The 222,190-nt window shown below is 69.8% G+C and carries 207 protein-coding genes, 1 tRNA gene and 32 pseudogenes (1 of these 240 cut by a window edge); 116 read left to right on the plus strand and 124 right to left on the minus strand.

Features of this window, described 5'->3' with window-relative positions; all coding sequences use genetic code 11:
* Positions 1–398 precede the first annotated feature (398 nt).
* Positions 399–1,469 (plus strand): PP2C family protein-serine/threonine phosphatase, encoded by a 1,071-nt coding sequence (locus ACFYOH_RS28275; RefSeq protein WP_388631020.1) that lies wholly within the window; start codon positions 399–401, stop codon positions 1,467–1,469.
* 147 nt (positions 1,470–1,616) lie between these two features.
* Here ACFYOH_RS28275 and ACFYOH_RS28280 read toward each other — a convergent pair whose 3' ends face one another.
* The 7 genes from ACFYOH_RS28280 to ACFYOH_RS28310 all read right to left on the minus strand — a co-directional run bounded on the left by ACFYOH_RS28280 (position 1,617) and on the right by ACFYOH_RS28310 (position 9,316).
* The gene (locus ACFYOH_RS28280) at positions 1,617–1,886 is read right to left on the minus strand and encodes an integrase core domain-containing protein (protein WP_388631023.1); all 270 of its coding nucleotides are present in this window, start codon (positions 1,884–1,886) and stop codon (positions 1,617–1,619) included.
* 96 nt (positions 1,887–1,982) lie between these two features.
* Positions 1,983–2,573, minus strand: a complete 591-nt coding sequence (locus ACFYOH_RS28285) for a helix-turn-helix domain-containing protein (RefSeq protein WP_388631026.1) — start codon at positions 2,571–2,573, stop codon at positions 1,983–1,985.
* Complete coding sequence (locus tag ACFYOH_RS28290; protein ID WP_388631029.1) at positions 2,570–2,719, minus strand: hypothetical protein; 150 nt, start codon at positions 2,717–2,719, stop codon at positions 2,570–2,572. The genes ACFYOH_RS28285 and ACFYOH_RS28290 overlap by 4 nt, the downstream gene beginning before the upstream one ends.
* 399 nt (positions 2,720–3,118) lie before the next feature.
* Positions 3,119–3,403 (minus strand): hypothetical protein, encoded by a 285-nt coding sequence (locus ACFYOH_RS28295; protein ID WP_388631032.1) that lies wholly within the window; start codon positions 3,401–3,403, stop codon positions 3,119–3,121.
* On the minus strand, positions 3,403–8,118 hold the full coding sequence (locus ACFYOH_RS28300; protein ID WP_388631035.1) for a putative T7SS-secreted protein: 4,716 nt from the start codon (positions 8,116–8,118) through the stop codon (positions 3,403–3,405). The genes ACFYOH_RS28295 and ACFYOH_RS28300 overlap by 1 nt, the downstream gene beginning before the upstream one ends.
* On the minus strand, positions 8,118–8,768 hold the full coding sequence (locus tag ACFYOH_RS28305; RefSeq protein WP_388631037.1) for a hypothetical protein: 651 nt from the start codon (positions 8,766–8,768) through the stop codon (positions 8,118–8,120). Before ACFYOH_RS28305 ends, ACFYOH_RS28300 begins: the two co-directional genes overlap by 1 nt.
* Positions 8,768–9,316 carry a hypothetical protein gene (locus tag ACFYOH_RS28310; RefSeq protein WP_388631040.1) on the minus strand — a complete coding sequence of 183 codons (549 nt, stop codon included), beginning with the start codon at positions 9,314–9,316 and terminating at the stop codon, positions 8,768–8,770. Before ACFYOH_RS28310 ends, ACFYOH_RS28305 begins: the two co-directional genes overlap by 1 nt.
* Positions 9,317–9,678: 362 nt before the next feature.
* Here ACFYOH_RS28310 and ACFYOH_RS28315 point away from each other — a divergent pair, with 362 nt between their 5' ends.
* The gene (locus tag ACFYOH_RS28315; protein WP_388631043.1) at positions 9,679–10,062 is read left to right on the plus strand and encodes a TIGR04141 family sporadically distributed protein; all 384 of its coding nucleotides are present in this window, start codon (positions 9,679–9,681) and stop codon (positions 10,060–10,062) included.
* A gap of 93 nt (positions 10,063–10,155) precedes the next feature.
* Here the strand turns inward: ACFYOH_RS28315 and ACFYOH_RS28320 are convergent, their stop codons facing one another.
* A complete protein-coding gene (locus tag ACFYOH_RS28320) occupies positions 10,156–11,223 on the minus strand; it encodes a transposase family protein (protein WP_388631693.1) in 1,068 nt (355 codons plus the stop codon).
* On the opposite strand from ACFYOH_RS28320, the gene ACFYOH_RS28325 reads away from it, so the two are divergent.
* Positions 11,222–11,920, plus strand: a complete 699-nt coding sequence (locus ACFYOH_RS28325) for an SDR family oxidoreductase (RefSeq protein WP_388631046.1) — start codon at positions 11,222–11,224, stop codon at positions 11,918–11,920. The genes ACFYOH_RS28320 and ACFYOH_RS28325 overlap by 2 nt on opposite strands.
* Here the strand turns inward: ACFYOH_RS28325 and ACFYOH_RS28330 are convergent.
* The 3 genes and pseudogenes from ACFYOH_RS28330 to ACFYOH_RS28340 form a co-directional block, all read right to left on the minus strand.
* Entirely contained in the window at positions 11,860–12,351 is a 492-nt protein-coding gene (locus ACFYOH_RS28330; RefSeq protein WP_388631049.1) for an alpha-hydroxy-acid oxidizing protein, read from the minus strand. The two genes, ACFYOH_RS28325 and ACFYOH_RS28330, sit on opposite strands and share 61 nt — an antisense overlap.
* 160 nt (positions 12,352–12,511) lie before the next feature.
* Entirely contained in the window at positions 12,512–12,910 is a 399-nt protein-coding gene (locus ACFYOH_RS28335) for a hypothetical protein (protein ID WP_388631052.1), read from the minus strand.
* Positions 12,907–13,719 (minus strand): annotated as a pseudogene (locus ACFYOH_RS28340) (IS5 family transposase). The gene ACFYOH_RS28335 and the pseudogene ACFYOH_RS28340 overlap by 4 nt, the downstream one beginning before the upstream one ends.
* Between ACFYOH_RS28340 and ACFYOH_RS28345 the strand changes: the two are divergent.
* Both ACFYOH_RS28345 and ACFYOH_RS28350 read left to right on the plus strand, forming a co-directional pair.
* Positions 13,700–14,272, plus strand: a complete 573-nt coding sequence (locus ACFYOH_RS28345; protein ID WP_388631055.1) for a transposase — start codon at positions 13,700–13,702, stop codon at positions 14,270–14,272. The pseudogene ACFYOH_RS28340 and the gene ACFYOH_RS28345 sit on opposite strands and share 20 nt — an antisense overlap.
* Positions 14,158–14,754, plus strand: a complete 597-nt coding sequence (locus ACFYOH_RS28350; RefSeq protein ID WP_388631058.1) for an RNA-guided endonuclease TnpB family protein — start codon at positions 14,158–14,160, stop codon at positions 14,752–14,754. The genes ACFYOH_RS28345 and ACFYOH_RS28350 overlap by 115 nt, the downstream gene beginning before the upstream one ends.
* An 859-nt stretch (positions 14,755–15,613) precedes the next feature.
* On the opposite strand, the gene ACFYOH_RS28355 is transcribed toward ACFYOH_RS28350, so the two are convergent.
* The gene (locus ACFYOH_RS28355) at positions 15,614–16,516 is read right to left on the minus strand and encodes a LysR family transcriptional regulator (protein WP_388631061.1); all 903 of its coding nucleotides are present in this window, start codon (positions 16,514–16,516) and stop codon (positions 15,614–15,616) included.
* Between the two features lie 188 nt (positions 16,517–16,704).
* On the opposite strand from ACFYOH_RS28355, the gene ACFYOH_RS28360 reads away from it, so the two are divergent.
* A complete protein-coding gene (locus ACFYOH_RS28360; protein ID WP_388631064.1) occupies positions 16,705–16,998 on the plus strand; it encodes a DUF1330 domain-containing protein in 294 nt (97 codons plus the stop codon).
* On the opposite strand, the gene ACFYOH_RS28365 is transcribed toward ACFYOH_RS28360, so the two are convergent.
* Both ACFYOH_RS28365 and ACFYOH_RS28370 read right to left on the minus strand, forming a co-directional pair.
* Positions 16,979–17,380, minus strand: coding sequence for a hypothetical protein (locus ACFYOH_RS28365; protein WP_388631066.1), 402 nt, complete (start codon positions 17,378–17,380; stop codon positions 16,979–16,981). The genes ACFYOH_RS28360 and ACFYOH_RS28365 overlap by 20 nt on opposite strands.
* A gap of 120 nt (positions 17,381–17,500) precedes the next feature.
* Positions 17,501–18,031, minus strand: coding sequence for a contractile injection system tape measure protein (locus ACFYOH_RS28370; RefSeq protein ID WP_388631069.1), 531 nt, complete (start codon positions 18,029–18,031; stop codon positions 17,501–17,503).
* 159 nt (positions 18,032–18,190) lie between these two features.
* On the opposite strand from ACFYOH_RS28370, the gene ACFYOH_RS28375 reads away from it, so the two are divergent.
* On the plus strand, positions 18,191–19,945 hold the full coding sequence (locus ACFYOH_RS28375; RefSeq protein WP_388631072.1) for a hypothetical protein: 1,755 nt from the start codon (positions 18,191–18,193) through the stop codon (positions 19,943–19,945).
* 116 nt (positions 19,946–20,061) lie between these two features.
* A complete protein-coding gene (locus tag ACFYOH_RS28380; protein ID WP_388631075.1) occupies positions 20,062–20,493 on the plus strand; it encodes a hypothetical protein in 432 nt (143 codons plus the stop codon).
* An 88-nt stretch (positions 20,494–20,581) separates the two neighbouring features.
* Here the strand turns inward: ACFYOH_RS28380 and ACFYOH_RS28385 are convergent.
* Both ACFYOH_RS28385 and ACFYOH_RS28390 read right to left on the minus strand, forming a co-directional pair.
* Positions 20,582–20,658 (minus strand) — tRNA-Met (locus tag ACFYOH_RS28385).
* Between the two features lie 48 nt (positions 20,659–20,706).
* A pseudogene (locus ACFYOH_RS28390) lies at positions 20,707–20,795 on the minus strand (cold-shock protein); the annotation flags it as partial.
* 5 nt (positions 20,796–20,800) lie between these two features.
* Here ACFYOH_RS28390 and ACFYOH_RS28395 point away from each other — a divergent pair.
* Positions 20,801–21,211 (plus strand): annotated as a pseudogene (locus tag ACFYOH_RS28395) (transposase); the annotation flags it as partial.
* A gap of 21 nt (positions 21,212–21,232) precedes the next feature.
* Here the strand turns inward: ACFYOH_RS28395 and ACFYOH_RS28400 are convergent.
* The 4 genes from ACFYOH_RS28400 to ACFYOH_RS28415 form a co-directional block, all read right to left on the minus strand.
* Positions 21,233–21,661 (minus strand): VOC family protein, encoded by a 429-nt coding sequence (locus ACFYOH_RS28400; protein WP_388631078.1) that lies wholly within the window; start codon positions 21,659–21,661, stop codon positions 21,233–21,235.
* A 423-nt stretch (positions 21,662–22,084) separates the two neighbouring features.
* A complete protein-coding gene (locus ACFYOH_RS28405) occupies positions 22,085–22,516 on the minus strand; it encodes a hypothetical protein (protein WP_388631081.1) in 432 nt (143 codons plus the stop codon).
* Between the two features lie 166 nt (positions 22,517–22,682).
* Complete coding sequence (locus tag ACFYOH_RS28410; protein ID WP_388631084.1) at positions 22,683–23,405, minus strand: LmeA family phospholipid-binding protein; 723 nt, start codon at positions 23,403–23,405, stop codon at positions 22,683–22,685.
* Positions 23,406–23,437: 32 nt separating this feature from the next.
* Positions 23,438–25,642, minus strand: coding sequence for an MMPL family transporter (locus ACFYOH_RS28415; protein WP_388631087.1), 2,205 nt, complete (start codon positions 25,640–25,642; stop codon positions 23,438–23,440).
* A gap of 234 nt (positions 25,643–25,876) precedes the next feature.
* On the opposite strand from ACFYOH_RS28415, the gene ACFYOH_RS28420 reads away from it, so the two are divergent.
* Positions 25,877–26,500 carry a TetR/AcrR family transcriptional regulator gene (locus tag ACFYOH_RS28420; RefSeq protein WP_388631090.1) on the plus strand — a complete coding sequence of 208 codons (624 nt, stop codon included), beginning with the start codon at positions 25,877–25,879 and terminating at the stop codon, positions 26,498–26,500.
* A 200-nt stretch (positions 26,501–26,700) separates the two neighbouring features.
* On the opposite strand, the gene ACFYOH_RS28425 is transcribed toward ACFYOH_RS28420, so the two are convergent.
* Positions 26,701–27,606 (minus strand): DUF4231 domain-containing protein, encoded by a 906-nt coding sequence (locus ACFYOH_RS28425; protein ID WP_388631093.1) that lies wholly within the window; start codon positions 27,604–27,606, stop codon positions 26,701–26,703.
* Between the two features lie 79 nt (positions 27,607–27,685).
* On the opposite strand from ACFYOH_RS28425, the gene ACFYOH_RS28430 reads away from it, so the two are divergent.
* Positions 27,686–29,062 carry a hypothetical protein gene (locus ACFYOH_RS28430; protein WP_388631096.1) on the plus strand — a complete coding sequence of 459 codons (1,377 nt, stop codon included), beginning with the start codon at positions 27,686–27,688 and terminating at the stop codon, positions 29,060–29,062.
* A gap of 95 nt (positions 29,063–29,157) precedes the next feature.
* On the opposite strand, the pseudogene ACFYOH_RS28435 reads toward ACFYOH_RS28430, so the two are convergent.
* Positions 29,158–29,598, minus strand: a pseudogene (locus tag ACFYOH_RS28435) (transposase); the annotation flags it as partial.
* Here ACFYOH_RS28435 and ACFYOH_RS28440 point away from each other — a divergent pair.
* A complete protein-coding gene (locus tag ACFYOH_RS28440) occupies positions 29,554–29,685 on the plus strand; it encodes a hypothetical protein (protein ID WP_388631733.1) in 132 nt (43 codons plus the stop codon). The pseudogene ACFYOH_RS28435 and the gene ACFYOH_RS28440 overlap by 45 nt on opposite strands.
* Before the next feature lie 151 nt (positions 29,686–29,836).
* Here ACFYOH_RS28440 and ACFYOH_RS28445 read toward each other — a convergent pair whose 3' ends face one another.
* Together ACFYOH_RS28445 and ACFYOH_RS28450 are read right to left on the minus strand one after the other, a co-directional pair.
* Positions 29,837–30,559, minus strand: a complete 723-nt coding sequence (locus ACFYOH_RS28445) for an ABC transporter permease subunit (protein WP_388631099.1) — start codon at positions 30,557–30,559, stop codon at positions 29,837–29,839.
* 2 nt (positions 30,560–30,561) lie between these two features.
* Entirely contained in the window at positions 30,562–31,482 is a 921-nt protein-coding gene (locus ACFYOH_RS28450; protein ID WP_388631102.1) for an ABC transporter ATP-binding protein, read from the minus strand.
* A gap of 122 nt (positions 31,483–31,604) precedes the next feature.
* Here ACFYOH_RS28450 and ACFYOH_RS28455 point away from each other — a divergent pair, with 122 nt between their 5' ends.
* From ACFYOH_RS28455 to ACFYOH_RS28470, 4 genes are all read left to right on the plus strand, one after another.
* Entirely contained in the window at positions 31,605–32,759 is a 1,155-nt protein-coding gene (locus tag ACFYOH_RS28455; protein ID WP_388631695.1) for a sensor histidine kinase, read from the plus strand.
* 14 nt (positions 32,760–32,773) lie between these two features.
* Positions 32,774–33,436, plus strand: coding sequence for a response regulator (locus ACFYOH_RS28460; protein WP_388631105.1), 663 nt, complete (start codon positions 32,774–32,776; stop codon positions 33,434–33,436).
* 268 nt (positions 33,437–33,704) lie between these two features.
* A complete protein-coding gene (locus ACFYOH_RS28465; RefSeq protein ID WP_388631108.1) occupies positions 33,705–33,908 on the plus strand; it encodes a hypothetical protein in 204 nt (67 codons plus the stop codon).
* Between the two features lie 30 nt (positions 33,909–33,938).
* The gene (locus tag ACFYOH_RS28470; RefSeq protein WP_388631110.1) at positions 33,939–34,097 is read left to right on the plus strand and encodes a hypothetical protein; all 159 of its coding nucleotides are present in this window, start codon (positions 33,939–33,941) and stop codon (positions 34,095–34,097) included.
* Between the two features lie 110 nt (positions 34,098–34,207).
* On the opposite strand, the gene ACFYOH_RS28475 is transcribed toward ACFYOH_RS28470, so the two are convergent.
* Positions 34,208–35,068 (minus strand): amidohydrolase family protein, encoded by an 861-nt coding sequence (locus ACFYOH_RS28475; RefSeq protein ID WP_388631113.1) that lies wholly within the window; start codon positions 35,066–35,068, stop codon positions 34,208–34,210.
* On the opposite strand from ACFYOH_RS28475, the gene ACFYOH_RS28480 reads away from it, so the two are divergent.
* The gene (locus tag ACFYOH_RS28480; RefSeq protein WP_388631116.1) at positions 35,016–35,804 is read left to right on the plus strand and encodes a TetR/AcrR family transcriptional regulator; all 789 of its coding nucleotides are present in this window, start codon (positions 35,016–35,018) and stop codon (positions 35,802–35,804) included. The genes ACFYOH_RS28475 and ACFYOH_RS28480 overlap by 53 nt on opposite strands.
* 491 nt (positions 35,805–36,295) lie before the next feature.
* On the opposite strand, the gene ACFYOH_RS28485 is transcribed toward ACFYOH_RS28480, so the two are convergent.
* Together ACFYOH_RS28485 and ACFYOH_RS28490 are read right to left on the minus strand one after the other, a co-directional pair.
* A complete protein-coding gene (locus ACFYOH_RS28485) occupies positions 36,296–36,613 on the minus strand; it encodes a hypothetical protein (RefSeq protein ID WP_388631119.1) in 318 nt (105 codons plus the stop codon).
* Complete coding sequence (locus ACFYOH_RS28490) at positions 36,507–37,379, minus strand: helix-turn-helix transcriptional regulator (protein ID WP_388631122.1); 873 nt, start codon at positions 37,377–37,379, stop codon at positions 36,507–36,509. Before ACFYOH_RS28490 ends, ACFYOH_RS28485 begins: the two co-directional genes overlap by 107 nt.
* Before the next feature lie 205 nt (positions 37,380–37,584).
* Here ACFYOH_RS28490 and ACFYOH_RS28495 point away from each other — a divergent pair, with 205 nt between their 5' ends.
* Positions 37,585–38,436 carry an oxidoreductase gene (locus tag ACFYOH_RS28495; RefSeq protein ID WP_388631125.1) on the plus strand — a complete coding sequence of 284 codons (852 nt, stop codon included), beginning with the start codon at positions 37,585–37,587 and terminating at the stop codon, positions 38,434–38,436.
* A 578-nt stretch (positions 38,437–39,014) separates the two neighbouring features.
* Here the strand turns inward: ACFYOH_RS28495 and tnpB are convergent.
* From tnpB to ACFYOH_RS28515, 4 genes and pseudogenes are all read right to left on the minus strand, one after another.
* Positions 39,015–40,466 carry an IS607 family element RNA-guided endonuclease TnpB gene (tnpB, locus tag ACFYOH_RS28500; protein WP_388631128.1) on the minus strand — a complete coding sequence of 484 codons (1,452 nt, stop codon included), beginning with the start codon at positions 40,464–40,466 and terminating at the stop codon, positions 39,015–39,017.
* Positions 40,463–41,038 (minus strand): annotated as a pseudogene (locus tag ACFYOH_RS28505) (IS607 family transposase). Before ACFYOH_RS28505 ends, tnpB begins: the two are co-directional and overlap by 4 nt.
* Positions 41,039–41,373: 335 nt before the next feature.
* Positions 41,374–41,535, minus strand: a pseudogene (locus ACFYOH_RS28510) (IS5/IS1182 family transposase); the annotation flags it as partial.
* Between the two features lie 149 nt (positions 41,536–41,684).
* Entirely contained in the window at positions 41,685–42,869 is a 1,185-nt protein-coding gene (locus ACFYOH_RS28515) for an SMI1/KNR4 family protein (RefSeq protein WP_388631131.1), read from the minus strand.
* A 109-nt stretch (positions 42,870–42,978) separates the two neighbouring features.
* Between ACFYOH_RS28515 and ACFYOH_RS28520 the strand changes: the two are divergent.
* A pseudogene (locus tag ACFYOH_RS28520) lies at positions 42,979–43,744 on the plus strand (transposase family protein).
* A 155-nt stretch (positions 43,745–43,899) separates the two neighbouring features.
* Here the strand turns inward: ACFYOH_RS28520 and ACFYOH_RS28525 are convergent.
* The gene (locus tag ACFYOH_RS28525) at positions 43,900–44,250 is read right to left on the minus strand and encodes an antibiotic biosynthesis monooxygenase family protein (protein ID WP_388631134.1); all 351 of its coding nucleotides are present in this window, start codon (positions 44,248–44,250) and stop codon (positions 43,900–43,902) included.
* A 413-nt stretch (positions 44,251–44,663) separates the two neighbouring features.
* Between ACFYOH_RS28525 and ACFYOH_RS28530 the strand changes: the two genes are divergently transcribed.
* Positions 44,664–45,317: a hypothetical protein gene (locus tag ACFYOH_RS28530; protein WP_388631137.1), complete on the plus strand. Its 654-nt coding sequence runs from the start codon at positions 44,664–44,666 to the stop codon at positions 45,315–45,317.
* 24 nt (positions 45,318–45,341) lie between these two features.
* The gene (locus tag ACFYOH_RS28535; RefSeq protein WP_388631140.1) at positions 45,342–45,812 is read left to right on the plus strand and encodes a DUF4259 domain-containing protein; all 471 of its coding nucleotides are present in this window, start codon (positions 45,342–45,344) and stop codon (positions 45,810–45,812) included.
* A gap of 89 nt (positions 45,813–45,901) precedes the next feature.
* Here the strand turns inward: ACFYOH_RS28535 and ACFYOH_RS28540 are convergent.
* The 4 genes and pseudogenes from ACFYOH_RS28540 to ACFYOH_RS28555 all read right to left on the minus strand — a co-directional run.
* Positions 45,902–46,100, minus strand: a pseudogene (locus tag ACFYOH_RS28540) (response regulator transcription factor); the annotation flags it as partial.
* An 84-nt stretch (positions 46,101–46,184) separates the two neighbouring features.
* Complete coding sequence (locus tag ACFYOH_RS28545) at positions 46,185–47,102, minus strand: DUF6891 domain-containing protein (RefSeq protein WP_388631143.1); 918 nt, start codon at positions 47,100–47,102, stop codon at positions 46,185–46,187.
* Positions 47,103–48,176: 1,074 nt separating this feature from the next.
* Positions 48,177–48,992 carry a class I SAM-dependent methyltransferase gene (locus ACFYOH_RS28550; protein ID WP_388631698.1) on the minus strand — a complete coding sequence of 272 codons (816 nt, stop codon included), beginning with the start codon at positions 48,990–48,992 and terminating at the stop codon, positions 48,177–48,179.
* 275 nt (positions 48,993–49,267) lie between these two features.
* Positions 49,268–50,548, minus strand: a complete 1,281-nt coding sequence (locus ACFYOH_RS28555; RefSeq protein ID WP_388631145.1) for an ATP-binding cassette domain-containing protein — start codon at positions 50,546–50,548, stop codon at positions 49,268–49,270.
* 504 nt (positions 50,549–51,052) lie between these two features.
* Here ACFYOH_RS28555 and ACFYOH_RS28560 point away from each other — a divergent pair.
* Positions 51,053–52,279, plus strand: a complete 1,227-nt coding sequence (locus ACFYOH_RS28560; protein WP_388631148.1) for an RNA-guided endonuclease InsQ/TnpB family protein — start codon at positions 51,053–51,055, stop codon at positions 52,277–52,279.
* Here the strand turns inward: ACFYOH_RS28560 and ACFYOH_RS28565 are convergent.
* On the minus strand, positions 52,276–52,986 hold the full coding sequence (locus ACFYOH_RS28565; protein WP_388631701.1) for a carbonic anhydrase: 711 nt from the start codon (positions 52,984–52,986) through the stop codon (positions 52,276–52,278). The genes ACFYOH_RS28560 and ACFYOH_RS28565 overlap by 4 nt on opposite strands.
* 113 nt (positions 52,987–53,099) lie before the next feature.
* On the opposite strand from ACFYOH_RS28565, the gene ACFYOH_RS28570 reads away from it, so the two are divergent.
* The 3 genes from ACFYOH_RS28570 to ACFYOH_RS28580 all read left to right on the plus strand — a co-directional run bounded on the left by ACFYOH_RS28570 (position 53,100) and on the right by ACFYOH_RS28580 (position 56,866).
* Positions 53,100–53,270, plus strand: a complete 171-nt coding sequence (locus ACFYOH_RS28570; protein WP_388631704.1) for a hypothetical protein — start codon at positions 53,100–53,102, stop codon at positions 53,268–53,270.
* A 146-nt stretch (positions 53,271–53,416) separates the two neighbouring features.
* Positions 53,417–54,676: a SpoIIE family protein phosphatase gene (locus ACFYOH_RS28575; RefSeq protein WP_388631151.1), complete on the plus strand. Its 1,260-nt coding sequence runs from the start codon at positions 53,417–53,419 to the stop codon at positions 54,674–54,676.
* Between the two features lie 1,449 nt (positions 54,677–56,125).
* Positions 56,126–56,866: a polysaccharide deacetylase family protein gene (locus ACFYOH_RS28580; RefSeq protein ID WP_388631154.1), complete on the plus strand. Its 741-nt coding sequence runs from the start codon at positions 56,126–56,128 to the stop codon at positions 56,864–56,866.
* 87 nt (positions 56,867–56,953) lie between these two features.
* On the opposite strand, the gene ACFYOH_RS28585 is transcribed toward ACFYOH_RS28580, so the two are convergent.
* Positions 56,954–58,768 carry an ABC transporter ATP-binding protein gene (locus ACFYOH_RS28585; protein WP_388631157.1) on the minus strand — a complete coding sequence of 605 codons (1,815 nt, stop codon included), beginning with the start codon at positions 58,766–58,768 and terminating at the stop codon, positions 56,954–56,956.
* A 119-nt stretch (positions 58,769–58,887) separates the two neighbouring features.
* Positions 58,888–59,013, minus strand: a complete 126-nt coding sequence (locus ACFYOH_RS28590; RefSeq protein WP_351620475.1) for a hypothetical protein — start codon at positions 59,011–59,013, stop codon at positions 58,888–58,890.
* Positions 59,014–59,697: 684 nt separating this feature from the next.
* Here ACFYOH_RS28590 and ACFYOH_RS28595 point away from each other — a divergent pair.
* A complete protein-coding gene (locus ACFYOH_RS28595) occupies positions 59,698–61,038 on the plus strand; it encodes a jacalin-like lectin (protein ID WP_388631162.1) in 1,341 nt (446 codons plus the stop codon).
* A 124-nt stretch (positions 61,039–61,162) separates the two neighbouring features.
* On the opposite strand, the gene ACFYOH_RS28600 is transcribed toward ACFYOH_RS28595, so the two are convergent.
* Positions 61,163–62,566: an alpha/beta hydrolase family protein gene (locus ACFYOH_RS28600; RefSeq protein WP_388631165.1), complete on the minus strand. Its 1,404-nt coding sequence runs from the start codon at positions 62,564–62,566 to the stop codon at positions 61,163–61,165.
* Positions 62,567–63,105: 539 nt separating this feature from the next.
* Between ACFYOH_RS28600 and ACFYOH_RS28605 the strand changes: the two are divergent.
* Positions 63,106–63,243 (plus strand): annotated as a pseudogene (locus ACFYOH_RS28605) (transposase); the annotation flags it as partial.
* A gap of 43 nt (positions 63,244–63,286) precedes the next feature.
* Here ACFYOH_RS28605 and ACFYOH_RS28610 read toward each other — a convergent pair.
* From ACFYOH_RS28610 to ACFYOH_RS28625, 4 genes are all read right to left on the minus strand, one after another.
* A complete protein-coding gene (locus ACFYOH_RS28610) occupies positions 63,287–64,189 on the minus strand; it encodes an NADP-dependent oxidoreductase (protein ID WP_388631168.1) in 903 nt (300 codons plus the stop codon).
* 381 nt (positions 64,190–64,570) lie between these two features.
* On the minus strand, positions 64,571–65,266 hold the full coding sequence (locus ACFYOH_RS28615; RefSeq protein ID WP_388631170.1) for a glycerophosphodiester phosphodiesterase: 696 nt from the start codon (positions 65,264–65,266) through the stop codon (positions 64,571–64,573).
* Positions 65,267–65,394: 128 nt separating this feature from the next.
* The gene (locus ACFYOH_RS28620; RefSeq protein ID WP_388631172.1) at positions 65,395–66,117 is read right to left on the minus strand and encodes an SMI1/KNR4 family protein; all 723 of its coding nucleotides are present in this window, start codon (positions 66,115–66,117) and stop codon (positions 65,395–65,397) included.
* Positions 66,118–66,446: 329 nt separating this feature from the next.
* The gene (locus ACFYOH_RS28625) at positions 66,447–67,025 is read right to left on the minus strand and encodes a TetR/AcrR family transcriptional regulator (RefSeq protein WP_388631174.1); all 579 of its coding nucleotides are present in this window, start codon (positions 67,023–67,025) and stop codon (positions 66,447–66,449) included.
* Between the two features lie 91 nt (positions 67,026–67,116).
* Between ACFYOH_RS28625 and ACFYOH_RS28630 the strand changes: the two genes are divergently transcribed.
* A complete protein-coding gene (locus ACFYOH_RS28630; RefSeq protein ID WP_388631176.1) occupies positions 67,117–67,563 on the plus strand; it encodes an anthrone oxygenase family protein in 447 nt (148 codons plus the stop codon).
* 327 nt (positions 67,564–67,890) lie between these two features.
* Positions 67,891–68,316, plus strand: coding sequence for a DUF4267 domain-containing protein (locus ACFYOH_RS28635; protein WP_388631178.1), 426 nt, complete (start codon positions 67,891–67,893; stop codon positions 68,314–68,316).
* A 298-nt stretch (positions 68,317–68,614) separates the two neighbouring features.
* On the opposite strand, the gene ACFYOH_RS28640 is transcribed toward ACFYOH_RS28635, so the two are convergent.
* From ACFYOH_RS28640 to ACFYOH_RS28665, 6 genes are all read right to left on the minus strand, one after another.
* Entirely contained in the window at positions 68,615–70,201 is a 1,587-nt protein-coding gene (locus tag ACFYOH_RS28640; RefSeq protein ID WP_388631181.1) for a hypothetical protein, read from the minus strand.
* A 76-nt stretch (positions 70,202–70,277) separates the two neighbouring features.
* A complete protein-coding gene (locus ACFYOH_RS28645; protein ID WP_388631184.1) occupies positions 70,278–70,646 on the minus strand; it encodes a transposase in 369 nt (122 codons plus the stop codon).
* Between the two features lie 22 nt (positions 70,647–70,668).
* Positions 70,669–70,992, minus strand: coding sequence for a Tn3 family transposase (locus tag ACFYOH_RS28650; protein ID WP_388631707.1), 324 nt, complete (start codon positions 70,990–70,992; stop codon positions 70,669–70,671).
* Positions 70,993–71,107: 115 nt separating this feature from the next.
* Complete coding sequence (locus ACFYOH_RS28655; protein ID WP_388631186.1) at positions 71,108–71,479, minus strand: VOC family protein; 372 nt, start codon at positions 71,477–71,479, stop codon at positions 71,108–71,110.
* 93 nt (positions 71,480–71,572) lie between these two features.
* Complete coding sequence (locus ACFYOH_RS28660) at positions 71,573–72,241, minus strand: Type 1 glutamine amidotransferase-like domain-containing protein (protein WP_388631189.1); 669 nt, start codon at positions 72,239–72,241, stop codon at positions 71,573–71,575.
* A gap of 166 nt (positions 72,242–72,407) precedes the next feature.
* A complete protein-coding gene (locus tag ACFYOH_RS28665) occupies positions 72,408–72,845 on the minus strand; it encodes a glutaredoxin domain-containing protein (RefSeq protein WP_388631191.1) in 438 nt (145 codons plus the stop codon).
* A 107-nt stretch (positions 72,846–72,952) separates the two neighbouring features.
* Between ACFYOH_RS28665 and ACFYOH_RS28670 the strand changes: the two are divergent.
* From ACFYOH_RS28670 to ACFYOH_RS28700, 7 genes and pseudogenes are all read left to right on the plus strand, one after another.
* Positions 72,953–73,405 (plus strand): annotated as a pseudogene (locus tag ACFYOH_RS28670) (transposase); the annotation flags it as partial.
* A gap of 32 nt (positions 73,406–73,437) precedes the next feature.
* Positions 73,438–73,806: an ABC transporter permease gene (locus ACFYOH_RS28675; RefSeq protein ID WP_388631194.1), complete on the plus strand. Its 369-nt coding sequence runs from the start codon at positions 73,438–73,440 to the stop codon at positions 73,804–73,806.
* Positions 73,803–74,648, plus strand: coding sequence for an ABC transporter permease (locus ACFYOH_RS28680; RefSeq protein ID WP_388631197.1), 846 nt, complete (start codon positions 73,803–73,805; stop codon positions 74,646–74,648). The genes ACFYOH_RS28675 and ACFYOH_RS28680 overlap by 4 nt, the downstream gene beginning before the upstream one ends.
* Before the next feature lie 79 nt (positions 74,649–74,727).
* Complete coding sequence (locus ACFYOH_RS28685) at positions 74,728–75,729, plus strand: SIS domain-containing protein (protein WP_388631199.1); 1,002 nt, start codon at positions 74,728–74,730, stop codon at positions 75,727–75,729.
* A 112-nt stretch (positions 75,730–75,841) separates the two neighbouring features.
* Positions 75,842–76,480 carry a PfkB family carbohydrate kinase gene (locus ACFYOH_RS28690; RefSeq protein ID WP_388631201.1) on the plus strand — a complete coding sequence of 213 codons (639 nt, stop codon included), beginning with the start codon at positions 75,842–75,844 and terminating at the stop codon, positions 76,478–76,480.
* Complete coding sequence (locus ACFYOH_RS28695; RefSeq protein WP_388631204.1) at positions 76,420–76,773, plus strand: PfkB family carbohydrate kinase; 354 nt, start codon at positions 76,420–76,422, stop codon at positions 76,771–76,773. Before ACFYOH_RS28690 ends, ACFYOH_RS28695 begins: the two co-directional genes overlap by 61 nt.
* An 85-nt stretch (positions 76,774–76,858) precedes the next feature.
* Positions 76,859–77,044 (plus strand): annotated as a pseudogene (locus ACFYOH_RS28700) (hypothetical protein); the annotation flags it as partial.
* Between the two features lie 70 nt (positions 77,045–77,114).
* On the opposite strand, the gene ACFYOH_RS28705 reads toward ACFYOH_RS28700, so the two are convergent.
* Positions 77,115–78,032 (minus strand): class I SAM-dependent methyltransferase, encoded by a 918-nt coding sequence (locus ACFYOH_RS28705; RefSeq protein ID WP_388631207.1) that lies wholly within the window; start codon positions 78,030–78,032, stop codon positions 77,115–77,117.
* Between the two features lie 520 nt (positions 78,033–78,552).
* On the opposite strand from ACFYOH_RS28705, the gene ACFYOH_RS28710 reads away from it, so the two are divergent.
* The 7 genes and pseudogenes from ACFYOH_RS28710 to ACFYOH_RS28740 all read left to right on the plus strand — a co-directional run bounded on the left by ACFYOH_RS28710 (position 78,553) and on the right by ACFYOH_RS28740 (position 82,408).
* A complete protein-coding gene (locus ACFYOH_RS28710) occupies positions 78,553–78,708 on the plus strand; it encodes a hypothetical protein (protein WP_388631209.1) in 156 nt (51 codons plus the stop codon).
* A gap of 285 nt (positions 78,709–78,993) precedes the next feature.
* On the plus strand, positions 78,994–79,971 hold the full coding sequence (locus tag ACFYOH_RS28715; RefSeq protein WP_388631212.1) for a hypothetical protein: 978 nt from the start codon (positions 78,994–78,996) through the stop codon (positions 79,969–79,971).
* Positions 79,940–80,188, plus strand: a pseudogene (locus ACFYOH_RS28720) (SMI1/KNR4 family protein); the annotation flags it as partial. The gene ACFYOH_RS28715 and the pseudogene ACFYOH_RS28720, both read left to right, overlap by 32 nt.
* Positions 80,189–80,241: 53 nt before the next feature.
* On the plus strand, positions 80,242–80,496 hold the full coding sequence (locus ACFYOH_RS28725) for a hypothetical protein (RefSeq protein ID WP_388631736.1): 255 nt from the start codon (positions 80,242–80,244) through the stop codon (positions 80,494–80,496).
* Positions 80,493–80,660: a hypothetical protein gene (locus ACFYOH_RS28730; RefSeq protein WP_388631738.1), complete on the plus strand. Its 168-nt coding sequence runs from the start codon at positions 80,493–80,495 to the stop codon at positions 80,658–80,660. Before ACFYOH_RS28725 ends, ACFYOH_RS28730 begins: the two co-directional genes overlap by 4 nt.
* A gap of 413 nt (positions 80,661–81,073) precedes the next feature.
* Positions 81,074–81,961, plus strand: coding sequence for a PhzF family phenazine biosynthesis protein (locus ACFYOH_RS28735; RefSeq protein ID WP_388631214.1), 888 nt, complete (start codon positions 81,074–81,076; stop codon positions 81,959–81,961).
* 108 nt (positions 81,962–82,069) lie between these two features.
* Positions 82,070–82,408 carry a hypothetical protein gene (locus tag ACFYOH_RS28740; protein ID WP_388631216.1) on the plus strand — a complete coding sequence of 113 codons (339 nt, stop codon included), beginning with the start codon at positions 82,070–82,072 and terminating at the stop codon, positions 82,406–82,408.
* Between the two features lie 219 nt (positions 82,409–82,627).
* Here ACFYOH_RS28740 and ACFYOH_RS28745 read toward each other — a convergent pair whose 3' ends face one another.
* Positions 82,628–83,134: a DUF1772 domain-containing protein gene (locus tag ACFYOH_RS28745; RefSeq protein ID WP_388631218.1), complete on the minus strand. Its 507-nt coding sequence runs from the start codon at positions 83,132–83,134 to the stop codon at positions 82,628–82,630.
* Between the two features lie 315 nt (positions 83,135–83,449).
* Here ACFYOH_RS28745 and ACFYOH_RS28750 point away from each other — a divergent pair, with 315 nt between their 5' ends.
* Complete coding sequence (locus ACFYOH_RS28750) at positions 83,450–84,412, plus strand: AraC family transcriptional regulator (RefSeq protein WP_388631221.1); 963 nt, start codon at positions 83,450–83,452, stop codon at positions 84,410–84,412.
* 826 nt (positions 84,413–85,238) lie between these two features.
* Positions 85,239–85,538: a hypothetical protein gene (locus ACFYOH_RS28755; protein WP_388631224.1), complete on the plus strand. Its 300-nt coding sequence runs from the start codon at positions 85,239–85,241 to the stop codon at positions 85,536–85,538.
* A 466-nt stretch (positions 85,539–86,004) separates the two neighbouring features.
* On the opposite strand, the gene ACFYOH_RS28760 is transcribed toward ACFYOH_RS28755, so the two are convergent.
* Together ACFYOH_RS28760 and ACFYOH_RS28765 are read right to left on the minus strand one after the other, a co-directional pair.
* Positions 86,005–86,472, minus strand: coding sequence for a helix-turn-helix transcriptional regulator (locus ACFYOH_RS28760; RefSeq protein WP_388631227.1), 468 nt, complete (start codon positions 86,470–86,472; stop codon positions 86,005–86,007).
* Positions 86,473–86,859: 387 nt separating this feature from the next.
* A complete protein-coding gene (locus ACFYOH_RS28765) occupies positions 86,860–87,861 on the minus strand; it encodes an acyl-CoA desaturase (RefSeq protein WP_388631230.1) in 1,002 nt (333 codons plus the stop codon).
* 919 nt (positions 87,862–88,780) lie between these two features.
* On the opposite strand from ACFYOH_RS28765, the gene ACFYOH_RS28770 reads away from it, so the two are divergent.
* From ACFYOH_RS28770 to ACFYOH_RS28780, 3 genes are all read left to right on the plus strand, one after another.
* Positions 88,781–89,140 carry a hypothetical protein gene (locus ACFYOH_RS28770; protein WP_388631233.1) on the plus strand — a complete coding sequence of 120 codons (360 nt, stop codon included), beginning with the start codon at positions 88,781–88,783 and terminating at the stop codon, positions 89,138–89,140.
* 733 nt (positions 89,141–89,873) lie between these two features.
* Positions 89,874–90,512: an ATP-dependent Clp protease proteolytic subunit gene (locus tag ACFYOH_RS28775; protein ID WP_388631235.1), complete on the plus strand. Its 639-nt coding sequence runs from the start codon at positions 89,874–89,876 to the stop codon at positions 90,510–90,512.
* Position 90,513: 1 nt separating this feature from the next.
* Complete coding sequence (locus ACFYOH_RS28780; protein WP_351614920.1) at positions 90,514–91,116, plus strand: ATP-dependent Clp protease proteolytic subunit; 603 nt, start codon at positions 90,514–90,516, stop codon at positions 91,114–91,116.
* Between the two features lie 79 nt (positions 91,117–91,195).
* Here the strand turns inward: ACFYOH_RS28780 and ACFYOH_RS28785 are convergent, their stop codons facing one another.
* Positions 91,196–91,627, minus strand: a complete 432-nt coding sequence (locus tag ACFYOH_RS28785; RefSeq protein WP_388631238.1) for a helix-turn-helix domain-containing protein — start codon at positions 91,625–91,627, stop codon at positions 91,196–91,198.
* A 548-nt stretch (positions 91,628–92,175) separates the two neighbouring features.
* On the opposite strand from ACFYOH_RS28785, the gene ACFYOH_RS28790 reads away from it, so the two are divergent.
* Positions 92,176–94,005 (plus strand): FAD-dependent oxidoreductase, encoded by a 1,830-nt coding sequence (locus ACFYOH_RS28790; protein ID WP_388631241.1) that lies wholly within the window; start codon positions 92,176–92,178, stop codon positions 94,003–94,005.
* Positions 94,006–94,475: 470 nt separating this feature from the next.
* Entirely contained in the window at positions 94,476–94,673 is a 198-nt protein-coding gene (locus ACFYOH_RS28795) for a hypothetical protein (RefSeq protein WP_388631244.1), read from the plus strand.
* 81 nt (positions 94,674–94,754) lie between these two features.
* Here ACFYOH_RS28795 and ACFYOH_RS28800 read toward each other — a convergent pair whose 3' ends face one another.
* A complete protein-coding gene (locus ACFYOH_RS28800; protein ID WP_388631246.1) occupies positions 94,755–95,636 on the minus strand; it encodes an NAD(P)-dependent oxidoreductase in 882 nt (293 codons plus the stop codon).
* Between the two features lie 96 nt (positions 95,637–95,732).
* On the opposite strand from ACFYOH_RS28800, the gene ACFYOH_RS28805 reads away from it, so the two are divergent.
* From ACFYOH_RS28805 to ACFYOH_RS28815, 3 genes and pseudogenes are all read left to right on the plus strand, one after another.
* Positions 95,733–96,071 (plus strand): winged helix-turn-helix transcriptional regulator, encoded by a 339-nt coding sequence (locus ACFYOH_RS28805; protein ID WP_388631249.1) that lies wholly within the window; start codon positions 95,733–95,735, stop codon positions 96,069–96,071.
* Positions 96,072–96,731: 660 nt separating this feature from the next.
* The gene (locus ACFYOH_RS28810; protein ID WP_388631252.1) at positions 96,732–97,193 is read left to right on the plus strand and encodes an SRPBCC family protein; all 462 of its coding nucleotides are present in this window, start codon (positions 96,732–96,734) and stop codon (positions 97,191–97,193) included.
* A 296-nt stretch (positions 97,194–97,489) separates the two neighbouring features.
* Positions 97,490–98,003: pseudogene (locus ACFYOH_RS28815) on the plus strand (helix-turn-helix domain-containing protein); the annotation flags it as partial.
* A 63-nt stretch (positions 98,004–98,066) separates the two neighbouring features.
* On the opposite strand, the gene ACFYOH_RS28820 reads toward ACFYOH_RS28815, so the two are convergent.
* Entirely contained in the window at positions 98,067–98,837 is a 771-nt protein-coding gene (locus tag ACFYOH_RS28820) for a transposase (protein ID WP_388631255.1), read from the minus strand.
* Between the two features lie 99 nt (positions 98,838–98,936).
* On the opposite strand from ACFYOH_RS28820, the gene ACFYOH_RS28825 reads away from it, so the two are divergent.
* Both ACFYOH_RS28825 and ACFYOH_RS28830 read left to right on the plus strand, forming a co-directional pair.
* On the plus strand, positions 98,937–99,350 hold the full coding sequence (locus tag ACFYOH_RS28825) for a hypothetical protein (protein ID WP_388631258.1): 414 nt from the start codon (positions 98,937–98,939) through the stop codon (positions 99,348–99,350).
* Between the two features lie 29 nt (positions 99,351–99,379).
* A pseudogene (locus ACFYOH_RS28830) lies at positions 99,380–99,706 on the plus strand (transcriptional regulator); the annotation flags it as partial.
* Positions 99,707–99,708: 2 nt separating this feature from the next.
* Here the strand turns inward: ACFYOH_RS28830 and ACFYOH_RS28835 are convergent.
* Positions 99,709–100,992, minus strand: coding sequence for a phosphatase PAP2 family protein (locus tag ACFYOH_RS28835; protein ID WP_388631709.1), 1,284 nt, complete (start codon positions 100,990–100,992; stop codon positions 99,709–99,711).
* A gap of 565 nt (positions 100,993–101,557) precedes the next feature.
* Between ACFYOH_RS28835 and ACFYOH_RS28840 the strand changes: the two genes are divergently transcribed.
* The gene (locus tag ACFYOH_RS28840; protein WP_388631261.1) at positions 101,558–101,713 is read left to right on the plus strand and encodes a DUF6131 family protein; all 156 of its coding nucleotides are present in this window, start codon (positions 101,558–101,560) and stop codon (positions 101,711–101,713) included.
* 330 nt (positions 101,714–102,043) lie between these two features.
* Positions 102,044–102,509: pseudogene (locus ACFYOH_RS28845) on the plus strand (helix-turn-helix domain-containing protein); the annotation flags it as partial.
* Positions 102,510–102,525: 16 nt separating this feature from the next.
* Here the strand turns inward: ACFYOH_RS28845 and ACFYOH_RS28850 are convergent.
* Positions 102,526–103,836, minus strand: coding sequence for an MFS transporter (locus tag ACFYOH_RS28850; protein WP_388631264.1), 1,311 nt, complete (start codon positions 103,834–103,836; stop codon positions 102,526–102,528).
* A gap of 446 nt (positions 103,837–104,282) precedes the next feature.
* Between ACFYOH_RS28850 and ACFYOH_RS28855 the strand changes: the two genes are divergently transcribed.
* A complete protein-coding gene (locus tag ACFYOH_RS28855; protein WP_388631267.1) occupies positions 104,283–105,200 on the plus strand; it encodes an aminoglycoside phosphotransferase family protein in 918 nt (305 codons plus the stop codon).
* A gap of 183 nt (positions 105,201–105,383) precedes the next feature.
* On the opposite strand, the gene ACFYOH_RS28860 is transcribed toward ACFYOH_RS28855, so the two are convergent.
* The 3 genes from ACFYOH_RS28860 to ACFYOH_RS28870 form a co-directional block, all read right to left on the minus strand.
* Positions 105,384–105,527: a hypothetical protein gene (locus tag ACFYOH_RS28860; RefSeq protein ID WP_388631269.1), complete on the minus strand. Its 144-nt coding sequence runs from the start codon at positions 105,525–105,527 to the stop codon at positions 105,384–105,386.
* A gap of 562 nt (positions 105,528–106,089) precedes the next feature.
* On the minus strand, positions 106,090–106,923 hold the full coding sequence (locus ACFYOH_RS28865; RefSeq protein WP_388631271.1) for a cytochrome c oxidase assembly protein: 834 nt from the start codon (positions 106,921–106,923) through the stop codon (positions 106,090–106,092).
* Positions 106,923–107,489, minus strand: a complete 567-nt coding sequence (locus ACFYOH_RS28870) for a DUF2243 domain-containing protein (RefSeq protein ID WP_388631274.1) — start codon at positions 107,487–107,489, stop codon at positions 106,923–106,925. Before ACFYOH_RS28870 ends, ACFYOH_RS28865 begins: the two co-directional genes overlap by 1 nt.
* 395 nt (positions 107,490–107,884) lie before the next feature.
* On the opposite strand from ACFYOH_RS28870, the gene ACFYOH_RS28875 reads away from it, so the two are divergent.
* The 6 genes from ACFYOH_RS28875 to ACFYOH_RS28900 all read left to right on the plus strand — a co-directional run bounded on the left by ACFYOH_RS28875 (position 107,885) and on the right by ACFYOH_RS28900 (position 112,790).
* Positions 107,885–108,814: a GNAT family N-acetyltransferase gene (locus ACFYOH_RS28875; protein WP_388631277.1), complete on the plus strand. Its 930-nt coding sequence runs from the start codon at positions 107,885–107,887 to the stop codon at positions 108,812–108,814.
* Positions 108,815–108,998: 184 nt separating this feature from the next.
* Positions 108,999–109,727, plus strand: a complete 729-nt coding sequence (locus ACFYOH_RS28880; RefSeq protein WP_388631280.1) for an RNA-guided endonuclease InsQ/TnpB family protein — start codon at positions 108,999–109,001, stop codon at positions 109,725–109,727.
* Between the two features lie 114 nt (positions 109,728–109,841).
* Positions 109,842–110,483 (plus strand): hypothetical protein, encoded by a 642-nt coding sequence (locus ACFYOH_RS28885; protein ID WP_388631283.1) that lies wholly within the window; start codon positions 109,842–109,844, stop codon positions 110,481–110,483.
* A gap of 11 nt (positions 110,484–110,494) precedes the next feature.
* Complete coding sequence (locus ACFYOH_RS28890; protein ID WP_388631286.1) at positions 110,495–110,830, plus strand: hypothetical protein; 336 nt, start codon at positions 110,495–110,497, stop codon at positions 110,828–110,830.
* Between the two features lie 207 nt (positions 110,831–111,037).
* The gene (locus ACFYOH_RS28895; protein ID WP_388631289.1) at positions 111,038–111,460 is read left to right on the plus strand and encodes a hypothetical protein; all 423 of its coding nucleotides are present in this window, start codon (positions 111,038–111,040) and stop codon (positions 111,458–111,460) included.
* Between the two features lie 142 nt (positions 111,461–111,602).
* Positions 111,603–112,790, plus strand: coding sequence for a permease (locus ACFYOH_RS28900; protein ID WP_388631291.1), 1,188 nt, complete (start codon positions 111,603–111,605; stop codon positions 112,788–112,790).
* Positions 112,791–112,892: 102 nt separating this feature from the next.
* Here ACFYOH_RS28900 and ACFYOH_RS28905 read toward each other — a convergent pair whose 3' ends face one another.
* From ACFYOH_RS28905 to ACFYOH_RS28915, 3 genes are all read right to left on the minus strand, one after another.
* Positions 112,893–113,093 carry a hypothetical protein gene (locus tag ACFYOH_RS28905; protein WP_388631293.1) on the minus strand — a complete coding sequence of 67 codons (201 nt, stop codon included), beginning with the start codon at positions 113,091–113,093 and terminating at the stop codon, positions 112,893–112,895.
* A gap of 271 nt (positions 113,094–113,364) precedes the next feature.
* A complete protein-coding gene (locus ACFYOH_RS28910) occupies positions 113,365–114,513 on the minus strand; it encodes a glutamate--cysteine ligase (RefSeq protein WP_388631296.1) in 1,149 nt (382 codons plus the stop codon).
* A gap of 629 nt (positions 114,514–115,142) precedes the next feature.
* Positions 115,143–115,352, minus strand: coding sequence for a hypothetical protein (locus tag ACFYOH_RS28915; protein ID WP_388631299.1), 210 nt, complete (start codon positions 115,350–115,352; stop codon positions 115,143–115,145).
* A gap of 104 nt (positions 115,353–115,456) precedes the next feature.
* On the opposite strand from ACFYOH_RS28915, the gene ACFYOH_RS28920 reads away from it, so the two are divergent.
* The 7 genes and pseudogenes from ACFYOH_RS28920 to ACFYOH_RS28950 all read left to right on the plus strand — a co-directional run bounded on the left by ACFYOH_RS28920 (position 115,457) and on the right by ACFYOH_RS28950 (position 122,525).
* The gene (locus ACFYOH_RS28920) at positions 115,457–116,269 is read left to right on the plus strand and encodes an amidohydrolase family protein (RefSeq protein WP_388631302.1); all 813 of its coding nucleotides are present in this window, start codon (positions 115,457–115,459) and stop codon (positions 116,267–116,269) included.
* Positions 116,270–116,346: 77 nt separating this feature from the next.
* Positions 116,347–117,092 (plus strand): annotated as a pseudogene (locus ACFYOH_RS28925) (gluconate permease); the annotation flags it as partial.
* Positions 117,093–117,237: 145 nt separating this feature from the next.
* Positions 117,238–118,080 (plus strand): hypothetical protein, encoded by an 843-nt coding sequence (locus ACFYOH_RS28930; protein ID WP_388631304.1) that lies wholly within the window; start codon positions 117,238–117,240, stop codon positions 118,078–118,080.
* Positions 118,081–118,158: 78 nt separating this feature from the next.
* A complete protein-coding gene (dnaK, locus tag ACFYOH_RS28935) occupies positions 118,159–120,015 on the plus strand; it encodes a molecular chaperone DnaK (protein WP_388631307.1) in 1,857 nt (618 codons plus the stop codon).
* A gap of 2 nt (positions 120,016–120,017) precedes the next feature.
* Positions 120,018–120,563, plus strand: coding sequence for a nucleotide exchange factor GrpE (grpE, locus tag ACFYOH_RS28940; protein WP_388631310.1), 546 nt, complete (start codon positions 120,018–120,020; stop codon positions 120,561–120,563).
* Between the two features lie 234 nt (positions 120,564–120,797).
* Positions 120,798–121,292, plus strand: a complete 495-nt coding sequence (locus ACFYOH_RS28945) for a hypothetical protein (protein WP_388631312.1) — start codon at positions 120,798–120,800, stop codon at positions 121,290–121,292.
* A gap of 301 nt (positions 121,293–121,593) precedes the next feature.
* Positions 121,594–122,525: pseudogene (locus tag ACFYOH_RS28950) on the plus strand (GNAT family N-acetyltransferase).
* Between the two features lie 53 nt (positions 122,526–122,578).
* Here ACFYOH_RS28950 and ACFYOH_RS28955 read toward each other — a convergent pair.
* Positions 122,579–123,802 carry a saccharopine dehydrogenase family protein gene (locus ACFYOH_RS28955; protein ID WP_388631315.1) on the minus strand — a complete coding sequence of 408 codons (1,224 nt, stop codon included), beginning with the start codon at positions 123,800–123,802 and terminating at the stop codon, positions 122,579–122,581.
* A 151-nt stretch (positions 123,803–123,953) separates the two neighbouring features.
* On the opposite strand from ACFYOH_RS28955, the gene ACFYOH_RS28960 reads away from it, so the two are divergent.
* Complete coding sequence (locus ACFYOH_RS28960; RefSeq protein ID WP_388631318.1) at positions 123,954–124,661, plus strand: TetR/AcrR family transcriptional regulator; 708 nt, start codon at positions 123,954–123,956, stop codon at positions 124,659–124,661.
* 242 nt (positions 124,662–124,903) lie between these two features.
* Here the strand turns inward: ACFYOH_RS28960 and ACFYOH_RS28965 are convergent, their stop codons facing one another.
* A complete protein-coding gene (locus ACFYOH_RS28965; protein WP_388631320.1) occupies positions 124,904–126,073 on the minus strand; it encodes an RNA-guided endonuclease InsQ/TnpB family protein in 1,170 nt (389 codons plus the stop codon).
* A gap of 22 nt (positions 126,074–126,095) precedes the next feature.
* On the opposite strand from ACFYOH_RS28965, the gene tnpA reads away from it, so the two are divergent.
* Together tnpA and ACFYOH_RS28975 are read left to right on the plus strand one after the other, a co-directional pair.
* Positions 126,096–126,512: an IS200/IS605 family transposase gene (gene tnpA / locus ACFYOH_RS28970; RefSeq protein ID WP_388631323.1), complete on the plus strand. Its 417-nt coding sequence runs from the start codon at positions 126,096–126,098 to the stop codon at positions 126,510–126,512.
* A gap of 171 nt (positions 126,513–126,683) precedes the next feature.
* Positions 126,684–126,779 (plus strand): annotated as a pseudogene (locus tag ACFYOH_RS28975) (GNAT family N-acetyltransferase); the annotation flags it as partial.
* A 253-nt stretch (positions 126,780–127,032) separates the two neighbouring features.
* On the opposite strand, the pseudogene ACFYOH_RS28980 reads toward ACFYOH_RS28975, so the two are convergent.
* A pseudogene (locus tag ACFYOH_RS28980) lies at positions 127,033–127,128 on the minus strand.
* A gap of 203 nt (positions 127,129–127,331) precedes the next feature.
* Here ACFYOH_RS28980 and ACFYOH_RS28985 point away from each other — a divergent pair.
* Positions 127,332–127,679 (plus strand): antibiotic biosynthesis monooxygenase family protein, encoded by a 348-nt coding sequence (locus ACFYOH_RS28985; protein ID WP_388631325.1) that lies wholly within the window; start codon positions 127,332–127,334, stop codon positions 127,677–127,679.
* 449 nt (positions 127,680–128,128) lie between these two features.
* A pseudogene (locus ACFYOH_RS28990) lies at positions 128,129–128,257 on the plus strand (aldehyde dehydrogenase family protein); the annotation flags it as partial.
* 70 nt (positions 128,258–128,327) lie between these two features.
* On the opposite strand, the pseudogene ACFYOH_RS28995 reads toward ACFYOH_RS28990, so the two are convergent.
* From ACFYOH_RS28995 to ACFYOH_RS29015, 5 genes and pseudogenes are all read right to left on the minus strand, one after another.
* Positions 128,328–128,453 (minus strand): annotated as a pseudogene (locus tag ACFYOH_RS28995) (hypothetical protein); the annotation flags it as partial.
* A 112-nt stretch (positions 128,454–128,565) separates the two neighbouring features.
* Complete coding sequence (locus tag ACFYOH_RS29000) at positions 128,566–130,635, minus strand: SpoIIE family protein phosphatase (protein ID WP_388631328.1); 2,070 nt, start codon at positions 130,633–130,635, stop codon at positions 128,566–128,568.
* A 168-nt stretch (positions 130,636–130,803) separates the two neighbouring features.
* On the minus strand, positions 130,804–133,101 hold the full coding sequence (locus ACFYOH_RS29005; protein WP_388631331.1) for an FUSC family protein: 2,298 nt from the start codon (positions 133,099–133,101) through the stop codon (positions 130,804–130,806).
* A 176-nt stretch (positions 133,102–133,277) separates the two neighbouring features.
* Positions 133,278–134,432 carry a hypothetical protein gene (locus ACFYOH_RS29010; RefSeq protein ID WP_388631334.1) on the minus strand — a complete coding sequence of 385 codons (1,155 nt, stop codon included), beginning with the start codon at positions 134,430–134,432 and terminating at the stop codon, positions 133,278–133,280.
* A 77-nt stretch (positions 134,433–134,509) separates the two neighbouring features.
* Positions 134,510–134,618, minus strand: a pseudogene (locus ACFYOH_RS29015) (DNA-binding response regulator); the annotation flags it as partial.
* A 119-nt stretch (positions 134,619–134,737) separates the two neighbouring features.
* Here ACFYOH_RS29015 and ACFYOH_RS29020 point away from each other — a divergent pair.
* Genes ACFYOH_RS29020 through ACFYOH_RS29040 form a run of 5 tightly spaced genes read left to right on the plus strand, consistent with a single transcriptional unit; the run spans position 134,738 to position 141,055 of the window.
* The gene (locus ACFYOH_RS29020; RefSeq protein WP_388631336.1) at positions 134,738–136,666 is read left to right on the plus strand and encodes a maleylacetate reductase and hydroxyquinol 1,2-dioxygenase domain-containing protein; all 1,929 of its coding nucleotides are present in this window, start codon (positions 134,738–134,740) and stop codon (positions 136,664–136,666) included.
* Positions 136,667–136,683: 17 nt separating this feature from the next.
* Entirely contained in the window at positions 136,684–138,456 is a 1,773-nt protein-coding gene (locus tag ACFYOH_RS29025; protein ID WP_388631339.1) for an FAD-dependent oxidoreductase, read from the plus strand.
* Between the two features lie 12 nt (positions 138,457–138,468).
* Entirely contained in the window at positions 138,469–139,227 is a 759-nt protein-coding gene (locus ACFYOH_RS29030; protein ID WP_388631341.1) for a CoA transferase subunit A, read from the plus strand.
* Complete coding sequence (locus ACFYOH_RS29035; RefSeq protein ID WP_388631344.1) at positions 139,224–139,868, plus strand: CoA transferase subunit B; 645 nt, start codon at positions 139,224–139,226, stop codon at positions 139,866–139,868. Before ACFYOH_RS29030 ends, ACFYOH_RS29035 begins: the two co-directional genes overlap by 4 nt.
* Complete coding sequence (locus ACFYOH_RS29040) at positions 139,865–141,055, plus strand: thiolase family protein (protein ID WP_388631347.1); 1,191 nt, start codon at positions 139,865–139,867, stop codon at positions 141,053–141,055. Before ACFYOH_RS29035 ends, ACFYOH_RS29040 begins: the two co-directional genes overlap by 4 nt.
* 22 nt (positions 141,056–141,077) lie before the next feature.
* On the opposite strand, the gene ACFYOH_RS29045 is transcribed toward ACFYOH_RS29040, so the two are convergent.
* Positions 141,078–141,947 (minus strand): helix-turn-helix domain-containing protein, encoded by an 870-nt coding sequence (locus ACFYOH_RS29045; protein ID WP_388631349.1) that lies wholly within the window; start codon positions 141,945–141,947, stop codon positions 141,078–141,080.
* 182 nt (positions 141,948–142,129) lie between these two features.
* Here ACFYOH_RS29045 and lpdA point away from each other — a divergent pair, with 182 nt between their 5' ends.
* A complete protein-coding gene (gene lpdA, locus ACFYOH_RS29050) occupies positions 142,130–143,542 on the plus strand; it encodes a dihydrolipoyl dehydrogenase (RefSeq protein ID WP_388631712.1) in 1,413 nt (470 codons plus the stop codon).
* Between the two features lie 36 nt (positions 143,543–143,578).
* On the opposite strand, the gene ACFYOH_RS29055 is transcribed toward lpdA, so the two are convergent.
* Genes ACFYOH_RS29055 through ACFYOH_RS29065 form a run of 3 tightly spaced genes read right to left on the minus strand, consistent with a single transcriptional unit; the run spans position 143,579 to position 145,836 of the window.
* On the minus strand, positions 143,579–144,286 hold the full coding sequence (locus tag ACFYOH_RS29055) for a B3/4 domain-containing protein (RefSeq protein WP_388631352.1): 708 nt from the start codon (positions 144,284–144,286) through the stop codon (positions 143,579–143,581).
* A gap of 37 nt (positions 144,287–144,323) precedes the next feature.
* Positions 144,324–144,971 carry an FMN-binding negative transcriptional regulator gene (locus ACFYOH_RS29060; RefSeq protein WP_388631354.1) on the minus strand — a complete coding sequence of 216 codons (648 nt, stop codon included), beginning with the start codon at positions 144,969–144,971 and terminating at the stop codon, positions 144,324–144,326.
* A 28-nt stretch (positions 144,972–144,999) separates the two neighbouring features.
* Positions 145,000–145,836, minus strand: a complete 837-nt coding sequence (locus ACFYOH_RS29065) for an EamA family transporter (protein ID WP_388631357.1) — start codon at positions 145,834–145,836, stop codon at positions 145,000–145,002.
* Positions 145,837–145,955: 119 nt separating this feature from the next.
* On the opposite strand from ACFYOH_RS29065, the gene ACFYOH_RS29070 reads away from it, so the two are divergent.
* Positions 145,956–146,537, plus strand: a complete 582-nt coding sequence (locus ACFYOH_RS29070) for a helix-turn-helix domain-containing protein (protein ID WP_388631360.1) — start codon at positions 145,956–145,958, stop codon at positions 146,535–146,537.
* Between the two features lie 68 nt (positions 146,538–146,605).
* Here ACFYOH_RS29070 and ACFYOH_RS29075 read toward each other — a convergent pair.
* Positions 146,606–146,982, minus strand: a pseudogene (locus ACFYOH_RS29075) (carbohydrate ABC transporter permease); the annotation flags it as partial.
* Between the two features lie 244 nt (positions 146,983–147,226).
* Here ACFYOH_RS29075 and ACFYOH_RS29080 point away from each other — a divergent pair.
* A pseudogene (locus ACFYOH_RS29080) lies at positions 147,227–147,644 on the plus strand (LLM class flavin-dependent oxidoreductase); the annotation flags it as partial.
* Between the two features lie 8 nt (positions 147,645–147,652).
* Here ACFYOH_RS29080 and ACFYOH_RS29085 read toward each other — a convergent pair.
* From ACFYOH_RS29085 to ACFYOH_RS29130, 10 genes and pseudogenes are all read right to left on the minus strand, one after another.
* Positions 147,653–148,903: an RNA polymerase sigma factor gene (locus tag ACFYOH_RS29085; protein ID WP_388631363.1), complete on the minus strand. Its 1,251-nt coding sequence runs from the start codon at positions 148,901–148,903 to the stop codon at positions 147,653–147,655.
* On the minus strand, positions 148,890–149,231 hold the full coding sequence (locus ACFYOH_RS29090; RefSeq protein WP_388631366.1) for a YciI family protein: 342 nt from the start codon (positions 149,229–149,231) through the stop codon (positions 148,890–148,892). Before ACFYOH_RS29090 ends, ACFYOH_RS29085 begins: the two co-directional genes overlap by 14 nt.
* A 96-nt stretch (positions 149,232–149,327) precedes the next feature.
* Positions 149,328–150,623 carry an FAD-dependent oxidoreductase gene (locus ACFYOH_RS29095; RefSeq protein WP_388631369.1) on the minus strand — a complete coding sequence of 432 codons (1,296 nt, stop codon included), beginning with the start codon at positions 150,621–150,623 and terminating at the stop codon, positions 149,328–149,330.
* Between the two features lie 118 nt (positions 150,624–150,741).
* Complete coding sequence (locus ACFYOH_RS29100; protein WP_388631372.1) at positions 150,742–151,398, minus strand: flavin reductase family protein; 657 nt, start codon at positions 151,396–151,398, stop codon at positions 150,742–150,744.
* A gap of 66 nt (positions 151,399–151,464) precedes the next feature.
* On the minus strand, positions 151,465–152,481 hold the full coding sequence (locus ACFYOH_RS29105) for a cytochrome c oxidase assembly protein (RefSeq protein WP_388631375.1): 1,017 nt from the start codon (positions 152,479–152,481) through the stop codon (positions 151,465–151,467).
* A 154-nt stretch (positions 152,482–152,635) separates the two neighbouring features.
* Complete coding sequence (locus tag ACFYOH_RS29110; protein ID WP_388631714.1) at positions 152,636–156,712, minus strand: molybdopterin-dependent oxidoreductase; 4,077 nt, start codon at positions 156,710–156,712, stop codon at positions 152,636–152,638.
* 418 nt (positions 156,713–157,130) lie between these two features.
* Positions 157,131–157,655 (minus strand): lamin tail domain-containing protein, encoded by a 525-nt coding sequence (locus ACFYOH_RS29115; RefSeq protein WP_388631377.1) that lies wholly within the window; start codon positions 157,653–157,655, stop codon positions 157,131–157,133.
* A 360-nt stretch (positions 157,656–158,015) separates the two neighbouring features.
* The gene (locus tag ACFYOH_RS29120; protein WP_388631380.1) at positions 158,016–159,686 is read right to left on the minus strand and encodes an alkaline phosphatase family protein; all 1,671 of its coding nucleotides are present in this window, start codon (positions 159,684–159,686) and stop codon (positions 158,016–158,018) included.
* Between the two features lie 278 nt (positions 159,687–159,964).
* A pseudogene (locus ACFYOH_RS29125) lies at positions 159,965–160,504 on the minus strand (YciI family protein); the annotation flags it as partial.
* A 36-nt stretch (positions 160,505–160,540) separates the two neighbouring features.
* Positions 160,541–161,731 (minus strand): annotated as a pseudogene (locus ACFYOH_RS29130) (RNA-guided endonuclease InsQ/TnpB family protein).
* 579 nt (positions 161,732–162,310) lie between these two features.
* Between ACFYOH_RS29130 and ACFYOH_RS29135 the strand changes: the two are divergent.
* The 3 genes from ACFYOH_RS29135 (at position 162,311) to ACFYOH_RS29145 (ending at position 163,693) form a co-directional block, all read left to right on the plus strand.
* Entirely contained in the window at positions 162,311–162,430 is a 120-nt protein-coding gene (locus tag ACFYOH_RS29135; RefSeq protein WP_388631383.1) for a hypothetical protein, read from the plus strand.
* A gap of 66 nt (positions 162,431–162,496) precedes the next feature.
* The gene (locus tag ACFYOH_RS29140; RefSeq protein WP_388631387.1) at positions 162,497–162,829 is read left to right on the plus strand and encodes a hypothetical protein; all 333 of its coding nucleotides are present in this window, start codon (positions 162,497–162,499) and stop codon (positions 162,827–162,829) included.
* Positions 162,830–162,895: 66 nt separating this feature from the next.
* Positions 162,896–163,693, plus strand: coding sequence for a PIG-L deacetylase family protein (locus ACFYOH_RS29145; protein ID WP_388631390.1), 798 nt, complete (start codon positions 162,896–162,898; stop codon positions 163,691–163,693).
* 38 nt (positions 163,694–163,731) lie between these two features.
* On the opposite strand, the gene argS is transcribed toward ACFYOH_RS29145, so the two are convergent.
* From argS to ACFYOH_RS29160, 3 genes are all read right to left on the minus strand, one after another.
* A complete protein-coding gene (gene argS, locus ACFYOH_RS29150; RefSeq protein ID WP_388631393.1) occupies positions 163,732–165,393 on the minus strand; it encodes an arginine--tRNA ligase in 1,662 nt (553 codons plus the stop codon).
* Positions 165,394–165,474: 81 nt separating this feature from the next.
* Positions 165,475–166,128, minus strand: coding sequence for a transcriptional regulator (locus tag ACFYOH_RS29155; protein WP_388631395.1), 654 nt, complete (start codon positions 166,126–166,128; stop codon positions 165,475–165,477).
* 31 nt (positions 166,129–166,159) lie between these two features.
* Complete coding sequence (locus tag ACFYOH_RS29160; RefSeq protein WP_388631397.1) at positions 166,160–167,161, minus strand: helix-turn-helix transcriptional regulator; 1,002 nt, start codon at positions 167,159–167,161, stop codon at positions 166,160–166,162.
* 111 nt (positions 167,162–167,272) lie between these two features.
* Between ACFYOH_RS29160 and ACFYOH_RS29165 the strand changes: the two genes are divergently transcribed.
* On the plus strand, positions 167,273–167,773 hold the full coding sequence (locus ACFYOH_RS29165) for a hypothetical protein (protein WP_388631399.1): 501 nt from the start codon (positions 167,273–167,275) through the stop codon (positions 167,771–167,773).
* A complete protein-coding gene (locus ACFYOH_RS29170; protein WP_388631402.1) occupies positions 167,770–169,083 on the plus strand; it encodes an APC family permease in 1,314 nt (437 codons plus the stop codon). Before ACFYOH_RS29165 ends, ACFYOH_RS29170 begins: the two co-directional genes overlap by 4 nt.
* Before the next feature lie 103 nt (positions 169,084–169,186).
* Here the strand turns inward: ACFYOH_RS29170 and htpG are convergent, their stop codons facing one another.
* Complete coding sequence (gene htpG, locus ACFYOH_RS29175) at positions 169,187–171,088, minus strand: molecular chaperone HtpG (RefSeq protein ID WP_388631405.1); 1,902 nt, start codon at positions 171,086–171,088, stop codon at positions 169,187–169,189.
* 222 nt (positions 171,089–171,310) lie between these two features.
* Between htpG and ACFYOH_RS29180 the strand changes: the two genes are divergently transcribed.
* The 4 genes and pseudogenes from ACFYOH_RS29180 (at position 171,311) to ACFYOH_RS29195 (ending at position 172,984) form a co-directional block, all read left to right on the plus strand.
* Positions 171,311–171,661, plus strand: coding sequence for a DUF1330 domain-containing protein (locus tag ACFYOH_RS29180; RefSeq protein ID WP_388631408.1), 351 nt, complete (start codon positions 171,311–171,313; stop codon positions 171,659–171,661).
* Positions 171,662–171,772: 111 nt separating this feature from the next.
* A complete protein-coding gene (locus ACFYOH_RS29185; protein WP_388631410.1) occupies positions 171,773–172,390 on the plus strand; it encodes a TOPRIM nucleotidyl transferase/hydrolase domain-containing protein in 618 nt (205 codons plus the stop codon).
* Between the two features lie 190 nt (positions 172,391–172,580).
* A pseudogene (locus ACFYOH_RS29190) lies at positions 172,581–172,778 on the plus strand (RidA family protein); the annotation flags it as partial.
* A gap of 38 nt (positions 172,779–172,816) precedes the next feature.
* Positions 172,817–172,984: a RidA family protein gene (locus ACFYOH_RS29195; protein ID WP_388631740.1), complete on the plus strand. Its 168-nt coding sequence runs from the start codon at positions 172,817–172,819 to the stop codon at positions 172,982–172,984.
* Between the two features lie 8 nt (positions 172,985–172,992).
* Here ACFYOH_RS29195 and ACFYOH_RS29200 read toward each other — a convergent pair whose 3' ends face one another.
* Positions 172,993–173,424, minus strand: a complete 432-nt coding sequence (locus tag ACFYOH_RS29200) for an ester cyclase (RefSeq protein ID WP_388631413.1) — start codon at positions 173,422–173,424, stop codon at positions 172,993–172,995.
* Between the two features lie 286 nt (positions 173,425–173,710).
* Between ACFYOH_RS29200 and ACFYOH_RS29205 the strand changes: the two are divergent.
* Positions 173,711–174,017 (plus strand): annotated as a pseudogene (locus tag ACFYOH_RS29205) (NPP1 family protein); the annotation flags it as partial.
* 103 nt (positions 174,018–174,120) lie between these two features.
* Positions 174,121–174,426, plus strand: coding sequence for a hypothetical protein (locus ACFYOH_RS29210; protein ID WP_388631716.1), 306 nt, complete (start codon positions 174,121–174,123; stop codon positions 174,424–174,426).
* 6 nt (positions 174,427–174,432) lie between these two features.
* Here the strand turns inward: ACFYOH_RS29210 and ACFYOH_RS29215 are convergent, their stop codons facing one another.
* The 5 genes from ACFYOH_RS29215 to ACFYOH_RS29235 form a co-directional block, all read right to left on the minus strand.
* A complete protein-coding gene (locus ACFYOH_RS29215) occupies positions 174,433–175,014 on the minus strand; it encodes an NADPH-dependent FMN reductase (RefSeq protein WP_388631415.1) in 582 nt (193 codons plus the stop codon).
* Entirely contained in the window at positions 175,011–176,009 is a 999-nt protein-coding gene (locus tag ACFYOH_RS29220) for an RNA polymerase sigma-70 factor (RefSeq protein ID WP_388631417.1), read from the minus strand. The genes ACFYOH_RS29215 and ACFYOH_RS29220 overlap by 4 nt, the downstream gene beginning before the upstream one ends.
* Positions 176,006–176,944: an NAD-dependent epimerase/dehydratase family protein gene (locus tag ACFYOH_RS29225; protein WP_388631419.1), complete on the minus strand. Its 939-nt coding sequence runs from the start codon at positions 176,942–176,944 to the stop codon at positions 176,006–176,008. Before ACFYOH_RS29225 ends, ACFYOH_RS29220 begins: the two co-directional genes overlap by 4 nt.
* 132 nt (positions 176,945–177,076) lie before the next feature.
* The gene (locus ACFYOH_RS29230; RefSeq protein WP_388631422.1) at positions 177,077–177,814 is read right to left on the minus strand and encodes a hypothetical protein; all 738 of its coding nucleotides are present in this window, start codon (positions 177,812–177,814) and stop codon (positions 177,077–177,079) included.
* Between the two features lie 123 nt (positions 177,815–177,937).
* Positions 177,938–178,072 (minus strand): hypothetical protein, encoded by a 135-nt coding sequence (locus ACFYOH_RS29235; RefSeq protein ID WP_388631425.1) that lies wholly within the window; start codon positions 178,070–178,072, stop codon positions 177,938–177,940.
* Here ACFYOH_RS29235 and ACFYOH_RS29240 point away from each other — a divergent pair.
* Positions 178,056–178,376, plus strand: coding sequence for a LysR substrate-binding domain-containing protein (locus ACFYOH_RS29240; protein ID WP_388631428.1), 321 nt, complete (start codon positions 178,056–178,058; stop codon positions 178,374–178,376). The genes ACFYOH_RS29235 and ACFYOH_RS29240 overlap by 17 nt on opposite strands.
* Positions 178,377–178,388: 12 nt before the next feature.
* On the opposite strand, the gene ACFYOH_RS29245 is transcribed toward ACFYOH_RS29240, so the two are convergent.
* From ACFYOH_RS29245 to ACFYOH_RS29280, 8 genes are all read right to left on the minus strand, one after another.
* Complete coding sequence (locus ACFYOH_RS29245) at positions 178,389–179,840, minus strand: purine-cytosine permease family protein (protein WP_388631431.1); 1,452 nt, start codon at positions 179,838–179,840, stop codon at positions 178,389–178,391.
* A gap of 204 nt (positions 179,841–180,044) precedes the next feature.
* Entirely contained in the window at positions 180,045–180,947 is a 903-nt protein-coding gene (locus ACFYOH_RS29250) for a polysaccharide deacetylase family protein (protein ID WP_388631434.1), read from the minus strand.
* Positions 180,948–181,090: 143 nt separating this feature from the next.
* Positions 181,091–181,495 (minus strand): hypothetical protein, encoded by a 405-nt coding sequence (locus tag ACFYOH_RS29255; protein WP_388631437.1) that lies wholly within the window; start codon positions 181,493–181,495, stop codon positions 181,091–181,093.
* 443 nt (positions 181,496–181,938) lie between these two features.
* Entirely contained in the window at positions 181,939–182,061 is a 123-nt protein-coding gene (gene ykgO / locus ACFYOH_RS29260; RefSeq protein WP_388631440.1) for a type B 50S ribosomal protein L36, read from the minus strand.
* A gap of 36 nt (positions 182,062–182,097) precedes the next feature.
* Entirely contained in the window at positions 182,098–182,358 is a 261-nt protein-coding gene (locus ACFYOH_RS29265; RefSeq protein WP_388631442.1) for a type B 50S ribosomal protein L31, read from the minus strand.
* A gap of 47 nt (positions 182,359–182,405) precedes the next feature.
* Positions 182,406–182,570 (minus strand): 50S ribosomal protein L33, encoded by a 165-nt coding sequence (gene rpmG, locus ACFYOH_RS29270; protein ID WP_153537563.1) that lies wholly within the window; start codon positions 182,568–182,570, stop codon positions 182,406–182,408.
* Positions 182,571–182,795: 225 nt separating this feature from the next.
* A complete protein-coding gene (locus tag ACFYOH_RS29275) occupies positions 182,796–183,617 on the minus strand; it encodes an ABC transporter permease (protein WP_388631445.1) in 822 nt (273 codons plus the stop codon).
* Positions 183,614–184,543, minus strand: a complete 930-nt coding sequence (locus ACFYOH_RS29280) for an ABC transporter ATP-binding protein (protein WP_388631448.1) — start codon at positions 184,541–184,543, stop codon at positions 183,614–183,616. The genes ACFYOH_RS29275 and ACFYOH_RS29280 overlap by 4 nt, the downstream gene beginning before the upstream one ends.
* A 133-nt stretch (positions 184,544–184,676) precedes the next feature.
* Here ACFYOH_RS29280 and ACFYOH_RS29285 point away from each other — a divergent pair, with 133 nt between their 5' ends.
* Positions 184,677–185,927, plus strand: coding sequence for a sensor histidine kinase (locus ACFYOH_RS29285; protein ID WP_388631451.1), 1,251 nt, complete (start codon positions 184,677–184,679; stop codon positions 185,925–185,927).
* On the plus strand, positions 185,924–186,586 hold the full coding sequence (locus ACFYOH_RS29290) for a response regulator (RefSeq protein WP_388631453.1): 663 nt from the start codon (positions 185,924–185,926) through the stop codon (positions 186,584–186,586). Before ACFYOH_RS29285 ends, ACFYOH_RS29290 begins: the two co-directional genes overlap by 4 nt.
* Positions 186,587–186,625: 39 nt before the next feature.
* Here ACFYOH_RS29290 and ACFYOH_RS29295 read toward each other — a convergent pair whose 3' ends face one another.
* The 4 genes from ACFYOH_RS29295 to argG all read right to left on the minus strand — a co-directional run bounded on the left by ACFYOH_RS29295 (position 186,626) and on the right by argG (position 191,581).
* Positions 186,626–187,702 (minus strand): fatty acid desaturase family protein, encoded by a 1,077-nt coding sequence (locus ACFYOH_RS29295; RefSeq protein WP_388631456.1) that lies wholly within the window; start codon positions 187,700–187,702, stop codon positions 186,626–186,628.
* Between the two features lie 177 nt (positions 187,703–187,879).
* Positions 187,880–188,878 carry a type I glyceraldehyde-3-phosphate dehydrogenase gene (gene gap, locus ACFYOH_RS29300; protein WP_388631459.1) on the minus strand — a complete coding sequence of 333 codons (999 nt, stop codon included), beginning with the start codon at positions 188,876–188,878 and terminating at the stop codon, positions 187,880–187,882.
* 106 nt (positions 188,879–188,984) lie between these two features.
* The gene (locus ACFYOH_RS29305) at positions 188,985–189,941 is read right to left on the minus strand and encodes a GlxA family transcriptional regulator (RefSeq protein WP_388631462.1); all 957 of its coding nucleotides are present in this window, start codon (positions 189,939–189,941) and stop codon (positions 188,985–188,987) included.
* A 191-nt stretch (positions 189,942–190,132) separates the two neighbouring features.
* Positions 190,133–191,581, minus strand: coding sequence for an argininosuccinate synthase (gene argG, locus ACFYOH_RS29310; RefSeq protein ID WP_388631465.1), 1,449 nt, complete (start codon positions 191,579–191,581; stop codon positions 190,133–190,135).
* A 143-nt stretch (positions 191,582–191,724) separates the two neighbouring features.
* Here argG and ACFYOH_RS29315 point away from each other — a divergent pair, with 143 nt between their 5' ends.
* Positions 191,725–192,534: a DUF427 domain-containing protein gene (locus ACFYOH_RS29315; RefSeq protein ID WP_388631468.1), complete on the plus strand. Its 810-nt coding sequence runs from the start codon at positions 191,725–191,727 to the stop codon at positions 192,532–192,534.
* Positions 192,535–192,545: 11 nt separating this feature from the next.
* On the opposite strand, the pseudogene ACFYOH_RS29320 reads toward ACFYOH_RS29315, so the two are convergent.
* Positions 192,546–192,860 (minus strand): annotated as a pseudogene (locus ACFYOH_RS29320) (LLM class F420-dependent oxidoreductase); the annotation flags it as partial.
* A 249-nt stretch (positions 192,861–193,109) separates the two neighbouring features.
* Entirely contained in the window at positions 193,110–194,768 is a 1,659-nt protein-coding gene (locus tag ACFYOH_RS29325; RefSeq protein ID WP_388631471.1) for a penicillin-binding transpeptidase domain-containing protein, read from the minus strand.
* A 268-nt stretch (positions 194,769–195,036) separates the two neighbouring features.
* On the opposite strand from ACFYOH_RS29325, the gene ACFYOH_RS29330 reads away from it, so the two are divergent.
* Entirely contained in the window at positions 195,037–197,373 is a 2,337-nt protein-coding gene (locus ACFYOH_RS29330) for a Tat pathway signal sequence domain protein (RefSeq protein WP_388631475.1), read from the plus strand.
* A 241-nt stretch (positions 197,374–197,614) separates the two neighbouring features.
* Positions 197,615–197,872: pseudogene (locus ACFYOH_RS29335) on the plus strand (glycoside hydrolase family 97 C-terminal domain-containing protein); the annotation flags it as partial.
* A gap of 97 nt (positions 197,873–197,969) precedes the next feature.
* Here ACFYOH_RS29335 and ACFYOH_RS29340 read toward each other — a convergent pair.
* A complete protein-coding gene (locus ACFYOH_RS29340) occupies positions 197,970–198,536 on the minus strand; it encodes a TetR/AcrR family transcriptional regulator (RefSeq protein WP_388631478.1) in 567 nt (188 codons plus the stop codon).
* An 85-nt stretch (positions 198,537–198,621) separates the two neighbouring features.
* On the opposite strand from ACFYOH_RS29340, the gene ACFYOH_RS29345 reads away from it, so the two are divergent.
* Positions 198,622–199,545, plus strand: coding sequence for an SDR family oxidoreductase (locus ACFYOH_RS29345; RefSeq protein WP_388631481.1), 924 nt, complete (start codon positions 198,622–198,624; stop codon positions 199,543–199,545).
* Between the two features lie 211 nt (positions 199,546–199,756).
* Here the strand turns inward: ACFYOH_RS29345 and ACFYOH_RS29350 are convergent, their stop codons facing one another.
* Positions 199,757–200,293 carry an AAA family ATPase gene (locus ACFYOH_RS29350; protein ID WP_388631484.1) on the minus strand — a complete coding sequence of 179 codons (537 nt, stop codon included), beginning with the start codon at positions 200,291–200,293 and terminating at the stop codon, positions 199,757–199,759.
* A 124-nt stretch (positions 200,294–200,417) separates the two neighbouring features.
* Positions 200,418–201,149, minus strand: a complete 732-nt coding sequence (locus tag ACFYOH_RS29355) for a TioE family transcriptional regulator (protein WP_388631487.1) — start codon at positions 201,147–201,149, stop codon at positions 200,418–200,420.
* A gap of 103 nt (positions 201,150–201,252) precedes the next feature.
* Between ACFYOH_RS29355 and ACFYOH_RS29360 the strand changes: the two genes are divergently transcribed.
* From ACFYOH_RS29360 to ACFYOH_RS29375, 4 genes are all read left to right on the plus strand, one after another.
* A complete protein-coding gene (locus ACFYOH_RS29360) occupies positions 201,253–202,410 on the plus strand; it encodes an erythromycin esterase family protein (protein WP_388631490.1) in 1,158 nt (385 codons plus the stop codon).
* A gap of 84 nt (positions 202,411–202,494) precedes the next feature.
* On the plus strand, positions 202,495–202,893 hold the full coding sequence (locus ACFYOH_RS29365; protein WP_388631493.1) for an ACT domain-containing protein: 399 nt from the start codon (positions 202,495–202,497) through the stop codon (positions 202,891–202,893).
* Between the two features lie 243 nt (positions 202,894–203,136).
* Positions 203,137–204,093 (plus strand): MerR family transcriptional regulator, encoded by a 957-nt coding sequence (locus ACFYOH_RS29370; protein WP_388631496.1) that lies wholly within the window; start codon positions 203,137–203,139, stop codon positions 204,091–204,093.
* 189 nt (positions 204,094–204,282) lie between these two features.
* Complete coding sequence (locus ACFYOH_RS29375) at positions 204,283–204,768, plus strand: hypothetical protein (RefSeq protein ID WP_388631499.1); 486 nt, start codon at positions 204,283–204,285, stop codon at positions 204,766–204,768.
* Between the two features lie 114 nt (positions 204,769–204,882).
* Here the strand turns inward: ACFYOH_RS29375 and ACFYOH_RS29380 are convergent, their stop codons facing one another.
* Positions 204,883–205,371 (minus strand): GNAT family N-acetyltransferase, encoded by a 489-nt coding sequence (locus ACFYOH_RS29380; protein WP_388631501.1) that lies wholly within the window; start codon positions 205,369–205,371, stop codon positions 204,883–204,885.
* A 306-nt stretch (positions 205,372–205,677) separates the two neighbouring features.
* Here ACFYOH_RS29380 and ACFYOH_RS29385 point away from each other — a divergent pair, with 306 nt between their 5' ends.
* Positions 205,678–206,328 carry a hypothetical protein gene (locus ACFYOH_RS29385; protein WP_388631504.1) on the plus strand — a complete coding sequence of 217 codons (651 nt, stop codon included), beginning with the start codon at positions 205,678–205,680 and terminating at the stop codon, positions 206,326–206,328.
* Between the two features lie 143 nt (positions 206,329–206,471).
* Here the strand turns inward: ACFYOH_RS29385 and ACFYOH_RS29390 are convergent, their stop codons facing one another.
* Entirely contained in the window at positions 206,472–207,428 is a 957-nt protein-coding gene (locus ACFYOH_RS29390; protein ID WP_388631506.1) for a hypothetical protein, read from the minus strand.
* Positions 207,429–207,518: 90 nt separating this feature from the next.
* Here ACFYOH_RS29390 and ACFYOH_RS29395 point away from each other — a divergent pair.
* Both ACFYOH_RS29395 and ACFYOH_RS29400 read left to right on the plus strand, forming a co-directional pair.
* Positions 207,519–208,033: pseudogene (locus tag ACFYOH_RS29395) on the plus strand (GNAT family N-acetyltransferase).
* A gap of 99 nt (positions 208,034–208,132) precedes the next feature.
* The gene (locus tag ACFYOH_RS29400; RefSeq protein WP_388631509.1) at positions 208,133–208,684 is read left to right on the plus strand and encodes a DUF664 domain-containing protein; all 552 of its coding nucleotides are present in this window, start codon (positions 208,133–208,135) and stop codon (positions 208,682–208,684) included.
* 36 nt (positions 208,685–208,720) lie between these two features.
* On the opposite strand, the gene ACFYOH_RS29405 is transcribed toward ACFYOH_RS29400, so the two are convergent.
* Entirely contained in the window at positions 208,721–209,923 is a 1,203-nt protein-coding gene (locus ACFYOH_RS29405; RefSeq protein ID WP_388631511.1) for an MFS transporter, read from the minus strand.
* Positions 209,924–210,036: 113 nt separating this feature from the next.
* On the opposite strand from ACFYOH_RS29405, the gene ACFYOH_RS29410 reads away from it, so the two are divergent.
* Positions 210,037–210,576: a CGNR zinc finger domain-containing protein gene (locus ACFYOH_RS29410; RefSeq protein WP_388631719.1), complete on the plus strand. Its 540-nt coding sequence runs from the start codon at positions 210,037–210,039 to the stop codon at positions 210,574–210,576.
* A 24-nt stretch (positions 210,577–210,600) separates the two neighbouring features.
* Here the strand turns inward: ACFYOH_RS29410 and ACFYOH_RS29415 are convergent, their stop codons facing one another.
* Positions 210,601–211,911, minus strand: a complete 1,311-nt coding sequence (locus tag ACFYOH_RS29415) for a hypothetical protein (RefSeq protein WP_388631514.1) — start codon at positions 211,909–211,911, stop codon at positions 210,601–210,603.
* A gap of 120 nt (positions 211,912–212,031) precedes the next feature.
* Here ACFYOH_RS29415 and ACFYOH_RS29420 point away from each other — a divergent pair, with 120 nt between their 5' ends.
* Positions 212,032–212,781, plus strand: a complete 750-nt coding sequence (locus ACFYOH_RS29420; protein ID WP_388631517.1) for an SDR family oxidoreductase — start codon at positions 212,032–212,034, stop codon at positions 212,779–212,781.
* Positions 212,782–212,842: 61 nt separating this feature from the next.
* Here ACFYOH_RS29420 and ACFYOH_RS29425 read toward each other — a convergent pair whose 3' ends face one another.
* Entirely contained in the window at positions 212,843–213,904 is a 1,062-nt protein-coding gene (locus tag ACFYOH_RS29425) for a YihY/virulence factor BrkB family protein (protein WP_388631520.1), read from the minus strand.
* Positions 213,905–214,089: 185 nt separating this feature from the next.
* Here ACFYOH_RS29425 and ACFYOH_RS29430 point away from each other — a divergent pair, with 185 nt between their 5' ends.
* From ACFYOH_RS29430 to ACFYOH_RS29440, 3 genes and pseudogenes are all read left to right on the plus strand, one after another.
* Positions 214,090–214,482, plus strand: a complete 393-nt coding sequence (locus tag ACFYOH_RS29430; protein WP_388631722.1) for a DUF2267 domain-containing protein — start codon at positions 214,090–214,092, stop codon at positions 214,480–214,482.
* A gap of 75 nt (positions 214,483–214,557) precedes the next feature.
* Entirely contained in the window at positions 214,558–215,163 is a 606-nt protein-coding gene (locus ACFYOH_RS29435; protein ID WP_388631523.1) for a YdeI family protein, read from the plus strand.
* Positions 215,164–215,318: 155 nt separating this feature from the next.
* Positions 215,319–215,413 (plus strand): annotated as a pseudogene (locus tag ACFYOH_RS29440).
* Positions 215,414–215,506: 93 nt separating this feature from the next.
* On the opposite strand, the gene ACFYOH_RS29445 reads toward ACFYOH_RS29440, so the two are convergent.
* Positions 215,507–215,965: a TetR/AcrR family transcriptional regulator gene (locus ACFYOH_RS29445; protein ID WP_388631526.1), complete on the minus strand. Its 459-nt coding sequence runs from the start codon at positions 215,963–215,965 to the stop codon at positions 215,507–215,509.
* A 44-nt stretch (positions 215,966–216,009) separates the two neighbouring features.
* On the opposite strand from ACFYOH_RS29445, the gene ACFYOH_RS29450 reads away from it, so the two are divergent.
* Entirely contained in the window at positions 216,010–216,423 is a 414-nt protein-coding gene (locus ACFYOH_RS29450; protein WP_388631529.1) for a hypothetical protein, read from the plus strand.
* A 93-nt stretch (positions 216,424–216,516) separates the two neighbouring features.
* On the opposite strand, the gene ACFYOH_RS29455 is transcribed toward ACFYOH_RS29450, so the two are convergent.
* A complete protein-coding gene (locus ACFYOH_RS29455) occupies positions 216,517–217,944 on the minus strand; it encodes a phytoene desaturase family protein (RefSeq protein ID WP_388631532.1) in 1,428 nt (475 codons plus the stop codon).
* Between the two features lie 370 nt (positions 217,945–218,314).
* On the opposite strand from ACFYOH_RS29455, the gene ACFYOH_RS29460 reads away from it, so the two are divergent.
* Positions 218,315–218,791: a GreA/GreB family elongation factor gene (locus ACFYOH_RS29460; protein WP_388631535.1), complete on the plus strand. Its 477-nt coding sequence runs from the start codon at positions 218,315–218,317 to the stop codon at positions 218,789–218,791.
* A gap of 18 nt (positions 218,792–218,809) precedes the next feature.
* Here the strand turns inward: ACFYOH_RS29460 and ACFYOH_RS29465 are convergent, their stop codons facing one another.
* Both ACFYOH_RS29465 and ACFYOH_RS29470 read right to left on the minus strand, forming a co-directional pair.
* The gene (locus ACFYOH_RS29465) at positions 218,810–221,296 is read right to left on the minus strand and encodes an ATP-dependent Clp protease ATP-binding subunit (RefSeq protein WP_388631538.1); all 2,487 of its coding nucleotides are present in this window, start codon (positions 221,294–221,296) and stop codon (positions 218,810–218,812) included.
* A 129-nt stretch (positions 221,297–221,425) separates the two neighbouring features.
* A protein-coding gene (locus ACFYOH_RS29470) for a Dyp-type peroxidase (RefSeq protein ID WP_388631541.1) crosses the window boundary here: on the minus strand, positions 221,426–222,190 show its 3' portion. The gene runs 174 nt beyond the window's last position; the window shows 765 of its 939 coding nt (coding positions 175–939); its start codon lies off the right edge, out of view; the stop codon is at positions 221,426–221,428.

The raw sequence follows: 222,190 nt of genomic DNA on the forward strand, positions 1-222,190 counted from the left end.
CCATCCCCGCAACTACCTCGCCTTTCTTGGCCTCGCTGCAGCACTGTGCTGTTACAAGCGACTGCTCCGCCTCACCACATAGGACACCGTCTTAGAGAGCGATCGCGGCCGTTCGAGCGACATACAACTGGAGATCGCCGAAGATGAGCCCCGGTGAGCTTCCGCTCATCTCCTGTATCGACCTTGCCGCCAAGCGGCACGATGACCTTATGACGCGTTCACGTCATTTCGGAATGGTTCATAGGCTAAGGTCGAAAAGCGATAAAATTTCGCGAATCGGCGGTCTGGTTTTCCGGGCCTGGGCTGCCGCTCGACCGGTGCGATTTTTGGGGAGCGGCACAGTGGCGAGGTCACGTGAGGAGCGCGGAGTCCCGCGCAGCGCTGGCGCACGGGGCAGGTTGCTGCCTGTCCTGCCTGCTCTGCTGCTGTTCATCGGTCTGGTCGTCGGCCTCTTCACACCTCGCGATGTCAGGCCGGATGCCTTCCTCGCCACCGCCATGGTTTCTGCAGCCGCGCTCCTGCCCCTGTGGGGGACCGTGCTCATCGGAGTGGGCGCGTGCGCCGTCTTTGTGAGCCTGACAGTGGACTTCGATGCGCTGCGGGACGCAACCGCCTACTCCGAGCTGGCCACCCTCGCGGCGATTGCAGCATTCTCCATCTTCTTCAACCGCCTGCTGGGCCGACGCGCCCATCAGCTGGTTCAGGTCCGGTCAGTGGCCGAGACCGCCCAGCTGGCCGTGCTGCAGCCGGTACCGCAGCACCTTGGGCACGTCACGCTCGAGACCCTCTACCTGGCCGCCGCGGCGGAAGCCCGGATCGGCGGCGACCTGTACGAGGCGATACGCACCCACCACGGCGTACGACTGCTCATCGGCGACGTACGCGGCAAGGGCCTGCTCGCGATCCAGGCGGCCGCGACGCTGCTCAGCGCCTTCCGCGAGGCCGCCCACGACGCGCCCGACCTGCCCCACCTCGCGCGCCGCCTGGAGACGAGCATGAGCCGTCGCGCCTCCCAGTACCCGGAGGTCCCGGGCTCGGAGATCGCTGAACGTTTCATCACCGCTCTCCTCGCCGAGATCCCGGACGATGAACCGATCGTTCGGACCGTCACCTGCGGCCACCCGCCACCGCTGCTGCTGCACCACGGCGAGGTCCGGGAACTGCAGCCCGCTGCCCCCTCGCCGCCGCTCAACCTCGGCATGCTGGTGAGCAACGGGTACCACGTCGATGTCGCCCCCTTCCATCCCGGGGACCAGCTCCTGCTGTATACCGACGGAGTCACTGAGACCCGCGACCGCTCCGGCGCCTTCTACCCCCTCCCCGAACGCATCCGCCCATGGAGCGGCGAGACACCCCACCAGCTCCTCGCCCATCTCCACCGCGACCTGATCGCTTACAGCGACGGCCGGCTCGACGACGACATCGCTGCCCTCATCGCTCAGCGGCGCCCGAGCCGGCACTGCACCTGAACTCGTGTCGTCGGCCCGGCCGCATGATCAGCGCATCCGGCAGCGGATGGCGTGGCGGGACAAGCTGCGGGAGCTGCTGCACGCCAACGACCTTCTGTCTCATGTCACGGACAACGCTGCGGCTGCCGAATATTTCGTCCGACCGGGTCAGGCGGCGTGCCGGTACTCGTGGATCACTCCGGCGAGCCGGTCTCGGCGGCGTATGTCCAGACAGGAGATGCGCCCCGGATCGATGATCGGTCCGGGGACCGCGCGCAGTGGTGCTGCCTCGTTCACCGCTTGATGGGGTCGGTGGGCGTCGTGGTGCACCTCGAACTGGCGGATGACGTGGCGCAGGTGGCGCTCGTTCCAGATGAGGGTGCGGTCCAGGAGTTCGTGGCGGCAGGTCTGAACCCAGCGCTCCATGATTGAGTTCATGCGCGGCATCCGCACTGCCGGTGAGCACAGTCTGGACGCCGGCGGCTGCCAGGATCTGGTCGAAGAACGCAGGGAACTTCAAGTCCCGGTCCCGGATCAGGTAAGTGACGGTGGCTGAGGCGTCTTCGAGGTCCATGACGAGGTTTCGTGCGGCCTGGCCTGGCTCACCCATTGCGCCATGGGGTGCGCCGTGGCGCCGAGGATCCGGATGCGGCGGGTGACGTGCTCGATGACCGCGAGGATGTACTGACTTCGGCCGGTCAGGGCGACGGTCTCGATGAAGTCGCAGGCCAGGACTGCGTCGACCTGGGAGTGCAGGAGGTCGGACCAGGTCGTGGCGGCCCGATTCGGCGCGGGGTCGATCCCCTCGGTCTTGAGGATCTCCCAGACGGTGGAGGCGGCGACCCTGATGCCGGGGGCGGCGAGTTCGCCGTGCACCCTGCGGTAGCCCAACGACGGGTTCTCCCGGACCAGGCGCAGGATCAGGATGCGGATCGAGCGAACGGTGGGCGGGCGGCCCGGCCTCTTCGGTCGGCAGGTGCGGGCGAGGCGCTGCTTGATCAGGTCACGGTGCCCTCGCAGCACGGTGTCGGGCTGGACCAGCAACCGGAGCCGAGGCAGAACCCGGCGCGGCAGCGGCACCAGCAGAGCGGCGAGGAAGGCTCGGTCTTCCGAGGCGAACTTCACCCGGTCCTCCCCGAACTGCCGCTCAAGAGCCATGATCTGGTGGCGCAGGCGAGAATCTCCGCGTCCTTGTCGCGGTCGCTCATCGGTAGCAGCCACAGCGCGCCGAACACGTTGGTGATGGTCAAGTAGGCGAGACGAAGCAACACGAGTGCTCATCCTGCCTCAGCACCGAACAAGCCTCTGAGCTGCATGGATGACATTCTCGGCAGACGCAACCCCACGCCGCCACCGGCCCGCACCGCGCCTGCCGACCTCGCCGAGATCGTCCGCCTCTACGGCCTGCGGCCCTGGACCGAGCAAAGCTACAAGCAGGTCGAGGACGAACTCGTCCGGGCCGATTTCCAGGTCCGCTCCGAGCGCGCCGTCCGCCATCACCAGACCCTGGTCAACTGTGCCTTCTCCTTCTGTCGGGACCAGTGGTTCTCTCCACCCGGCCCCTGGACACCACCGCGCCGGACCCGTGCCCCGACGAGGAGCCATGGTGCCGAAACTAACGAACTACCGATACCAAGCGGCCTCGGCTCCAAGCAATGTAGTGAGGGGGACTACCACATATTGAAGGGGTCCCCGGCTGCCTGCAGGTCCTGATAGCTGACGAAGCGGCATTCTCCCGTCACGCCGTGCACCGAGATGGCGGGAGCGCCGTACAGAAGGTACTTCTTATCCCCGGTCGTCAGGAATTTGACCGACTGATAACTGAAGAAGAAGAACTCTCCCTTCTGCGCCTTGTACCTGTCCTCCTGGAAAAGGGATGCCGGGTGATCCCAGCCCGCGCTCGCTTCCCGAAGGAAGTCCACCGCCAGCTGCTCCGCCTGCTCCATCGTGTACATCAGTTGGTCCTCATCAGCTTGAATGCCTTGAATGCCATGGGGTCGACGAGTCCGGTCTGTACGTCAAGGAAAAGAACCCGACCCTGCTGGTTCACGACATTGAACACGTGCCCGGGAAGATTCGGGATGCGAGACTCTCCAGCGACGATACCCCGCGCCCCATCTCCCGCGTTTCTTATGTGGTCGACCATGTCCCAGAACTTGGTGTCCCTGAAGCTTCGACCGTACACGCCCTCCAGACGATCGAGAGATTGCGCTCCTCCCATGTCCCCCGGGACGGCCTTTATTCCCTCACCTCCCAGATATCGGTCAAATGCTTCGCCCACGAAGGTGCAGTTTTGGAGCCCGCCTTCCGGGTTGAAGTACTTCGCCAGGTGAGCGAGGTTGGACGTCTCGTACGGCTTGGGCGGCAGCAGGGTCTTCTGCGGTGCGAGGCCGAGGGGGTCGCAGGTCACCGACGGCCGGTCTACGTAGGTGGCGGGGTTGGCCGCCGGGGCCAGGCCGAGCGGGTCCAGGCTGAGGTATCGGCCGACCTCGGGGTCGTAATACCGCAGATAATTGTAGTTCAGGCCCGTCTCGGGATCGAAATACTGCCCGGGAAAACGCAGCGGTGTGTAGGCATTGCTCTGCACCGACCACGACTGTTTTCCCCAGTTCGTGGCCTGGGACCGCCAGGCGATCTCTCCGGATTCGTCGATCAGTTCACAGGGAGATCCCGAGAGATCGGCCACGATGGCGAAGAACCGGGCGTCGATCTCTTCCTGCGGCGCCCCGGCCATGGTTCTGCGTTCGCTCTGCGCGACCGCTTCGGCACCGTCGAGATGCCAGGTCAGGGTCACCGAGTCAGCCAAGGAACCCCAGCTCGTCGTCTGTTCGCACAGCGAGACGCCGTCCCAGCTGAAGTCGACCTGCTCCAGGACGTCCGCACGGTTGTCGGCGACGCGCTGTTTGCTCACGCGCCGCCCGAGCGGGTCGTATTGGTAGCGCCACACCGTACCGTCCGGGGTGACGACCTGGGTGAGCCGGTCCTCGGCGTCCCAGCTGTAGCGCCAGGTGTCCGGTTTGCGGGAGAGTCGGGCCTTCTGGCGGAGTACCACACGTCCGGCGGCGTCGTGTTCGTAGCGGATCCGACCGGCGCGCACGATGTCGCCGCCCTGGTAGGCGCGATCGCCGCACCCCTCGTCGCCGAACTGCCGCGCGGGCCAGGCTGCCGACACCTGGTTGCCGAGCGCGTCGTAGGAGTAGGCCTCCCTCCATCCGTCGCCGTTGACCCGGGTAGTCCTGCCCGCGAGGTCCAGTTCGAACTGCCGAAGACCGTTCAGCTGGTCCTGGATCTTCGTCAGGCTGCCGTCGGCACGGTATTCGTAGGCGCGCGCCTGGACACGTCCGAGGGGGCCGTCCACCGCCTGGGATGCCAGCCGGCCCATGGTGTCGAAGGAGCGAGAGACGGTCAGGAACTCGGCGAACCGGCGGCTGACCTCGCGTCCGACCTGGTCGTACTCCAGCGTGATGCCACGGCCGTCAGCGAGAAGCCGGCGGGGGCGGCCCGTGGTGTCGAACTGCCAGACGGTCTCGGCTCCCGAGGGCGTCGTACGCCTGTCCAGTCTGCCGAACTCATCGTACCGGTAGGCCACTTCGCGGCCGTTCACGCGCTCGGAGACCAGGCGTCCGTGCCGGTCGCGCAGGAGGGTCAGGTGCGTGTGGGCGTTGTCCGCCTGGGCGATGGCGCCGGTGAAGTCGTAGGCGTACGTCGTCACCTCGCCGTCGGCGGTCTTGCGGACGATCTGTCCGAGTTCGTTATGCTCGAAGGTGACGACCTGCCCGAGTGCGTTCGTGCGGGAGATGAGCTCACCGGCCGCATTGTAGGAGTAGCGGGTGACCCGGCCGCCGAAGTCGGTTTCGCGGGCGGGCCGCCCGACCAGGTCGTACTCGTAGGTCCAGGTCTGCCCCTGGGGGTTGGTGACCGCGATCAGGCGGAGTTCGTTGTCGTACTGGAACTCGTACCGTGAGCCGTCGGGCTCGACACGCGCCGTCAGCAGGTCGAACTGGCCGTATTCGAAGCGGGTGACGCCGCCAATGGTGTTCGTGTGCGTGAGGCAGTTCCCCTCACCGTCGTAACTCCACGTCTCCTCGGTGCCGTCCGGGTTCAGCCGGCGCTTGAGCTGGCCTTCGACGGTCCATTCCATCCGACCCGTCGCCCCCAGCGGGTCGGTTATGGAAATGACCCGTCCGAGCGGGTCCCGCGCGTAGCGCATGACGCCGCCCTGGTGGTCACGCACCTCCACGGGCAGACCGGCGGCGTCGCAGCGTATGCGGGTCACCCGGCCGAGATGATCGCGGACTTCGGACAAGTGCCCGGACGCGTCGTAGGAGAAGAAGGTCGTGCCGACCGCCGAATCGGTCACCGAGGTCCGGTTCCCGCAGTCGTCGAACTCCTGGCGGACCGTGCTCCCGTCGGGACGCACCACCCGGGTGAGCAGGCCACGGTCGTCGTAGGAAAACGTGGTGGACCGGCCGTCCGGGCGGATGATCTGCGTCGGGTTGCCCAGGTCGTCGTACCGGTAGGACGTCGTACGGCCGACGGCGTCGGTCTCGGACAGCAGGCGGTTGAACCGGTCGCGGGTGAAGCGCCTGGTGTGCCCTGCCGGATCCACGATGGCGACGATCTGGTGCAGGTCGTTGACGAAATAGCGGCGTACGGCGCCTGCTCCGTTGACTGCTGTGGTGATGTGCAGGCCGGATTCCGGGTCCTTCTCGCTGTAGGACAGCCGCAGGCTCATGTGGCCATGTGTGCCGCCCTGTGCGATGCACCGGTTTCTGTCGTCGTAGGCGTACTCGTACGCATGCCCGTTGGTGTCCGTCCACGACGTGATGCGCAGCGCCACATCGTAGGTGAACCTGAGTGGCTTCCCGGACGAGTTGCGGACTTCGGCCAGGTTTCCGCTGGTATAGCCGTAACGGATCAGCGTGAGGTCGGATCCGTCATCGGCCCCGCCGACAAGGTGCAGGCCGGTGACCAGGCCCTCGGCGCTGTCGATGCGCAGGCGGTATCCGGCGCTGTGGGCAATGCCCGAGGGAACTCCCGCCTCGTCGTAGGCGAAGGTGATCCAGTTGCCGTTGCTGTCGTCGATCTGTACCAACTCGGCGAGTTCGTCGTTCCGGTCGGCGAAGTGCCACACCTGCCGGGTCTGCGGGTCGGTGACGGTGTAGCCGTCCGCCTCCCGGCTCAGCGGCCAGCGGGGGCCGTGGTGCGGCAGGACGGGAAGGCCGGGCGCCGGGTGCGGGTAGAACAGCCGCATCCCGTCCTCGTGGACGAAGACGACGCCGGCGGAGGTGATGTCCAGTCGTTGGTCTATGGTGCTCGTCCACGCGGGGCCGAACCAGCGCCCGTACGTGTGGCCCGACTCCACCCGGCGCTTGAACGCGAAGGGCAGCGCACCGGGAAGCGTCACGTCCGTTTGGGACAGGTACATCGTGCCCGTGGCGAGGTTGATCGGGTCCGTGCCAGCGGACTCCACATCACCCGGAGCGTGGCTCTCGGCCGCACCCGGGATCTCGGCGGCACCGTCCGCCGCAGCAGCCTCCGCGCCGTCGGCGCCGAGCATGCCGCCCTCGGCCACGTCCGCTGCGGCCCCGGCCCCGCCCGTCCCCGCGGCCAGCGCGGCCTGGGGAACCAGTTCGCCGAAGAAGTTGGCCGGGTCCGACGAGAACGACTTCCAGCCCGACTTCAGGGCACGGTCGGGATGCGTCGCCATGGAGACGACGCCGCCGAGCAGTTGCACCTTGTTCTGCAGGAAGGCGGCCGGATGCGTCAGGTTGTAGGGGTCCAGGGGGTCGAGGCTGCGGGTGAAGTTCACGATGCCCGCCGTGCCCTTGACGACGCCACCGAGGAAATGCGCCGCGTCGATGGAGTCGGATGCCAGGACGTCCATGCCGTCCAGCTTCAGCTGCTGGACGGCCGACGGCTCCTGCGGCGCATGCTGCAGCGCAGCCCTCAGCTTGGTCTCCGTCTCGCCGGCGATCTTGTTCCGCTGCCGCCGGGCGGCGTCGAGGATGCCCTGCGCCTCCTGCATCGCATGCTCGCCGGGGTCCTGCTCGGAAGGGCGTGGCCCGGGGTCGTCGCTGCCCTGTTCCACCTTGTGGTTGTACGAGTCGACCTGCTTGCGGTGCGCGTCGGAGGCGGACTTCCCCTGCTTGTAGAGGCGGATCGCTTCCCGCGCCTGCCCCTGGGCCCATTCGACGGTGTCGGCCAGGCCGTTCAGTGCCGCGGCCGCCTCCTGGCAGGCTGTTGCGGCCTGCAGCCACTTGGTGGGGTGCAGGGCGAACTTCTCGCGGAAGGTGTCCGCGGCCTTGCCCTGCCAGCCGTCCGAGTCGACAGCCTTCATGCCCACGCCGACCTCTTCGAAGGCCATGGCGAACACCAGCAGGTGCTTGGCCTTCTCACGGATCGTCGAGGGCTTGCCGTGGATCAGATCGGCCGGTTCGACATCGGGCCCCAACTGCCGTTCGGCGACGTGCGCACCGAGATAGGAGGCGACCCGATCTCCGCCGTGCCGCACCTCCTGGGCCACGCCGTGCGCGCCGACCTTGTCGAGCGCGTCGCCGGTGAGGTCGGCTCCCTCGTCAACCACCTCTCCCGTCACCCGCTTGGCGTGGTCGTAGAGGCTCTTGCCCCCGCTCAGGAGCTCGCCGCCCAACTTACCCAAGCCCGACATCAGTCCTGCCCCTCCTGCTTCAGGCCGAACTCCTCGTTCACCGCGGCGTTGTACTGGTCCTGGTCCATCCCGGTGAGACTCGGCGCCAGCTCCACGCCGGGAAGCTGCTCGGCGGTCGCCAGGTCACGTCCCATTCCCTTGAGCGTCTGTTCCGAGACGGCGAGACCGTCTCGGAAGGACTTCTCGCTGTAGTCCGGATGCAGCCAGCCGGGCTTGGCCAGTTGGCCCCAGCTCTCCTGGTCGATCTGCTGCTCGGAGGCGTAGGGGTTACCCGTCAGGGAGTTCAGACCGACCTTGAACGAATTCTTCACGGTCTGGTCCGTCTGGTACATCGTCCCCGCCGCGAGGCCGACCGCTGCCGCGAACGCGTTCCCCTCGTCGATCAGGGCTCTCACGCCCCATTCCCAGCGCTCGCAGAACGAGTGGAAGACGGCGCCGACAGTCTCGTCACCGATGGTCATACCGTCCATCTCCAGGTCGGTGAAACCGCGCCCCGTGCCCGACCGGCCCGCGTCGTTCACGAGCCCCAGCTTCCCCAACTCGCTGAGAGCCCTGTCGATCCCGTCGGCGATCAGGTCCAGTGCGATGACCCGCAGATCGGGAGTCCCACCCGCACTCGCCCCGCCGTCGAAACTGACCATCCTCTCCATTACCGCCCTGCCTCCCCGTCCGCACGATGGTCCGGCCCGCTCACCGCGACCGCCTCCGGCACCACTTGGGCCACCGGCGGCAGCACCAGTGCGTGTTCACCGTCGGCCGCGTTCACCAGCACGCCGCACGGCACACCCGACTCGGCCACCGCCGGTACGGCCGCATCGAGCAGAGCGGCGCCCCACACACCCCGGTACCGCCAGGCCACTCCGTCAGCTCCTCGGGCCACCGCGTACCGTGCCAACGCCCTCTCACCGGTGAACGCCAGGATCCAGCGCACTCCGCCCATGTCCACCGTCAAGGGGACTTCCTCGGCATCCGGGCCGGGCAACGTGCCGACCGGCACCAGCACCCGTGACCGCCGGAACTCGCCCAAGTCGGCAAGAAACCGGCGCCGGCGCGTCTGCGCGGCCTGCTCCTCAGGGACCGCCTCGACGCGAGGCGGGAGGGTCCCCCGGTCGGCAGGGGCGTCTACGTCCGTCGATGCGGTGGCAACCGAGGCCGCGGCGACACCGCCCTTCGGCTCCTCGGCACCGCTACGAATCACCGTTTGATCGGCGATGTCCGTCAAGCGCGATCGTGGCGGCGTCGGCACAACGCCCCTTGCGGCCACCTCGCCTGGATCGTCATGCCGCTCGGCCCGCCTCACGGCCTCAGTGTCGCGGCGAGCCCCCGACATCTCTCCTGGCTCGTCCACGATCAAGTCCCCGTCGCGGGCCACCTGTCAACCCCGTTCCATGATCAAACTCCAGCATGGTCGCAAGATGTGATCACCCGTTGCAACTATCTGCCCGCCAAGGACGGTCAAAGGAATACCCAAGCCCCAAGAGCGGATTCTCCAGGCGGGTGCTGCACACGGCCCCCGCTTGGCAATGCGGCACAGGAGCAGTCCCGGGCGACGATCCCGTCGTGACGCACCTGGAGCACGCACTTGATGAGGCACTCGATGAGCCCGCCGACGGCCGGATCGCCAGCACCGTCCCCATGGACCACGGGGAGGACTACTCCGCCGCACACGCCTTCCACGTGAAGATCAACAGTCACGAGGCTGGGCGTTCCGACCAGTTCAATCTGGAGTATGTGCTGCGCCGGGCCCGTGTCCAGCGGGCAGGCCGGCGCCTCGAGGCCCTGCGGCAGGGCACGGTCACCCTCTACCGTCACCGCCGGGCCGCGGCGCAGGACCTGCTCGCCTCCACCACCGTCTTGCGCTGGATCGAGGCGAATCTCTCCCTTGGCTCCCGCCGGTTCTGCCTGCTGGAGGGCGAGTGGTATGAAATGGGTGCGGCCAGGTGATCATGAACGGCCCCAGCTACCGGCCGAACAAGCGGCCCAAGAACCCCACCGACACCAGCCGCAAGCCTTCAACGACCAGTTAAAGCCCGTGCCTCAGTCCCTTGGCAGATAGGCATCCTGAGACCGCGGATCCCATATGACCAGGCGGTATTCCGCAGCGAGCTCCTCGACCGCCTTGAGTGCGGCGTCGCTCCTGGAGGAGAAGCTCAGGTTCATGATCACATGGTCGATACCGACCGCCAGCGGCGTCGACATCCACGGCGAGTCCTCGGGAAAGGGCCGGTGGTCCGGAAAGCGCGAGCGCAACCGTTCATAGAACGCGACCACCCGCTCGTCCAGCTCCCCCTCGGCGTGACTGCCGGAGGTGCACCGCTCGAACATCGCACGCGCCGCCGCGGCATCAGCCGACGCGTCCATCGCGAGAACCGCAAGATCGAAGCTCACCAGCGTGTCCTTGGCGACGCGCAGGCCCAACACCCCGGCCAGACGGGCACCCGAACGGCCGGCCAGCGCGAGAGCGATCGGGGTCAACTGCTCACGCACTAGCGGTGTGTAGCGGGCATGCCGACTCGTCGGCCCCGCGATCTGCTCGGCGAACGGCACGGCCCGGCACGCCGCGTTCTGGCACTTGAACCGCCGCACCAGCAGCGCGATCACCACATTGACGCCACCGGCCGCGGTATCCGCAAGCCGTTGCATGTACCGGCCATGCACCCGCAGCGACGCACTACCGCAATGTGGACAGTCCGCACCCGCCGAGCGGGCCCGCGCATGCATCGTGACCATCCCAGCCGCAGTCCACTCGACTAACCACCACGACACCAGCCAGATGAGGGAACAACGTCTCCAAACTCCGCGAAGAACACGCGAGCCATGATCACAGCCGTCACTGACACCGGCAGCGTGAGCGCAGCCTTGGACCTGCGCGCCGCGCAGGTCCCAACAGGGCGGCCAGCACTGCGGGTTCGGCCCCATTCGTGCGGCATCATGGCCAGCCAGCGATGGCGTACCGGCTTGGCGGGAAGATCGCTGGGTATAGTGCAGGCGTTTCGGGGAACCGGCGACCCGGAGTCGGTCGACCTCACGCGCCACCTCGTGTTCATCGACATCGGGGGCCCTGGCGGAGCCCCGATGACCACATCGCTGAGGAGGCCGTCCCATGGAACCCGCCACGCTGATCACCGGTGGCTCGACCGGAATCGGCGCCGCCACCGCCCGCGCCCTGCTCAAGCAGGGCCACCGCGTGGCCGTCACCGGACGTGACGCGGACAAGCTGGCCGCCTTCGCCTCTTCGGCCGGAGCGGCCGAGCGGCTGCTGACGATCACCGGCGACACCAGCGACGCGCACGACGTCGCCTCCGCCGTGCGCCGCGTGGTGGAGGCGTGGGGCCGACTGGACAACGTCATCGCCAACGCCGGTTTCTCACTGCCCGGCAACCTGGAGAGCCACGCCCCCGAGGACATGCGCGCCATGGTCCTCACCAACGTCCTGGGCCCGGCGCTGCTGGTGCGGGAGACCCTGCCACACCTGCGGGAGTCCAAGGGCCGGATCGTGATCATCGGTTCGGTCGCCGGGGTGCGCAACACGCCTGGCAACCTGTACGCGGTCACCAAGTGGGCCGCCCACGCACTGGCCGAAAACACCCGGCTGCTGGTCGGCAAGGACGGGGTCGGCGTGACGGTCGTCGCCCCCGGGGTGGTGGACACCCCGTTCTGGGACGAGCGCGGCGGCACCCCCGAGGCGGCGCCGGTGATGACCGCCGAGCAGGTCGCGGACACGATCGTCTTCGCCGTCAATCAGCCCGCGGGTGTGGACATCAACCACATCACCATGCGGCCGACCGGACAGGCCGGCTGACGCCGCGCTCCCAACGACCGTACGACAAGGCGCCTTCGGCCCCGCCGGGTACCACGCGGTGCAGGCCGAAGGCGGGTGATCACGCCCTTCAGCACCAGGGGCAGGGAGGTCACTACGCACAGCCGGGCGAGGTCCTCCCGGGTGATCGAGGCGTCGAACTGCTCCCTGGATTGCCGGGCGATGGCCGGCTCCCCGTCCCGGCTGCCTTGCGAGGCGGCCATCATGCCGTGCGTCACGTTGACCGCCCGGATGCCCGGGGCACCGCGAATCCGTTGTTGGCCTCCCGCCGGACAGAACGCCATCCTGGGCGCGTCGACGGTGAGGACCAGCGCTCGGAAACCGGCGGCCTCGGCCCGGCGGATCAGGTCACGGCGCTTGAGCCAATACAACTGCATCCACAGCGGGCCGGCGGCCGCGGCGGCGATGTCCACTGACACCTACCGCGTCACAAGATCAGCGCCAGAGCCCGTAATTCCCCAGGTCGTCGGTCGTTGCGTTGCATGATGTGGAGCAAGTCCGCTGGCTCGTGGCTGGGCCATCGTGCCGCTGCTGCCGCCGGCTCTTCGACGAGGGACGGGACATTAGTGGACGTTAAGTCGGTTTCTGGTAGCGGCCTCGTCCGGGTTGGGTGAGGAAGCCTTGTCGGACGAGGCGTCCCAGGCGGCTGCGCGTGACGTTGACGGTTGCCTCGTCGGTGGGCATGCCGAGGAGTTCGTGCAGCTCGCAGGCTCGGAATGCCCGGCCGGGGTGCTGCTTGAAGGCGTTCACGATGGCCTGGTAGGCGGTGTTCGTCTCGGGCGGATCGGGCTCGGTCCCGGGCGGGATGCGTTCGGCGATGATCTTCCGGGTGGTGGCCAGGTCTGCGAGTCGTGCTTCGGTCTCGGCCAGAGCGGCGGTCAAGTGGTCGATCTGGTTGCGTAGTTCGTCGGCCCTCGCCGTGGGTTTGTCGTGCTGGTCCTGGAGGTCTGCCAGGAGCTCGCTGATGTTCACGCGGCCAGCCCGAGGGTCTCGCGCCAGGTGGGGGCGGGTGTGGTGAAACGGCGGGCCATGTTGGCGATGGAAGCCCGGTAGACGCGCGAGGCGGAGGTGTCGGGGCGGTGGTCGTACTCGCGGGCCAGGCGGCGGTGCAGCATCAACGTGCCGTTGACCTGCTCCACGATCCACCTCTTCGGTTGCGCAACGAAGCCTTTGCCCTGGTCTGCGGGGTTGCGGCGGACGACCTCGACGTCGATGTCCAGCAGGGCGCCGTGGATGAGAACCTCGTCCTTGAAGCCCTGGTCCACCAGGGCCTTCTCCAGACGCATCCCGCACCGCTCGGCCGCCTGATCGAGCAGGGCAGTGCCGGCTGCGTTGTCATGGGCGGAGGCGGCCGGCACCACGACACCGATGATCAGCCCCAGAACATCGACGGCCAGTCCCCGCTTGCGCCCCGACACCTTCTTGTTGGCGTCCAGTCCCGTCGTGGTCTTCGGGACACCCGCGGCCGCGCGGACGGACTGGGTGTCGATGATCACCAGGGACGGGTCCTCTCATCGCCGGGCTCTCTCCCGCACCTGGCAGCGCAGGAGTTCGGAGATCCGCTGGTCGAGCCCGTCCTGACGCCACAGGCCGAAGTAGTAGAACACCGCCGACCAGGACGGCAGATCATGCGGGAGGTAGCGCCACTGGCAGCCCGTCCGGTTCTGGTAGAAGATCGCGTTCACGACCTCCCGCAGATCGCAGGACCCGGGATCTCCGGTCGCTGACCGCGCCACCCTCTCAAAGCGGCACGGCAAGCGGATGGGCACGCCCCGTTTCAAGTCGAAGCGGAAGGCGCGTCTGGCCTGCCGGTTCACGACCGGCACGATCCGCGTGGACGCCGACGGCCGGCACGTGACACTGCCGAGGCTGGCCACCATCCGCACCCACGAGCCCACGATGAAGCTCCTCACACGCGTGAAGGCCGGGACGGCCCGGATCCTGTCCGCGACCGTGCGGCACGAGCGCGGACGCTGGTTCGTCGCCTTCCAGACCGAGGTCAAGCGCGACCTCCAACCTGTGGCGCGGCCGGACGTGGCGGTCGGCATCGACCTCGGCGTGAAGGCCCTGGCGGTCATGGCCGACTCCGCGGGTGAGATCCGCACCGTCACCAACCCCCGACACTACGACCGGGCACGCAAGCAGCTGTGCCGCGCCTCCCGCATCGTCTCCCGCCGCCAGGGCCCCGACCTACGGACCGGGCAGAAGCCGTCGAAGCGGTGGGAGAAGGCCAACGCCGCCCGCAACCGCGTGCGAACCTCCGTGCCGACGGCCTGCACAAGCTCACCACGAGCGTTGCAGCCCAGTACGCCACGGTCGTGGTCGAGGACCTGAACATCGCCGGGATGCTCCGCAACCGGCGCCTCGCCCGCCAGATCGCCGATGCCGGATTCGGAGAGATCCGACGCCAACTCACCTACAAGACCCGCCAGCGCCACGCCACCCGCCTCGTGGCCGCGGACCGCTGGTACCCCTCCTCGAAGACCTGTTCCGGCTGCGGCGCGGTGAAAGCCAAGCTGCCGCTGCACGTCCGGACCTACGAATGCGATACATGCGGCCTGGTCATCGACCGGGACGACAACGCCGCACTCAACCTCGCCGCTCTCGCGGCAGCATGCATCACTGGTACCGGAGTGGCCGGAGACCAGGACACCACCCAGGTGGTCTCGAAGCCTCGTGGAGCCGACCAGAAGACCCGCGCCACCCGCACCCGCCGCAAGGCGGACGCGGGGCGGGCAGGTGGCGCAACACTGCCGCACCCGCGGCAGGAAGAAGCGAGAGACCGTACTCACGCCGAAGCCCTCACCCTTTGGTGACGAGACGGAACTTCCAGGCAGAAAAGCCTGGAATGCTGAGGGTCGCTGAGGCTCTGAGCAACGGCTTTCCCCTCGAACCCACCGCGGGAGAGACGACGGATCCGGGAGCGTGGGTACTGTTCGCGGCGGGTCCCGCCCGGCCGCCACACCATGCCGTGCCGTGCCAGGGGCGGGATGTCGACCGAGCTCCCGCATCCGACGCCCCGCCGGGAGATGTACGAAGCGTCGCCCGGGACGGGCGGGCGCTGCTGTCGGGGAACCGGGCGGCCACACCGGCTACCCTGCCGCTGGGCGTAACACGCCACCTCGCCCGTAGTTGACCTGGTAGGTCGGCGAAGTGCACCGCGAGACCCCGGGACGTTTTGACCCTCGGGGCCTTCGCCTTACCTTCCAGGATCGGACGGCGTCCGTGTCCTCGGCGTCTCAGAAGAGCTGGGAGCATCCCGAAGAGTGGGTGCGGTGAAGGGTTCCGCCCATGGCTCCACTACGACCCGTGCACCCTCCACAGCGCGGCCCGCGGCTGGCACCCTTATGGCCGCCGCCGATTGCAGCGCAGCCGTTCCAACTCGACTGTCATGGACGCCGTTGACGGCGGGCATTCCCGCCGGTTACCCGTGCTTGTCCGGTTCGGCGTCGGCGAAGGCGCGGTATCCGCCGAGATCTCGGGCTGGGCGAGGACGTCGCCGCGGTGTACGACTCGGACCGGACCCGGGGCCATCATCGGATGCTGATCCGCCGGCGTAGCGAGGTCGTGTCGGCCATTCAGCAAGACCGCCGTGGTCATCACCGCGAAGTCCGCCGGGCGCAAGGTCTTCGGCTTCGCCACCGCAGGCGTCCGTCTCGCTTGACCTCTTGCGCGTCAGTCCGGCAGCCAGTGCAGCTCGTGCGCCAGGGTTGTGGCGACGGTACGGATGCGGCGGTGTAGCGGCGACTGCTCGCGTGGGAGGACCAGGTGGATCGTCAGGCTGGGGGCGCCCCGCAGCGGTCGCCAGGTGAGACCGGCCGGTTGTGCCGTGACCGCAGCTTCTCCGGCCGGGGCGAGGGTGAGCCCGTCGCGCAGGTCGCGCTGAGACATGTCGAAAGAGACTGCGGGCGTGTGGAATCGGGGGTGTGGTCGGGTGTCTCGGAACAGTGCGGACAGCTGATCGTGGATCACGGGGTTGGCCGCACGGTCCGGGAGTCGCAGCGGATACGCGGCCGCGTCGGCGATCTCGATCTCCGGGTGTTCGGCCAGCGGATGGTGCTGCGCCAACTGGACCCCGACGCGCTCATGCCGCAGCAGGAACCGGCGCACGCCACGGCCCGGCTGTTCACCGCGGGTGATCCCGGCATCGATGCGGCCGTCGGCGACCGCGGGGGAGATCTCCGGTGTCGCCATCGGGACCGCGCCGACCTCGAGTCCGCTGTTGCCGCGAATCAGCTTGTCCACCAGGGCCGGTGCCGTCTCGGCCCCGGCGCTGAGGCTGTATCCGATGCGCAGCGTGCCCAGTTCACCGGCCGCCGCGCTCCGGGCGGTGTCCCATGCCCGGTCCAGCGCCGCCAGCGCGGGCGGCGCGGATTCCGCCAAAGCCGCACCGGCCGTGGTCAATACGACGCTACGCGTGTTGCGGACCAGCAGGCTCGTACCGAGTTCCGCCTCCAATCGGCGCATCCGGGCGCTGAGTGCGGGCTGTGCGATACCGATCCGTGCGGCTGCGCGGGTGAAGTTCAACTCCTGCGCCAGCACCAGAAAGTACCGCAGGCTCACCGTATCCGGCGCCACGTGCCCTCCTTGCCTATTGATAACGATCCGTTCTGAGTCTATCCCGTACCGGTCTTTCCCTCGACCGCACGTCAAGCCCTAGCCTGCGCATATGGCGATTCAACTGACCGCAGTACCCGTCGCCGGGATCGATCGATCTGAGTGTCAATTCGAAGTCGGACGTGTCCGGCCGAACACAGGAGGTTTCCATGGCTAAGGGCTACTGGGTGAGTGTCTACCCCGCCATTTCCGACCCTGAGAGGCTGACTGCCTACGAGAAGCTGGCCGGTCCGGCTGTCCGGGCTGAGGGCGGGCGCCTCCTGTCCCGTGGCGGTCGAGTCGTCGCCCACGAGGCCGGAATCACGCAACGCGTCGTTCTGATCGATTTCGACAGCTTTGAACAGGCCGTCGCGGCATACGAGAGCGAGGCATACCAGAAGGCGCTGGTGGCCCTCCCCGACGGCTTTGAGCGCGACTTCCGCATCATCGAAGGCATCGACTGACCGGCGGGCCCAGCCATCGCTGAGCATCCGTCACCTGATACGCACACGGTGCTGAACGACGACTCACGAGACGAGTTCGAAGCCGTGCCCCGCGTCCCAGTTCGTCGTCGACGTCCTCGACGGCTTGATCCCTGTCGGGCGGATCGAAGAAGCGACGCGACGTCCGGGCCAGCTGGACTGTCTCGCTGACCTCGTCGACGAAACAGTCCTGGCCGCCGCGGCGTCGCTTCAGCCGTCCAACCGTGATCACCACAGTCGCGGCGGCTCCGCGCAGCATGCGGGCACCGCCGACGCGGTACTCGCCGGCACCATCTCCTGCCAATGCGAGCACAGGCGCTTCTGGTTCCAGCACGGTCAAGGGAACCAACGAGTCAGCAGTCACCCGAACATCCTCCCGGACCGCTGCTGCCGCGCAGACTCGGGCTCGCTCTCGAACAAACGTCCCAGCCCCGCCCATCGGCGACGGGCGGGCTGGGCTTGGGGCAGGCCGGAGACTCGCGTCTCAGCTCGGGCGGGGCCGGTTGATCGCGATCGGCACCTTGAGCCAGGGGTACTGGATCTGCTCCAGGGGCCACGGCAGGTCGCGAAGGAACACGCCGTCGCCCGGATGAGTAGCGACGCTGACACGGGCGGGCCCGTCGGCGTCGGTGACGAGTTCGCCCTGCCGCTGGAGGAACAGCGCCTGGAAGTCCTCCCTGCTCCCCCGGTGGCCCAGCTGGCTGATGATCGGATCGAGCCAGGCGTTGACCTTCGCCTTCTGCTCATCGGTCGGCTGGTCGATCACCACCTCTTCGTCCTCCGAGAGCCCGCACAGCACCTTGAGGAAGCCGAGACGCCAGTTGCCCACCTCGTCGTTGCCCCAGACCGCGTAATCGAGCAGCACCACCAGCTGAGCCTTCTCCTTGCTCTCCAGGCTGGTGGCGCCCTGCTCCCGGAACTTGTCGGGCCAGAACTGCGCGGCCGGACGGGGGACCATTGGCCAGAGCACAACGAATCCAGCAGCTGATGCAGGCACGGGGCTCACGCCCCGCACGGAACTCCATGCCCGGTGGTCGGTCTTCTTCGATCACCTGCAGATTCCCTGGGCGTATGAACCGGTCACCCTCTGCGACGCTGAGGGCGCACCCCGGACGCCGGCGTTCTGGCTGCCCCAGCAGCGGATCTGGTTCGACGCCGAGCCGGAGTCTCCCGCATGGTGGGGCGGTTCGCGATGGCGGCCGTGAGGAGCGACCACCGGGCCGTCGGCAACTGGGGGGACAAAGCCGAGCGCTGTCTGCCCGTGGACGTGCCGGAGGAGTGGCAGGGGCTGCCTCTGCTGGCCGAAGGGTTGCTCTTCCCGGACGATGAGTACGGGCCCTGGCAGTTGTTCGAAGCCGGCGGCATGCGTACCTACGACGACGAGCCCTACCAGTGGACCATGTGCCCCCAGTGCGGATCCGTCGGCGCCACGTTCTTCGGCTATGCCGCGCGCCTGTCGTGCGGCTGCCTGGATGACCGGGAGCACCACGAGGTCGACGGCAGCAGCGACAAGCGCCTGTTGGCCGCCTACCGGGCCGCGCTCGCCGAACAGTGGCACCCCGACCGCGCCGTCGAAGCGACGCTGCTGCTGCCCACCGTGCGCGAGGCCCTCGTCAGCCAGACCGGTGCCGCCGCAGCCCAGGAATCCTGCACCGGCGACTGCCAGTCATTCTGGGACCAGCGCTGCCAGGAACTCCCCCCGACCGCCTTCAAAGGGGCCCCAGATTCCGACACCGACACCGATCGCCTGTGCGCGCAGTGCCCGGGCTTCGTGTGCGGACGATGCGGCGAGCAGCCGGCGAGCGCACTGGACGTCCCATGCCGGCTCGGCGAGCCGGTGACGCTCCTGTCCGAGAACCAGGCCCGACAGCGCCTCAACCGGCGGGTCGACCAAGTCGCCGCCGGCACAGGCCAGCACAGGCGCACGGTCAACACCCTCATCAACGAGGTGATCGGCGTAAAGACGAGAACGGGCATCCCCGTCCCCCAGATCGGGGCCGCCCTCACCTACGTCGAGCAGTGGCTTGAAGACACCTCATCGATGCCCACGGGCCGATCTGCCCTCTCCAGCGCCGACCTCAACAAGCTGCACGGCGCCGAGCTGCGCAGCCTCCTCACCACCTACGTGGGCCCGCTCGCGAACGCGCTGCGCGCGGACATCCCGCTGGTACAGCAACGCCTCAACGACTGGATGGACGCACCCAGCCGCGCCGAGGCCACCGACGAGCAACTACGCGACGCCATCCTCCAGGCAGCCGCCTGGCTCGAGGACCCCACCTCCTACCACGCCTACATGACTCCACAGGCCGTCCAGTCCGGCGGTCTCCCCGCGCCGATCCACACCAAGCCGGCCCCAGCGGATACGTCCTGCAGGCTGTGCGCTGCTCCCGTGGCGGCCGGGGAGATCATCGGCCGGATGCCCCGTCCACGCCAGCCGTTCGTCGCCATGTCCTGGCTGTGCGCCCACTGCCTCTGCGACCGGCGCGTCAAACCACGACTCACGGACGTGCTCCTGCGCGTCTTCCACCACGTGTTCAGCGGCAGCACCATCATTCCGCTCAACACCGCCGAGGCCCGGGTTCTCAGCGACGCGCTGTCGCGAGTACCAGCCGAAACGGAGGACGACGATCGCCGTGAGGCGATCGACGCGCTGCAGACGGGCATCGACGCCAACGACCCCGTGATGTTGCTGAGCGACCACTTGGCCCTCGCCGCAGTCGCCGCCCTCCACGCCGCAAAGCCGGTCATGGAAGTAAGCGACGCCGCCATCCTCGCGGCGGTCGCTGAGCACCTGTCCCAGTGGCAGCACAATCCGCAAGGCCTCGACCAGGAACAGTTCGCCAGCCGCGTCCAGTGGCGGCAGGCCGTCCTGAAGAACACGCCTACGCCCACCGCCCTGTCTGAACGGGGCGGCCCCTTCTGGGTCTGAACGCCTCGCCTCCGTCCTGCCAACCAGCCCTACCCCATCTCCCCGGACCGGCCATGATCGACCACGTTGGGCACTTCACCGCCCGGCTCCCCCACCGGGGAGAGCCATACAAGCCTTTGCCCGCCCCGGCTTGCACTGTCACGGAGCACGACTGCACCGAGGAAGGCTGCCTTCTGTGCGCGGCGAAGGAGGCAATCACCAAGGGACGCGACGTCTACGCCGACCTTGAGAAGACGCTGATGGACGTGCGTGAACTGCTGGAGATCGCCGCCCTCATCGGACCCGCTGCACACGACGTCCTCGTGCCCTACCTCGACTCCCCCATGACCAAGCAGGAGGCCGAACCCGCCTCCGGGGCGCTCGTCGACGCCGCGTACCGGGCTGTCGAAGCAGCCCAGATGCTCCTGTGGGCAGCCCGTGGCCGTGACATCCGCTACCTCGTACGAGCCAGCAGCTACCTCAACGCCTCCGCCTACGGCACCGCCCGAGTAATCGACCCCCGCGTCGTCCTCGCAGGCATCGACGATCACCAAGGCCAGGAACCTTGAGAGCCTGTCTTTGCTGAACTCATAGACCGCAGCGCTTCCCAGCCTGGGGGCGACGCAGAAGGGGCCCGCGCTTGCGGGCCCCTTCTTCTGGTAGCGGGGACAGGATTTGAACCTGCGACCTCTGGGTTATGAGCCCAGCGAGCTACCGAGCTGCTCCACCCCGCGTCGGTGATGCCACTCTACACGGTGGATCATGCGGGACTCGCTCGGACGTCAGACTCGGACGATGTTCTCTGCCTGGGGCCCTTCTGGCCCTGGGTGACGTCGAAGGTGACGGTCTCTCCCTCCACCAGTTCTCCGAACCAGCCTGGTAATTCCGCTGCGTACTGACCAAGCGGGCCGGCAAACTGCGCCCACCCGGGTCCGCTGCCCCGTCGGCCGCCCCCGCACCCGGCCGGACGCGGTTGCCGGGGACAAGGCTTACTCGTCCCGCGGCAACCGGATCCGCCTGCGCAAACGCCACCTCTGGGCAGTCATCCCCGAGAAGGAGGACCAGACCGTCAACCGGAAGAGGAAAGGCTCCAGGGGCGGCCGACCCGTCAGTCATGACGCGGACCTCTACAAAGAGAGGAACACCGTCGAGCGCCTGATCAACAAGCTCAAGGCCTGGCGAGGCATCGCCACCCGCTACGACAAGCCCCCAGACAGCTACCTCGCCGGCCTCCATCTACGCGCCTCGATGATCTGGATCAAAGGCCTCAACCAGGCTGTTTCTTGATCACAGCCGATACGGGCCGCTCTAGGGGCGGACGTAAGGCCGAGTCATGATCTCCATGTTGTGGCCGTCCGGATCGTCGAAGTAGGCGCCACGACCACCGAATAGACGGTTGATCTGGCCGGCTTCGGTATGGCTGGGGTCGGCGTAGTAGGTAATCCCGACCACCTCCAGGCGGGCGATCATGGCGTCGAACTGCTCGTCGGGCACGAGGAAGGCGTAGTGCTGTGACTGGATCGGCTCGTCCCTCTTCTCGTAGTAGTCGAGCGTCACGCCGTTGCCGAGGTCGACAGGCAGGAACGGCCCAAACGGGGCGCCGACCTTCAAGCCCAGGATCGCGGCGATGAACTCGGCAGATAGGTGCCGGTCGCTTGCGTAGATGGCGGTGTGGTTCAACTGGACACCGGCCGTCGGCAGCTCGGATACATGCGGGTATGGCTGGTCAGAGGACATCAGTGGTGTGTCTCCGGTCTTGGGATCCGCTGTGGTGAAGCGCCGCATACGGGCGCCGGGAGCAAAGACGCGGAGAAGGGGGCGGGCCTCTTGCCCGCCTCGCGCTCACGCCGAGGCCGGGAACCTCACTCGTGCATGGCCCAAGGCCGACCCGGCAGTCACCCGACCGACCTTAGTGACCATCACAGGCCGGGGCAACGCCGTTCCTCGGCTGTGCTCCGGCCGCAGGTCGAGCGGCCGTTGGAAAAATCCGCTGTTTCGGTCACAGAGGGGGTGACGGTGCCGAGGTAGACGTATCTGCGCTTGTCGTAGCGGGTTGTCACGGTTCTGGTGATCACGACTCAATACGCGCCCTAGCGGTCCGCTACGAGGCGACCGTCCTCATCGCGGCCATCAACGAGTGGCTGTGATCGGCACCCGTCGCTAGAGCTCGTAGTCCTGGGCCAGCTCCTCCCACCGAATGCTGCGAAGCGCAAGGTTGGCGTCCTCGCCCGACGGGACATCCAAGCCGGCCTGGAACCAGACCACGGTGAGCGCGGAACGGTGCAGCACCGGGTCGAGCTCAGGCGCGATCGCTGTCGAGCGGAAGGCACCGAGGCAGGCCACAGTTGGCAGCACCTCGACGGGGCCGAAGGCGCCGGCGGTCCGGTCCGGGTACTCGCGGGAGGGCGGAATCAGATAGACCGGCGTGGAGGGAAACGCACGTTCAGCCTGCCGCTGGAGGCCGCTGACCTTCATGTCGTTGATGGGCTTGCACGGGTAGCCCTCCAACATCCCTCCGTAGGTCGAAGACATTCGCAGCTCGGTGAGCTCGATCGAACGGCCGGACATGAGGGCTACGCGGCTCAGCGACATGACGACACCCTATGCGCACGAATCACTTCCGATACACGGCCTAGAGCAAGGCGCTGCCACTGCCCACCAGACAGATCGCTTTCCCGTCCCAGGCCGGTGTGAGTTGCCGTTGACCGTCAGCGGCGGCGCCCGGAGGTCGTCTCCCGGGCGGCCGCCGCTCGGACGGTCAGGCGGCTTTCCGACCCGTGCTCGGTGTCGGTCCGGCGGCGATGGAGAAGCCGAGGACGAGGCCGTCGTCGGCGGCGTGCGCCGAGGTGAGCGCGATGCCGTGGGGCAAGCCGGTGACGGCCACGGTCCTGGGCCGCAGTTCATCGCGGAGTCCGGAGGTGGCCGGCAGGTCGGCGAGGTCGTCGACGGCCACGCTCCGGTCGAGGACGCTCACCGTGGTGGGTGTGATGGTGAAGGCGTGCGCGGTCGTGCCCAGGGTCGCCCGCACGGTGAGGGGCAGGCCCAGGCGGCCGACGCTCCCTGTGAGGATCAGGTGGCCGTCCCGGCCGCCGGCGGTCAGGCCGTTGCCCAGCGCGCCCAGGCGGCGGGTCACCTGGTCGTATCCCACGGTGGCGGTCGCGGTGCCGCCGGCGCTGTCGCCGTTCGTCGTGACGTCTTTCAGGCGGATGCTGACATCCAGCACGGCGTGCTGAGCGTGTACGCCTTTCGCGCGCACCTCGACGTCGCCGACCTCCCCGCCCAAAGTACGCAGGCCCGCGAGGGGGGTGGTGAGGTCGGCGTGCACCGGGCCGTCCGGCTTCAGCCGGCGCTCCGCCTGGGCGACGACCCGCTTCTCGGTGCGGTGCTCGACCCAGAGGTCGGTCGCGCAGGTGAGCAGGGCCAGGGTCGCGGCGGTGGCGGCCGAGATGAGGCGGGTCTTTTGGCGGGGGTTCGGTCTCACGTGGTCACTGCTCCCGATCGGTCGGCGGGCGGTCAGGCGTGCAGGCGCGGGAGGACCCGGTCGAGCCGGCGGGGTATCCACCAGTTCGCCCGGCCGATGAGGAACATGGCGGACGGCACCAGGATCAGGCGGACCACGGTGGCGTCGACGATCACGCTGATCGCCAGCCCCAGGGCGAGCATCTTCACGACCACGGTCGGCGAGGTGGTGAAGGACAGGAACACCGCGGTCATGATGAAGGCGGCAGCGGAGATCACGCGCGCCGTCGCGGACAGCCCCTCCCCCACGGCGAGCCGGTTGTCTCCGGTGCGGTGCCAGGCCTCGGCGATCCGGGACAGCAGGAAGATCTCGTAGTCCATGGACAGTCCGAAGACGATCGCGAACATCATCATCGGCACGTACGACTCGATGGGCACCGGCTCCGACAGCCCCAGCAGCCAGTCGCCCCAGCCCCACTGGAAGACCGCGACGAGCACGCCGTAGGACGCGGCCGTGGTGCACAGGTTGAGCACGACGGCCTTGAGCGGGATCACCAGGCTGCGGAAGACCGTCATGAGCAGCAGGAAGGCGAGGATCAGGACGATGCCGATGACGATGGGCAGCCGTTCGCCGACCGTGTCCCGGAAGTCGGCCTGGCCGGCCACGGTGCCGGTGAGGTAGGCCTTGGCGCCCGTGCTGTGCAGGGCCTTCGGCAGTGTCCGCCCGGAGAGGGCATCGAGCAGGTCGCCGGTGGCGGCGTCCTGCGGGCCGGTGGTCGGGGTGAGCGTGGTGACGAGGATCCTGCCGTCGGCGCTCGCCTTGAGGGGGGTGAAGGCGGCCACGCCGTGGGTGGTTCTCAAGGCCGTGGTCACGTCGCCCGTGATCCGGTCGACTGGCGACTTCGCGCCGCTCACGTCGACGACGGTGACGATCGGGCCGTTCGCTCCTGCACCGAAGCCCTGCCCGTCGGCGTGGGCGATCCAGTCGTAGGCGGTGCGGGTGCTGCTGCCGGGTCGGTCGGCACCGGCGTCGACGTGGCCCAGGCGCATCGACAGCAGCGGCAGGGAGCACACGCCGAGGACGGCGACGCCGACGACGAGGAATGTCCAGGGGCGCCGGGCGACGAGGTCCGCGTAGCGGTTGCGGCCGTCGCCGGCCGCCGTGCCCTCAGCGACCGGGCGGCGCAGCCGGAACTGGTCGATGCGCCTGCCGACCAGTCCCAGGCCTGCCGGTACGAGGGTGAGGGCGGCAGCGGCGGTGACGATGACGGCGAGGGTGGCCGCGAGGCCGATCTTGCCGATGAAGGTCAGCCCGCAGGCATAGAGGCTGAGCATGGCGACGGCCACGGTCACAGCGGCGACGAGGACGGCGCGTCCGCTGGTGTGGGCGGTGCGGGCCGCGGCGTCGGCCGGATCGCGCCCCTCGATGAGGTCCTGGCGGAAACGCGTCGTCAGGAACAGGGCGTAGTCGATGCCGACGCCGAGGCCGATCATGCCGGCCAGGGTGGTGGCCGAGGTCGCGAAGGAGAGCGTGGCGGCGACGATGCCCAAAATGCCGAGGCCGACCCCGACGCCGATCAGCGCGGTGATCAGCGGCAGCAGCGCGGCGAGGACACTGCCGAAGGCCAGCAGCAGGACGAGGAGGGCGGTGACGACGCCTACGCTCTCGCTCAGCTTGTCGTCGGCCGGTGCACGGACCACCTGATCCAGATCCCCGCCGTAGGCGACGCCGAGCCCCGCCGCCCGGGCGGGGCCGGTCGCCTTGTCCAGTCGCCCGGTGTAGTCGTGGCCGAGGTTCTTCAGCTGCTCGTCGAAGGAGACGGCGGTGTATGCGGTGCGTCCGTCGGCGCTGGTGACGGGCGCGGAGACAGCAGTGACGTGCGGCAGACCCCGGAGGTCGGCCAGGGTCCGCTCGAGCGCGGAGTGCTGGTCGGCGATGGCGCCGGAGCTGGTGTGGAACACGACCTTGCCGCCCGGCCTGCCCGCCTCCGGCATCGAGGTGGCGAGGAGATCGGCGCCGGTGTGTGAGGCGGTGCCGGGCAGGCCGACCTGGTCGCTGAAGGTGGGCGCGGCGAGGTGCCGTCCGGCCAGGGCAGCGACGAGGACCAGCAGCCAGGCGGCGATCACCGCTGCCGGGTGCCGGGCGCAGAAGCCGCCGAGGCGGCCGAGTCCGCGGCGGGCCGCGGCGAAGTCGGTCGCCGGCCGGGCGGCGGTGTGCGCCCCGCTCGGCGCGGGCGGATGCTGCAGAGATCGGGCCACCGTGACCTCCAGAAGAAAGTGTCCTGAGTGACACGAACTCTAGAGAAGAAGTGTCATGAATGACAATTGTCAGTGGTGTCATTTGCTGGTGCCGGCACTCTGACGGCGCCCAGGGAGTGCGTGCGCACCAGGGGCCGCGCCGCGGGTGCGGAATGCGTCAACCGCGACGCGCCGGCCGTGGGTGGCATGTGTGTCAATTGACAGTCGCGACACCTTGGCGGGAGGCTTCGGACCATGCCCAGTGAGCCCACCCCCGCCGGACTGCGCGAACGCAAGAAGGAAGAGACGCGGCGCCGCCTGCTGGAGGGGGCGGCGCACCTGTTCAAAGAACGCGGCTTCGAGGCCACCACGGTCGCGGACATCGCCGCATACGCGAACGTCTCCGCGCGCACCTTCTTCCGCTACTTCGAGAGCAAGGAGGCGCTGCTGCTCCCCGACGGCGTCGAAATCTTCGCCTACGTCGAGAACGCCCTGGCCCGGCGTCCCGCGGACGAGGACCCCCTGGACGCGGTCTGCAACGCCCTGCTGGAGGCGGCCGAGCCGTTCGCCGCCTCCACCCTGACCGCCCTCAGCCACCCGGTCCAAGACATCGAGAACGTCGTCACGGCCCGACTCGTCCAGGCCTTCTCCGACTTCGAGGAACGGCTCACCGCCCTGGTCCAGCGCAGACTGCCACCCAACACACCGGACGCCGACCTCACAGCCGCAGTGATCGCCTGCGCCGCCCTTTCCGCAGTGCGCGCAGTACTGCGTACCCGCAGGGCACGCCGGGCCTCCGGCCTCACGGACACCAGCCCAGCACCCCTGCTGCGAGCCTTCGGGATACTGCGCAAGATCGGCTCTCCCGAAAAGCCCTGACAGCGGGACCCTCTCCCCACTACGGGGCGAAGCGGACGGCTTCATGCGTCGGAGCGGTCAGCCGAGCGAGGGCCTCGAAAAGCCGTCGGTGCAGGCTGGCGGAGCACATGTTCAGACGAAGGCCGCTTTGGCGTACGGCGGTTACCGAACCGAGTGATCAAGTTCGAGGCACCATTCGACGCCGGCCGTCAAAGATCAAGCTAGTCGGTGGCCCACTTGGCCATCCATGCCTCGTTCTGCGCCGATATGGTCAGTTCGCACCGCTCAACAAAGGCGTCGTCGCTGTCTGGTGCGGCGTGGCATGCCGCGGTGCGCCGGACCAGCAGGCTCTCCAGTTCCGCTGCAGTGCGGGAGAACTCCAGTTCCTGGTAGGCGTAGCGGGCCGCCGCCGCATGGGCGGTGACAGCTGCGGCCACGGTGGTGACCGTCGCGACCCACGCGGCAGCCTGGTCGGTGCCGAAGGCCCCTGCCGCAGCACTCAGTAATGCCGCGGTGGCAGCGAGGAGCAGTTCGACCCGTTGTACGACCGTGCTGCGACGGCCCATCTGCGTCGCACGCGGCCGGTAGTAGTCGCGGATCTGGGCCGCCACTCTGATCGTGACGTAGGAGTCCACGTCGAAGACCGGCGGCAGGGCGCGCGATCGGGGCGTGTGGGCTGTCGTCAGCCACGCCAGGTCGGCCGCGTCCGTGATCACGTCCTCGGTTCGACTGAGCAGGGTCCGCTCCACGCCTGCCGGGTCCTCTCCCGCTTCGGACGCGCGATAGACACTGGCGCCGGCAAGGAAGGTGTACAGCTCGCTCTTCAGCGCCTCACTGACGGAGCGCAGGCGGGTCCAGTCGCGCAGCGCCGCCGGCCCCGACCTGAGGGCGACCAGCGGCGCAAGCCCGGCCAGGGCGGCCGCCAGGAACGCCAGCACCTTGCCCACTTCGGCGTGCCACGCCATGGTCTGGGCTGCGGCTGTCGAGAGCACGGCCGCAGCAACAGCCAGCACCAGGCCGACTGCCCGTGTCCTTTCGATGGTTCGTTTCGCTGCGTCGGCCGCCTGCGACCACACACTCTGCTGGTCCCAAACGCGTCGCGGCGCCGCGTGTCCTGATTCCGCCATGCGGGTGATTCTTCCGCAGTTAAGATGGTGACGGTGCGTCACTGCGCGATCTCGCCAGGTGTGAATACAGGGGGACATCATGCCAAAAGGGCAGGACGGTCAACCCGGCCGGGGTCGTCAGCCCCGGCCGTCCGCCCGTATTCAGCAGTCGCCGGCCAAGGCCGGGCTACTGGCCGTTCTCGGTTGGGCGCTCGTGGGAATGGGATCCCTCGCGGGTGGAGCCGCGTACTCCTCTTTACGCAACGGTGAGGCCCAGCACGGCTGGCTTGTAGTCGGCGTCGAACTGTTCATCATGGCCGTTGGTCTGGGAGCCGGGCGGCGGGCAATCCGCAGGGGAAACCGGCACCGGGCGCCAGTGCTGGCCAGCCTCAACACTCTGCCCGATGGCGAGCACATCGTGCTGTTCCTGCGTTCGTTCGCCGACGACGACGGCTTCGCGCACATCCCCACGGGCCACCACCGTGGGCCGTGGGCGGCCACGGTCGACACCGAGGAGCAGCAACTGGCACGCGCGACTGCCCCGTTCGGCCGTATGGTCGCCCTGGGCCGTCCCGACGACCGTCTTCCGCAGGCCGGCGCGACCCGGCGTTACGCCTCGGACCACGACTGGCAGGCACAAGTGCTCGCCGCCCTGGACCGGGCATCGCTCGTCCTCTTGGCGTGCGGCCCCGGGCGCAGCCTGCGCTGGGAAGTCCAGCAGGTCGTCGCCCGCGACCGCCCGGAACGGCTGGTACTGATCATTTCCCGCAGCCTCGAACAGTACGCATCCTTCCGGGCCGCCACCCAGGACCTGTTTCCCAAGCCCCTGCCCGACTCGGCCGACCAAACCTCCAGAGTGGCCCACCGCATGCAGGGCCCGGACGCTTATACCCGCGAGGCCATCTGGTTCGACAGCGACTGGACCCCCCATCGCGCCCCCCTCGGCAGCATGGACGACCCAGAGGTCAAGGTCCACCAGCTGATCAGGTACCACCGCTGGGTGGAAACGGCCTTCCCGCTCGCCATCCGCCCGGTCTTCCGCCGAGCCGGCGTACCCATACCCGGACTTCCTGACGCACAACTCGCTCGCCCCTGGGCCGCTAAGACCGGCGTGGCGTTGCTGGCACTGGCCGCGACAGCGGCGGTCGTGGGGTTTGCCATGAGCGGCAATGTGGAGGCGCTGACCACCGGGATGATTTTCCTCTTCCTGCCGGTCGCGCTGCTGCTGTACGGGACGTGGCGAGGCGTATATGTCGCCCTCCAGTTCCTGACCATCATCACCGGGATCCTGGCCACAGTCATCCTTCTCCTCATCGTCCTGCTGGGCCAGCTGTTCCACGGGCTCCCGTCCGGGCGCCTCGCCGTCGCCCTGCTCCTAGCGGCGGACCTGATCGCCGCTCTCCTGCTCCTGCATCGCCGTGATGTCCGGGACTGGGTCGCCTCCCGCGCTCTCAAGACGCCAGAAGGGTCGGCCTGACCCAGACGTCACCCGACGCGGCGACTGGGACGTCGGCCCCCCAGCGAGCTCCAGTGGACAGATCACCGCACCGCACTGAAGTACTAGCTTGATCTTCAACCTGTGCGGCGGGGCATCGGGGTGGTTGTCTTCTTCTTTCGTCGGTTCGCTGGCTGTGTCTTCTTAGGTGTGTGCACGTCGTGGCGGGGTGCGGGACGGGTATTTTTCCGACCCGGTGGCCGGCCGGGACCGGGGAGGGTGGGTTTCGGTGCTCTGGCCGGGCAGGCGGCCTGTGGGCGGATGTGCCGGAAGTCGCGGCGGACGCGGGTGGCAGTGAGCCTGTCCGGAGGGCTGGGTCTCTCCCAGGGACGGCGCCGGTCGGCTGCCAGTGGGCGGGCCAGACGCAGTTGGGTGTAGGCGGCGAGGATCACCCAGGTCCAGCGGTCGGCGGCCTCGGGTGTGCGGATCTTCGGGGTGGTCCAGCCGAGGGTCTGCTTGAAAAGGCGGAAGGTGTGCTCGATGTCGAAGCGTCGCAGGTAGGCCTGCCAGAGACGGTCGTTCCCGAACACCGAGCCGAGATGACCATCCGCTTCGCCATCGGGTACCAGATCACCGGCACCGGCGGCTGGCCCACCACGGCCTGAACACAGGCCCGGACCGCGGGCCCACCATGCCCCCACGCACCGTCAGACACTCACACACCCAACAACGTGACAGCGCCCGTCGATGACGACGATGGGCTGCGCGATGCTCAAAGTCAAGTAAACCCGTTCGCCACTGACAGTTGGCGCACCGTCATGCGTCCCGGCGCCGGACGCTCCACGCTCCCGCGCCCAGCGCCGCCGCCGTCCAGAGCGCAGTCACGGCGAGCCCGCTCCAGGGCCCCAACGCCCCGTCCCGGGTCCCGTGGAGCACCACCTGGCCCGCGCGGTCGGGCAGGAAGTCGGCGACGCCGCCCGACATGTCGCCGATCACGAAGGACACGATCAGGAGGAACGGTACGAGGATGCTCAGGGTGGCGACTCCGCTGCGCAGCACGGCACTCAGCCCGGCGGCGAACAGCGCCATCATGGTCAGGTAGATCCCACAGCCCACGATGCCCCGCACACCCTGGGCCCAGGTGATCCCGTCACCGGCGGACCCGAGCACCGCCTCCCCCACCGCCAGGCTTACGAACCCGGTGAGCAGTCCGACCGCCAGGACCGGTGCCGCGATCGCCGTCGCCTTGGCCGCGAACCACCGCCCGCGCCGCGGCACCGCCGCCAGCGAGACCCGCAGCGCCCCGCCACGGAACTCCGACGAGACGGCCGTCGCACCGAACGCAATCGCCGCGACCTGTCCGAAGCTGATGCCGAAGAATGCCGCGAAGAGGGGGTCGCCGGTGCTGCTGCCGGGGTCCGTCGAGGCGAGGGCGGAGAAGACGGCGGTGGCGAGCAGGACGGCGCCCAGGCTGCCGGTCAGCGACCGCAGCGTACGGATCTTGATCCACTCGGAGTTGAGCACGGGCGTGAAGGACATCGTCAGGCCTCCTGGGGCTGTGCGGCGAACTCGGCTTCGGTCGCGGTCAGATCGAGGTAGGCCTCCTCCAAGGTGCCCTCCTGCGCCGCCAGTTCGAGGATCGGCACGCCCGCTGCCGACGCGAGGCGGCCGATGTCGTCCACGCGCGCGTGGGACACGGTCCAGTGCCCGTCCTCGTGTTGCTCGGCTTCATGGCCGTGTCGGGCGAGTGCGCTGCGGAGGGCGTCGGTGTCGGTCGTGCGGATCCGTACGCGGGGCTGCACGCGCGCGTGGATGAAGTCCCGCATCGGGGTGTCGGCCAGCAGGCGGCCACGGCCGAGGACGACGAGATGGTCGGCGAAGGACGCGGTCTCGTTCATCAGATGGCTGGAGACCAGGACCGTGCGGCCCTCCTCGGCCAGTCGGCGCAGCAACGCGCGGATCCAGACGATGCCTTCGGGGTCGAGGCCGTTGGAGGGCTCGTCGAGCAGGACCACCTCGGGATCGCCGAGGAGCGCGGCGGCGATGCCGAGCCGTTGCCGCATGCCCAGGGAGTACGTCTTTACCCGGCGCCGCGCCGCCGGCGCGAGGCCCGCCTCCTCCAGTACCTCGTCGACGCGGCGGAGCGGGATGCGGTTGCTCGTCGCCAGGGCCCGCAGATGGTCGCGGCCGGTGCGGGAACCATGCGCGGCCTGCGCGTCGAGCAGGGCGCCCACGTGGCGCAGGGGTTCGGTGAGCGTGGCGTAGGGGCGGCCGCCGACCGTGGCGGTCCCGAAGGTGGGCCGATCCAGGCCGAGGACAAGCCGCATGGTGGTGGATTTTCCGGCGCCGTTGGGGCCGAGGAAGCCGGTGACGCGGCCGGGGCGGACGCTGAAGGTGAGGTGGTCCACGGCCCGTCGTGTGCCGTACTCCTTGGTGAGGTCTCGTACGTCGATGCTGGTCATGGCAACAGCCTGGCCGTTCACGGTCGTCGGCTCCTCCCCCACCGGTGGAGATCGTCTCCCCCGCGCGGGGGAGGTCCGTTGTCAGTGGCGCCTGTCACGATGACGGAATGGACGACGTCGGAATGGCCCGCTTCCTCCGTCCGCTGCTCCGGGGGACGACGTACACGCGCTTGCTGCACCTGTGGGTGCCGATGCTGATCGTCAGCGTGTGGCTGTTCATCGACATGTCGAGGCCGTGGGTGCCCGCGCTCCTCCTGCTTCCCGTGGGTCTGATCCCGGCGGTGCGGATGGGCGAGGGCGTGCAGGCGCGGCTGCTGCTCACGCCGGGCGAACCGGAGTCGGGGATCTCCGTGGCTCCCTCGGCGACCTGGCGGGACCGGGGGCGCACCATGCTGTGGCTAGAAGTGCGCATGGCCCTCGCAGTGCCGGCCACGTTCGCCTGCGTGTGGCTGCCGCTGATCGCCTTTGAGCTGGGCCGGATCGCCTTCGGACACGTGCCCGCCGGGATCCCGGTCCTGGAGGAGGCGCAGCCCCACTGGGTGTACGCCCTCCTGATCCCGCTCCCCCTGGTCGCGCTCTACGCCGTCGTCGTCGGCCTGGGCGAGTTGGTCACCGCCGTCGCCAGGCAGCTGCTCGGCCCCTCGGCCGCGGAGCGGCTGGCGGCCATGGAAGAGCGCACGGAGCAGCTCCTGGAGCGCAACCGCATCGCGCGCGAGCTGCACGACTCGATCGGGCACGCCCTGACGGTCGCGGTGGTCCAGGCCGGCGCGGCGCGCGCGGCCGGCGATCCGGAGTTCACCGACCGGGCCCTGGACGCCATCGAGGAGACCGGCCGCGCGGCCCTGGAGGACCTGGAGCGGGTGCTCGGCATCCTGCGCGAGTCGGAGCGGCCGGTGAGCAGCAGGCCGACGCTGGCCGAGGCCGATCGGCTGCTGGAGTCCGCGCGCGCGTCCGGCGCGAAGGTCGACGCCGAGGTGACCGGAGCGTTGGAGACGGTGCCGGGTCCGGTGTCCCGCGAGGGGTACCGCATCCTCCAGGAGGCGCTGACGAACGTGTTGCGGCACGCGGGCGCGGTGCCCGTCCGGGTCCGCGTCACGGTCGGCGGTGGCAGCCTCGACCTGGAGGTGCGCAATCCGCTGAACGCGGCCACACCCGGCCCGGGCCGGGGCAGCGGCCTGCGCGGCATACGCGAGCGGGCGGCCCTGCTCGGCGGGCGGGCGCAGACCGGTCCGCACGAGGGCGACTGGCAGGTGCACGCCGAGCTGCCGCTGCGCTGATCTAGGCTGACCGGATGCCGGTCACCGTTCTCCTTGTCGACGACGAACCTCTCGTACGCGCCGGTCTGCGGGCCGTCCTGGAAGCGCAGCCCGACATCGAGGTGGTCGGGGAGGCGGCCGACGGAGCCGCGGTGATCCCGCTGGTGCGGCAGCTGCGGCCGGACGTCGTCGCCATGGACGTCCGCATGCCGCTCCTGGACGGGATCGAGGCGACGCGCGCGGTGCTGAAGACCGTCGACGAGCCGCCGAAGATCCTCGTGGTGACGACGTTCGAGAACGACGAGTACGTGTACGAGGCACTGCGCGCGGGCGCCGACGGGTTCCTGCTCAAGCGGGCCCGGCCCGCCGAGATCGTGCACGCGGTGCGGCTGGTCGCCGAGGGCGAGTCGCTTCTTTTCCCGGCCTCCGTGCGGCAACTGGCCGCGCAGTACGCCGGCGGGGGCGGTAACCGGGCGGCGCGCGCGGTGCTGGAGCGGGCCCGGCTGACCGAGCGGGAGGCCGAGGTGCTGCGGCTGATGGCGCGCGGGATGTCCAACGCGGAGATCGCCGCCCGCCTCGTCGTCGGCACCGAGACCGTGAAGTCGCATGTGAGCGCCGTCCTGGCGAAGCTGGGCGCACGGGACCGGACGCAGGCGGTGATCGCGGCGTACGAGTCGGGATTCGTGGCGCCGGGCTGATCCGACAGGGGCACAGGGCCGGGGCGCCCGGGGCGTTGGCAAGTTGCTCGAGCGACGGCCGCCTGAGGGTGCGTCGGGTTGTGGGGGCGGTTGCTGCCCTTGGGCTAAGCCGTGGTGGGCTGTGCGACACCTCCCATCCCGACCTCGCGCGGCTGGTCGGCAACGGATCGATGCTGGCGAAGGTCGCCTACAGGTCCTTGGTCGCCAGCGCAACAGCAACGGCCACATCCGCGCCTACATCGCGCTCCGCGCGCCACAGGACTGGCACGTGGCCGCCGGTATCGACCTCGGCGACCAGCGGGCCGTGCGGACGTACCTGCTGAGCATGTTCGACGGCTGGGACGAAAGCCTGCGCTACATCCTGCGCAACAGCGACAACGGGTTCATCAACCGGCCCCTGTCCGTCCTACCCGCCCCGCACACCTGGGAGCACGTTCGCGGCGTCACGCTGTCGGCGATGCCGCGCACTTGATGCCCGGTCGGGCTGGGCGCCAATCTCGCCATGCTCGACGGCTCCGACCTCGCCCACACCCTCGTTACCGAATCCAGCGTCGGCGACGCGGTCCGCGCCTACGAGAGCATCATGCTTCCGCGCTCGATCGAGGCCGCGACGGGCAGTGCGCAGGGACTCGACCACCTCGTTCCCGCGACGGCCTCCTGAACCGACTCCGCCGCTCCCGGCCCCGCGGCCGAGCCCGCGCTGACGACCACGACTGGAGCGCCCGCACTACTTGTGGCTTCGACCTGGCCACGCCTACGGCAGTGCTCACATCACACCGCTTGCCGGCCGCCCCGGCCGGCGGTCACGTGACCGGTCAGCCGTTCCCAGTTGCCGGAGCCGATGGCGGCCTTCTCGGCCTCGGTGAACGGCGCACTTTCGAGGAACGACCGCGCGACCCCACCACTGGTGTCGAGGAACGGGAAGCCGCCGGGCCGGGTCCCGAAGGTGTACGGGTAGTCGGTCGAGTACACCATACGGTCGGTGCCGACCACCTCGGCCGTCCACCGCAGGTAGCGCTCGCTGACCGTGCCGCTGCCCGCCACCCAGAAGTTCTGCCGGAAGTAGTCGGCCAGAGGTCGCTCCAGCTTCGCCATGTCCTGCAGGACGCCGATGTGGTCGAGGTAGAAGAGAACGACCTCGCCCCAGTGGCCGGCGATGACCTGAAGTCCTGGGTGACGGTCGAAGACGCCGGAGAAGATCATTCGCAGATACTGCACGCCGAGGTCGTAGTACCAGCCCAGGCCGGCGGTCGCGAGCGCACGCCCGACTCCGCCTGGCAGACCTGAGTAGTACGCCTCCTGGACCGACTGGACTGGGGTCTGCGGGTGGAAGTGCAGCGGCACCCGCAGGCGCTCGGCGGTGGCGTAGAGGTCGTCGAACTCCGGTGCGTCGGCCAGCTTGTCGCCTGTGCGCCCGTAGAGCATCGCGCCGCGGATTCCGAGTTGTGTGACGGCGCGCTCCAGTTCCGCTGCTGCGGCTTGCGGTGAGGGCGTCGGGATGGCCGCGAGCGCCTGGAACCGCTGCGGGTGGGCATCGACGATCTCAGCGAGCGCGTTGTTGGCCTCACCCGCGACGTGCATGGCGTCCTTTGCCGCGAGGTTCTGCACGCCCGGTGAGGCCAGGGACAGCACCGCGACGTCCAGGCCCGACGGACCGGCCGCCTCGGAGGTCGGTGCGGCCGCTCGCGAGCCGGTCCGGCAGCGGGTGGTCGACGCCGCGGCGGACTTGCTCGCTCGCGAAGGGCGCGACGCGGTCACCACCCGCGCGGTGGCGGCGGCGGCCGGGGTGCAGGCGCCGGTGATCTACCGCCTGTTCGGCGACAAGGACGGCCTGCTCGAGGCGGTGGCGGAACACGGCTACGCCACCTTCCTCGCGGCCAAGCAACTGGTACGCGAGGAACTGGACCCGGTAGGGGACCTGCGCGCGAGCTGGGACCTCAGCGTCGAGTTCGGACTAGCCAACCCCGCGCTCTACGTGCTCATGTACGGCGAACCCAAACGCGGGACCACATCGGCCGCCTTCCAAGCAGGCATGCAGATCCTGATGGGGCGCATCCGCCGCCTGGCCGCCGGCGGCTGGCTACGCGTCGACGAGAAACTCGCGGCCGCCCTCATCCACGCCACCGCACGCGGCGCCGTGCTGACCTGGCTCTCCCTGCCCGAGGACGAGCGCGACCCCGCTCTGCTCACCGCCATGCGCGAATCGATGGTCACCGCCGTCACCCACCAGCAGCCTGCCGTGCAAGGCGCAGGCCCCGCCGATGCCGCCCGGACCCTGCGCGCTCTGCTGCCCGAGCAGACGGCGCTGAGTGGCGCGGAACAACACCTCCTGGGCGAGTGGCTCGACCGCCTGTCATCGGATGGTTAGACGTCAACTGCTCCGCCGGCCAGGATGCTTGCGGTCGGTGCACAGCCTGGGCCGGGTCGCGCGTCCAGCTGCGCATGACCTTCTCCCGAGTCGGCACCAAGGCACCGAGGACGATACTCGTGTCCCGCAGGTCTTCGGGGAGATGAGCCGCCGGCCCTACACCGTCGACCACGCCCCGGCTTTCGTAGCCGGCTCCAGCTGAGGCCGAACTCCCCGCTCAGCCGGGCTCCCTTCAGGGCGAGCAGGAACAGCATGTGCGCATTCAGCGGACTCTCGCCGTGGCAGACGGCCTGCATGTGGCAGATCAGCGCATCGCGGACGGGCGAGTTCGGGTGGTAGCGCGGCCTCCTGAGAATCGTGCTGTGTCCCGGGCTCAGCAGCCGTGCTCGACAGGATATGCCGATTCAACCTCGGCTCCGACGTGCGGCCTGGACGGCCGGCTCCTGGAATCGTGGCGGTCATCCGCTGTCTGGGCCGGTCTGCTGCCGATTTCACCGTTGCATCGTCTGCCGCAGCGCGGCCTCCAGCGCCGCGCACGGCGCGTCGGCGTAGTGGACGGAGCGCCAGCTCACGACGCCGTCGGGCCGGACGAGCACGGCTCCGTCCTCGCCGATGCCGCAGCGGTCCGCGAAGCTCGAACCGGGTACCAGGGTCTGCGGGGTGAGGACGACGGTGTCCAGTAGGGCGCGGACCGGCGGGCGTCTAATGATCTGCGTGCTGCCCGTGCGAGGTCTTGGGCTGCCGTATCCACGCGGCCAGTAGCCGAAGCGCCTCTTCGGAGCTGGAGCCTGCCTCGGCGGTGTAGACACTCAACCGCTGGTCCGGGTCGGCGGGCAGGGTGAGTGACTCGAAATTGAGGGTGAGCGGGCCGACGATCGGGTGGTGGAAGTGTTTGCTGCCATGCGTGTGCCGAAACACGTTCTGGTCGGCCCACCAGCGGCGGAAGTCCTCATCCGTGATCGAGAGTTCGCCGACGAGTTCGGCCAGCAGTGGATCGTGGGGATGGCGTCCGGCGTCGAGCCGGAGCGAGGCGACAATGTCCTGGGCATGGGTGTCCCAGTGCGTATACAGCGAGCGGGCGGTCTCGTCGCAGAACATGAACCGCACCAGGTTCCGCTCGCGGGGCGGCAGCGCGTCGAAGTCGGTGAGCAGCGCATGTGCCATCTGGTTGGACGCAAGTACGTCCAGTCGCCGCCCCAGCACAAGGGCGGGGGTGTGCTCGAGGATCCGGAGCAGGTCGCGCAGCCCCGGGCGGACCGGCTGCGGACGCGTCGCCGTGCGGCGGGGCCTGCCTGCGGCGGCCTTGGCGAGCTGGAACAGATGGGTGCGTTCCACGGGATCGAGGCGTAGCGCGCGGGAGATGGCATCCAGCACCGTCTCGGAGACGTTCAGTCGGCGTCCGCGTTCCAGGCGTACGTAGTAGTCGACGCTCACGCCCGCCAGTTGCGCGATCTCTTCGCGGCGCAGTCCTGGCACTCGCCGAGGGCCGCCGTCGTCGGACAGGCCCGCCTGGCGCGGGGTGATCCGTGCCCGCCGAGAGCGCAGGAACTCACCGAGAGCTGTATTGCGGTCCATGCCGTTCACGATAGGGCCCAAGAGCGCCCCGACGGCCCGCGAAAGGGGGACTGGCAGTCCCCCGGTCCGGCTGTCCCCGGGGCGACGCGGACCCCCCGGAAGTCGATCAGCAGCCGATTCCGGTGCTGAAGTGGAACGTGTCGAGACCGACCGGGGCCCAACCGCCCCGGTCGGTCCCTGTTCGCATCGCACGAAGGGAACTCCTGTGTCGGACACCAAGACATTCCTGATCACCGGCGTCAGCACCGGCCTGGGCCGCGCGCTCGCACGCGCGGCGTTGGCCGCGGGCCACCGGGTGGTGGGCACGGTGCGCACGCCCGCCGACGCACGGGCCTTTGAGGCGCTCGCCGGGGACGCGCACGCCCGCATCCTGGACGTGACCGACCATGACACGGTGGACACGGTCGTGGATGAGACCGAGCGCGAACTGGGCCCGGTCGACGTACTCGTCGCCAACGCCGGGTACGGCCATGATGGCCTCTTCGAGGAGTCGTCGATGGATGACCTTCGCCGTCAGTTCGAGGTGAACGTCTACGGAACCGTGGCGGTGATCAAGGCCGTGCTGCCGCACATGCGAAAGCGCCGTTCGGGCCACATCATCGCCGTCACCTCGATGGGCGGGCTGATCACCATGCCAGGCCTCAGCTTCTACCACGGCAGCAAGTTCGCGGTGGAGGGCATCCTCGAAACACTCGGCAAGGAGGTCGCGGGTTTCGGCATCCATGTCACCGCCGTCGAGCCGGGCAGTTTCCGGACCGACTGGGCCGGCCGCTCGATGATCCGCGCACCCCGTGTGATCGCCGACTACGACGAGCTGTTCGAGCCGCTGCGCGCCCGGCGCATCCACGGCAGCGGGCACCAGCCGGGCGACCCGGACAAGGCCGCGGCCGCGGTGCTGCGCATCGTGGCGGCCGACCAGCCGCCGACGCGCCTGCTGCTCGGCACCGACGCGCTTCGGCTCGTCCAGGCCGGACGCGACGCCTTCGAGCGCGAGATGCTGGCATGGGCCGAGCTGTCGGCCTCCACCGACTTCGACGACGTCAGCCGGTCCGCCTAACGTCACTCGCTGTCGGGCCCCCGGCGCGGGGCCTCGACGGCGGCCGTCATCAACCTTAAAGCCTGCTTGAGAACGGTCTTGTTGCCGGTATTCAAGGGAGCGTGGGCCTCAGCGGACGGTAGATCGCCTACGGCCCGGCAGGGCGCCGGGATCGCCCTACTCGGGACGTCTCTGATCGCGCCGGCCCGCCAATTCGTCTTCGCCGATGCCGATGCCGATGCCGATTTTGCCGGACGTCTGGTTGACTGGGCCGGGCCGCTCAGACCCTGGGTACGACCGTCAGCATCGTCCGTAAACCCGCAGACCAGAAGTGCTTCGCAGTTCTGCCCTGCAGACGGATCGTGGAACGGACGGCTGACGCGGCTGACCGCGCATCGCCGCCTCGCCGCGACTACGAACGCGATCCCGCCACCGGCGAAGACATGATCCGCTGGGCCGCCATCGGCCTCACGACCCGGCGCCGCCCGGGGTGAGGATTTCCGTGAGATGTCCGTCGGGGTCGTGGAAGTAGGTGCCGTTGCCGAGACCGTAGTCAGGTCTCGGCATTCCGGGCATTTCGGCCTGGAAGGTCCGTCTGGTCACCAAAGCGTGAGGGCTTCGGCTTGAGTACGGTCTCTCGTTTCTGTCTGCCGCTGGTGCCGCAGGGTTGCGCCACCTGCCCACCCAGCCCTGGCCTTGCGGCTGGGGCCGGTGGTGCGGGTCTTCTGGTCGGCTCCACGAGGCTTCGACACCTTGGCGGTGTCCTGGTCTCCGGCCACTCCGGTACCAGTTGCTGCTGCCGCGAGGGCGGCGAGGTTGCGGGCTGCGTTGTCGTCCCGGTCGATGACGAGGCCGCAGGCGTCGCAGTGGTAAGTCCGGATGTGCAGCGGCAGCTTGGCTTTCACCGCGCCGCACCCGGAGCAGGTTTTCGAGGACGGGTACCAGCGGTCCGCGATAATCACGCGGGTCGCGTGCCGCTGCTGGGTTTTGCAGGCGAGCTGGCGTCGGATCTCGCCGAATCCTGCGTCGGCGATCCGGCGGGCGAGGCGCCGGTTGCGGAGCATCCCGGCGACGTTGAGGTCTTCGATCACGACGGTGCCGTACTCGCCGGTCACGGCGGTGGTGAGTTTGTGCAGGGCGTCGGCGCGGGGGTTCGCGACCCGGTGGTGCACCCTGTTGCGGGCGGCGTTGGCTTTCTCCCACCGCCTGGACGGCTTGCGTCCGGGGCGGTGGTCGGGGCCCTGACGGCGGGATGCGGTGCGCGAGGCCCGGCGCAGACGGCTGAGTGCCGCATCGAGGTGCCTCGGGTTGGGCACGGTGCGGGTCTCGCCGGTGGTGTCGGCCATAACGGCGAGCGTGTGCACACCGAGGTCGATCCCGACCGCGCTGTCGGGGCGGTTCACGCGTGTGATGTCGTGCTTGACCTCGGTCTGGAACGCGACGAACCAGCGTCCGCGTTCGTGTCGGACTGTGACGGACAGGATTCGCGCGGTCCCGGCCTGCACGCGCTCCAGGAGTTTGGCGGTGGGCTCGTGGACGCGGACCGCCCCCAGCCGTGGCAGTGTGACGTGCCGGCCGTCCGCGTCGACGCGGATCGTGCCGGTGGTGAACCGGCAGGACAGACAGGCCTTCCGTTTCGACTTGAAGCGGGGCATCCCGACCTTCTTGCCCCGTCGTTTGCCCTGCTTCGACTTGGAGTAGCTGTCGAATGCGGCGGCGGCGTTGGCGAGGCCGGTGGAGTACGCCTCCTTGGAGTTTTCCTCCCACCACCCAGCGAACCTGGGATCGTTCTGCTTGGTGGCGTTGAACGCCTTCCTGAGCAAGGGCAGCGACCACGGCCGCCACTCGGTGAGCTGGTCCTCGGGGATCTGGTAGGTCTCCTCGGCGCGGCGCTGCCACCACGAGGCGGTCACCCAGCCCACCGCCCAGTTGTATGCCGCCCTCGCCGCACCGCAGTGCGAACGCAACGCGGCCTCCTGGGAGGCATTCGGGTCCAGCGCGAACCGGAACGCCTGCACCACAAAGCCGGGCTGCCGCTGGAACTTCTTCACTCGACGGCCTCGCCGGTCACAACGGCCACAGCGCGTTCGGCCCGGTTCCTTGCCGCCCGACGCACATACAAGCCGACGCACATCGAGGTCAGCACCTCGGTGACGTCCCGTACCAGGTCGTCGGTGGTCTCGGAAGGATCGACGACAACCAGGCGCCGGCCACACGCCGACAGGGCGGCTTCGAGGTGCTCGACACCGAACCGAGCCAGCCGGTCACGGTGCTCGACCACAATCACGGCCGCGCCGGCATCCGCCAGAAGCCGGTGCAGCTTGCGGCGCCGCCCGTTCAGCCCGGGCCCCACCTCCGTCACGATTTCGGCGACGGCCAGACCCTGCCGGTTCGCACCAGCCACGACGCGAGCCACCTGCCGGTCCAGGTCGGCCCTTTGACCGGCGGACGACACACGGCAGTACGCCACCACGCGCCCGGACGGCTGGACAGCAGGCACGTCGACCAGTCAAGTCCCGGACGGCGCTTGGCGGACCGGGACAGGCATCTTCCCGTCCTTCACCCACCGCCAAGCAGGCTGATAGCTCACGCCCTGCTGACGCGCCCATTCCGAAAGCCTCACGCCTTCAAAGTTTACGATCTTCCCAATTTCTTGGCATGCGGGATCGCCGTAGTGGGTGATTCCGCCGTGCTGGATACGGGCGAGAGCGGCGTCGAACTCCTGCTCGCTGACCGTGAACGCGTAGTGGTGTGGCTCGCAGTCGTCCAACTGGTCGTAGTCCAGGCTGACCTGATTGGCCAGCGTGACCGGCGTGAAGTGCGCCACCGGCGGATCGACTCTCAGGCCGAGGATTTCGGCCAGAAACTGCGTAGAGGCTTGCGGGTCACGGGCGGGGACGATGGTGTGATTCAGTTCCACGGTCATAGTGAGCGTTTTTCACCCTCGGTCTGACCTGGTCAGATGCAAGTAGGGACGGCCTGAACCAGGGTGGTGATGCGGATGATGGAACACCTCAGCTTCCGCAGCAGCCGCCAGTCCTTCAGACCTGTGGATCGGTTCTCCCACTGGCCGCGCTGGGGTACCAGGACCGCGAGGCCGGTACCTCGGTACCCCTTGTCCCCCTTGTCCGCGAAGCCGATCGCCTCCGCTTCCACGAATGAGCCGCCCGCCGACATCGCAGGAGCCTGCCGTGGAGCGGCAGCGACAGGGTGGGGTTGGGCTGATGGAGTCGGCTACCTACCTCGAACTCGACCGATGCGACGCTGAATCATTGATCATCAGCCGCTGGTTCTGCGTCGTAGGGCTCGAATTCGATGTAGTCGAGGGGGTCCTCGTCGCGGCGTCCGAGCGGGGGCAGGCCCTCGGTCGCGAACCGGCCGCGCAGCCACTCCAGCAGCGTGTCGGTGAGGCCGGTGCTGAGCGGTGGGCCTTGGTCGGCATGGCGCGGTACAACGATCAATGGCCAGTCGTCCGGCGTGGCACCTTCGGTCAGCCAGCACAGTTGGTCGCCGTCGATGGAGTCGGCGAAGGGCAGGAATCCCCCGGGCTCGGGATAGACAGCCAGGGGGTGGTATTCCGGGAAGTTGGCTCTCTGCCCCTGGTAGGTGTCCGCGTACCACTCGGCCCAGGGTGCGAGCGCGTATTGGTCCTCGTCGAGTGGGGTACTGAAGCGCAGCCAGCCGACCCAGGAGCCGGCCCCATACCGCTCCATCAGTCGGACGTACTCACCCGGCAGCCGTGTATGCAGCCGTTCGTACAGCCAGTCCCAGTTGTGCTTACCGAGCGTGGGTGTTTCCGGCGGTGGGACGAGGGCGATCAAAGTCTCCAGCCCGCTGCCTGTGGTGAGCGCCGCACGCTGCTGAGCGGTTGGCACGGGTCGCCGAGGCGGCGGTGTCCACGGGGTGCACTCCAGGTCGGTTTGCATGCCACTTCGGGCGGCCACCGGGCGCATGCCGTCGGCCACGAGCCGGGCCATCGTCGACACGAGCGGGGTCGCGAAGCGCCGCCAGGGGTCGCGGCCCGCGTTCTCGTCGTCCTGACAGTGCATGACGACCGGCCACTGGTCGGGATCGTCGGATGCTGTGGTGTCCCAGTAGAAGGTATCGGCGGTACGGGTGGCGCCGAAGGGAAGGACACCGGGGGCATCACGCCGAGTCCGGTGGACCCAGGCCCCATAGTCGAACCAACCGCGGTTGACGCATGGCATGTGCAGCCAGAGCCAGGAGCCAATGTCGAGTGGGCCGTACGCGGCGGCGATGGCCTTGTAGTCGGCGGGCAAACTCGTCCCCAACCAGGACTCGACTGCCGCCCAGTCGACAGGTACTGCGAAGTCGGCCGGCGGATCGCCGAAGATCTCGGCGAAGGCGTTGACGTGCGGGTCTGGAGCACCCACGAGCCTATAGACCTTTACCGGGAGCGAACGGGTGTTGACCGGAAGTGCGGGGAAGCACATGAGCTCCTTCCAACCTGCCGCAAGAACAGGGTGGTTGGGCTGACAATGCAGTGAAGCCCCTGGTAGATGGGTTTTCGACCAAGAGAACCGTCTCCACCAGCGGCTTCGCATGCTTGTTTACCCGTCGGGCGTCGACGTGTCCAGTTCTGCCCTACGCTTCCTGTCCACCCGTCTGCGGCAGCACCGTCGCGCGATCGGCTCCCACTGGCGGCGTCTGAGCGCCGGCAGGCAGGCCCTGCTCACGCTCGCCCACCTGAGGGTGGGACACACGTATGCCCAGCTCGCGGCCGGGTTCGGCGTCGGGCTCACGACCGCCTACCGGTATGTCACCGAGGCTGTCGAACTCCTGGCCGACCTCGCGCCCACCCTGACCGACGCGATACGGGCCGCGTCGACGAAGGCGTTCGTGATCCTCGACGGCACGCTCCTGCCGATCGACCGCATTGCCGCGGACCGGCCTTTCTACTCTGGGAAACACAAGAAGCACGGCATGAACATGCAGGTCCTCACGGATCCCTTCGGCCGACTGCTATGGGCCTCACCGGCCCTGCCCGGCGCCGTCCACGATGTCCGCGCAGCTCGCGAACACGGCATCGTCGACGCCCTCGCCGAGACCGGCGTCCAGTGCTGGGCGGACAAGGCGTATCGGGGCGCGGGCGGCACGGTTCGTACCCCCCTGCTGGCATCGCTGGGAAATCCACTCCGCCGGTCAGAAGGCCGGAAACCGATCCCACGCGAAAATCCGCGCACTCGTCGAGCAGGCCAAGGCCACCCTCAAAGCCTGGAGACTTCTCCGCAAGCTCCGGTGCTCGACCACCGGCATCACCGCTCTCGTCCAAGCCGTTCTCGCCCTGCATCTGGCCAGTTCAGAGTGAGGATGGAAAGAGCTCAGTGACTCCTCGTCGGGGACGGGACTACGCGTGGTGGGGTGCTCGGCGGCCTTGGCGCCCCGGCGTGGTGCATGGATGGGTGACTGCCCGGGTGAGGGCAGGGCTTCATCGGCTGCCCTCCCCCGGCTACAGTTGGCGTGTCATACGTCGATCTGCTCGAAGATGTGCGGGTACGACACGATGTCGTCAGGGAACTCGGCCGCCATGCGCTGGAACTCCGGGCTACCGAACGCCGTGGCGAGCGCCTCGGTCGACTCCCAGACCGCGATGTTCATCAGAAGCTGACTGTCCGCCGTTCCCTTGTGCATCTGCAGGGAGACGAATCCCGGCTGAGCCTTCATGAACTCGGCCTGCCTCCGAAAGAGGGCCAGGAACGCTTCAGTCCTCTCCTTCGGGACGACGAAGGTGTTGGCCAGGACGATGGGCCCGGCCTTGTCCTTGAACTGCGCGAACATCGGCGTCATCGGGTCCAGGCTCTGCAGTTCGGCCATTTTCGGTACTTCCTCTCGCTATCGGTTGTCCCACGGCACCGAGGCCGGCCACCGCCGTACTGGATCCGGCGACGCTCAGACGCTCGCTTGTCCGTGCGGGTACTGCTTGCTGGGGGGTCCGTTCCATCGTCCCGGCGCAGGCAGGCCCTGAAGTCAGCCGCAGTTCTCGTTCAGATGGGCGACTTCGGTCGGACCGCGCGAAGCCGTGCCATACCTGGGGATGACACCGGCCCCTGAGGGGCGCGCCGAGGGCCGAGCGACTACCGAACTGGTGCAGAAGCGCTGTCGTTTGAAGGGTTCTGGCTTAACTTCGTGCATCGGCCACTCTGTGTGACGGCTGGGCGTCTCGGGGCGGCGTGCGAAGGCGCCCGAAATAGGCCGTGGTCACGGCGGTTGGGCTGACAGTGCGGGCCGTGGAGGATGTTGTGCTTCGGCTGCAGGAGCTGTTGATCCCGTCGATCGCGAACGTCGCGGTGCTGTCGGTGGGCGTAGGCATCGAGCTGGTGCGCGTTGACGCGCAATGCGCCGCGGGCGGCGCTGCCTGCCCGGGATGCGGGACCTGGTCGCCCCGGGTTCACAGTTCCTGCCTGCGGTTTCCCGCCGACGCTAGCGAGCGCCGGACGAAGCGTCGTACACGACAAGCGCACGTCACCCCAGCCGGTGACCGCTGGGCCGCCCTCGCCCCGGGCCGTCGCCGGATGGATCCTCCGGCACCCGGAAACCGTCACCTCGGCCGAGCCGCTTCAGCTCAAGGCATCCGGACGCGCTACCCCCAACTCGACGTTCTGACCCGGCACGTCCGGTCCTTCGCGACCATGCTTACCGGTCGGCAGGGCCAGCGCCTGCCGGACCGGCTCGACGCTGTGCAACAGGACGACTTACCCAGCCTCCACAGCCTCGCCACCGGCATCGACCGAGACCGTGACGCCGTCATCGCCGGCCTCACCCTGCCTTGGAACTCGGACGTCGTGGAAGGTCATGTCATCCGGATCAAGGTGATCCAGCGCCAGATGTTCGGCCGCGCTGGCTTTGCCCTCATACGGAAGCGCGTCCTGCTTTCCTCATGACAACCGCTGTCGGTGGCTGCTGCGATGATCATTGCACGTCAACGCGAGGAGATCACCTTGGGAACTTGGGATGTCGGCCCTTTCGAGAACGACATGGCCGCGGACTTCGCCCACACCCTGGACGAGACGGCCCCGGACAAGCGCGAGGACGTTGTGCGGACGACGCTCAGCCGCACCATCCAGGCCCCGGACTACCTCGAAAGCCCAGAGGGCGCAGAGGCTGTCGCAGCTGCCGCTCTCATCGCGGCACAGTGCCCAGGCGGTGAACCGATCAGTACAAGCTACGGACCCGAGGAAGCCCTTCCGACTTTCGCCGACGATCTTCGGCCGCTTGCTGTCGAGGCACTCGACCGAGTGGTAGCCGAGAAGTCCGAGCTCGCCGAGCTCTGGGACGAGACACCCAGTGGCCCGAAGTGGCGGCAGAGCATCAGCCGCCTTGGCACCGTCCTCGCACCCGAATACGGTGCCCAGAAAGACGCACTGTTCGATATGTGACCGGACAACCCGCTGCCGGCTGTGAGCCAGGGTCGGCCTGGGGGCTTCTCCGATACGTGTGGCTCGGACACAGGGTTGAGCGAACCAGGCTATGGCCGGGCCAGTCCGGTCTGGTAGGCGATGCCGACGAGTTGGGCGCGGTCGCGGGCGTGGAGTTTCACCATCGCGCGTTGGATGTGGGTGCCGCACGGTGTGCGTGCTGAGCACGAGCTTGGCGGCGATCTCATCGTCGCTCAGGCCCTGGGCGGCCAGTGCCGTCATCTCGCGTTCGCAGCTGGTCAGTTCACTCGCTATGACAAGACAGCCGAGTTCTCCCAGGCAGCCGTCACCCTCGCCTCACTTCTCATCTGGGTGTGATCTTTCGCGTCGGTCCTAGCCAATGAGGCGGCGGCGCCAGTCCAGTGGGGTGATGGTGATGGCCTGGCCGGGGTCACGGTCCCACTCGGCGTGAAGACCAGCTGCTTCGAGGGCAGCCACGACCTCCTGGCCGATGGCTGCGGTGGTCTCGGACGAGCCGTCGAAGCCGCCATAGAGCAGCATCAGTCCGTGGCCGGCTGCGGCGGAATCCGTGCACTGGGTGTGGAAGTAGACGTAACCGCGGTCGTCGGGCTCGCCTTCACCGCCGATCTCGGACTGGCCGCAGCTACGGCAACAGGTGAAGTTCTCGCGGGCCGTGATACCGGCCTCCCGCAGGGCGGTGAACGCGCGGGTGAGCCGCTCAGGGTCGGTCTCGCCTTGCCATTTTGCTTGCTCCACGACGCGCTCCAGCCACAACTGGTCGGCCAGCGCCTGTGCCTGCTCCCGGGAAACGGGTCGGCGGTCCCTGGTGACCAAGTACTCCTCCGCAAGCTCGGCCAGTTCGGCACGGGAGGCGTAACCGCCGATCAGCACCTCGCGGACACGCTTTTCCAACTCCTCGCGCTCGTCTTCGTCGAGGTCGAGCGGCGACACCTCCTGGGTGGGGCCCATGTCCAGCAGCGACCAAGCCAGACCACCGTCCCATCCGGCCTCCCGGCGTGCCCAGCCGGTAATCGCCGCAATCACGAACTCGGGCCTGTCGGCCGTAGCCTGGAAGTGCCGGTCAGCGGCACCGTCACGGTGCTCCAACGTGTAGTCGCGACCGGCCTGGTGCCAGACCTGGGCGAAGACGTCAGGCAGGTCAGGTATCCGCTGGATCACCAGGAAACGGTCACCTTCACCGCCGATGCGCCGAACCAGCCCGGCCAGCTCCTCGGCGGACACACGGACGTGCCGCTCCCAGTTATCCGTCTTCACCACGATTTCGAGCATGCAAAGACTCTGACACACCCCTCTGACAGCGGACCTCCCCCCATGGCCCTTTACGCCGCGGCTACCAGTTCGAGGTAACCGCCGAAGAGAATCTCCCGGACCTGATGCCGGCTGCACTCCTCCGCCGTCTACGGCTGGCTGAGGTGGTGGCCCGCCTTCTTGACAGGGCGCGCACACCCTTAACGCACTGAATGGGACACGATCAGGCGCCGAGGGAAAGACCGCGGACGGTGCGGGGCCAGGCGGCCACAACGCGGGTTCCGTAGTCCTTGGCTTTCCCCGATCGGTCAGGAGCAGTGGGAAGCAGTCGGATCATCACAGGCCCGGCCCAGGTTCGGGATGGTGTCCCGCCCAGTGGTGTCGGAATCCGGACCACCTCGCTCCGGCTACCGCCTCCATGGTGATCACCGCCGAGGTTCCTCGGTCGGTGTCGATGCTGTTCCAGGCCATCGGAGCGGCCTCTGCCCGGGCGTCGGCCCTGTCGACGTGCGTGACGTGCGGAGTCGTGGACTCCACATCGCTACACCACTTCGCGGGACGCGATCAGGTTCGGGGTGGGTTCGTCCATCGGTGGGCGTCGCATGACGCTGCCCAAGGCCTAAGTTTGTGCTCCATTTGGGGGTATTGCGGTTACGGACCGCGCGGTGGGGCGTTGAACGTGTATGAGCGGAAGTCATAAGCGGAAGCGGTCAAGGTCGCGAGCGTTCGAGCAGGTGCAAGCGCAGCTGGCTCGTGCGGCTGCTGCGATGGCTGTGGGGAAGAAGTCGCCGCGGCGGGGAGTGGAAGAAACGGTTCGCCCGGCCGGTGCAGAGCCGGACAGCGGCCGTGGCAAGGCGGCGCCGCCCGGCTTGAGCTGAGATCATCCGCGTGCCCTCTCTTAGCCCAAGACAAGGCGTTCACTCAACTGTGGAGCCGTTTGAACCGGCGACTCGTCGTCAGCCTCTGGATGATCGATTCCAAGGGGTTTGGTGGTCGTAGGCGTTCAGTGCGCGCATGCCCGGCTGGCCGCGCATGAACCCGGCCTCACTCATCAGGCCCCCTTGGAATCGATCATCTGGGGAACCGGGAGGCGCTCTACCGGCGGACCGCCGAGATCAGTCCGCCGGGCCGCTCCTCGCGCTGCGGCGGGGTGCTGATCGGGCGGCCGTAGGCGGCAGCGCACTCGCGCAGGGTGTGACACTCGGCCTCCCAGCCGTGCCCGGCCAGCCAGCCCACCGGGTCGTCGGGCATCTCCGAGACCCACATGGACGCCGCCGATCCCGGCACGGCGTCTACGCCGAAGCGCTCGATCACGCCGCGCGAGCCCAACGTCAGCCCCATCCGACTGCCTGCCGCCGACTGCGCGCTGATCCGGGCCAGCAGCAGCTCCACCGCGTCCTCGGGCAGATAGATCAGCAGTCCTTCGGCGATCCACACGGTCGGCACCGCCGGGTCGTGTCCTGCGGCGGCCAGCGCGGCTGGCCAGTCCTCACGCAGATCCACCGCGACGGTGATCCGTTCGCAGCGTGCGACGGCCCGCTCCTGGCGCAGCACCGAAGCCTTGAAGTCCAGTGGCGCGGCGGTGTCGACCTCGAACAGCCAGGTGCCCTCGGGCCAGTCCATCCGGAAGGCCCGGCTGTCCATGCCGGCGCCGAGCAGCACGACCTGCCGAACCCCGGTCGCGGAGGCCTGCTGCAACAGGTCGTCGAGGAACTTCGTCCTGATGACGATGGAGAACGCCACGCCCAGCCGGCGGCGTCGCGCGGCCTCGTCACCGGGCAGCGGCGGCGAGGAGGGCCCCAGGCCGCCGGCGGTGGCGAAGGCCTGTGCCAGTGGGTCGCGGAACAGCGCGTCCTCCCGCTCGGTCTCCAGCGCCCGCACCCTGGCCACCCCCACCGCCGTGGCCCACACTCCCGACGGCTGCACCCGCTCCTGCTCATCAGTCACCGCGCCAGCCTAGATGATCGATTCCCAGGGGCCTGATGAGTGGAGCCAGGTTCGTGCGCGGCCAGCCGGTCATGCGCGCACTGACCGCCTGCGACCACTAAACCCCCTGGAATCGATCACCTAGTACTCCAGTGTGACTTCGCGATCATGTCAGTACTGCGGTCTACCCTCGTTGGCCATGGACTACGACGTGCACGTCACGCGGCGTGAGAACTGGTGGGATGAAGAAGGCCAAGACATCAGCACGTGGTCTTGCCGGATCCGTTCTCGCCGACCAGGGCGAGGACCTCGCCCCGGCGAACCTCCAGGGTGACGCCGTCAAGGGCGGGCTTCTCGGCGCCTGGATAAATGTAGGTGAGGTTCTCCGTCTTGACGGTGTTCGGGGAGGCGGGAGAGCGGGTTCCGCGGTTCATGCGGTGGCCGCCGGCTTCCTCGATGAAGTCGACCCAGTCGTCGAAGTACGGGCCGGTGCGGAAGAGTTGGGTGCCGTAGCCGACGAGGCCTCGCAGGGATGAGCCGAAGGTGCGCAGGGCGAACACTGCGGTTCCGGCGGAGGCTACGGACATGTGGCCGGTCGCCAGGAGTGCCGCGAGCGCGCTCCAGACGATGAGGGATCCGATGCCTCCCGCGAGGGCGCCGAGGAGTTGGTAGCGGCCTCCTCGGTTGATGGCGCGGTCGGTGATGGTGTCCACGCGGGCGCCGATCTTCCGGTACAGGCCGAGGAGGAACGGGGCCATGGTGCCGGCGCGGACCTGGTCGGCGGTTTCCTTGTCCACGATGTACCAACGCAGCAGGGCGAGGATGCGCCGTTCGGACGACATGGCACGGCTGGCTTCGTAGGTGACCTGGGCGCTTTTCATGCTGGCGAGGCCCTGCGGGAGGACGGCCAGGAGGAGCAGCGGGAGGAGGACGGGGTGGAGGGCGGTCAGGACTCCGGCTGCGGCAATGATGGACGCGGCGCAGGCCATGAGCTGCTGGGACTGGGTGATCAAGTCCTGGGCGAGTTCGGCGCCCCGGTCGGCGTTGTCCCACCGGTCGTTGAAGCCCGGTTGGTCGTAGGCGGTCAGCTCGGCCGCGACGGCGGCGTTCAGCATCTCCAGCTCGGCTTCGCGGGAGATCCGCGGGGACAGCCGCCAGGACAGGTTCGTGATGGCGATGGCGAGGAGGGCTCGGGCCCCGGCCGCGATGGCGAGGGCGGCGATGGCCGGGGCGGCGCTGGTGAGCCGGTGCTGAATGTGTCCGGAGGCAACCAGGGCCGTGATGGTGCTGGTGGTGGCGACCAGGCCGAACGCTTCCAGGCCGGCGGAGAGTCCCTGGCAGGTCAGCAGGGAGACGACGGCGCGCCGGTCGATCTTCCAGGCGAGAGCGAGAGCGCAGCGCATGAGGTACGGAAGGCGCCGGGCCATCCCAAAGGTGGTGGCGGGCTGGCGGCGCAGGACGGTGAGGCGAGGGGACTCGAACCGGAGTTCCTCGGCCGGTTTGTCGGAGGCGGGTTCGTCAGAAGCACTTCCTGTACTCAAGCCGGTCCTTCCGTAAGGGAGTTAGGCATGCCAGGGTGCGCCATCCCGGATCGTCCCGGATCGTCCCGGGACGGCACGAGCGCAAGATCCACTCGAACTCGTGAACCGTGCGGTGTGGCGACTTGCGCAGTACCGAGGAGGAGCCAGTGACGCCACCCACACCCGAGCGCCCCTCGCCGCGCCGCCGGCGTTCGATCCGGCTGACCACCTGGCGCAACGAGGTCCGGTTCCTCTTTGATCTTGGCCAGTGCTCCGGCGTTTACGCCGGGGGTGAAGGCCATCTCAGAACTGCTCTGACCGCACCAGGGGCACGGGTCCGCACTGTTCACCTCAGCCCGCGGGGCGCTTCTGATTCTTGATGTACAGCTTCACGACGGTCAGGGGCGCCCCTGCGTAGATGCCGGCGAAGTAGGAGCCGGAACAGAAGTGTCCGCCCCACGATGACGTGACGCCCGTGCGCACATCGGGATTTGGAGTCCAGCGTGGGTATGTATGGTGATCGCCATGCAGCTTCTGTATTCGTTCCGCGTGTACCCGAGCGCTGGTCAGCGTCAGTCGCTGGCCAGGGCGTTCGGGTGCGCACGGGTGGTCTTCAACGACGCGTTGCGCGTCCGCGAGGACGCCCGCGCCGCCGGGCTGCCGTTCGTCACTTCCGGTGAGCTTTCCAAGCGGCTCACGGTCGCGAAGAAGACGCCCGAGCGGGCGTGGCTGACCCAAGTGTCGTCGGTGATCCTCCAGCAGTCCCTTCGGGACCTGGACACCGCCTACCGGAACTTCTTCGGCTCCCTCAAGGGCAAGCGCCCCAAGATGGGGCCGCCCCGTTTCAAGTCGAAGCGGGATACCCGGCAGGCGATCCGATTCACCGCGAATGCCGGGTGGAAGATCACACCCGGTAAAAAGCTGCGCCTGCCCAAGATCGGCGACCTGACGGTGACGTGGTCACGCACCCTGCCGTCCACCCCCACCACCGTGACCGTCATCAAGGACAGCGCGGGTAGGTACTTCGCCTCGTTCGTCATCGAGACCGGCCCCGAAGAAGTCCTGATGCCGGCAATACCCGAGGTCGGCATCGACCTCGGGCTGGGGCACTTCGCCGTCCTCTCGGACGGCCGGAAGATCGACAGCCCCCGCTTCCTGCGCCGGGCTGAGAAACAGCTCAAGAAGGCACAGCGCTCCCTGTCCCGCAAGGAGAAGGGCAGCGCCAACCGGAACAAGGCCAGGGTGCGCGTCGCACGGGCGCATGCCCGCGTCGCGGACGCACGGCGGGAGTTCCACCACCAGCTCTCCACCACGCTGATCCGCGAAGACCAAGCCATCGCGGTGGAAGACCTGGCGGTCAAGGGACTCGCCCGCACACGCCTGGCCAAGTCCGTGCACGATGCCGGATGGTCGCAGTTCGTGACCATGCTCGCATACAAAGCCAGCCGGTACGGGCGCACCTTCGTGCGCATCGGACGCTTCGAGCCCACCTCTCAAGTCTGCTCGGCCTGCGGCGTCAAGGACGGCCCCAAACCCCTCCACGTCCGAGAGTGGACCTGCGGGACCTGTGGGACCGTCCTGGACCGGGACATCAACGCGGCGGTCAACGTCGCGAACGCAGCCGGACTGGCCGTGTCAGCCCGTGGAGCGCAGGTAAGACCGGTATCCCTACCGGCACAGCGCGATGAAGCAGGAACCCACCCGGAGCCGCACCCGACAACGGCGCGGCAGACGGGAATCGCCCTCCTTTAGGTGGGCGAGGATGTCAATGGCCCCCACCACATCCGACCGGCTACCGCACCCTGCGGATATTCGACCGGGACGGATACGACGTCGGCCGGCTCGTATGGGTCGTGTGCGACGAGTGTCACGTCGGCAGCATCCACAAGATCTCGAACGACCCTACGCCGCGACGCCGTTCGGTGGGCCTGCGTGGGCGCCCACCGGATGCCCCCGGTGGGTCCAGGCCACGGGCGGTGACGAGGCGTGCGGTTCCGTCGGCCAGGCTGTAGCACAGGCCCACCACAGCGGCCTGTCCGGCGGCGACCCCGTTCGGCCAGGACGCGGGAGCGGTCCAGCAGCAGGTCGATGGTGTGCCTTATGCGCTCCGCGAGGATCTCTCCGGCACTCAGGCGTCCGGCGGCCCTCGCCGCCAGCACGCTGGGAGTGACTCGCTCGACGACGTCCCGGACGTAGCCGGCTGGCGCAATGCCGTCCTCCAGCGGGGCGCAGGCCGCGCCGACCGCCCCGCACGAGTCGTGGCCGAGGACCGCTACCAGGGGGCAGTCCAGCACGTCGACGCCGTACTCGATGCTGCCGATCACTTCCGGTCCCATGACGTGGTCGGCGGTGCGCACCACGAAGAGATGGCCCAGACCGCGATCGAAGACGATCTCGGCGGCCAGGCGGAAGTCGGAGCACCCACTGCGCTGGGACGGAGCGACCTCGGTGCGGCGTATGGCGTCTGGTTCGGGGGCGCCAGGGCACCCGCGACGAACCGCTGGTTACCGGCCAGCAGCAGCTCGAAGGCTTCACGGGGGGGATGCGGCCTTGATCTCTGTCATGGCCGCAGATTGCGGCCGGCCCAGCAGACACGCGCGGCCGGGTCCACGGTCGACGGCCTCCGTGCCTCCGTGGTCGGCACGCCCAGACGCCGGGCGATCGCCCTCGATCCGCCTCCTCAGTGCGCTGCGCAAGCTGTCCGGCCCTCAACGGACCGCCCGCACCGCCTCGCCATGCGTAAGCCTCACCACACAACCATGCGGGCCCCGATCACGGCGTACGCCCGATGAGCGGCGCCGCTGCCACCAGCCGCCCACGAGCGACTCGACGAGCGCGGGAGCTGGACTTTTCGTAGATTGAACAGCGAGCGACTGGCAGGGAATGCGTGTGACACCAAAGATCGACTACACAGGGGTGTTCGCCGCCCTTCCGAGCCCGTGCGTGGTGCTCGGCACGGACCTGGTGATCGCCGATGCCAACTCGGCCTTCTGTGTGGTGACGGGACGAAGCCGGGTCGAGCTGGTCGGGCAGTACCTCTTCGACGTCTTCCCGGACAACCCAGCCGACTCGGAGGCCGACGGGGTGGCGACGCTGAAAGCCTCTCTGCACAGGGTGCTGTCCTCGGGCCAGACGGATCACATGGCGCTGCAGAAGTACGACATCCCGGTCGCCGGCAACCTCGAGGTGTTCAAGGAGCGGTGGTGGACCGCGATCAACGTGCCCGTCCTCGGCCCCGACGGCAGGGTCGCCTGGATCCTCCACCGGTCCGAGGACATGACCGACGTCGTCCGCGCCCGCCGCACGGCACACCTGCCGTCGGTCCGCCCTGGCCGGGAAGCGGCCATGGAAGCCGAGCTGTACGCCCGGGCGCGGCAGCTGCAACAGCTGAACGAGGAACTGCGGCAGGCCCATGCCCGTGAGCGGCGCATCGCCGTCGCCCTCCAAGAAGCCATGCTCCACTCCCCCGACCTGGCCCGACACCCGAACATCGCCGTCCGCTACCTGCCCGCGACCGGATCACTGAACGTGTGCGGCGACTGGTACGACGCGGTCGACCTGCCCGCGGACCGCTTCACCGTCACGGTCGGCGACGTGGTCGGCCACGGGCTGATGGCCGCCACCGTCATGGGCCGACTGCGCAGCGCGCTGAGCGCCGCCACCCGCGCCGTCCACGGCCCCGCCCAAGCACTGGAGGTCCTCGGCCTGTACGCCCGCTCGGTCGAGGGAGCACTGGCCGCCACCGCCGTCCAGGTCCTCGTCGACTGCCACAGCCACCTGCTCATCTACAGCAGCGCCGGCCACCCCCCGCCCGTCCTGCTGCACCCTGACGGCACCTGCGAACTCCTCGACCAGGCCACCGACCCCCCGCTGGGCGCCCGCCCCGAACACGTCCCCCGCCCCCAGGCCAACAAGACCTACACGCCCGGAGACACCCTCATCCTCTACACCGACGGCCTGATCGAACGCCGCGGTGAGGACATCGACGCCGGCCTGACCCGCCTGACCGACATGCTCGCCACCTGCACCGAGTTCGGCGCGGAACACCTCGCCGACGCCCTCCTCGCCGGCCTGGACCTCGCCAGCGGCGCCGACGACGACATCGCCATGGTCGTCGCCCGCCTGGACCGAACGACCCGACCGTACTGATCGGGCCGGCTTCGGGCCTCGGCCCGGACGGATGAGACGGCCGGCCGGTGCGACCGGGCCGCGATCGAGAAGGCCGCCGAGGAGCAGGGAATCCGGCCTGGCCTCTGGTGCCGGGACCTGGACCACCGCATCGAGGCTGGATGGCTGGCACCGGTCAGCCACGTACGCCGCCTCGTGTGGTCAGGTGACCGCGGGCACCGGAAGGGGCTGCGATCCACGGCACCTGAGCAGTCGCGGCTCGCCGGGGGTGCATCGGGCGTTGTCTCCGCGGCCTCCGGCGGCTCCGCGGAGCCGGCATCATCCGAGGGACACCTGGCCTGGCTGCACTGCGGCGGCGAGCGGCACGTCGACGCACGGTGGTGATCCGATTCCGCCGTCCCCCCGCCGCCCTCTGCCACCGTGGGACCCCTGCCTGTCGCCGGGCATTGGCCCAGGCGGCGGGAGTGGCTCAAACGGGGAGCTCAGACGGCGGTACGGGTACCTGCCCACCGAGCGGACCCACGGGAGCGTCGCAGCCGGCAGGCGGAAGGCCATCCGGGGCAACGAACTCGGCCAGTAGCGCGCCCGCCACCACAGGCCCGACGACGAAGCCTCGCCGTCGAAGTCCGGCCCGCCATGCCCGACGGCCGACCCACCCATGTCCGATGACCTACGCCGACCCGCCCAGCCTCCACTGCCCGCGCCGCGTCCCAGCCCACGATGCTCAGCACCACCGTGGCGCAGGCGTCCCTCATCACAAGACGCGCCGTACACTCGCCACCGTCAGCGGTGAGGCAGGTCCGACAGGGAAAGAAGCGAGGCAACGTGCCCGCCGGCGTCCGCTGGAACCGGGCACGTTCGCCCCCCTGCCGATCACGTGTGAGCCCCAGCAGGGTCAAAGCCGACGACCGCGCACGAAAGCCGATCCGTGGTGCGGCGACCGTAAGCGGTGTCATCGCGGCGCACTACGGCGTCCCGTCCGGCTCCATGCTCGCTGACAACGAGCCCCACCGCAGCACGGTGCGCGCGGCGTAAAGGCGAGCAGCGGGCCCGGTGGAAGATCGAACGTGTCCGCAAGTGACCTCGCGCGAGTGCCCACCCTGGCGTCAGCAGTGGCACCCGCACCCGTCGGGGTGTCTCCTGCGGACCACAGGCCAGCTCGCGCGCCGTGGAGAATCGCAGCTCGCCGTTGGCGCCGGTGACCACGGAACTTCGGCCGGTGGGCCGGGAAGGTCGTTCATGGTCCATCGCATGGCGGCTCCTCCCCGGCGCCAAAGCTAGGAACCGGTATGAGGCGGAACCCTGTGCCCGGCTCTCCTACCAGGCAATTTACATAGAACTTAGCTGTTTCTGGAGCTTCTCACATCCATCGTGCGATGCCGAATCCGGTCGGACCGGCGACCCTGAAGACACGATCGTCGTGCTGTCATCGAGGTGGCTGCCATGCCTGCAAGAACAGGGTGGCGGTGCATGGTGACGGCTGCAGCCGCATGCGCGGCCGCGACCGTACTCGCCTCGCCGCCCACCGCCGCCGCGCTGTCCCGCGCGCCCGCCGGACCCTCCGGATCCACCAGCGGAACATCGGCCCCCGCCGTCGACTGCCAGGTCACCAAGTGTGTCGCCCTGACCTTCGACGACGGGCCGACCCGATACACGGCGCCCATCCTCGGGACACTGGAGCGCCGGCATGCCGTCGCCACGTTCTTCCTCATCGGACCACGGGCTCTGCGGTACCGGAACGTCGTCCTCAGGGAGCAGCGCGACGGTGATGCGATCGGCGATCACACGGTCACCCACTCACGCCTCACCCGCCTCCCGCTCGCCCGGATCGAGTATGAGCTGAACACTGCGGCAGCGCAGATCGCCTCTGTCACCGGGCATCGCCCGACCCTCTTCAGGCCCCCCTTCGGAGCCTTGAACGACAAGGTGCGGTCGGCGGCCGGTGCGGCGCGGCTGTCGGTGGTGATGTGGAACGTCAGCGCCAAGGACTGGAAGAACCACAACCCCCACCTGATCGAGCACCGGGTGCTGACCCTCGTACGACGGGGCGCGATCGTCGTCCTGCACGACCGGTACGCGACCACCCCGCCGGCGGTCCCCACCATCGTCCGCACCCTCCAGTCCCGTGGCTATGCCCTGGTCACGGTGCCCCAACTGTTCGCCACGTCCGGAGCCCTGCGCCCCGGGCTGGTGTACGACCACCGTCCATAGCGGAGGGTGCGAGCAGCCCTCACGGGGGCCGGAGACCGTCACGGTACGGGCGGGACGGGTGGGCATGAACCGGGTTCATGTCGAGTCTCAAGCAGCCTCGTGCTCAGGCTGCACGCCTGTTGTCGACAACTGGGCCGGGGTCGTGATGACCGCGGTGCCGTCGGTGAGACGGACGAGGAGGTCGGCCTGAGCCGTCAGGCGGAGGTCGTGGGTGATGAGAAAGGTCGTGCGCCCGGCGATGAGGCGGCGAAGCGGTGCCATGATGCGGGCGGTGGAGGCATCGTCGAGTCCGGCGGTGGGTTCGTCGAGGATCAGCACGGGGGCGGTGCGGAGCATGGCGCGGGCGAGTGCGATCCTGCGGCGTTGGCCGCCGGAAAGACTGTTGCCCCGTTTGCCGACCGGGGTGTCGTAGCCCTGGGGCAGCGCAGTGACGAAGTCATGGGCGTCCGCCGCGTCGGCGGCGGCGAGTACGTCGGCTTCGGTGGCGTCGGGGCGGCCGTAGGCGATGTTGTCGCGGACCGTGCCGTCGAAGAGCATGCTGTCCTGCGGAAGTAGGGTGATGTGGCGGCGCACCTCGTCGAGCGGGAGTTCGGCGATGTCCCGGCCGTCGAGGAGGATGCGGCCTCGAAACGGCTCGTGGAAACGCAGCAGCAACTTGGCGAGAGTGGACTTGCCGGTGCCGCTGGGTCCGGTGACCGCGACGAGCAGGCCGGGTGCGATGTCCAGGTGCACCCGTTCCAGCACGGGGTGCCCGCTGCCGGCATACGAGAAGCCGACGTTCTGGAAGGTGACAGCCCCGCGGACCGGTTCGGCGAGCGGCGGGACGTCCTCGCGGGGCGCGGCGTCGGGGAGGGGTCCGGTACGCAGCACCTCGATGAGGCGTTCGCAGGCGGCGGTGGCGGAGGAGGCGCTGACGACGAGCTCGCCAAGTTCCTGGAGTTTGGGGTGGAGATAGCCGAGGAAGGCGGCGAAGGAGAGCAGGCCACCGACGCTGAGGTGGTGTTCGGAGATCTGCCAGGCGCCGGCGCCGATCACGGCCAGCACGCTGAGCGTCTCGACCAGTTCACCCATCGGTCCGTACACCGACGACAACCGGATCTGCCGCAGGCCGGCGCGCATCCAGTTGCGCCCCTCGCGGTGCACCTTGCTGCGCTCGGCCTGCTGCCGACCGTAGGCCTGCACCAAGGGCATGTTGGCCAGGCTCTCCTCCAGTAGGGAGGCCAGCCGGCCGTTGCTGTCACGTTCAGCGCGGGTCGCGGAGCGCATCAGAGTGCCGAACACCCGGGCGCCGAACCAGATCAACGGGGCAGCGGCCAGCGTGATCAGGGCCAGCTGCCAGCTGGTCCAGAAGGCCGCCGCAGCGAACACCGCCGCGCCGACGGCGGAGGTGATCAGTTCGACGGGCGCGGAGGCGACCAGTGACTCGACGGACTCGATGTCTCCGGTCAGCCGGGAGACCAGGTCGCCGGTGCCGAAGCGGTCCAGGGCGTCCGGCGGGACCCGCTGGAGGTGCTGGAAGACGCGGTCGCGCAGGCCGAGCAGAAAGTGCTCGCTGGTCCATCCGGCGAGATAACCGCCCGCCGCGGAGGCGACCGCACCGGCCACTGCGAGCCCCAGCCAGAAGGCGGCAGGCTCCCAGAAGGCAGTGAGGTCGCCGGGAGTGAGGGCGTCATCGGTGACGACACCGACGATCCCGATCGCGCCCGCGTCGCACCCGGCGGACACCAGCAGCAGCACGGCGGACGCCAGGATGGCCGCGCGGTTGACGCTGACCAGCGGCCAGAACGTCCGGAACGCAGCCAAAGGGGAGATACGGGCGTGCCGGATCCGGGACGAGGCGCTGGCCGCGGGGCCCGCCCCGGATTCGGCCACGGGCACGGTGGCGGGTGCTGCTGTGTGCATGGCCGGCGCTTCCTGGGCACTGCCCGATCCGACGGCGTGCCGGGATCAGTCGCGCACCTGTGCTGCACGAACAGACCCCGGCACCGCCTGCCTGTGTGATTCTGTTCCGCGGCGCCGTGCTACTTGGCAGCGGCCTTCTTGTGCTTGCGGTGATGGTGCTTCTTCTTGTGGTGCTTGGCCTCGCCGGCAGCGCCGCACTCCTTCTTCTTGGCCTTCTTGGCCAGCATGATCTTGGCGAAGGACATGTCGACATCCCTTCCTGACAGATCGTCAAACAGCTATGGTCGCCGCTGACTTCGTTTGTGCGTTGCATCCGTGAGTACGGAGGCGGCTGACGCCTCGCTCAAGAAGAAAAGTGAGCGTTGGGCTATGTTCCCTTACCAGTTCCACGCCCGGGAATGCGACGAAATACTTGTGAAGAAGTGCTCGCCCTGATACCACACCCGGCACGCTCTCCTGTGGCCCGAGGGACGACGAGGGGCACGTACACCCCACCGGGCTCGGCATGTGGAGGGCGTGAGCCAAGCGGGACTCGACGGTGAACTGAGGCAAACTCTCGGCGTCGTGGAAGCTGAGCTCGTGGAACACTCGATGCCGCGACCGGCCGAGCACGCATCCCCAAGATGTGTCACGGGGAACCCTGCGCCGGCCGGGGCCGTTCGCTCGTCACACCGCAACGCTGCTCCCGCTCCGCCCGGCCTGTCGCTCCGTCGGCGCCCCTCTGACTTGCCGCCACTCCGCATCCACACACCCCTTCGCGGACGCGATCAGCGCTCCACGGCTCCTCCACGGCCAGGACCCGAACCATCCATGCGCGGTCGGCGACTGCTCCGGAAAGAAGAGCCAAACCGCCGACAGCTCGGCGTAACCGGCGGTAACTTCTTTGGCGTTCCCGACCGAAACCGCTTTCCCCCAGGAGACACACCCACATGCGCAGACTCCTCGCCTGCCTGGCGGCGGCAGCCGCCGTCCTAGGCGGGCTCACTGCGGCTGCCCCCTCCGCCGTGGCCGCCGATTCGGGCACCTTCAGCGTTCTCACCTACAACGTCGCCGGACTGCCCGAGGGCCTGTCCAGCGCGCCGACGCCTCGCGAGTCCAGCACCACGGCGATCGGTCAGCGGATCGCGCCTTACGACATCGTCCACGTCGAGGAGGACTTCAACTACCACTCCTATCTGTACGCCGGCGACACCGCGCACACCTACCGCACCCCCACCAGCGGCGGCGCGGGCATCGGCAGCGGGCTCAACACACTGTCGAAGATCCCCTACGACGTGGACGACTTCGAGCGGGTGCACTGGCGCTCCTGCCAGTACGACTCGGGCGACTGCCTGACCCCCAAGGGTTTCACGTTCATGCGCGTACGCCTCACCGAGGGCGTCTACGTCGACTTCTACAACCTGCACACCAACGCCGGTACCAACGACGGTGACCTCGCCTCCCGTGCGGACAACCTCAGCCAGCTCACCGACTTCATCAAGACCCACTCCGCGGGCAACGCGGTCGTGGTCATGGGCGACACCAACACCCGCTACACCCGCACCGGTGACACCATCGCCGAGTTCGCCTCCGCCAACGGCCTGACGGACGCCTGGGTCCAGCTGATACGGGGCGGGACTCCGCCCGCCAAGGGCAGCGATGCCCTCGTGTGCGACCAGTCCGGGACGACCGTGCCCAACACCTGCGAGGTCGTCGACAAAATCCTCTACCGCGGCAGCAAGCTCGTCTCGCTGAACGCGACGGCCTACAACAACGAACACACCAAGTTCCTCACCGACAACGGGCTCATGCTCTCCGACCACGACCCGGTCACCGTCGGCTTCTCCTGGTCGCGCAGCGCCGCCTTCCAGCTCAGTGACCAGTTCGGCGGCCCGCACGGCGACTACTTCGACGACATCGACGCCGTACCGGCCGGCGGTCACGCCACTACCGTCGCCCTGCGCAGCGGTGCCCGCGTCGACCAGATGAGCCTGACCCTGGCCGGCGGCACCACCCTGACCCACGGCGGCACCGGGGGCACCGCCTCCTCCCTCACGTTGGGCAGCGACGAGTACGTCACCTCCGCCTACCTGTGCCAGGGGCAGACGGACGGCCACAGCCGCATCTTCTACGCCAGGTTCACCACCAACCTGGGACGCGCCCTGGCCGGCGGCACCACGACCTCCGACTGCGTCACCCGCACAGCTCCCTCCGGCTGGCAGATCGCCGGCTTCCACGGCCGCTCTGGTGACGAGGTCGACAAGATCGGCTTCATCTACACCCAGCGCTGATCCGGGCCACGGGCGTGGCCGGAGTGCACAGACTTCGCCAATGATGTGCGAGGTGATTGACGCGCGCATGGCCACGCCTACGGTCTGAAGTCAGATACAGAGGTCAGGCTGGAGTACCGGTGGGTCAGCCGCCCTGAAGTGTCTGCTGCAGCCAGTCGAAGACCACCTCGCAGTGCTGCCTGGGCGCCATCGGCGAGCAGTGCAGCTGCGCGCCGGTCGCTGCGGTGAGCTTCACGTATTCCTTCGGGGCCGTCAGCTTGTCGAACATCTCGTGCGCCTGGCCGGGGTAGAACTGTTCGAAGTCGTAGTCGAGGACCAGCGTGGGTGCCTTGATGCGGCCCACGACGTCTGTGATGTCCAGCGACTTGATGAGCTTGGCGGGGGTGTAGAAGTCGGTGAACAGTCTGCCTTGGCGAGCGGCGAGTATCGCCGGCGCGGAGAAGGGTTCGAAGCGTTTCTTCACGGTCGCCGCCTCAGCGGGCGACAGATGTGGGGCAACGTCCTTGTTCCAGACGTTGTTGGTCTCTTGTCTGTCCGGAGTGAGAATCTTCCGTAGCTCCCCGAAGCCCAGCCAGGGATCCAGGCAGCCGGGCATCGCGACCACTGCTGCGATCCGCTGTTCGAAGGCCGCGGCCCGGGGAGCCAAGTCGCCCCCCATGCTCAGCCCGGTGAGAGCGATTTTGTCCGCGTCCACGTCAGTACGGGCGGTCAGCCAGTCGACGAGCGGCGTCACAACCGTCTCCCAGCGAGCGCTGAACACCACTTGGTCCAGGAAGATCATCTGTCCCTGGCCAGGACCCTCGTAGACGAGTGCATTCCAGTCCCGGGCCAGCGCGGCGGAGACACCGTACGTCCACATGTCGACGTTCTGTCCATCGCTGCCGTTGGTGAGGATGACGGTGGGGCGCCGGTGTCCTGATGCGTCGGGGCGGAACAGCCACACGGGCAGCGGAGTCCTCCCATACGGAACACTTGCTGTCACCGGTGCCGGGTCGCACAGCTTGCAGAAGCTGTCCCAGGCGGCACGGCAGGCCTTGTACAGCTGCTCCTCGCTGCCCGGGTCCTTGGAGCCGAGGACGAAGAAGAGCGCCTGGGAGTAGTACTGCGAAGCTCTCAGCGCCCGGAAGCGCGCGGTCTCCCGGTCGGGTTTCCCGCCCTCGGGCGCTTTCATCAGACGGTCGCCGAGCTTCCTGAAGGTCTCGACGTACACCTGTGCGGACGGACCGGCCTTGTTGATCGCGTTCACAGCCGTGAGCACCTCGCCCACGTCGCCGCTGCCCTGGTCGGACCCGCCGAGCGCCAAGAGGCCGTTGAAGTTGAGCTCCGGGTTGCTGAACAGGGTCATCGCTCCCGGCGTGGGCCCGCCTGCCGAGGGGGAGGCCGTCCCCGAGGCGGGAACCTGCTCGGAGGAGGCCTCCGTGCTGGTGCAGCCCGCGGCCAGCAGCGCGGCCCCCGCCACGCCGACGAGCCCGGATAGGGCGCCGCGCCGTCCTGGGCGGAGGACCTGATCTGGCGGAACGTGGCTCATGCCTGCCCAATGTATGCCCGAGCTCCGCTCGGCCCGCCGCACGACGCCCGCAGTTGCCCCTAAAAGCCGATGCCCCCAGCTGTCGCCCCGCAACAGCAGGTAGGTGCGGCCAGGCGCTTCAACTGCCCCACCGGTGGGCAAGGCGGTCCGCTGCAACGGACAGCGGCACAGCAGCGGCCCGGAGTACATGGCGGCAGTCGGTGAGGGTTGGGCAAAGCCCACGGAGGCGAGAAACACGAACGCCTGGGAGGACAACGGAACGGTGTCCATCCGCTCACCCGCCTGACGGCGCCGCCCGCACAGCCGCCAAAGACGTCACCGGAGCAGTACGCGGAAGGTGGGTCTCCGGTGTGGTCCAAGACGAGTATCAGGACTACGTGATGGCCGGACGGCCAACGAGCAGCTCACCAGATAGGCATCCCTGGACGGTACTGCCCTTCCGGGCTTGACGAGCAAGCCGGATCACGGAACTGCGGCCAGAGCCGTTTTCAAGAATCGCCATCAAGGCCACCCTCATCGCGTCTATCGGCCGCGGCGTTCGCGCCCTGGCCGAGGTCGTTACGCTCGGCCGGACTCTGAAGAAACGAGCCGCCGATGTGCTGGCCTACTTCGACCGTCCCGGTACGTCCAACGGTCCCACGGAGGCGATCAACGGCCGCCTCGGACACCTCCGCGGGCGCAACTGCCCCTTCAACCGTGAAGAGTCCCTTTGAACACCGGTCAGTCCATGAGGAGCACGAGTTTGCCGCGCACAATCCCGGCTTCGCCGACGCGGTGCGCGTGAGCCACCTCGATCAAGGGGAAGGTCTGGCCGACCTGCACGGCGAATCGTCCAGTTGCGGCCATTTGAGCGACCTGGGCCAGCGCGTAGGTGGCGCGGCCGGTGTCGCCGCTACTGAAGCGGATGCCCGTCTGCTGCGCGCCACGGAAGTCGGCGACCGCGATCACGTGCTCGGGCGCGCCCACGAGTTCCACGAGTTCGGGAAGAACGCCGCTGCCGGCGACGTCCAGTGCGAAATCGACACCCGCCGGCATGATGGCCCGGACTCGTTCCGGCATCCCGTCGCCGTATGCCACCGGCTCGGCCCCGAGCGAGCGGAGGGCATCGTGCGTGGCTGGACTACCCGTACCGATGACCCGCGCGCCGCGCTCCACGGCGAGTTGGACAGCGGCGCTCCCAACGCTGCCGGATGCCCCGTTGATGAGCACGGTGCTGCCCGCTGTGACGCCAAGCTGGTCGAGCGAGCGCGCCGCGGTCTCGGCTGCCGCGGGGATCGCCGCAGACCTCGCATAATCGAGCGAGCTGGAGATCGGGGCCCAGTAGGACAAGACGGCCAACTCCGCTTGGGCGGCTCCGTATGGTGAGGCTCCGAAGACCCGGTCACCAACCGCGACATCCGAGACATCCTCGCCGACCTCGTCAACGATACCCGCGGCCTCGTAGCCCAGGGTCTGTGGCAGTTCCTGGTCCATCAGGCCCTGACGCTTCTTCCAGTCGCTGGCGTTGATCCCCGCGGCACGGACCTTGATCCGTACCTCTCCGGCACCGGGATGGGGATCGGGGAGGTCAACGATCTCAAGAACCTCCGGGCCGCCGAACCGGCTGAACTGTGCCGCCCTCATGACGCACTCCTTCCGCGGAAGGAGTGGCGGATCGTCCGATACCGCGTGTGCGCGTACTCTCTGTCCGGCTATCTGCTCGGCCCCAGAGCACGTTTCTACTCCGATACATCGACCCTACGTCATGACCGCCCATGCATGGCGAGCGGCCTCCGGGGCCACCTCGCCCCGCACAGCCCGCCGGCTCCCATGCCTGCGGACAGGAGAAGGCGCGGCTGTAGAGAACGCGAGATCCCTACTCGAGACCGGCGGCTTCAGACCCCGGCTACCCGCCAGTTGTGATGAGCCCCTTATTGAAGGATCAGAACTCGCCGTGGGCCATAAGGAGTTGCAAGAGCGCTTCGGCATCACACGGGCGGCGGGTTCGGGTCTGGACCCCTGAGGTCAGGCGGTGGCCTCGACCAGCCGCTTCATGCCGGGCTGGTCGGTCACGCAGCCCACCAGGCCGAGCGTCCGGGCCAACGCCAGGTCGCGTTCGTCGTTGACGGTCCAGGCCATCACATCGATGCCGGCGGCCTCGCACTTGTCCACGATGGCCCGGTTCAGCTGGCGCAGCTCCACGCTGACCAGGGTGGAACCGACCTTCTGGGCGCGGCCGACGAACGTGTCGCGGTGCGCGCTGGGGCCTGCCACCAGCACGGTGCGGGCCTGTGGCAGCAGGTTGTGGATCTCGATCAGCGCCGCGTCGTGGAACGACAGCACCGAGACCCGGTCCAGCAGGCCGCGGTCGGTGAGCACCTTGGCCAGCGACCGGGCGGCGCCCACATCCTTGATCTCCGCCTGGATCGGCAGCGTCGGCCCGACGGCGTCCAACACCTCCCCGAACGTGGGGATGCGCTCACCGAGGCCGGCGTCGAGCTTCTTGAGCTCCCCCAGCTGCTGGTCGGCGATCGGACCGGAGCCGTCCGTCGTGCGGTCGAGGGTCTCGTCGTGCATGACGACCAGCTCGCCGTCCCGGCTCAGGTGCAGGTCCAGTTCGATGCCGTCCAGCCCCTCGCGTTCGGCCCGCAGGAAGGAGCGCAGGGTGTTCTCCGGCTCGGCGGCCATGACACCGCGGTGGCCGATGGTGAAGAAAGACACTCGGTTGCCGTCCTTGGGTGTGGTGGTCCGGGGCAGGCACACGGGCGGCGGGCGACCGTCCGTCGGAGTGCCCAAGCCTACGGGGGCCCGTCGGGCCAGGTGCAACGCTCAGCAGCGCAAGGGGGACCCTACGGTGTCGCCAGGGCTGTGCGCTCGGCTTTCTCCAGCCAGTCGGTGTACCAGCGGGCGAACCTCACCGGCGAACCCTGGTCGTCGAGGAGCGGGGTGAGGTCGACGTCGTCCACCCGGCAGTCGGACCAGATGGTGTCTCGGTGGCTGCCGCTGATGATCAGCCACTCTCTTTGGGCGCAGCCCAGGTGGGAGATCACGATCGCGCCAGCGGTGCGCTCCGGGGCGAACATGACGGCTTCCCACCGCTCGTCCCACGCCTCGATGGCGTCGTCGAAGTCCTCGATGTCGTCGAAGTCCTCGATGTCGTCGAAGTCCTCGATGTCGTCGAAGTCCTCGATGTCGTCGAAGTCCTCTTCCTCGGGACGTTGGGCAAGAGCATCGTTGACCAGCCCCGGGTCCGGACCCTGGTCAGGAAACGGCTCGGCAAGCCTCGACAGGTCAGCAAGGTCCGCGCCGTCGCCCTCCCAACGCCAACGGCCCTGCACGCGCCGAACCGGGAACAGGCCGTACGCGGGGCCGGCACCGCCCGAGCCGACGTGGAGCAGGAAGTCCCGGTACTCCTCCGGCAGCCTGACGCCTATCTGAGACTCGAGTTCGGCAAGCTCGCCCTGGGTGAGTGGGTCCTCCAGGACCCACTTGTGTCCCCCAGTGCCCCGAAAACCTTGCTGCTCGTCGGCCCTGCACCAGCCGCCTCCACCCGCTGACGTACGTCCACCCACCACTGATCAGTCATGCGCAGACCGTACGCGCCGCCACCGACACCCACGGCGCGAGGCCCCCCTGCTACCTCCAGCGCCTGCGCGACGGCCCTCCTAGCTAGGTGCCGACGCGCCCGCCCTGCCGCCCGGGCACCGAGCTGGGCTGCCTCGACTAGGCGCGTATCGGGTCGTGATCAATGAGCATCGCAGCTTCCGGGACGGGTGCCCGTCTGGGGTACGGGGCGCGGCGGTCTGCGGCTCCGCCATGTGGGCGCGAGTGACCGGAAGCGTTGCCGCAGGCAGGCAACGGGGCCCGAGGGCTCCGGCCGCGTGCCCGCCGGGATGGTGTGTCAGAGCTTGGCGAGCCGGTCCACCAGCAGCTCCAGCCTCGGCTCGGCGTCCTTGGGCAGCAGGCGGCCGGCTCGGGTCAGGGTGGCCAGCCCGTGCAGGGCCGCCCAGAACACCTCGGTGAACAGCCCCGGGTGGACGCCGTCCCCGGCGACCTCGGCGAGGCACTCGAGCAGGGCGGCGAAGGCGTCCTTCAGTGGCTCCGGGGTGTCCTCCTGCGCGTACGCCAGGCCACCGTCGAGCTGGAACAAGGCGTCGTAGACCGCCGGATTGCGCTCGGCGAAGTCGAGGTAGGCGCGGGCGAGGGCGGTGACCCGGGTGCGAGTTCCGTCCGCGGCGGAGGTCGCGGCCCGCAGCGCAGCGGCCATCTCCGTGGCGCCCTGAAGGGCGACGGCGCCGATGATCTCGCGCTTGCCGCGGAAGTGGCTGTAGAGGACGGGCTGGCTGTATTCGATGCGCTCGGCGAGCCGGCGGGTGGTGACCGCGTCCCAGCCCTGCTGCTCGGCGAGTTCGCGGGCCGTCGCCACGATGAGGCGCTCGCGCTCCGCCCGTTCGCGCTGCTTGCGTTCCTGTACCGACATAAATCGATCCTAGCATCACTAGACAATCGAGCGGCAGCAGCACTAGCGTTGCCTCATCAGCTAGCGACGCTAGTTCAACGGAGGGATCGTCATGCTCAACGCACTCGAGGTCGTCACCACCGTGATCGTCGGTCTGATGGTGGGGGTGGAGTTCTCCGTGGCCTTCATCATGAACCGGATCCTGGACGCGCTTCCCGAGGAAAGCGGCCAGCTCGGCCACGCCCACGGCGGCCGGATGCTCGGCGCCCTGATGCCGTTCTGGTACATAGGCTCGCTCGTCCTCAGCGCGATCTGGGCCGTCGCCGGATGGCACCACCACGGCGCCGGACTCGTCGTCACCGCCGCCGGCCTGCTGATCCTCAGCGTGGTCATGTCGATGCTGCTGCTCGTCCCGATCAACAACCGAAACAAGACCTGGACCCCCGACAACCGGCCCGCCGACTGGAAGCAACAGCTGCACCGCTGGAACCGCTACCACTACGTCCGCGTCGCCGTCATCATCGCCGCCTTCACCCTGCTGGTCGCCGCCCTCGCCTGATACCACCGCTGCCCCGACACGCACTGGTTCGCCCCTGTATATCGACGGCTTTCGCCCCGTCGGGGTGAGCCCCGAGAGGGCTTCGGATTTCTGACCCCGCGGGCCGACGCCGCGCCGGAGGCGCGCAATCCCCACTCCCCCGGGGGGCGGCTGACCACCGAAATCCCGACATCCGGGGGTGCAGCTGCCGCTCAAATCCCACAACGGCGATCCCCGCAAGCTACGCCCCTCGATCAGCCGCGTCCATGCGGCCTGATCAGGCCCCACACGACTCACCGGGCCCCACGAAGCTCACCAAGCTGACGAAGACGCGCAAGGAGAAGAACCATGTCGCTGAAGAAGATCAACACCGTCCTGGTCGCCGCCTTCATCCTCTTCATCCTCTGGTTCGGGATGGAGTTCATCCTGAGCCCGGAGACGACGGCGCCGGGCTTCGGCCTGCCGAGCTGGCCGTCCGGCGATGGCGACGGCTTCCTGATCATCAAGGGAATCCGCGACGTCGTCTTGGCCCTGGTCCTGGGCATTCTGCTGGTGACGGGCCACCGCCGGGCGCTGGGCTGGGTACTGCTGGTCGAGGCCCTCGCCGCGTACGGCGACATGGCCACCGTGCTGGCCCACCACGGCTCCGTGGCCACCGCGCTCGGCGTCCACTGCCTGACCGCGACACTGATGGTGGTCAACGGCCTGCTGATAATGCGCGAGACCCGCAAGGTCGCAGCCGCTCCGGCAACACCCGCCCCGCAGCCCGCCTAACGCCACCTTGGCGCGTGTCGGTGTTCACCTGTCAGCGCCTGCCGGGAAAGGCGAGGCGCACGATCTTCTTCCCAGTGGGCGGCGGGCTGGTCCCGTTTCTCCGGGATGGCGCAGCGCGGCCCCCCTGCCCCGATTCCCATAAACGGTCGTTTGCCGACGCCTACGGAACGCCGCCCCGGCCGAGTAGCTCAGCGGGTAGAGCGCCCCTACCTGCGCGGCGGAGGTCGCGGGTTCGAATCCCGCCTCACGATCGCCGCACCGATCTTGATTTCGGGCATATCTTCTTCTCGGCGAATCGTCAGGTCTTGCGCACGGCGCCGGTGAAGCCGGCGATGAACAGGGTGGCCGACGCCCACGCGGCCAGCTGCAGCAGCCAGCCCGCGACGGTGAGGGTCTGCCCTGCGCGGGTGCCGGTGGGGGCGCACAGGTCCTGCGCCCCCGTCTTGACCACCGGCAGACCCAGATCCAAGCCCACGCCGACCCGCTCCACGACGCTGCAGGGCGTCGTGCGTGTGCTCGCGCGGGCGGTGTGCTCCAGGCCGCCGCCCGGCCCGCCGAGGATGACCGCCAGCGCGACCGAGCTGGCGAGGACGGCGAACAACAGCAGCAGCGCTCGCCAGGGTTGATAACCGAAGCCGAGGGCCAGCCCGGTGAATCGGGCCCAGGCCCGGTCACGCCGCCGAAGCCCGCCGCGGTCGATCTGGTCCCGCCGCTGTGCCATGAGAATGTCCCGCACCTCGCTGTCGTGACCGGCCGCCCGGTGGACGGCGGCCAACTGCTGGTACGGCTGAGCGGAGTAGCCGGGCGTGTGGTCACGCAACAGCTCCAGCCACCGGGACAACCCGACCGGCGCCGGCAGGTCCGCGTAGGTCAGCCCGTCGATGCCGACCAGGGCCCCTGTGGCCTGACCCGACCGCGTCACCCCGCTGGTGTCCAACCACAGCGAACCTTCGACCGACACGCCGTTCAAGGCGAGCACGGAGTGTCCGGCGCCGGTTGCCCGGAACCCGGCGCGGAGGAACACGGCTCGGTCGACCCGCAGACCGTCGGCGTACAGGGCCGGTCCGGACATGTTCTCCAACCGCGCCTCGTCGCACTCCAGCAGACCGAGGTGGGCATCGACCAGCTGGACCACGCCGGTTGCCCGGAACCCGGCCCGGAGGAACACGGCTCGGTCGACCCGCAGACCGTCGGCGTGCAGGGCGGGACCGGAGGTGTTCTCCAGCCGCGCCCCGTCGCATGCCAGCCGACCGAGATGGGCGTAGGCGAACCGGACCGTGCCCTGTTCGCCGACGCCGGTGGCCCGGAACCCGTCGCGCAGGAACACGCTGTGATCGACCCGCAGAAACTCGGCGTGCAGGGCGGGACCGGACGTGTTCGCCAGCCGCGCACCGTCGCAATCCAGCAGACCGAGGTGGGCGCCGAGTAACCGGACCGCGCCGGAAGATGTGTCGGCGTTGGCAACCGCTCCGCGCATCGTCATCGCCGGCGCGGTGAAGCGTGCGGCGTCAACCGGTGGGTCGTGCGAACCCGCGGGGTGCCCGAAACAGGAACCGTCCAGCACGAGGCCGGGCAGCTGGCTGTCGCACAGGTTCAGACCGTCGGGGACGAAGCAGTCGACCAGCTCGACCCGCAGATCGCTGGTGATGTTCGCCAGGTCGACGCGGCCGGTGATGCGCGCCCCGCGCAGCCGCAGCCCGTGCGGGTCCGCCTCGATGTCCCGGCGGCCGCGGACCAGGTCACGGATCAGCGCCGCCGGGACGGTATGAGTGCTGTCCCAGGACCGCATCGCGGCCACGTCGACCGGCCCGTCACCGGCCAGGTCCAGCATCTCGCCGTCGCGGACCGCGTCGAGCAGGCTCTGCTCCAACCAATCGGCTGCCACCCGAGCATGCTGGCCTGCCCCACCGCACGACGGCAAGCACGCCGACGCGAGGCACCGTTGAGCCCGCTGGTCGTCTTCAGGCGGCTTCTGCCATCACGTAGCCGTGGGCGACGTCGCGGCATTCGGCGGGACGGTTCTTGCGGTGGGTGAGCCGTCGTGTCATCAATGTGCTGGCGGGCCAGGTGATCCGCGACTCGCTCATCTCGGGCAACCGTTTGTAGTCGCGACAGTGCCGTCGAGCCCGCATGATCCACGACCAGGACCGTTCCACTGCCCACCTGCGCGGGAGCACGACGAAGCCCTTGGCCTCCGGTGGGCGCCGCACCGTCTTGACGGTGATGTCAACGCACGTCTTCGCCCAGGGCACCAGACCGTTCTTGGCGTAGGCGGTGTCGGCCCGGACGATGGTGATCTCCGGGTGCAGCAGGGCCAGACGGAACAGCAACTGCCCCGCTACCGCTTTGCCGTCATGGGCTGCCCAACGTCGTCGGCCGCGCGGCGCGGGCGGGGCAGGGTGGCGAGCAGCGGGAGTTCGAGCCGGAGTCCATGTCGAGGCGGAAGGTGCCGTACGGGTTGATGTTCGACCAGAACAAGGCGGTCAGCCCGCGCCGGTCCTCGTCGGTGAGCTTCTTCGCCCGGGCCGGTTCGGCGAGGACCCGCTGAAGCAGCAAGGTGTTGACGTGCACGGGCGCGGACTGGAGCAGGTGCAGCGCGAGCATCGACGTCTCGGCGTGCTCCTTGTCCGGCCCGGTCAGGGCGTCGCCTCGCCCCAGCCCAGCCCGAATTCCCAGCCGATGCCAACCCTTCCATTTACCCGCCCGCTACACGGGCGGTTGGCTGAAGGCCCTGGATGACAGTGGATTCGTCAGCGCTACATCGGGGCGTCATCCGCGCCTCTTCAGACAATCAGCGTGTGCTGATGCAGAAGGGGTGCCCAGCCGAATCAGTGAGGACCCGCGCCTTGTCCCCGTGAGGTTGGTGATCCGGCTTGCCCGCACCCATCTCCAGCAGCCGGGCCTCGGCTTCATGCAGAGCCCCCTCGATCTTGAAGCAGATGTGAAGCTGCTGGGGAACGATCTGATCAGGCCAGCTCGGAGCCCGGTAATCGTCGACCCGTTGGAAACCGATGAACAGTCCGTACTCACCGTTGAGACCCGCGAAGTCTGCGTCCGACTTCGGATGCAGCTCAAGGCCGGTGGCCTGCTGATAGAACGCCGCCAAAGCCAGGGGATCGGGGCAATCGAGCGTCACAGCAACCAACTTCATCTGCAGGGGCATGGCACCTCCGGGCCGGTCGATCCGCGATCAACACCCTAAAGGCGGCTGAGCGACGGATGGCGAAGCCAGGCCATGTCATGGTCCGGATCAGGATCAGCCACCAAACAGCTTCCAATGGCCCTCGGACACTACTTCGACGGCGCCGTCGGCCACCTTGATGGCAGTCTGCTCGTCAATCGCATACGCCGGACCCGCGATCCCGGCCGCCCATCGTTCTGCCGCGGCCAAGGTGTTCTCCGGACAAGCCGGATGATCCAGGTGCGGGAAGATCGAAAAATCAACCAGGCCCAGCGTGCTGTCGCCGCCGGTGGGCGGCTTCCCGCCCATGAATTCTTGCCCGATGCGGGGGGTCATCACCGTGCTCCCGGCGCTGAGTCCCACATACACGGTGTCGGGCAGCGACGGCAGGAGGTCAGCCAGCCCGGATTCCCGCATCCAGTGGCACAGGTACAGCGCGTCACCGCCATTGACCAGCAAGACGTCGGCCTCCCTGACCCAGGAGACCCAGCGCGCTTCGTCGATGCTGGGCAGCGCGGTGAGCTCCAGCACGCCCACTGACTCCCACCCCAGCTCGGGCATGGGGCTGGGAGATCGTCCGCTGATGAATCGCCATGGCCCAGCCGGATCGGCGTACGGGCCCCCATACCCCGCGGTGGGAATGCACAGGGCGCTGGACTCGGCAATCGGCTTACCCAGCAGGCCGACCAGCGCATCCTGGATGCTCGCGTTCTTGATACCGGAGTCGGTGAGGAGAAGCTTCATATGTCCTTCCCGAGGTACTGGCCGCACGCGTCAACAGCCAGCCGTTCGCCAACACATCACGGCCGCCACCATGTCATGGCTACATCAGGAACAGGTACTCAACTTGTCTTCTAACCTCCCTGCGCTTGGGTCTGCGGGCGCCTCTCCGGTGGGTCGTGGTTTCTGATCACGCTGAAGGGGAGAGCTGTTCGCGCACCCATTCGGGATCGGGGTTGGTGTGTGGCTGGCCCGCCACGACGACGGTCGGCACGGTCTCGTTGCCGTCGTTGGCTGCTCTCACCGCTGCGGCAGCTGCCGGGTCGCGCCAGATGTTGACCCAGTGCAGCTGGCGGGCGCTGCGGCCCAGCCGGATGCGCAGTCGTATGCAGTACTTGCAGCCCGGCCGCCAGAAGACGACGGGTCGGCCGTCGACCGCGCTGCGGCGTTGTGCCTCCTGCGCACCGATCGACCTGGGGAAGATCAGGGGTGAGTTCACGCCGGCGAGCGCCAGGAACGCCAGCAGGAGTGCTGCGGCTGTGCCGGGGCTCCCTTTGAAGATCTGCCCAGTCGCGACGGCTGCGCCGCTGAGCACAAGCAGCATCGGCAGGATCCAAGCACGCATCATGGATGCAGGCTATCGATGAGTCGAATTGCTCCTCGAACTAGGTCGTTCACCTGGGTGTTCGCCGGACGCTGAGGTGGCCTTCGTCTGATCATGTGCTCCGACCAAGGATGCACGTGACCACGACGAAGGCCGTGAAGGTGAGTCTGCTGCCTGATCATGTCCCGGGGGAAGCGTTCGCGAAAGCGTCACGCTTCCGGGAGGACCTATTCGGCTGTCTGACCGCTCGCGGGGACGAACTGTTCGACCTCACGGATGCGTTGCTGTGTGCGGACGGACCGGTGACCTCGCCGGTGGACCTGACGCTGGTGACCGAGCGCCGACGCGGGCACGGCGCCATGTACGACGCACTGAACAGCGGAAACGTGGACGTGCCCCGGCTGCGGCAGGTGCTGGCCGGCCTGACCATGCCGCAGGCCGCCGACGGCCGCCCGGTCCTCGCCGTCGACATCCGCAACTGGCTCCGCCCCGACGCCCCGACCAGCGCGGACCGTCTGTTCTGCCACGTCTACGGCCGCAGCGGACGGTCCTCGGATCAGTTCGTGCCCGGCTGGCCGTACTCATCGGCGGACTGACCTACAACTTCCTGCCGTTCATGGTGCTGCCCGTGTCCGTGGCCCTGGAGCGGGTGGACGCCAAGGTGATCGAGGCCTCCACCGACCTGTACGCCTCCCGGGCGCAGACCTTCTGGCGCGTGGTGCTGCCGCTGTCCCTGCCCGGGGTCTTCGCGGGCGTGCTGCTGACCTTCGTGCCCGCCTCCGCCGACTACGTCAACGCCGGCATCCTCGGCGGCCCCTCGACCACCATGATCGGGAACATCATCCAGACCGAGTACTTCACCAACCTCGACTACCCGGCCGCCGCCGCCCTGTCTTTCGTGCTCATGGGCGCCCTGCTGCTGGCCGTGTTCGCCTACGCCCGCGCCCTGGGCACCGAGGACGTGCTGGAGGTGGCCGCGCGATGACCACGCAGACCGTCGCCCCCGCCCAGGACACGGCCGCGGCCCGCTGGCCGCGCACCGGCCGCCGCCCGCGCCGCCGTCCCACGCTCACCGTGTACACCTGGCTGGTGCTGGCCTGGCTACTGCTGCCGATCGCCGTCATGGTCCTGTTCGGCTTCAATGACACCCACAGCAAGGTGAACTTCACCTGGCAGGGCTTCACCCTCACCTGGTACCGCCACCTGTTCGCCATCCCCAACCTGACCTCCGCGTTGGTCAACAGCCTCACCATCGCGCTGGTCGTCACGGTGGTCGCGACCCTGCTGGGCACCCCGATCGGCCTGGCCCTGGGCCGCCACCGCTTCCGCGGCCGCGGCTCCGTGGACCTGCTGTTGTTGGCCGCCATCGCCGCCCCCGAAATCGCCCTGGGCGCCGCCCTTTTGTCACTGTTCATCGTCCTCGGCGTGCCCCGCGGCTACTGGACCATCGTCCTCGCCCACGTGGCGTTCTGCATCCCGTGCGTGGCCATCACCGTACGGGCCCGCATGGCGGGTGACGACCCGACGCTGGAGGAGGCCGCCCGGGACCTGGGAGCCGGGCCCTGGACGGCGTTCCGGCTGGTCACCCTGCCGATGCTGCTGCCCGGCGTGGTTTCCGGCGCCCTGCTGTGCTTCGCCCTGTCCATCGACGACTACGTCATCACCAGCTTCAACGCCGGCCGGACGGTCACCTTCCCGCTGTGGGTGTACAGCGCCAGCCGTACCGGTGTGCCCCCGCAGGTCAACGTCAGGGGAACGCTGATCTTCGTCGGCGGCCTGATCATCGCCGGCGCGAACGTCCTGTTCTCCCGGCGCCGCGCGGCCTGACCCCCGGTCCCCCCCGCCCCCAGGACACCGGCCCGGCCACGGCCGGTGCGCAACCAACGCCTCGAAGGAAACCATCACCGTGCTCTCTTTCAACGAAGCCGAGTTCGTCGCCCAGACCGAAAGCATCGTGGCGCTGCGCCCCCGGATCGAGGAAGTCGTCGACCGTCTCGTGGACGAGGGGTACGACAACGTCCTCCTCGTGGGCGCGGGCGGCACCTACGCCCAGATGTGGCCCTACGAGCACCTGGCCCGGCGCACCTCGGTGCTGCCGGTGCGGGCGGCCATCGCGGCGGAGCTGGTCGTCTCCGGCGACGCCCGCCTGGGCAAGCGCACAGCCGCCGTCTTCACCTCCGTCTCCGGCACCACCGAGGACAGCATCAAGGCCATCGACTACTGCAAGGAGCGCGGAGCGTACACGATCGGCTTCACCGGCCACCCCGACTCCCCCATCGCCCGGCGGGTCGACACCGCGTTGGTCTCCGCACCCAAGGCCTGGCCGTTCGACGTCCAGATGCTGCTGTTCATGGGCCGACTGCTGTCCCGGCGAGGCGAGTTCGAGGGCTACGACCGCCTCGCCGACGAACTCACCGGCCTGCCACGCATCCTGGTGGAGGTCGCCCGCCGGGCCGAGCCCGCGGCGTCCGACTTCGCCGAGGCCCACAAGGACACCGACTACCACTTCCTCATCGGCGGCGGGAACCTGTGGGGATTCACCTACCTGTACTCCATGTGCATCCTCGAGGAGATGCAGTGGCTGCGCACCACCCGGGTGCACAGCGCCGAGTTCTTCCACGGTTCGCTGGAGTTGCTGGAGGAGGACACCAGCGTGATCGTCTTCCAGGGCGAGGACGAGACCCGCGCGCTCACCGACCGGGCCGAGGCGTTCGCCCGCCGGGTCTCCAAGGACGTCACCGTCTTCGACACCCGCGACCACCCCCTGGAGGGCATCAGCCCCGAGTTCCGCGGTCTGCTGGCGCCGCTGGTCATGGACACCGTGATGGACCGGGTCAGCAAGCACCTGGAGCGGGTGCGCGACCACTCCCTGGACCTGCGCCGCTACTACCGCGTCATGGACTACTGACCGCCCACCGTCCCACCCACGTCCATCCGCCCCGGCGTGCCGGTGCCGGGGCACCGGCACACCCCGAGCGGGCGCCGCGCATCCGCGCGGCGCCCGCGCTCCTGGAGACTTGATGAACATCCTCGGTTTCGGCGACAACGTCGTCGACCGTTTCGTGGACCGCGGCATCGACTACCCGGGCGGCAACTGCGTCAACGTCGCCGTCTACGCCCACCGCCTCGGTCTCGACACCGCCTATCTGGGGGTGTTCGGCGACGACGACCTCGGCGCCTTCCTCCGTGCGGCGATCGCGGCCCAGGGTGTCGCGGTGGAGCGCAGCGTGGTGCGCCACGGCGAGTCCGGCGTCTCCACTCTCCATGTCCAGGGCGGCGACCGGGTCTTCCTCAGCTACAACGGCGGCGGCGTCACCGTACGCGAGCCGCTCGTCCTGGACGACGCCCTGCTGGCGTACGCGGCGTCCTTCTCGCTGGTGCACTCCAGCGTCTACTCGCACACCGAGAACGAACTGCCCAAGCTCGCCGCAGCCGGAACACTGGTCAGCTTCGACCTCTCCGACGACGACGAGTTCCGCACCCCCGCCTACCTCGCCCGTGTCTGCCCCCACCTCGACCTGGCCCTGCTGTCCTGTTCGGACCTGGACGAGGCCGCCACCCAGCAGTTGGCGCAGGCCGTGCTGGCACGGGGGCGCGCATGGTCCTGGCCACCCGCGGCCTGGCAGGGGCCACCGTGTACGACGGCCGGATGCCGGTGACAGCACCGGCCCATGCGGCGGACGCGCGGTCCATGGCCGACACCGTGGGCTGCGGCGACGCCTTCCTCGCCGGTTTCACGGTGTCCCTGCTCCGGGACGGCTGGTCCCGAAGCAGCCCGCCCTCCCGCCTCTCGCTGGAGCGCGCCCTGCGCCAGGGCGCGCAGTCGGCCCACGACCAGTGCTTCGTCGAGGCCGCGTTCGGCCACGGCCGGCCCACCGCGACACCCGGGCCCGCCGCCTTGCGCCGGCCCATGCGGCGGACAATGCCGTTGCATCACGGGCCCGCGAGTTGAGGTCTGGTGACGAGGAAGGCTTGTGCACCGGTGCGGGTCGGTTGTGGTCAGACATGGGTGTTCAACTCCGGCAGTGCGCGACGGCCTTTGGGCGTGGAGCGAGCGCTGGCGGGCCACCGCACTGTCGACGCCACCGACCCCGCAGTCGGCCGACCCGAAGCTGCACAGCGATCTGACCGCGTTCCGGGAAATCGCGGCGCGTGCTGAGGCCGCTCGATTGCACGCCCGTCCCGTTCCGGCGTTGGAGCGCGAACAGCGGCGCCAGGAACGAGCTTCGCTAGGAAACCGTAGCCAGCGCCGTGACCAGCACCCCTGCACCCAGTCTGATGTGCATCCTCATGTCAGTGGCTTTCTGCGACAGCCACGCGACCCGATTGCAGGGAGCTCCGCCCCCTTGCCGGGCTGCCAATGGCGTGCGCGAGGGCGAGGAGTGTGTCGTCCGACACCACCCGCATGCCGTACTCCCCAAGTAGTGCTGCCATCTGCTGCGGCCTCCACAGAGAGCGCCACGGCTCGCCCGACGTGACCGAACTCCCGAGCACGCGTGTCAGCAGCCGCCCGGCGGCCGCCTTCACCGACGGCGTCTGATAGTTGACGATGAGCGCACTGCCTGGGACCGTCCGGGCGGCGACCATGGCCACCGTGGCGCGCACCTCGTCGCGGGTGAGGTACGGAACGACGCCCTCCCACAGCCAGGTCGTGGGCGCAGATGGGTCGTGCCCGGCGATATCCAACGCCGCGCCGAGATCGTCGACGGCGAAATCCACCGGTGTGAACCGTACAGAACGGGCCATGGCCGGCAGTCCAACAGCCGCGCGATCGGCCTCGTCCGGCCCTTGGGCCGCTTGCGCGGCATCGGCGAGGCGAGTGCGCTTGTCACGCTGGGAGGCCGGATGGTCGACCTCCCAGACATCCGTCTGCGCGAGCTCGTGCAGACGCCACGCGCGCGTATCCAGACCAGCGCCGAGGATCACCAGCTGGCCGGTCACGCGGGCGCGCAGGGCCTCATCGATCGCGGCCGTCCGCGGCACGACCACGTCGGCGCACGCCCGCACACTCTCGTAGGTGGTGCGCGCCCGCCACCCTTGCGGTGGAGTGCCTGCGCGCACCTCGTCCACAGGCGTACGCTCGGCGGCACGCAGCACCTGTACCGCCACCGGATCAGCGAACCGGGCTGGAGCGGCCCTGCCATCCGCGGCTGCCCGCCCCTGACAGACCAGCACCGCCGTCTGGCTCGCCGCGCGCCCACTCTGGTTCATGAGACCGCATTCAACACCAGCCTGTCCCGCCCTCGCCGAGAAACGGGCATGAGCCCACGAACTGCCCTTCAATACGGCCATGCCGACGGTTGAGGCTCGGGATCGGCTCGATGGGTCCTGATGACGAGGGCCGGCTTCACGACATGGCCTGCTCATCGTCGAGACTGGCGTGGATCTGCCCAGCTCCACGCCTGGGCACTGCTGCCCGCCCTCGCCGGCAAGGCCCCGACCGCGAGGCGGCCGCCGCCCTGGACGTGGCACTGACCGAACTCGAAGCCGGCCCAGCCGGCCAGGCCCCGGGGCGCTTCGGCTTCGACGTACCCGAACTCGCCCTGCACCAGGCCGAGGCACACCTCACGCTGGGCCGCACCGACCAGGCCCTCGCCCGCGCCGAGGCCTGTGCGGCCGCCTGCACCACCGGCACCCCCGGATGGGCCGCCGCCACCCTCGCCCTCGCCCAGGCCGAAGCCTCCGACCAACCCTTCGACTCCGCTCAGCGCGCCTGGACGTTCTCGACAGGGTGCCGCCGAGCCGTCTGCGCGCCACCGCCCGCACCCGGCTGCAGCGGCTGGAGGGCCTGCTCGCCGCCCGCCCCGCCGAGTACGTGGCCGATCCCCGCAAACGTCTGCGCACGCTGCCGCCTCCCGGGGACGCGTCCGGCGCCGCGTCGGCGTGACGCCGTTGCTGGGTGGGGCCTGACTACGGCGCTGGGGGCCGAGGGCGATCCGGGGTCATTCGTCTTCCTCTCGCCGTGCAGCCGTCCACGACGGCACAAACCCAGGCTGGTCAGCACGAAGCCCGCCCGTGCGCCTTCAGCACACACGCCTACCTGCAGAGTAGGAGGGCCGGCCGGCCAGGAGGCCCCCAGCAAGGCGCTCACCGAGTGGCAGGTGACCAGCCGGAGTTGGTCTTCTGAAAAGCGTTCGTCGCCCGTCGTCCAGCGGCGCTAGGCTCGCTGATCATGGGAGCACGAGCGCAGTACGTGGTAGTCGAGAGCGGCGCCTGGCAGCGTTACTACTCGCACTGGGCCGCCAACCGGGTGGTCGACGATCTGCTGCCCGGTCCGGTCGCGGCGACGCGCTGCTTCCGCGCCAACCGGGAGATCGACGAATGGCTCGACGACGTGTGGTGCGAGGGCGCTGCACTCGTCGACCACGACCGCCGGATCCTGCTCTGGTTCGCCTTCCAGGACAGCTGGGCGGACCACCTCGCCGCCCGCGCCGTACTGACCCGGACATGGCCCGGCTGGGACGTCCGCTTCGCGCACGACGGCATGGGTGATCTGACCCACCACCTGGGCCTGGGCAGGGACGTGACCCGTGCGCCGGGCTGGTTCGAGACCTTCGAGCCTTCCGGGTTCGCGGCCACCGAGTACACCGAGCCCTGCTCCGTCGCCTCCCTGCGCCTGCCCGACGGACGCGTTCGCGCGTGGGGCAGCGACTGGGAGCCCATCGAGCACCTCGCCGCCGGCCCCCGCCTGATCGACCTGCTCGTTGCGTCGCCGGCCACCCCTGCGCTCGCCGACATGCCGCACGGTGGCGTCCATTTCGACCTGCAGGGCCGCACCATTTCGCTCTGGGCGGTGCAGACCGTGGCCGGCATCCACAACTGGCCGTTGCCGGGCTGGGAGAACTGGACCCTGGACTTCCGCGGCGATGACCACACCCAGCAGGCCGGGCTGCTCCCTGCGGACTTCCCCTTCCCTCAGCCCCCGCTCGCAGCCGCACTGCGGAGGCTCGGCGACGGCCTCAGCACCCCGCCGCCCGACAACGGCGCGCTCCTTGCCAACGCCATAGCTGCACCTGGTCCGCAGGGCACCGCCCCCGTGGTGAACCCTGCTGCGCTGGTGCCTCACGAACCGGCCGATCCCACCCCGGCCGAACTGGCCGCACTGCGTACGGCGATCGATGCGCTGGTCGCAGGGGCAAAGGTCGACTGATCGTTGGAGAGCCGTGAACACGCGCGCGCAATGGTTGGGAGTTCGGGAACGCGTCATCGCTGTGGAGCAGGCCGAGCGTCGAGCCCGTGGCCGTGGACCGTCTCGACACCCGACGTTCGAACCCGTCCTGACTCCCGCCGCCATCGCCGAGGTCGAAGCGCAGTTCGGTGTCGCGCTCCCCGACGAGTACCGTACGTTTCTGTCGGAGGTTGGAGCCGATGGCCCCGGACCGGCACTCCAGCTCACGTCGCTGCGCCGAATCGACGGCACGTGGGGATGGATCTGGGAGAACGACGAGGACCATCCCTGGCTGCTGACCCCAGTGGGCCGTTCGTCGAGACGGAAGACTGGGCCGACCAGCAGATTGCGACCCTTCGCGCCGCCGGGTACGAACCCACCACATGTGACGAAGACGAGGACTATCTGGACGACTACCGCAAGGTCTTCGGCGACGCTGGCGACGATGTCTGGTTCCTGGAACGCGGGCGGGTGCGATCCCCATCAGCGACGACGGTTGCGGGATGACCGGCTGGCTCATCGTCGTCGGCCCGCGCCGCGGGGAACTCCGCGACCGGGACTGCGCGGTCAACCCGCCCTTCGAGCCGTACGTCGATGCACACGGAAACCGTCACACCTTCCGCAGCTGGTACGTCGAGTGGCTTGAGCAACGCGAGAGGGCAGCTCGGTGATCAAGCGCTGGGTGCCCCTGGCCTGCCGAGCGCAGCAGCGGCTCCTCGGAGGGGCGTGCCGAGACGTCAGGGTGTGGGCGCCTGCAGTAGGGCGGCGAACCGCTTCAGGGCAAGATCGGTGCGCTCACGTTCGCCGGTGGTAGTGAGGTCGAACAGCAGGCCTCGCATGACGGCCATGACGCCGCCGCCATGGCTGCGGCGCGGGCGTCGCCGCAAGGCCGGCGGGTGGCCGCCGATGTCGCCAACTACGCCACCGGCGGTGCGGTCATCATCCACTATCCGGTGCAGGACGGCACCGGCTGAGGCAAAACGGTACGCTCCGGGACGCGTTCGGTCGGCCGTTGCGGCCAGGTTAGGCTATCGGCGGAACGCCGTTCGCGGTTGCCGGTTCGTTGAGCGTCAAAGGTGGGCCGATGTCCTGGCCGGATGTCACGGTGGTTGATGCGTGCGTGCGGCGCGACGGCCGGGGCGGCAGCCCCACGGCCGTCACCGACGACGACCCGGCGGCGACGGACGCGGACCGGCGTGCGGTCGCTGCTGCGGCCGGCACCTCGCACGCGGCGTTCCTCGGCCCGGGGCGGACGCCGGACGGTGGCTGTCCGGTCCGGTTCTTCACCGCCACCGCCGAACTGTCCGGCTGCGGCCATGGCACCGTTGCCGCGCAGGCCGTCCGGTTGACCCGCACCGCGCTGGGCGAGCTGAACGACCGCCAACACACCGGCGGGCGCACGTTCGACACCGTTGCGATCCGCCGCCCCGCCGGCATCGAGGTGTGGTTCGACCAGGGCCTCGTCGCGCTGCGTCACCCGGCACCGGACGAGCGCGCCGCGATCGTCGCCGCGCTCGGGCTCACCCCGGACGACCCGCATCCGACCGACGCGCCACGGATCGCCGCGCCCGGCGCACCACGCATGCTGGTACCGGTCCACGATCGGTCGGCGCTGCTCCGAGTCCACCCACACTTCGGCAGGCTGACAGCGGCGTGCCGGCGGTACGGGCTCCTCGGCTGTTTCGTGTACGCACCGCCGGTGGGCGAGCGACCGGGTGCGGCGCGGATGTTCGCGCCGACGATCGGTGTCGACGAGGACGTCGCCAACGCCAACAGCACCGGCTGCCTGGCCGCCCACCTGCTCGACACGACGGGGGCACAGACGGTCGCGATCGAGGTCGAGCAGGGTGACACCCTCGGTCGACCGGCCAGCGTGCTCGCTTCGGCCCGACGCGGGCCGGCGGGCATCACGACCCGGGTCGGCGGGTTAGCGGTGGTCCGCGTCCGCGACGGACACCGAGGCGACAACTAGACCGTCCTCTTCTGCGATCCGCGCATGGGGCTGGGGCTGTCCGCTGCGGTCAAGCGTTGGCACCCGATGGCGGCCGTCCGCGGGACGCGATGTCAAGGGCGCGGCTGAGTGTCCATCGGGAGACGCGCAGCCTGGCTGCGACGGCGGTTCGGGTTTGTCCGGCGCGCCGAGCAGGATGCGGGCCTCGGCGATCCGTTCGGAGGTCAGGGCGAGAGGACGGCCGCCGACGCGGCCTCGGGCGCGGCCGGCGTCGAGGCCTTCGCGGGTGCCTTTGACGATCTGCTGACGTTGGAACTTGGCGATGGCGGGCCGCCGCGAACGACCGGCGTGACGCTACGACCCAAGCCCGCCCCGATCCGGCAGCGCAGCGAGCCGGAAACACCCGAGGAAGCCGAGCTCCACGACCGCCTCCAGGCTCAGGTACTCCAACGCCGCGCGGGCCAGTAGCCCAAACCCGCACCCACTACTGGCCCCGCTATCCGCCTGTTGCCGGTTTCCGCCGTACCTTGGCTGCACCCCGAACCCATGCATAGGGTAATGCGGTCGCCGCCGATCACTCAGGGTGACGCACACACTGTGTACCTGAGGAAATACAAGGCGCCTGAACATGCGGCCATGCCAGTCCGAGGCCGGGGTAGGCCTCCGTAGCTCCCGGTCCCGTGGCACTCACGCCCGGCCCGCACCGCGGGCGACACGTATCGCCCGGGCGAGGCAGACCAGCGATGCGGTGGTCACCAGGGTGCGAGCAACGTTCCAGTGCACCCACGTCGCCTCGAACCGCGCGCGAACGGCGGCGAGATCGTGGATCTCGCCCGGGGAGCCGGCCGCCGCCAACTGATTGTTGAGCGGCACGCTGACGCCCATCGTGATCAGCATCGAGATCACGTAGAACATGACTCCGGCGACGATCCACGGAAGGGCGGGGCGGCCCTCACCGTGCCGATGCTGGAACGCGGCGACCAGGCCGAGCACCAGCGCACCGCCGAAGGCCAGGCCGAACCAGCCGTTCTGGATCGCCACGTTGATGCGCTGCATCGCCTCGACGAACGTGCGGTCGTCCGACCGTCCCAGCCCTGGCATCACCGCGACGGAGAACGCGAAGTAGATCCCGGCCATCAAACCGGAGAGGACCGTTGCGGCGAGCAGGACGACGCTGCGGACGTCACCGTTCACGGATACTCCCCAGGCGTTTCGCGGTTGAGCTGTCGGATTCCGGGCGGCGGGAGTGCCCCACTGCGGTGGACGCCCCTGCGGCCCCTGGGACAGGAGTCCAGGCACCCGGTGGAACGGGTGGTCCTCTGTGCGCACCGTGGCAATCGTGTCCGTGTTCCTCATGTGTGGGCCTTCCTGATGGCGCGTGTGCGGGTAAAGGGAGCGGTGGCTCTCGGATCCGGTGTCATGCCTGTCAGTACAGCCGCACGGCCCGGTGCCGGACCATTGGCGAAAAGCTCATCGCCATACGCGATCGTCCAGTCCTAGGCTGAGCGCATGGATCCACTGGCGACCCTGCTGGACGGCCCTCGTGCCCGCGGCGCCTTCCTGCTGCGCTCGATCCTCAGCCCGCCCTGGTCGCTGCGGATCGCCGACCGCGCGCCGTTGACCCTGATGTACCTGGACAGCGGCGAGGCATGGGTGGTGCCCGACGCCGAACCGGCCGTGCGCTTGCGGCCCGGCGACATCGCGGTGGTGCGTGGCCCGGAGCCGTACACCGTCGCCGACGGCCCCGCCACCGCGCCCAGCATCATCATCCAGCCCAGACAGGTCTCCACCGGCCCCGACGGTGAAGAACTGTGCGACGAGATGGACCTCGGCGTCCGCACCTGGGGCCACGACCCCCAAGGCTCCGCCGTACTCATCAGCGGCACCTATCAGATGGGCGGCGAGGTCAGCCGCCGCCTGCTGACCGCCCTGCCGCACGTCCTGCACCTGCCGAGGGACGCCTGGCACAGCTCGCTGCCCGCGCTGCTGTCCGAGGAGGTCGTCCGCGACCAGCCCGGCCAGGAGATCGTTCTCGACCGCCTCCTGGACCTGCTGCTCATCGCGGTACTGCGCGCCTGGCTCTCCCGGCCGGAGGTCGGCGCGCCCGGCTGGTACGCCGCCCAGAGCGACCCGGTCGTCGGGCCGGCCCTGAACCTCCTGCACGACGACCCGGCCCACCCCTGGACGGTAGCGTCGCTCGCCGCGCAGACCGGGGTCTCCCGCGCGGCGCTCGCCCGCCGCTTCACCGAACTCGTCGGCGAACCGCCCATGTCCTACCTGACCAGCTGGCGGCTGGCCCTCGCGGCCGACCTTCTGCGCGAACCGGACGCCACCGTCGCGGCGGTGGCCCGCAAGGTCGGGTACAGCACCCCCTTCGCTTTCAGTACGGCCTTCAAGCGCGTCCGGGGCGTCAGCCCGCAGCAGCACCGCGAGGGTGCGGTGGCGGCGGCCGGCGGAGCGGTCGCGAGCTGAACCACTCGAACCGTAGCTCGGCCGGAACGGCTGGTGCGGCAGATGTCCGGCCTGCCTGTGGAAAACTCCCGGGCCGGTGTGCCGGACCGTCGGTCCACCACGGAGACCCGTGGAAAAGTCGGCGGGCTGTCCCGCCTGGCGTGGGTGTGCCAAACACGAGGGGTCCGCCTCGCGCAGTTGCTTGGCCGCGCCTTTGCGTGCGGCGGCGCTGCGAGGCCGCCGACCGGTCGTCTTCTTCGCGGCCGCCTTCTGGCCAGCTGCTTCTTCGTCGTCTTCTTTGCCGCGGCCTTCTTCGTCGGCAGCTCATGGACGCCGGCGTCCACAAAAGCCTTGCCGCACGGGTCCAGCAGTTGGAGAAGCGCCTCTCCCAGCGCCTCGGCCAGCTCGATGAACGTGCCGATGTACTGGAGGCAGCCCGCGCGGACAACCGAGAGCTGACCCGGGCCATGAACCAGCGCGAGTGCCCGACACGTCAGTCGCGTGCTTGGGAGCGAGTCCCCCTCCGGGCCGAAGCCTCGCTCGCCCCCCTCCGCGCCACAGGCTGCTCGGCGGAATCGGAAAACGTCGCTTCGTGAGTTCGATGGCGGAGCAATCCCGACGAACGTCATTTCCGTACGAATTCACAGGAAGCAAAACCTCCTCCACAACAGCATCAACGAGAAGATTCACAAGCGTTTATCTCGATATCGGAGGTGATGGTCCGCCGCCTGAACGCACTGCGCGCGGGCGGCGAGCGACGCACAGGGCTACGCGCAGGCTCTGAAGCGCAGGGACGGCCCGTCGAGGCCGCCAGAAGATCAAGCACACCCTCAGAGAGGGGCTCACCATGCGCGCGCGCACACGTATCAAGAGATTGGCTGTCGCGGTTGCGTCGGCACCGATCCTGGCCATCGCCGCCGGGGCTGGAGCCGCCCATGCAGCCGCCACCACCGCGCCCGAGCACGTCGTCGCGTTCCACCAAGACAACGGCTGGGGCTGGGGCGGAGGACACCACCACGGCGGCGGCTGGGGCTGGGGCCACCACAACGGCTGGGGCTGGGGTGGAGGACACCACCACGGTGGTGGCTGGGGCTGGGGCCACCACAACGGCTGGGGCTGGGGTGACCATGGTTGGGGCTGGGGCTGAGGCGACCGAGTGTCAGCAAAACTGATCGCAACCCCTGACAACAAGGAACGGATCCGGGTGCTCGATCCCGTCGGGCACCCGGATCCACGTGACGAAGCCCCTGATGTACGTGATGTGCCGGTGTCCGCGACGACGGAGGGACCGGATAGGGAGGGCGCAACAGCGAGCCCAGGTTGCGGCCCGCCTCCATCGGCGCCCTTCCTCTGTCCGGGCGAGGCCTAGACCGAAGCGAAGGACAACGCCGCAGTGATCGCGGACGCCGACCGGACAGACCAGGAGGTTTTCCTCGCGTTCGAGGCGCTCGGCATCGGCGTAGACCTCCGCGGTTGTGGCTCCGCTTGAAGCGGTGGCCGATTCGAAGCGGTGGCCGATTCGAAGCGGTGGCCGATCTCCCCTTCCAGGTCGCGGCGCGGGCGGACAGCGGAAGACCGAGAGGCCAGGACAGACGAGCTACGCGCACGGATCTCTACTGCGGTAGTTGCTCCGGCCCTCGCTCGGCGGCTGCGGTGAGCTGGTCGGCGAGGTTCTTGAGGGCCTGCCTTGGTTCGTCGGGGTGGTGGACGGCGAAGGGCCATTCCAGGGAGGCGAGCAGGTGTGCCATGCCGTCCAGCCGTTCTGCCCGGGCGTGCATGAGGACTCCGCTGGGCCGGGCGGTGAGGGTGAAGGCTGAGCGGGGCAGCCGGCGGGCGATCTCATCGAGGGGGCCATGGATCGTCACCTCGACCTGCCAGCGGTAGGACCCCCGGGCCAGGGTCGAGGTCAGGTGGGCTACGGGGTCGAAGCCGTCAGGGGCCGTGAAGTGGCGGGAGCGGGCGGTGACGGAAGCGATGCGGCCGATGCGGAAGGTCCGCAGACCATCGCGCAGGTGGTCGTGGCCGACGACGTACCAGCGGCCGGTGTGGAAGACCACGCCGGGGGACTTCCACCGGGGCACTCGTGCATCTATACCTGGAATGACCTGGGCCCGGGCTTCGCCGGCGCTGAAAATCCCGGCAACGCGTCCGCGTCAGCGTCCGGTGGGTCGCATTTTCCTGTCCTGCGAGCACCCACTCGCCTCGGTAGATCCTGCCCGCCGCCAATCCTGTCGGCGCCTCTCGGAGGCGGATCGTGTGTGCCCCTCGCACGCACGATATGCGATGAAGATCCGGCGGATTGGATGCCGCTCGGGCCACTCACGCGGTCGACTCGTCGCGGGATTCGCCCTATGACACATGACCTGGGTGGCGGGGTTGGTAGTTGCTCGCCCACTATTCGGCGATTCCCGCGCCTTCGGTGTCTCCCTTCGGCACGGTAACCGCGGCGACGCGTAGTCCGCGCGTCGTCAGCCCGTGGCCCCGTGCGGGGCACCCGGGTTGGGCAGCAGCCGAGCGCTGAGACGATCCGAGCTCGGCCAGCGCACGTCGTGAACCCAGCGAAGCTTCTCGAAAATCCAGATAAGGCGCGCCGACGGGTCGAGCTGACCCGGCAGCACGCCGTGGCGCGCGCCCGTGGGATCCGCGTGATGTGAGTTGTGCCAGCTCTCGCCGAAGGACAGCAGTGCGAGCGGCCAGAAGTTGGTGGCCCTGTCCCGGCTGACGAAGGGGCGCCTGCCCGCGACGTGACAGATCGAGTTCACCGACCAGGTGACATGGTGCAGCAACGCCATCCGGATCACGCCGGCCCAGAAGGACCCGGTCAGCGCGCCGGTCCAGGTTCCGGTGACGAACCCGCCGACCAGTGCCGGGGCCAGGAGCGAGACGGCAGCCAGTGGCCCGAAGAGTTGACCGATGAGCCGCAGATCGGGATCGGCGGCAATGTCGGGAGCGAACCTGGCGCGGTTACTCAGTTCGCGCTTCAGCATCCAACCGATGTGTGCGTGCAGAAGTCCCTTGAGCAGCGCGCGGGTGTCGGTCCCGTAGCGCCAGGGCGAGTGCGGGTCACCCTCGCGGTCGGCGAAGGCGTGGTGGCGCCGGTGGTTCGCCACCCACTGGACCGGCGAGCCCTCGATCCCCAGCGAACCCGCGACGGCCAGGGCGATCCGCAGGCCCCGCCGTGCCTTGAACGAGCGGTGCGTGAAGAGGCGGTGATAACCCACCGTCAGGCCGAAGCCGGACACAAGGTAGGCGACCGCCGCCATGCCGACGTCCAGCGCGGACAGGCCCCATCCCCACACGAACGGCACTACGGCGATCAGGGAGATCGGCGGGCCGACGACGAAGATCCACATTGCCACCCCTGCCGCGGCCGTCTGGGGTGTGTCGAGCAGCGGCTTGACCCCGGCCTCGGCATCGACGTCATGTTCGACAGCGGTCTGTTCGGTACGGTCGACGTCGCTCTGGTTCATCGTTTCCTCGCCATCGCTCAATCCCGTTCGGAGCCGGCGCCGGGCCGACCTGGATCACGCGCCCGTGTGCTTTCGAACGCGCTCGGCGGTCCTGGTCCCAGGATCGCACTGGGCGGCATCCGCGCAGGTCGTCAGGGATGTCCAGGGCATGAACGTCGCGGGACTGAATCTCCTTCGGCTCGGCATGGGTTCTGGGCTTCTTAGGGTGTGGGACGGTGGGGCGAGCGGCGGCGGTGCGCCCTTCCGTGCAATTCTCGACGCCCCTGCGGCCGGTCACTGGGTTCACCAGCGGCGGGCCATCAGGCGGTGCGGGCATGCACGCGCACCGCTCGCCTGGATCGGCACTCGCCGGTCGAAACGCCGGCGAGGACCGGGCACAGAGGAGGGAATGCCTCGGTGCGGATGCGACCGCGGTGGCTGGTCGGCTGATGGCGGTCGCCGATGCGCAGTCAGTCCGGGCGCCTGAGGAGCTGAATGGAAAGTCCGGGGGTGAGGTGACTTCGTGGCCTCGGCACACAAACCGGCCGCTGACCAGCGTGCGGGCGGCTTCCGCGTCGCCGTCATCGACGCGCCCGGTCACGGCGACCGGCCGCACACCGCGCACGACGAGCAGCAGATCGCCTTGCTGCGCAGGGCGCAGGCGGCGGGCGAGCCGGCAGACCCGATCGTCGTACGCCACAACACCCACCTGGCGGAGCCCACCGTGCCCGAGTGGCAGGCGATCCTGGACGCCCTTCAGAAACTTCCGGAGATCGGCGAGGACCGTCGTGCCCGGCTTCGTCCTCGCCCGCGACTACGTCCGCACCTCCACCAGCGACCACGACACGGACTCGGACGCGGAAGTGAAACCAGTGTGCATGGAGGGAGTCCTGGGTACTCTGCGAAGTGCCCGGGGCTCCCCCCGTAAGGAGGGCACGCGATGCATTCGAGCAGTAAGGGAACGGTCGCCGTACTGCTGGCGGCCGCCGCGTTGTGTCTCTCAGTACCCGCCCAGGCCTTCGCCGGCTCTGGAACGAACGATCACAAAGCCAGCGCATACTGCGGAACCGACAAGGCTTCCGGGCTCGGGGTGTCCGCCTCCGAGAATGTGCCCTGTGCCGCCGCTCTGCAGGTGGCAGCCGCCTACACCAAGACCAGGCACAACGTAGCGAGCACCACCGTCGTGCTGCGCGCCGCAGGAAGCACCTGGAAATGCCAGGAACGCCAAGGCCACCCCAACCCCTACCGGGTATGCGTCGACACCCGCGACAGCACCCGGCTGATCATGCTGTCGTCCTGACGCCGCTCCCCCGCACCCGTGGGGCCTCACATGGCGCCCATACGTCGCCCGGCGATCGCGGTCGGCGCTGGGCGGCACAGCTGCCGCCCGGCACCACGTAGTACCGCGGCGCTCGGGCCGGGGTCGCCCGAGCCTCCAGATCGGACTCGCTCACCAGGCCGTGCGATCGGTTCATCGCCGCGCACAACTCGGCGTTGTTCTGGGCAGCCGCCCTGACCATGAACTGCTTCGGCGTTCCCACGAGCGGATCATGTCCCGTTCCGGGCCGGGTGGCGAACGCTCGTCCGGTGCCGGCAGGAGGGCCGTCGCGCTCGGAGGCCCGTCCGCCCGTTCCGGATGACGGAACCGTTCAGCGCTGTCGACGTTGCTGTAGTGGCTGACCGGTACCGCCAGTTCATCGGCGCGGATCTGCCACGAGCCGGCGCGCGACTCCGCACCGACCGCGCTCGCCGTGTTCCCGGCCGAACTGCGGGTGCCACTGCGGCACACGACGGAGCGGACGGAAATCATCGTGCGCTGGACGGAGTTCGAGCGCGTCGGCCACTTCCCGGCCACGGAGGAGCCGGACCTGCTGACGGAGGACGTACGGGCGTTCTTCCGGCGGCTGCGCGGGGAGGGCGGAGCGGTCCGCTCTGCCCGTGGCGAATCTGCGGCGGGCAGAGAAATCGCATCCGGGGACCTCCCGAGGTCAAGAGTGGAGTCGACGGCATCCCCGCTTCGACAAGGAGACCAGATGACTCCACTGACCACGCTCCCGCCCCGCGCGGAGGACGGTGACACACCGCCCAGCCGCTTCGACGACCATCTCGCGACACAGCTGCTCGCCCAGCGGATCGTCCTCCTCGGCACACAGGTCGACGACGTTTCGGCCAACCGGGTGTGCGCGCAGTTGCTGCTGCTGTCGGCGGAGGACCCACGCACCGACATAAGCCTGTACGTCAACAGTCCCGGCGGGTCGGTCACCGCGGGTCTCGCCATCTACGACACCATGCGGCTCATTCCGAACGACGTCTCGACGCTGGCGATGGGGTTCGCCGCCAGTATGGGCCAGTTCCTGCTCACCGTGGGGGCGCCCGGCAAGCGGTTCGCGCTGCCGAACGCGCGGATCATGATGCACCAGCCCTCAGCGGGCATCGGTGGCACCACCGCGGACATCGAGATCCAGGCGGAGAACCTGCAGTTCACCAAGAAGGCCATCGAGCGGATCACCGCCGAGCACACCGGGCAGAGCGAGGAGACAATCGCGCGGGACGGCGACCGGGACCGCTGGTTCACGGCCGAGCAGGCCAGGGAGTACGGGATCGTGGACCGGGTGGTGGAGTCGCTCACCGACATCCGCCCGGCCGCGTCGCGCCGACGGATGGGGTTGTGACATGGGGTCGTACACGGTTCCCTACGTCATCGAGCGGACCGCGCAGGGTGAGCGGTCCTACGACGTCTTCAGCCGGCTGCTGAACGAGCGGATCATCTTCCTCGGCACCGAGATCGACGACGGAGTCGCCAATGTGGTCATCGCGCAACTCCTGCATCTGGAGTCGGCGAACCCGGAGCACGAGATCTCGATCTATCTCAACTCGCCCGGCGGATCGTTCACTTCGCTGATGGCGATCTACGACACGATGACGTTCGTGCAGGCGCCGATCTCCACGTTCTGCGTCGGTCAGGCGGCGTCGACGGCGGCGGTGCTGCTGGCCGGCGGAGATCCGGGGCGGCGGTTCGTGCTCCAGCACGCGCGGGTGCTGCTCGGCCAGCCGGCCAGCGGCGGCCGACAGGGGACGGTCTCCGACCTCAGCCTCGCGGCCAAGGAGATGGTCCGCATCCGCTCGCAGGTGGAGGAGGTCCTGTCCCGGCACACGCATCACGACGTGGCGACCCTGCGCGCGGACATGGACCGGGACAAGGTGCTCACCGCGGAGGAGGCCGTCGCCTACGGGCTCGCCGACGAGGTGCTGAGCCGGCGGCTCGCGTTCGTCTGACCCGCGCGGCCGCGGCCGAGGGCCGACGAGCCGGCCGGTACGGCGGTGGCGTTCCCCGCCTTACCGGCCGACGGTTCGGTCAGGCCGCGAGGCAGAGGCCGTCGTACTGCGCCGTGGGCGACGTGCGGCCCCGGCTCACCCGGCTCCGGGCGTACCGGGCCAACTCGTCCTGGGCGAGCGAGAGCAGGTCGGCGAGGCCGAGCCCGAGCGCCTGGGCGGCGGCCGCCAGCACCTCGGAGGAGGCCTCCTTGCGTCCGCGCTCCAGCTCCGACAGGTACGGCATCGAGATGCGGGCCGCCTCGGCGACGTCCTTCAGCGTGCGCTCCTGGGCGAGCCGCTCGCGCCGCAGCACATCGCCGACGAGATCGCGCAACAACGGTTCCTTCGGGGCGGGTGTCTGCGGGGCTCCCGCCGGTCGCTGCGGGGCGCGGGTCGCCCCACCGGAACCCGGCGGCGAGGTCTGCGGGCGCAGGGGGATGACGCGGGCTTCGTTCGGCGCATGAGTGCTCACCCCTTCAGCCTAGGGATCCGGGGCGCGGGGGGAAGGGAGCGGCGTTCTGCCCTGGGTGAAGCCGTGCGGGCGGACTGAGGTGTCGCGCGCCGGTGAACCTTCCCGGTCACAGCACTGAAACACCGCTTCCTGCGGTCCGGTTGAGCGGTTGGTGCCGGATGAGTTGTGGGTGCTGTTCCGGCGGGTGGTGCCGCAGACGGAGGTGAAGAGGCCGCAGGCGGGGCCGACAGCGGGCAGGTGAGGACCAGAGAACTGCTGTGCTCCCTGCGTGCGGCACAGGAACACCTGCCGCCGGCCGAGGCCCTCAAAGTGGACGCCGTAGACGGTGGGCCAGGCCGTCGCCAGGAGACCGCAGCGCTGGTCAGCCGTAGCCAGGTGGTCGCCGCTGCAGGAGCGGCAGTCGAACGTCAAGGCCCCGGCCACCACCGGCCCGGGCCGTCACTCGCTGGATCCTCACCCGTCCTCTCTCCTTGGGATTGTGAGGATGCTGTGGGTGGCGGAGGAACAGGCTTCCGGCTTCCGGTGCCTCTCCCTACGCTCCGGTTCACATGACAGCAGAACGCTCGCAGCAGTCCGAGGAGAACGCCGGACACTCCCGCAGACGCTTCCTGGCCGCCGCCGGGGCGACGGTCGCCGGAGGAGCGGTCGCGGCGACCGCCTTATGGCCCGCCGGCAGCGCCGCGGCCGCGCCGTCCGAGAAGCGCGTCGCCGTCCTGGGCGGGGGCGTCTCAGGCCTCAGCGCCGCCCATGAACTCGCCGAACGCGGCTACGCCGTCACCGTCTACGAGTACTACGACACACTCGGCGGCAAGGCCCGCTCCATGGACGTCCCCGGCACTGCCGCCGGCGGTCGCGCACCGCTTCCCGCGGAGCACGGCTTCCGCTTCTTCCCCGGCTTCTACCGGAACCTGCCGGACACCATGCGCCGTATCCCCTTCCCCGGCAATGCCGCCGGCGTCCACGACAACCTCCGCAGCGGTACCGAGGCGCTGTTCGCACGTGGCTCCGGCCGCCCGGACCTGCACTTCCCCCTGCGCCGGGTCACCACCCCGCCCGCACCCGGTGACATCACCGCGGCCTGGCTGCGCGACCAGATCCTGTCCGTCCTCGACCTCGGCACCCGGCTGCCCGCCCATGAGGCCGCCTACTTCGCCGACCGTCTGCTCGTCCACCTCACCAGCTGCGACGCCCGCCGTGAGGACGAGTGGGAGAAGACGGCGTGGTGGGACTTCATCCGGGCCGGCGAGATGAGCGCCGAGTACCAGGTGCTCCTCGGCATCGGCCAGACCCGCAATCTGGTCGCCACCCGCGCCGAGATCGCCTCCACGCGAACGGTCGGCCGCGTCATCATCGAGGCCCTGCTTCTGTGGGGCCTGCTCGGCCGGGGCATGGACGGCGACGCCGACATCGACCGGGTCCTCAACGCCCCGACGAGCGAGGCTTGGATCTCTCCCTGGGAACGGTATCTGCGCTCGCTCGGCGTCGAGTTCGTGCTCGGCACGGAGGTTCGGGAGGTGCTGTACGAGGGCGGCCGTGTAACTGGCGTCCATGTCGCGCCCCGCGACGGCGGCCCGGAGCGCACAGTCACCGCCGACTACTACGTCTCGGCGATGCCCGTCGAACACGCCCGCGCCACCTGGGGCCAAGCCCTGCGCGCGGCCGACCGGCAGCTCGGCCGGTGCGACGCGCTGAAGACGGACTGGATGACCGGGGTGATGTTCTATCTGCGCACGCCCGCTCCCGTCGTGCACGGGCACATCAACTGCCTGGACTCACCCTGGGCGGTGACCGGCATCGGACAGTCCCAGTTCTGGGATGTGCGGGACTTTTCGCGCGACTACGGGGACGGACGGGCCCATGAGTGCCTGTCCACGATCATCTCTGAGTGGGACAAACCCGGTATCCTGTACGGCAAGACCGCCCGTGAGTGCACCAAAGACGAGATCGTCGCCGAACTCTGGGCCCAGCTCAAGGACGGGCTGAACGACTCGGGCAAGACGACCCTCACCGACGAGGACCGACTCGGCTGGTTCATGGATCCGGCCGTGACGGGTCTCGGCGGCCCCGACCCGCGCAACCGTGAGCAGCTCCTCATCCACCCCACGGGCACCCTCTATAATCGCCCCTCGGCCCGCACCAGGGTGCCGAACTTCTTCCTCTCCGGCGACTACGTCCGTACCGACGTGGACCTGGCGACGATGGAGGGCGCCAACGAGTCCGCGCGGCGAGCGGTCAACGCGCTGCTCGACGCGGACAATTCGGGTGCCGAGCGGTGTCGCGTCTGGGAACTGTTCCGCCCGCCGGAACTGGAGCCCCTGAAACGGGTGGACGAGGCGCGCTATCGGCTGGGACTGCCCAACACCTTCGACCTGGGCTGAGCCCGTACGGCTGCCTGGGATGAGCCGGAAGGGCCGCTGCTCCCGAACGGCTGGGGGCCTCCGGATCAAAATGCTCAAGCGCCAGATGCTCAGTCGTGCGGCGATTCGAACTCCTCCGCAAGCGCCTACATCGTGCCGATCCTCCCACGTGGACTGGTTCATGAACTGCTGAAGGTTCTGTTCTTTGCCGCAGCATCAGGTGTCCCCACACCTCTGCCGTTCTCACGGCGCCGAGCCCGCTCCTGGCGAGGGCCGGACGCGCCTCGGCGACGACATCATCAGCGACCTCACCAGGCGGCCGCAAAGCGGTGGGCGTGCAGCCACCGCACGCCCCGTCGGAGATACGTGAAGCGGTGACGTGGGGCGGACCCTGCCTGGAGCGCCGACGGTCGGACCGTGCCGGAAGGCGGTAGCGAGTGGCGGCCGAAGCGGGTCAGCAGGCGAGGACTTCGTGCCCGAGCCGGCCGAGCGTGGATCAGTATCTGGCGCGCGTTCCGGACAACCTGTACAAGGAAGGGCGGGCCCACGACGGCCCGTTGGCGGACCGCCTGCTACGGCTGCGCAACATGACTCCCGAGGCCACTCAATTGATCTCCGTGCTGATCCGCGTCCAGCGCGCCGGCTCGGTGCTGGAGATCGGAACCTCCAACGGCTACTCGGCGATCTAGGGGTGTTGTGAAAGTGCTGGTCCCAGCGTCTTGTTGAGGACTGTGACCAGCACGGTCGCTTGTGTGGCGGCAAGTGGCCGGTCAGTGCACCAGCAGATCGATCACGCCCGTCAGGCCCTCCTCGCCGCTGCCCTCAGCCAGGCGGCGGCGCATCAGCTCGAAGTAGGGGCTGAGCAGTGCCGGGCTGACACCCTGCTGCTCGGCGGTGCTCAGGAAGGTCGGCGTGCCGGCCACCTGCATGGCGAGATTGGAGACGACACCCTTGGTGTAGTCGCCGCTGCGCAGCTGGTCGGCGGTCTGCTGGACTGCCGGGGCCATCGCGACGAGCCAGTCGGCGAGCAGCCGTGCGAGCGCGGCGGGGTCGATGTCCTCCTTGCGGATCAGGGCGAAGGCGTGCGCGGCCCCGGCGAACATCCCGTACATGGCGCTGAGCAGGGCCACGTCGTGCAGGGCCGCGAAGCCTGCGTCCTCGCCTACGTAGGTGGTGCCGGCCGGAATGCCCAGGGTCTCCTGGTGCCGCTCGAACAGCTCCCGCGAGCCGCTGTAGAAGACGTAGCCGCCGGCCTCCGGGACGCCGATCGCCGGCGGGACCGCCATGATCCCGCCGTCCAGGTAGCGGGCGCCACGCCCGTGGGCCCACTCGGCGCGGGCGCGGGCCTGGGCAGGGGTGCTGGTGGTCAGGTTGACCAGGTCCCTGTCGGCCAGGTCGGCGCCGGCCAGCACCTCCTCGACCGAGGTGTCGTCCAACAGGCAAACGACGACCAGGGGGTTCGCCGCGACTGCCGCAGCGGCGCTGTCCGCGACCCGTGCCCCCTCGGCGGCGAGCGCCGCGGCGCGGGCCGGGGTGCGGTTCCAGACGGTGAGCGGGTGGCCGGCGGCAAGCCAGGTACGGGCCAGCGCGGTGCCCATCGCGCCGAGGCCCAGCAGCGTGACGGAAGTCTTCTCAACAGTGTTCTGTGCCATGCCGACTAGGCTGGCCACAGGGCCGGAGGTGATCAAGTACGCACTTGGTAGTGGGTGGTTACCCCGGGGTGAGCGAGCACGTCGGAGGGGTGGAGCATGGCGACGCTGAACCGGCCAGGCGCACAAGACGGACACGTCTGCGGTATCGACACCGCGATGGAGGTGATTGGCGGCAAGTGGAAGGTTCTGATCCTCTGGGCGCTCCACGAGCACCCCTGCCGCCGCTTCGGCGAACTGCGCCGACTGCTTCCCGGCATCACCGAGAAGGTGCTCGCCTCCCACTTGCGCGAGCTGGAAGCGGACGGCGTCGTGCACCGCGTCTCCTACGACGAGGTGCCGCCCCGCGTCGAGTACTCGCTGACCGAGGACGGCATGCGCCTCAACGACGCACTCCAGCCGCTGGCCGCCTGGGGGCGCGAGCGGCCGACCACTTGAGGGCTGGAGGACAAGGCAGGCCAGGCTCCCTCGTGAACGTGCTGGTCACAGCAACTCGTTGAGGGCCGCGACCAGCAGAGTCGCCTCGTAGCGGACGGCGAGTTTGTCGTATCGCGTGGCCACCGCCTGGTGGCGTTTCAGCCGGTTGATGCCGCACTCCACAGCATGGCGCTCTTTGTAGCCGTTCTTGTCGAACTTCGGTGGTGGTCCGCCGTGGGAGCCACGCTTTTTGCGGCTTCTGGAACCTGCTCTCTGGTGACCCGGCGTTCAACGTACAGCTCCACGAACTGGGCGACGGCGTAGTCACCGCCGTCCGGGTGCGCTGACCAGCCGGACGCCGGGAAATCTGCCATTCAGCGCACGTCCGTCGCTGTCCTCCGGACGAGAAACTCCTTGGCTGCTCGGCGCACGCCAGGCCGGCACCGTCGTGGATGGCTGGCGGTCGGCCTGGCCAGGTCGATGGCTCCGGACTTCGCCCACAGCTCGCCAAGCGGGCGTGCGGGAAGTCTCCGGCCGGTGTGGACTCGCCCCTCAGCCCTGCTGGCCGCCCGGCCATGTCGTAAGCCGCCGCGCCCCGGGTCGCGGTGGCACGAGCCCGGGGTAGTAGCCGGTGACGTGGCGGGTACTCGCCCAGCATCGGATCGATCAACGGAGGCACTGATGAGCACGGTCAAGGAAACAGTGGAAGTCGACGTTCCAGTGCGCACCGCCTACAACCAATGGACGCAGTTCGAGGCGTTCCCGGACTTCATGGAGGGCGTCGAGGAAGTCAGGCAGCTGGACGATCGCCACAACCACTGGACCACCAAGATCGGTGGAGTCCGCCGGGAGTTCGACACGGAGATCGTCGACCAGCTTCCCGATGAGCGCATCACGTGGCGCACCACCAGCGGTGACACGGCCCAGAAGGGATCGGTCCGCTTCCAGCGGGTGGACGACATGCACACCAGGGTGGAACTCGTCATGGATGTCGAACCCAGTGGGGCCGCGGAGAAGGCCGCGGACATGCTCGGAACGCTCGACCGGCGTGTCAAGGGAGACATGAAGCGCTTCAAGCAGTACATCGAGCAGCGCGGAGAAGAGTCCGGAGCGTGGCGCGGACGCATCAGGCCGGGAGGATAGCCGTACGTTCCATAGCGGTACGTCCCTGAGGCTGCGGCCCGCCGCCACCGTCCCGTGCATGAGGAAACCGAACGCGCACGGTACCCGCCCGGACACGGTCAGGGACAACACCGCGAGGAGATGACGCTTCGGGGCTGGATGGCTCGTACCGTACCCGGCGCGCTCGCGCCACCCACCCCCGACCCTCGCCCGCCGACGACGCCCCGGACGGCCGCTGGTGCATGGCCGTACAGCTGCGGAGCCGGGTGGGACAGGCACCTGGACGAAAACGCCCCGGGCCAGGCGGGCGGCACCTCCTGCACGCTGTCACAAGCGGCAGGCGCGCCGAGCTGAGCCCGCGCCAGTCGGGCTGCCGGAGACAAGCGCACCGCGCCGGGTGGCCGGACTGCGCCGCGAGGAGGTCGCCCAGCTCGCCTCGACCAGCACCGACTACTCCACACGGCTGGAGCAGGGCCGTATGCAGGCATCCGCTCCCGTGCTGGACGTTCTTGCCCGCGTGCTCCATCTGGACGACGACCAGCGGGCGTACCCTTCCAGCTCGCCGGTAAGACCGTCGGCCGTACCCGGCGTCGCGGCAGGCAGAAAGTGCAGCCATAGCTGCAGCGTGTGCTGAACGACCTCACCGCCACCCCGGCCATCGTGCGTTGTGGCGACATCCTGGCCTGGAACGCACTGTCCGCCGCCCGGGTCACCGACTTCTCCCGGATCCCGGAAAGGCACCGGAACCATGCCCGGATCCAGTTCACCGATCCGGCCATGCGCACTCTTTACGCCGACTGGGAGACCTCCGCGCAGATTTCCGTTGCCCAAGGGCTGTCCCGTAAATGATCTTTGAGTCGCCCGGGTAGGGGCGGTCGCGGTGTGGCCCCTCGACTATCCGGCGAGGGCCAGGTTGTGCATCCGGGCGATGCCGAGCATGGCGTGGTGGACACCATCGCCCTTCAAGCGGCAGTCGCGGAGGATCTTCCAGGTCTTCATACGGGCGAAGACGTGCTCGACGCGGGCGCGGACCTGCTTGTGGGACTTGTTGTGCTCCTCTTTCCAGGCCGGGAGTTCGCTCTGGCCGCGCTGCCGGCGGTGCGGGATGACGAGCCCGGTGCCCGGGTAGCCGCCGTCGGCGATCGTAACGGTGTTGCCCACGGCAGCCTTGGCGCCGGATTCCTCCCACGCCTTGCAGTCGTTGCGGTTCCCGGCGAGCGGCCGGCCGACCACGACGACCAGGCGGGTGTCGGCGTCGATGACGACCTGGTGGTTGGTGGAGTACCGGTAGTTCTTCGACCGCTCGGCGATCGTGTGGTCCCGGGTGGGGACCAGAGTGCCGTCCACGATGAGCACGGTGTCCTTGGCGAACCGCTTGCGGGGCTGGAGCGCGAGCATCGGCCCGAGGTGGTCGATGATGCGGTCCGCTGCCGACTTGGACACCCCGAACAGCGGGGCGAGTTGGCGCATGGTCAGGTTCGTGCGCCAGTAGGCCGCGATCAGCAGGGCCCGGTCCTCCAGCGGAAGGCTCCATGGCCGGCCCTTGCGGACAGCGTCCGCACCATGGCGTCTCAGAACGGTCATCAGTTTCCCGAACTGCCTCGGGCTCAGCCCGCTGAACAGGGCTATCCAGGACGGCTCCGACGCCGTGATCACACCAGCCACGGCGAGATCGTCTCATCTTGATCATGGTGCGGGGCCACCAGACTCTGACGGGACACATCTCTGTCGCCCGGACGGATTCGGCATGAGAGCCTCACGCCCGTGGCTACTGAAACCGAGGTGGGAGAGCTGTTGCACCAGCGCGGCTGGAGGACGGCGTTCACGGTCGCTGAAAGGGTGAACGCGTGGGCTGCCCTGGTGAGCGCCATCGAGCGCGGCTACGGCGACGACATCTACGAATACACCAATGACCTTTACTGCCGAAACTGGCTGCACGAGGCGTGGCTCCTGCTGGACGAACACGTCGTCCAGCTCTGGACCCCGCGGATCAAAGCCTTGGACGCGCGGTACAAGGCCGCGACCATCGACGACGACGGCCAAGCACTCGATCAGTTCCACAGGCTGCCCGGTCCCGACCTGTGGTGGTGGCGGCGCCACCCCCGCATCCTCACCGGAGACCTCGGGCGTTCGCTTCGCTCGGCCGGTGCCATCGGCGCCGACCCGGACACGGCATGACCCTCAGTCTCGTGGGATTACGGGACAGCGCTCAGCTGCCGATGGAAGCGGCGAAATACCCCGAGGACCCGCGCCTCATCGAGCTGGTCGGTGAACTGTCGATGCGCGAGAAGCAGTTGCCCAGTGGTGGGGCGAACACCGTGTCGCCGCCCGGACCGTGGGAACGAAGACGCTCAATCACCCGGTCGTCGGTGAACTCGTCCTGGACTGGGGACACGCTCACCGCCGACACCGATCCCGATCAGCACCTGACCGTCTGGACCGCCGCCCCCGGCTCCCCCACGCACGAACGGCTCCGGATTCTCGCCTCCTGGGCGGCCGACCAGAACGTGTCGGCCTCGGCCTCCGTCAACTGAGCTCACACAGGTTCGGGTTGCGGCTCTGGTTGCCGCACTGGTGCAGTCTCGGGATTCCACAGTTTGGTGGTGCGTATGTAGCCGCGGACAACTGAGGTCATCGCCAGAATGAGAAGGGGTCCAAACACCCACGGATGTTCGGCTATCTGGATCGGCAGATACCGGTACGACAGCAAGAGCGCAGCGAAAACCGATGTGCCGTAAGCGACCAGCCGGATTCCTGACCGGTCCCAGCCGTATGCGAGCGAACGCAGCGCGGCCTCGACCGTGAGCGCGAACACCACACCGGCAATGAGATCGGCGCCGTAGTGGTAGCCGAATCCCAGCGTTGCGCCGAGCGTGGCAATCAGCCAGAACGCGCCGGCGAATCGCAGCAGCCGTGGGCCCTTGCGGGAATGAACGAAAATCGCGGTTGCCCACGCCGTGTGCAGGCTGGGCATGCAGTTGCGCGGGGTGATCTCGTCGAACGGTATCTGATGCGGGGCATGAATCGGCGGTGGTGTGTCCGGCCACAGGTTGGCCACCGCCCAGTGCCCGCCGTCGGCGCCGTAGGCGAATACCGGTCCGACCACCGGGAAGATCATGTAGATGGCCGGGCCGAGGATGCCGATGACCAGAAAGGTGCGCACCAGATGGTGGCTCGGGAATCGGCGCTCGACCGCCACGTTGCGCAGCTGGTACGCCGCGACGACGACTGCGGCCACCGCCAGCTGAATGTAGACGTAGTCGAGAACATGGGCGCCGATCGGACCGGTGGCCCTGACCATCCGGCCTGCCAGCCACGACGGGTTGCCCAGCGCGTGATCCACGGTTGCCACATGCTGGTCGAACACGGCGGGACGAGTCTTCGACGTGATCAGTAGCCAGGTATCGCCCGCCTTGCGGCCGGCCACCAACAGCAGGCCCAGTCCCACGCCTTGCAGCAGCAGGACACGCTCCCGGCCCCTTCGGCGTGTCACAGCGATGAACGCGCAGCCCAGAATCACCCACAAGGCGCCGTTGCCGAAGGGGTGGCCATCCGTGATCCTGATGTTGAGCGCCCACCGCACGAACAAGAAGGCGATGTCGATGCCGATCGCGGTACCCACCGCGATGAGCCGTTGCCGCCAGGTGAGCACCACCATCATCAACGCCATGCTGGCGTACAACAGGAAACCGGACTTGGGAGGCAATATCACCTCCCGCGCCTGGCTGGTGATCGGCCCCGGCAGGCCGTAGCGACGCGCGGCGACCTCCAGCGCGACGAGGAATCCGAGGGTCGCCACAGCCGCCGCAGCCCACAGCATCACCCGCGGTCGGCGGCACGCGGCGAACGCGGATCTGCACTTTGTTCGCGAAATCACCCGCGGTGCGATAGGTATCAATTGTTTGGCCGATTTATCAGATGTCAATCAAATAGGTCACCCTTCGTCCGGACAGCAGGGCGTTCCGGTGAAGGAGGTGCGGCGGGGGAGCCTCGTAAGTTCGATCATGTTACCCGAGCCGTACAACTGGTTTTCACCCGTTGCCGGTAGCGCGAAGGCGGCCGTGAACCGGCAGTTCGAACGGGGAGGTTGACATACCGACACAATGCCGACGAACAATGATCAGTGCGCCTGTGGCGGCATCGGCGCGGTCGTGGCGGCGCGCCCGCCTTCCCTTCGGGGCTGCCGCAGCCGCTGACGGTGCCCCACTACTGTCTGACGCCAGTCGGCTACTTTGGGTGGCAAGCCATCCTGCCCGCTTTACACGCGCTGAGATGCCCCGGAATGCGAAGCGGATCCCGCGGATTCCGTTGTTTTCCGGGTGGCGTATCACGTTCCAGTTCGGGCACTCGGATAGTACGAGCGATTCATCACCAGGAGGCTTGCCATGATCGCCGTCGGTGTCATCTTGCTCATCATCGGTTTCGTCACAGGAATCTCCATCCTGTGGACCATCGGCATAATCCTCGCCGTCGTAGGGGCGGTGCTGTGGATCCTGGGCTCCATGGGGCACGCGGTCGCCGGCCGACGGCACTACTGGTAGGCATGAGGTCCTCATTCCGGCCGCCGGGGCCGACTCTTCCGGCTCACGTCTGAGGGACGGGGAAGGCTTCGTTCCTCTGGGCAGCGGGATCGGTCAGCCCCGGGGGCCGGATATGTCCCTCATGTTCATGAGCTTCCGGCGATTCCCTTCCCCGGCCGCCACGGGTCCGGCCTCACCCTCAGCCGAAATTTCGGCCAGGGACGTGCATGCCTGGCAGCAATTCCGGCTCCGGCTCCGCGGCGTCGCCAGTGCTCTGACCGGGAAGGTTCGCCGGGTTGGCCGTTGTGGCGGTTGGATGTCGGTGACGTCCGTCCGACCGTTGGGGGTGTGGTGGCCGAGCCTGTCCGCGTGCGCAGGTTGACCGACCAGGAAGGGCAGAAAGTGGAGCAGATCGTGCGCCGGGGCAGTACCAGCTCGGTGCGCTGTCGCCGAGCGATGATGCTGCTGGCGTCCGCCGGCGGGAACCGCGTCCCGGTGATCGCCCAGCTGGTCCAGGCCGACGAGGACACGGTGCGGGAGGTGATCCACCGGTTCAACGAGGTCGGCCTGGCCTGTCTGGACCCTCGATGGGCGGGAGGCCGTCCCCGCCTAATGGGACCTGCTGGGTCGTAGAGACTCGGTGCCGTAGCCGCCAGCAGGTGAGCACTCTCCCCGCCGGAAGTCGATCCGTGCCGCCCAACCCGACGGCGGCCCGATCTACATCATTCTGGACAACCTCTCCGCCCACACCGGCGCGGACACCCGCCGCTGGGCGAAGAAGAACAAGGTCGAACTGCGCTTCACCCCGACCTACGCGGTCGGTCTCGTGGCCATCAGGGAGTCCGTGGGTCGGCGGCATCTTCTGCGAGGGTCGGAAGCGCCCGTCCCAGGCGGGCGAGCGAGGACAGGGCCATCAGCACTGGGGACAACATCATGCCCGCGGCCGTCGCCAGGAGGCTGGTGCGCAACCCCCACTCCTGCGCGAGGAAGCCGCCGAACAGCGAGCCGAGTGGGGTCAGCCCCATGCCGACAAATGTGATCGTCGCGGCCGTGCGGCCCTGCAGCCTGTCCGGAGTGACGGCCTGCCGGACGGCCATGACCGTGACGTTCACCAACTGGCCGCCAGTACCGAACACGAAGCTGACCGCAAGGAGCACGGGAACCGTCACCGCAGAAGAGCCGTGCAGCGCGGGCACACACAAGAACGCGCCGTCGCCCAGTGCCGCCGCGGACACGAGCACCGCACCATGACCGAACCGGCCCGGCAGACGGGCGGCCGGCACCGAGCCCACAAGCGCGCCCGGACCCGTCGCCGCGAGCGACAGCCCGACCGCGGTGCCCGACAAGTGCAGTTCCCGCGGCAGGAAGAGCAGATAGACGGTCATCATGGCCGCGAAGGAGAACTGGAAGGCGGCCGAGGCCAGGCACACGGTCCGCAGCGAGGTGTCGCTGACGACGAAACGGAGGCCCTCATGGATCCGCCGCCATACGCGAGGGGGACGTTCCGAGCGCTCCGGGATCGACTCGATCCGACGGATCCGTCGGATCGACAGGAACGACAGCGCGAAGAACAGCGCGCTGGAGGCGGCAGCGATCGGCGCAGACAGCAGTGACACCAAGGCACCGCCGAGCGCGGGACCGCCGATCTGCGCCGCGGACCGGCTGCCCTCGAGCGCACTGTTACCCCGCACCAACTGATCGCGTCTCACCAGCCGGACGAGACACGCCTGGTATGCCACGTCGAAGAACACGGACAGGGCCCCGACAACGAAGGCGACCACGAGCAGCGCAGGCAGGCCGAGCCAGCCGAGGAGGCCGGCCACGGCAGCGACACCCAGGGCCATGGTTCGGCTGACGTCCGCCAGCACCATCACCGTACGGGTTCGCCATCTGTCGACCCACGCGCCGACGATGAGCGAGAACAACAGGATCGGTGCCTGCCCCACCGCTCGGAGCACGCCCAACTGGCCGGCACCGGCGTCGAGTGCCAGGACGGCGAACAGCGGCAACACCAATAGGCTTGTCTGTTCGCCGAGTTGGGAGGCCGTCTGCCCCACCCAGAGTCGGCGGAAGTCTCCGTCCCGCCACAGACTTGAAGGGACAGCTCGACTGGAATCAGATACTGCGGAGGATGCGGACGGCACGGGGATCCCTTGGATTGCCGACGACGAGGCCCGGCACCTGGCGCGCAACAGGCACACCGATGGTTCGGGCAGGGGAAGGCTCGCTGTGCCGCATCATCAAGGGCAGCACGCAATGACAGGCCGATCACGGCCTACAACGTCAACGCGCGCTCGGGAAACCGACCATGTCTCAGCTCCTCGTGGATCACTCGCCGAACCCAAACACTAACCTTGGGCGGCCAGGCATGAAAGACGGCGCAAGTACTCCGTTCCGTGCACAGCGGTCCCGTCTCAGAAAATCGCCCAGGCTTCCCTCGGCAGAGAACGGTTCCCGGCTCTCCGCGCCGATCGAGACTGCATGCAAACGCTCAGCCGTGAAGTACAGCTTCAGGGCTTTGTGACGCCTCGACATGACACACATCCGTCGGGCATCCAGCCGGCGCCGCTGCCGACTACCGTTGCTCCCCATGACAGCCACCGAGATGGACATCACCGAGGACCTGATCCGGGATCTGCTGCGCGAAGAGTACCCCGACGTGGCGGATCGCCCCCTGAAGCTCGGAGCGCTCGGCTGGGACAATCAAGTGTGGCGGCTCGGCGACGACCTCGCCGTCCGGTTGCCCTGGGCAACGCAGTCCGCGGACGCGCTGCTGCGCAAGGAGCACGCCTGGCTGCCCCTCCTCGCCCCGCACCTTCCTCTCCCGATCCCCGTCCCGCAGCATCTTGGTGAGCCCTCCGAGCGTTTTCCGCGGCCGTGGCTCGTCACCACCTGGGTACCGGGCGAGCCCGCCGACCGCGCCCCCGCTACGCGCGCCGCGGAGGCGGCCGAAACCCTGGCCGCCTTCCTGACCGCCCTCCACCGCCCCGCCCCCGACGGGGCGCCCGCGGGCCGGGACCGCGGTGGCCCGCTGGCCGACACCGCCGAACCCTTCGCCCAAGGGCTCGCCTCGGCCACCGAACTGGGACTGATCCGCGACCCGGACGCCGTCCGCTCGGTCTGGGAAGACGCCGCCGCCGCGCCGGACTGGGCAGGCCCACGTCTCTGGCTCCACGGCGACCTGCATCCAGCGAACATCCTGACCACGAACGGCACTTTCTCCGGAGTGATCGACTTCGGCGACCTCTTCGCCGGCGACCCGGCCTGTGACCTCGCCGCCGCTTGGATCCTGCTGCCGGACGACGCCATCGACCGCTTCCACGACACCTACCGGCCAACCCCGGACGCCGCGACCCTGCGCCGCGCCCGCGGCTGGGCCGTGCTGAAAGCCCTCGCCTGCATCCACATCGGACACGCCGGCGTCCACGGCCGCCCCGGAGGCAAGCCCACCTGGGGCCCACCCGCCGACGCCGCACTCCGCCGCCTCACCGCAACGGTCGATCAGTGATCCAGCTTCTGGCGGAACTCAAGAAGCCGAGGACAAGCAAGGAGAACGCCGCGGCTGTCATCGATCAGATCACCGGGTTGCGGCGGCCGAGCCGGTGGGTGGACGAGGCCCGGGAAACCAAGCCCTCACCGACACGGAGGCGAAGACCGAGCTGCGACGAGGCAGGTCCGGCCGGCCGGTCGCCTACTGGCGAGCGGTGATTACGTTGACGATGAGGTCGATGCCGACGACGAACTCTGCTCGGTCGTCGTGCTTGCGCAGTTGCTCGGCGACGCTGCGGGTGTACGGGCACCGGTCGGGGTCGAGTTCCGCCCATGCGGTCGCCACGGCGTCCAGGAACCCGGTCCGCTCGTGTCGGGCTGGTGCGCTCGGGCGTTGGCGGCGTTCCTGCACAGGCGCTCACACCCCGGAATCCGCGCGGCCGTCGGCATCGCGGGCAGGCACTCCCGCGTGATCCGCTTCACCGCGAGTTCGACGGCCGGACGTACATGCGCCGACCACGGACAGCACATGCTCATCGAGCCACGAGGTCATCCGCGACTGGCACTGCGGATACGACCGGTGCAGCCGGGCGAGCACCTCCAACGGCGAGGCGACCGGTTCGGGACGTTCACGCGCCCAGTCCTCGACGCCGGGCAGCTGCAGGCCGAACAAATTGCCCCGGCCCGCGCGCGACCTGGTATTTGCCGCGGTGGACCTGGAAGGATGCCAGGTACGGATCGCCCCCCGCTCCCCCGGTGCAGCCCACCCCGCCCGTGACGTCCACCGGCGTCCGCAGGCCCGCCGGACGTCCCCGCCCCGCTGCGCGCACTGTTCACGCTCGCCGGCTTCCCGGCGGACATCGTGGCGCCGCCGCTCGCGGAGCGCCCCGGTGCGGGAAACCCGCCGATCAGTGCGGGGTCGGCGCGCCGATGCCCGACCGGCCGCGCCAACTGGTCGTCGAGGTGCGGCGCTCGGGACGCCAGCTCGCCACCAGGGCGGCGGCCAGGAGGAGTTCGGCGATGTCCCCGCCGTAGTACATGATCTCCGCGCCTTGCTGGACCTGGTCGATGGGGGCGTGGACGTCGAGGAAGAAGCCGCCGTACATGGCCTGTGCGATCAGGGCGTGCGCGGCGATGGCGATGCCCAGGTACACCAGTCGGCTCCGCACCCCGGGCCTGCTGGGCGCGGGGTCGGGACCGGCGATCGCGTAGGCGAACAGGCAGCCCGACGCGAGGAAATGGGCGTGCAGGAGCCAATGGCCTGCGGGATGGGCCATGACGGCGTTGTAGAGGGGCGTGAAGTACAGCACTCCCAAGGTTCCGGTACTGAGGGTGAGCGCCGCCGCGGGATGCGCCAGGAGGCGGGCCGGTGGGCTGTGCAGGAGTACGGCCACTCTGCGGGCGTGGTCGTGGGGCAGCGCGCGCAGGAGGAGTGTGATCGGCGCGGCCAGCACGAGAGCCAGGGGCGCGTACATGCCGATGAGCATGTGCTGGGCCATGTGCCCGCGGAAGTCGGAGTGCGCGGCGGGTGCCAGCGGCGGCAGCAGCGCGACGGCGAGCAGCGCCAGCCCGGTGAGGAAGGACGCCGACCGCCAGCCGCTCCAGCCTTGTACAGCGTTGCGGCACCTGGCCCGCCGTGCGGCGAGCAGGTAGCAGACGGCAGCGACGAACAGGAGCAACCCCGTCAGTACCGCTCCCGGCAGCGCGCCGCCGCCCTCCCCCTGCTGGTGCATCGGGCCCATCAGGCGCGGCCTCCGGCCGGCTCACCGTCACGGGATGCGTCGGAGTCGAAGGGCCGGCCACTTCGCTGTACCAGATACCCGGCGATCACGAACAGGCCGCCCAGGATGAGGAAACCGGCGTCCCACCAAGCCTGGTGAGGACCGCCACGGACGTGGTGGATGCCGAGGATCTGGTGGTCCAGGATGCCCTCCACCAGGTTGAACCAGCCCCAGCCGGCCAGGATCCAGCCCCACAGAACCCGCGAGGTCCACACCGCTCGCCGGTCGTGCGTGACCCGCGCGTACAGGATGGCCAGGCCCACCAGTACGGCGATCCAGCACACGGCGTGGAAGATGCCGTCCCACACGGTGTTCATCTCCAGCCCGGACACCGTGTGGGGGTCGTAGTACTTCACACCGATGTGGTCGTGGTTGGTGCTGGTGAGCATGTGGTGCCACTGAAGGAGCTGGTGCAGCAGAATGCCGTCGACGAATCCGCCGAGGCCGACCCCGAGGACAATCCCCGGAAGCCGCAGACTGTTCGACGCCGCCGGAAGCGCGCCCGCCTTGTCCGCCGTCGTGGCCATCACCTGTTGTCGTCCGTCCCGTAGGCAGTGTGAGTCAGACCTTCCCGACACGGTTCCCGTCCGGCTCGCCTGAATCAACTTGTCCGCACAACTTCAGCCATATCGCCCATACCAAGCGGTACACCGCCACGCCACGGAGAACACCGAGGTCGGCGGTACCTCTCCGCATCGTGTCCATGGACGTACGCCGGCGCCGAACCAGACCTGTTCACCCAACACGCATTTCGTGAATGCGGGCGTCTCAGCGGGTTCGAGTGTCCCGCCAGGTCGGGGCCATGACACCGACGTCCTCGACTGCATGGTGGGCTCCGTCAAGCCGTCCATGTCCGCAACAGTCGCCTGCCCCACGCGAAAATCACCCGTTCCGTCCATGACAACATGGCTAGTGTGATCAGGTGACAGAATTCAGCATCCTTGATGACAGCACGCCGTGGCAGGAAGCCTTCGAGCGGCGGCTGCTCGCCTCATACACGGCCGCGGGACTGAGTACGGCCGCCGCGGAGCGCATCCTCAAGGATGTACGTGCCGACACCGGCGACTGGACCGTCGCCGAGATCACGGACGCCGGGACGCGAGTGGGACACGTCGCCGTGGTCGTGACCGACAACCACGGCGCCCTCGCGGGCCGTATCGGCGACCTCCACGTCGACGCACCCCACACCGGCCGGGGACACGAGCAGGCCGCCCGTGACTGGGCCGAGCGATGGTGCGCCGAGCGCGGCGCCCGCCGGCTGAACATACGGCTCACCGAGCCCGCCGGTGAGTTGTTCCACGGTTACGGCGTCCGCGGCCAGCTCAGGATGCGACGCATCGATTCCCCGCCGAAACCACTCGCGGGCGTCACCGCACGGCCCATGACAGAGGCCGAATATCCCCAGTGGCTCGCCTCGGAGAAGGCCGCCTACGTCGGCGACATCGTCCGCTCGGGAGCTCTGAGCCCAGAGGAGGCGGTACGCAAGTCCGACCGCGACTTCGCCGACCTCATCCCACAGGGCCTGGCGACGCCCGACAACTCGATCCTGGTGCTGGAGGCGGCGGGCGAGCAGATCGGCACCGGTTGGCTCAAGCACCGGTACCTCCCCGGGGTCACCTACGGCTACTCACTGCACATCCAGGAGCAACACCGCGGCAAAGGGTACGGGCGGGCCGCGATGGCGGCCGGAGAACTGGCGACGCTGGAAGCCGGCGACACGGCGCTGATGTTCACCGTGTGGGGAGGCAACGAGGTGGCCATGAACCTCTACACGAGCGCGGGTTACCACGTCATGGAGGAGAGCCGTTCCATCAGCCTTCCTTCCTCCAGCCTTCCCTCCTCAGCGGCCTGACCCTGGCTCGCTCTTCCCGCGCCGAGCGGGCGCTATCGGGATCCATTCACAGTTCACCGGCGTCCACGCCGATGGTGAACCGAGTTTGAAGCCGGCGACGCGGAGCGTCGCGCGAATCGTTTCCGCGGAGCTGGGTCCGGCTTATCCGTCCCGGCTGTCGGTGACTGCTGTTAGCGTCGCGGTCATGCAGCTTCGGTATGCTTTCCGTCTCGATCCGACACCGGGTCAGCGTGCTGCGCTGGCCCGGGCGTTCGGGTGTGCGCGGGTGGTGTACAACGACGCGGTCGCGGCGCGGGAGCGGGCGCGGGCGGCGGGCGAGGCGTTCCCCACCGCGGCCGTGTTGTCGAAGAGGCTCGTGACCGAGGCGAAGAAGAGCCCAGAGCGGCACTGGCTGGCCGAGGTGTCGGCGGTCGTGCTGCAGCAGGCGCTGCGGGACGCGGAGAGCGCGTACCGGAACTTCTTCGCTTCCCTGAAGGGAGCCCGAAAGGGAACGCGGGTAGGGGCACCTCGCTTCAAGTCCCGCAAGGACGAAAGGCAGTCGGTCCGGTTCACCGCGAACGCGCGCTGGAAGATCACCGAGACCGGGAGGGTGTCGCTGCCGAAGATCGGCGAGGTGCGGGTGCGCTGGTCGCGGTACGGCCGGACCTTCGTGAAGACCGGCCGGTTCGAGCCCACCAGCCAGGTGTGCTCCACCTGCGGCCACCGCGACGGACCCAAACCCCTCAACGTGCGGGAATGGACCTGCACCGCCTGCAGCACCCTCCACGACCGCGACCACAACGCCGCGAAGAACATCAAGGCCGCCGGACTGGCGGTCACAGCCTGCGGAGCGCCGGTAAGACCAGAACCCCTTCTGGCACAGCGCGACGAAACAGGAAGCCACGGAAGCCCGCCCGACGTCCGTGCCCCGTAGCGGCACAGCACCGAGCGAGCAGGCCAGAATCTCCCTCCCCCAGGAGAGAGAGCAAGTCAACGAGTCGGCACCTTCAGTCAGCACCTCGTCGACAAGTCCCGTACGGATCCGTACGTGCCGGGCAAGAGGGCGCGCGAGTTGATGGTGACGTACTGGTATCCGGCCTCCTCCACGTCCGGGCACGCTCAGGCGTCCTGGATGCCGTCGGTGTCGGGCACTCACTTCCTCAACTCGCGCCGCCTGTCGCCGCAGCAGGTCACGCTGCCGCAGACCGCCGGCCACGTCCTTGCCCCCGTCGACACCGGCCTCGGCAAGCTGCCCGTGCTCCTGTACTCGACCGGGCTGCACTCGGACCGCGCGATGGGCACCGCCCTGGCCGAGGATCTCGCCAGCCGCGGCTACCTCGTGGTCGCCGTCGATCACACCCATGACGCCAATGAGGTGGAGTTCCCGGGCGGACGGCTCGAGGTCACCACGATGCCGTCCGGCGCGCACTCCTCCGACACGCTCAACGTGCGCGCTGCCGACATCCGCTTCGTCATCAACCAGCTCGGTGCCATCGCCAAGGGCGGCAACCCGGACGTCGACCACGCCAAGCTGCCCTCCGGGCTGTCGCACGCCGTGGACACGGATCACATCGGGATGTTCGGCTGGGCGGCGCTGCGGTCGACACCGCCATGCAGCTCGACCACCGCATCGACGCCGGTGCGAACCTGGACGGCCAGTTCTTCGGCACGGCGCCGAGCAAGGATCTGAGCCGGCCCTTCATGCTCTTCAGTTCCGGCAGCCACAACCGGAACAACGACTCGTCGTGGCGCAAGCTGTGGCCGCATCTCAAGGGATATCGGGTCGACATCCAGCTCCACGGCTCGAAGCACCTGTCCTTCAGCGACAACGAGTGGCTGGTGCCGCAGGTGACGCCCCTGCTCGGGCTTTCCCACGAGCAGGTGCAGCAGCAGTACGGCACGATCGACCCGAACCGGGCGATCAAGATCCAGCGCGTGTACCTCGCGGCGTACTTCGACCAGGAGCTGCGTCACAAGCACAGCACACTGCTGGACGGACCCGCCAAGAGCTACCCGGAGATCTCCTTCGTTCGCTGACCGGACTCCGGGAAACGGGCCCGCCGTGGGGCCCACCCTGGTCGCAGGCCCTCCTGAGCAGGCCACCGCACGGTTCCGACACACGGACGACGCAGGGACGACCGAGCGACGTACATGTGCTTGTCGCGTGATCTCATGCGGCCGAAGTGTGCGTTCATCGAACGTTCGAGCGCTCGTCCCCGGTTACTGTCGCCTAAGATCATGAGCATGTCGGCCCTCCGCGAACGTTCCGCACACAGTCAACTCGCCCCGGGCGAGCAGCTCTTGGCGTACGCCTCCGTCGTCCCGGCCAGGAGCGCCAAGGGCATTGGCATCGGAGCATCCCTCGCGAACCACATGGTCAACAGCGTGGGCGCGCAGTCCGGTGGGGCGGGCAGCATTGCCGCGGGGATGCCGCGCACCTCCGGAGCCCTGCTGTTGCGTGTGACCGACCAGCGCGTCGGCCTGGTCCAGCCCCTGGACGGCGCCCCGGTTTGGGAGGTGCCGCGGGCGTGGGTGACCCGGGTCGAACGCCGGCCCCGGACCCAGCTGATGGCCCGCTTCCGGCTGCACTACGCCGACGGCTCCTGGCTCGCCTTCCTCACCATGCGGCGCCGTACGATCGAGCAGTTCCACTCACTCATCGGCTGACCCGGGCCGGCCCCGTCGACACACGGAGCCTGCTCCGGCCGCGAGGCCGTCCCTCGAACGCGCCTCCACCTCTCAGCCAGATACCCCCTTGGGGTATACACTCGAGCCTGCTGGCGACAGACATCGGCGAGAGGTGTGCATCATGCATGCGATCGGACACGCGTTGTCCATTGCCGGGTCTATGACCTGGGAGATCACCTGGGCCCTGATCCTCGGTTTCACGTTGTCCGCCGTTGTGCAGGCGGTGGTTCGCCGAGAGACGGTCGTACGACTCATGGGAGACGACCGGCCCCGTACGCTCGCCCTGTCCGCGGGGTTCGGCGCGGCCTCGTCGTCCTGCTCGTACGCCGCCGTCGCGCTCGCCCGCTCGCTGTTCCGCAAGGGGGCGAACTTCACGGCGGCGATGGGCTTCGAGGTCGCCTCGACCAACCTGGTGGTCGAACTGGGCGTGATCCTGGCGCTGTTGATGGGCTGGCAGTTCACCGCCGCGGAGTTCGTCGGCGGCCCGATCATGATCGTCGTACTCGCGGTGCTGTTCCGGCTTCTCCTGCGTGAGCGGCTGCTGCGACACGCACGGGAGCAGGCCGAACGCGGGCTGGCCGGATCGATGGAGGGGCATGCGGCGATGGACATGTCCGTGCGCGGCGAGGGCGGCTTCCTCCGCCGGCTCCTCTCCCGCGACGGCCTGACCTCGGTCTCGCACATCTTCGTCATGGAGTGGGCGGCGATCCTGCGCGACCTGGTGGCGGGACTCCTGATCGCGGGGGCGATCGCCGCATGGGTGCCGGACGACTTCTGGCACAGCTTCTTCCTGGCCGGCCATCCGCTCGCCGCCAAGTTGATCGGGCCGCTGATCGGGCCGGTGGTGGCCATCGCCACGTTCGTCTGCTCCATCGGCAACGTGCCGCTGGCCGTGGTGCTGTGGAAGGGAGGCATCAGTTTCGGCGGTGTCATCGCCTTCATCTACGCCGACCTGCTGATCCTGCCGATCCTGAACATCTACCGGAGGTACTACGGCGCCCGGATGGCGGCCTTCCTGCTGGGCACGTTCTTCGTCGCCATGGTGGTGGCCGGCTACATCGTGGAGTTCGCCTTCGGGGGTCTGGGCCTCATCCCCGACCAGGCCGACGCGAAGATTCCCCAGGAGGGCGTCAGCTGGAACTACACGACCTGGCTCAACATAGCCTTCCTGCTGCTGGCCACCGCCCTGCTGGTCCGCTTCCTGCGCACCGGAGGCCGCGCGATGCTGCGCATGATGGGCGGGTCACCGGACCAGGGCGAACACCACCACGACCACGCGCATGGGCAGGGCCAGCACCACCGCCCCTGAGCCGGCGACAACCGTGCACTCCCCCACCGGGCCCGGCACCATGGGCGTCGGCCCCGCCGGATGGTTTTCGTCGGGCCCGGCCCAGTGCCCGGTTCCGCGCCGTCACCGGGCGCAGCCGACGTCCAGCACCTCGAGCACGTCGCCGTGGATCGTGTACACCAGCCAGCACCACTCGCCGAACGCGGCCGCAAGGTCCGGCGCGCGTGTCTCGGTGTCATCGGTGACCGCGCTGATGAGCATGATGATCTCTTCGTGCATCTCGTCGGGGACGTCGAAGAGAACGTTGGCGGCCGTTTGGATCATTTCGACTTTCATGGCACCCCCCGACGAGCAGGAGCGGCACGGTTCGGCGAAGCCGAATACCCGGGGGCCGAGCTCACTGTCCGAACACGGCCCTCGTGACCACCGTACCCGCCGGGTGTGCTTCGATGTCGACGGTTGGAAGGCGAGTTCCGGCCGGGCATGCGGGACCCGCGCCCACTCGGCGGCCTCGTGCAACAAGGGCCACAAGAGCCACACCGCCCCCAAAGCACCGGTCTCCGATCGCCCGAAGACATGGCGAGCTTCGGCGGCTTCACGGAACCTCGACGGCGAGGTCGTCCACCACAGCCCGCAGGTCACCCTCGCGCCGTTCCGCCACCCGCCTCTGCCGCGCGGAGCCGGACCCATGGAGTTGCACTTCGCCCAGCCAGTCGCTGACCCGCCGGTCGTCGCCGTGCCGGCTGAGGTGTGGTTCCACCCGTTTCCACAGCTCCTCGATCAGCCGGCCGACCGACGTGGGAGCACAGTCACGGCTGTGGGTGCCGGGCAAAGCGCCGACCGGTCCGTGCCGGGCGGCCTGCCAGCACGCCGCCCTCAACAGCAGATCGGGGACATCGGGCACGGGTTCGCCGGAGCGCACCACCTCCACGGCGTGCCCGACGAGGGCGCGAACGAGCAGCGCGTACGCGGTGGTGGTCGTGGCGTCGGGCATCACGTCCGCGATGCGTACCTCGATGGTGGGAAGATGCGCCGAGGGCCGGACATGCCAGTAGACCATGGCCGGATCCAGCGCCGCCCCGGAGGCCACGAGCTGGTCGACGACCCGTTGGTAGTGCGCCGCGTCGCGCAGGCAGGGTGGAGGTCCCGCCGAGGGCCAACGGCTCCAGATCACCGATCGCCAGCTCGCGTATCCGGTGTCCGCGCCATCGCCGTACGGGGAGTTGGCGGTCAGGGCCAGCAGCAACGGCATCCAGCCACGCAGGTGGTTGACCGCCCGAACGGCATCCTCCCGGTCGGCCACGCCGACGTGCACGTGGCAGGCGTTGACTCCCTGCCCGTGAATCAAAGGCCCGAAGCGGTCCGCGAGGGCCCGGTACCGCGCCTGATCGAGGACGGGCGGCGGCCCGGAACGGCCCAGGACCGCCACCCCGCTGGGCACCAGCAGACAGTCGTGTTCGGCCGCCGCGACAGCCGTACCCTCGCGTAATCGAAGGACTTCCGCTTCCACTTCAGCGCCGGTACGGCACACCGCACCGACCGTCTCCACCTGGGACTGCGACAGCTCCGGCGTGACATGCGACCCGCCGAGCAGAGCACGAGCGGCAGGCAGCACGGAAAGAGACCTGCAGACAGCCGACCTGCTGCGCCGGTCGGCCAGGACGAACTCCTCCTCCACACCGACCGTCGGCGGTGCGGCCGTCTCCGGCGAGCACCCCGCCCCGCCGACGGCAGCTGGGGTCACGGCATCAAACGGCTCTGGCACATCCAGCCCTTTCCGAAAGACACGGGACACCGGAAACCACCCGTCGCCGGCCCCGCACAGGTCACGTTCACTCCTCACGCACCTGAACGGACAAGCCGACGTACTGCCGGAACAACGAGTGGGAACCGTCATGCTGAGCCTTCGCCCGAGGCCCTGCAAGCGGCTACCAAGCCAGCATCAGCGCGCGCTGACGGCCCATGACCGGTTCGGCGGTCGGGGACCGCGGCACCCCCGGTCCGGCCAGGGCCCGGACCAGGCAATCCCCTGGAAGTCGCCCACAGGGCATGCGCAGCGCGCGGCGCACCGACGACGCTCACAGCCGGTGCCGGCCGCTTCCTGACGAGCAGCACGGGAAGGAAGGGGCGCTTGCAGCGGCGAGACGCTCAGCTTGATGTGTCCGACACTGACCGCACCGCCATTCCCCGAGCCCACCTCCTGCCACCCGGCCCGGCGAGGGCTCGGCACCCTGTCGATATGACCTGGACCACACACCCGAAGGGCTTCCGCCGCGGCATGTGGAGGCGTAGGTTCCGTTTACCCCGTGAGAGCGCCCTCACAGGCGCCGGTCCGCCAAGTCCCGGGACGGCGGACCAGCGGGGGCCAAACGTTCATACACCGAGAGGATCCTCAGCCGGTCGGGAGGTCCAAGCCGTAGGACATGAGCCGGTACGGGCCAGGTGCTCCACCTCGCTGTCCACGCTGAGATCCTCCGGCTGCTGCGCTCCCACCGCGCGGGCCGTCGCCACCAGCGTCTGCGCCGGCTCGTGGCCCAGCGGCTCCCCGAGGCCGCCCGCGCCGGCGGGGGTCGTGGTCGTCACCCCACTCCTCTCGCGCGCCCGGGCCCGCCCCGCGGCCGTACACCGGCAGACGTGAAGCGACTATGGTTGGAGTAAGCGATCGCTTAGCCACCTCGGGAGAAGCCGTGCCGGTCATCGATGTGTGGATGCAGCACCCCACGCTCCGTCACTCCAACCACGAGATGTTCGAGTCGTTGCGCCGATGGACGGGGCAGGGACCGCTGGAGGAGCCGCTGCCGGTCAAGGCCACCGTGGCGGCCATGGCCGCGGCAGATGTGGAGATCGGTCTCTCGGCGGCCTGGTACGGGCCGCAGGGACCGCTGATCAGCAACGACGAGGTGGCCGAGTTCGTCGCCCAGTCCGACGGACGGCTGCGTGGGGTCGCCGGCGCGGGCCTCACCCGGCCCGTCCAGGCCGTGCGCGAGCTGCGCCGGGCCGTTCAGGAACTCGGCTTCGTCGCCCTGCGGATCGTGCCCTGGCTGTGGCAACTGCCGCCGACCGACCGGCTGTACTACCCGCTGTACGCCGCCTGCGTCGACCTCGGCATCCCCTTCTGCACCCAGGTCGGGCACACCGGCCCGCTGCGCCCCTCCGAAACCGGTCGCCCCGTCCCCTATATCGACCAGGTCGCGCTCGACTTCCCCGAACTGACCATCGTCTGCGGTCACATCGGCTACCCATGGACCACGGAGATGATCGCCGTGGCCGACAAACACGCCAACGTCTACATCGACACCAGCGCCTACACGACCCGCCGCTACCCGCAGGAACTCGTCGAGTATCTGCGCGGCCGGGGCCGTGGGAAGGTGCTGTTCGGCACGAACTACCCCATGATCAGCCCTGTCCAGGCACTGGAACACCTCGGTGATCTCGGCCTGGACGAAGAAGCCACCGAGCTGTTCCTGTCCGGGAACGCTCGTCGGGTCTTCAGCCTCTGACCCCGAAGTCCGGGTCGGCGCCGGTCATGTGCGCCGGCGGTAGTAGGTGATGTCGTCCGTGGTCGTGTAGTTGCCGTGGTCGACGCATCGCCGTCCCGGCCGGTGCGCTGGTCGGGCTGACGTGGCCGCGCCTGCCGTTCGTCCGGAAGATGAACCCTCCATACCCACCGGCCTGGTCAGCGACCGCGTCTTCACCGACGAGGAGATGCCGGGCATGGGCTGGTCGCTCTCGGTGGCCCTGCTGCCCGTGGGGCTCATCGCCGGAGCGGCGGTCATGGACCTGGCCAGCTCGGGGTCGGGGCCCGTCCTGCACTTCATCGCCTTCATCGGTTCGGCGCCCATCGCCCTGCTCCTCACCCTGGCCGTCGCGATCCGGGCGTTCGGCCCGCGGATCGGCCGCAGCCTGGAAGGGGTCAGCGCATCCTGTGGGTCGGCCGCCCAGGCGATGGCGATGATCCTGCTGGTGATCGGCGCGGGCGGCGCGTTCAAGCAGGTCCTCGTGGACGGCGGGATCTCGGACCACATCAAGAACACCACTGCCGGCTGGTCCCTGTCGCCGATCATCCTCGCCTGGCTCATCGCCGCCGTCCTGCGTGTGGCCCTCGGCTCGGCCACGGTCGCCGTGGTCACCGCCTCGGGCGTGGCACAGCCACTGCTCGCCGGCAGCGGAGGCCACCCGGAGATCATGGTTCTCGCCATCTCCTGCGGATCGATCGCCTTCTCCCATGTCAAGGCGCGCACCACCTATACGACCGTGCTCTCCGTCCTCGGGCTCGGCGGTGTCCTCGCCATGGAGTCGATCCTGGAGGCCTTGAGCGTGTGACGTCGTCGCAAAGGTGCGGCCGTTCCGTCATTGTCCTCCCGTCCTCCCGCGCCAGGAACTGCACACCTCGGTGTGGCAGACATCCCGGGCATAAGGGGCGAGACATGATGGGGGTACCGATGTGTTCCGCGAGGAGGAGTACGGCATGGCCGAGTCGGGCTCTGGCGGTGCGGAAAGCGTGGCGAGCGGCAAGTCGCGGTTCGACGACATCTACGACCGGCCGGACCCCCGCATGTACTTCCGCCGGCTCGCCCCGCTGGAGTACGAGATCCCGCACCATGCCCAGCCGGTCTTCCGGCAGGCCGCCGCCCAGCGGGCCGCGCTCGACGACGGCCGCCCCCACCGGCCGGCGGTGCTGGACCTGTGCTGCTCGTACGGGATCAACGCCGCGCTGCTCAACCACGACGTGACGCTTGCGGAGATGTACGAGCGATACACCTCACCCGCCTGCCAGGACATGTCGACGGCGCAACTCGCGGCGTGGGACAGGGAGTACTACGCCGAGCGGCGCCGAGCGGACACGGTGCCGGTGTTCGGCCTGGACGTCGCGGCGCCGGCCGTTCGGTACGCGCTGGAGGTGGGTCTCCTGGACGCCGCCTTCACCGACGACCTGGAACAGGGACCGCCCGGCCCCGAGCTGATGAGTGCGCTCGCCGAGGTCGGGCTCATCACGCTGACCGGCGGCGGCAGCTACATCACCGCCCGGACGTTCACGGCACTGCTCGACGGTACCCGGAGACCGGTATGGATCAGCGCGTTCGTGCTGCGGACGGTGTCGTACCACCCGGTCGTGCGCACCCTGGCCGAACATGGTCTGCACACCACGCTCGATGTCTCGCGCACCTATCCACAGCGACTCTTCACCGACGAACGCGAACAGCGGTTTGCGATCGCCACGGTACGGGCACTGGGTCATGACCCTGCCGGGCGCGAGGCGGAGGGGCGTTTTCACAGCCTGCACTATGAGTCACGACCTGGCACAGGGTGACATCGGTCCGGATGAGCAGCTCGCAGTGGTCAGCCACCGGGCCGAGAATGGAGGCAGGGCAGGAGGGAGAGAGTCCAGATGGCGCGTCCAGTCGGTATAGACCTGGGAACGACGAACTCCGTGGTCTCGGTCCTCGAGGGCGGCGAGCCCACCGTGGTCACCAACGCCGAGGGTGCCCGGACGACGCCTTCGGTCGTGGCCTTCGCGAAGAGCGGCGAGGTGCTGGTCGGGGAGGTCGCCAAACGGCAGGCCGTCACCAACGTCGATCGCACCGCCCGCTCCGTGAAGCGGCACATGGGTGATCACGGCTGGCGGTTCCCCGAGCACGGTGACATCGAAGGCAAGCGGTACACCGCGCAGGAGATCTCCGCACGCGTGCTGCAGAAACTCAAGCGCGACGCGGAGTCGCACCTGGGCGAGGACGTCACCGACGCCGTGGTCACCGTCCCCGCCTACTTCGACGACGCCCAGCGGCAGGCGACCAAGGAGGCCGGGGAGATCGCCGGTCTGAACGTACTGCGGATCATCAACGAGCCGACGGCGGCGGCGCTGGCGTACGGCCTGGACAAGGAGAACGACCAGACGGTCCTCGTCTTCGACCTCGGCGGCGGCACCTTCGACGTGTCTCTGCTGGAGATCGGCGAGGGCGTCATCGAGGTCAAGGCCACCAACGGCGACACGCACCTCGGCGGCGACGACTGGGACCAGCGGATCGTCGACCACCTGGTCACGACCTTCAAGAACAATTACGGCATCGATCTCGCCAAGGACAAGATGGCCGTGCAGCGGCTGCGGGAGGCCGCGGAGCGGGCCAAGGTCGAGTTGTCGAGCTCGACGGAGACGAACGTCAACCTTCCCTACATCACGGCTTCCGCGGAGGGCCCGCTGCACCTGGACGAGAAGCTCACCCGCGCCCAGTTCCAGCAGCTGACGTCGGATCTGCTGGAGCGTTGCAAGGGCCCCTTCCACAACGCGATCAAGGACGCTGGGATCAAGGTGTCCGACATCAACCACGTCATCCTGGTGGGCGGCTCGACGCGTATGCCGGCGGTGACGGACCTGGTGCGGGAGCTGACCGGCAAGGACCCGCACAAGGGTGTGAACCCGGACGAGGTGGTGGCCGTGGGGGCATCGCTCCAGGCCGGTGTTCTCAAGGGCGAGGTCAAGGACGTCCTGCTCCTCGACGTCACCCCGCTGTCCCTCGGCATCGAGACCAAGGGCGGCATCATGACCAAGCTGATCGAGCGCAACACCACGATCCCGACCCGCCGTTCGGAGATCTTCACCACCGCCGAGGACAACCAGCCCGCCGTGACGATCCAGGTCTTCCAGGGCGAACGGGAGATCGCCGCGTACAACAAGAAGCTCGGCATGTTCGAGCTGAGCGGTCTGCCGCCGGCGCCGCGCGGAGTGCCGCAGATCGAGGTGACCTTCGACATCGACGCCAACGGCATCATGCACGTCTCGGCCAAGGACCTGGGCACCGGCAAGGAACAGAAGATGACCGTGACCGGCGGCTCGGCCCTGCCCAGGGACGACATCGACCGCATGGTCCGCGAGGCGGAGCAGCACGCCGAGGAGGACCGCAGGCGCCGGGAGGCCGCAGAGACCCGTAACCAGGCCGAACAGCTCGTCCACTCCACCGAGAAGCTCATCAGGGACAACCCCGACAAGATCCCGGCCGACGCGAAGAACGAGACGGAGAGCGCGCTCACGGAGCTGAAGGAGCGGCTGAAGGGCGAGGACACGGCGGCGATCCGGCAGGCCATGGAACGGGCGGCCGAGGCGGCGCAGAAGATCGGGGCGGCCATGTACGAGAGGTCCCGCACGGAGAGTGAGGCGACCGCCGGTACGGACACGTCCTCCGCCGCCTCCTCGGACGAAGGCGTGGTGGACGCCGAGATCGTCGACGACGACAAGCCGGAGGCGGGCTGACGATGGACAAGGGCCGGCTGCAGAATCCGGACCTCGCCCAGTTGCAGCGTCTGCTGGAGGAACGCACGGCCGACCTGCAGCGGGTGAAGGCCGAGTACGACAACTACCGCAAGCGGGTGCGGCGGGACCGTATGGCCGTGTGCGAGATCGCCGTGGTCAATGTCCTGCGTGCCCTGCTGCCTGTGCTGGACTCGGTCGACCGCGCGTGCGCGCACGAGCCCATGACGGTGGGCCTGAGGGACATCGCCGACACGCTCGGCACTCAGTTGGGCTCCCTGGGACTCGAGGTGTTCGGGGAGAAGGGCGACCCCTTCGACCCGGCGTGCCACGACGCCGTCACCCACCACATCGCGCCCGACACCGACCAGCTGATCTGCACGAAGATCCTGCGCCCCGGCTACCGGCTCGGTCCCCGACTGCTGCGCCCGGCCAACGTGGAGGTCACCGGGCCGGAGCCGGCCGCGCGAACCCCGCTCGTGCACGATCGGGGGGAGCCCCGGTTCACGGTGATCGACACGGGGGACGGGCCCCGCGGGTGCGGCGCGTAGGCGGAAACCGCCGCACGACGCCGGCCGACCGGCCGGTACGACGAACTGGCCTCACCGGCAGACCATCCGCTCCCGGGCGGTGGCGAAGACCGCCGCCTTGCTGGTCGGTTCCCGGGCTGCGACGGGACCGTTCGGGTGCCTGTGACACCCGTGCGTCTGACTCGATGTGCGGGCCACGGCCGTGCACTGTTCACTGGGCGGAACGGAACGTTCCGAGCGCACGGGAGTCGCGGTATGAGCGGGCACGGGACACGGGGCACGGCGGGCGCGGTGCTGGCCGTGGTCGCGGTGGCGGTGACCGGGTGCTCCGGCAACTCCGGAAGCCCCTCCGGCAGCGTCAGCAAGGCGGCCTCGGCGGCCTCCTCCGCCGCCTCCTCCCTTGCCTCCCGGGGAGCGGACGCGCTGGCCTCGGCCTCGGCTGAGGCCAGACGGAAGCTCGACGAGGCCAAGGGTGGGGTCAACGCCAAGGACGAGGTGACACTCGGTTCCGTCGCCATCGGCGGCGACGGCCGGGCCACGGCCAAGGTGACGGCCAAGAACACCGCCGGTTCGGCCAAGTCCTTCGCGGTCCAGGTCAATTTCAGCGACAAGAGCGGCAATCTGCTGGACGTGGTCGTGGTGACGGTCAAGGACGTGGCCGCCGGTGCCTCCGGCGAGGGCACCGCCCGTAGCAACCGCAAGCTCAACGGCGAAGTGCACGCGGTCGTCGGCACGGCGGTGCGCTACTGACCGCGCGGGCCTGCGGCCGACCTGGCCCGGACGAACCCCTGGACGAGGTGCCGGGTGAAGACGAGTCCGGCCACCAAGGCTCCGGCCAGGATGAATCGCGAGCCCATCGCGGTGGCGCCCAGCCCCCACGTCAGGTCGAACAGAGCAGCGTCCGGCTCCGATATCCGCTGCGCTGCGAGTGTGCAGGGCGGGCCGCGGGCGTACTCGTGATCGATCGCGGGCCGCTGCGAGAGGTCGGGGTCGGCTCGGTTCGTGCCCCGATGCCCGCAGCGGCGACAATGGGACTCCCACACCGGGCGAGGTGGTGACGATGCCCGCTTGGCATCTGCGCGACTATCACGACGACGATCTCGACCAGGCCATACAGATCTGGGACCAGAGCCGCCGGGCCGACGAGGACCGGGTGTTTCCCGTCTCGGAGGTGATGGCCGCTGCCAAGGCCGGTCAGACGGCGGTCGTCGCCGTGGTCGGCGACGAACTGGTGGGTATGGCCGTGGCGCAGGCCCACGGCAAACGGGGCTGGATCCTTCTGGTGGCACTCGCCTCCCGATGGCGCGAGCGCGGGATCGGCAGTGCGCTGCTCGCCGAACTGGAACGGCGCCTGCGCGCACTGGACGTGCGCCACATCAGCGCGCTGCTGCCCGCCGGTGCCGCCGGGACGAAGGCTCTGGAGAACTCCGGCTACCGGTTCCGCGACGACCTGACCTATTACGAGAAACTCGAACCACCGGGAACCGCCAACGCCGACGTCCTCGCCGCGCTGGGCGGCCGTATGCTCCCCGAGGGGCTCTGGGACACCATGGCCGGCATGGAGCGCGAGAAATCCCTGTCTTCCGCGAGCACGACTCACGGCTGCTGGCCTGCGCCACCAATTCGGTGCGCTCTCTCGACGCGGCCTTTCTGCGGCCCGGCAGGTTCGACTACGTCATTCCCGTCGGCCCGCCGGACCCGACCGCCCGGGCGGCGATCTGGGACCGCTACCTCAGGGCATCCGCGGCCGCGGTCGACCTCCACCAACTGGTCGAGGCCAGCGAGCTGTTCACCCCGGCCGACATCGAATTCGCCGCCCGCAAGGGCGCGCAGGCAGCGTTCGAACGGGAAGTCACACAACGCCGGGGCCGGGCCGCCACCACCGAGGACTACATGACCGCCATCGCCGACACCCGCCCGACGCTCACCGCACAGGCCGTCCAGGAGTTCGCCGAGGACATCGACACCTACAGTCGGCTCTGAGCCACGACGTCGCTCGGTGCGCCGCTGCCTGTCGGGCGATGAGGACAGCGGGCTCAGCTGTCGTCGCGCAGGCCCCAGGGAGAGCCGTACTCGGTGAGCAGGTCCAGGAACGGGCGGGGGGGCAGGGCTTCCGGACCGAGCACGCCGGTGCCGGACCAGGCGCCGGTGGACAGCAGTTCCAGGGCGACGACCGGGTTGACCGCCGTCTGCCAGACGACCGCCTGCGAGCCGTACTCGCGCATGGACCACTGGTTGTCGACCACGTGGTACAGGTACACCTCACGCGGCGCGCCGTCCTTGGTGCCCTTGACCCAGGTACCGGCGCAGGTCTTGCCCGTCATCCGCTCGCCCAGGCCGGCCGGATCGGGCAGGCACGCGGCGACCACGTCCCGCGGCGAGACCTGTACGGGTCCGTCGTCGCCGGGCACGCTCACCCTGGCCGTCGAGTCCAGGCCCAGTTGGTGAAGCGTCTTCAGCTTGGCGATGAAGTCGTCGCCGAGCCCGTACTTGAACGTGACGCGACGCGCTTCCACCCAGCGGGGAATCAGCAGCACCTCTTCGTGCTCGACATTGACACACTCCACCGGGCCGATGCCCTCGGGGAAGTCGAAGACCTCGGGCTCGCTGAACGGAGCGGTGGTGAACCAGCCGCGGCCCTTCTCGTACACCACCGGCGGGTTGAGGCACTCCTCGATGGTCGTCCAGATGCTGAAGGAGGGCGCGAAGTCGTAGCCCTCGACCGTCAGATTGGCGCCGTCCCGGACACCGATCTCCTCGATGTCGTCGAAGAGTTCGTCTGCCGCGTACCGGGCGAAGACGTCGGACAGGCCCGGCTCGACGCCCATTCCCACGAGTGCCAGCCGTCCCGCCTCTGCCCAGCGCCGGGCCAGTGCGAACTGTTCGTCCCCGAGCTTGACACCGCACTGCTCATAGGGGCGCGAGCCGTGCGGTGCGGACAGTGACATCGCCATGTCCAGGTAGTCCGCGCCGGCCTCCAGGGCGGCCCGGAACAGCGGCATCACGAACCGGGGGTCGGTGGCGTTGAGCAGCACGTCGCACCGCTCCTCGACGAGCATCCGGCGGACCGCGTCCTGGTCCGAGGCGTCCAGCCGTCGCGCGCTGAACCGGGCGCCCTGCTCGCCCAGTGCCGCGACCGCGGTCTCGGCGCGGACGAGGTCGTAGTCGGCGACGATCATGTGGGCGAGGAACTCGCGGCGAGCGGCGATCCGGGTGACGGCCGTCCCGACGCCTCCCGCACCCACCAGAAGTACGCGCATGTCACACACCTTTCTCCCGGGAGGCGGGCGCCTCCGGACGGGCTCGATGCAACGCGACGCCGGGATATAAGGTCAACCCCGTTGGCATAAGGTAGGCCGGGCGGAGGGTGGGCGCAGGCGACTCACGGCCGGCGGCGGAAGGACGACCGAGATGGCGAAGCAGGTGGTGCCGGAGGCGGCACGGCAGCGGCGGCGGCCCACGCGCGGCGGCACCGTGCTGTCGGAGGAGATCATCGTGCGGACCGCCCTGCGGGTGCTGCGGGAGCACGGCAGCACCGGGCTGACGGCACGCCGTCTCGGCGCGGCGCTGGGCGCCGATCCGAGCACCCTCTACCGCTACTTCGCCGGGATGGACGATCTGGCCCGGGCCATTGGGGACGAGTTGATGGGCAGGGCTCTCGACAGCTGGACGGCCACCGGGGACTGGCGCACGGACCTGCGCGCGCTGGGCCTCGCCATCCACGCCTCCTACCTCGCCCACCCGCAGGCCGCCGTCCTCACCGCCAGCCGGGTCACCGGAAGGCCTCGCGAGATCGCGGTGGACGAGACCATCCTCGGCATCCTGCGCGGCGCCGGGCTGCCCGACCCCGTGGCGGTCCGCGTGTACCACGCCTTCATCGACCAGAGTCTCGCCTTCGCCGCGCTCGACGCCGGATCGCTCGCGCTGGCGGACGAGGCCCGCGCGGGCGACGAGGAGATGTGGCACTCCACCTATGCCCGCCTGCCGGCCGAGTCGCATCCGAACATCGCCGCCACGGCACACCTGCTGGCCCGCTACATGCCGCACAGCGCCTATCCGGCCGCCCTGGAGATACTGCTGGAACACACCGCCGCACAACTGCCCCGATCGGGGGCATGACACTCACGGCTCCGCCACCGAGTCCCCCATGGCCGGGGAGGGCGGTGAATGTGAAGGTCCGAAAGGAAGGGAAATGTCAGACGTGCGCCAGGCTCGTGTCTCCGACCACGGCAGGATCGTCGAATGCGTGCAGAAGTGGTGGGGTGACTCACGCACGCGTCAACTTGACCCGGCCCTACGGGGCCGGGTTTGGAGATAGTGCCCAACTGGCTGCTGGGTTGGCTCCTGCGTCCAGACACCCCTTACGGGGTGGCAGGGACGCGTGACTCACGCCCCGCATTCCACACGCTCTCGCCGCGTTGGGCGATGTTGTGGGAAGCATTCCGGTCGGCGTGGGCAACGACCCCGCACCCCCGGCAGATGAAAAGCTCCTGGTCGACACGGTTGCGCTTGTCGACGTGGCCGCACTGGGCGCATGTCTGCGACGTGTACGCGGGATCGACGAAGACCAGGGGCACACCGGCCCGCTTGGCCTTGTAGACGATGAAGCCTCCCAGCTGGGCGAAGGCCCAGGAGTGGAGGGTGACCCGTTGGGGCTTGCGGAGCCGTACCCTCTGCCGGATTCCCTTGAGTTCTTCCAGGCAGATGCCAGCGGAGGTGCGTTCAGCCTCGGTCACGATCGTCTTGGCGATGATGTGGTTGGTGTTCTTGACGTGCCGCCGTTCGCGGCGAGAGCGCTCCTTCAACCGGCGCTTGGCGCTCTTGGGGCCCTTCTTCTGGAGCTTGGCCCGCAAGGCAAGCTGCCGCTGGCGGTACCGGTTCAGGCCGCGCCCGGCGGCCTGGTAGCCGGCGGACGTAGTGGCGATGTTGGCGATGCCGAGGTCGACGCCGATGAACGAGTCCGGCTCGAACTGGGCGGCCTCGGGGATCTCGCAGGTGGCGATCAGGTAGAAGGCGCCGTCACGCTCGATCAGGTCACTCTCGCCCTTGCGGTACTGCTGGAGCACCTTGAGCGCGTTTGTCGAGCACGCGAACCGCACGCCCTTGATCCGGCCCGCGGTGGTCCAGATGGAAACCGTCTGCGTGTCGCACTGCCACCTCAGACACCGATCGTCATAGGGCTGCGCGGCATCGGGCCGGAACATGATCGGCTTGGACTCGACCTTGACCCGGCGCCTACTGCCGGGCTTGCCGTAGTTCCCGGCCTTGAGGTTGGCGTGCAGCGTGGTGTACGCGTCACGCACTTTCTTGATCACATGTTGTGCAGCCTGCGCCCCGAGCCCTTCGGCCTTCAGGTGCGGGCACGTGTGCTTGCGCAGCTCGTACTCACGCGGCACGTCGTTGACGAACGCCACCTCAGAAACCCAGGTGGCCAGGTCGTTGAGCGTGCGCAGGGTCGCCGACAGCGCGGCGGCCTGGTCGGCCTGCGGTATCAGCTTCACCTGCGCCACGACCTTCACGAGCGTGATCATAACATTGCTCAGTGTCACCTCGATGGGACCCAAACCCCGATATCCGCAGGGTCGCACGGTTGTCTACACCCTGCACGCGCACGTGGTCTTCACCCCGAAGTACCGGCGCGGCCCATTCACCGACGACATCGTCAAGCGCTGCGAAGAGGTCATGCGCGACGTGTGTACCGACTTCGGAACGGAACTGCGGGAGTTCAACGGCGAACGCGATCACGTCCGCCTCTTGGTGCGCTACCCGCCGAAGGCTGCCCTCTCCCGACTGGCCGGCAGCCTCGAAGGCGTCTTGGCCCGCAGGCTCCGTCAGGAGTACCCCGGCCACATCCGCAAGTACCTGTGGGGCGAACACTTCTGGTCGCCGTTCTACTTCGCAGCCTCGTGCGGCGACTCACCGCTCGCCGTGGTCAAGCAGTACATCGCGAACCAGAAGCATCCCGACTGAGATAGACAGTGCAGACCCGTGCTCCGGCGCGGGTCACCCCCATCTTGAGAAGCGATTCCTCCCGCGCCTGAAAGCCCGGGTTCCTCGCCAGATCCCGCTGAACAGTCCCGTGAGTTGTCCCTGTGGTTGCCGAAGCTGTTCTTGCAGTTCTTCTCCCGAACCAGCCTGGTGGTGGAAGGCGATGAGGGCATCAGAGCCTTCCTGGTCGGCTTCTATTCCGCGGACAACGAGGATGATGCCTATATCCACTTCGTGGGAGTGAGCCCGAGCCTGCGCGGGCAGGGCGTGGCCCGCAGCCTGTACACGGCGTTCTTTCGGCGGGCCGCCTGCGGGTGCGCGCGGTCACCTCGCCCATCGGGTTTCACCGGGCCATGGGGTTCGATCTCGAAACGGGCGACCACGACGTTGACGGCCTGCCGGTGCACAGCGACTACGACTGCCCCGGCCAGGATCGCGTGTGCTTTTGCAGGCGCATCACGCCAGGGGCGTGAGACTGGCCGGTCCGATGTGGGGCGTTGGGCGGAGAGGGCAGGATTCGAACCTGCGTGGATCCCGAGGGATCCGACCGTGAGGCGTTGCTCGCTGGTCCCCGATAAGCCGCTCCGGGCACCTCTCCCGATGCTCCCGGCAGTCCGTTCTCCCGCACCGCCGTTCACATCGACAACCTTGGCAGGAGCGGCTGACAGGGCTCTGACGCAGCCCTGACGCCAGGCCGGACCACCAGAAGGGGGCACCGCCCGAAAGCCGGGTTGTGAGGTCAGGTGGGTACGCGAGATCGTTTGAGGCGATACTGCCGGTGTCGTCTGCTGGAGGACCTCCGTGACCGATGTTGCGCCCGCCTCGCTGCCCGCCCCTCCCTACTACGCCGTGGTGTTCACCGCCGTGCGGACCGCCGGCGACAACGGCTACGCGGAGAGAAACGAGCGGATGATGAAACTGGCTGCCGACCAGCCGGGATTCCTCGGTGTCGATTCCGCTCGCGGTGCGGACGGCCTGGGGATCACGGTGTCGTACTGGAGGGACGAGGAGTCGATCGCCGCGTGGCGGGATCACGCCGAGCACGCCCTGGCCCGTGCGCACGGGCGCGAGCACTGGTATGCCTCGTTCTCGCTCCACGTGGCCAAGGTCGAGCGCTCCTACGGGTTTACCCGCCCGGCAGATCTGTAGCGGTTCCGGGCATTCGATCCGCACCAGGTCACCGGCGAGCGCTCCTCGCGGGCGATCGAGCGCGGACACCGACCTGCGGCACCGACACCTTCGTGGCCACCGACTCGCTCACGCTCCCAGCCGGACTCTGGGAAGGTGTCCGACAGGCCGAGCGCGGCGGACACGTGGCGCCACCTGCCACCTCCGGCCGTGGGGCACCGATCCATGGACGCAGGGCTATGTCACCCAGTGGCCGCCCGGCGAGGTGATGGCGGTCGGGTCGGCTGCACGGCACGCACGAACCGCGGTTCTACGTCTGCGGCTCATACCACTGGGTCGCCGGATACCTGGGGGCGCCGTCCGCACCGGTCGCGCCGCCGCCAACTCTGTTGGCCCGCCTCCCCGCTCACTGCGGGATCGTCACCGGCGGCACGCCCCTGGACCGCCCCGGCCACTTCCACCCCGCGACGGTGATCGCCGGGGCCCGCCAGGAGGACGAGATCGTGCAGAGCGAGGTGTTCGGCCCGGTCGTCACCGTCCAGCCGTTCGCCGACGAGTCCGAAGCGCTCCGGATGGCGAACGCCGTGCCCCAGGGTCTGGCCGCGAGCGTGTGGACGCGCGACCACGACCGCGCCATGCGCACCTGCCGCGCACCGTGCGCCGGGAGGCGGGGTCCGGCTCGCGGCGGGCCAGGCCCTTGGCCACGAGGCGGTCCACCAGGCGAGAGACGGCCCCTGGGGTCGATGTCCATGTGCGCGGCCACGGCCTTGGTGGTGTCGTGGCCGGGCTGATCATCACGCCCCACGGGGAGACGGTGACGTCATGCCAGCCGAGCTCGGCCTCGCACCGGCTGTGCACCTCGTCGGAGAGGCGTCGAAGCCATTATCCGAGGTGATCGTGGAGTCGCTCAGGACTGGGCTCGGGCCATGAGCAGCGCGACGTCGTCCTCACCACCGGGCGAGCGCAGAATCTCCAGGACGCGGTCGCAGGTGGCTTCCAGATCGTGGCCGCGTGACGCGGTGAGGGCGTCGAGGAGGGCGTCCAGGCGAGCGTCGATGGGTTCGCTTCGGGTTTCCACCAGGCCATCGGTGTAGAGGACCAGCTCGTCGCCGGGGCGGAAGGGGATGGTGGCGGCCTCGAAGGGGACCCCGCCGACGCCCAGCGGTGCGCCGGTGGGAAGGTCGAGCAGCTGTGCTGCGTTGCCCAAGCGCATCAGGGCCGGGGGCAGGTGGCCGGCGAGGCAGATCTCGCACTGGCCCTGGTGAGGGTCGTAGACGCAGTAGATGCAGGTGGTGATGGTCTGCTCGACCCCTTCGGTCAGGTGGTCCAGGTGACGTAGGGCCTCGGCGGGGGCGAGGGCGAGTTCGGCGAAGGCACGGGCGGCACTGCGCAGTTGCCCCATGGTGGCGGCGGCTTTGATGCCGCTGCCCATGACGTCCCCGACGACCAGGGCGGTTCGGTCACCCTGGAGAGGTATGGCGTCGTACCAGTCGCCGCCGATCTCGCTCGTGGCGCCGGCGGGCTGGTAGCGGCAGGCGACCTCCAGGCCGGGCAGGCGCGATGCCGGCTCGGGAAGCAGACTGCGCTGGAGGGTGAGGGCCGCCTGGCGCTGGGCCTGGTATCCGCGGGCGTTGTCGATGCAGACCGCGGCCCGGGAGGCCAACTCCCAGGCGAGGAAGGCGTCGTCGTCGTCGAAAGGTGCCGGGTTCCGGGTGCGTTTGAGGTCGAGGGCGCCGAGGACTTCGCCCCGGGCCATGAGCGGTACGGTCAGGTAGGAGTGAACGCCGGCCGCCGCCAGGAGGGACGCGGCCTCGCCGTGTCGGGCGATGCGCTCAAGATCCTGACGGGTGGTGTGGGACACCAGGACCGGTTGCCGGGTGCGCACGCACCGGGTGATCAGCCGGTCGCTGCCGTAGGGGGCGACTCCCCCTGGTGGGTCGGCCGCCCGGTCCGCCTCGGCGGAATGGGCCGCGCGGACGGCGAGGGCGCGGAAGAGGGCCGGGCCCTCACCTGGCGCGGTCCGGCCGTCCAGGGCACTGTCGAGCATGTCCACGACCGCCACATCGGCCAGGACCGGTACGACGACGTCGGCGAGCTCGCACGCCGTCGTCTCCAAGTCGAGGGTGGTACCCACGGACGCCGAAGCCGTGGCGATCAGTGCGAGCCGTTGCCGGGCCCGCGCCGCCTCGGCAGCGGCTCGATGGCGCTCGGTGACATCGATGACGGAGTAGGCCAGGCCCAGCACCCGCCCACTGGAATCCTCCAGCCGGTAGTACGAGACGGACCAGGCATGGTCGTGGTCCGGGTCGGCGGGGGGACGACAGACGATGTTCCGGTCCACGACCGACTCGCCGGTCTCCAGGACCCGGCGCAGCCGTGCCTCGGGGTCGGTGTCCAGATAGGTCAGAACCTCGCCCACCGGCCGGCCGAGACGCTCGGCGGCGGACTGACCGGTGATGCGTTCGAGAGCAGGGTTCACAGCCAGGTACCGCAGGTCCGGGTCCAGCAGGGCCAGCCCGACCGGGGACTGGGACACCAGGCGCATGGCCAGGGCGGCATCTCGCTCGACCCGCTCCACGGCCGCCTGGTCCGCGGCGAGGCCCAGGACATAGGTGTCACCGAGGTCGTCCATCAGCCGCATGTTGCGGAACTCAACCAGGCGGGTGCTGCCGTCCTTGTGCCGGATCGGGAAGGCCCCGGCCCAGTCGGTGCCGGATTGCATGACCTCGGCGAACAGCTTGATCACCTCGTCCCGGTGCTCCTCGTGGACCGTCAGCACAGCCGCGTACTCGCCCAGCGCCTCCGCCGCGGTGTAGCCGAACAGTTCCTCGGCCTGCCGACTCCACAGGACCACCCGGCCCTGCGCGTTCAGAACCACCGCGGCGACGCCCAGCAGGTCGAGCAGCCCGCTGGGCGGGCCGGCGGGACCCGCCACTGACCGGGCGTCGCCTGCTTGGGAGGAGTCCGTCGTGCCCATGCCTCATTTCCCTCCCGCTCGGCGCCTCGGCTCGTGCCGTACCGGCGGGTTTTCTGCCTCCATCCATGGTCGCCCCACATCGAGCCAGCACACACCTGGACGGACTGCTGACATCGCCACGCGGCCTTGTGCTCAGCGGCCCGGCACACGAGCGCGGCACCCGGCGGATCAGTGGCCGCCACGTCCCTGGGCCGCCGCGACCAGGCTGGGCTGGAGGCGGCGGGCGACGTCGACGTGGTCACGGGTCCAGATGATGCGGACGGCGGTGGCTGTGGCCTGGCGCCCGCCGTCGACCAGGTCGGTGCGGACGGATCCCACGAGCCGGGCGGCGGACTCGGGATGCAGCTGGACGGGGTCCGGGGAGGGGGCACGCCGGCTGAGGCTCGCCGCGAAGCCGCGGTACCACTGCGCGACGCGGGATGCGGCGCCGAGGACTGCGCGGTGGGCATCGGTCTGGGCGGCGTCCCCGGGTGCCGGACCGCAACCCCGCCACAGGGAGACGACGGCATCGGCGGCCAGCCGCAGGGCGGCCACGCCGGTGACCAGTGTCGTCATGTCCGCCATGGACAGGGGCTTCGCGCCGCGTTCGGCGAGGTAGGTCCGGAAGGCGTCGTCGAGGCGGCGGGCGGCGGCCGCCGCCTCGCGGCTCTGCCGCACGGGTTCGTCGAGGGTCTTCGCGGAGGTGCAGTGGGCGAGGGCGAAGTCCACGGCGTCGACGAGGTAGCGGGCGCTGTCGGTGTACGCCTCGGCGAGAGCCGTGTGGACGGCGGCCGTGGCACCACGGGGCCAGAAGAACAGCGCGACGATGATGCTGACGGCGCAGCCCAGACCGATGTCCTGCACGCGGAGCAGGGCGATGTGCCAGTCGGGGTTCTGGCCGATGTTGAACAGCACGACAAGGGTGACCGTGAAGGCGGCCTGCCCCGCGGTGAAGGAGATGGCGGCGGGGGCGATGCCGGCCACCAGGATGGCGAGCGGGAGCAGGAACCACAGGCCGGTGCCGTGGTGCCCGATGAGTTGCAGCAGCCCGGCGCCGACGAAGGAGCCGAGCACGGTGCCGAGCACCGCACGCAGGGCGCGCTGGCCGGTGTTGAGGGCGTTGGAGCGCAGCACGGACAGGGTGCCGAGCAGTACCCAGAAGGAGTGCTGTACCCCGGTCAGGTCGGCGAGGAGCACCGCGATACCGAGTCCGACGGCGCCGCGCAGGCTGTTGTGCAGCCACACCGAGCGTGGTCCGAGATGCGCCGCGGCCCTTTCGCGGGCCAGGGCCAGCGGCGCGGTCAGCGCGGCCGGTTCGCGGCCGAGGAGCCGGTCTGGCCAGGGGCGTTGCCATGCGGTGGCGGCCAGTTCGACGTTACCGGCGATCTGCAGGACGGCGTACCCGAGCTCCTGGGCGCGGAAGGACGGGTCGAGTGTGGCGATGAACGCGTAGATCTCCGCCGGGCTGTCACCGATCGGGGGGTCGGCGGGCAGGCGCGTGGTGGAGGTCTTCTCCATCCCGGCGATGATCGCTCGCAGCCTCTCCATGGAGGTCCGCAGCGGGCCCGCGTCCCCGCACATGTCGGTCAGGAGGTCGGCGGCGTGATCGAGGACGTCCGCGGCCACGAGGCGGGCCGTGCGCGCGGCGGGGTCGCAGGCCGGTGGCCCGTCGGTGGGGGCCGGTCGGTCCGCCAGGATGATGCTCACCCAGGTCAGCTCGTCGACCAGGCGGACCACGGCGCGCGAGGTCGTGGACAGGCCGGTCGGGCGGTACGGGGTGGTGTCGAAGACGCGCCGCAGTTCCGCGCCGGCGTCGGCGGTCCGGTCGGCTGCCGCCCGGCGCTGCGCGGCGTCGGCCACGGGTCCGAGTCCGCCCAGGCCGGCGGCGTCCGTGCGCAGGTGTGCGGCGGCGGCACGGCAGACCCGGGCGGCAGGCGCGCTGAGCGTATCGGCGACGGGGCGCGGCCACAGCAGGCAGACCGCGGGCAGCGCCGCCGCTGCCGCGAGCCCGGCGCCCGCGAGGCGGTCGAACAGCTGGGACGGCGGCACCGGTGTCGTGACCGGCAGGACGAACGCCAGCAGGAGCGCGGTCGTGCTGCCCGCCAGGAGTGAGCTGACGACGCCGGAGAACAGGACGACGAAGCCGACCAGCAGCGTCGTGGCCACGGCGAGCCAGGTCTGGCGCGCCACCAGTGTCCCCACGCAGATCAGCACCGCCCAGGCCACCGCGAGCGCCGTCTGCGCCCGCAGCCGCTCCACCATCGGACCGCTGAAGTCGACCAGCAGCAGCATCGAGAAGGACCCGAACGCGGCGAAACTCGCCATCGTCGAAGAGTGGAGCGCCTGACTGCACAGGGCGAACAGGGTCGGCATGACGATCGCGGTCCGTGCGGCGCGCCGCGTCGCCGCCAGATCCGGATCGCGCTCACGCAACCATGTCACCAGGCGCGTCGCGGTCGGCATACGCCCCGCGATCTGCACGGACATGGACACCTCCCGCCGACACGGCCCTGGCTGGGTTCCGGAGCCGGGAAACACGTCTCCCTCACGTTAAGGGTCCGGCGCTCACCAGGCCGCGCATGGCTCGTGGACCGACCGCCTCGGCCATGGCGAACCACGACGGCGGCGGACCGGGTCGCCGGTCGTCGGTCGTCGGTCGTCGGTCAGGACAGGGGCGCCCGCCTGCGCCTCCGAGCCACCAGCACTGCGGCGGCGCTCAGAACGAAGGCTCCGCAGGCCGCACCCGCCCACGCGGCGGTCGGCAGTTTGTGCCCGCCGTCGTCGCGAGCGGAGCCGGTGACGGTGAGGTAGCCGGTCTGCGTCACCCGCCCGTGGTGGCTGACGACGGTGACGGGATACCTGCCCGGCTTCAGGCCGGGCTTGATCCGTGCCGGGCCCCAGAAGACCGGGTCGTCCCCCTCATGGCCCTTGGGTACGTCGAATGTCAGCTTGGCCGGGGTCTGGAACGCCGGCGATGTCGCGGCCATCCGATCCTGCTCCCCGAGGTCCGGGTGCGCGTCCTCCCACCTGACGTACACCGTCCTGCCCGCCGCGATCGTGAAGCCCTTGGCCCGGGCGTCGTACAGATAGCCCTGCTTCCCGAAGAACGCGGGGCCCTTGGCCTGGCCCACGTAGTCGTCGTCGCCCGGGCGGGCCGAGCGGATCTCCAGCCTTGCCTCGGCCTTCCGCTTGCCGCCCGCATCGGTCACCCATACCGCGTACGTCCCGTCATGGAGGGTGTACCGCAGCGGCACGTCGAAGGCGTTGAAAGTACGGGTGTTGTTCCAGGACTTCTTGTCGTGTGCGAGGCGGACCGGCGAGGTGAACGCCGTGGAGTGAGCCGTGAAGGAATACCCACGCTCACCGGGGAACAGGTCGTCGAAGAAGACATTCACCGTCATGCCCGGCCGCCTCGGGTTGCCGCCGTCCACCTCGATGGATGGACCCTTCATCGGCTTGACATCGATGGTGTCACGGGCCACGACCTTGCCTCGGGCCTTGACGACGAGCGGATACGATCCGGGTCTGGCCGACGCCGGGATGGGCGCCTTGAAACCGAACCCCCCGGTGTTCCCGGCCTGGTTGTCCATCGGGATCGGTGCCGCGAAGACCGGTGATTCGGCCACCAGGTGCGCGCCCGGCTTCCAGTCGTAGTTGAGCAGATCGATACCGATGGCCTCTCCGGGGTGTGGGTCCGCGTACGCCTGGCTGATCCTCGGCGGGTCTTCGCCGGCCGCCGCCGGCTGCACCAAACCCGCACACGTCAGCACTCCGCCGCATACGCCGACGGTCACCACCCGTTGCCAGCTCGCCCTCATGGTCCCCCTCTCGGTCACAGAGGAAGAGGGCGAGAACGTGGCAACGGTTGTCCGGCATGCCCACCGACGTACCGGATTCAGGCGGGCCTCCTCGTCGTCGAAGGAGGTCGACATCAGGCAGGCCAACTCGGGCATCCGAGAGCGCAGTTCCCGGGAGACCGTCACACCGTCGCCGTCGCGCAGACGCGCACGCGTGTTTCGTGCAGTGGAGCGCGCGGATCGTGCAGGAGTTCACGCGGACGTCGTTCGCATACTCGGTGGCTCAAGGACCGACGGGACCGGATGACACGCGGAGGCACAGTTCCATGCGGACGTTCGTCTACACATCCCACCCCGCGCGGGTGGTCTTCGGCGCCGGCACGGTCGGCCGGCTCGGCGAGGAGGTCGGGCGGCTCGGCTGCTCCCGGGTGCTGCTGCTGTCCAGTGCACCCCTCGCGGCGGCCTCCGGCAGGGTCCGCCAGGCGCTCGGCGGCCTGCTTGCGGCGGAGTTCGACGGCGCGGCCATGCACACCCCGGTGGAGGTGACCCAGCAGGCGCTCGACGTGCTCAGGGAGGCCTCCGTGGACGGCATCGTCGCCGTCGGAGGCGGTTCCACGACGGGGCTTTCCAAGGCGCTGGCTCTGCGCACGGGACTGCCGCAGGTGATCTTGCCGACCACGTACGCCGGCTCCGAGGTGACCCCCGTCCTCGGCGAGACGCGGGACGGACGCAAGGTCACCCGGTCGTCTCCGGACATCCTGCCCGAGACCGTCGTCTACGACGTCGACTTCACCCTCACCCTGCCGCTGTCCCTGACGGTCACGAGCGGCGTGAACGCGCTCGCCCACGCCGTCGAGGCCCTGTACTCCGCCGACGCGAACCCGGTGACCGACCAGCAGGCCCTCGACGCGATCTCCCGCATCGCCCGGGCGCTGCCCCGCCTCGCCGCAGACCCGGCCGACCTGGCGGCGCGCGCAGATCTGCTGCACGCGGCCTGGCTCGCCGGGACCTGCCTCGCCACCGTGGGCATGGGCCTGCACCACAAGCTGTGCCACACCCTCGGCGGCAGCTTCGATCTCCCGCACGCCGAGACGCACACCGTCGTCCTCCCGCACGTCATGGCCCACAACGCGTCCGCGGTGCCCGAGGTGATGCGCCGCATCGCCGACGCCCTGGGCGTGCCCGACGCGCCCAGCGGCGTGTACGACCTGGTCGCCGCCCTGGGCGGCCCCACCTCGCTGCGCGACCTCGGCATGCCGGAGTCCGGTCTCCCCCGCGCGGCCGAGCTGGCCACCTCCACGCCGTACCCGAACCCGCGTGAGCTGACCACCGAGGGCATCGCGGAGCTGCTGACCGGCGCCTGGCACGGACGCCGCCCCGAGGCGCCCCCCGCCACGGAGGCCAAGCTGGCCCGCCTCACCGAGCAGGTCGTGGCCAGCTTCGCGCGGGCCGCCGATCCGCGCGTCCGCACCCTGCTGAGCGACCTGGTCCGGCATCTGCACACCTTCGTCGCCGCCAACGACGTCACCGATGCCGAATGGCAGTACGCCATCGACTTCCTCACCCGCACCGGCGCGAGCTGCAGCCCGACGCGTCAGGAGTTCGTGCTGCTGTCGGACACGCTCGGCGTCTCCAGTGTCGTGGATCTGCTCACCAACTCCCGTACACCGCACACCACTCCGTCCGCGGTCCTCGGACCCTTCTACGTCGAGGGTCCGCCCGAAACCCCGTACGGCGGCGACATCTCCGGGGGGCTGCCCGGCACCCCGCTCTGGGTGGACGCGCGGATCACGGACACCGCCGGCGAGCCGGTCGGGGACGCGGTCGTGGATGTGTGGCAGTCCAACGAGGACGGCTTCTACGACGTCCAGCTCCCGGAGCTGGAGGGGCCGGTGCTGCGTGGCCGGCTGCGCACCGACGGCCAGGGTCGGATCACGTTCTGGTCCATCCTGCCCGCGGAGTACCCGATCCCCCAGGACGGGACGGTCGGACAGATGCTCAAGGCGACCGGACGCCACCCCTTCCGCGCGCCCCACCTGCACTTCATGATCGACGCGCCCGGCCACCGCCGGCTCGTGACGCAGCTGTTCGTGTCGGGCGGTGCCTACCTGGACAGCGACACCGTCTTCGGCGTCAAGGACGAGCTCGTCGTCGACTTCGCACCACAGACCGGTCCCACCCCTGACGGCCGCGCGGTCGACGGCGAGTGGCGCCGGCTCGCATACACCTTCCGTCTCGCCCCCCTGGCCGGATGACCGAGGAGCGCCCAGCCATGTCCATCCCCGATGCGCAACGCGCGTACGACACCGACGTCCTCGTCGTCGGCAGCGGCCCCGCCGGCGGCTCGGCCGCGCTGCTGCTGGCCACCTACGGCATCCGCACCCTGCTGGTGACGAAGTACGGCTGGCTCGCCAACACGCCGCGGGCGCACATCACCAACCAGCGCACCATGGAGGTCCTGCGCGATCTCGGGGTGGAGTCCGAGGCGCTGGCCGTCGGCAGCCCGTCCCAGCTCATGGGCGACACGGTGCTGTGCACCGCGCTCACCGGGCAGGAGATCGGCCGCATCCGCAGCTGGGGCACGGGGCCCGCGTCGGCCACCGAATACGCCGCGACCAGCCCCTGCCAGATGATCGACCTCCCGCAGACCTACCTGGAGCCGATCCTGGCGAACAACGCGGCGGCCCGCGGTGCCAAAGTGCGCTTCGACACCGAGTTCCTCAGCTTCACCCAGGACGAGGACGGCGTCACCGCACTGCTGCGCGACCGGATCCGCGGCGACGAGTTCACCGTGCGGGCCCGCTACCTGATCGGCGCGGACGGCGGGCGCAGCACGGTCGCCGAGCAGCTCGGCCTTCCCTTCGACGGCCGGATGGCCAAGGCCGGCAGCATGAACATCGTCTTCAAGGCCGACCTCACCCGGTACTGCGCCCACCGGCCGAGCGTCCTGTACTGGGTGCTGCAGCCCGGGGCGGAGACCGGCGGGATCGGCATGGGCCTGGTCCGGATGGTCCGTCCGTGGAACGAATGGCTGCTGGTGTGGGGGTACGACATCGAGCAGCCGCCACCGGAGGTGGACGAGGAGTCGGCGCGGCGGATCGTGCGCGACCTGGTCGGTGACCCCGACCTGCCGGTGGAGATCACCTCCACCTCGCTGTGGACCGTCAACCACGCCTACGCCACGACGTATGCGTCCGGGAGGGTCTTCTGTGCGGGCGACGCGGTGCACCGTCATCCGCCGTCCAACGGGCTCGGCTCCAACACCTCCATACAGGATTCCTACAACCTCGCCTGGAAGCTCGCGATGGTGATCCGCGGCGAGGCCGGCCCCGAGCTGCTCGACAGCTACTCCGCAGAACGGGCCCCCGTCGGGCGGCAGATCGTCGAGCGGGCCAACCTCAGCCGGGACCAGTTCGGCCCGATCTTCGACGTACTCGGCATCGGTGGTGGCGGCGACCACGCGGCCATCGCCGGGGGGCTCGCGGCCATCGGCGCGCCGACGCCCGAGGGCGCCAAGAAGCGGCGTCTGCTCGAAGAGGCGATCCAGCTGAAGAACTACGAGTTCAACGCGCACGGCGTCGAGATGAACCAGCGCTATGTCTCCGCAGCCGTGCTTCCCGACGACGGGCCCGCCGAAGTCTGGGAAGCGGACAGCGAGTTGGTGGCCCGGCCGACCACCCGGCCCGGCGCGAAACTGCCGCACGCGTGGCTCGTCGACGGCCAGGGCGAGCGGCTGTCCACGCTGGACGTCGTCGGCGGCGGCACTTTCACCGTGCTGACCGGCCTGTCGGGCGGCGTCTGGGACTCGGCCGCGACCGCGTGCCGAGCAGAGCTCGGGGTTCCGCTGCGGGTGGTGCGTATCGGGGACGACAACTCCCGTGACGCGTACGGCGAATGGAGCCGCGTCGGCGAGATCGCCGAGGACGGCGTGCTACTGGTGCGCCCGGACGGCTATGTCGCCTGGCGCCGCGCCACCGCCCCCGGGAGCGCGCATTCGGCCCGGGACGAACTCCTCGGCGCACTGCGCCGGGTGCTGGCCCGGTAGGAGAGAAGCAGGATGGACAAGGTGATGGCCACGGCCGCGGAGGCCCTGGCGGACGTGACGGACGGACGGTCGTTCGCCGTCGGCGGCTTCGGGCTGAGCGGCGTCCCCGAGGCGCTCATCGGCGCCCTGTACGACAGCGGGGCGAGCGGCCTGACGGTCGTGTCGAACAACTGCGGCGTCGACGGCCGAGGCCTCGGCATCCTGCTGGCCGCCGGCCGCATCGCCCGGGTCACGGGCTCGTACATCGGCGAGAACAAGGAGTTCGCCCGCCAGTACCTCGCGGGCGAGCTGGAGGTCGAACTGACCCCGCAGGGCACGCTCGCCGAGCGGCTGCGCGCGGGCGGCGCGGGCATCCCGGCCTTCTACACCCCGGCCGGCGTCGGCACCCAGGTCGCCGAGGGCGGACTGCCGTGGCGCTATGCCCCGGACGGTTCGGTCGCCGTGGCCTCGCCGCCCAAGGAGGTGCGGTCCTTCGGCGGCGTGGACCACATCCTGGAACACGCCATCACCACGGACTACGCGCTGGTCAGGGCGGCGCGCGGGGACCGCCACGGCAACCTCGTCTTCCGGCGCGCGGCCCGCAACTTCAACCCGCCGGCCGCCATGGCCGGGCGCATCACCGTCGCCGAGGTGGAGGAGCTGGTCGAGCCGGGCGTACTCGGCCCCGACGAGATCCATCTGCCGGGGGTGTTCGTGCAGCGTGTCGTCGCGCTGACCCCCGAACAGGCGGCCGACAAGGGAATCGAGAAGAGGACGGTGCGCGAGCGATGAGCTGGAGCAGGGACGAGATGGCGGCGCGCGCCGCGAGCGAGCTGAAAGACGGCGACTACGTCAACCTGGGCATCGGGCTGCCCACCCGCGTGGCGGACTTCCTGCCGGCGGGCGTGGACGTCGTCCTGCACTCGGAGAACGGGCTGCTCGGCGTCGGGCCGTACCCGTCGCCCGACGAGGTCGACGCCGACCTCATCAACGCGGGCAAGGAGACCGTGACCGTACGGCCAGGGGCGTCCTTCTTCGACTCCTCGCTCTCCTTCGGCATGATCCGCGGCGGTCACATCGACACCGCCATCCTGGGTGCGCTGCAGGTCTCGGTCCGCGGCGACCTCGCCAACTGGGCGGTCCCCGGAAGGATGATCAAGGGGATGGGCGGTGCCATGGACCTCGTGCACGGCGCCGGCCGGGTCGTGGTGCTCATGGAGCACCTGACGAAGGACGGCACCTCCAAGATCGTCCAGGAGTGCACGCTCCCACTGACCGGCCGTGGCTGCGTGGACCGGATCATCACCGACCTGTGCGTCCTCGACGTCAGGCCCGACGGGCTCGAACTCGTCGAGGTCGCACCGGGTGTCGCGGCCGACCGGATCGCCGCCCATACCCCACTCCTCGTCAGGCCTGTTGGGGGCAACCGATGATCGAACGACCGCGTGACGTGTACATAGTCGACGCCGTCCGTACTCCCTTCGGCCGCTACGGCGGTGCCCTGGCGGACGTACGTCCGGACGACCTCGCCGCCGGTGTGCTGCGCGCCCTGGTCGACCGCAGCCCCGGCCTGGACCCCGCGCGCATCGACGACGTGCTGCTCGGCAACGCCAACGGCGCGGGCGAGGAGAACCGCGACGTGGCCCGCATGGCCGTCCTGCTCGCCGGCCTCCCGGTCGGCGTGCCCGGCGCCACGGTCAACCGGCTGTGCGGATCCGGAATGGAGGCCGTCATCCAGGCGGCCCGCGCCATCGCGCTCGGCGACGCCTCCATCGCGGTGGCGGGCGGCGTGGAGTCGATGAGCCGGGCGCCCTGGGTGCTGCCGAAGCCGGAGCGGGCCTTCCCGGCGAAGGACCAGCAGCTGCACTCGACCACGCTCGGCTGGCGGATGGTGAACCCTCGGATGCCGGCACGGTGGACGATCCCGCTCGGCGAGAGCGCGGAACTCGTCGGGGCCAAGTACGCCGTCAGCCGGGACGCGCAGGACGCGTTCGCCCTGGCCAGCCACCGCAACGCGGCCCGCGCCTGGCGCGAGGGCCGGTACGCGGGAGAGGTCGTCCCCGTCGAGGGGGTGGACCTGCCCCGCGACGAGGGCATCCGGGACAACACCTCCCTGGAGGCACTCGCCAAGCTCAAGCCGGCCTTCGTCACGGACGGCACGATCACGGCCGGCAACGCCTCACCGCTCAACGACGGTGCGGCCGCGCTGCTGCTCGCCGATGAGGACGGGCTCTCGGCGATCGGCCGCGAGCCCCTGGCCCGGGTGCGGGCGGCGGCGGTGACGGGCATCGAGCCGCAGTACTTCGGACTCGGACCGGTCGACGCCATCCGCAAGGTGCTCGACAAGTCCGCGGTCGCACCCGGTGATCTGCACACGATCGAGCTGAACGAGGCCTACGCGGCCCAGGCGCTGGCCTGCCTGGCCGCGCTGCCGGAACTCGACCCCGAGGTGGTCAACCCGCGCGGCGGCGCCATCGCCATCGGCCACCCGCTGGGCGCGTCGGGCGCCCGTATCACCGGAGCGGTCGCGCACCAGCTGGCCGCGGCGGGCACCGGCACCGGTCTGGCGGCGCTGTGCATCGGGGTGGGCCAGGCGCTGGCCCTGGTACTGGAGCGCTGAGGGGCGGCCGTGAGGGGCCGCCTCAGCCGGAGCGGCGCAGTGCGGCCGGGGTGGTGCCCAGTCGGGCGCGCATGACCCGGGTGAGGTGCTCCTGGTGGGAGAAGCCGCAGGCGGCGGCCACGTCCGCGATCGGGGTGGAGGTGGTGCGCAGCAGCCGGCACGCGGCCTCCAGGCGCAGCTTGAGCAGGAACTGGTGGGGCGACTGGCCGGTGCTCGCCCGGAACCTCCGGGTGAACTGGCTCGGGCTCAGCGAGGCCGACGTGGCGAGGTCCGCGATCGGCAGCGGTTCGGCGAGGCGCTGGTCCATGAGGTCGCGGACGGCGGCGAGCTGCCGGTCGGACAGCCCGGACCGGTCGGGCGCAGGCGCCTTCGCGCGGACGCCGTGGCGGCGTACGAGCTGCGCGGCGAGCATCCCGGTCAGCTGGTCGGTGTAGGTGCGGGCCGACGGCTCCCAGGAGCGGACCGCGTTCTCCAGGGCGAGCACGAGCTGCTCGGCAAGTGGGTCGCTGGTCCCGAGCTCCTCGGTCAGCTCCACGGGCCGTCCGCCGTTCGCGTCGCGCAGGACGTCCTCCGTGAGGTAGGCGTGGATGGTGTCCAGCCGCCCGCCGAGTTCCACGGCGAGACTCCGGCCGGCCGGCTGCAGAAAGAGCCCACCGGCCGGGATGGCCCGTGACCGCCTGTCCGCCCCCTGCCCCCGTCGCACGGTGACGGGGCCGCTGAGGTGCAGGATCAGCAGATGGGTGGGGGCCGGGTCGAAGGCCGCACGGTAGGGCTGCTCCACCTGCGCGGAGAGATACAGCCGGTCCCATCCGAGCCCTGAGCTGCTGTGCCGAGTCCGCACACCGGGCTGTCGCAGGATGCCGACCGTGTCGGCCAGGCCGAGTTCCGTCACGGTGCGACCTCCTCACGACACCCGCATGGTTGAAGGATAAACCAGGCGTCGGCCATCGAGAAGGACCCCGGTCGCGCAGGTGACGTCCACGACCGCCGGGACGACCCCGCTGTTTGCCGCCTGCGTCGAACGGGGAACTCTGGCCGGAGCCCGAACGCGTCCCACTGCAGGAGGCATCAATGGTGGACGAGCAGGACGACCGCTTCGACGTGGTGGTGCTCGGGGCCGGCCCCGGTGGCTATGTGGCCGCGATCCGCGCCGCCCAGCTGGGCAAACGCGTCGCCGTCGTCGAGCGGAAGTACTGGGGCGGCATCTGCCTGAACGTGGGCTGCATTCCGACCAAGGCCCTGTTGCGCAACGCCGAGCTGGCGCACATCGTCACCCGCGAGGCGAAGACCTTCGGCATCCGCGTCGACGGACAGGTGTCCTTCGACTACGGCGAGGCGTTCCGACGCAGCCGCACGGTCGCCGATGGCCGGGTCAAGGGCGTGCACTACCTGATGAAGAAGAACAAGATCACGGAGATCGACGGTCACGGCACGTTCCTCGACCCGCACACCCTCCAGGTGTCCGGCTCCGACGGCGACCCGCGCACCATCGGATTCGACCACTGCGTCATCGCGACCGGTGCCACACCCAAACTGCTGCCCGGCACCCGGCGCACCTCCCGCGTGGTCACCTTCGAGGAGCAGATCCTCGCCGAGGATCTGCCGCAGTCGATCATCATCGCGGGCGCCGGCGCGATCGGCGTCGAGTTCGCCTACATCCTGCACAGCTACGGCGTGAAGGTCACGATCGTCGAGTTCCTGGACCGCCTCGCCCCGCTGGAGGACGCCGAGGTCTCCGCCGAACTCGCCAAGCAGTACCGCAGGCTGGGCATCGACGCGCTCACCTCCACCCGCGTCGACTCCATCGACGAATCGGGCCCCCGGGTCCGCGTCACGGTCACCGGCAAGGACGGTTCCCAGCAGATCCTGGAGGCCGACAAGGTCCTCCAGGCGCTCGGCTTCGCCCCCAACGTGAGCGGCTACGGCCTGGAGAACACCGGCGTGCAGGTCTCCGAGCGCGGCGCGATCGACGTCGACGGCCGCTGCCGTACGAACGTGCCGCACTTCTACGCCATCGGGGACGTCACCGCGAAGCTGATGCTCGCGCACGCGGCCGAGGCGATGGGCGTGATCGCCGCCGAGACGCTCGCGGACGCGGAGACCATGGAGCTGGACTACGCGATGATCCCGCGGGCCACCTTCTGCCAGCCGCAGATCGCGAGCTTCGGCTACACCGAGGCGCAGGCGCGCGAACGGGGGTACGACGTCAAGGTGGCGAAGTTCCCGTTCACGGCGAACGCCAAGGCGCACGGCCTGGGCGACGCCACCGGCTTCGTGAAGTTGATCAGCGACGCCAGGTACGGCGAGCTGGTCGGCGGGCATCTCATCGGCCCGGACGTCACCGAGCTGCTGCCCGAGCTGACCCTGGCCCAGCAGTGGGACCTCACCGTCCATGAGATCGCCCGCAACGTCCACGCCCACCCGACGCTCGGCGAGGCGCTCCAGGAGGCGGTCCACGGCCTGGCCGGACACATGATCAACTTGTGACCGACGCCGACACTCCGCCCCCTCGTCTTCGCGGGCTCAGACAGTGGCCTGCGGTTGGGTCGGGCTCAGGTGGTGCACGGCGGTCTGGTCGGCGTGCGGGGCGAGCAGACCCTGCAGCTCGTCGGCCGCGACCTTGAGGAGGTCACCGTCCCGGTCCGCGCGGAGGGTTTCGAGGACGAAGGTGATGTGCGTGGAGTCTTCGGTGACGCGGGTGCGGTGCGCGTCCCGGTGGTTCCAGTGACGGGTGAGGACGCCGGTGGTGTCGACGTAGACGACCTCGCCCGGCTTGGGGTTCTCGATCGTGCCGGGTTCGCCGAGCGGGGTGAAGGACTCGGTGCCGTCCGCGTGGCGGATGTCCACGTCACCGGTGACATGGGCCAGATCGAAGGCGCCGGCCGGTAGACCGTGCCGGACGGACACGGAGTTGTAGGAGTCGACGGCCGGGTTGATGCGCGGCAGGCTGCCCTTCTTGGCGAGGCGGCGGCCGAGTGCGTCGACGCTCGGGCGGATACGGCGGGGGTTGGTGCCGAAGGAGCGGTAGGCGGCGTGCCAGGCCTCGATGCGGGGGTCGGTCTCGTCGGCGGGGCGCCAGGTGCCCTCGGCGAGTTGCTGCTCCAGCTCCTCCAGAGCGGCGGCGGTGTGGGGCCAGGGCTCATGGCCGCGCAGGCCACTTGCGGTGACCAGGGCGATGAGGGTGCCGGGGAAGGCTTCTGCCACGGCGGAGGCGATGCGGAAGGCGGGCATGCGCGGAGGTTCCGTTTCCTGTGTGCGGACGGGGCGTTCAGAGCTTCCAGGGGCCGATGCGATCGAGGCGGCGCAACTGCTGGCGTGCGGTGGGCACGTCCAGGCCCTGGCCGCGCTCGGTGAGGCGGTCGGCGACCGCGGTTCGGTGCTCGACCGGTTTGTGGTCGTCGTACTTGAACTTGGCCCGCACATCGGTGACTTCCAGGCGCAGGCCGCGGATGCCGGACAGCATCCGGCCGAACGGCGGCTGGTCCACGGCGACGGGGGCGTGGTCGCCGCCGGGCTGGAAGTGGGCGAGCTGACGGCGCAGCAGATCGGCCTTGGCCTCGGGGTCGTCGACGACATGGGCGCGGCAGGTGAACTGGACGGCCGCGTAGTAGCTGGTGGGGACGCCGTCGGTGGGCGGGGTGCCGGGCCTGGCGCGCCAGGGGCCGGGGATGAAGGCGTAGTCGCCTATGACGGTGAGGACGACGTGCGGGTCGTGCTCGATCGCCTGCCAGACCGGGTTGGACTTGGCCAGGTGGACCAGGAGGTGGTTGCCGTAGCAGGTGAAGTGGGTGGGGACGACCGTGGGCGGGTTGCCCGGCAGGCCGTTGACGCCGAGCTGCCCGAAATCATGGCCGTCCGCGATCCAGGTCTGCCATTCGGCATCTTCCAGGGCGGCGTCCCAGGGGTGAACGAGCATGCTCTTCTCCTTGGTTGTGCAGGCCCGCTCAGGTCAGGGCCAGGAGGCTGACGGCCACGGCGGCGGTGCCCAGGCCGACGAGCTGGCCGCGGTGGATGCGTTCGGCGAGCACACCGCGGGCGAGCAGGACCGTGCCGGCCGGGTAGAGGGCGGTGATCACGGCGACGACGGTCAGGTCCCCGCTGCGGGCGGCGAGCAGGAACAGCAGGTTGGCCACCGAGTCCAGCACGCCGGCCGCCGCGGACACGGCGTACGCCGGGCGTTCCGTGCCCAGCCTGCGGCGCAGCAGCCCGGCGGCGGCTAGCGTGACGGCCGAGGAGACGGCGCGGCCGATGATCAGCGGGGCCACGCCGCTGTCGGACGGCGCCTGGTGCAGGAAGACCAGCTGGAGGGCGATGGCGGCGCCGGCGCCGAGGGCCAGCAGGAGCGCCGTGCGGGACGGTCGGGCCGAACCCGCACCGTGCCCGGCGCTGACCAGCACCACCGCGACCAGGGCGAGCGGCAGTCCCACCAGCCCGGCGACGGTCAGCTGCTCGCCCTGGAGCAGGCCGACGGCGACGGGCAGCGCGGCGGAGACCAGCGCGGTCACCGGCGACAGGACGTTCATCGGGCCGAGCGCCAGGGTGCGGTAGAGCAGGGCGAACGCGGCGGCCGAGGCGACCCCGGACGCGGCACCCCAGGCGAGGGCTCCGGAGCCGAACGAGGCACCGAGCACCGGCCACAGCAGCAGCTCGACCGCGAGACTGGCCGGGGCCGCGACCAGCACGGTCCGCAGCACATGCGCTTTGCGGGCGCCGAGGCCGCCGAGGAAGTCGGCGCATCCGTACGCGACTGAGCTGCCCAGGGCCAGCGGCAGAGCGATCACAGCACATCCTTGAGGTCAGCAGAACGACCACACGGTACAACAGACCGACCCTTCCATGTCAACCGAATGACCGTGCAGTACATTCCAGTACTCAAGGCATAGGTAAGGACGGTGATCAGGTGGCCGAGACAGCCGCCGCCCTGCGGTCGGTCGCGCACAACGTCCGGGCGGCCCGCGTCCGCGCCGGGCTGTCCCTGGACGAACTCAGCCGGCGCGCCCAGGTCAGCAAGGGTGCCCTCGTGGGACTGGAGAAGGCCCAGGGCAACCCCAATCTGGCCACCCTGGTCCGGCTGGCCGACACCCTCGGCATCTCGGTGTCCGCGCTGATGCAGGGGCCGCCCGAAGGCCGCGTCCGCGTGGTGTCCGGCGACGCCGTCGCGCCCCTGTGGACCGGAGAGCGCGGCAGCGAGGCCCGTCTCATGCTGACGACCTCCGGCCCCGCGCCGGTCGAGGTCTGGCGCTGGCGGCTGGAACCGGGCGAGGAGTATCCGAGCCACCCGCACCAGGCCGGCGTCGTGGAGACCGTCAGTGTCACCTCGGGCCGCATGACCCTGATCGCCGACGGCGCGGAGCACACCGTAGAAGCCGGCCAGACCGCCACGTTCGACGGCGACATCCCGCACACCTACCGGGGCGCGGGCACCGAGACCTGCCACCTGATCATGACGGTCCACCTGCCGCCCGGACCCGCCGCCACATGAAGTACGCCCCCGGCCGACATCCGGGGCGTACTCGTCTCTGGCTCCGGCCTCAGCGTGAGGTCAGCTTTCACACTGAACGGGATGCCGATCCAGACGTTGGCGACGACGACCGAGGTCAGGGCCCAGTAGGGCGAGGTGAGCCAGCCGACCGGGGCCACTCCCGCCGGTTGAAGAAGACCGCGAGGGCGAGTCCGATGGCGTACTGGAACGCGATCGACACGAAGGTGAAGACCATGGTGTGCCGTATCGCCGGACCGAACGCCGGATCGTCCAGCACCTTGCGGCAGTTGTCCCAGCCGGAGAACGGCGCGTCACCGGTGACCAAGGAGCGGACGGTGTAGTCGCGCAGGCTCAGATCGAGGTTGCGGTAGAGGGGGTGGAGGTAGAACGCGGCGAGGTAGGCGACGAGCGGGGCGACGAAGGCGAACGCCGTCAGCCGGCTCCTGTGGGAACACCGCGTCGATCGGGCTGCACGAGCGGTTCAGGCTCCGGCACGTCGGTACCGTGCCGGAGGTGGGCGTCAAGTTCGGCCGATGGCTCGACCTGACGCTCACGCGGCTGGCCCTCGGCTGACCCGGCCGAGAGGGGACTCGGCGACGTCACACGGGCGGCGCTCCGGCGGGGTGACCGTACTCACGGCCGCACGCCGTGAGAGCGAGGACTGCACAGCCGTCGGGCGACGCCTACTTCACCTCGACGACGGCCTGACCCGCAGCGGCCGCACCCGCGCGGACCTGGACGTCTGCCAGGGCGCCGAGGTCGCCTTCGCGCCCGGCGAGGAGGCCCTCGGCGCGATGACCGCCCGGGGCAAGAAGGAACTGGCCTTCAGCTCAGGGGGCATGGGTTCGACGTCCACCAACTTCTACAACAACGCCTACAGCCGTCAGGGCTGGGCCGAGGACGCCGCCGAGGTGCGCGAGCGATGGCAGGCCGGCGACCCGGACCGCGCGGCGGCGCTGGTGACCGACGAGATGGTCCTGGGTACGACGCTGATCGGTACCGAAGCCATGGTGCGCGACCGGCTCCGGGTATGGCGTGCCGCCGGGGTGGACCACCGCGCGCCTGTACCCGGCCGGGAAGACGCTGCAAGCCCGGCTCGACACCTGAAGCCCGTGTCACGTCTCCTGCGTCAGGCGGGCGGTGAGCAGGGAGCGTTCGGCGGGGTTGGCGGTGAGGCGGAGGGCCTGCCGGTCGGCCTCGGTGGCCTCCGCGTCGCGGCCCAGGTCGCGCAGGAGTGCGGCCCGGGTGGCGTGGAACAGGTGGTAACGGCCCAACTGACCGCCGAGCGCCTCGACCTGGGTCAGTGCGATGGCGGGGCCGTCGGTGTGGCTGACCACGATCGCGCGGTTCAGGCGTACCACCGGTGACGGGTCGACGGCCAGCAACATGTCGTACAGGCACAGGAGTTGGGGCCAGTCGGTGTCTTTCCAGCTGGGCGCCTCGCAGTGCACGGCGGCGATGGCGGCTTCGATCTGGTAGGGGCCCGGCCTGCCCAGCTCGGCGGCCCGCTCGATGAGTGCGGTGGCGCTGCGGATGCGCCGGGTGTCCCATCGGGATCGGTCCTGGTCGGCAAGCGGAATCAGCCGTCCCTCGGTGTCCAGGCGGGCGGGCCAGCGGGCGGCGTGCAGACGGATCAGGGCCAGCAGGGCAAGGGGTTCTGGCTCGTGGGGCAGTGAGCCGGCGAGGAGGCCGGCGAGCCATTCGGCGTCGTCCACCAGTTCGCGCCGTACTCCCAGGTCTCCCCGGTCTCCCCCGGTGGTGAAGCAGCCCTCGTTGAAGACGAGGTACACCACGCGCATGACCTGGGGCAGTCGTCCGGCGCGCTCCTCCGGCTCGGGTGCGCGATAGGGGATGCCGGCAGTGGCGATCTTCCGCTTGGCCCGGGTCACCCGCTTGGCGAGGGTGGCCTCGGGCACCATGAACGCCCGCGCGATCTCCGCTGTCGTCAGGCCCACGACGGCGCGCAGGGTCAGCGCCACCTGGGCGTCCGGGTCCAGTGCCGGGTGGCAGCAGGTGAAGATGAGCCGGAGGCGGTCGTCGGGCTCGCGCTCGGCCGTCTCGGGCAGGGCCTCGATGCGGGCCGCGAGCTGCGGGAGCCGGTCCTGGAAGCGGGCCTCGCGGCGGATACGGTCGAGGGCCTTGTTGCGCGCGCAGGTCAGCAGCCAGGCTCCGGGCCGGCTGGGCGGACCGGAACTCGGCCAGCGCCGCAGCGCCTCGACGACGGCCTCGCTGACCATCTCCTCGGCCAGGTCGAAGTCGCCGAGGAGGCGGACCAGGCTGGCGGTCAGCCGGCCCGCCTCCTCGCGGAAGACCCGCTCGATCAGTGACCGGGTGTCCCGGGCGCCGGCCGAGTCAGCGCTCGACAATCGGACGCACCTCCACCTTGCCGTCGGGCACCGGGAAGCTCGCGGCCAGCTCCAGCGCGGCGTCCAGGTCGGGTACCTCGACGATCGCGTAGCCGCCGATCGCCTCCTTGGCCTCCAGCAGCGGGCGGTCGATCATGGTGGAGCGGCCCTGCTCGACCACGACCGTGGTCGCGGTCTCGGGTTCGCGAAGCTGCTGGGCGTCGACGATCGTCCCGTCGGCGCGGTGCTTGGTGAACCACTCCATGAGCCGCCCATAGACCTCGCCGCGCTCCTGGTCGGAGCCCTCTTCCTGCCAGGCGCCGCGGGTCAGCAGCAGCACGTACTTCATGGTGTCCTCCTCGGTCGTCCTTGCCTGTCTACCTGCACGACGAACGAGAAGGCGCCGACAGGACAGGGCGTCCCGAAAATTTCCGTCGCGATCGTTTCAAGGGGACACCTCGACGGCCGTGTCCGTCTCGCCGGGCGGCGCCGCGGTGCCCGGTCCCGCCCGGTGGACGGCCGATCCGGGTGGCCGTTCCTTGAGTGCGCCGTAGCCGATGAAGTACGCGGGCAGCCGGCGCACCCACGGTGACTCGGCGAGCAGGCGAGCCATGCGCCGGGCCCCCTGCTCGCGTCCGAGGGGTGGCCGGCCCTGCAGGACGGGAGCGATGACGCGGGCGTGGGCCACCCGCTGGAGGGTCTGTGTGACGACCGTGGCGGGACGGCGGCGGCGCTGCAGACGGCGTACGTCGCGTGGTGCCACCCTGCCCCGGCGCAGTGGCTCGGTGAGGTAGCGGGCGGCGGCCACGGCGTCCTGGACCGCGAGGTTGATGCCGATGCCGAAGATCGGGGACATCGCGTGCGCGGCGTCGCCGATGCACAGCAGACCGGGGCGGTGCCAGCGGCGCAGGCGGTCCAGCCGTACGTCGAGGAGCTTGACGTCGTCCCATGAGCTCAGGGCGTGTGCGCGGTCGGCGATCCAGGGGACGGCCGCGGTGAAGTCGGCCAGGAAGCGGTCGAGCCCGGCGGCGCGGCGCTGTGCGTCGGTGCCCTTGGGGATGATCCCCGCGCACTGCCAGTAGTCGCCGCGGTCGATCATCGCGGTCAGGAAGCGGTCACCGGCGGCGCCGTAGAGCCCCCGCGGATCGCTGTCCCGGCGCGGCAGCCGGAACCACCAGGCGTCCATCGGGCAGGGGAAGCGGCGCAGGCGCAGTTCCGGGCGGGACCGGGCCAGTGATCCGCGGCCGTCGCAGGCGACGGTGAGCAGGGCGCGCAGCTCGCCCGTGCCGCCGTCGGCGGTGCGGTAGCGCACCCCGTTCACCCGTCCGGATTCGATCAGGAAGTCGGTGGCCTCCGTGTTCATCCGCAGCTCGAAGGACGGCTCGCGCCGGGCCTCGTCCGCGAGCAGGTCCAGCAGGTCCCACTGGGGCACCATCGCCACGTAGTTGTAGGGACGCGGCAGGACCGAGAGGTCCCCGACCATGACCGCAGCGCCGTCGGGTCCGATGGGCAGCTGGACGGTGCGGACCCGGCGTTGCGGCAGCTCGGCGAAGCGCTCGGCCAGACCGAGGTCGTCCAGCAGCCCCAGGGTGGAGGGGTGGACGGTGTCGCCGCGGAAGTCGCGCAGGAAGTCGCCGTGCTTCTCCAGCACCGTCACCGGGACCCCGGACCGGGCCAGCAGCAGAGCGAGCACCATGCCGGCGGGGCCGCCTCCCACGACGCAGCATGTGGTCTGTTCCATGGCAGGCCTGCCCTTCACGAGAGCATTAATTCACCATTTGATGAATATACAGCCTACTCCTTCGGCCGGATTCCGGCCTCCCGCGGACCGTGCCGCGCCGCACTCCGGGGCGAGGCGATCAGCGAGCGGCGGCTGCGGCGCTCCTGCTCGGCGTTTCGGACACGCCGCTGTGCCCGAGCTCGGGGCCGAGTCCGAAGTAGTGCCGGAAGTTGTAGATCAGCGGACTCCAGGCCGCGGGCTCGATGTGCTGGGTTCCGGGGACCACCAGGCGCGGGTCGGCGTGCACCTTCAGCACCCGGGCCTCGACGATCAGGAAGTCGCCGGCCGCGTCGGTGCCCACCCCGGCGGCGCGGGCCTCCAGCTGGATCGGGCACTCGGCCACCCGCGGCGGGCGGACCGTGTGCGAGGCCTGGGCACGGAAACCGGCTGCCGTGAACTTGTCCGGCTCGTAGCGGGCGCGGCGGGGTCCGTGCCCGGCCGCCGCGGGCCGGCCGGTGAGCTCGCCCAGGTGCTCGACGGCCGCCCAGTGCCGGGGTTCGGGCAGGCTGATCACCAGCTCCGGCCGGACCGCCAGGTTCGCACCGGTCTGGCCCTGCCTGCCGAGCCCGAGCACCACGACCTGCCCGAGCGCCCAGGCCGACGAGATCGGCGCCAGGTTGACGGTGCCGTCCGGGTTCTCGGTGGTGAGCAGCACGACGGGGGTGCCGAAGTAGAGGCTCGGGGTGATGGTCAGGTGGCCGGCGTTGTTCCCGGCCGGGTGCGCTGCGGTGTCCATGCGGGTGACGGTAGGGCGCCGGCCGTTCGGCGGCAGCCGAACCGTGCACCCGCGATCATGGCGGGCTCACTTCTCCCGGTGCTGGCTCCGGATCCGCGCGGCCACCTCGTTCTGCTCGGTCTCCCACCAGGGGCGTACCCGTTCGGGGGCCGCTGCGTGACCGTGGTCCGGGGAGGGTGCCGGGACGGGAGCCAGTTCCGCGTCGAGGCGGCGGTCGAGGGCCGCGGTCTGGACCCGCTCCGCCCGCGCCCACTGGAACAGCAGCGCCAGCAGGAAGGGCAACGCGACCAGCTCGGCGATGCCGAGCATCGCGCCGCCGCCGATCTGCTGGTCGTGCTGGACGTCCGGGGACCAGCTCGGCGCGTGGTGCAGGTACCAGGCGCCCGCGATCAGCGTGCTGTGCGTCATCACCACGACTCCCGGCACCGCGTCGACGATGCCGTCCAGGAACACCAGCGCCGCTCGCACCGGGTGGGTGCACCAGGCGGGCAGCGCCTCTTCGTGGGTCAGCACCGGCACGACGAACAGGCTGCCGGCCGCGAGCAGGTGCAGATACATCAGCTCGTGCAGCCAGCCCACGCGCAGGGCGGTCTCGAAGTACGGCGTGAAGTACACCGTCAGCTCGGTGCCGAGCACCAGGGCGGTGCTGACCAGCGGGAACGTCAGCACCCGCACCAAGCGGCCGGTCATGGCCCGGCGCACTCGTGCGGCGGCCCCCTCCGGCACCGCCTCGACGGCGAGCCGCAGCGGATCGCCCAGGGCCAGACCGAGGGGTGCGACGAGGTCGAGGAGGATGTTCTGCACGGCGGCCGGCCAGAACAGCACGTGGTCGTAGACGGCCAGGGCGGACATCGTGGCCACCACCAGCGCGCCCAGGCCGAGCAGCGCGAACGCGATCACCCGGGCGGGCGGCCAGGGCGTGCCGCGCCTGCGCAGCCGTGCGACGCCCCAGCCGTAGAGCGCGCCCAGTGCGATGACCAGCAGCAGTGCGGGGACGTCCAGGTGCCACGTGGACAGCAGACGCCCCGTGGTCAGCTCGGGGAGCTGGCCCGCCGACAGTTCGGTCATCGCGTGACCATCCATGCAGATCGTCCTCCTTCGGCTCGACATGGAAGAACCGGCTCGGATCCATGACGGGAAGACGCTAGTCCCCCGCGGCCCGAGGACGGGCATCGGGGTGCCGCACGCCGGGGTGAAATGCGGGGATCGAGCAGGACCGGCGCTCGTACGGCCTCGGTCAGTACACGTCCCGCACATACCGCTTCTCGGCGGCGAGCTGCTTGACGTACGCCGCCGACTCCGCGTCGTCCAGGCCGCCGTGGACGGTGGCGATCTCGCGCAGGGCCTGGTCGACGTCCCTGGCCATGCGGGAGGCGTCGCCGCAGACGTAGAAGTGCGCGCCGTCGCGGAGCCAGGACCACAGCAGGGGCCCGTGCTCGCGCATCCGGTCCTGGACGTAGACCTTGGCGCGCTGGTCGCGGGAGAAGGCGGTGTCCAGTCGGGTGAGCGTGCCCTCGGCCAGGAACGCGGTCAGCTCGTCCTCGTAGTAGAAGTCCGTCGCGCGGTGCTGTTCGCCGAAGAACAGCCAGTTCGGGGCACGGTGGCCGCGGGCCCGGCGTTCTTCCAGGAAGCCGATGAAGGGTGCGATGCCCGTGCCGGGGCCCACCATGATCGCCGGTGTGGCGGGGTCGGCGGACGGACGGAAGTGCGGTGCCCGCTGGACACGGACCGGCACCGGGGCGCCGGGCTCGGCGTCGGCGAGGAAGGGCGAGCAGACGCCCTGGCGGGGCCGGCCGGCCAGGTTCTCGTAGCGGACGACGGAGACGGTCAGCGACACCAGGTGGGGGTCGGTGAGGGGGCTGGAGGATATGGAGTACATACGGGGTTGCAGGCGCCCCAGCAGGTCGGCCCACTCCTGTGCCCCGGCCCGGATGCCGAACTCGGCCACCACGTCGACCGCCTGGCGTCCCCAGGACCACTGGGCCAGCTCGCCCTTGTTGTCCGGCCGCAGGAGCTTGCGCAGCTCGCGCGGGTCGCGGGCCCGGTCTGCGGCGAAGCGCAGCAGGTCGGGGGTGATGCGGGTGATGTCCAGGTGGCGCAGCAGGGCCTGGGCGAACGGCATTTGTCCGGCGCCGTTGACCTGAACGGCCGCGTCCGCGTCCAGCCCCGTCACGGCGAGCCACTCCGTCACGAGGTCCGGCGAGTTGACCGGGTGGACGGCCAGGGCGTCGCCGGCCTCGTAGACCAGCGGGGTGTCGCTGTCGCGGGTGTCGAAGGTGAAGCGGCGGACTTCCTTGCCCGCGCCGGGCAGGCTGAGCAGGCGGTTGCCGGTGAGGCGGGCGGTGACGGGGGCGGGCCGGCGGCCCGGCCGGGGAGCCGCCGGTGGCACAACGGCCGAGGTGGCCGGGGCGGGAGCCGGCCGGTCGGTGCTGTTCAGCGCGGTGCGCACCTGGTCGAGCCAGGCCCCGGCCGCCGTCCCGTAGTCCGGTTCGCAGTCGGTGCGTGGGGCCAGCGGTATCGCGTCGAGCTCTGCCAGGCGCCGGTCGAGGCGGCGGCCGTGGCCGCAGAAGTCGTCGTAGGAGGAGTCGCCGAAGGCCAGCACCGCGTAGCGCCTGCCGTTCAGGCGCGGCGCGTCGGGGGCGGCGAGGGCGTCCCAGAACCCGGCGCCGTTGTCCGGGGCGTCGCCGTCGCCGAACGTGCTCGTGATGAGCAACAGGTCGGCGTCGGACGGCAGCGCGGCGGGGTCCGCCTCCTCCATGGGCACCAGGGAGGCGGGATGGCCGTCCGCGGTGAGCCGTTCCGCCGCCGCGCTCGCGAACTCCTCCGCGTTCCCGGTCTGTGACGCCCAGAGGATCACGACCTGACGGCGAAGGGAGGCGGCGGTGGGCTGGACGGTACCGGCGGGTCCGCGTGCGGTGGACGGCGGCGCCTCGGTCCTGGAGTACATCCCGGCCAGTACGCCGTTCACCCACAGGGCGTGCTCCGGGCTGAACGGGGCGTCCGGCGGCAGCACCGGCACGCCCGGGAAGCCGGACGGGATGCCCGCGAGGAAGCCGGTCAGATAGCGGCGTTCGTGTTCGGCCAGGACCGGTGGCGGCGCGGGTTCCAGCCCGAACGCGGAGGGAGCCGACACGGTGGACGGCGCGGCGGGCGGTGGGGCGCTCTCGGCCGTGGCAGAGGCCGTGACCGTGGCCGTGGTGCCGACGAGGGCCGGAGTCCGCATCGTCACCGGGGTGGCGGCATTGCTCAGCGCGACCGCGCACACCTTGAACTCGGGCTGGAAGGACAACGGGTCGACGGCGTCGCTGGTCACCGCGTTGACGCTGAGGTACTCGCCGAACAGGTCGTTCCAGTGGAACGGCGCGAAACAGCAGCCCGGCCGCACCCGGTCGGTGACGACCGCGGGCAGCACGGCCCGCCCGCGCCGCGAGGCGACCTCCACCGAGTCCCCGTCGGCGAGGCCCAGTCCGGCCGCGTCCTGCGGGTGGATCTCCACGAAGGGTCCGGGGTTGAGCTTGTTCAGCTTGGCCACCTTGGCCGTCTTGGTCAGGGTGTGCCACTGGTGCTGGAGACGGCCGGTGTTGAGGACGTACGGGTAGTCGTCGTCGGGCATCTCCGCTGCGGGGATGTGCGGGCGGGCGTAGAAGACCGCGCGGCCGCTCGCGGTCGGGAAGGTGGGCGAGCCGTCCGCGCCGACGTACCGGATCGGGTTGCGGTCGGGGCCGTCGGCGCTCGCCGTCGGCCACTGCACGGGCGTCTCCCGGAGCCGCTCGTAGCTCGCTCCGCGCAGGTCCCAGCCGGTCGCCGGGTTCCAGGCGCGCTTGATCTCCTCGAAGACCTCCTCCGCGCTGTCGTAGGCGAAACCCTTCTCGTAACCCATCGCACGGGCCACGGCGGCGATGATCCGCCAGTCCGCCGTCGCCGCGCCGGGCGGATCGGCGGCCGGCTGGGCGAGCGTGAGGTTGCGTTCGCTGTTGACCAGGACGCCCTCGGCCTCGGTCCACAGTGCGCCGGGCAGGACCACATCGGCGTACGCGTTCGTCTCCGTCTCGGCGAAGACGTCCTGGGTGACGACGAACTCGGCGGCCTCCAGGCCCTCGATGACCGTCTTGCGGTTCGCGACGGAGGCCACCGGGTTGGTGCAGATGATCCAGCACGCCTTGATGTCCCCGTCGGCCATCTTCCGGAACATCTCGACCGTGCCCTTGCCGACGCCGTCGGCCCGCAAGGCGCCAGGCTCCAGTTCCCACAGCTCCTCGACGAAGGCACGGTCGGCATCGACGAGGACCGAGCGCTGCCCGGGCAGCCCGGGCCCCATGTAGCCCATCTCCCGGCCGCCCATGGCGTTCGGCTGGCCGGTGAGGGAGAAGGGGCCGGAGCCCGGGCGGCAGATCGCGCCCGTGGCGAGGTGCAGGTTGACCAGGGCGTTGGTGTTCCAGGTGCCGTGCGTGGACTGGTTCAGGCCCATCGTCCAGCAGCTCGTCCACTCCCCCGCCTCGCCGATCAGCCGGGCGGCGGCACGGATGTCGTCCTCCGGGACACCGGTGATCTCGGCGACGGAGGCGGGCGGGTAGTCGGCCAGGAAGGCGAGCATGGCCTCCCAGCCCTCCGTGTGGGCGGCGATGAAATCGTGGTGCGTGTGGCCGTTCGTGTGCAGCAGATGCAGCAGCCCGTTGAGCAGGGCGAGGTCGGTGCCGGGCCTGATCTGCAGGAAGAGATCGGCCTTGTCGGCGGTGGCGGTGCGCCGCGGGTCCACGACGATCAGCTTGGCGTCCGCCGACTTCACCCGGTCCATCATCCGGAGGAAGAGGATGGGGTGGCAGTCGGCCATGTTCGAGCCGATGACGAAGAACACGTCGGCCTTGTCGAAGTCCTGGTACGAGCCGGGCGGCCCGTCCGCTCCCAGCGACAGCTTGTAACCGGTTCCGGCGCTCGCCATGCACAGCCGGGAGTTCGACTCGATCTGGTTGGTGCGTATGAAGCCCTTGGCCAGCTTGTTCGCCAGGTACTGCGCCTCCAGGCTCAGCTGCCCGGAGACATAGAGGGCGACCGCGTCGGGGCCGTGCTCGTCGATGATCGCGCGCAGGCGCCGGGCGGTCTCGGCGACGGCGGCCGTCAGGGGCGCCGGCTGCGGCTCCTCGCCGCGGTCCGGACGGACGAGGGCGGTGGTGAGCCGGCCCGGGGCGGCGAGCATGTCGGCGGTGGTCGCGCCCTTCGTGCACAGCCGGCCGAAGTTCGCCGGGTGGTCCTTGTCGCCCGTCGCCTTCAGAACCGTACGCCGCCCGTCTGGTCCCCTGCCGATGTCGAGGACCATGCCGCAGCCGACGCCGCAGTACGAGCAGACCGTCCGCACCTTCGTCGTGCCCTCGCTCCACGAGCCCGGCGCGGCCACGGGCGCCTCCCTGTCCTGTGTTCGACCTGATCTCACCCTTCGTGACGGTACGAACCGCTCATTACGGAGGTGTCTCGGTGCCTGATCATCAGGGGTTACGCCCACCGCACAGGACTCGGGAGCAGGGTGTGAGCCCCGGCCAGGGGCATGCCGGCCTTCCCCGGACGTCCGGCGTCGGCGCCGAGATCGGGCCCGGCCCATGACCGGCGTGCCGCCGGCGCCAGGCAGGGGACAGCCCCGGTCGGCGAGGAGGCCGTCCGGGGCCGTGCCTGTGCCGGTGTGCCGGCGGTCGCGCACCCGCGGCGCGGGCCGCGGGTCAGCGGGTCAGCGGGTCAGCGGGTCAGCGGCGGTAGCCGCCGTCGTGGTGGCGGTAGCCGCCGTCGTGCCATCCGGCCTCGTCGCGGCGGCCCATGTCCTCGGCACGGTGGCTGCGGCGGCCCCAGGAGACGGCGTCGACGAGGCGGCCGCGATCGTCGCGCAGGACCGCGGTGTCGGCGTTGACGTCCCACACCCGGGTACGGCGGTCCTGGTAGAGGTCGGTCCTGGTGTCCCGGCCGATCCCGGTGTGCACGCGGACGGTGGCCCGGCCCTCCAGCCACACGTGATGGAAGGTGTAGGTGTAGCCGTCCCGGTCGGACAGCGTCCAGTCGTCCAGGTTCATCGCCCGGCGGGAGTCGTTCGTGATGTCCACCCACTCCCTGTTCAGCAAGCGGTTGGAACGGTCGTCCCGGCCCAGCCAAGCGTGCTGTACGCCGCTGATGTGCACCATCGCGTGGTGCATACGGCTCGACTGGTGCTCCGCAGCCGTGGCCGGGAGGGCCGCGGTGCCCACCAGCGCGGCGGTCACGGCAGCGGCTGCGGTCATACGGCGGGCGGAAGAAGAAACGGACACGAGGTCCCCCTTCACGAGGATGCGTGGTGGGAGTCGGCGACCGGTCGGCCGCACACGCACACCGTGCTACCTACGCCCCGATTTGCCGGGAAAACGCGCGCATGGCATTACGCATCCCGCATGAATCCATGACTCTCGCCTGCAATGACCATTCATGTTCTGAACGCACAAAGTTGACGGTTCATCAGCCACCCCTGACCTGGAAACACGAGCCCGAGGCAACCAATCCCCGCTTCCGCCACCCCCGCGCCACCCAAGCCGTCCACCCGAAAGTGTGTAACAAAGCAGTACGCCGTCCGGAGCAGAGACATGAGTGGCGTGGGGACGCGAGGGTCAGCGCACGGGGAGGGCCCGGGTGTGTTCGACACGGACGGCGTCCAGGTCCCGCGGGTCGAAGCCCAGCAGCCGCAGGATCGTCGGGGCGATCTGCGTGGTGCGCACCGGTCCGTCGACATGCACGCCGTGCGGGGTGGCGGCGCCGGAGACGACGAGCGGGACGTCGAGATCGTCGGCGTGGGCGCCGCCGTGCTCGGCGATCTTGCCCTTGCCGCCGGTGTAGACGACGCCGTACTGGGCGACGCCGACCAGGTCGGGCACGCGGGCGTCGCCCGGCCGGGCGTGGAAGTACCGGGCGGCGTCCGCGCCCGCGTAAAGGGTCTGCAGACCGCTCGCGGTGAACGGCTTGGCCTTGCCGTCGATGTCGTTGCCCGTGCCGGACTGGGCGAGCAGGTAGGCCTTGGCGAAGTCGGCGGCGGCCTGGGAGCGGTCGGTGAGCCAGAGCAGCATGGCGTCGTCGTCCACCGCGTGGGCGACGAGGTCGCCGGAGCCCGGGTGCGCGGTCTTCCAGGCGGCGTTGAGGCCGTCGAGCAGCGGGCCGTCGTCGATGCGGGTCAGCGCCTTGGGGTCGGTGGGCGACTGCCCGTGCTTGGCGGACAGGATGACGGTGGTGCTGTCGGCCAGGTGCTGCTTGCGGAGCTCGGTGAGGAAGGCGCCGAGCCGCTGGTCCACGAAGTCGAGGTTCTTCTCCAGCAGCGGGCCGGGCACGCCCTTCGTCCGGTAACCACCCGTCAGACCGTCGGAGGTGGGCAGCTTCTGGGCGGTCGAGACGGACTGGAAGTTCATGCCGAAGACCACGGGGGTCCCGACCTTGTGGTTGCGGCTGTGGTCGTAGCCGTCGATCTCGTTGAGGACGGCTTGCGCCTTGTACCCGTCGTACTGCTCGGTCGCGGCGTTGTCCTTCGTCCAGTCACCCGCGGCGTAACCTATGGCCTTGCTGTTGATCTCGGGCGTGAACAGGTCCTGGATGCCCTTGCCGGAGGGGCCGTTGAGGATGTCGTAGGCGGCGTGCTTGTCGGACCACGCGGTGCGCAGGCCGGCCGTGCGGACCACGTCGAAGACGGTGTTCACCCGCAGGTAGGAGTGCGGGTAGAGCGGTTTGCACGTCTTCGGGTCGACCGGAAGCTTCGCCGGGTCGATGAGGCTGGTGGGGTCGCCGGTCATCTGCAGGATGCTGCCGGGCAGGCCGCTGAGGCCCTGACCGGCGTCGAGGGAGTCCTGGTTCTTGTCGAGGTCCTCGGTCAGGTCGACCTCGGCGCCGGGCTTGGCGCCGGCGCAGTTGGTCGTACCGGCCGGCAGGAGGGCGGAGCTGTAGGTGTCGTCGTAGTAGACGCCCGTGGTGCCCGGGTCGCCGCCCGTGAGCTGGCCGACCATGCCCGGGAAGGAGTCGGAGGGGTTGGTGGTCGCCGCGTGGGTGTACTGCACACCGCCGGCGGTGAGCCGGGCGAGCGCCGAATGGGGGTGACGGGCGATGTACCAGGCGAGGTCGGACTGGTGCAGACCGTCGACGGACAGCAGCAGGACATGCCGGGCGGCCGGATGCGGGTGCGGGTGCGCGGAGGCGAGCGCGGAGCCGGGCACGGCCGCGGCGGTGAGCGCGCCGACCGCGGCCAGCGCGGCCGCGGCCGCCGTGACGGTGCGTGCGGGGTGGGCCGGACGTCTGGACATGGCTTCTCCTCGGACTGTGTCTAGCGGGTGCGCGTCGTGCACCGACATCCGAGAGGTGGAACATGTACGCCAGCAGACGGTCATGCCGCGTCCAGCCCAAGAAACGCACGGGCCCGGGCAAAGACTTCCGGCTTCTGACGGGGGCTCAGTGAACTGGGCGATCGGGCCCACCGCGAGTGCGTACGACACGGTACCGACGCCCACGGTTCCGCCAGGCCCCGGTGTGCCGGACGGCACCACTGGATCGCCTGAGATGCGCTCACCGCCTCAACGGCGGTTCATGACTGCCGTCCGCCGAACTGCCAGTTGTGAACCTCGACGTCGGCATACCGGTCCACGGTCAGGACGGCGCGCGCCGTGTCCGGATCCGGTGCCCGGACCAACGCCGCGGTACCGAGCCAGGTGTTGCCGTCGTCGGACAGCAGTGGCCCGTATGCGATCAGCTCGTTCTGCTCCAGGGGCACGGTGAGGTCGGCGGCCTCTCCCTGGCCGAGACCGAGCACGAAGTACCGGCGGCCTCCGGTACGCCCTCCGGGAAAGTCCCACATGGTGCGACCCAGCACGTTGCGCCATCGGCGCAGCAGCACGTCACGGTACACACCGGCCTGGTAGCCGAGCTCGTCGAAGGCGAATGCGCGGGCGGCGGCGGGATCGGGCAGGTCGACGATGTGCACGCTGCCGGTGGGTACTTCGCCGTCGGCGGTGAGGGTCGGACCGCGGGCGATCATCTCTTTGTCGAACCCGTCCATGTAGGACCAGTGCGCTTCCAGCAGCTCCATGCGCTGCGCGAGGGAGCCCCGCCGATCGCGGTGGTAGCAGGTGACGTCCTCCGCCTCGTAAACCGAGGGGGATTCCTACGGCTCGCGCCATGGGGCTTCCTGTTTCATCGCCGACTGCCCGCCCGGAGTACTCCGTTGAGGTCTTACGCCGGCTCCGCAGGCTGTCCCCGCCCGTCCGGCGGCCAGCAGGTTCTTCGCCGCGTTCACGTCCCGGTCGTGGGTCGTACCGCAGCTGTCGCACGTCCAGGTGCGGACGTTGAGCGGCATCTTCGGTTGCAGGGTGCCGCAGGCGGAGCACAGCTTGGAGGAGGGGAACCAGCGGTCGACCACGATCACCTCGCGGCCGTACCAGTCTGCTTTGTACTCCAGCAGGCTGCGGAACTCGCTCCACGCGGCATCGGAGATGGCGCGGGCGAGTTTGCCGTTCTTCAGCATGTTCCGAACGGTCAGGTCCTCGATCACGATCGTTTGGTTTTCACGGACGAGTCGAGTGGTGATCTTATGCAGGGAATCCCGCCTGCGGTCGGCGATGCGGGCGACTTTGCGCCGGGCCTTGGCCCGGTTCGCCCCCTCGCCCTTGGCCTTGCGGGACAGCTCCCGCTGGGCCTTCGCCAGGCGGGCGCGGTCCTTGCGCTCGTGTCGGGGGTTGGCGATCTTCTCTCCGGTGGAGAAGGTCAGCAGGTGGTCAAGGCCGGCGTCCACGCCGAGGGCCGCATCGGCAGCCGGGAGCGCACCCACGGACGGGTCCTCGCACAGCAGGGACGCAAACCAGCGCCCCGCGCTGTCCTGGGAGACGCTCACCGTCGAGGGCTTCGCCCCCTCGGGGAGGGGCCGGGACCAGACGATGTCCAGCGGTTCCGTCATCTTGGCGAGGGTCAGTTCGCCGTCACGGAAGCGGAAACCACTGGTGGTGTACTCGGCGGACTTGCGCGACGTCTGCCGGGACTTGAAGCGTGGGTACTTGGCTCGCTTGGCGAAGAAGTTCGTGCACGCCGTCTGCAAGTGCCGCAGGCACTGCTGGAGCGGGACGCAGGAGACGTCGTTGAGGAACGCCAGTTCCCCGGTCTTCTTCCACGCCGTCAGCATCGCCGAGGTGGCGTTGTAGTTCACTCGTTCCTGGCGCAGCGTTCACGCCTCGGTCCGGGCGGCCAGCGCCATGTTGTAGACCTTCCGCACGCATCCGAACGTGCGCGACAGCTCGGCTGCCTGCGCATCAGTGGGGTAGAAGCGGTACTTGAACGCCCGCTTCACGTGGTTTGCGGTCACTCTCACAAACTAGTGGGATCACAGGTGAAGATCAAAACTGCGGGTCAGGGTACGGTCTTTCGCTTTGACGGCGAAACCCCGCTCCTTGCCCTGCTCCGCAGGAGTCCGTTTCCCTCCCTCGCCCGAAGGCGGGGGTATCCACGGAGCAACCTGATGAATTCCATGCCCTCAGTGTGTCGGTCCTCGGGCGCAACAGCACAGCGGTTATCGGTGAGAACGATCTCAATGGGCGCCTCCGCCCTCGCCCGGTGGTGATCAGCCTGGTGAGATGATCCGTATGACTGCTTCTGCTTCTGTGCCCGGGGGAAGTCCGGCGAAGGCGACGTACGACCGCATCGGCATCGGATACCGGCAGGTCCGCAGGCCCGACCCTCGTCTGTCCACGCTGTTTCACCAGGCCCTGGCCGGAGCGCGCACGGTCGTCAACGTCGGGGCCGGTGTCGGGTCCTATGAGCCGGCCGACGCGGAGATGACTGCGGTGGACGCGTCACAGGTCATGCTGGATCAGCATCCCGGCCGCCGGAAGATCCTCGCGGGGCGGAGGAACTGCCTTTCGAGGACGGCGCGTTCGCTGCCGCCATGGATGTGATGACCGTGCACCACTGGCCCGACCTTCGCCGTGGTCTCCGCGAACTGCGGCGCGTCTTCAGGCGGCAGGTCGTCTTCACCTGGGACCCCCAGCATCTGCCCGAGCTGTAGCTGATCGAGGAGTACCTCCCCGAGATCAGCCAGCTCGACCACGCCCGCTTCACACCCCTGTCCGACGTGGTGGAAGCGCTGGACGCACACACCGTGCTGTCCTTCGCCATCCCACATGACCTCACCGACGGCTTCCAGATCGCGTACTGGCGCCGCCCGGAGTACTACCTGGACCCCGTCATCCGGCAGGCCAGTTCCACGTTCGCCCATCTCCCGCCGTCCGTGGCCGAACCGGCCATCGCGAGACTGCGGGCAGACCTGGCCTCCGGTGCCTGGCACCGCCGCCACGCCGATCTGCTGAACCAGGATTCCATGGACTACGGCTACCGGCTGCTCATCGCGGGAGACAGCGGGTCCGGCACGGCCGACGGGAACCGGACCGACACGTCACGGCAGTGATTCCCCGATACTGCTCGCTGGTCGCGTCACTGCTCATGTCCCCTCTAGAGACCACAGGATTCGCCCATGGCAACCGTCCTCGCATTTCACGCCCACCCGGACGACGAGGTGTTTCTGACGGGCGGCACGCTCGCGCGGGCCGTGGCCGAGGGGCATCGTGTGGTGATCGTGGTCGCCGCGGACGGGCTCATGGACGCCGTGCCGGAGGGCGGAGCACCACGGCTGGACGAGCTTCGGGCGAGTGCTGCCGTGCTGGGCGTGCAGCGGGTGACGCATCTGGGGTACGCGGACAGCGGCCATGGTCCGGTGCTGTATCCGGATCCGCCGGACCGGACACGATTCGTGCGGGCGGACACGGAGGAGGCGGCCGAGCGGCTGGCCGCCATCCTCCGTGAGGAAGGGGTGGACCTGCTCCTCAGCTACGACGCAGGGGGCGGCTACGGCCACCGCGACCACGTCAAGGTGCACGAGGTCGGCAGGCGTGCCGCCGAACTCGCCGGGGTGCCGCGGATGCTGGAGGCGACGATCCCACGCGATGTGGTGGCGCGCCTGGTGCGGCTGGTGCGTGTGCTGAGGATCCCTTTGCGGTTCGACGCGGACACGGTCCGCACCGCCTGCTCCTCGCGCGCCGCCATCACCCACATCGTGGATGTCCGGCGGTTCGCGGCGCGGAAGCAGGCGGCTCTCGCGGCTCATCGTTCGCAGGTGTCGGGCAAGGGGCGGCTTGCTCCGGTGCTGAGGGTGCTGGTCCGCCTTCCGGCCCCTGTCTTCGGATGGCTGCTCGGGCGGGAGTGGTTTGTGGAGGCACGGGCGACGACGGCGCCGTCCGACGTCATCGGCGACATCTTCCGACCGGTCTCGTAGCGTCTGCCAACCGGCCGTCCAGCGTCTGCCGACCGGCCTCACATCCGTTCCGGTGCCGAGACGCCGAGCAGGTGCAGGCCGTTGTGCAGCACCCGTTGGCAGGCCTCCGTCAGCCACAGCCGGGCCCGGGTGCGGTCGTCCGGGGCCTCGTCGGCCCACGGCAGGACCCGGCAGGCGTCGTAGAAGCGGTGGTACGTGCCGGCCAGCGCCTCCAGGTAGTGCGCCACCCGGTGCGGCTCGCGCAGCGTGGCCGCGGTGGCGACGACCTGCGGGAACTCGGCCAGCGTGCCCAGCAGGTCCACCTCCCGTTCGTGGGTGAGCCGGCCGGGGTCGAAGTCCTCCGGCGCGCCCTTGTCGATCCCGGCTTCCTTCGCTTTCCGCAGCACGGAGCAGGGCCGGGTGTGCGCGTACTGGACGTAGTAGACCGGGTTGTCGTTCGACTGCCGGGTCAGCAGGTCGATGTCGAGGTCGATCATCGTGTCCACACTGGCCCGCGCCAGCGCGTACCGCGCGGCGTCGACGCCGACCGCCTCGGTCAGGTCGTCGAGGGTGAGGACGGTACCCGCCCGCTTGCTCATCCGGACCGGTCTGCCGTCCTTGACGAGGTTGACCAGTTGGCCGATCAGGATCTCCAGATGCCGGTCCGGGTCGTCGCCGAAACAGGCCGCCATGGCCCGCATCCGGCCGACATAGCCGGCGTGGTCGGCGCCGAGCATGATGACGACCCGTTCGAAGCCCCGGGACCGCTTGTTCAGGTAGTACGCGCAGTCCGCGGTGAAGTACGTCCATGAGCCGTCGCTCTTCACCAGCACCCGGTCCTTGTCGTCGCCGAAGTCCGTGGTGCGCAGCCAGACCGCGCCGTCGGACTCGTGGACATGGCCGCCGTCGCGCAGCCGGGCGACGGCGGTGTCCAGGTCCCCCCGGTCGTGCAGGTCCTTCTCGTTGAAGTAGGTGTCGAAGCGGGTTCCGAACGCGGCGAGCGACGTCTTGATCTCGTCGAACATCAGCTCCGCGCCCACCGCCCGGAACACGGCGAAGGACTCGCTCTCCGGCAGGTCCAGGGCGCCGGGGTGGTGCTGCAGCACGGCGTCCGCGATCTCCTGGATGTACACGCCGCTGTAGCCGTCATCGGGCACCGGCAGTCCCTGGGCAGCGGCGAGCAGGGAGCGGACGAAGCGGTCGATCTGTACGCCGGCGTCGTTGAAGTAGTACTCCCGCGACACGTCCGCGCCCGCGGCCTCGAGCAGCCGGGCGAGGACGTCTCCCACGACCGCCCAACGGGCTCCGCCGATGTGCACCGGCCCGGTGGGGTTGGCGGAGACGAACTCGAGGTTGAGCCGCAGGCCGCCCAGCCGGTCGGTGCGGCCGTAGGCTTCCCCGGCCAGGACGATGTCCCGGGCCAGGGCGCCGATCGCCGCGGTCTCCAGCGTGATGTTGAGGAACCCGGGGCCCGCGACCTCGGCCTTCGCGACTCCCCCGGCCGCGCTCACCAGCGGCGCCAGTGCCTCGGCGACGGCGCGGGCGGGCAGGCCCGCGGGCTTGGCGAGTTGCAGGGCGACGTTGGTCGAGTAGTCGCCGTGGCCGCGGTGCCGGGGGCGCTCCACGCGGATCTCCTCGGGTACCTGAGCCGAGATGCGTCCGGACTGGATGACCGTGTGGACGGCGTCGGAGATGACGGCCGCGAGATCTGCTGGAGTCACAGGGCCGACGCTAGCGGAGCCGACGGCGCCTGTGACATCCAATTTCCGAAGGGACGCTGCTCTCCCGGGCGTTCCGTGACCCTACTTGGCGTAGTTGTACACGGTCGCCCGGGACACACCCAGCAGGTCGGCGATGGTCTGTGCGGCGTCGCGCGAGTCGAAGTAGCCGTCCCGCTGCAACTGCCGTACGAGCGCCTTCTTGTCCTCCCGGCTCAGCGAGCGGGGCGTCGCGGCGCGCTCCGCGGCGTGTTCCTCCACCGCTCGACGCAGCTCGCGGGCGGTGCGGTCGCGCAGGGTCTCCAGGGGCTGCTCGCGGTGCTCGGTGTGCGTGGCCACCAGGTTGGACAGGGCGAGGGTCACCGGTGACAGCACGGACACGTCCAGGTTCAGGCAGAGAGCCGCGATGTACTCCCCCGCGGCGTTCTTGAGGCCGATGGACGTGCTCTTCGCGGGGCGGCCGTCCGGGAACTGATTGGGGTAGTTCTGGATGACACTCGGGTAGTCGGGGTCCTCGATGCGGGCCAGGCCCAGCTCCGTGGTGGAGTCCCCGACCCGACGGCCGGAGAGGTTGTTCTCGATCGCCCGGATCGCGTGCTCGGGATCCCGCAGGTCGTGCAGCACCACCTCGCACAGACCGGGGAACATGCGCCCCAGCGCCACGGCGATCTTCTCGGCCTCGCGGATGAGGTGCTCGTCCGCCTCCGCATCTTCCACGGGAAGCCTCTCCAGGATCATTGGACCAATTTTCCATCTCTGGATGTTCAGCCTAAGCGAGGCTTGGTGTTTGTCCAGCGGGTCGGCGGTAGGTCTCGGCCATGGCGTCGATCGTCTGTGTCATCAGCGCCCGCAATGCGGCGGGCGCCACGACCTCCGCCTCCGCGCCGAGGCGGAGCAGCATGCCGACGGCGTGTTCGGCGGACTCGATGGGGACGACGGCCCGGACCCGTCCGTCGGGACCCGGTGGCCCGGCGCTGTCCTGGGCGGCGCGGGCCACTGCCGGTTCCAGGAGGTCGGGCAGCCGCTCCAGGATCCGTGGTGTCAGTCGTACGACCGCTTCGCCCTGGAGCCGGCGGGCGTCGAAGTCGGCCAGGTAGGTCTGCCAGTGTGCGGCCAGGTCGAAGTCACTCGGGCGCTCGAAGCGGTCCTGCAGCACCTGGATCCGGAGGATCTGGGAGACGCGGTAGGTACGGACGCCTGCCGGCCGGGCCGCCACCAGGTACCAGCGGCCGGACTTGAGCACCAGCCCGTAGGGGTCCAGCGTCCGGGTCACCTCCGGGGGCGCCGTCCACCGCCGGTAGCGGACGCGGATGCGGCGCTGCCGCCACACCGCGTCCGTGACGGCGGCCAGGTGCGGGGTCGGGTCCGCTTCGGCGTACCAGCCGGAGGGGTCCAGGTGGAACCGCTGCCGTATCTCACCGGTCCGGTCGCGTAGTTCCTCGGGCAGGGCGGCCGTCAGCTTGAGCTGGGCGGTGGCGAGTACGGTGCCGAGCCCGAGGTCCGCGGCCGGTCCGGGCAGTCCGGCCAGGGAGAGTGCCTCCGCCTCGTCGCGGGTCAGTCCGGTCAGGCGGGTGCGGAAGCCGTCGAGCAGCCGGTAGCCGCCGTCGTGACCGGGGTCGCCGTAGACCGGGACGCCGGCCGCGGAGAGCGACTCCACGTCCCGGTACACCGTGCGGACGGAGACCTCCAGTTCGTCGGCGAGCTGCTGGGCGGTCATCCGGCCGCGGGTCTGGAGCAGCAACAGGACGGACAGGAGTCGGCTCGCACGCATGACGGAAGTCTGCCGCACTCCACTGACATGGTCTGTCAGGGAAGCCGGGCTACCTTCCCGGCCGGGCGTGCGCCCCACGCACGGACGGACACGGCAGAAGGACATGAGCAGATGAACAACGCGACCACCCGCGAGCCCGGAGTCGGGGACTTCGACTTCCTGGTGGGGACCTGGGAGGTGACGAACCGGCGGCTGGTCGCACCGCTGACCGGAAGCGCCGAATGGGACGAGTTCCCGGCCACCGCGGTCTGTCACGGCACCCTGTTCGGCGGGGCCACCAACCTCGACGAGATCAGCTTCCCGACCAAGGGCTTCGCCGGCCTGACGCTGCGCCTGTACGACGCCGGGCGCAAGGAGTGGTCGCTGAACTGGGTGAACAGCCGTACGGGGCTGCTGCAACCGCCTGTGGTGGGCCGGTTCGACGCGCATGGCAGGGGCGAGTTCCACGGGGACGGCGCACACGAGGGCACCCCCGTGCGGTGCCGTTTCGTCTGGTCGCACATCACCCCGGTGACGGCGCACTGGGAGCAGGCCTTCTCCACCGACGGCGGGCGGAGCTGGGAGACCAACTGGACCATGGACTTCCGCCGAACCGGCAAGGCCTCCGCATGACCAGGGCTCCGGCCCCGGTGGGCCGGCCGGCTCGGCCCGTCGGGAGTCTGACCGTCTGGCAGGGGGCGGCGCTGTACGTCGGCGCGGTACTCGGCACCGGTGTCATCGCCCTGCCCGCTCTGGCCGTCCGGGCGGCCGGGCCGGCCTCGCTGCTGGCCTGGCTCGGGCTGGTCGTGTTGTCGGTGCCGCTCGCGGCCACGTTCGCCGCGCTGGGCGCCCGCTACCCGGACGGCGGCGGCGTCTCCACCTACGTCCGGCACGCCTTCGGCGCGCGGGCGGCCGCCGTGGTCGGCTGGTGCTTCTACTTCGCCGTGCCCGCGGGTGCCCCGGCGGCGGGCATGTTCGCCGGGGCGTACGTCGCGACCGCCCTCGGCGGCGGCCGGCGCACGGTGCTGCTCACCGCTGCCGTGTTGCTCGTCCTGGTGGCCGTGGCCAACGGATTCGGTCTGACCGTCTCCGGCCGACTGCAACTCGCGCTCGCCGTGCTGCTCGTGGCGCTGTTGCTGACCGCGGTGGTGACCGCGCTGCCGCACGCCCACCTGCGGAACCTGCATCCGTTCGCGCCGCACGGCCGGCCCGCGATCGGCGCGGCCGCGGCGCTGCTGGTGTGGAGCTTCGCGGGCTGGGAGGCCATCACCCATCTCGCCGCCGACTTCCGCCGTCCGGAGCGCGACCTGCCCCGCGCCACCGCCGTGGCGGTCGCCGTCGTGGGCGTGCTGTACCTCGCCGTCGCCGCCACCAGTGTCCTGGTGCTCGGCCCGGCCGCCGGCACCTCCGACGCCCCGCTGGCCGAACTGCTCGCCCTCGGCATCGGCGGCACGGTCCACGTACTGGCCGCGGCCGCCGCCGTGCTGCTCACCCTCGGCACGATGAACGCCTACTTCGCCGGCGCGGCCCGACTGGGCGCCGCACTCGGTCGCGACGGCGCGCTGCCCGCCTGGCTCGACCGGGGCGGCAGCGTCGGTGAGGTGCCGCGCCGCAGCCTGGCCGTCGTGACGGCGCTCTCGGGCCTCGCCCTCGCCGCCACCGCGGTCACCGACGTGGGCCCACAGCCGCTCGTGCTGCTCACCACCGGGTCGTTCGTGACCGTGTACACACTGGGAACGGCCGCCGCGGTACGACTGCTGCCCCGAGGCAGCGGAGCGCACCGCTGCGCGCTCCTCGCGCTCGTCGCGGTCGCTGCCCTCCTCGTCATGACGGGCTGGTACCTGCTGTGGCCGCTCGTCATCACGGCGAGCGCGCTGTGCTATCTGCGACGGCGCCGAGCAGCCGGACCGGCCAGGGACGAGCAGCCACAGTACGTTCCGTGAGCGCCACGGCGGCGGCCGGGAACCCCCACGGTTCAGGAGGCGCCGCCGAGCCGGCGGCCTGCCCCGCCCCCGGGACAGGCCGCCGACCTCAACCGGTGCCGGATCACAGAGCGCGTTCCAGGCGGTCCGCCATCAGCTTGACGAAGCGGGCGGGGTCCTTGGGCTGTCCGCCCTCGGCGAGTACCGCCAGACCGTACAGGAGTTCCGCGGTCTCGGTGAGCCCCGTGCGGTCCTCGCGCTCCTTGTACGCCTGGTTGAGGCCCTTCACCAGCTGGTGGCCGGGGTTGAGCTCCAGAATCCGCTTGGCGCGGGGCACCTCCTGGCCCATCGCCCGGTACATGTTCTCCAGCGCCGGGGTCAGATCGTTCGCGTCGGAGACGACACAAGCCGGGGAGACGGTGAGACGGGAGGACAGACGCACCTCCTTGATGTCCTCGTCCAGTTGCTCCTGCATCCAGCCGAGCAGGCCGGCGTAGTCCTCGGTCTGCTTCTCCCGCTCGCCGTCGGAGGATTCGTCGTCCTTGGCGTCGAGGTCGATCTGCCCCTTGGCGACGGACCGCAGCTTCTTGCCGTCGTACTCGCCGACGGTGTCGGCCCACACCTCGTCGACGGGGTCGGTGAGCAGCAGCACCTCGATGCCCCGGTCCCGGAAGGCCTCCATGTGCGGGGAGTTCTCGATGCTCTGCCGGGACTCACCGGTCAGGTAGTAGATGTCGTCCTGGCCGTCCCTCATCCGCTCCACGTAACTCTTCAGCGTGGTCGGCTCGGTGTCGTCGTGTGTGCTCGCGAACGACGCGAGGGCGAGGACGGCGTCACGGTTCTCCGGGTCGGTGACCAGTCCCTCCTTCAGGACGGTGCCGAACTCGCGCCAGAAGGTGGCGTATCGCTCAGGGTCCTTGGCCATCAGGTCCTTGACCGTGGACAGGACCTTCTTCGTCAGCCGTCGCCGCATCATCTCGATGTGCCGGTCCTGCTGGAGGATCTCGCGGGACACGTTGAGCGAGAGGTCGGCCGCGTCGACGACACCCTTGACGAAGCGGAGGTACGGCGGCAGCAGCGCCTCGCAGTCGTCCATGATGAAGACACGCTTGACGTACAGCTGCACACCGCGCCGGAAGTCCCGCGTGAACAGGTCGTGGGGAGCGTGCGCGGGGAGGAACAGCAGGGCCTGGAACTCGAAGGTGCCCTCCGCCTGGAGCCGGATGGTCTCCAGCGGGTCGCGCCAGTCGTGCCCGATGTGCTTGTACAGCTCGTGGTACTCGTCGTCGGACACCTCGTCACGCGACCGTGCCCACAGTGCCTTCATCGAGTTGAGCGTCTCGGGCTCGGGCGCCCCCTCATCGCCCTCGCCCTGGTCCGGGACCATCCGGATCGGCCAGGTGATGAAGTCCGAGTAGCGCTTGACGATCTCCCGGATCTTCCACGAGGAGGTGTAGTCGTGGAGCTGGTTCTCCGGGTCGGCGGGCTTGAGGTGGAGGGTGACCGAGGTGCCCTGCGGGGCGTCGTCGACCGGCTCCAGCGTGTAGGTGTCCTCGCCGCGCGAGGTCCAGCGGGTGCCCTGGCTCTCGCCGGCGCGCCGGGTGACCAGGGTGACCTCGTCCGCCACCATGAAGCCGGAGTAGAACCCGACCCCGAACTGGCCGATCAGCCCCTCCGCCCCGGCCGCGTCCTTGGCCTCCCGCAACTCCTGCAGGAACTGTGCGGTGCCGGAGTTGGCGATGGTGCCGATGAGCCGCCCGACCTCGTCGTACGACATTCCGATGCCGTTGTCCCGCACGGTGAGGGTGCGGGCGTCGCGGTCGATGTCGATCTCGATGTGCAGATCGGACACGTCGGCGTCGAGCGAGTCGTCCCGCAACTTCTCCAGACGCAGCTTGTCCAGCGCGTCGGAAGCGTTGGAGACGAGCTCACGCAGGAAGACGTCCTTGTTGGAGTAGACCGAGTGGATCATCAGCTGCAGCAGCTGACGGGCCTCTACCTGAAACTCGAGCGTTTCAGTCGGCATGTTCGCGCATTCCTCACAGGTGATATCGCCGGAACTGATGCCAGACACTGTAAAACACCACGTCAGCACGTCGGCCGCAGACGCCGACGGTGGCTGGATCCAGACCCCGGGGCCAGGCCCCGATCAGCTCGGTTCCTTGATTACCTGGCAGGTCATCGACCGTGGCGGGCACCGGCGGCAGGATCGTGAACAGCACAGCAGCCGACCGACCGGAGGGACACCATGACCGCCTACGCGATCGCTCACCTGCGGGAAGCCGCTCCGCACCCGGAGATCGCCGAGTACATCGCGCGCGTCACCGCCACCTTCGAACCGTACGGTGGCCGGTTCCTCGTACACGGCGATGCGCACGAGGTGAAGGAGGGCGCATGGCCCGGGCACGTCGTCGTGATCGGCTTTCCGTCGATCTCCCACGCACGCGCCTGGTGGGACTCCGAGGAGTATCGGGCCATCGCGCCCCTGCGCTCCCGGCACATCGAGGGCGACATCATCCTGGTTCCGGGCGTGCGCGAGGACTACGACGCGACCGTCACGGCACGGACCATGCTGGAGGCTCTTGCCGCCCCGTGCTGATGCGACGGAGCCCACTCGTGCCGCAACTGGTGCCGGTCTCCTCCTCGTTCGTGCCGGCGGACGGGCGGTAATTCCCTACCGCGGTGGCCGGAAAGCGCGGACACTCGCCTCATGGATGACATGAGGTCGTTTCGGGAGGCGGTCATCGCGTGGGCTGCCGGTGACCCCGGCGACTTGGCCCGCGAGTTGGCCGCGCGGTTGCCCGTCCGTGCGGCCGTCCTGCTGGAAGGGCCGAGTGATGTCGCGGCGGTCGACGCGCTCGCCGCGCGTCGGGGCCGGAACCTGGCGGCCGAGGGCGTCTGCGTCCTGCCGATCGGCGGTGCGATGAGTGTCGGGCGCTTCGCCCGCCTCCTCGGGCCAGCCGGCCTGGGCCTGCGCCTCACGGGACTGTGCGACGAGGGGGAGCGCGCCTACTACGCGCGCGCTTTGCCGGGGGCGGGCTCAGCACAGCACGGTTTCTTCGTCTGTGCGGCGGATCTGGAGGACGAGCTCATCCGCGCGCTGGGCGTGACACGGGTGGAGGAACTGGTCCGAGCGGAGGGCGAGCTGCGCGCCCTGCAGACCTTCCTGCGCCAGCCCGCGCAGCGGGGCCGCACCTCGCACCAGCAGTTGCGGCGCTTTCTCAGCACGAAGAAGGGGCGCAAGATCCACTACGGCCGCGTCCTCGTCGAGGCCCTCGCTCCCGACCGCGTGCCCGCCCCGCTCGACGACCTGCTGACCAGCCTCTGACCGCGGGGCAACGCCGTCCGGAGAGTGGGTCCTCTTCGGTTCGGCGTAGGCCCGCAGGAGGTGATCACGGTGATGCGCGCACAAGGTGTCCGCGTCGCCGGACCACGCTGACGGCGTTCGCAGTGCGCGGTGAATGCGGGTAAAAGGAGTCCGCTCCCGCGAGGAAGGCCGGGCCCCTCACAATGCCGGCATGATCGAACGCATCCACGCCGACAACGCCCCCTTCGTCCGCTTCCCCGACGGCACCGAGCCACCCTTGTCCCAGGCCATCAGGGTCGGCGACTTGGTGTTCACGTCCGGTCACGGCCCGCTCGACCCGGAGACGCACGCGATACCGGACGACTTCTGCGAACAGGCGCGGCAGGTTCTGCACAACCTCGTCGCGGTCGTCGGCGCCGCGGGGAGCAGGAAGGATCTGATCGTCAAGTGCACCTGTTACCTCAGGGGCGGGGCGACTTCGCGACCTTCAACCGGGTGTACCGCGAGTTCTTCGCGGACTGCCCGCAGTTTCCGGCCCGGACGACGGTCGTCACGCAACTCGTGCGCGACGGCGTGCGCGTCGAGATCGACGGTGTGGCCGCCGTGGGCCGGTAGCGGAGCGTTTAGGAGACGGCCCCCAATTGGCGCATCTGGGAGAGGACATCGACCACGCCCCAGATTTCGGCGATGCGACCGTCCTCGAAGCGGAGGATGAAGATCTCGCCGTAGGTGACGGACCTGCCGGTCGGCGGCATCCCCTGGTACTCGCCGCGGTGGGTTCCGGTCACCGTGTTCCTGGACACGACCTTGTCACCCTCGGCGATCACGTCCTCGACCGTGACGTGAATGTCGGGAAACGCGCGGAGGAGCACGGCCCACACCTGCTTGAGTGCCTGCGCTCCCGTCATGCCCATCGGCACCGGCGCGTGGAACACAAGGTCCGGCGCCACGATCTCATCGATCACCTTCGAGATCATCTCCAGATCCCTGGTGTGCACAGCGTCATGCAGACGCGCGGCCGTCGCCTTGTTGCGAGTGGTCTCATCGGTTGACATACGACTTCTCCTCCGTCGCCGCATCTGGCTACACACATGTGACGAACGAGCCCGCCGGGATGTGACACGGCCAGTCCACACCTTCAGGTTCACGGCTCAGCGGCGCTGCGTCACACGCACTCACCCTCCCGCTCCCCGCGTGAAAGGCCCCCCCCCGCTCATGGCCAAGTCCCCTTCCACGGCCGCTGTCACGGCGACGGACACGGGCTCCAAGGCGGCCGGCACCAACCGTTCGCGGCGACTTCGGCGATACGCCCCGGCTGTCGCCCTCACCGCGCTGGCCCTCATGGTGTCCCTCCCGGGCCGCGTCGACGCAAGCGTCCTTCAGCTGCTGCCGCAGAACGCCGACGGCCTGGAGCAGACCTTCTCGCCGCCTACGACTACGACGGCGACGGCTGCTATGCCACGGCCGCCATCGGCGCCGACGGCACGATCAACCCCGGTCTGAACCTCGGCGGCGACGTCAACGGCCACTGCCACGACTACGCCCAGCTCGCCAACACCAACACCTACTCACGCGAGAGGCCAGCTATCAGGTGGCCGCGCGCTCCTCGGTTCGCTTCGACGGCACCTACCCGAAGATCGTGTACCACGACGGGACCCTCAACGGATATTCCGTTGAGGGTCCCGCCGGCGGATCATAGGGTCACTGGCATGTCTCTGCGCCTTCATATGCGTCAAGCCCTGCGAGAAGCGATGCGTGACCGCGACAAGGTCGCGGTGAGCGCCTTGCGTTCGACGCTTGCAGCGGTGGACAACGCCGAGGCGGTGCCGGTGGGCTCGGCCGAGCTGCGCGGCTTGGCCATCGAGCTGGCGCCGGTCGGTGTCGGCGCCACCGAGGCTGCGCGGCGTGAGCTGACCGAACAGCACGTCACCGACATCGTGCGAGCTGAAGCCGACGAACGGCTCACGCTCGCAGCGCAGTTCACGGCACCGGGGCAGGCCGCCCGGGCAGCGCAGCTCCGCGCGGAGGCCGCCGTTCTGCTGCGACTCCTCGACTGATCCCGTTCAGGCCGTCGCCGCAGGTTCCGCCCGGAGCGGGGCGAGTGCCTGCGCCCAGGTCAGCAGCTCGTCGACCAGGGCGTGCACCTCGGGCACGTGCAGTTCCTGCGGACGGAAGTCGGTGAGGTTCACGAAGTCCTCGCGCAGCGACAGCGCCACCTGCGGTCCGATGTCCGCCATGCGCAGCACGCCCGCCTGGGCGCGCAGCTTCTGCACCGCCATGACCGCGCCGCAGATGCCGTACCCCACGTAGGCGACCGGCTTGCCGCCCCACTCGGCGTAGAGGTAGTCGATGGCATTGGTCAGGCTGGCCGGAGGGGCCGCGTTGTATTCGGGGGTGACGACGATGAAGGCGTCGTACGAGCCGATCCGCTCGGCCCAGCGCCTGGTGTGGGGTCGTTCGCCCGGCGCCATGAGGGCCGGGACCGCTTCGTCGAGCAGCGGAAGCGCGTGCTCCTTCAGGTCCACGAGGTCGAAGTCCGCCGCGTCGCCCGCGTGTTCGGCCGCGAGGTCCCGTACCCATTCGGCCACCCGGTCGCCCTTCCGGCCGGGGCGGGTGCTGCCGATGATGATGCCGGTCCTGATCACGTCCGATTCTCCTGTTCTGTTTCCCGCTCGAATTCCCTTACGGGTGTGGTGGCCAGGTCTGTCGGTTCCGGGCCGGCCATGTGCCGGCGGGCCTGCTGGGCTTCGCGCAGCAGGGCCCAGGCATCCGCGACGGGGCCCATGTGGCCGAGCTTGTCGGGGTTGCTGACCGTGCGGATCGCCTGAATGCGCCCGTCGAGGATGTCGAGGGTCCAGATGTTGACGACTTTGCCGTCGCGGTCACGGAAGACCGCGCCCGGCTGGCCGTTGACCTGGCGTGGCTCGACGACGCCGCCGATGCCGAGGAACGGCCAGAGGAGCTGGTCGAGCATCTGGCACATCTGGTCGATGCCGTGGATTCCCCCGGCCCACCGCGGTGCCTTGCCGCCGCTGTCCGCGACCATCTGCACGTCGGCGGCGAGGAGTTGCCGCATCCCGTCGACATCGCCGTCCTTCAAGGCGTCGAAGAACCGTTCCGCGAGTTCCTCGCGTTCCTTCCGGTCCGCCTCGAAGCGGGGCCGGCCGGCGTCCATGTGGCGGCGGGCGCGTACGGCGAGCTGGCGGCAGGCCGCCTCGGAGCGTCCCACGGCTGCGGCGATGTCGGGGAAGCCGAACGCGAACACCTCCCGCAGGACGAACACGGCCCGTTCGAGCGGGCTGAGCCGTTCCAGCAGGAGCAGGGACGCCATGGACAGCGAGTCGGCCAGTTCCGCCGCGTGCTCGGGGTCCTGGTAGGGGTCGGTGAGCAGCGGCTCGGGGAACCACGGTCCGATGTACTGCTCGCGCCGCACGCGGGCCGAGCGCAGTACGTCGATCGAGAGGCGGGTGACTGTGGCGGAGAGAAACGCCCTGGTCGACGTCGGCCGGGTCGGGGAGAGGTCGTAGCGCAGCCAGGTCTCCTGGACCGCGTCCTCGGCCTCGGCCACACTGCCCAGGATGCGGTAGGCGATGGAGAACAGCAGCGGCCGGAGCTCCTCGAACTCCTCGACCCTGCTCACGCCAGCCCCTCCTTGAAGCCCTGGCGCCACGAGGGATGGCGCAGTTGCCAGCCGAGCTCGCGCTTGGCCTTGGCGTTGGAGAAGCCACGGCCCTCGGTCATCATCGTCACCACGACCTCCCCGGCCAGCAGCCGGGCCAGCCACTTCGGCACCCGCATCGGAGGCTTGGCACCCGCGCACGCCGCCAGATACGGCAGCCATTCGCTCTCCGGGGCGGGTTCGTCGTCGACGATGTTGAAGGCGCCCCTCGCCTGCCGCTCCACGGCGAGGACGGTGGCGCTCGCCGCGTCGTCGAGGTGCACCCACGAGGCGTACCCGGTGCCGTCCCCGACCAGTGGGAACTGCCGCTTGCGGACGAGTTCGAGCTGGTCGTCGGTGACGCCCGGCCCGTAGAACCCGCCGTAGCGCAGGACGGCGCCGCCGACTTTGCCGACCGCGTCCTCGACATGCCGCAGGGCGGCCATCGCCGGGTACGCGGGCGTCCCCTCGTGCAGGTCCAGCGGGTCCTCCTCGCTCTTCACCCATCCCCCCTCGCGGATTCCGTTCCAGTTGGCATAGCCCTGCGCGACGAAGTGCGGTACGCCGGTCGCCTCGGCCGCCGCCAGCAGGTGGTCGGTTCCCTCGGTGCGCAGCCTGATGGTGGGCGCGGCCCACCGGTCGAAGTGCTTCAGATCCGGTTTGCCGGCGTGTGCGAGGCCGATCCCGGTCATCTGGTGCACGATCACGTCCGGCCGGGCGGCCGCCACCGCCTCCCCGACGGACACCGCGTCCAGTCCGTCCATGACGACGGCTTTCGCGCCCAGTCTCTCGGCCTGTCCGAGCTTGGCCGCGCTCGTCGTCGTGGCCGTCACCTGGTGGCCCCGGGCCACGAGCTGCGGTACCAGCCGTCGCCCGAGCACGCCGGTTCCGCCCGCCACGAACACCCGCATGACCATCACCTTCCTGATCCCAAGTCGTTCTCCGGGATCTGAGACGAGACAGCCCAGCCGTCTGTGACACGGGTGAGCGGGTCTCGCGAACCGAAGGCCGGCAACGGGCGTTCGCCGAAGGGCGGGCCGGCCGTCCGGTCACTTCAGGATGTTGACCGCGCGGGCGACCACGAGGACCACGGTGACCAGGGACACCGAGGACTGCAGCATCATGAGCATCTTCGACCAGCGGGAGAGCGGCATGACGTCGGTCGGGCTGAAGGCGGTGGCGTTGGTGAAGGAGAGGTAGAGGTAGTCCAGGAACGCCGGTTCCCAGTCCGGCGGGGCCAGCTCCGGGCTCTGCATCTGTACGAAGAGGAAGTCGGGGAACTGGTGCTGTCCCCGGACCCGGGCCATGGGGCCGCCCCGGTCCCACTCCCAGTACCACAGGGCGAACACCATCACGTTCGTCACCCAGATGACACCACCGGTCAGCAGGAGCGGGACCGCGCTGTCTCCGCCTTTGCCGCGCACCAGATCCCCCACGAGAAGGACCGCCGCCCAGCCGTTCGCCAGGCTGATGACGCCGGTCAGGGCCAGGCCCAGGTACCGCAGCAGGCGGGTACGGGGTTCCACGCGCCGGGGGTTGCCCGCGATCAGCCCGGCCAGCAGCACCAACTCCAGTGCGGGCAGAGCCCAGACCGTGCGCAGGAGGATGAGCCGGTGCGGCACGATCAGCTGCAGGGCCACGGCCGCCAGGATCACCACCGTCACCGTCCAGCGCGGCTCGCCGCGGGTCGCCCGGCGCCAGGCGGGGACCAGTTCGCGTTCGCCGCTCTCCAGCAGCCGTTCGATCCTGGCCAGTCGGCTCCGGGCGTCAGCCATGTCGTCGTTCATGACGAGGATTGTCCCGGCCGGGTGTGCGGCGGCCGGAGCCGGGACTCCGGTGCGTCGGGCGGGTCCGCGTCGGCCTGACCCCGGAGCCTGCCGATGTGGACCCGCCGGCGTCCCGCGGAGGCCTCAGGCGAGCCGCTCGTCCCGTGCCGCTCCGGCCACGCCGGGCCGGTGCGGGTCCACGGGCAGCAGGGTGCGGCCGTGTGCGTCGTTGATGCGTTCCCTGGAGAAGCATCCCTGGGTGATGGAGCCCGAGAGCACGACCGCCCGGCACTGGGCCATGACCCTGTGCCGCACCGTCGGCTTCGAACCCGACGTACGGTTCGAGACCACCGACCTCCTGCTCCACGTCCGCCTCGTCGAGCAGGGGCACGCCGCCGCTTTCCTCCCGGCGCTCGTCTGGGACGGCCGGGCGCCGACCGTGCCTCTGCGGCAGCTCCCCCGCGGCCTGCGCGGCCGCCGCATCTCCACCGTCGTACGGCGCGGGAGCAGCCGGCACCCCGCGATCCTCGCCTGCCGCGACGCCCTCGGGCGCGCGGCCGCCCGGCGCGCCCCCCGGTCGTAGAGCCGGCGCCGTTCAGGGCTCGCGGTGCTCGTGGGCCGCCTGCTCCAGCGCCTGCGCCTCGGCCTCGGCGACGCGTGTCTCGGCGGCCACGTCGATCGAGCGGGTCAGCCACCAGTACAGGACCGCGGCGACCGGAAGGCCGATGAACAGCGAGATGTCGGCTCCGCCCAGCGCCTTGGCGGCGGGACCCACGTACAGGGTGCCGACGGAGAAGAAGGGGATCATGGCGGCGAAGCCGACCAGGTAGGAGATGATGCCGTGCCATCCCCAACGGCCGTAGATGCCGTGCGGGTTGAAGATCTCGGCGATGGCGTAGTGCCCGCGGCGCACGACGTAGTAGTCCATGAGGTTCACCGCGGTCCAGGGGATGAAGAGGTAGAGCACCAGCAGCAGGAAGTTGTTGAAGTTCTCCAGGAAGTTGGAGGTCGCGGCCAGCGCGCCGACCAGGGAGAGCGCCGCGGTGAGTCCGATGGTCAGCAGGCGTACGCCCAGTGTCGGCCGCACCCGCTTGAACGAGTCGATGCCGCTGATGAGGGTGAGCGAACCGCCGTACATGTTCAGCGCGGTGACGGACACCAGGCCCAGGGCGGCGAAGAGCAGCACGATCGCGCCGAAGCCGTCGAACACCTTGTCGCCGGCGGCGTTGATGGACTTGATGGTCTCGAAGTCCTTGCCGGCCCAGGCCGCGAGCAGCGTGCCGAGGACCATCAGCCAGATGCCGCCGAGCGCGGAGCCGAAGTACGTCCAGTAGAAGGTCTTGCGGACCGTCACGTCCGGCGGGAGATAGCGCGAGTAGTCGGAGACGTAGATGGCCCAGCTGATCTGGTAGCCGGCGACCACGCCGAACTGGGCGAGGAACGGCGTCCACTTGAAGGCGCCCAGATCGAACGAGCCCGCCGGATAGTGCAGGGTGACGAGCACGCCGACGGTGAAGATCCCGAAGACGACCAGGAAGGTGTACGTCAGGATCCGCTCGGCCTTGTGGATGATGTCGTAGCCCACCAGCGCGATGACCAGCGCTACCACGGTGACGACGACCACCCACAGTTTGACGCTGCCGTGCACGGTGGTGTGCAGGGAGTCGGCGGCGAGGATGCTGTTGAAGACGTTGAAGCCCGCGTACTGCACATAGGCGAAGAGCCACACCAGGAGGGCGCCGACGTAACCGAACTGGGGGCGCGACTGGATCATCTGCGGCAGGCCCAACTGGGGTCCCTGTGCCGAGTGGAAGGCCATGAAGAAGGTGCCGATGACGGTGCCGGCGACGATGGCCAGCAGGGACCAGATCAGGTTGCCGCCCTCGGTGATGCTGATGAGTCCCACGGCCAGGGTCGCGATCTGGGCGTTGGACATGAACCACAGGGGGCCCAGATGCCAGAGCTTGCCGTGCCGCTCGTCCAGGGGGACGTAGTCGATGGACCGGACCTCAAGGCCGGACACCCTCGACTCGACTGATGTGCTCATGACGCCTCCTGGCGGCCGATGTGCCTCTGGCACATATTGTGATCCACCGTGGCCCCGGTGACGAGTGGTGAGACACAGGCAGTCGGGAGCCCGAGCGGCACCGAGTCGGCCGTGGCCCGGCGTTCCGTGACGCTGTAGTCAGCGCGGTGACAGTGGGCGCCTACCGGTCACGTTCGGTGCCTCGCCGCCACTCCGTGGCACATGTCAGGTCCGATGCAGGGCGTCCGAGAGGCGGACGAAGCGGTGGCCGGTGGCCAGCAGGTGCGGGACGGCGCTCGCGATGCCCCGCGCGGTGCCGCCCTCGGGGTGGTTCATGTGGCACAGGACGATGGAACCGGCCCGAGCCGAGGCGACGGTGGCGTGGACCTGCTCGGCGGTGAAGGTGGCACCGCCGTCACCGTTGACGGAGAAGCTCACGAAGCGCTCCCCCAGGTCTGTGACGATGCAGGCCGCGACATCGTCGCAGTACGCGGTGCCGGAGCGGAAGAAGCGCGGCGGGGCGTCCAGCAGGCGGGTCAGCTTGGCCCGGTTGCCGGCGATCTCGTCGTACACCTCGCCCGCGTCACGGGTACCGGGAATGCCGTACGCGGAGCGGCCGGTGACGGACAGCGGGCGGTGCCGGGTGCCGTGGTTGGCGATCTCGAACAGCGGATCGGTGGCCAGTCGGTGGAACGCGGCCGGGTTGGCGTCGATCCAGCGGGAATTGATGAACAGCGTCGCCGGAATGTGCCGTGCCCGGAGGAAATCGACGAGCGCCCGGTCATAGCCGCTGCCGCCCGGGCCGCCGCAGGCGTCGAAGGTCAGCGCGATGTCGCGGGCCGGGTGCGGCAGGGAGTGCACCGCACCCGGGGCGTCGAAGCCCCAGGTGTGCGGCACGCTGCGCCCGTAGCGGGCCACGATCTGCGCGCGGGTGACGAGAGGCCGGGCGGCGGAGGCCGCGGCCGAGGGGACGACAGTGGGCGGCCGTGGAGTCGTCGCGCCCGCGCCTGTCCCCGGCGAACCGGAGGAGGCCGCCGCGGGGGCGCCGCCACCGTTGTTCGGGCCCGCGCAACCGGCGAGCAGTCCTCCCGCCATGGCGGCCAGCACCGCACGGCGACCAGCCGTCATCCGTTCCCCCACACCTGATCGCAGGCCGTCACCCTGACAGCCGTCCACGACGGCAACCGTATGCAGCGGACCACCCGCGGCCGTGAAGACGGGGGTAAGAGGTCTTCCAGAATCGGCGGCGGGCGAGTCGGGGCACGGTGGCGCTACCGGCCGTCCCTGCCTCCCGGCCGTCCCTTGGCCGGGTGCCGCCGTGCGTACGACCAGGTGACCGCCGTCATCAGAACCGGTACGGCGAGGAGCGGGCCGTAGGCGAGGGCCCACACGGTGCGGGGCGCGCCGCTCGCGAGCTCCGTGCGGCTGTCCACGGTGAAGGCGACCACCACCTGCGACAACGCCACCAGGATCGTCACAGCCGAGGCCGTCCAGGCCAGACCGGCCAGTGCACGAGGGTGTCGCGGTCGCCGGTCGCGGACGAGGAGCAAGGGGAAGAGAGCGGCCAGCTCGGTCAGGACGGACAGGCCGACGACGTAGGGGACTCCCCAGCCCGGTATGGCGTAGAAATCGCGCAACACCTTGTCGCTGTAGCCCACGTAGATGCCCGATGCCATGGCCAGACGCCACAGACCCGAGGGTGCCGCGCACCAGGCGATGGCGTGAGCGGCGCGGCGCGCCCGGAGGGGGGCGGGTGAGAGGGGACGAAGAGGGGGGTGCACTGTCGCTCTGGTCATGCCGAACATACTGGTCGGCGCGTGCCGCCGACGCCTCCTCCGCCGAGCCCGCCCCTCTCCGCCGCGCGGGGGAAGGCACCCCGCCGGAGGGGGACTTGAGCGGGAGCGCAGGCGGCGTCGCCGAGTCTGTTCCTGCGGTGCATCTGATCGGCATGGAGGAACTCGGCGCGTTGGTCGCCGTCCTGCACCGGGAACGCGGGACCGCGCGGAGCGAAGCCCCTGTCGCCGGACCTGACCGGACCACTGCAGCACGTCGAACCGAACGGGCCCGGTCCTGCGCGGGGCAGGACCGGGCCCATGTCTTCTCTTCCCGGCGCGGCCGGTCAGCCCTGGCGCGCCTTGAAGCGGGGGCTCTTCTTGTTCACGACGAAGACCACCCCGCGGCGGCGCACCAGTTGGGCGCCGGGCTTGGACTTCAGTGAGCGCAGGGACTTGCGCACCTTCATGGCTTGGTTCTCCTCCTGCTCAGGAGCACACGGCGGTCAGCCGCGGGACGTGGCCGCACGGCCGTAGCGGCGCTGGAAGCGTTCGATGCGGCCGGCGGTGTCCACGGCCCGCGCGGTGCCGGTGTAGAAGGGGTGGCTGGCCGACGAGATCTCCACGTCGATCAGCGGGTAGGTGTTGCCGTCTTCCCAGACGACGGTCTTCGACGCGGTGGCGGTCGAACGGGTCAGGAAGAGGGTGTCGGCGGCCCGGTCGCGGAAGACGACGAGCCGGGACTCGGGATGGATGCCTGTCCTCATGGGTGTGCCTCCTTGTGGCCGTCGGCCCGAGGGGGCCGCGGCGTGCTTCAGCGTTCCTCGCGGAAGGTGACGTGCCGGCCGGCGACCGGGTCGTACTTGCGCAGGACGAGCCGGTCGGGGTCGCTCAGACGGTTCTTGCGCGTCACATAGGTGACGCCGGTGCCTGCCGTCGACTTCAGCCTGACGACGGGACGCACGGTGCTGCGTGCCATGAGAATCTCCCTTCACCCACACCCCGGAATTGATCCGAGCATGTCAGCAATGGGTGCAACAGTGCCGCGTGCTCCGATAGTCCCGGTGGTGTCGTGCCGCCGCCGGACGAGCGGGCGGGTTCGGACACGGTCGTGCAAACCACGCGGGGGTCGCCGGCATTCCCGGGCGCCGTCTCCGGCGGACCGCCTGTCGCGCTTGGGAGCAGACGGCCCCGTGGGGACAGGTCAGACGTCCCGCTTCCTGACGACCAGCACGGCGACGACGACCGCGATCAGGGGCCACAGCACGTACACCGTCCAGGAGCCGGGGACCGTGGCGCTGAACATGCGGGAGCCGGGATCCGGTTCCCAGTCCTGGACCAGGCGCTGCCAGGCGGCGACGACCATGGTGTGGTTGACGTCGGCGGACCACCGCTTGCTCTGCGAGAAGACGGTCGGCAGCATCAGCAGCGTGAAGGCGCATGTCGCCATGGTCGCGGCGGTGTGCCGGATCAGTACGCCCAGCCCGAGCCCGACCAGTGCGCAGACGGGGGCCAGCAGCGCGGATGCCACGAGCGCCCGCGGCACACCGGGGTGTGTGATCGAAACCCCCGCGTGCCGGCAGTTCAGGATGGCCTGGGAGACGAGGAAGCTACCGGTGGAGACGGCCGTACCGACGGCGGTCCACAGTGCGGCGGTGACGGTCGCCTTGGCCAGTATCACCGAGCCGCGGGCGGGGACGGCCACGGTGGTGGTGCGGATCAGGCCGCTGCTGTACTCGCTCACGATCGTGATGGCCCCGACGCTGCCGGCGACGAGCATCAGCGTCATGTAGCCGGGCTGCGGATAGGCGTCGAACGGCAGGAAGCCGGCGGGGCGGCGCACGGTCGTACCGGCGGCAGCCAGGTTGCGGTAGTCCGCGAGTGCCGCCACGGCGGCGGAGCCGATCACGAACAGGCCGGCGAGTGCGATCGTCCACCAAGTCGAGCGCAGGGACCGCGTTTTGATCCACTCGGCGGCGACCAGGTCACCGAAACGGACGGGCGCGGGGATGGTGCGTGTGGTCATCGGGGCCGTCCTGCCAGGTATTCGACGCTGTCGGCGGTGAGTTCCATGAACGCCTCCTCCAGTGAGGCCGTGCGCGTGGTCAGCTCGTTCAGCGGGATCCGGTGTTCCAGGGCGAGCGCTCCGATCCGGTCCGCCGGCAACCCGGTCACGGCGAGTCTCCCGGCGCCGGCTGGACCCTGCGGACCCTGCGGCTCGACCGATGCGCCCGCGGCGGTCAGTACCGCCGCCAGCCTCGTGGCGTCAGGGCCGGCCACCACGACGCTGCGGCGAGTGCTGCGGGCCGCGAAGTCCTCCACCGACTCGGCGGCGATCAGCCGGCCCCGGCCGATGACGACGAGCTGGTCGGCGGTGTTCTCCATCTCCGACATCAGATGACTGGAGAGGAAGACGGTACGTCCCTCGGCGGCCAGTCTGCGGAAGAGGCGCCGGACCCAGAGAACGCCTTCCGGGTCCATGCCGTTGATCGGCTCGTCGAACATCAGCACCGGTGGATCGCCGAGCAGGGCGGTGGCGATGCCGAGCCGTTGCTTCATGCCGAGCGAGAAGGCGCCGATGCGCCGCCTCGCGACCTCGGCCAGCCCGACCTCCTGCAGCACCTCCGTGACCCGCCGCGGCGGGATGCCGTTGCTGCGGGCCAGTGCGGACAGATGGGCCACCGCGTTGCGTCCGCCGTGCACATGGCCGGCGTCCAGGAGCGCGCCGACGTGCCGCAGGCCGCGCGGGTGGCTGCGGAAGTCGGCCTTGCCGACCGTGGCGGAGCCGCCCGTGGGCCTGTCGAGGCCGAGGATCATCCTCAGGGTGGTGGTCTTGCCGGCTCCGTTGGGACCGAGGAAGCCGGTGACCTGTCCCGGCCGCACGGCGAAGGTGAGGCGTTCGACAGCCGTCTTGTCGCCGTAGCGCTTGGTGAGTTCGTTGACTTCGATCACGGCGACAACGGTGCCGGGTGACGCCCGGTGCGGGCATGAAGCCGTGGGTGGCAAACACGCACGGCGGATTGGCCCACGGGTGTACGTCCCGGGGCCGATGCCGCGGCCTCGGGCGGCTGGTTAGTCTCGCGGCATGACCACCACCGACCCCCCGGCTGCCACCGCGTCCTTCGCAGCGCCACGGGACCGCCGGAACCGCGCACGTGCGGGGACGAGCGCGACGCTCACGGCCTGGGCGGGTGGCGTTGCGTACGTCCTCCTGCTGCTGGTCCTGGTAGGGGGCGCGCCCCGGGACTCGGGCCCCCTTGTCGCCGTCGGGTCGCTGCCGGCGGTGGCCCTGCTCGTCGGGGTGCTGCGCCGGGCGCCGCTGACGGCCCTGCTGCTGACGCTTCTCGGTGCCACCGCCGTGGTGGTCGTCCCTCAGCGCTCCACCCGGGTGAGCATGACCCTGTTCTATCAGGGCCAGTTCCTGTCGTATCTGGCGGCGGACCTCGTCCTGGGGTACATCGTCGCCACCTGCAGGCGCCGGGTCTCCATCGTCGCCGTGTCTCTGGCTTTCGTCGTCCAGTTCATGGCGATCGGCCTCTTCGCACACGGCCCGGTGGTGATCGTCGACGGTGTGATCGGCCTGCTGACGATGGCGGCGTCCTGCATGCTCGGGCTGTTGAGCCGCGAGCGCCGTGAGCACGCGGTGGCGCTGCGCGCGCAGGAGGTGGCCGAGGCGGTCACCGCCGAACGGCTGCGGATAGCGAGGGAGTTGCACGACATGATCGCGCACTCCGTCGGCATCATCGCCATCCAGGCGGGGGTGGGCAGCCGGGTCATCCACACCCAACCCGATGCGGCCCGCGACGCCCTGCGGGCCATCGAGAGCACCAGCAGACAGACCTTGTCGGGCCTGCGGCGCACCCTGGTGGCACTCCGTCAGGCCGAGCCGGACACCGCGCCGGCAGGGCAGGCTCCGCTCGCTCCCTCGCCCGGTCTCGCGGACGTCGAACGGCTGGCGGCGGTGACGGCGGAGGCCGGGGTACGTGTCGAGGTGCGCGTCAGCGGGGAGTGGCGGCCGCTGCCGCCCGACGTCGATCTGTCGGCCTACCGTATCGTGCAGGAGGCGCTGACCAACGTGATCCGTCATGCGGGCACCGGGCACTGCACGGTCGCCATCGGCTACGGGAACGAGGAGCTGTCCGTGGAGGTCGTCGACGACGGGCGTGGTGTCCCCGGGGACGGCACGGGCCACGGCTTCGGCATCGTCGGCATGCGGGAGCGGGTCGCCCTGCTGCACGGCCGGTTCAGCGCGGGCCCGCGTCTTGAGGGTGGCTTCCGGGTGTTGGCCCGGCTGCCGCTGCCCGAACCTGCCGGCGTCTCGGCGGACACCCGATGAGCATCCGGATCGTCCTCGCCGACGACCAGCAGCTGGTGCGGTCCGGTCTACGGGTCCTCATGGCCGACCACCCCGATCTGGAGGTCGTCGGCGAGGCCGCAACCGGTGAGGAGGCCGTCCAGCGGGTCCGGGAGACCGGCCCCGACGTGGTGGTCATGGACATCCGGATGCCCGGCATGGACGGCATCGAGGCCACGCGCCGGATCACGGCCGGCGACGCGTCGGCCCGCGTGCTGATCCTCACCACGTTCGACGAGGACGACCATGTCTACGGCGCGCTCCGGGCCGGGGCCAGTGGCTTCGCCGTCAAGGACATGGCCCTGGACGACATCCTCGGCGCGATCCGCGTGGTCGCCGCCGGTGACGCGCTGATCGCGCCGAGTGTGACACGCCGTCTGATCGCGGACTTCGTCGAACACCGGGCGGCCGCACCGCGGCACCCCGCCCGACTGCCCGAGGGCATCACCGAGCGCGAACGGGAAGTGCTGACCCTGGTCGGACGCGGGCGGTCCAACACCGAGATCGCGCAGGACCTCTTCATCACGGTGGCCACCGCCAAGTCACATGTCTCCCGGCTGCTCAGCAAACTCGACGCCCGGGACCGGGTGCAGCTCGTGATCACCGCGTATGAGGCGGGGCTGGTCACGCCGTGGAGCTGAGCGCCGTACGGCCACTCCCCGGCCCTCGCCATGGACACATCAGGATGCCCCGCGCTGCCGCCTGATCGGTTCTCCCGCCCGGTGCATATGCGTGAGGGCCTCGCGGTAGGACCGGATCAGGCCGGTCTCGTGGTACGGCACGCCGATCTCCGCGCAGTAGTCGCGGACGATGATCTGGGCCCGCCGCAGATGGGGGGTGGGCATGCTCGGGAACAGGTGGTGCTCGATCTGGTAGTTGAGCCCGCCGAGCATCACATCGGTGAGCCGGCCGCCGCGTACGTTGCGGGAGGTGAGGACCTGGCGGCGCAGGAAGTCGGGTCGTTCGTCGCCGGTGAACGTGGGCATGCCCTTGTGGTTCGGTGCGAAGGTGCAGCCGAGGTAGACACCGAAGAGACACTGGTGCACGAAGAGGAACGCGATCGCCTTGCCGGGCGAGAGCACCAGGAACAGCGCGGACACATAGGCCGCGAGGTGAAGGAGGAGCAGGCCGCCCTCCAGGACCCGGTGCTTCATGGCGGGCGAGCGCAGCGCCCGTACGCTCGCGACGTGCAGGTTGAAGCCCTCCAGCGTCAGCAGGGGGAAGAACAGCCAGGCCTGGTGTCCTCCGATGAGACGGGCGAGGCCACGACTGTCGCGGGCCTGGGCGGTGGACCACACCAGGATGTCCGGGGCGACATCCGGGTCGAGTTCCTCGTGGTTGGGGTTGGCGTGGTGACGGGTGTGCTTGTTCATCCACCAGCCGTAGCTCATACCGATGCCGAGGTTGCCGAAGAGCCGGCCCCAGGTCTCGCTCGGCCGGCCGCGCCGGAAGACCTGACGGTGCGCCAAGTCATGGGCCACCAGGGCGACTTGACCGAACCCGAAGGCCAGCAAGGCGGCCACCGCCAGCTGCCACCAGGTGTCGCCGAGCACGAGGAAGGCGCCCCAGCCCGCCGCCAGCAGTGCGGTCACCAGACCGAGCCGTGCCGTGTAGTAGCCGGGGCGCCGTTTCATCAGACCCGCCTCGGCGATACGCCGGGACAGCCGGGCGAAGTCGCTGCCGGCTCCGGCATCGGACGTACGGGAAGGGGCGGTGGGCGTGCCGGAAGCGACCGGGGCTTGCGGGGAGATCGTCATGCCGTCGAGTCTCGGCCGGCCCGTTCGCCCGCGCCAGCCGGTCAGGCACCGTACCGGATGGGGGGCTTTCCCCAGGAAGTCCCAGGGTGTTGCCACCATGCCAAGCCTTTGACCTGGTCTTTCTCGCGAAAGGTGCGCCACCGGGAGCGGACGGCGCGGTCCGCTCCCGGTCTGCGATCAGTGCCCGGCGAGGAGTTCGAGCGTGTCGATCACGCGGTTGGAGAAGCCCCACTCGTTGTCGTACCAGGCGACCACCTTGATGTGCCGGCCGTCGACGCGGGTGAGGGCCGAGTCGAAGATCGACGAGGCCGGATTGCCGGTGATGTCGGACGACACGAGCGGGTCGTCCGAGTACTCCAGGATGCCGGCGAGCGGGCCCTGTGCCGCGGCGCGGTACGCGGCCAGGACGTCGTCGCGGGTCACGTCACGTGCGACGGTCGTGTTGAGTTCCACGATCGAGCCGACCGGGACGGGGACGCGGATCGAGTCGCCCGACAGCTTGCCGTCGAGGTTCGGCAGCACCAGGCCGATCGCCTTGGCCGCGCCCGTCGTGGTGGGCACGATGTTGACGGCGGCGGCGCGGGCCCGGCGGGCGTCGCGGTGCGGGCCGTCCTGCAGGTTCTGCTCCTGGGTATAGGCGTGCACGGTCGTCATGAACCCGTGCTCGATCCCGGCGAGTTCGTCCAGCACGGCGGCCAGCGGCGCGAGCGCGTTGGTGGTGCAGGAGGCGTTGGAGACGATCGTGTGCAGCTCCGGGTCGTACGCGTCGGTGTTGACCCCGTAGGCGAGCGTGACGTCGGCTCCGTCGGACGGCGCGCTCACGAGCACCTTCTTCGCACCGGCGTCGAGGTGGGCCCGGGCGGCCTTGGCCGAGGTGAAGCGGCCGGTCGCCTCCAGGACGACATCCACGCCGAGTTCGGCCCACGGCAGCTGCGCCGGCTCGCGTTCGGCGAGCACCCTGATACGGCGGCCGTCGACGACGAGGGCGTCCCCGTCGACGGTCACGGGTCGGCCGAGCCGGCCGGCCGTGGTGTCGTAGGCGAGCAGCCGCGCGAGGGTCGCGGGCTCGGTGAGGTCGTTCACGGCGACGACCTCCAGGGCGCTGCCGCGTTCGAGCAGAGCGCGCAGCACGTTGCGTCCGATACGGCCGAATCCGTTGATGGCGATGCGAGTCATGAGCGGTGTCCCTTCGGTTCCCCTCGTTGCCCCACCAGCGTCGCGTGCCGCCGGCGCGCATGACCGTGTCGAGAGCGCCATGGTTCGCAAGGATCGCGCCAGGCGGCTATTCGCCCTGGGTGAAGGTGCGCCGGTATTCGCTCGGGGTGGTGCCGAGGATCTGCTGGAAGTGGGTCCGCAGATTCGTGCCGGTGCCGAGGCCGACGTCGGCGGCGATCTGCTCGATGCTGCGCTCGGAACGTTCGAGCAGTTCGCGGGCCAGGTCGATGCGGGCGCGCATCACCCACTGCATGGGCGTGTATCCGGTGTCCTCGACGAAGCGCCGGGAGAGCGTGCGCGGGGAGACCGCGGCATGCCGGGCGAGCACCGTGAGGGTGAGCGGCTCGCCGAGGCGGTGCAGCGCCCACTCGCGGGTCGCGGCGAACCGCTCGCCGAGCGGCTCGGGCACACTGCGCGGCACGTACTGGGCCTGGCCTCCGCTGCGGTAGGGCGCTGCGACCAGGCGCCGTGCCGCGTGGTTCGACACGGCGACCCCGAGGTCCTTGCGCAGGATGTGCAGGCACAGATCGATACCGGAGGCGGCGCCGGCCGAGGTCAGCACGCTGCCCTCGTCGACGAAGAGAACGTTCTCGTCGACCCGGACCAGCGGGTGCTTCGCGGCGAGGGCCCGCGCGTAGTGCCAGTGCGTCGTCGCCCGTTTGCCGTCGAGCAGCCCCGTGGCCGCGAGCGCGAAGGCCCCGGTCGAGATGGCGGCGAGCCGGGTGCCCCGGGCGTGGGCGGCGAGCAGTGCCTCGACGACGGACCGGGGCGGATCCTCGCGGTCCGGGAACCGGTATCCGGGGATGAAGACGATGTCCGCCCACGCGAGTGCGTCGAGCCCATCGGCGACGTGGTACGACAGCCCGTCACCGCCCGCCACCAGCCCGGGCTCCGCCCCGCACACCCGCACCTCGTACGGCATGCTCGCCCGCGTCGTGAACACCTGCGCGGGGATCCCGACATCGAGCGGTTTGGCGCCTTCGAGGACCAGGACGGCGACGCGTTGCAGACGGGGGGACGGCACGGGACACAGGGTACGAGAGGCTCGGGAGACGCTGCCGGGATCGGCGGCGGTTCCGCGACCGGGCTCCGTCTCCGTGCACTCGCCGAGGCCCGTGCGTCCGGGTTCTCAGCCGGGCTGCGTACGACGACGGGCCCCGTCGGTGCTGTCCGACGGGGCCCGCTGCCCAAGGGGTGTGCGGCCGGTGAGCGGGGTCAGTCCGTGCCGGATTCCATCGCGGCGCGGTCCAGGGCCTCGTCCTCCTCCGAGATCTCCCCGCGGGAGGCGATCGCCTCGGCGCCGCCCTGCGGCATGGCGCCGATCAGGCCGGTGGAGGCGGCCTGGGCCGCACCGATCAGGGCCGGGTGCTCGGTGCCGACCATGCCGAGACCGGCGTACTGCTCGAGGCGCGCGCGGGAGTCGGCGATGTCGAGGTTGCGCATGGTGAGCTGGCCGATCCGGTCCGACGGGCCGAACGCGGAGTCCTCGGTGCGCTCCATGGAGAGCTTGTCCGGGTGGTAGCTGAACGCCGGGCCCGTGGTGTCGAGGATCGAGTAGTCCTCACCGCGCCGCAGCCGCAGCGTCACCTCGCCGGTGACCGCGGCGCCGACCCAGCGCTGCAGCGACTCGCGGATCATGAGCGCCTGCGGGTCCAGCCAGCGGCCCTCGTACATGAGGCGGCCGAGCTTGCGGCCCTCGTTGTGGTACTGGGCGAGGGTGTCCTCGTTGTGGATCGCGTTGACGAGGCGCTCGTAGGCCGCGTGCAGCAGGGCCATGCCCGGGGCCTCGTAGATGCCACGGCTCTTGGCCTCGATGATCCGGTTCTCGATCTGGTCCGACATGCCGAGGCCGTGCCGGCCGCCGATGGCGTTCGCCTCCATGACCAGCTCCACCGGCGAGGCGAACTCCTTGCCGTTGACCGTCACCGGGCGGCCCTGGTCGAAGCCGATCGTGACGTCCTCGGCGGGGATCTCGACCGTGGGGTCCCAGAACCGCACGCCCATGATCGGCTCGACGGTCTCGACACCGGTGTCCAGGTGCTCCAGGGTCTTGGCCTCGTGAGTGGCGCCCCAGATGTTGGCGTCGGTCGAGTACGCCTTCTCCGTGCTGTCGCGATACGGCAGCCCGTGCGCGAGCAGCCACTCGGACATCTCCTTGCGGCCGCCCAGCTCGGTCACGAAGTCGGAGTCCAGCCAGGGCTTGTAGATCCGCAGGTGCGGGTTGGCGAGCAGACCGTAGCGGTAGAACCGCTCGATGTCGTTGCCCTTGAACGTGGAGCCGTCGCCCCAGATCTGCACGTCGTCCTCGAGCATCGCTCGGACCAGGAGGGTGCCGGTGACGGCGCGGCCGAGGGGCGTGGTGTTGAAGTAGGCACGGCCGCCCGAGCGGATGTGGAACGCGCCGCAGGCGAGCGCGGCCAGTCCCTCCTCGACCAGGGCCGCACGGCAGTCGACCAGGCGCGCGATCTCGGCACCGTAGGCCGTCGCACGGCCGGGGACCGAGGCGATGTCAGGCTCGTCGTACTGGCCGATGTCGGCGGTGTAGGTGCACGGGACGGCGCCCTTGTCGCGCATCCACGCGACGGCGACCGAGGTGTCGAGGCCGCCGGAGAAGGCGATGCCGACGCGCTCGCCGACCGGAAGGGAAGTGAGAACCTTGGACATAGGAAGAGTATGCATCATTGCGCATGCCCATGCATAGTCCGGCAGGCAACCGTGTGAACCTCTTTTCACTCCCGCCTGGTAAGAGGCCCCCGTACGCGAAACCATGGAACCGCCACGGAAGACACCCCTCCGGAGACCCGGTCATGGCCATGCTCAGCACCGCCCAGTTCCCGCGCACCACCCCGCAAGGACTTCTCTGGGAGCCCAGTGCGCGCTGGGTGCGCGGCCGCAAGGGCGATGTCACCGTTGTCGACAGCCGCCACCCCGTCCTGGTGTGGGAGCCCGGCGTCCCCGTGCCGCTGTACGCCTTCCCGCGTGCGGAGATCCGCGAGGACCTGCTGCGGCCGGCGAGGAACCCGACGGCCGGGGCGCACACCGGGTCGACGGTCTTCTACGACCTCGAAGTGGACGGCGAGCTGCTGGAGAACGCGGCATGGACGTTTCCCGCCGCCGATCTGGCCGGCCACCTCGCCTTCGAGTGGTTCGAGCGCACCGGCCGGGGCCTGGACCACTGGTACGAGGAGGAAGAGGAGATCTTCGTCCACCCCCGCGACCCGCACAAACGCGTCGACGCCCTGCCCAGCAGCCGGCATGTCGTCGTCGAGATCGGAGGGCGGGTCGTCGCCGACACCCGCCGTCCGGTGCTCCTGTTCGAGACCGGCCTGCCCACCCGCTACTACCTTCCCCGCGAGGACGTCCGCCTCGACCTGTTCCGCCCCACCGACCACCACACCGGCTGCCCCTACAAGGGCACCGCCGAGTACTGGTCCTGGCACGGGGAGCAAGGCGAGGCGGACGTTCCGCCCGACATCGTGTGGAGCTACCCCGAGCCGCTGCCCGCGGTGGGCGCGGTCAAGGGGCTGCTGGCCTTCTACAACGAAGCCGTGGACATCACCGTGGACGGTGAGCGCCTCGCACGCCCGGTCACGCACTTCACCGCGCCGCCGTCCTGACGCGAGGCGGCTCAGCCGTCCGCCGGGGCGCCGAGCAGTTTCCAGGTACGCCGCTGGTCGGCCTCGCCACCCAGATCGGTCGCGGTGAAGACCACCTCGGTCGCTCCGGCCTCGCCGTAGCGCCGAATCTCGGCGGCGACGGTCTCCTCGTCGCCGATGACCGCGAGGTCGACGGCCCGGGTGCCGCCGGACAGCTCGATCACGCGCCGGTAGGAGGGGAACCTCTCGTAGCAGGAGAGCGACTCGTTCGCGGCCTTGCGCACCGCCTCGACGTCGGCGGTGACGACACCGGGCACGAAGGCGACGATCCGCGGGGCCGGCCGGCCCTCCGGCCCGGAGTACCTGGAGTGGCCCCTGAGGCTCACTCTCGGGAGCATCATCGACGGCGACAACGTGGTCCGCGAGGCCGCGGTCACCGACGCGGCGAGCGACGACCCGCGCGTGCAGGGCGTGCGCCGCTTCACTTGCGTGCGTGACCGGCGGGACATCAACGCCCGCCGGCGGCGGCACGCCGACCGCCGCCGAGGACGCCGCTTTCCGGCAGGAGGGGTCACTCTCCCGCCGGGGGTCACGGTTCAGCTGCCGGTCAGCAGCCGTCGTACGACATAACCCGCCGAGTCCACGCCCGAGCTGCCGCCCTCGACGAGCGCCGCGGCCGAGATACGGGAGTTGTAGGCCGTCAGCCAGCCGTTGGTGTGGTCGCCTTCCTCCGCGGTGCCGGTCTTGGCACCGACACCCACCAGCCCGCCCAGGCGCGGCGCCGCCGTACCGCTGGTGGCCACGTTGCGCATCATCGACTGCAGATAGCCGGCCGTGCGGGCGGAGATGGGCCGGGACGCCGTCTCCTGGTGCTGTCCCGGCAGGATGACCGGCTGCTCGAAGCCGACGCCCCGGACGGTGGCCGCCACGGACGCCATGAACAGGGGCGTGGCGGTGACCTTGCCCTGGCCGATGAACTGGGCCGCCTGGTCGCCGCCCTGGACGTCCGGCGGAATGCTCGGGTCTGTGGTGGCGACTCCCCCGCCGATGGACCAGTTACCCATGCCGAAGACGTTCGCCGCCTCGTCGTGCAGCGCGGAGGCGTCGCCGTCGTGCACGAGGTAGTGGAAGCCGTCCTTGATGAAAGACGTGTTGCAGGACACCGTGAACGCCTGGGCGAGGGAGGAGCCGGGGTCGGCCCGCACGCCGGAGTCGTTGTGGAACAACTGGCTGTTGGCCATCAGCGAGTCCGTGCACGGCGCCGGGCTGCTCGGATTGAGACCCGCCTTGTCGAAGAGGGCCGCCGAGGTGATGATCTTCATCGTGGAGCCGGGGGACTTGATGCCGTTGATGGCGATGTCGCCGTCGTCGCCCGAGTGCGCGATCGCCAGGATGTGGCCGTTGTGCCAGTCCAGCGCCACGGTGCCGGCGGGCTTCTGCTGAAGGTGGGCATCCTTCACGGCGCGCTCGGCCACTGCCTGGAGACCGGCGTCGATGGTGGTCCTGACGACCGCGGGGCGGCCCTTGGAGAAGACCTTCAGCGACTTCACGCCCGCGCCGCCGGAGTCGACGACGGCCACACCCGTTCCGGGGGTGCCACCCGTGGGCTTCGCGTTCTTGCCGATCGTGGCCGCGATGTCCCGCAGCGAAGCGAACCCGGAGAGATCGGTCTTGCCGTCGCTCGCCACGACCTTCGTGCCGCCCACGCCGGCCGGCAGCCCGCCCGCGGTCAGCGACTGGCCGTCGCTCAGGCCCGGATAGAGCACCGAACTGTTCCAGTGGACCGCCGTCCCGCCGTTCGCGCTCTTCAGCACGGCCACCGCGCTCGGGTAGCTCCAGGTGCCGCCCGCGACCTGGGCGGTCACGTCGAAGGTGACCTTGGTGGCGCCCTGCGTCACCGACGAGGGGCCCACCGACATGATGTGACCGAACGACAGCTTCTTCAGGTGCAGGCCGTCCGCGTAGCCCCGCAGCGCCTGCGAGGCCGTAGCGGCCACGTCGGTGTCCCCCGCCGCGCCTTCCAGGTGCTGCCGGGACCAGTCGTCCAGGAACGCGCGGGCCCGCTTCACCGCCTCGGCGTCCGACGGGGGCGTGCTGGACAGCGCCGAAGGGTCGAAAGCGCGCGCGTCCCGGGAGTCATTGCCGCCTGCCGAGCCCGAGGTCAGGCCGTGCAGGATGTTGTACGTACCGATTCCCCCAAGAACGAGCAGCGCGGTGCAGGTACCGGCTACGCCGATCTTCACAGCTCTGTTCATGTGCAGGATCGTATGTATGTCCCATGCATGGATGTGCTGATCTTCGGTAGATCGTTATCGGAATGACAGGCTTGCTCAGCGCCCGGCCGAAACTCGGCCCGGACCCGGACCTCGACCGCTGCCCGAGCTGACGGCCCGACAACGCTCCATATACGTCGGAGGTGTTGACCGGTAGCGACTGCCGAACTCATTGACACGCGCCCGGGCCATCCCTACGGTCCCCGATACACCCGATGTTTCGATGAACCGTCAGGTTTGGAGGGCCACGATGACCTCGCAGCCGGAGAAACGCTCGCCGGTCCCCCGCAGATCCTTACTCGGTACCGCGCTGGGCGGGGCGGCGGTGGCGGCGTTGCCCGGGACGGCCCGCGCCGCACAGACCGCAGGGACGGTGCCGTCCGGTGGCGCCGGATCGAGCGGCGAAGGCGCCGGCCGGCCCTGGAGACTCCGCGACACCATGACCTCCGACAGCGCGTGGGACGAGTTCCTGCGCGGCCAGGACCTGCTGTGGACCAGGCTGCCGACGCTCTGGTACGAGGGCCCGTTCCTCGGGGACGGGCTGCTCGGCAGCATGGTCTACCAGGAGCCGGGCGCCAACCGGATCCGTTTCACCGTGCAGCACGGCCGAGTCCAGGACCACCGGCCCGAGTTCGGCAGCGGCTGGGGCACCTGCCGGCTGCCGGTCGGGCATCTCACGCTCGATCCGGTCGGCACCATCACCGCCGTCGACTGGCGGCTGAGCCTGTGGAACGCCGAACTCACCGGCACCGTGACCACCACCGCCGGCACATTCACCCTCTCCGCCCTGATCCACGACGAGGTCTTCGCCGCCCGCGTCACGGCCGCCGGCGGCGAGAAGGTCACCTGGACGTTCCACCCCGAGGAGGCCATCAGCCCCCGCAAGATCCAGGAGGCCCCGCCCGCCGGCTACACCGGCAACCCGCCCTGGACCACCCGGACCACCGCGGACGGCACCGCACAGGTGCTCCAGCCGCTGACCGGCGGCGGCCAGACCGCGACCTCCTACCGCCGCTCCGGCGACGACCTCCTGCTCAGCGTCGGCCACAGCTTCCCCTCGTCCTCCGCCGCCGAGGCCGACTCGCTGCGAAACCTCCGGCGCGCGCCGTCTTACGGCGTCCTGCGGCGCCGGCACACCAGCTGGTGGCACGCGTTCTGCCGGAAGAGCTTTGTGTCGTTCCCCGACCAGCGGCTGCAGAGCTTCCACTGGATCCAGCTCTACAAGGTCGCCTCCGCGAGCCGCGCGGGCGGCCCCGTGATGGCCACTTCCGGGCCGTGGCTGGAGCCCACGCCCTGGCCGGCGGTCTGGTGGAACCTCAACGTCCAGCTGGAGTACTGGCTCATCCAGGGCTTCAACCACCCCGAACTCGACTCGCTCGCCAGCACGTTGCGCCAGAGCCAGGAACAGCTCACCGCCAACGTGCCCGCCGCCTACCGCTCGGACAGCTCGGGCATCGGCCGCAGCTCCGACATGTTCTGCGACCGCGAGGTGGGACAACCGGGCACCGGAGCCGAGACCGGCGACCTCACGTGGGCGCTGCACAACGTGTGGCTGTCGTACCGGCACTCCATGGACACGTCGCTGCTGCGCGACACGATCCACCCCCTGCTGCGCCGGACGATCAACTACTACCTGCACTTCCTCACCCCGGGCAGCGACGGCAAGCTCCACCTGCCGAGCACACTCTCACCGGAATATCCCGTCGTACCGCCGCAGGACACCAACTACGACCTGGCCCTGATCCGCTGGGGCTGCCAGACGCTCCTGGACTCGGCGCAACTGCTCGGGATCGACGACGAGTTGGAGCCGCGCTGGCAGGAGGTGCTGGCCCGGCTCACGCCGTACCCGGTCGACGACAACGGCTTCATGATCGGCGCCGGCACCCCGTATGCCCAGTCCCACCGGCACTACTCGCACCTGCTCATGGTGTACCCGCTCCACCTCGTCAACTGGGACCAGCCCGAGAACCGCGACCTGATCACGAAGTCGGTGGTCCACTGGCACGCGCTGACCGGAGCCCACCGGGGCTACAGCTACACCGGCGCCGCCTCGATCTACGCGATGACCGGGGACGGTGACACCGCGATCGGCTACCTGCGGAAGTTCTTCGACCCCAGCACCCGGTATCCGTGCCGCGCCAACACCCACTACGCCGAGGCCGGTCCGGTGATCGAAACGCCGCTGTCCGCCTCCCAGTCGCTGCACGACATGTTCTGCCAGAGCTGGGGCGGTGTGGTCCGGGTGTTCCCGGCCGTTCCGTCCGCCTGGAAGGACGTGACCCTGCACAACTTCCGTACGCAGGGCGCCTTTCTGGTCAGTGCAGTGCGCAAGGCGGGGGCCACCCGGTTCATCCGGGTCAGGAGCCTGGCGGGCGAGCCGCTGAGGCTCCGGCACGGTCTGAGCGGGACCCTCACCGCGGTGCTGGACGACGGCACCCCGGCCCCCACCCTGGACCTGGGCGACGGCACCCTCGCCATCGACCTGCCCAAGGGGCGCGAGGTACTCGTGCACCCCGGTGCCCGGCCCGACCTCGTCATCGCGCCCGTCGCCGTCAGCGAGCCGGGCGCGGCATGGGGCCTGCCGTGACCGCCGTCCAGAAGGGAGGATTCCCGCGGCTGTTCCACTGACCAGGGCGAGATCCGGTACGGTCAGCGAGCCGTCGTCCCTCGGTATCGTCACCGAACGGGCCGGTCTGCCACGGGGGTTGCACTTCGCGCAGCGCAAGGGCCGTACCGTCGAGGAGCGTTACCGGACGACGTCCGGGAAGCGGCTCGACCGCAGGGTCCAGATGCGCGAGATCCGGCTGTCCTTCGCCTCCGCCGCCGACGTCCTCGCCCGGCGCAGCGGCGACGGCTGGTTTCTCGGCGGGGTGTACGCGAGCGCCGCCCGTACGGCCGAGGTCCCGCTGTCGATCGGACCTGGACGCCGGCTGGTCGAGACGATCCGGGATGGCACCGACGGACTCGTCCTGGACCGGCGAGTGCTGCGCGGCGGCGACGCGTTCTCCGTCGACACCACCGCGAACGGCGGTTTCGCCGGCGTCGCCTGCCCCTGGCATCCGGGCATCACCACCTGCTACCGCTGATCCCTCGCGCGCACGAGCGGCCGAACTGCCCTGCGCCGACGGGGCGGTTGGGTCGCGCGCACGACCGGGCCGGGCAGCACCGGTTGCCGTGCGTGGCCTAGACGCCCGAGGTCACAGCCTTCAGTTCGGTCAGTGACTCCCGGATCAGCTGCTGCATGGCGCGTTCCTCGCCCGGGGCGATCCAGCGTTCGAAGGCGACCTTGAAGACGGCGACCGCAGCCTCGGCGGCCAGGCTCGCGGTGGGCGCCGGGATGCCGCGGCCGCGCAATGTGTCGGCGAGCGCGGCCGCCAACGACGCGAGCTTGATCAGCTCGCGCTCCTGGAGTTCCGCGTTCGCCGTGATCACGGCCTGCCGCCGGCGTGCGAACTCGCGCCGGTCGGCGAACAACTCGGCGACGGCGTCGAGCCCGACCGTCAGGGCGTCGAGCGGGACCGCGGTCTGTGCAGCGCCGGCGACCGCCCGGACGAACAGGTCCTCCAGCTCGCCCGCGCCGGCGAAGAGCACCTCGCGCTTGTCGGCGTAGTGCCGGAAGAAGGTCCGTTCCGTGAGCCCGGCCCGCTTGGCGATCTCCGCCACGGTGGTCTGCTCGTACCCGTGCTCGGCGTAGAGCTCCAGCGCGGCTTTCGCCAGGCGTCCGCGCGCGTCCGGCTCCCATCTACCCATGCCGAGATCTTACGTGATGACAGAGACTGACATCAGGTGTAGGGTCTATGACAGTCACTGACATCGAAAGGTCTGGGGTCTCCTCATGCGCATCTTCGTCACCGGCGCTTCCGGCTGGATCGGATCCGCCGTCGTACCCGAGCTCATCGGGGCGGGTCACCAGGTCGTCGGGCTCGCCCGCTCCGACACCTCGGCCACCGCGCTCACCGCGGCGGGCGCGGAGGTCGTCCGCGGCACGGTCGACGACCTCGACCTGCTGCGGGACGCGGCCGCCGCGTCGGACGGGGTGATCCACCTCGCCTTCAAGCACGACATCGCCTTCAGCGGCGACTTTCAGGGCGCCGCCGAGGCCGACCGCCGCGCCGTCGACGTCTTCGGCGAGGCGCTCGCCGACAGCGACCGGCCCTTCGTCCTCGCCTCCGGCCTGGCCGGTCTCGCACCCGGACGGGTGGCGACCGAACGGGACAGGGCCGCGTTCGACGGCTCGCCGGTCTCGATCCGCGCCACCACCGCACAGGAGGTGCTGGCGTTCGCCTCGCGCGGCATCCGCTCCTCCGTGGTACGGCTCTCGCCGACCTGTCACGGCGAGGGGGACAACGGATTCATGGCGACACTGGTCGCCATCGCCCGCGAGAAGGGCGTCTCCGGTTACATCGGTGACGGCGCCAACCGCTGGCCGGCCGTCCACCGCCTCGACGCCGCGCATCTGTTCCGGCTGGCGGCCGAGCAGGCCCCGGCCGGATCGGTGCTCCACGGCGTCGCGGAGGAGGGCGTCGCGATCCGTGACGTCGCCGAGGTGATCGGCCGGCACCTCGACGTGCCGGTGGCCTCCGTGGCAGCCGAGGAGGCGGCCGGGCACTTCGGCTGGATGGCCGGCTTCATCGGCCTCGGCCTTCCGGCGTCGAGCACGGTGACCCGCGAACTGCTGGGCTGGAAGCCGACCCAGCCGGATCTCCTCGAAGACCTCGACAAGGGCCACTACTTCCACGCCCCTGCCACCGGCGCCTGACGGGGACTTGGTCGCCCGGGGGTGCCGTGACGCCGAGTGCCTACGGCAGGAAACGGGCGATCGGCACATCGCCGGGCTCGACGCCCCGGCCGTAGCTGCCGATCGCCACCGGGCCGATGACCAAGCGCACTGCGCATAGAGCCCGCTCACCTCGCGGACGGCCGCCTCGGCCCGGGGCCGGTCGTCGACGCAGGCATGGATGAGAGGAGGGTCAGAAGTCCCTGGGCGGAAGGCCGGCCAGCCCGGTGTCGCGCATGATGCGGTCGACCGTCTCCGGCAGGCAGCTGTCGGAGCCGATGACCGTCTCCACTCCGCCGGGCAGCAGGTCGCGCTGCCGGTACCAGTCCCGCAGGTCGGCCTCGCTCACCCGGGTGGCGATCGACTTGGTCGCGTGGCGGGCGAGGGTCTCGGCGAACGGCACGTCGAGGTAGTAGCCGTGGGTCGGCCCCCGGTGGTCGGCGCGCAGCCGCGCGAGCGTGTCGCCGTAGCGGTCGGCGTACAGGATGCCCTCGACGACCACGTGATAGCCGGCGTCCAGGGCATAGCGGGCCACCGTGTCGATCAGGCCGATGTTCGCCGCTCCCGGCCGGTCCCGCTCCCGCAGCACGACCCGGCGGAGGTTGTCCTGTGCCACCAGCGCCAGCCCACGCCCGAACCGGTCGCGGATGCCCGCCGCCACGGACGACTTGCCGGAGGCGCTGTTCCCACGGAGCACCACCAGCCGGGTCTGTTCGGTACCGACTCGCATCCGACGCAGGGTACCGGCGGCACCGCCCTAGCCGAGTTCCAGCCGCCCGTGGGAGTTGGCATCGAGGGTGGCGGCCATGTTGACGAGGATCGCCGGGTGACCGTTGAACGCGAAGCTCATCGCCTCAACTCGGCCCTGGCATACGGCTGTCGAGATGAGCCAGGTAGGCGTTGAGCTGTGTGGCCGCGTGCAGCATGGCCAGGCCCTGGGCGGTGAGTTTGTGCTGCCAGGCCGCCAGGGAGGAGGCGAGTGCCTCCGTGCCGCCTGCGGTGCGGATCTGCTGGACCACGGTGGCGATGTGGTCGAGCGGATAGCCCCCGCGTCGCAGGAGGTGGGCGAGTTCGGCGTCGCGGATGTCGTCGGCGTGGAAGACGCGGTATCCGGTGGCCGGGTCCCGGGTGGGCGTGAGGATGCCGGCGTCCTCCCAGTTGCGCAGGGTCGCCGGTGTGACGCCGAGTCGGTGCGCGAGTTCGCCGACCGTGCGGGTACCGGGATCCCGGGCGGCAGCCAAAGGGGCCTCGGACTCCGCCGTCAGATGGGACACCGCGGTGCGCACCGCGGCGAGGGTGTCCCGGTCGCGGAGCAACTGACCGTGGCCACGATCGATGATCGCGAGCGCCTCGTCGAGTGCGTCCCGGTGGAGGGCGTTCATGATCTGGCCGCCGGCCGCGTACCCGAACGCCGGGACGAGCGAGAGGTAGGCGCGGAGCGCTGCCGCGTGCGCCTCGGTGTAGATCCGGTAGCCGCTGGGGGTGCGCTCGGCGGGCGGGATGAATCCATGCCGCTCGTAGTTGCGCACGGCCTGGGTCGAGAGGCCGTGCTCGCGCGCGAGGTCGGTCGGTCGCAAGGTACTCACCGGTTGAGACTTTACCGCAGGCCACGACTACCACGAGCGGCCTATCTGACCGCCGAAGGCTCGCAAAGTCTCAACCGTCCTTTCAAGGATACGATTGAGGCTCATGAGTCAGGACATCCGAGACTTCGTCACCCTGTCATGCGACCTTTTGGCACTGGGTGAGCCGACCCACCTGGAACCGGCCTTCGGGCGGATCCGGAACGAACTCTTCGCCCGGCTGGCCGGGCACGGCTTCCGGTCGATCGCCCTCGAGACCGACCGCGTGGCGGCGCTCGCCGTGAACGACTACGTCCAGGGAGGAGCCGGAAACCTCGACGCACTCATGCGCGAAGGCTTCTCCCACCGGTTCGGGGAGCAGGACGCCAACAGGCGGCTGGTCGGCTGGATGCGGGACTACAACCGGCACCGGCCGCCGGCCGAACGCCTGGCCTTCCACGGCTTCGACGCGCCGCTGGAGAACACCTGCGCACCCAGCCCCCGGACCTATCTGGAACACGCCCGCGACTACCTGGCACTCGACCTCGACATCGCCGGCCTCACCGGCGACGACACTCGGTGGAGCCGACCGGAGGCCGTCCTGGACGCCGCAATGTCACCCGGCGCCACGGCTGAGGCCGAGCGGCTGCGGTCGATCGCGGACGACATGCTCACCACGCTCCACGCACGCGCCCCGGAACTGATCGCGGCGACCTCACGCGACGAGTGGTTCAGGGCCAGGACCCGTCTCACCGCCGGCCTCGGCCTGCTGCGCTACCACAGGCAGTCGGCACGGCCCCTGGAGCCGAGTGCCCGGATCGCCGGCCTGCTCGCCACCCGCGACGCGCTCATGGCGCAGAACCTCCTGGACATCCGGAGCACCGAGGACAGGCGAGGCGCGACCCTGGTCTTCGCGCACAACCTCCATCTGCAGCGGAATCTCAGCATCTGGCAGCTGGGCGACCGGGGCGCCGAGTGGTTCTGCGCCGGTGCCATCGTGGCGTCCCTGCTGGGCGAGCGGTACGTCTGTGTCGCCGGCAGTCTGGGGCGCAGCGAGGCCCTCGGGCTTCAGGACCCCGCCCCTGACACCTACGAGGGCCTCCTCCAGAGCCGTATACCCACCTGGGGTCTGGAGGCGGCCACCACTCCCCCGTCCGCCCACACGCGGACGGACACACATCCCCGGCAGGGCTACTTCCCGCTCGACCGGGCGACGTTCGACGCGGTGGACGCGGTCCTGCACATCAGCGACGGCACGACCGCCGGCACACCGGCACGCATCTGATCGCGACCGGGAGGCGACGGCGACGCCATGACCGGCACCGCCCGCCTCCGGGGCGAGCGGCCGGTCGGCCCGTAGGCTGGAGCCGTGACCGGCGAGACTGATCTGCAGACACTGCTCAGCGGCATGCGTCCGGAACTGAATCCGGGCCGCTATGTCTTCACCATGGCGGAGGGCGGCGTGCCGTCCGGTGTCACCCCGGTGGTGACGGTGGCCGAACAGGAAGGCCTGACCCTCGTCGTGCCCCAGGCGGACGCGGACGCGGCGGGGATGGCGTACGACTATGTGGCCGGATGGATCACCCTGCGGGTCCATTCCGCGCTGGCATCGGTGGGGCTGACCGCCGCTGTCTCCCGGGCCCTCGCCGACGCGGAGCTGAGCTGCAACGTCGTCGCCGGCTTCCACCACGACCACCTCTTCGTGCCCTACGACCGCGCCGAAGAGGCCGTGGACGTCCTGCGGCAACTGGCGCACGACTCCTCCTGACCCGTCGATGACGGTGCCGCAGTGGGCGGTGCCCCGGCCGTACGGTGACGGCCGCTGGGAGGTGCGGCTCGTGCTGTCGCTTCGTGGCCACTCGGTTCTCCGCCCTGTCGCCGCGGTCGGTCTCCATGCTGTTCCGAAGTCGGGTGCGCCAGGCGTTCGCCGACACGGAGGACGGGCCGCGCCTCGGAACGCCTTGACCTTGCCGCTGGGGGCAGGGTTTAGCGTGTGAGCGAGGTGAACGGCATGAGGATCAGTGAGCTGGCGCGGCAGGCCGGTGTGACGACCAAAGCAGTGCGGTACTACGAGTCGCTGGGGCTGATCACACCCGAGCGCCTGCCCAATGGCTACCGGGACTACGGCGAGGACGACGTACGCCTCGTACGGGAGATCAGGACGCTCCACCGGCTCGGTATCCCCGTCGAGCGCACCCGGCCCTTCCTCGAGTGCCTGGCCGCCGGACGGGCGCACGCGGACGACTGTCCCGCCTCTCTCGCGAGCTACCGCGAGGCCATCGACGAGCTCACCGGGCGCATCGAGTCCCTGACCACCCGCCGCGCGATGCTGATCGCCAACCTGAACGCGGCCGCGCACCGGGGCAGCGGTGGCACACCGGCCGAGGAAAGCGGCACCGGACGCCTGGACTATCTGACACTGCCCGCGGATCTGCCCGTCCCCGAGGACGACGGTGCGGCGGACCATCTCCCCGGCATGAAGGTGCCTGGTCTCGCCCTGCTCGACACGGCGGGCCGAACGGTCCGCCTGGACCTGCTCGGCCCACGGCGCACGGTCGTCTATGTCTACCCGCTCACCGGCCGCCCGGGCACGGACCTTCCCGAAGGCTGGAACTCGATTCCCGGAGCCCGCGGCTGCACACCCGAGTCATGCGGCTTCCGCGACCACTTCCACGACCTGCTCGAAGCCGGCGCGGGCCGTGTCTACGGGCTGTCCAGCCAGGACACCGACTACCAGCACGAGGTCGTGGAGCGGCTGGGACTGCCCTTCGACATGCTCTCCGACCCCGCCCTCGGCGTGGCCGACGCGCTCGGTCTGCCCACGTTCGAGGTCGAGGGGATGCGGCTGTTCAGGCGCCTGACGCTCGTGCTCCGCGACGGAGTCATCGAGCATGTCTTCCACCCGGTCTTCCCGCCGAGCGAGCACGCCCAGCAGGTGCTGACCTGGCTGCGCGAGAACCCGCTGTAGGCACCGGACCGGCCTGCCGACGCCGGCCCGGCGGCCGGACTACAGCGTGCCGGCCCTCTTCGGCGGGATCTCGCGACGGCCCATGGTGTCTCCGTGCACGGCCGCGTGCTGGTGCCGGTGCCGGTGCAGGGCTGGGAAACGACTGGAATGCCCGGTCCGGCGGCGCGACACTCCGTTGGTCGTGCGTGGATGCCGTACAGGGAGGACCGGGCGGATGAGGACGACCCGGCTGGGGCGCAGCGCGGTGGAGGTCACGGAACTGGCTTCGGCGGCGGTCCTCTCGGCGGCCTCTTCGCACCGCTCGCCGACGACACCGCCGGGAACACGCCGACGGCCGCCTGGAGTTGTGGCATCCGCTACTTCGACATGTCACCCTCCTACGGCATCGGGCACTTCGAGGACGCGCTGCGCGAGGGGTATCCGGCGCCGGCGGAGCTGCGTGCGCAGGGGTGGGCGCCGTCAGGGCCGGCATGTACCGCCCACAGCACGCTCGACGACCTGCTGTCGGCCTGCGTCTCACGCGGGGTGTCCGTCCTCGCCGCCTCGATCTTCCACTCCGGCCTGCTCGCCACACCCGTCCCGCCCAGGGAGCGTCCTTCGACCATGCCCCGCCCTCACCCGGGGGCCTGCGGCAGGCACGGAAGATCGCTGGCGTGTGCGAGGCACATGGTGTGACTCTCTGCCAGGTGGCGATGGCATTCCCTGGTCGCGGCAGGCCTCCTCGACGAGCGGGCGTCGGTGCGGGGCTGAGTGCCGGGTGCCACGCCGTTCGCATTCGGCTTTCGGCGGCTATGGCTCTTCGCTCGCACCACGGACGTGGCCTGCGGACACTTGGGCGGGCATAGGCTCGCGGACCATGAACACATCCACCGGGTCCTCGGTCTCGACCTCGAATCCGTGCCGCTCGTAGAGCCGTCGGGCCCGGCTGCCCCGGAGCACGTTCAACCGGATCCGGGTGCCGTCGCGGTCGCAACACTCCAACAGAAGCCGGAGCACGGCCGATCCGATGCCCCGGCCCTGCAGGCTCGGGTCCAGGTAGAAATGCTCCAGCCAGTGCGCGTCGTCCGCCGGCCGCAGCGCCACGCATCCGGCCAGGACTCCGCCCGTCTCGATCACCCAGGTGTGCTCCGATGCGAACCCGTCCCGCAGCCGCTGCCGCACCCGGTACTCGTCGTACCGCCCGAGACGCTCCAGGTCCGCTCTGAGCACCACGGCCCGCAGCGCGGCCACCGCCTCGGCGTCCGCCGCCGATGCGGGACGCATCTCCCAGTCCGCCATGATCTCGATGCTAGCGCGGCGGGATTCGGGCCGGCTCCGGGGACCACCGGTCGGCCGCGTCCAGCCATGGGAAGTGTCGCGCCGGGTGGCTCCCGGGGGACACGTTGGGCGACAGGGATGGCACAGGGGTGCGACGGCACACGGAAGAACGGCACATCGAGGCGCAACGCACAGGGTTCACTCAGTGGAAACCCGCCGGACCATCCGTATCATCCATGTGTCGGGGGATCCGCAGGACAACTCCCGCTCCCCGCCTGCCGCAACCGCGGGCGACGGAGCGCACCAGAGTCACGATTGGAGCCACAGATGCCTGAGCCCACCGCCCCCGTCACCGAGTTGACCTCCCAGTACGTCAGCCAGGTGACCAACGACCTCGAGCACAACGTCAAGGAGCAGGAACGCATCACCGCCGAAATCTCGGCGCTTCAGGAGCAGTTGGCCGCCCTGCAGCACGACCAGACGATCCTGGTGAACATGCGACAGGCACTCGGTGTCGCCACCCCGGTGAGCACGCCCGCCCCGGCCGAGGGCGCCGTGGTGCCCGCCCCGCGCACAAAGTCCGGCACCGAGTCCGGGACGCGCCGATCGCCGAAGAAGACGGTTCCGGAGCAGTCCGGGAGCAAGCAGCAGCCCGCCAAGAAGCCTGCGGCGACGAAGTCCTCGGCGAAGAAGGCGACCGCCCAGTCGGCCCAGCTCACCCTCATCGAACTGGTCCGCCGCCACCTTGCCGAACAGCAGGAGCCCCGCTCCGCGGCGGAGGTCACCGAGGCGCTCGACAAGGCACATCCCGAGCGGGAGATCCAGACCAAGGTCATCCGCACCACTCTGGAGAACCTAGTGGCCCGCAACACCGCCCAGCGCACCAAGCAGGGCTCGTCCGTCTTCTACACCCTCACCCCCGCGTCCGATTCGGCGGCGTCGAACCCGGAGGAGTCCCGGCCTGACGCGGCCGAATGAGCCGTGGCGACATCGCCCCGTCCCCCATCGACAAGTGTCAACGGGGTCCGGACGGGGCGATTCAGCGCATCTGACTCTCCCGCTCCGCCCAGCGCACGGTTGTTCGCTCGAATTGACGATGAATCAGAAAGTGGTACCACGACTCACAAACCGGCCGTGGCCCTCTGCCGGGTCTGGTCGAACTCGGTCACCGGATCGCCGCCGGTCTGCCAGGGCCACGCGGTGACGACACCACCGATCTGCTCGAAGACGGAGCCCGCCTCGGCGCGCCGGTCCGCGGCGACCAGGGCGTAGGCGAGGAGGTTGAGGTCGGCAAGCGCCTTGGCATGGCGCAGAAACCCCGGCTGGGTCCACGTGTGCGCCGCCCGGTCGAGGGCCTGTGTGGCCATGAGCTGGGACCAGTGGTTCCGGGCGACCAGCGCCTCCAGCCCGCCGCGGTCGAGGATGGCGTGGTACTGGTGGACCTGGGCGGTGAGTTCGGTCGCCACGCACGGCGCGTTGGCGGGCATGCGGGCGCGCAGGGTGTCCACGAACTCCAGGACCTGGATGCGCGATCCGGCCTCGTCCGGGCTGAGGTAGGCCAGCATGTTCAGATACGCCTCGCGGTTCCAGCGATCGCGAGCGAGCACCTCGTTCCACAGCCCGAAGACCTGCGACTGCTCCCGGCGGTCCAGGCGGGCCACGGCGAGGAGGGCCACCCAGGGAGTGGGGTCCTCCGGGGCGAGTTCGGCGGCGCGCAGACAGACATCGACCGCGCCGGCGGGGTCCTCCAGGTACCCCTGTGCGCGGGCCTGCGCGACCTGGGTCCAGGCCTGCAGGACGAGTGCGTCCACATTGCGGGGCTCGCGCGTGACCCACGACCGCGGCAGATGCGATCCGACGAGGTACCCCGCGAGTACGTCCATACGATGCGTCCGGCGGTCCCAGTCGCCGGGGTCCTGCCCCAGAAGGCGGGACATCTGCGCCACACACAGTTCGGTGGTCGCGATGGTGCCGGTCCTGGTGGTCGCCACAAGTGACTTCAGCAGCTTGCCCAGGTCCTGGTCATCGAGCTCGGGAGCAAGGCGGGCCCTTCTGCGGCGACTGGAAAGAAATGCCATGTGCGGAGGCTAGGGCGGATCCGTGGGCGCGCAAGGTCTGGGCCGAGATCGTTATGGTTTTACACGTACAACTTGCCCATATTCCCGTCCATGCCCGAGATACAGCCGCTCCGTCCGGCTCATGCCCCCGCGTTGTGCGCCTTCGAGCAGGAGAACCGGGCCTACTTCGCCGCGTCCGTCCCCGACCGGGGTGACGACTACTTCGCCCGGTTCGACGAGCGGCTCCGTGCCCTGCTCGCCGAGCAGGAGGCCGGTCCCTGCTTCTTCCATGTGCTGGGGGACGAAGGGAGCGAGGTGCTGGGCCGCATCAATCTCGTGGACGTCGCGGATGGCGGCGCCGACCTCGGGTACCGGATCGCAGAACGTGCCGCGGGCCGGGGGATCGCCACCTGGGCGGTGCGGGAGATCTGCCACCTGGCCGCCCACCGCTACGGGCTGACGGCCCTGCGTGCCGCGACCACCTCGACAATGCGGCATCGCGGGCCGTACTCGCCCGTTCTGGGTTCGCCGTCGTCGGCGAGACCCGGCTCTCCGGCCGCCCCGGTCTGTCGTATCTCCGCAGTCTGTCGGACTTCACCGCCCGGCCGGACGCAACGGCGGGCTAGTCCTGTGCGGAGTCGTGATCAATGAGTGGGTCGGAGGCGGGCGCATCGGAGCCCCACCGCGGGTTCCGGTGACCGTCGCCCGGCGCCCATGATGTGGCCATGAAGATTCCCGACCGACGGATCGAACTGTTCACCGGCACCGGCAGCGAGCACCGGTTCACGGGCCCGGCGACCGGTGACGAGCGAAGCGTGCTCGTGGCCGTGCTGGACGCCCAGCGCGCCACCCTGGAGCTGAAGTGCTCCGGGCTGGGGCCGGAGTTGGCCCTGCGGTCCGTGTCCCCATCCTCGCTCTCCCTGCTCGGCCTCGTCCGGCACCTGGCCGACGTGGAACGCCGTTGGTTCCGGGCCGTGCTCGCCGGGCACGACGTCGAACTGCGCTTCTCCTCCACGGACGTGCCCGAGGGCGACTTCGACGGCGCCGCCCAGGACCCCGAGGTCGTCGCGGAGTCCTGGGCGGCCTGGCGGGCCGAAGTCGCCTTCGCGGAGGCGTTCGTCGCCGAGGCCTCGCACCTCGACATCGAGGGCCACGACCCCTGGCGCGGCACGGTCTCGCTGCGCTGGGTGCTCATCCACATGATCGAGGAGTACGCGCGTCACAACGGACACGCCGACCTGATCCGCGAACGGATCGACGGCGCGGTCGGCGTGTGACTCCCGGCGGCTGTGCCGCCCCCGCTACAGCGCAGATCAGCCTGGCCGGAAACACTCTTCGGACGCTTCGCCGGCGTGCAGTGGTACTGCGAAGAAGGCCGGCGCCGCGCAGGCCGCCACGCCCGCTGCGGTTGCCAGTGTGCCGGGAAGGGACCAGGTCGCCAGGGGGCCTGCGATCGCCGCGCCCATGGCGAAGGCGGTGATCTTCAGGCTGGCGCCGGTGGTGAAGATCTGGCCGCGCAGACGGTCCGGAGCCTCCCGGTGGCGTATCGCGAACAGGGCGGTGAGCTGCGGCCCTTCACCGATCCCGGCCAGCAGCAGGGCCACGACGAGCACGGCCGGGCGGCCTGTCGCCGCCAGGGCGAACGCGCCGGCCTGGATCAGGGCGCCGCCCCAGATGACCGGGTCGGGCGCGACGTACTGCGGGAATCGTGCGATTACGGCGTTGGCCACCAGGGCCGAGACGGCCGCACAGGACAGCAGCAGCGCGCCGCGCCCCGCCGCGCCGAGGACTCGTTCTCCCAGCAGCGGCACGCAGGCCGTCAGCATGCCCTGCGCGGCACAGCACACGACCGAGGCCAGGGTCGCCCGCGCCAGCCGGGGATTGCCCACGATGACCCGCGTTCCAGCGGCAAGGTCACCGATCAGCGCACCGGGCTGCCGCTCCCGCGCCCGCGCGGAAGGCGCCGGCAGGGTCCACGCCACCGGTGCCGCCGAACCGATGAGCGCCGCGGACACCACGACGGCCGTCGGCGCCCCCAGCACCTCGGCCAGGCCACCGGCGAGGACCGGACCGGACAGGCTCGCCACGCCGAAGGTCATGGCATCGAGCGCGTTGGCCCGTGGCAGCCGGTCCGCTGCCGCCACCCTCGGCAGCTGACCCGTCCAGCCGCCCGACAGTGCCGGCCCCAGCAGGCCGGTCAGGACGGCGATCAGCACGGTGACGGCGAACGGGAGCCTGCCGAGCCCCACGAGGATCACCGCGACGCCGGTGGCGTAGAGGGCGAGCGCGGCGGCCAGCAGCCGTCCCGGCCGCCGTTGTCTGTCGAGCACCGCGCCCAGCACGGGGCCGCCTGCGGCCGCCGCGGCCGTGATGCCCGCGAGCAGCGCCGCCGCTTCGGAGGCCGAGCCGGCGACCGCGTATCCCGCCAGCATCAGCGCCGGTCCCGACATCTCGTCCCCGACGCGGGCCATCGTCGCCCCCGCGAAATACCTGGTCAGCACGTAACGCCTGGTCACCCGAGCGACGTTACGGAGGTAACTCAAAACTCCGCAATATGCGTTACAGTGCGTTGGTGTCCCCCAGCAACGGCGTCGACGGCGAATGGTCCACCCGGCACTCCGTCCTGACCATGGCCCGCCGCACCGCCGCTCTCGTCAACGCCCTCGCCGAGGACCGCCCCCACCCGGGCCATGTGGCGGAGGTGCTGCTCGCCTACGGCGAGACGGGCCCCGTGCACCTCACCTCCCGGGATGTCGCGCAGATGCGGGAGGCCGCGGACCGGCTGCGAGAGGTCTTCGCCGCCGAGGGCGCCGACGAGGCCGCCGCCGTCCTCAACCGACTGCTCGGCGAACACACGGGTCCGCTCCGACTCACCTCACACGGTGGCGACACGCCCTGGCATCCCCACCTCGACAGCGACGACGACGCTCCCTGGGGAGAGTGGCTCCTCGCCTCGTCCTGCCTGGCCCTGACCGTACTCGTCTGGGACCGCCAACTCCCGCCCGGAAGGATCTGTGCGTCGGCCGCCTGCCGGAACGTCTTCGTCACCCAGGGCCCCGGCCCCCAACGCCGCTACTGCTCCCGGCGCTGCGCGACCCGCGAACGGGTCGCGGCCCACCGCAGCGCGCGAAGAAGCCACACCAACTCGCCGCGGCTGCACACCACCTGAGGCGCGGACACCACGGCTCGACGGCTAGGAGCGGCTGCCCTCGCACATCGACCAGACCTCCCGGAGCAGGGCCGGGTAGTCCTCGCCGTACGTGGCGATGCCCGCGTACACCGCGTCGAGGGCCGCCCGCAGCGGGTCGGGATCCGCGGCGCCGAGCAGTGCGGGGACGGCCATGTGCGGCTGTGAGACGGGCAGCGACGGTCTCGGCTCGCCGATCGTGACGCACACGGTGTACTGCGTCGCTCCCGTGGGCTCGGGTACCGGCCATTCGGGCGGCGTCGGTGCCGTCGCCCGGTCGGCCGCGGGACCGCGCGCCGTGGGCTCGGACTCGGGAATCGGCAAGGACACCTCGGCCCAGTCCGGCGCCGGTGCTTCGAACAGCGGGCGCTCGGGCGGCACGGCCTGGCCGACGGTCCGGTCCGGGACCCTCGGGTCGCCTTCGAGGGCCCGCCACACCTGGTCCCCGTCGTCCAGCGGCGGTGGCAGCGGCCGGCCCTCGGCGACGGCGGTGAGTCCCGCGGCGATCCAGTCCAGCTCCACGAGCCCCGCCGCCTCGCACGCGCGGCGCGCGGCCAGCAGGGCCACCGCCCGCTGTGTGACGGTGCCCCCCGCGTCCATGGCGTGCACGAGCGCCGCGTCGAAGGCGAGCAGGCCGCGCACGTTTCCGCCGACGGCGCGCAGCGCCGGGCTCGGCGAGCGCCCGCCCCACTCCCAGCGTTCGTAGGCCAGTTCACGTTCTCTGTCCGCCTGTTCTTGCTTGAGGCGGGCCTGGCGCAGCGCCTCGGCGCGTTCGGCCGGTGTGGGCGGCGGCGGCAGCCGACGGGCGTAGTCGTGCCAGTACGCCGCCATCTTCGAGGTCTGCCGCAGGACACGGTCCGGCGCGGGTGGTGCGGGCCAGAACTGCAGGAGATAGCAGTCCAGTTGCGGCTCGTCGTCGAGTCGGGTGTCCTCCTCGTGTGCCGCGTCCATGCCCTTGGCGCTGTAGCGGACCCGGTAGTCGGTCTCCTCCAGGTCCAGCTCCCAGGAGCCCTCCCCTCCCCACAGCACGAGCGCGGTACTGTCCGAGACCGGCCGGAAGGACACCTCCACGACGTCCTCCCAGTCCAGGTCCGACGGCGGGGCCTCGTCATGCACTTCGACGGTGAAGCCGACGTGACCCGTATGAAGTCCGGTCGTCAGCCACAAGGTCCCGGGAATCGCCGCGCCGCACAGCCCGGAACCCTGGCCTGCGAAAGCCTCGGCGAGGTCCGGGCCGTAACTCTCCGGATCGCTCTCGACGTAGAGCTGGCCGTAGTGGACGTGGACTTCTCCTTCGACCGGCCTGCGCACCACCATCAGGGAACGGTCATGCTCGGCACACTACGACGCGCCACTGACAACGCCGTTCTTCCGGGACCTCAGGTCGAGGTCCGTTCGCCGCCAGCCTTCCTCTCGCCTCGCCGGTGAGATGGAGGCATGACTTCACAGGCACCCCTTGACGGTAAGAAGGCCCTGGTCACCGGCGGCAGCCGGGGCATCGGTGCGGCGGCGGCACTGCGCCTGGCACGGCAGGGCGCGGATGTGGCCGTGACCTATGTGCACGGGAAGGAAGCAGCGGAGGACGTGGTGCGGGCCGTCGAGGCCCTGGGGCGGCGGGCGGTGGCCCTGCGCGCCGACGCCGCGGACGCGGAGGAGGCGGCGGGCGCGGTGGAACGTGCGGCCGAGGCGCTCGGAGGTCTGGACATCCTCGTGAACAATGCGGCCGTCGGGCTGATGCAGCCGCTGGAGAGCCTGACCCTCGCCGACGTGGACCGCCTGATCGCCGTGAACATCCGCGGGATGTTCCTGGCCGCCCAGGCCGCTGCCGCGCTCATGGCGTCCGGCAGCCGGATCATCACCGTCGGCAGCTGTATCACCCATCACGCGCCGGGCCCCGGCGCCACCCTGTACGCGATGAGCAAGTCGGCCGTCGTCGGGCTGACAAAGGCACTGGCCCGCGAGCTGGGCGAGCGCGGGATCACGGCGAACGTCGTACATCCGGGCCCGACCGACACCGACATGAACCCCGCCGGCGGTCCCTTCGCGTCCGCTCAGGCGGCCATGACCGCCCTCGGCCGCTTCGGCACAGCCGAGGAAGTGGCCTCCGCCGTGGCCTATCTGGCGGGGCCGGAGGCGGTGTACGTGACCGGAGCGGAGCTCTCCGTGGACGGCGGGTACGCGGCGTGAGCGAGCGGGGCGCGCCGTGCTCCCGAGCCCCGGGGCGCCCCGTTCTGAACCGCCGGACCGGTCATGTCTGGCGCAGTCGGCGTACGTCGTCCTCGTGCCACTTCCTGGTGTCGCGCGGCTGGGTGTAGGGCTCGGCCCCCGGCGGATGCCCGCCGGCGACGGCCCGCTGCCGCACGGTCTCCGCGTCGAACTCCAGGCCGAGCAGGATCGCCAGATTGCTGATCCAGAGCCAGACCAGGAAGACGATCACGCCGGCCATGGGGCCGTAGGTCTTGTTGTAGGAGGCGAAGTTCGCGACGTAGACGGCGAACCCGGCGGAAGCGATCATCCAGATCGCCAGGGCGAGGACGCTGCCCGGGGTGATCCACCTGAAGCCCTTGGTCCTGGCGTTCGGGGTCGCCCGGTACAGGATCGCGATCATCACCGTGACCAGCAGGACCAGCACCGGCCACTTCGCGATCGACCACACCGTCAGGGCCGTGTCGCCGAGCCCCAGCGCCCGACCCGCGTGGCGGGCCAGGCCGCCGGTGAGGGCGACCATCAGCGCGCCGGCCACGGCGAGCACCGTCAGCATGACGGTGACGCCGATCCGCAGCGGCAGGATCTTCCACACCCGGCGGCCCTCCGGCATGTCGTAGACGGCGTTGGCGGCCCGGATGAAGGCGGCCACGTACCCGGAGGCCGACCAGACCGCCAGTACGACGCCGACGACGGCCATGACCGATCCGGTGCCGGCGTTGTTCTGCAGCTGCTCCACGGACCTGATGACGATGTCCCGGGCGGAGCCGGGCGCGAGGTGCCGGAGATCGGCCAGCACCTTGCCGGTGACCGACCTGCCGGCGATGCCCAGCAGTGACACCAGGACCAGCAGGGCCGGGAAGAGGGCGAGGACCCCGTAGTAGGTCAGGGCGGCGGCCCGGTCGGTCAGCTCGTCGTCCTGGAACTCGCGCAGGGAGCCCTTCAGCACCGCACCCCAGGCCCGCTTGGGCAGTTGCGCCGGTGTGTCGGGCGCGGCCCGCTCAATCCGTGGATCGGGTCCGGCGTCCTGCGGCGCCTGCACACGCGGCACCGGTGCGTCGTCGCTGTGGCGGTGGCTGCGCCCGGCACGATGCGGCTTCGGCATGCGGGCCGGGTAACCCGGGCTCGCGGTTCCAAGCAGGTGTGCCCGTCGGATCCGGCCGTGCATCCCGCGGTGGGCTGGGTACTGGGACCGAGAAGTCCGACGTATGAGCGGGCGCGCCTGAGACGGCTCGGGTGCCGGGGACACGGGCGCAGCGGTGAAACGGCACCGAAGTGGAGGTGACGATGATGAGGTACGACGAGTTCCTCGCCCGTGTGCGCGAGCGCGGCGAGTACCCCAGCCAGGATGAGGCGGCGCAGGTCACGGAGGCCGTGCTGAGTGTGCTGGCGCAGCGGATCAGCCCTGGGGAGATCGACGACCTCGCCTCCCAGCTGCCCGGACCGCTGGGCCCGAGTCTGGCCGACGCGAAGCAGCCCCGGCCGGAGCGGTTCGGGGTCGAGGAGTTCCACCGCCGGGTCGCCGAGCGGATCGGGAGCAGGCCGCGTACGGCCCAGTGGGACGCCGGCGCGGTCCTGACCACGGTCGCCGACAGCGTCAGCGGAGGAGAGCTGAACCAGGTCTTCAGCCAGCTCCCGTCGAGCTACGCCGCCCTGTTCGGCAGGACGGACCTGGCGGACTGAGCCCGGCACCCTGTGCCGGCATCGGGGCGTGCCTCCTGATTGACCGCGCGGGCGGCGTGGGATTTGATGTGGCGCATGCCGGGTGAAGCACAGACGGGTGGAGCACAGCACGGGGCCGATCCGGTCATGGCCTTCGCCACGCAGCAGGCGTGGGAGATGTGGCTGGAGGAGCATCACACCGATGTGCCGGGCATCTGGCTGAAGATCCCGAAGGCAGACTCCGGGCTCGACGGCGTCGGCTACGCGGAGGCGCTGGAGGCGGCGCTCTGCTTCGGCTGGATCGACGGGCAGAAGAAGAAGCTGGACGAGCGGCACTGGCTGCAGCGCTTCACCCCGCGGCGGCCGGGCAGCAAGTGGTCGAAGGTGAACCGGGAGAAGGCCACCGAACTCACGGAGCGGGGCCGGATGCGACCGGCCGGCCTGCGGGAAGTGGAGAAGGCCAAGGCGGACGGCCGCTGGGAGGCGGCGTACGAGGGTCAGCGCGCCGCGACGGTGCCCGAGGACCTCCGGGCGGCTCTGGAGGCCTGTCCTCAGGCCCGGGACTTCTTCGCGACGCTGGACAGCCACAACCGGTACGCGATCCTCTACCGCGTCCAGGACGCCAAGAAGCCGCAGACGCGGGCGGCGCGCATCGAGAAGTTCGTCGCCATGCTCGCCGCCCAGCAGAAGCTCCACCTCTGATCTCCGCGCCTCGGGCCCTCATCGCTTCCGATCCGCGCGGTACCGAAGAGGCGACGCACGGACCGCACTTGGAGGCGCGTCAGCGTGGTGTCAGCCGGTTCCGGCACCGTTGTCCATGTGAACGGCGGAGCGGGCGACCGCGCAGCCGGGAGCGAGGAGAGGTGCCCGGAGTGGTTGATCGGGGACCGGTGAGCGTTGGCTCGAGGTCGGATCCGTAGGGTCCACGCAGGTTCGAATCCTGCCCTCTCCGCACTGCCGAGGCCCTGGGCCTCCGCCCGCCCCGTACAACCTGCGCGGTATCAGGGAGGCACTCCGCCCGACGGCGGGCGTCACACGGTGGCCGTCAGGTGGCGGACGCGTGGCCCAGGGCGCCCAGTCCCGCGGCCACCACGACGTCCGTCAGCTCCGTCCATCGGGTGTCGCGGTTGGCCATCATGGTGGAGGTCACCGCGCCGATCGCGGACACCACCCGCACCCGCCGCTCCTGGGCCTGTGCGAGGCGTTCGAGGATCTCGGGGTCGCGGGTGAGCCAGAAGGCGCCCACGATGAGCGCGCCCGTGCCCGGCCACTCCTCGATCATTTCGACGAGCGCGTTGAGCAGGGCCGCGTCGCGCCGCTTTCCGACCGGGAGTCCGGCGGCCGCGGCGGCGACGCGCGTGATGTGTTCCTCGGTGCGGGCGACGACGGCGGCCTGGATGCGTTCCTTCGACCCGAAGCCCTTGAGGACGGCGGCCTTCGAGTAGCCGGCGGCGTCGGCGATGGCCTGGACGGGCCCCTGGACGAATCCGTGCCGGGCAGACACGAAAGGGGGCCACGTCGAGCAGTGCGCGGTCGATTTCCTCGCTCGTGAGCTTCAGATGGGGGCTCAGCGTGCTCGCGATCACCGCCGTGGCCGTGGTCGTCCAGAGCGTCCTCGCCCTGCTCGGCGGCCTGGGCATGGTGGTCAACCTCTTCCTGTTCATCGTCCTCTCGGTCCCGAGCGCCGGCGGTACGGCCCCGCTGGAGGCCACTCCCTCCGTCGTCCGCTTCCTCGGCACCTTCGAGCCGCTGCACCAGATCTACGTCGGCGTCCGCTCGGTGCTGTACTTCGGCGCCGTCTGGGACGCGGGCCTCGGTCGCGCGGTGACCGCCGCCGCGGCGGCTCTTGTCCTCGGCCTCGGGGCCGGCCTCCTCGGCACCCTCGCCTACGACCGCAAGGGCCTGGCGCGGCGCCACGGCACACCTGCCACAGAGCTGCCCGGGACGGCCGGAGCCGCGTGACCGCCGCCCCGGCCGCCATCTGCGAACACCGCCCGAGTCGACTCCGGCCGGCGCCACCGTCCCCCAGGCGGTGCCGCCGGCCGTCCTCATGTGTCAGCGAGCGGCCCGCACCCCCAGGTGGCGCAGTGCGGCCGCCGCGGCTCCGGCGCCGCACATGCCGTGCGCGCCGGCACCGGGCGGGGTCGCCGCCGAGCACAGGAACACACCCGGCAGGCCGGTCGAGTACGGCTCGGTGGTCGGGCGAGGGCCCAGGAGAAGCTGAGGGATCGTACTGGCCCCGGTGATGATGTCGCCGCCGGCGAAGTTGGGATTGGCGGCGGCGAACCGGGCGGGCGGGGTGACCCGGCGGCCCACGATGCGGTCGCGGACTCCGGGGGCGAACCGCTCCAGCTGACGGAGTATCGCCTCGGTCGCGTCCCCGTCGTAGCCGTACGGGACATGGGCGTAGGAGTAGACGGGGTGGACGTCGCCCACCGAACGGGAGGGGTCCGCCAGGTACTGCTGGCCGACCAGCACGAAGGGGCATTCCGGCAGGCGGCCGGCCACCACGGCCCGCTCCGCGTCGGCCACCTCGGCGAGCGGGCCGCCGAGGTGTACGGTGCCCGCCCGGCGTGCGTGCTCGTTGGTCCAGGGCACGCCCCCTTCGACGGCCAGGTCGAGCTTGAAGACGGCGGGGGCCCGCCGGAACCGCCGGTAGGCACGGCGCACCCGGGCCGGGAGCCGGTCGCCGTAGAGGGCGACGACCTGGCCGGGGTCGAGGTCGAGCAGGGTCACATCGGCGGGTGGCAGCTGCCGGTGGTCGGTGACACGCACACCGGTGTGGACGATGCCCCCGTGCAGGCGCAGCACGCGTTCCATGCTGCGGGCGATGGACTGCGAGCCGCCTTCGGCCACGGCCCAGCCGGCGGCATGGCCCGCGGTGAGGATGCCGAGCCCGATGGCCGAGGTGAACGGCTGCGACAGCGGGCGGAAGGCGTGTGCCGCGACGCCCGCCCACAGGGCCCGAGCGCGCGGGGTGGTGAAGAGGCGGGCGAGGAGGGAGGCGGGAAGGGTGGTCGGCAGGCCGAAGCGGGCGAGCAGCAGCGGGTGCGAGGGGATGCGCAGCAGGGGGCCCATCACATCGTGTGCCAGGGCGTCCCAGTGTCGCACCGGGGTGGTGAGGAGCGCGCGATACCGGTCACCGTCCGGGCCGAGCATGCGGGCGGTGTCCGGCACGGAACGCAGCAGGACCCCGGCACTGCCGTCGTCCAACGGGTGCACGCAGTCGACGTCCGGCAACAGCCAGCGCAGCCCGTGCCGTTCGAGGCCGAGTGCGCGCAGCGCCGGGGAGCTGACGGTCATGGGATGGATGGCCGAGCAGTGGTCGTGCACGAGTCCCGGCAGGATCGCCTCGTGGCTGCGGGTGCCGCCGCCGACCTCGTCCGTCGCTTCCAGGAGCGTGACCTGCAGTCCCACCTTGGCGAGGAGGGCAGCGGCGGCGAGGCCGTTGGGCCCGCCGCCGACCACCACGGCGGAGGTCATCTGGCGCACCTCGACGTGGTCGCGGCCGTGGGGGCGGGCGGTGCCGTCGTCATCCTCATACGCCTGAGTCTGGCATCAGTCCCAGGCGTCCGAGGTCGTCAGGACTGGGGCCGCTTGCCGTGATTGGCGCGATGGTTGCGCCGCGACTTCTTCTTACGGCGTCGCTTCGAGGACATGGATACCTCCTGGAAGGAGAGGGAAACCGGTGAAGAAAACACCTGGAAACACCGTATATCGGGATACTCGGGGCCTCCACCGCAGCCGCCGCCCCCGACCGCCAGTGCATGGCAGCACTGCCCCCGGGCTCTCGTTGATACGATGCGAAAAATGTCCGACTCGTGAATGTTCTCCCTGGACCGTAGGAGCGGAAATGACCGGTGACCCGGAGCCGATCGGTGCCGCTGCCCGCCGCGCGCTGGAGCAGGAGCTGGCCGACCTGCGTGATGAGCGCCGGCTCGTCGCCGGAATTCTGCAGGACCGCACGGAGGTGGGCGATCAGGCGGACCAGGCCGAGCAGTTGCAGCGCGCCAATCAGCTCGACCGCCTGGACCGTCGTATCGAGACCATCACCGAGCGGCTGCGCCGAGCCGACGTGGCCGGGCCAGCCCCCACGGACGTGGTCGGCGTGGGCAGCACGGTCACCGTCCGCTTCCCGGACGGCTCGGTGGAGACGCTCCAGATCGGGGAACTCGCCGAGGCCCTGGACCAGAACCTGGTCACCTCCGACAGTCCGCTCGGCCGTGCGCTGCTCGGACACCGCCCCGGTGACTCGGTCCACTTCGACACGCCCGACGGCCCGTCGAGCGTGGTCGTGATGTCGATCGGGGAACACGGCGAGCAGGGATGAACGCTGGGGAGTCAGCCCTCAGTCGGTTCTACGGACCCTGCAGTGGAGGGAGTCGTGTTCGACGTCGGCGACGATGGTGTCGCCGGGATCGGCCTCGCCGCTGAGCAGAAGCGTGGCGATCCGGTTGTCGAGTTCCGCCTGGATCGTGCGGCGCAGCGGCCGGGCACCGAACTCCGGCTGGTGGCCGTGGGCAATCAGCAGTTTCTTCGCCGCATCGGTCACCTCCAGCGTCATGCCCTGGGCGTGGACGCGGCGTTTGCTGTGGTCCAGCAGATGGTCCACGATCTTCCCGAGATCCTCCTCCGTCAGCCCGTGGAAGATGATGATGTCATCGATCCGGTTGAGGAACTCCGGCAGGAACCTGGTCCGCAGGTCCTCCATCAACTCGTCCTTGAGCTCCGACACATCGCCCTTGTGGTCCAGGATCCGGTGCGCGCCGATGTTGGACGTCATGATGATCACGCAGTGCCGGAAGTCGACGGTGCGGCCCTGGGCGTCGGTGAGCCGGCCGTCGTCCAGGATCTGCAGCAGGGTGTTGAAGACGTCCGGGTGCGCCTTCTCCACCTCGTCGAACAGCACCACGCTGTAGGGCCGTCGGCGCACCTTCTCCGTCAGCTGGCCCGCTTCCTCATAACCCACGTATCCGGGAGGGGCGCCCACGAGGCGGGCGACGGTGTGCTTCTCCTGGAACTCGCTCATGTCGAACCGGATCATCCGGTCCTCGTCCCCGAACAGCAACGCCGCGAGGGTCTTGGCGAGTTCGGTCTTTCCGACACCCGTGGGACCGAGGAACAGGAAGGATCCCACCGGCCGGTTCGGATCCCCCATGCCCGCCCGGTTGCGCCGTACCGCCTGGGAGACGGCGGTGACGGCCTCGTCCTGGCCGACGATCCGGGCGTGCATCTCCTCCTCCAGCCTGAGCAGCTTCTCCTTCTCGCTCGCGGTCAGCTGCGACACCGGGATGCCCGTACGCCGGGAGACCACGTCGGCGATGTCGGCGGCCGTCACCGACACCACGCCCTCGCGGCGTTCTTCGATGCCGGCGAGTTCGCCCTCCACCTCGGAGATCTGCCGCTTCAGCTCCGACGCCTTCTCGAAGTCCTCCCCGGAGACGGCCTGGTCGAGTTCACGGCGGAGCTGGGCGATGCGGTCCTCGCGGCTGATCACCTCCGTGGACCGGCCCACGCTGCGCAACCGCACCCGCGCACCGGCCTGGTCCATCACATCGATCGCCTTGTCGGGCAGGAAGCGGTCGGTGATGTAGCGGTCGGACAGTTCGGCCGCGGCCGCCAAGGCTCCGTCGTCGAACCGGACCTGATGGTGCGCCTCGTAGGAGTCCCGCAGACCCTCCAGGATCTGCACCGTCTCCTCCACCGTCGGTTCGGGCACCATCACCGGCTGGAACCGCCGCTCCAGCGCCGCGTCCTTCTCCACGTACTTGCGGTACTCGTCGATCGTCGTGGCTCCCACGACGTGGAGTTCACCGCGCGCGAGGGCCGGCTTGAGCATGTTGCCCGCGTCCATCGACCCCTCCCCCGTCGCCCCCGCGCCCACGACGGTGTGCAGTTCGTCGATGAACAGGATGATCCGGCCCTTGGCGGCCTGGACGTCCTCGATGACCTTCTTCAACCGCTCCTCGAACTGGCCCCGGTACTGCGCCCCCGCGACCATCCCCGACAGGTCCAGAGCCACGACCCTCTTGTCCTTGAGGGTGTCCGGCACCTCACCGGCCACGATCCGCTGTGCCAGCCCCTCCACGATCGCCGTCTTGCCGACTCCCGGCTCGCCGATCAGCACGGGATTGTTCTTCGACCGCCGCGAGAGGATCTCGACCGTCTGCTCGATCTCCTCCCCACGCCCCACCACCGGATCCAGCTTCCCCGCCGTCGCCTCCTCCGTCAGATCCCGCCCGTACTCGTCCAGCGTCGTCGCCGGTGCCTTCTTCCGTTCGGCGGGAGCTCCGTCGCCGCGAGCGGCCTGCTCGGTCAGACCGGCCAGTTTCTGCGTGTCCATGCCCTCGGCACGCAGGAGCTTGGCGGCGCCCGTCTCACTGTCGCCGAGCAGGGCGCCGAGGACGTGCTCGGGACCGATGTACGACACTCCGGCCGCCTGTGAGTAGGCGTAGGCGGCCCGGAGCGTGCGCTTGGCCGCGGGGGTCAGGCCCGGTTGCGCGGACGGCTCGCCGGACTCCCGGGGCAGGATCCTGTCGAGCTCGGCCGCCAGCGTGTCGGGATCGACGTCCAGCTTGGAGAGCAGTCTCCGGGACGGTTCGACCTTGGTGGCCGCCCACAGCAGATGTTCGGTGTCCAGGTCGGACGTGCCGTCCTCCAGCGCCCGCTGCGCGGCCACGTTGAGCAGTTCCTGCGACGACTCCGTCAGCAGCCGGCCGATGGGCACCCGCTGTACGGCGGGAGGCGACGACGCGGGCGACATCCCGAAGAAACGGCTGAACAACTCGCCGAAGGGATCCGACGAACCGAACGGTGCACCGAACGACATCGACATGACAGCTCCTGAGCGCGCGGGAGGTCGATAATCCGCGGGGTGGTTGTTCCGGGGGTCCGTAATCACTGAACCCCGCTGTGCACGGCACCGCAAACGGAAGACACGCATTGCCGTTCCGGTAACGCTGGGTCACGAGCCGCTCGGGGCATCGGGCAGGTCGTCGAGAAAGGTGACGGTGGGCACATGGAAGAGGCAGCCCGTGACCGGCACAGAGAATTCGAGAATCCGGTCGGGCCGGCCCGGATCCCTACCGAGGAACATGTTCCTCAGCATTTCCTCCGTCACATCCGGGGTACGGGCATATCCGATGAAATAGGTGCCGAACTCGCCTTTGCCGACGGTACCGAAGGGCATGTTCTCCCGTACGATCTTGCGTTCGTCGCCGCTCTCGTCGGTGATGGTGTTGAGCGCGACATGGGAATCGGCCGGTTTCACATCGTCGGGGAGTTCGATGTTGGCCAGTTTGGTGCGCCCGATGACCAGGTTCTGTTCCTCGACCGACAGGGCGTTCCAGGCCGTCATGTCGTGCAGGTACTTCTGCACGATCACATAGCTGCCGCCCGCGAATTCCGCGTCCTCCTCGCCGATGAACACGGCGTCGTCCGCGACGTTTCCCTCGGGGTTCTCGCTGCCGTCCACGAAGCCCAGCAGGTCACGTTCGTCGAAGAATTTGAAGCCGTGCACCTCGTCGACCACGGTGGCCGCTCCCGCGAGTCGCTCGCCCAGCAGCCGGGTCAGTTCGAAGCAGAGATCCATACGGTGGGAGCGGACGTGGAAAAGCAGGTCGCCCGGTGTGCCGAGCGCTCGATGGCGGGGGCCGACCAGGTCCGTGAAGGGATGCAACTGACGTGGGCGCGGGCCGCTGAACAGCCGGTCCCATGCGTGCGATCCGAT

This window comes from Streptomyces sp. NPDC007856 (assembly GCF_042868225.1).
Lineage (GTDB): Bacteria > Actinomycetota > Actinomycetes > Streptomycetales > Streptomycetaceae > Streptomyces.

Excerpts from the sequence above, each read along its gene's own strand:
- ACFYOH_RS29145 (WP_388631390.1), top strand. The coding sequence starts at position 162,896 with ATGGCAACCGTCCTCGCATTTCACGCCCACCCGGACGACGAGGTGTTT.
- ACFYOH_RS28600 (WP_388631165.1), bottom strand. The coding sequence starts at position 62,566 with ATGAGCCACGTTCCGCCAGATCAGGTCCTCCGCCCAGGACGGCGCGGC.
- ACFYOH_RS29185 (WP_388631410.1), top strand. The coding sequence starts at position 171,773 with ATGGATGACATGAGGTCGTTTCGGGAGGCGGTCATCGCGTGGGCTGCC.
- ACFYOH_RS28780 (WP_351614920.1), top strand. The coding sequence starts at position 90,514 with ATGGGGTCGTACACGGTTCCCTACGTCATCGAGCGGACCGCGCAGGGT.
- ACFYOH_RS28755 (WP_388631224.1), top strand. The coding sequence starts at position 85,239 with ATGCGCGCGCGCACACGTATCAAGAGATTGGCTGTCGCGGTTGCGTCG.
- ACFYOH_RS28400 (WP_388631078.1), bottom strand. The coding sequence starts at position 21,661 with ATGTCCTCTGACCAGCCATACCCGCATGTATCCGAGCTGCCGACGGCC.
- ACFYOH_RS29400 (WP_388631509.1), top strand. The coding sequence starts at position 208,133 with ATGAAGATTCCCGACCGACGGATCGAACTGTTCACCGGCACCGGCAGC.
- ACFYOH_RS29415 (WP_388631514.1), bottom strand. The coding sequence starts at position 211,911 with ATGGTGGTGCGCAGGCCGGTCGAAGGAGAAGTCCACGTCCACTACGGC.
- ACFYOH_RS28690 (WP_388631201.1), top strand. The coding sequence starts at position 75,842 with ATGAACATCCTCGGTTTCGGCGACAACGTCGTCGACCGTTTCGTGGAC.
- ACFYOH_RS29160 (WP_388631397.1), bottom strand. The coding sequence starts at position 167,161 with ATGCGTGCGAGCCGACTCCTGTCCGTCCTGTTGCTGCTCCAGACCCGC.
- ACFYOH_RS28450 (WP_388631102.1), bottom strand. The coding sequence starts at position 31,482 with ATGACCAGCATCGACGTACGAGACCTCACCAAGGAGTACGGCACACGA.
- ACFYOH_RS28770 (WP_388631233.1), top strand. The coding sequence starts at position 88,781 with ATGCATTCGAGCAGTAAGGGAACGGTCGCCGTACTGCTGGCGGCCGCC.
- ACFYOH_RS28810 (WP_388631252.1), top strand. The coding sequence starts at position 96,732 with ATGAGCACGGTCAAGGAAACAGTGGAAGTCGACGTTCCAGTGCGCACC.
- ACFYOH_RS28630 (WP_388631176.1), top strand. The coding sequence starts at position 67,117 with ATGCTCAACGCACTCGAGGTCGTCACCACCGTGATCGTCGGTCTGATG.
- ACFYOH_RS28405 (WP_388631081.1), bottom strand. The coding sequence starts at position 22,516 with ATGTCGCTGAGCCGCGTAGCCCTCATGTCCGGCCGTTCGATCGAGCTC.
- argG (WP_388631465.1), bottom strand. The coding sequence starts at position 191,581 with ATGTCCAAGGTTCTCACTTCCCTTCCGGTCGGCGAGCGCGTCGGCATC.
- ACFYOH_RS28480 (WP_388631116.1), top strand. The coding sequence starts at position 35,016 with ATGGCGTCCTTTGCCGCGAGGTTCTGCACGCCCGGTGAGGCCAGGGAC.
- ACFYOH_RS29020 (WP_388631336.1), top strand. The coding sequence starts at position 134,738 with ATGCGGACGTTCGTCTACACATCCCACCCCGCGCGGGTGGTCTTCGGC.
- ACFYOH_RS28560 (WP_388631148.1), top strand. The coding sequence starts at position 51,053 with ATGCAGCTTCTGTATTCGTTCCGCGTGTACCCGAGCGCTGGTCAGCGT.
- ACFYOH_RS28730 (WP_388631738.1), top strand. The coding sequence starts at position 80,493 with ATGACCGGCTGGCTCATCGTCGTCGGCCCGCGCCGCGGGGAACTCCGC.
- ACFYOH_RS28460 (WP_388631105.1), top strand. The coding sequence starts at position 32,774 with ATGCCGGTCACCGTTCTCCTTGTCGACGACGAACCTCTCGTACGCGCC.
- ACFYOH_RS29375 (WP_388631499.1), top strand. The coding sequence starts at position 204,283 with ATGCCGTACAGGGAGGACCGGGCGGATGAGGACGACCCGGCTGGGGCG.
- ACFYOH_RS28895 (WP_388631289.1), top strand. The coding sequence starts at position 111,038 with ATGTCGGCCCTCCGCGAACGTTCCGCACACAGTCAACTCGCCCCGGGC.
- ACFYOH_RS29155 (WP_388631395.1), bottom strand. The coding sequence starts at position 166,128 with ATGATCCTGGAGAGGCTTCCCGTGGAAGATGCGGAGGCGGACGAGCAC.
- ACFYOH_RS28675 (WP_388631194.1), top strand. The coding sequence starts at position 73,438 with ATGGTGCTGCCCGTGTCCGTGGCCCTGGAGCGGGTGGACGCCAAGGTG.
- ACFYOH_RS28735 (WP_388631214.1), top strand. The coding sequence starts at position 81,074 with ATGTCCTGGCCGGATGTCACGGTGGTTGATGCGTGCGTGCGGCGCGAC.
- ACFYOH_RS28870 (WP_388631274.1), bottom strand. The coding sequence starts at position 107,489 with ATGGCCACGACGGCGGACAAGGCGGGCGCGCTTCCGGCGGCGTCGAAC.
- ACFYOH_RS29425 (WP_388631520.1), bottom strand. The coding sequence starts at position 213,904 with ATGCCGAAGCCGCATCGTGCCGGGCGCAGCCACCGCCACAGCGACGAC.
- ACFYOH_RS29010 (WP_388631334.1), bottom strand. The coding sequence starts at position 134,432 with ATGAGGGCGAGCTGGCAACGGGTGGTGACCGTCGGCGTATGCGGCGGA.
- ACFYOH_RS28715 (WP_388631212.1), top strand. The coding sequence starts at position 78,994 with ATGGGAGCACGAGCGCAGTACGTGGTAGTCGAGAGCGGCGCCTGGCAG.
- ACFYOH_RS28635 (WP_388631178.1), top strand. The coding sequence starts at position 67,891 with ATGTCGCTGAAGAAGATCAACACCGTCCTGGTCGCCGCCTTCATCCTC.
- ACFYOH_RS29345 (WP_388631481.1), top strand. The coding sequence starts at position 198,622 with ATGCGCATCTTCGTCACCGGCGCTTCCGGCTGGATCGGATCCGCCGTC.
- ACFYOH_RS28965 (WP_388631320.1), bottom strand. The coding sequence starts at position 126,073 with ATGATCACGCTCGTGAAGGTCGTGGCGCAGGTGAAGCTGATACCGCAG.
- ACFYOH_RS29255 (WP_388631437.1), bottom strand. The coding sequence starts at position 181,495 with ATGGCATCGGGCATCTACGTGGGCTACAGCGACAAGGTGTTGCGCGAT.
- ACFYOH_RS28585 (WP_388631157.1), bottom strand. The coding sequence starts at position 58,768 with ATGCACACAGCAGCACCCGCCACCGTGCCCGTGGCCGAATCCGGGGCG.
- ACFYOH_RS29250 (WP_388631434.1), bottom strand. The coding sequence starts at position 180,947 with ATGACGGCTGGTCGCCGTGCGGTGCTGGCCGCCATGGCGGGAGGACTG.
- ACFYOH_RS28325 (WP_388631046.1), top strand. The coding sequence starts at position 11,222 with ATGGAACCCGCCACGCTGATCACCGGTGGCTCGACCGGAATCGGCGCC.
- ACFYOH_RS29110 (WP_388631714.1), bottom strand. The coding sequence starts at position 156,712 with ATGGTCCTCGACATCGGCAGGGGACCAGACGGGCGGCGTACGGTTCTG.
- ACFYOH_RS29460 (WP_388631535.1), top strand. The coding sequence starts at position 218,315 with ATGACCGGTGACCCGGAGCCGATCGGTGCCGCTGCCCGCCGCGCGCTG.
- ACFYOH_RS29275 (WP_388631445.1), bottom strand. The coding sequence starts at position 183,617 with ATGACCACACGCACCATCCCCGCGCCCGTCCGTTTCGGTGACCTGGTC.
- ACFYOH_RS29000 (WP_388631328.1), bottom strand. The coding sequence starts at position 130,635 with ATGGGCACGACGGACTCCTCCCAAGCAGGCGACGCCCGGTCAGTGGCG.
- ACFYOH_RS28705 (WP_388631207.1), bottom strand. The coding sequence starts at position 78,032 with ATGAACCAGAGTGGGCGCGCGGCGAGCCAGACGGCGGTGCTGGTCTGT.
- ACFYOH_RS28300 (WP_388631035.1), bottom strand. The coding sequence starts at position 8,118 with ATGTCGGGCTTGGGTAAGTTGGGCGGCGAGCTCCTGAGCGGGGGCAAG.
- ACFYOH_RS28360 (WP_388631064.1), top strand. The coding sequence starts at position 16,705 with ATGGCTAAGGGCTACTGGGTGAGTGTCTACCCCGCCATTTCCGACCCT.
- ACFYOH_RS28590 (WP_351620475.1), bottom strand. The coding sequence starts at position 59,013 with ATGTCCTTCGCCAAGATCATGCTGGCCAAGAAGGCCAAGAAGAAGGAG.
- ACFYOH_RS28625 (WP_388631174.1), bottom strand. The coding sequence starts at position 67,025 with ATGTCGGTACAGGAACGCAAGCAGCGCGAACGGGCGGAGCGCGAGCGC.
- rpmG (WP_153537563.1), bottom strand. The coding sequence starts at position 182,570 with ATGGCACGCAGCACCGTGCGTCCCGTCGTCAGGCTGAAGTCGACGGCA.
- ACFYOH_RS29290 (WP_388631453.1), top strand. The coding sequence starts at position 185,924 with ATGAGCATCCGGATCGTCCTCGCCGACGACCAGCAGCTGGTGCGGTCC.
- ACFYOH_RS28930 (WP_388631304.1), top strand. The coding sequence starts at position 117,238 with ATGGCCGAGTCGGGCTCTGGCGGTGCGGAAAGCGTGGCGAGCGGCAAG.
- ACFYOH_RS29435 (WP_388631523.1), top strand. The coding sequence starts at position 214,558 with ATGCCGGGTGAAGCACAGACGGGTGGAGCACAGCACGGGGCCGATCCG.
- ACFYOH_RS29315 (WP_388631468.1), top strand. The coding sequence starts at position 191,725 with ATGGCCATGCTCAGCACCGCCCAGTTCCCGCGCACCACCCCGCAAGGA.
- tnpA (WP_388631323.1), top strand. The coding sequence starts at position 126,096 with ATGGGACCCAAACCCCGATATCCGCAGGGTCGCACGGTTGTCTACACC.
- ACFYOH_RS28545 (WP_388631143.1), bottom strand. The coding sequence starts at position 47,102 with ATGCTCGAAATCGTGGTGAAGACGGATAACTGGGAGCGGCACGTCCGT.
- ACFYOH_RS29265 (WP_388631442.1), bottom strand. The coding sequence starts at position 182,358 with ATGAGGACAGGCATCCATCCCGAGTCCCGGCTCGTCGTCTTCCGCGAC.
- ACFYOH_RS29420 (WP_388631517.1), top strand. The coding sequence starts at position 212,032 with ATGACTTCACAGGCACCCCTTGACGGTAAGAAGGCCCTGGTCACCGGC.
- ACFYOH_RS29455 (WP_388631532.1), bottom strand. The coding sequence starts at position 217,944 with ATGACCTCCGCCGTGGTGGTCGGCGGCGGGCCCAACGGCCTCGCCGCC.
- ACFYOH_RS28840 (WP_388631261.1), top strand. The coding sequence starts at position 101,558 with ATGATCGCCGTCGGTGTCATCTTGCTCATCATCGGTTTCGTCACAGGA.
- ACFYOH_RS28945 (WP_388631312.1), top strand. The coding sequence starts at position 120,798 with ATGAGCGGGCACGGGACACGGGGCACGGCGGGCGCGGTGCTGGCCGTG.
- ACFYOH_RS28430 (WP_388631096.1), top strand. The coding sequence starts at position 27,686 with ATGCCAAAAGGGCAGGACGGTCAACCCGGCCGGGGTCGTCAGCCCCGG.
- ACFYOH_RS28295 (WP_388631032.1), bottom strand. The coding sequence starts at position 3,403 with ATGTACACGATGGAGCAGGCGGAGCAGCTGGCGGTGGACTTCCTTCGG.
- ACFYOH_RS28445 (WP_388631099.1), bottom strand. The coding sequence starts at position 30,559 with ATGTCCTTCACGCCCGTGCTCAACTCCGAGTGGATCAAGATCCGTACG.
- ACFYOH_RS28420 (WP_388631090.1), top strand. The coding sequence starts at position 25,877 with ATGCCCAGTGAGCCCACCCCCGCCGGACTGCGCGAACGCAAGAAGGAA.
- ACFYOH_RS28470 (WP_388631110.1), top strand. The coding sequence starts at position 33,939 with ATGCTCGACGGCTCCGACCTCGCCCACACCCTCGTTACCGAATCCAGC.
- ykgO (WP_388631440.1), bottom strand. The coding sequence starts at position 182,061 with ATGAAGGTGCGCAAGTCCCTGCGCTCACTGAAGTCCAAGCCCGGCGCC.
- ACFYOH_RS29095 (WP_388631369.1), bottom strand. The coding sequence starts at position 150,623 with ATGGAACAGACCACATGCTGCGTCGTGGGAGGCGGCCCCGCCGGCATG.
- ACFYOH_RS28890 (WP_388631286.1), top strand. The coding sequence starts at position 110,495 with ATGCTCTTCAGTTCCGGCAGCCACAACCGGAACAACGACTCGTCGTGG.
- ACFYOH_RS29180 (WP_388631408.1), top strand. The coding sequence starts at position 171,311 with ATGACCGCCTACGCGATCGCTCACCTGCGGGAAGCCGCTCCGCACCCG.
- ACFYOH_RS28525 (WP_388631134.1), bottom strand. The coding sequence starts at position 44,250 with ATGGCCGAACTGCAGAGCCTGGACCCGATGACGCCGATGTTCGCGCAG.
- gap (WP_388631459.1), bottom strand. The coding sequence starts at position 188,878 with ATGACTCGCATCGCCATCAACGGATTCGGCCGTATCGGACGCAACGTG.
- ACFYOH_RS28665 (WP_388631191.1), bottom strand. The coding sequence starts at position 72,845 with ATGATGCGTGCTTGGATCCTGCCGATGCTGCTTGTGCTCAGCGGCGCA.
- ACFYOH_RS29465 (WP_388631538.1), bottom strand. The coding sequence starts at position 221,296 with ATGTCGATGTCGTTCGGTGCACCGTTCGGTTCGTCGGATCCCTTCGGC.
- ACFYOH_RS28280 (WP_388631023.1), bottom strand. The coding sequence starts at position 1,886 with ATGAACTCAATCATGGAGCGCTGGGTTCAGACCTGCCGCCACGAACTC.
- ACFYOH_RS29035 (WP_388631344.1), top strand. The coding sequence starts at position 139,224 with ATGAGCTGGAGCAGGGACGAGATGGCGGCGCGCGCCGCGAGCGAGCTG.
- ACFYOH_RS29380 (WP_388631501.1), bottom strand. The coding sequence starts at position 205,371 with ATGGCGGACTGGGAGATGCGTCCCGCATCGGCGGCGGACGCCGAGGCG.
- ACFYOH_RS29360 (WP_388631490.1), top strand. The coding sequence starts at position 201,253 with ATGAGTCAGGACATCCGAGACTTCGTCACCCTGTCATGCGACCTTTTG.
- ACFYOH_RS29325 (WP_388631471.1), bottom strand. The coding sequence starts at position 194,768 with ATGAACAGAGCTGTGAAGATCGGCGTAGCCGGTACCTGCACCGCGCTG.
- ACFYOH_RS29340 (WP_388631478.1), bottom strand. The coding sequence starts at position 198,536 with ATGGGTAGATGGGAGCCGGACGCGCGCGGACGCCTGGCGAAAGCCGCG.
- ACFYOH_RS28960 (WP_388631318.1), top strand. The coding sequence starts at position 123,954 with ATGGCGAAGCAGGTGGTGCCGGAGGCGGCACGGCAGCGGCGGCGGCCC.
- ACFYOH_RS29385 (WP_388631504.1), top strand. The coding sequence starts at position 205,678 with ATGCCTGAGCCCACCGCCCCCGTCACCGAGTTGACCTCCCAGTACGTC.
- ACFYOH_RS28750 (WP_388631221.1), top strand. The coding sequence starts at position 83,450 with ATGGATCCACTGGCGACCCTGCTGGACGGCCCTCGTGCCCGCGGCGCC.
- ACFYOH_RS29430 (WP_388631722.1), top strand. The coding sequence starts at position 214,090 with ATGAGGTACGACGAGTTCCTCGCCCGTGTGCGCGAGCGCGGCGAGTAC.
- ACFYOH_RS28660 (WP_388631189.1), bottom strand. The coding sequence starts at position 72,241 with ATGAAGCTTCTCCTCACCGACTCCGGTATCAAGAACGCGAGCATCCAG.
- ACFYOH_RS29090 (WP_388631366.1), bottom strand. The coding sequence starts at position 149,231 with ATGAAGTACGTGCTGCTGCTGACCCGCGGCGCCTGGCAGGAAGAGGGC.
- ACFYOH_RS29410 (WP_388631719.1), top strand. The coding sequence starts at position 210,037 with ATGGCCCGCCGCACCGCCGCTCTCGTCAACGCCCTCGCCGAGGACCGC.
- ACFYOH_RS28610 (WP_388631168.1), bottom strand. The coding sequence starts at position 64,189 with ATGAGGGCGGCACAGTTCAGCCGGTTCGGCGGCCCGGAGGTTCTTGAG.
- ACFYOH_RS28345 (WP_388631055.1), top strand. The coding sequence starts at position 13,700 with ATGGGCACGCCCCGTTTCAAGTCGAAGCGGAAGGCGCGTCTGGCCTGC.
- ACFYOH_RS28695 (WP_388631204.1), top strand. The coding sequence starts at position 76,420 with ATGGTCCTGGCCACCCGCGGCCTGGCAGGGGCCACCGTGTACGACGGC.
- ACFYOH_RS28535 (WP_388631140.1), top strand. The coding sequence starts at position 45,342 with ATGATCATTGCACGTCAACGCGAGGAGATCACCTTGGGAACTTGGGAT.
- ACFYOH_RS29040 (WP_388631347.1), top strand. The coding sequence starts at position 139,865 with ATGATCGAACGACCGCGTGACGTGTACATAGTCGACGCCGTCCGTACT.
- ACFYOH_RS28425 (WP_388631093.1), bottom strand. The coding sequence starts at position 27,606 with ATGGCGGAATCAGGACACGCGGCGCCGCGACGCGTTTGGGACCAGCAG.
- ACFYOH_RS29370 (WP_388631496.1), top strand. The coding sequence starts at position 203,137 with ATGAGGATCAGTGAGCTGGCGCGGCAGGCCGGTGTGACGACCAAAGCA.
- ACFYOH_RS29030 (WP_388631341.1), top strand. The coding sequence starts at position 138,469 with ATGGACAAGGTGATGGCCACGGCCGCGGAGGCCCTGGCGGACGTGACG.
- ACFYOH_RS29100 (WP_388631372.1), bottom strand. The coding sequence starts at position 151,398 with ATGGACACCGCAGCGCACCCGGCCGGGAACAACGCCGGCCACCTGACC.
- ACFYOH_RS28865 (WP_388631271.1), bottom strand. The coding sequence starts at position 106,923 with ATGGGCCCGATGCACCAGCAGGGGGAGGGCGGCGGCGCGCTGCCGGGA.
- htpG (WP_388631405.1), bottom strand. The coding sequence starts at position 171,088 with ATGCCGACTGAAACGCTCGAGTTTCAGGTAGAGGCCCGTCAGCTGCTG.
- ACFYOH_RS28375 (WP_388631072.1), top strand. The coding sequence starts at position 18,191 with ATGGTGGGGCGGTTCGCGATGGCGGCCGTGAGGAGCGACCACCGGGCC.
- ACFYOH_RS29105 (WP_388631375.1), bottom strand. The coding sequence starts at position 152,481 with ATGGATGGTCACGCGATGACCGAACTGTCGGCGGGCCAGCTCCCCGAG.
- ACFYOH_RS29120 (WP_388631380.1), bottom strand. The coding sequence starts at position 159,686 with ATGTCCAGACGTCCGGCCCACCCCGCACGCACCGTCACGGCGGCCGCG.
- ACFYOH_RS28855 (WP_388631267.1), top strand. The coding sequence starts at position 104,283 with ATGACAGCCACCGAGATGGACATCACCGAGGACCTGATCCGGGATCTG.
- ACFYOH_RS28490 (WP_388631122.1), bottom strand. The coding sequence starts at position 37,379 with ATGGACCGCAATACAGCTCTCGGTGAGTTCCTGCGCTCTCGGCGGGCA.
- ACFYOH_RS28775 (WP_388631235.1), top strand. The coding sequence starts at position 89,874 with ATGACTCCACTGACCACGCTCCCGCCCCGCGCGGAGGACGGTGACACA.
- ACFYOH_RS29295 (WP_388631456.1), bottom strand. The coding sequence starts at position 187,702 with ATGACGATCTCCCCGCAAGCCCCGGTCGCTTCCGGCACGCCCACCGCC.
- ACFYOH_RS29225 (WP_388631419.1), bottom strand. The coding sequence starts at position 176,944 with ATGGTCATGCGGGTGTTCGTGGCGGGCGGAACCGGCGTGCTCGGGCGA.
- ACFYOH_RS29200 (WP_388631413.1), bottom strand. The coding sequence starts at position 173,424 with ATGTCAACCGATGAGACCACTCGCAACAAGGCGACGGCCGCGCGTCTG.
- ACFYOH_RS29115 (WP_388631377.1), bottom strand. The coding sequence starts at position 157,655 with ATGACCGCAGCCGCTGCCGTGACCGCCGCGCTGGTGGGCACCGCGGCC.
- ACFYOH_RS29240 (WP_388631428.1), top strand. The coding sequence starts at position 178,056 with ATGGAGCCCGAGAGCACGACCGCCCGGCACTGGGCCATGACCCTGTGC.
- ACFYOH_RS29060 (WP_388631354.1), bottom strand. The coding sequence starts at position 144,971 with ATGCTCGTTCACCCCTGGGACGCCGCCCTGGAAGATGCCGAATGGCAG.
- ACFYOH_RS28805 (WP_388631249.1), top strand. The coding sequence starts at position 95,733 with ATGGCGACGCTGAACCGGCCAGGCGCACAAGACGGACACGTCTGCGGT.
- ACFYOH_RS28515 (WP_388631131.1), bottom strand. The coding sequence starts at position 42,869 with ATGTGCTTCCCCGCACTTCCGGTCAACACCCGTTCGCTCCCGGTAAAG.
- ACFYOH_RS29165 (WP_388631399.1), top strand. The coding sequence starts at position 167,273 with ATGAACAACGCGACCACCCGCGAGCCCGGAGTCGGGGACTTCGACTTC.
- ACFYOH_RS28835 (WP_388631709.1), bottom strand. The coding sequence starts at position 100,992 with ATGCTGTGGGCTGCGGCGGCTGTGGCGACCCTCGGATTCCTCGTCGCG.
- ACFYOH_RS28765 (WP_388631230.1), bottom strand. The coding sequence starts at position 87,861 with ATGAACCAGAGCGACGTCGACCGTACCGAACAGACCGCTGTCGAACAT.
- ACFYOH_RS29285 (WP_388631451.1), top strand. The coding sequence starts at position 184,677 with ATGACCACCACCGACCCCCCGGCTGCCACCGCGTCCTTCGCAGCGCCA.
- ACFYOH_RS29005 (WP_388631331.1), bottom strand. The coding sequence starts at position 133,101 with ATGTCCGTGCAGATCGCGGGGCGTATGCCGACCGCGACGCGCCTGGTG.
- ACFYOH_RS29230 (WP_388631422.1), bottom strand. The coding sequence starts at position 177,814 with ATGAACGACGACATGGCTGACGCCCGGAGCCGACTGGCCAGGATCGAA.
- ACFYOH_RS29210 (WP_388631716.1), top strand. The coding sequence starts at position 174,121 with ATGCGTGACCGCGACAAGGTCGCGGTGAGCGCCTTGCGTTCGACGCTT.
- ACFYOH_RS28595 (WP_388631162.1), top strand. The coding sequence starts at position 59,698 with ATGCGCAGACTCCTCGCCTGCCTGGCGGCGGCAGCCGCCGTCCTAGGC.
- ACFYOH_RS28790 (WP_388631241.1), top strand. The coding sequence starts at position 92,176 with ATGACAGCAGAACGCTCGCAGCAGTCCGAGGAGAACGCCGGACACTCC.
- ACFYOH_RS28905 (WP_388631293.1), bottom strand. The coding sequence starts at position 113,093 with ATGATCCAAACGGCCGCCAACGTTCTCTTCGACGTCCCCGACGAGATG.
- ACFYOH_RS28955 (WP_388631315.1), bottom strand. The coding sequence starts at position 123,802 with ATGCGCGTACTTCTGGTGGGTGCGGGAGGCGTCGGGACGGCCGTCACC.
- dnaK (WP_388631307.1), top strand. The coding sequence starts at position 118,159 with ATGGCGCGTCCAGTCGGTATAGACCTGGGAACGACGAACTCCGTGGTC.
- grpE (WP_388631310.1), top strand. The coding sequence starts at position 120,018 with ATGGACAAGGGCCGGCTGCAGAATCCGGACCTCGCCCAGTTGCAGCGT.
- ACFYOH_RS29025 (WP_388631339.1), top strand. The coding sequence starts at position 136,684 with ATGTCCATCCCCGATGCGCAACGCGCGTACGACACCGACGTCCTCGTC.
- ACFYOH_RS28655 (WP_388631186.1), bottom strand. The coding sequence starts at position 71,479 with ATGCCCCTGCAGATGAAGTTGGTTGCTGTGACGCTCGATTGCCCCGAT.
- ACFYOH_RS29330 (WP_388631475.1), top strand. The coding sequence starts at position 195,037 with ATGACCTCGCAGCCGGAGAAACGCTCGCCGGTCCCCCGCAGATCCTTA.
- ACFYOH_RS28320 (WP_388631693.1), bottom strand. The coding sequence starts at position 11,223 with ATGGGACGGCCTCCTCAGCGATGTGGTCATCGGGGCTCCGCCAGGGCC.
- ACFYOH_RS28800 (WP_388631246.1), bottom strand. The coding sequence starts at position 95,636 with ATGGCACAGAACACTGTTGAGAAGACTTCCGTCACGCTGCTGGGCCTC.
- ACFYOH_RS28880 (WP_388631280.1), top strand. The coding sequence starts at position 108,999 with ATGCAGCTTCGGTATGCTTTCCGTCTCGATCCGACACCGGGTCAGCGT.
- ACFYOH_RS28455 (WP_388631695.1), top strand. The coding sequence starts at position 31,605 with ATGGCCCGCTTCCTCCGTCCGCTGCTCCGGGGGACGACGTACACGCGC.
- ACFYOH_RS28305 (WP_388631037.1), bottom strand. The coding sequence starts at position 8,768 with ATGGAGAGGATGGTCAGTTTCGACGGCGGGGCGAGTGCGGGTGGGACT.
- ACFYOH_RS29245 (WP_388631431.1), bottom strand. The coding sequence starts at position 179,840 with ATGAGCACATCAGTCGAGTCGAGGGTGTCCGGCCTTGAGGTCCGGTCC.
- ACFYOH_RS29055 (WP_388631352.1), bottom strand. The coding sequence starts at position 144,286 with ATGCCCGCCTTCCGCATCGCCTCCGCCGTGGCAGAAGCCTTCCCCGGC.
- ACFYOH_RS29170 (WP_388631402.1), top strand. The coding sequence starts at position 167,770 with ATGACCAGGGCTCCGGCCCCGGTGGGCCGGCCGGCTCGGCCCGTCGGG.
- ACFYOH_RS29135 (WP_388631383.1), top strand. The coding sequence starts at position 162,311 with ATGGATGTGATGACCGTGCACCACTGGCCCGACCTTCGCCGTGGTCTC.
- ACFYOH_RS28680 (WP_388631197.1), top strand. The coding sequence starts at position 73,803 with ATGACCACGCAGACCGTCGCCCCCGCCCAGGACACGGCCGCGGCCCGC.
- ACFYOH_RS29350 (WP_388631484.1), bottom strand. The coding sequence starts at position 200,293 with ATGCGAGTCGGTACCGAACAGACCCGGCTGGTGGTGCTCCGTGGGAAC.
- ACFYOH_RS28580 (WP_388631154.1), top strand. The coding sequence starts at position 56,126 with ATGGTGACGGCTGCAGCCGCATGCGCGGCCGCGACCGTACTCGCCTCG.
- ACFYOH_RS28900 (WP_388631291.1), top strand. The coding sequence starts at position 111,603 with ATGCATGCGATCGGACACGCGTTGTCCATTGCCGGGTCTATGACCTGG.
- ACFYOH_RS29390 (WP_388631506.1), bottom strand. The coding sequence starts at position 207,428 with ATGGCATTTCTTTCCAGTCGCCGCAGAAGGGCCCGCCTTGCTCCCGAG.